Origin of the sequence: Acinetobacter sp. MYb10, assembly GCF_002980175.2 — a bacterium.
GTDB lineage: Bacteria > Pseudomonadota > Gammaproteobacteria > Pseudomonadales > Moraxellaceae > Acinetobacter > Acinetobacter guillouiae.
Window position 1 is genome coordinate 4,151,373 of record NZ_CP058272.1, and the last position, 230,686, is coordinate 4,382,058.

Here is a 230,686-nt window from a genome sequence, read left to right on the forward strand (position 1 = left end):
GGAAATAAAACTTTCCTAAAGTTTTTTCAGCAACATCACCAAAAATATACAGTGCCCACATGTTCATCATTAGATGCAGGATACCGAAGTGAAAAAACATACTGCTGAATAAGCGATATGGTTCCTCTAAGAAGGTTAAAGGTGCATAATCAGCACCCCAACGCAACGCGTCCAACGTTGTCGGGTCAGTAATATTGACACCTGATAAGACTTGGATGGCAAATAAACCGACATTGATGACAATCAGCAATAAGGTTATTTTACCAATAGAATTGGGTTGGCTATAAGTTGAAAGATCTTGATATTTAGACATGCTATTGCTTAGCTTTTTATAGATAGATTCAGCTTAACATGAAACGTCAGAATTTTCGGAGTAAGCGGCTGACATGAAAGCTTTTATTGTTCGTGCTTTGTTAATTGTGGTCAGTATTTTGATCATGATTCAGCTATGGATTTTCTCAAGTTTAATTTATTGGCGTACTCATGATGTAGAAACCACCATGTTTATGCGTTGGACATATCTGTCTGATTTTGAGCCGATTCAACATCAATGGCGCGACTATGACAAGATCAGTGATAACTTTAAACATGCAATTGTCGCAGCTGAAGATGCCAAATTTCTCGATCATCATGGTTTCGACTGGGATGGTATTGAAAATGCACTACAACGTAATCTAAAAAAAGACAAAGTAGTCGCTGGTGGTTCAACGATTTCTCAACAATTGGCTAAAAATTTATTCTTCTATAATCGTCGCTCATTTATCCGCAAAGGTCAGGAAGCGATTGCCACCACCATGATGGAGCGGATGTGGACTAAACAGCGCATTTTAGAAGTCTATATGAACTCTGTTGAATTTGGTGATCATATCTATGGTGTTGAAGCTGCATCACAACATTACTTTTCTAAGAGTGCGGCAAGTTTAAGTCGTGAGCAGGCCGCATTTTTAGCGGTGATTTTAACCAATCCGAAGTATTATCAAAAAAATCGTGATGATTCTAAGCTTCAATACCGTAAGCGTTTGGTTTTGAAGTATATGCGTTATACCCGTATTCCAGATTGACACTAAATAAATGAATTTAAAAAAGCACAAATTGATGTGCTTTTTTTATGAAGCGATGCTTTTTTTATGAAATTGTCACAAATTTGAAGCATACTAGAATTAAGACATTTTTTTTGATGCAGGTTTATTGCATGAATACCGCAGTGACGACAACAACGCCTACAGAATATTCTTATAATGAACGATATATAAATCGTGAGCTTTCAATTTTAGATTTCCATTTACGTGTTTTAGAGCAAGCCGTTGATCCTTTACACCCCTTGCTTGAACGTATGAATTTCTTGTTGATCTTTTCTCGTAATATGGATGAATTTTTTGAAATCCGTGTTGCAGGAATGATGGAGCAATTAACTTTAGGGAATGAAAGTCGTTCACCAGATGGTTTGACGCCAAAACAAGTTTTAGATCAAATCTCTAAAACGGCACATGAAGCGATTGAGCGTCAGTACCGTATTCTTAATGAAGAAATTTTTCCTAAGTTACGTGAAGAAGACATTTGTTTTTTACGTCGTGGCGAGTTAACGCCTGCACAATCTGTGTGGATTAAAAAATATTTCCAAGAACAAGTTGCACCAGTACTTACCCCAATTAGCCTTGATCCTGCACATCCATTCCCACGACTGGTCAATAAAAGCTTAAACTTTATTGTGACTCTAGAAGGGAAAGACGCATTTGGTCGACAAATTGATTTAGCAGTTGTACCAGCACCACGTTCGCTTCCTCGTGTAGTGCGTTTACCTGATGAGCTTACAGGCGGTAAAGAACATTTTGTGATGTTGTCTGCGATTATTCATGAGCATGTATCGGATTTGTTCCCTGGGATGACAGCTACAGGTTGTTATCAGTTCCGTGTCACACGTAATGCGGATTTGGCGCTGAATGAAGATGTAGAAGACTTAGCCAAAGCATTGAAAGGCGAATTGAGTTCACGTCGTTTTGGCCGTGCAGTACGTTTAGAAGTGACAGAAAACTGTCCAAAGCATATTTATGAATATTTGCTTGAAGAATTTGATCTAGAACAAGAACAACTTTATAAAGTGGATGGGCCAGTAAATCTGGCACGTCTTGTGTCAAATTTTAAACGTCCACATATGCGTTATGATTCGCATGTACCCGCGATTCCAAAAGTATTGAAAAAGTCTGAAAATATTTTTTCAGCAATGCAAAAACAAGACATTCTCTTACACCATCCATTTGAATCATTTGCACCAGTTATTAACTTGTTGCGTGAAGCTGCACGTGATCCCCAAGTGCTAGCGATCAAACAAACCTTATATCGTAGTGGTGCTGACTCTGAAATTGTTCAGGTACTTGCAGAAGCGGCACGTAATGGTAAAGAAGTCACTGCTGTGATTGAGTTACGGGCGCGTTTTGATGAAGAATCGAATATCGCCGTTGCCAATGTATTACAAGAAGCAGGCGCTGTTGTAGTTTATGGCATCGTGGGCTATAAAACGCATGCCAAAATGATCTTGGTGGTACGCCGTGAAAATAATAAGTTAGTACGTTATGTGCATTTGGGTACGGGTAACTACCATGCAACAAATGCTCGTATCTATACTGATTATGGTTTGCTCACTACAGATAAAGAGCTCTGCGAAGATGTACATCGTATTTTCCAAGAATTGACTGGTATGGGGAAAATGGCAAAGTTGAAAAAACTGTTACATGCGCCGTTTACTCTACATGCTCAGTTAATTGCTTTTATTGATGATGAAATTGCCAATGCCAAAGCGGGCAAGCCTGCACAAATTATTGTTAAAGTTAACGCGTTAACTGAAGTTCAATTGATCAATAAATTATATGAAGCTTCGCAAGCAGGGGTACAAATTGATCTGATTATTCGCTCAATTTGCTGTTTACGTCCTGGGTTACCAAATCTGTCTGAAAATATTCGAGTTCGTTCAATTGTCGGGCGTTTCTTAGAACATACCCGTGTTTATTATTTCGGAAATAATGGCAATCCACGTATTTACTGTTCAAGTGCAGACTGGATGGATCGTAATTTATTTAATCGTGTAGAAGTGTGTTTCCCGATCGAAGATCCAGCATTAAAAAAACGCATTTATCAGCAAGGTTTAGTCAATTACTTAAAAGACAATATCCGCGCTTGGCTGTTGCAAGGCGATGGGACTTGGACTCGTGTGAAACCTAAAGAAGGTGAGGCAATTTACAATGCTCAACAAAATTTGCTTGAGCATTTTGTAAATGGTTAAGCCAAGATAATTTGATTGTCTTAAGCCCGATTAAAATTAATCGGGCTTTTTTGTATCAGTCAATCGGATTTTAATGAAATTGAATGACTTGGTTGCTATAGATTTAAGTTTTTTAAATCAGAAACTAACGCTTCTAATAAAGCATTGAAGTTCTTAAATACTAGGATGATTTAAACTGTTGTGGTTTTAAACTCGATAAAACAGCAGGTAATGCAATTAAATAAATCATCGCGACAACCAACCATATAGCGCCAGTCCATCGTGTTTGGAAATGAAAGTAAAGTGTAGAAAACAACAATGGGGCAATAATCGAGGCCAGACTTATGGTTGATGTGATAACACCTTGAAATTGTCCTTGCTGCGCGGTTGGGATTTTTTGTGAAACAACAGCTTGTAGCGCAGGTGCGCCGATGCTTCCTAGGGCAAAGATCGGCATGATTGCAAAAATGATCCAAGCATTTTGGGTAAAAGCCATGATGATTAATGCCATACATATACATGCCATACCGATCAGCAAAGTATTTCTTTCACCAAAATATCGGACGGCATGTTGCGGTATAAATGACTGAACCAGTACTTGGCATAAACCAAAAGTGCCTAAAGAAAGACCAACCCAAAATGTATTCCATTTAAAGGTATCGTGTCCCCAAAGTGCCCAGCAGACACCATAAGCTTCACCGCAGGCGCTAAACAGAAAAAATATCAGCAAAATCGGCAATATACCTTTTTGAGCAAGGATAAAACCAAAACTTTTCAAGGGATTTATTTTTAAACTCGAACGTTGTGAAATAGAAGCTTGAGGGGGGACTAGGAGTGGATTGTAGCTTCGGGATTCAGGGAGTAGCCAGAATGCGATAAGCAAGTTAACGGTTGTTAAAATTGCCGCAACAAAAAAAGGTAGCCGTAACCAATATCCGCCCAATAATCCACCGAGTATAGGACCGAGAATAAATCCAATACCAAACATGGCGTTCATTAAACCGAAGTATTTTGCTCGATTTTCTTCTGACGTGGTATCAACGATATAGGCTGAAGCCACGGGCATATTGGCACTACTTATTCCAGCAATGATCCGTCCAATGAACAGCAAGATAAGAGAGGGTGAGCAAGCAAGAAACAAATAGTTGATTGCAGAACCCGCAAGTGAAATCAGCAGAACAGGTCTTCGACCGATACGGTCACTCAAAGCACCTAAGATCGGGGAGAAAATAAATTGCATAAGCGCATACAGGCTTAGGAAAACCCCCATTAACAAGGCAACATTATGCTGATGGCTCAGGTCTTTCAGTAGTGAGGGAAGCAGAGGGAATACGATGCCAATGCCAATTGCATCTAAGACAATCGTTGAAAAAATAATATATAAAGGTCGGTTCATACGCGTCCTATCGAAAATTCAGGCACAGAAAACTGTGGAAACCTGTTAACGATGCTTGAAAGATTCAAGCCCTATGGAACGCTGACCAATGCGAAGAATTGGATATGTGTCGACGAGATGGATGCATGCTTTTAAAAAACAAGCTGAGGATAGGTCGATTTTTCGCGATTTTTATCGTAACAATACATACAAAAATAAGCGAGTATTTTGTACTGCTCAAATATTATCATTCTTGATCTAGTAAAAACAAGATCGTTGTAATTTTGCTTATGCTGATGTGATCTATAGTCTTTTTAGACATTTCAATAAAAAAGGAGTCAATCATGACTCCTTTTTAGTATCGGAAAATTAACGTAAATTTGGCGTGATTTTTTGAAGAATTTGTACCAACACATCAAATTCACTTTGTAGCGGTGTACTTTTACGTGTAACTAAAGCCAAAGTGCGTGATGGTGCATTCTCAATAGGTTTAACCACAATCTGATCATTGTTTTTCAGCATATGTGCATGAATTGCAATCTCAGGAAGCAGTGTATAGCCTAAGTTTGAACTGACCATTTCCACTAAAGTTGGCAATGAGCTCGCTTTTAAACGGTGATCATTTTTACGCTCACCGATTGGGCAAACACTTAAGGTATGATCACGTAGGCAATGACCTTCTTCAAGGAGCATGAGATGAGAAAGATCTAAATCATCTAAGCTTCTTGCATTCATCGCATTTTGATCTGCTTTATTGCAGACTAAGAATAAATCTTCTTTCGCAATTTCAGCAACTTTCAAACCACGTGTGTCGAATGGTAAAGCCAGCATGATCACATCTAGATTGCCATGCTCAAGTTTTTCAACAATTTTTTCACTTTGTGCTTCATGCAGATGCAACTGAATTTTTGGAAGTTGTTTATGCACTTCTTCCAAAAGCTGCGACAAAATGAAAGGGGCGATGGTTGGAATAATCCCTAAATGCAAATCACCAGTTAACGGTTCACTCATTTCTCGACTTAACCGCATCAAGTCCTGAGCATCGGCGAGTAGAACACGGGCTCGGGCAACAACTTGCTCACCTAGAGGAGTTAAACGTACGTTTTGGCGATCACGTTCTACGAGTACGCCACCCAATAAACGTTCTAACTCCATGATTCCACCAGATAAAGTAGATTGAGTTACAAACGAACGGCGCGCTGCTTCAGTGAAGTGCAGCGTCTCAGACAGTGTCACTAAATATGACAACTGTCTTAGGGATGGTAATGCAGCCATAGTGTCCTAATGCTTATGATTTAAAATGATGTGCAAATAACCCGCTAAGTTGAGGAACAAAATGCGGTGGGATATCATGCCCCATTCCCTCAATTAATTCAAATTTAGCGCCTGAAATTGCTTTAGCAACTGCCTTACCATGACTTGGAGGTAGTAACCGATCTTTAGAGCCATGTAACACTAAAGTTGGCTTTTTGATCTGCTTATCCAATTTAAGTAAGGAACCTGTACATAATATTGCTAAAAACTGTTGAAGTACACCCGCTGGGTGATAACTACGACGATATAATTTACGTGCAGTTTGAATTGCTTCAACTTGGTTGATATAACCAGGTGAACCAATCATATGAAAAACCTTCAAGGAATGATTCACAATTCCTTCTTCATCACGTGATTCAGGTTTACCAATGAGACTAAAGAGTTGTTTTGGAAATGGTGGAGGTAGCAAAGGTTGATTATTACTGGTAAAGAGTAAGCCGACTTTATCAATTTTCTCAGGATATTTTGCAGCTAAAATTTGAGAAATCATACCACCCATTGAAGCACCCAAAATATGTGGTTTTTCAATGCCTAAACGATCAATCAATAATGCAACATCATCCGCCATATCAAATAAGTTATAAGGCGCGCCGTCATTTGGTAAGCCCAAAGCAAAGCGACCCATCAGCTTATAAGAGTTTAAACGTGGACCTTGGTGGCGAATTTTTGAAGATAAGCCAATATCACGATTATCAAAGCGAATCACATGAAAGCCTTGATCAATCAGTGATTTACAAAAAAAATCAGGCCAAAATAACATTTGCGCACCCAAACCCATAATCAACAGAATGGTCGGGTGTTGTGGATTCCCTCCAGTTTCAACATGAAGTTGAATACCATTACCTAAATCGACTTTGGTTTCATTCATGAACGAGGCATAAGGTGAAACTTGAAATTGAAGTGCGCTATTCATTGTTATTTTCCTAAGCAAGGATATTCTTTGATTAAAAAATATCCTTGCTATTAAAACCTTAAACGGATGCAGGAATCAAGTCTGGAACCAGTTTTGTTAATGTTAAACGCTGTTTTCCAGCAGTTGCACCTAACAATACAAAACCACGTAAGGTACCTTCAGCATCTGTTGCTTTAGATAACATTCCATCTTCAAACTCTTCATTCTCCCATATAACATCTACATCAATTGGAGCAGGAAGTACAGTCAAAGGTGCAGCTGGGGTTTTCACCGCGACTGGCATTGCAGGGTAGTGTACCGTGGTGGTTTGTCCACTCAAGGTTTTGGCTAATGCACGCGCTTGTTGCATGATTGGCATGACAAATGGCAAGAGTGTTCCATTCACTTCGGCACAGTCACCGATGGCAAAAATATCTGCTTGACTGGTTTCGAGCAAGGTATTGGTAATGACACCACGACTGGTGTTGATTTCCGTAGCTTTAGCCAAGGCAATATTAGGTTGTAAGCCAATTGCAGAAAGCACAACATCCGCGAGCAAGGACTGACCACTGGCCAATGAAACGATATAACCACGCTCAGATTTAGAAACTTTTTCTACAGTGGTACCCAAGGCAAATTTAATTCCTGATTGTTCAAGATTGTCTTTAAATGCTTGAGCAACATGATTAGGCAATAAACGCCCTAAAGGTTGTGGTGCTAAGTCGATCACCGTAACCTGATGCCCAGTATTTTGTAAGTCATTGGCAAATTCACAACCAATTAAGCCCGCGCCTAAAATCACCACACGTTTGTTGCCACATTCACCCGTGCTGCAATTGTCTAAAGTTTCACGGAATGCACGATAGTCAATTAGTGAGTTAACCACATGAATATCATCACTCCCATCACCAGCAATCGCTAATCGAATCGGATTTGCGCCCACGGCAAGAATAAGTTTTGAGTAGCCTTGAGTTGAAGATTGTCCATCTTTTTCAAGGGTTAATTCATGTTTCTCTACATCAATATTTTTAACCCATGTCTCTTTTTCAATCCGCATGTTCAGTTGGGTGCTCATCTTTTCAGCATCGCCTAAACCAATTTGTTCAGGTGCTTTTTTCCCAACCAATGCATTAGATAGGGTAGGTTTTGCATAATTCACCGCATCATCTGCGCAAATCATCACCAATTCCTGTTCGGTGTTTAACTTACGAAATTCTCTTGCAAGGGTATAACCCGCCATGCCAGAACCTATGATGATGATCGGTTGCATATCTTTCTCCATACCTGTTTCAAATTTAGAGGTGAATTGAATAATTTTGTATTGTTGAAAATAAATGTAAAAAAGACCATGTAAACATGGTCTTTACGCAATATCTTAGATTTCTACCATTTCAAAGTCTGCTTTAGAAACACCGCAGTCTGGGCATGTCCAGTCATCAGGAATGTCTTCCCACTTGGTACCTGCTGCGATGCCATCTTGTGGCCAACCTTCTGCTTCGTCATAAATCCAACCACAAACGATGCATTGATATTTCTTCATCTGATTCTCCGATATCTGACAGATGCATTGTTTTTTCTGTCAGTAAAATTCCTTCTGCTGCTTGACTCAAATAATATGCAAATAAAATGTGTACATATTCCTCTAAATTCTTACGCAGTTCTATATCTAAAGTAAAGTAAATATCGGAGTTTATCTAACTAATCTCAAAGCTGAATGGCAGCTCAGGACAAAAGCGATGTTTATTATGCCAACTTTGTCAGACAATTTTAATTACAATCCTGTCATAACAAGGGTTGAGCGCTGATATAAAAGTTTAAAAATATTTGAATTTAGACAAAGGTCTAGATGAATATTTTAGGCAAAAATATTAAGCTAAAATTAGCTCATTCTATAGCCATCATTTTGTGTGAAAATGGACTTAATAAATTCAACAGCTTAGCGGACCATAATATTGAATAGGTAGCGAGCTGCTGTCAATTTTGGCTAATAAACGTTAAAATTCACGTATTATTTATCTTTTTTTAAATCTCCCCCATGATGAACATGTCTACTGCTTTGTGGTCAAGTATTCGTACTGTCCAAAACTTCCCAAAACCAGGTATTTGTTTTTATGATTTAACCCCATTGTTTATGAACAATCTTGTGGAGTTAACCGATGCATTGATTGCGAGTATTCCTGTAGAGCAATTGGATGCAGTGGATAGTTTTGTTGCAGTTGAGGCACGAGGTTTTGTTTTAGCCAGCTTATTGGCACAACGTACCGGCAAAGGCTTATTGTTGGTTCGTAAAGCAGGTAAGTTGCCACCTCCAGTGGTTGGTGTGGGCTATAGCTTAGAATATGGTTTAGATCGCTTGGAAATGTCAGCGGATATCGCAGCACAAAAAGTGATTATTGTAGATGATGTCTTGGCTACAGGCGGTACTTTAAAAGCAGTCCATCAATTGATGTATAAATGCCAACATACGGTATTGGGTGCAAGTATTTTTCTTGACCTACCTGATTTACATCAAGATCTTGGTTTAAAGGTTTGGTCAGTGCTCGATGAGCATTCCAAGCCAGTTGGAAAAGCGGTTGCTTAAAGACAAAATAACAATTTAAGTTTTCGGGCTGCATTCTTGTGATTGAATACTTAAATCATTTGTTTGTCTGTCTCGACGTGAAAAAAGCCTTGTAAATACAAGGCTTTTTTAGTTGGAGAGCAACGAACTGTACTTTGATGATTTTATTTCAAGCAATAAAGGTTTGTTCCATATATTCAATTAAATGATTTAAATTTTCAGGTTGGACTAAACGATGGTGTCCACCTTCAACAGCTTCAATCTGCATATATGACTCTAGTTGTTCAAGCACTTTATACATATCTAAAACCTCATCACCCAGTTCCAGATAAGCAATTTGTGGAATGTCATGGTCTAAATCATGTTCATCAATCGCTGCATAGTCTTCACGGAAATCTGGATTTAAGCTTGGATTAGCAAGGATTGCAGGAATTCGATGTTGCTGTGACATTTTTAATGCCCAATACCCACCTAAACTATGACCTACCAGTAAATCAGGTTTAATCTTTTCGATAATATCGTGATAAAAACACTCAACCGTTTTGTAGTTAAGATTACGATAATCCACGTTAATACAATATTTTTTTTCAGCATTTATGGCATGGAATTTTGTCGATTCTTTAGATGAATCTAGTCCATGTAAAAATAAGATTTTAGAATGAATACTCTTCATTGTTATCGTTTTCATATGGTCTTTCTTTATTGAGCAAAGGTAGAAATTGAACAAAGCTAGAAAAAGTTATCAATGGATTTAAAATTTTCCATTTAACTATTTTTATATTCAAATATTCTACTTAGCTGCACTTTTTTAAAAACTTAGATTTTGGTCTAAGAGTGTTGTGTAACAGATCAACATGCTTGTTATTTATTGTTTAACATATTGAATGTTTAGGTTTAAATTTTTTAGGTGATGGATTTTTATTAACAAAAATTAATCATTCTGGGTTTTTATTGTACTAAGCTATAGATTGGATCAATAAAATAAGAGAAAGAAATGATGACTTTAAGCTATGACATTGTCATTCAAGCGAATGCACAAACAGTATGGAATATCCTGTGGGATACCCATACTTATTCCAAATGGACCCAACCGTTTTCGGAAACTTCGCAGATGCAGTCTGACTGGAAAATTGGCGGGGAAACCTTATTTCAGGATGCCAGTGGCAATGGTATGGTCGCCACCATTGTAGAGTTGGAGCAGTTTAAAAAAGTGGTATTTAAACATTTGGGTGTTTTGAAAAATGGTGTTTTAGATTCAACAAGTGCAGATGTTCAAAGTTGGAGTGGCTCTTTAGAAAAATATTTCTTAAATGAACAGGGTGAAACAACCGCATTATCTGCTGAAATAGAAACCTCTGAGGAATATAAGGACATGATGGATCGTGCTTTCCAGCAAGGGTTTGCTATAGTCAAATCATTGGCTGAACAAGACCATTGAGAAACTTAGCACTTTCATTATTGTTTAATGGCATTGAATAATCAGTGGTTGTTCAATAGAAAATGATTTTGCCACACCATTTTCATTACGCGGTTGGAAGCGAATTTTTTCTAGTAAAGGTTGCAGTATCGATTTCATTTGTTCGTGAATTAAAGGGGTGTAACGGATATTTAGGATTTGCCCTTGTGCATCTACCAAAAATTTTGCTGAGAGCGAGATATTACCTTGTTGATCAAATTTAATTTTATTCTGAGAGGGTATCTTACTTTGGTCACAAAAGGGTTCTAAAGCGCTTTGTACTTGTGAAAATTTGGGTTTTATGGCGTATTGGACGCGGGCTGGAAATTTAATAAACAGAATGTACTTTCCATAATAATATTTTATTTTTGCGATGTTTTGTTCATCAACATTGAGGGTTTTATTTTTAAAATCATTACTGACTTGCGGTAATTGATCTAGAGTGAGTTTTTTTGCCAGTTCTAAAGCCCTTAAATTGAGTGCTTTTTGAGTGGGGTGTGGATTCATTAATTTGACTAGGCTTTGTAAACTGGTTCGATTTGGAACGATTTCTAATTGCCAAATATAATCTTGATTATTGAGATTGGTGCTTTCAATTTTTATAGGAAGATCTTTTTGAGTATTGCTCATAACAACGATTTGCTCGGCATCAACCACAGTTGAAAACCACAAAACATTGAAAAGAATGATACTTTGGGCGAATCCTTGCCAGTATTTATTCATGATTTTTAATTTTTACATGGTTCGTAGAGTTATATTCATACGCATTATGTTGTAAATCTGCTATGCTATGCAACTTCCGTTTTTTAATATAATCGAGGCAGAGATGACGCAACATAACGCTCAATCGACTTCTGAACAACACATTTCCGAAAACGATTTAATTGCACAGCGTCATGCCAAGTTAAAGCAAATTCAAGATCACGCCAAGGAAACCGGTGTTAGCCCATGGCCAAACACATTTAAGCGTGAGCATTATGCGCAAGATCTACAAGAACAATTTGCAGATCAATCTAAAGAACAAATTGAAGCAGGCGAGCAAGTTCACGTATCTGTAGCGGGTCGTGTGATGTTGAACCGTGGTTCATTTATCGTGATTCAAGACATGACGGGCCGTATTCAATTGTATGTGCCACGTAAAGAGCTTGCACCTGAAGTTCTAGAAGCTGTGAAAAGTCTAGATCTTGGCGATATTATTGCTGTTCAAGGTTATATCGGTCGTTCTGGCAAAGGTGATTTATATGTTCATATTGAACATTTTGAATTATTGACGAAATCGCTTCGTCCACTTCCAGACAAGTTCCATGGTTTGAACGACACAGAAGTAAAATACCGTAAACGTTATTTAGACTTAATTGTGAATGAAGAAACACGTAAAACTTTTGAAATTCGTGCAAAAGTTGTGTCAGGTATTCGCAACTATCTCATCAATGAACGTTTTATGGAAGTTGAAACTCCGATGATGCATGTGATTCCAGGTGGTGCGTCAGCGCGTCCATTTGAAACACACCATAATGCATTAGATATGCCATTATTCTTGCGTATTGCACCTGAGCTTTACTTAAAACGTTTGGTTGTTGGTGGTTTTGAGCGTGTATTTGAAATTAACCGTAACTTCCGTAACGAAGGTGTTTCAACGCGTCATAACCCAGAATTCACCATGATTGAATTCTATCAAGCTTATGCTGATTACAAAGATCTCATGGCTTTGACAGAGGGGATGCTTGAAAAATTAGCAATCGACATCTTGGGTTCAACAGATGTTCCTTATGGTGAAGAAGTGTATAGCTTCAAAGGTCCATTTAAGAAAATCTCGATGTTTGATGCGATTCTTGAGCATAATCCAAATTTCACTGCTGAAAATGTTTCGGATCGTGAATTCTTGGCAACATTTATTCGTGAAGAGTTAAAAGAGCAAGTTAAACCAGGTTTTGGTTTAGGTCGACTACAAACCATCGTATTTGAAGAAACTGTTGAAACTCAATTACGTCAGCCGACATTTATCACAGAATATCCTGCGGAAACTTCGCCGTTAGCACGGCGAAATGATGATAATCCACATATCACAGACCGCTTCGAATTCTTTATCGGTGGTCGTGAGTTGGCAAATGGTTTCTCGGAATTAAATGATCCAATTGACCAAGCTGAACGCTTCCAAGCGCAAGTTGCTGAAAAAGATGCGGGCGATGATGAAGCAATGCATTTCGATGCTGACTTTATTGAAGCATTAGAATACGGTTTACCTCCTACAGCAGGTGAAGGTATTGGTATCGATCGTTTAGTGATGTTATTTGCCAATGCAGCAAGTATTCGCGATGTGATCTTATTCCCACATATGCGTCATAAAAATTAATTTATGATGTTATAAAAGATGTTGTAAAAAAAGCCACTGAATTCAGTGGCTTTTTTTACTTAGATAATCAGCGCATTTTAGAAATGAAATACGCCTAAACCATTTTTGATTTCGTCTAAAGTATCTTGAGTGATGATACGGCATTTTTCCGTACCAGTTTTTAAGATATCCATGATGTAATCTGGATCTTTTGCTAGTTCCATACGACGTTCACGGATTGGTGTAATCAACTCCTTTAACACACCTTCAAGACGTTTTTTCACAGTACCATCGCCTAAACCACCACGACGATAATGTGCTTTAAGTTCTTCAACTTCTTCTTTATTTGGATCAAAAGCATCTAAATAAGTAAAGACAATATTTCCTTCAACCTGACCTGGATCTTCAATACGCAGATGGTTTGGATCGGTATACATTGCATTGACTGCTTTTTTGATGTCTTTATCTGTTGCATCTAACACGATGGTATTGCCCAATGATTTCGACATTTTGGCTTTACCATCAAAGCCAGGTAAACGGCTCATATTGGATAAAAGCGCTTTACACTCAGGTAAAACTTCTTGTCCAATTTGACGGTTTAAACGACGAACAATTTCATTGGTCTGTTCGATCATTGGAATTTGGTCTTCACCAACTGGCACGACAGTGGCTTTAAATGCAGTAATATCGGCAGCTTGTGCAACAGGGTAGCAAAGAAAACCTGCTGGAATATCACGCTCAAAACCACGTAATTGAATTTCAGCTTTGATGGTTGGGTTACGTTCTAAACGAGAAACCGTCACAAAGTTTAAATACAACATGGTGAGTTCATTCAACGCGGGTAAGCAAGATTGAACACAGATTGTGGTTTTTGTTGGGTCAATGCCGACTGCTAAATAGTCTGTTGCTACTTCAAGAATATTACGACGAACTTTTTCAAAGTTATCCGCATTATCTGTTAAAGCCTGAGCATCTGCGAGAAGGAGGTGTTGATGATGAGAATCTTGTAAGCCTACTCGTGAGCGCAAAGAACCTACAAAATGTCCCAAATGTAGTTGTCCAGTAGGACGGTCGCCTGTCAAAATCACAGGACGATTATCTTGATTCGTCATTATCGCTTCCAAAGTCTTTGTATAGACAGTCGTGTTTTATGAATGGGCACTATTGTACGAGATAATTTATTTTAATGTCAGCGAAAAATGGTGTAGAACCAATTTTTATCAATAAATGTGAAAATCTACAAAATTTTATATAGAAAAATGAATTTTCACTTTAAAATGACAGGATAACTAAAATTTTGGATAAAAAATGGCAAGTAGTCTATTAATATTATTAGATGATATCGCAGCAGTGCTCGATGATGTTGCCGTCATGAGTAAAATGGCGGCTAAAAAAACTGCGGGTGTTTTAGGTGATGATTTAGCACTGAACGCACAACAAGTGAGTGGTGTAAGAGCAGAGCGTGAGCTTCCTGTGGTATGGGGTGTCGCGAAGGGCTCATTTATCAATAAATTAATTTTAGTGCCTTTGGCTTTGCTGATCAGTGTGGTTGCACCATGGTTGATTAACCCATTGTTGATGATTGGCGGTCTGTTTCTTTGCTATGAAGGTGTTGAAAAAGTTCTACATAGTTTGCAGCATAAAAAAGCCAAAACCGGTGAAGCTGCACAAGAGGAACTTGAACAAATCGAAACTGATTTAGCCACATTTGAAAAAGATAAAATTAAAGGCGCGATACGCACAGACTTTATTCTCTCTGCTGAAATTGTGGTGATTTCTTTAGGGACTGTTGCGGCTGCAACTTTTGGTACCAAAGTGATGGTGCTATCTGTCATCGCAATTTTAATGACCGTCGGTGTCTATGGCTTTGTCGCCATGATTGTAAAGATTGATGATTTAGGTTTGTACTTAACCCAACAAACATCAAATGTTAAACAAAGCATTGGCCGTGGTTTACTGGTATTTGCACCAAAGTTAATGAAAACATTAACGATTGTTGGAACCATTGCAATGTTCCTTGTCGGTGGGGGGATCATCACCCATGCTGTTTCAACTTTGCATCATTGGTCAGAAGAAGCCGTTGATCATATTCAACATATTCCAACCGTTGGTAGTGTTATTGGTGCATTAACACCAACGTTAATCAATTTACTGATTGGTATCGTCGCAGGCTTAGCCGTGGTATTGGTTGTTGGACTTATTCAAAAAGTTCGTAGTAAATCAACAACAGCCTAAATGCAAAGCACATCCTAAACGATAGCCAATTTAAAATAAAAAGGACCGATCTATGCGTTGGAAAGGACGTAGAGAAAGTGATAATGTCGAAGATCGCCGTGGCGGTGGGGGCGTAAAAGCAGGTGGGATTAGTATCCTGGGCTTAATCGTCGCTTTTGTTGCATGGAAGTTCTTTGGTGTTGACCCACAGCAAGCCTATCAAGCGACCAAACAGGTGACCTCGGCGGGGGCAAGTCAAAATTCTGCAGCCACAAATTTAACCCCTGAACAGCAAGAAACGGCATCTTTTGTTAAAACTGTTTTGGCAGATACCGAAGATACTTGGAAACCGATTTTCCAACAACAAGGTGTACAGTACGTTTCACCTAAGCTGGTGATGTTCAGTGGTGCGATACGATCAGGCTGTGGTACTGCTGAATCTGCAATGGGGCCATTTTATTGCCCAGCAGATCAAAAAGTGTATATCGATACCCAATTCTTTAAAGATATGCGCCAACAGATGGGCATCTCTGGGGAAAAAAATCAATCTGAGCTTTCAGCTAAAGATGAAGCGGGTGATTTTGCACAAGCTTATGTGATTGCGCATGAAGTTGGGCATCATGTACAGAATTTATTGGGAATATCGTCTCAGGTTCAACAAGCACGCCAGCGTGCCAGTGAAACTCAGGGCAATCAACTTTCAGTACGTTTAGAATTACAAGCGGACTGTTTAGCTGGGGTTTGGGCCAATCGTACACAACAACGCACGCAGTTTTTAGAACAGGGTGATATTGAAGAGGCGATGGATGCTGCTGAAAAAATTGGTGATGACTACTTGCAGAAAAAAGCACGTGGTTATGCGGTACCAGACAGCTTTACGCATGGCACCAGTCAGCAACGTATGCAATGGTTTAACATCGGTATGAACTCTGGTGATATCAATACATGTGATACCTTTAAATAGACAGCTATAGATTGTTGGGTTAAAGAAGAGAACATCATGTTCTCTTTTTTTCTCAATCAATTTTTTTTTAAGCGCTTTTTATGTTAAAAAATATAACCAGTAATCATCATATTTCAGTTTTTTTTGTACAATTATCTAGATTGTTAAATGGTCTCTTATTTTATATTTTATAAAAAAATGATTGAGTGTTTGATGTGCATTTAAATTAAAAATCTAAAACAGGTTTCGGATGGGTAACTATTTCTTTCTTCAGGTCTTTACAGTCATTTTTGCGCTTTCTATCGCGACTACAATTTTTAATAAGCGAATATTAGGTTTCCCTCAAGCCATTGGTGTTCCCATTGTTTCTGCAATTTTTGTCTTTATTTTGCAATGGGGTGCCAGCTTACTCAATGGCAATCAATTTATCTCGATTAATATTCATAATATTGAAGAAGCTGTACGGCATGTCGATTTTTATGATTTTTTAGTCAATGGTGTTATTTGCTTCATTTTGACCTCTTCAGCACTTAAATTTAAGGTTTCAGATTTAAAAGTTTATTGGAAGCCGATCAGTATCTTGGCAACAATTGCCTTACTGCTCTGTGCTGTATTTTTTGCAGGATTGGTGTTTGGTTTCCAATTCTTGATTGGCAATCCCGTTCCAATTTTAGTTTTGTTGTTACTGGGTTCTGCCTTAGGTGCGACAGATCCGATTGGGATCAAAGGTGTCCTCAGTTCAGTACGTGCGCCGCATCATCTGATTGTTAAGTTGGAAGGTGAGTCCTTATTTAACGATGCAATGTGTATCGCAGTTTTCATGACTTTATTAAATGTCCTTGAAGGAGAGCATTTTAGTTTAGCTGCAACACTACAAACTTTCTTATATGAAATTGTGGTTGCGGTGATTATTGGTTGGGCTTTTGGTCTGGGAATCTTGCGTTTATTACGTGGTAAACATGAGATGGAGTCTTTGATTCTTACCACTGCATTATTGGCATGTGGTTCTTATCTGGTTGCATTATTTGCCCATGCATCCGCTCCGATTGCCTGTGTGATCGGTGGTTTAATTGTCGGTAATAAATGGAAAGAAATTTTACAGGATCGTGAAATTCGTGAGGTCAATCATTTTTGGCATACGGTAGAAGGGATTATTAACTCTTTTCTCTTTACCTTGATTGGTCTAGAAATCTTTATTTTAGATTTAAGCACAAGTCTGATTCTTGGTGGTATTTTTGCTTTCTTTGCCTTGCATCTCTCTCGTTTTGCCGCAAATTATTTAGCTTTTGCATTTTTCCCATCATTCCGCAAAAAAAGCTATAACGGTAGTCTGGCTATTCTTTCTTGGGGAGGGGTTCGTGGGGGAATTTCACTTGCATTGATCCTTGCTGTGGCAAACGTCCCTGAGTTACGTGACTACAGTAGTATTCTAATTGGTTATACCTTTATCAGCGTATTACTTTCAGGTGTCGTCTGTGGTTTGGGTTTACCTGCAGTCATGAATGCCTTTTATTACAATCCAAATGAAGAAACCCAAGGTTTCAAAGGTTGGTATCAGCGCATGTGCAATAAAATGAACCGTAAAGGCATCAAATATATTGTGGGTGAAGATAACGAAGGGCATGAAACCATCACCATTTATAACCCAGAAGCGTTGGTTGACAAGAAAGCTGCAGATGGTGTGGCCTCCGTACATCATCCTGAAAAAGCGCAAGAAATGAAGCGATTGGAAAATCCTGGTAACTTCTAAATGCAGCGCATTAAGTCAGATGAATAGTTAAGGTGTAAAATTGAGAGGCTAAAACTTCAATATTCTTAGACGTCTATCGCAATAAAAAAGCCAGTAACAATACTGGCTTTTTTATTGGAGCTGTTATTTTGCGTTTTTGCCTAAGAAATCGAGGTAAGGTTTAATCAAAAGTTGCTCTTGTTCTAAAATCGGTAAATGTCCGACTCCTTTTAGAATGATTGGCTCTTGTGCATTTTTCAATAAGCCTTTGAGTTCAGCCGCAGCTTCAACATTGATAATTTGATCTTTATCTCCCCATGCAATCAATACCGGCTGGTCAATAGAACGTGCTGCAATGGCAAAAGAATCTGGGGTAAATAATTTAGACATGACAATCAGTTGCTCAACCAATTTGGTGGTGTTTGCCGATTGGCTAATCATCAATTTCTCTTGAGCATCTTTTAATTCTTTAGGAATAAAAGGCGGTAGACTGGTTGCAATTTTCATTAAACGATCAAAATCGCCAGGTTTGCTGACAATCATATTACGTAAAGTTGTTGGATCTTTTAAATAAGGAGTATTGGCAGATTTAAATACACCTGCACTATCAATTAAAAATAAAGATTTGGTATCAACAGGGTATTGTGCTGCGTAAAGTAAGGAAATCGAGCCACCCATCGAGTGACCAGCGACATTTAAGCCATTGTCTACTTTAATGGCTTCAGCAAAACGACGTAATTTTTCAGTGAGATTGGGCAATGAATAATCAAAATCGTTAGGAACTTTACTGTCACCTTGACCAGGAAGATCAGGAATAATCACATGGTAATAAGGCGTTAAGTAACGTGCCACACGATTCCAGTTGTCACGACTTCCAGCTAGGCCATGAACGAGCATAATGGTAGGTTTGCCAGCTGGTCCGCCTTCACTATAAGCCCAATCAATATCACCGACTTTTACACGTTTGGTTTCCATGCCCGCCCATGCCCGTTCTTGTTGAAGCACACTTTGAATGTCAATCGCTGGAGCAGCATAGCTTGTGGTCGATAAGCCTACTGTTACCACAGAACCTATTGCCAATGCCGTCGATAAAATCAGTTTGTTGAAGATTCCTTTCATCTTTGAATACTCTTGTTGTTGTATTTGAGGTACGATTTAAGATTAGATTATGTACAGTCAAATTACATTTGCCTAAAATGTTTAAAGCCTATTTTCAAAGTCAATTTAACCCCGTTTGCCAAGATGCTTATGAATATTATTTTTTATTATTTGATTGATCTAAAAAATGTCAAATCATGAACTCGCTCAGATGATTTTAAATGTCATCATACAAATTCCCCAAGGTAAAGTTGCCAGTTATGGTCAAGTTGCCAAATATGCAGGCTTACCCAAACATGCACGGTTGGTTGGGCGTGTATTAGGACAGTTACCTGAAGATCATGATATCCCTTGGTATCGAGTGGTTAATTCACAAGGGCGAATCAGCTTAAAAAAGCTGGATGAGAAGGGAATGTGTATTCAGACTGCAAAGTTATTGGCTGAGGATGTTGTGGTTATTGATGGCAAAATAAATCTAAAAAAATATCAATGGACACCCTAATTCCTCACTATAAAGATAGTGAGGAATGTTTAAAACAAAAGGTGAAAGTTATTTAATTACTAAAACAGGGATTTGTAATTCAGTTAATAAGCTTTGCGCTACGCTGCCCATAATAATTTTTTTCAGTCCGGTACGACCATGTGAACTGAGAATGACCAAATCAATTTTTAAATCCTGCACAGCTTGATTTAAAGTATGTGCAATATTTTCGCCTTCGAGTAAACGTGTTTCAACTTGCACGCCTTCTGCGGCAAATTGATCTTTTGCCACATTGATATTGGATTGAATAAATTCACGAGCACGCTCAATCAGCATATTGCTTTGACCATGCGCCAAATATTCTGATGCAATATAAGGGTCTAAAGTCATCACCTGTACAACCGTGATTTTACTGTTAAATGCTTTGGCAAATTCAACCGCATGTTTCACAACAGATAATGAGGTTTCTGAACCATCAACAGGAACGAGGATATTTTGATAAGCCATGTCTATTTTCCTTATTTTACCAAAAAGCTGAGTTGAATATTTATTACAATTCTAAGTTTATAGAATCATCATAACGTGAATATGAGATGAATAAAACCGAGTAAATGTGTAGGGATAATTCATATAAATATCATAAATTTAATTAAAAGCATTGGCATCAAGTTACATCGTTTTGCTGCTTGTAAATGCAGCTGAATAAAAAGATAAATCAATCAATAAAATAAAGATCGAGATGCAATCAAGCATGATCAAAATAAAGCTTTAAATTGTTTAAACAAAAGACATACACAATTGAGAAAATATAGAGACTGAATGAAACAATTGGCAAATCGTAAATCCAGTTCTTCATTTAAAATATTTTTAAATATAAATACTGAAAATAATAGGACATTGCAATTTAAACCATGGATTAAAAGGAAAAGAAAATGGAATATCAAACAATTATCGTCGAAGAAAAAAATGCAGTTGGATATTTGAGCTTAAATCGGCCTGAACAATTCAATAGCTTTACACCGCAAATGTGCCTTGAAATTGCAGAGGTCTTAACACAATGGAAAGATGATACCGAAATCCGCATTATTGTGATTGCTGCGATTGGAAAAGCATTTTGTGCAGGTCAGACGATAAACCCAGACTTATTTGATGGCGATGCTATAGACTTGGGTTTGGTCTTGGAAAAATACTTTAATCCCTTATTAGCGCTCATCAATACACTACCAAAAGTGATTATCTGTGCTGTAAATGGCGTTGCGGCTGGTGCGGGAGCGAGCTTAGTATTGTTATGTGATATCGTGATTGCGGCAAAGTCTGCAAGCTTTTCACAAATTTTTAGCAAAATTGGCTTAATTCCAGACTGTGGTGCAACTTGGTTATTGCCGCGTATGATCGGCTTTGCCAAAGCCAAAGCGTTGATGCTGACTGCCGAAAAAATCAGTGCAGATGAAGCGGAACGATTGGGAATGATTTATAAAGTGGTAGAAGATGATCAGTTACAGATAGAGGTTGTTACTTTAGCCGAGTATTTGGCAACCCAAGCCAGCCTGAGTTTTGCCTTGATTAAACAAGCGATGCGGGTCAGCATGCAAAATGATTTTACTAGCCAAGTTAAAGTTGAGCAGGATTTGCAAAGACAGGCAGGGCAGTCAGCAGATTTTTTAGAAGGTGTTCGCGCTTTTTTAATGAAAGATAAGCCAAATTTTAAAGGACGATAAATAACGATTTAAGTTGGGAAGCTTTTCAACCTGAAACATCAAAGCTAGTAGAAAAGTCTCATAATAATGTAATGCTATTTGCGCGAGAATAGTATGCTCGAGGTTATTAGAACAAGAAATAAAAATTACACATAACATAATTTGATTATGTATTGCATAAATTTAAGCTTTCTTGTAGGATAAATTTAGAGTTAAGCGTCAGTGTAAATGCAGCTTAAGGTTAGCGCTTTACATGGACTAAATTATGGAAAGGAAGAGTTCAAATCAGGATATTTTGTTGATTGACCTAAATACCTGTGATCTTTTCTCGGCATTAAAAAACGGATGAATTTATTCAAATAAGGGAAACTAGATGGATATTTTAGATAACCCATTAGAACTATGTGGCTTTGCATTTATTGAGTTTGTTTCGACGGAAAATGGATTAGATCAAATCTTTGAAGCAATTGGTTTTGCTAAAGTCGCAAAGCATAAATCAAAAAAAGTTTATTTATGGCGTCAGGGTAATATTAATATTATCTTGAATTATCAACCTGAATCTTATGCATCATTCTTCTTTAAAGAACATGGCCCATCAGCATGTGCAATGGGTTTTAGAACGCGTGATGCAGCTAAAGCTTTTAAAAATGCAATTGAACTTGGCGCAGAGCCAATGTATTCGCAAGCAGGACCAATGGAATTAAATATCCCAGCGATTAAAGGAATAGGCGGTATGCCAATTTTCTTGGTCGATCGTGATATTTATGAAAATGATTTTGTATTCTTTGATGACGAAAATCGAAATCCACGTGGAGCTGGTTTAAATGAAATTGATCATTTAACCCATAATGTCTATAAAGGACGCATGGATTATTGGGCAAATTTCTATGAAAAAATCTTTAACTTCCAAGAAATTCGCTATTTCGATATCAAAGGTGAATATACGGGTTTAACTTCTAAGGCGCTGACTGCACCTGATGGGATGATTCGTATTCCTTTGAATGAAGACTCAGACAAAGGCAATGGACAAATCGCCGAGTTTTTGGCTGACTTTAACGGAGAAGGCATTCAACATATTGCTTTTATTACCGATGACTTAATTTCAACATGGGATAAGTTAAAAGGTTTAGGGCTGAAGTTTATGACGGCACCTCCTGAAACTTATTATGAAATGTTAAAAGATCGTCTGCCTGATCATGGTGAGCCGACAGAAGAGTTGCAAAAGCGCGGTATTCTGTTAGATGGCAATACCAAAGACGGTCAGAAGAAACTGTTATTACAGATTTTCTCTGAAAATATGCTTGGACCTGTATTCTTTGAATTTATTCAACGTAAAGACGACGATGGTTTTGGTGAGGGTAACTTTAAGGCATTGTTTGAATCAATCGAACGTGACCAAATCCGCCGTGGTGTATTAGAAGCCAAATAACAAAATCGTACTCAATACAAAAAGCCAAGAATTTAATTCTTGGCTTTTTTGCGATCTTTCACTAAAGAATTAACGTGTTTGTATATATTGATTCATCGCAGAAACTTCACGTTTAAATAATTCAAGTTTTTCACTACCCGCGTTGACTGGTAAAAACATTTCACTGTCTAATGCAACAATACAAAATTCCATTGCAAGATGCGCATTGAAAATAGGTAAACCCACAGCATTGATACCAACAAGTAAGTCACCTTGGGCAATTGCCATACCTTGTTGTAAAGTATTTTCTTTTAAAACAAGAAATTCGTCCCAATTGGTGGGTTTGACTTGACTATGGTTCAGCGTTGCTTTTTCCCATTCAGAGTGCATCAATGGTTTGATTAGCGCTTCGGGTAAATAGGAGGCAAAAACCCGCCCAGCAGCTGAATTTACTAAAGGCATGATCGAACCGACTTTGGTCACAATTGAAATCGGATGATTTGATTCAATCGACTGTACAACTAATGGGCCTTTAGGTGACCATTTGCTGATTTGAATCCCGCAACCAATTTTACTTTGTAATTCATAAATAAGGTGCTGAACAAGCTGCAAAACATCGGTGTGTTGGATACAGTTTAAACCTAAACGCCAAGCTTGATCACCAAGCGCATACTGACCACCCTCAAGTTGTTTTGCATAATTCATCCGAATCAAACTGACAAGATAACGATGTACCTTGGCTGGATGCATATCAAGTTTACTCGACAACTCTTTTAAAATAATCGGCTTATTATGTTCCAAAAGGGCATTGAGAACGGCTAAGCCCACCTCAAGTGATTGAACCCCACCAGACAACTTTTCTTCAATCATTGAATAACCCTTAATCTGTATACGATCTAGCAGTGTTGATGTGCTGTCGATATTTGATTTACATATTTAACACATAGTGCCTGAGCATTGTACAAAATAGAACTTATCTTTTTAAATGAAATCTCAAAAGAGCCTCAGTGAATGTTATCAGCATACAATTGTTTTTGAAGTGCTGCATATGATTTATTAAACAACAGGACATCATCAAAAGATCTAGACCATTAAAGTTAAGCCGATAAAAATCGGTATTGGAGTCACAACGCTTCAATACCGATTAGATCCCCCATTGTCCCACAGCAATATTTTAAATGCTGATGGCTGTTGTTAGTTGAAGGTTACATAACTTCCAGCAAAACGAGCATTGTGTGCTGTTAATGCTGCTTAATATCGTGTTCAACTAGATCTAGGATGCCAAATCACGAATCATTCGATTAATAAACTTAGTAAGTACTCAGTTGGCTTTGGCACGCAGACATACTCAACTGAGCATGGTTATGCTCCCAACTCGTCTTCATGCAAAAAGTGAGTATGCTGAGGCGCACGTTTGGTACGGCTCCACTCATCCAGCATTTCTAATTTCATTTCTTCGGTAATTCGTGCGATTTTTGCATCTGCATGCACATCGTTATAGGTCAGTTCTAAACGATGACCATTGGGGTCAAAGAAATAAATCGAGTGGAAAATGCCATGGTTGGTGACACCAAGAACTTTAACACCATGTGTTTCAAGATGTTCTTTTGCAATCAATAACGTATCGAGGTCTTCGACTTCAAATGCGATATGTTGAACCCATTGAGGGGTATTTTCATCACGCCCCATATCGGGTTGAGTAGGCAGTTCAAAAAATGCCAATACATTGCCTTGTCCAGCATCTAAGAATAAATGCATATACGGATCAAAGGCTTTAGTCGAAGGCACATGGTCTTCAGCAAAGGCCAAAATAAAATCCATATTGAGCATTTTTTTATACCATTCCACGGTTTCTTTGGCATCTTTACAACGATAAGCCACATGGTGAATTTTTTTAATCGCAAAGCTCATGATAAAACTCCTTTATCTTTATTCCCAATCTGGTTGTTGTTCTGGGGCTGCATTGAAGAAGGCAGGAAGGGTTAAACAGTGTTGACTAATCGACTCAATCTTTGCAAAAGCGCTTAAATCAATTTTAAAGCGTTTGGCGTTATAGACTTGAGGAATCAAACAACAGTCTGCAAATGTCGGTTGTGTACCAAAACAGAATTGCCCATTTGAATCTTGTAGTTGGGCTTCTAAGCTGTTAAAGCCCGCTATGATCCAGTGTTGGTACCAGTGTTTTTTTTGCTCGTCACTGAGACTGAGATCATTTTGTAAATACTTTAAGACTCTTAAATTATTTAACGGATGAATATCGCAGGCGATCGCTTGTGCAAAAGCACGTACTTTACAGCGCGTGACGATATTGTCAGGCAACAATGAAATTGCTGGATAACGTTCTTCCAGATATTCCAAAATACTGAGTGACTGTAAAAAGCTTTGATCTTCATCCACTAAAGTTGGAACACACTGACTTGGATTAAGTGCTTGGTAACGCTCTAGCAGTTGCTCATTCTTGACCAAATGCACGGGCTGTATTTCATAACTCAGTTGTTTGAGGTTCAGTGCAATTCGAACCCGATAAGCTGCAGAGCTACGAAAATAACTATACAGTTTCATAGCTCAAGTCTTCTGTTTGATGAAAGTTAAACTGGCGAGCTGGCAAAATGCTATTGGCAACCTCACCAAAGCCCACTCGGATCCCTGCTTTTTCACAATAGCCTTTCATCACAACACGGTCACCATCTTGTAAAAAACCACGTTTTTCGCCATTCGAGAGGGTGAGCGGTTTGGTGGTATTCCATGTCAGTTCAAGCAAACTACCATAAGCATCTTCTGTAGGACCTGAAATTGTGCCTGAACCCATCAAGTCACCGACTTGGACATTGCAACCGGCAATCGTGTGGTGGGTGAGTTGCTGTGCCATTGACCAATACATATATTTAAAGTTGGTCTGGCAAATCACATCAGCTTGTGCTGATTGAGGGCTTTGAACTTCAATACTGAGGTGAATATCATAGCTGTTGGCAATATTTTCTTCTAAATAGCAAAGTGGTTTAGGCTGTTGTTCTGGACCTTTGACTTTAAATGGTTCCAGTGCTTGCATGGTTACTACCCAAGGTGAAATTGCACTTGCAAAAGTCTTGGCGTTAAACGGGCCTAATGGTACGTATTCCCATTGTTGAATATCACGTGCCGACCAGTCATTGAGCAAAACCATACCAAAAATATGCTCCCAAGCATCTGCAATCGCGATAGGCTCACCCAATTCAGTCGCTTTACCAACGATAAAGGCGGTTTCTAATTCAAAATCGAGTTTACGTGTTGCAGAGAAAACAGGGCGTTCTTGATCTGGTAATTTGATTTGGCCAGAAGGGCGAACAATATCTTTACCACTGACAATCACAGAGCTGGCACGACCATTATATCCCACAGGAAGTTCGCTCCAGTTTGGAAGCAATGCATTCTTTGGATCTCTAAACATGGTTCCGACATTGGTAGCATGTTCTTTGGACGAGTAGAAATCTGTATAGCCAGAGACTTGAATAGGTAAGTGTAAAGTGACTGTATTTTGCTTAAACAATGCGTTTTGGCGTAAAACCACATCATCACGAAGTATTGGATTTTCAGCAGAGAGTAGACTTTGTAATGTCGTACGAACCTTTTGCCAGTTGTGTTTACCCGTTTCTATAAATTTATTCAGAGTCGCATGATTAAAACAATCTTGATGTCCATTGATCACTAATAGTCCATGTACCTCTAAGTGGGCAAGGTCTATGACCCAATCTCCAATGGCAACACCCACTCGTTTTGTGCCTTGGGGTGTTTCACTAAAAATACCGTAGGGCAAATTATGTATTGTGAAATCTGATTGTGAGTCGATTTCAAGAAAACAAGTTAAATGTGAGCTCATGATTTGCTTTCCTTGTCTTTAATTTTGTTAGGGGTGATCAAAATCTTTAATATATTTTACTAAGTATTTGAAAAACAAATAAATATAAAGTTATTTAGATGCCTTGTTCAAATGACTCAAGCAAGCTGTCAGTGTCTTATCATTTCTATCATACTGAAAATATTTGATTACGCAATACATAATTTGATTATATAATTCATAATAATTGTTATTTGTTGAATTTTCTGCTTATATGCGCGGTTATGAGAAAAGTAAATCAATTATTTTTCGATTAGATATAGGCATTTTTGATTAACTTATGATATACGTAATTTTGAATACAAAAATTACGAGACAAGGATGAGAATAATCATATGTCAAAACATGAGCAAGGAAACCTGAAACATGGTTTAAGCAATCGGCACATCCAGCTTATCGCGCTAGGTGGTGCTATTGGTACAGGATTGTTTCTGGGTATTTCGCAATCGATTAAGCTTGCAGGTCCTTCAGTCATACTCGGTTATGCGATTGCTGGATTTATTGCGTTTTTAATGATGCGACAGTTAGGTGAAATGGTGGTGCAAGAACCCGTCAGTGGTTCATTTAGTCACTTTGCCTACAAATACTGGGGCTCATTTGCAGGTTTTATGTCTGGCTGGAATTATTGGGTACTCAATGTTTTGGTATGTATGGCAGAGCTGAGCGCAATTGGTCTTTATATTCAATATTGGTGGCCTGAAATTCCGACTTGGATTTCAGCATTGGTGTTTTTTGTTTTAATCAACGGTATCAACTTATTGCATGTTAAATTTTTTGGCGAAATGGAGTTTTGGTTCTCTATCGTCAAAATTTTGGCAATCTTAGCCATGATCGGCTTTGGTTCCTACTTACTTGCAACAGGTACAGCAGGGCCACAGGCAAGCATTAGTAACCTTTGGGCATTGGGCGGGTTTTTCCCATTTGGTGTGGAAGGTTTAGTCATGGCAATGGCTGTGATTATTTTTGCCTTTGGTGGGATTGAGCTATTTGGTATTACCGCAGCAGAAGCGCGTGATCCTGATAAAACTCTGCCTAAAGCAGTCAATCAAATTATTTACCGTATTTTGATTTTCTATATTGCAACACTGTTTATCTTATTTGCACTTTTTCCATGGAACCAAATGGCAGAAGGCGGTAGTCCATTTGTAATGGTATTTGCTTCACTGGATAGTCATGGTGTTGCGACTTTACTGAATTTTGTCATCCTTACTGCAGCTGTTTCGGTGTATAACGGGACCAGTTATTGTAGTAGTCGGATGTTACTTGGTTTGGCGCAACAGGGTAATGCACCGAAGTTCCTTAAGCATATTAATAAGCGTGGTATTCCAACCAATGCGGTTTATGTTTCAGCTTTTGTCACAGTTTTATGTGTACTACTCAATTATGCATTTCCAGAAAAAGCATTTGGTTTATTGATGATGTTGGTGGTTGCTGCAATTGTGATTAACTGGGTGGTTATTTCATGGACGCATTTAAAGTTCCGTAAAGCCATGCAAACACAAGGGCAGACCACCAAGTTTCCAAGTATTGCTTATCCATTCAGTAATTATCTTTGCATTATCTTTATGTTGGGTATTCTGGTGGTAATGTCATTCACCGAGAATATGCGTATTGCGGTAATGATGATTCCAGCATGGATTCTTTGTTTGATGCTTGCTTATTATCTGAAACAACGAAAGTTAAAAAATGCACAGCAAAATGTTGTGTTAAATTCTGATGTATAGCAAAAGATTTTAATCTTTGCAAAAGGGCTAAATTGATATTTAGCCCTTTTGCTTTCTGTGTGATTATTAACCTATACCGAGGAAATTATTCTGCTGCTTTTAAAAACTCAATCAATTGATTGATATCATCGCCTTGTAATTGTTCACGAATTTTTAAAATCTGCTTTTCATCTAAATCATACAATTTAACTGACTGTAATTTTTCAATCTGATCCTGAGAAAACCGATATTTAATGAGTTTTGCCGGTACACCACCGACAATTGCATACGCTGGCACGTCTTGAGTGACGACTGCACCTGTAGCAACGATGGCACCTTCACCTAGCGTTACCCCTTGCATAATCATGGCACGACTGCCAATCCAACAACCATCGCCAATCACCGTATCCCCAGCGGGTAAAAAGCTACGGGTATCAAAAGGAAATGTAGAAATCCAGTCAGGGCGATGTAATTGATTTCCACCCATCATGATCACACATTCCGCCCCAAAACAAACAAAGTTACCAATATATAACTGGTCAATTGGTTTCTCTACAGTTGATGGCTTATCATGCAAATAACGCACCACGCAACGTTCAAACCCCTGATCCCAATATGCCGAATAATAAGAATAATTTCCTTTAATATAAATATTGGGATTTTTCACAGTCTTAGAAATAAACTCAAATTCGCACCAGTGTTTTACGGGGGAGTGAATAGCGTCAGTCATGGGAGTACAAAAGCTTAAGTGCAAAGGCTAGAGCGCGCATTGTAACCTTAGATTGAACTTAGATCTTGATCAGCAATTAAAAAATATTCAGTGTATTGGGTTTAAACATCAATTCTTCAGCTATTCCTTGGCTGGTATTCAAGTATTAACCTATTTTTAAATGGATCAAATGCGTGGCATGGGTATGACGAATATGATCAGCACGATGGTTAAAGTAACGATGGGTAATGTCTTTACCTGATAAATCTTCAACCACCTGATAACCCATCATTTCAACTGCATGATGCAATGCTTGCGAAGCAAACGCACCAATCAAAGGCTCTTTTAAGAAACGAGTAAACTGTGACACTGCGAAGCTACCCAAACGCTCAATACCCTGTAAGGCTTTATAATCAATCGAATAATCCATCACGACTTGGCTATTTTTGCCAGTAAAGGATGCAATGTTGTGTAAGGTTGCTAGGGTTGCTTGTGGGGTTAAATAATGGGTTGTGCCCAGCCATGAAAAAAATGCGGCTTGGGTGCTTTGAAATCCACTACGCGCCAAAGCATCAGACAGTTTTTCTTTTTCAAAATCAATCCCTACAAATTCCACATTGCTTGGGAGCTCAGCTGTATTACTGAGCTTTTTTAATTTTTCTAATTTGGTTCTTTGTGTATCAGGATGATCAATTTCAAATATTTTGAGTTGAGGGTATTGCTGGGCCAAGCGTAATACAAAAGAGTCTAGACCAGCGCCAACCAATACATACTGTTGAATATGATCATGTTCAATCGCTTGCTTTAAAAGATCTTCTGTATAGCGAGAACGTCCAACCACTTGTCCAGTCAATTTACCAAAAGTTTGATTCATCAAATTGGAATTTAACGCTTTACGTAGAAGGGCGTTATTTAAAAGTAAGCGCCATTGTGAATTGGTCATTTCAAATGCATAAGGGTCAGAGAATACTGGATCGTTGGCATTTAAATGGTGATTGGCCCTAATTGCTGCTGCCGCTTCAGCAGTTTTACTTGCTCGTCCTGCTTTCATCCTCGTCCTCAATGAATTTTAATTTTTCCTCAATGTAATGCATAGAGAATATTTAACAATGGCAATTTACTTTGAACAGTTGGTGATAATTGCTAGTTTTCTTGGTGTCTATATGGCTGAGGCATCTTATTTAGCTGGGCGCAAGATCTGAGCGATGTATGGATGATGCTTGATGTTGATTAAATGGATATGCGATCAGTGTTATTTTCTAGGTGAGTGCAGGATTATTCTGATCTGACTGTTTTTAAATTTTTCTATCTTTGGCTGTTTTATCTTGAGTTTTGACAAAAAATATTTTGAGTCTGCTAGTCTTAGTCAATGATTGATGACTGAATATAAAAGTGATTCGTTTCATGTTATTCGTTTTATATATTTAGCCCAATAAAAAGGGCTGAATCATCAGCCCTAGTATGTGTTAAATATATTCAACATTGACCATGTCGTATTCCACTTCACCTTGGTTGAGTCTATTTCTAAAGCAATTAATATTTAAAGCTTAAACTGGCAGTCACACTACGTGGTGAACCATACATATTCTGACGAATCCAATAGTTAACCTTCTCATAATATTTTTTATCAAATAGGTTATCCACATTAATTGCAAACTTATAACGTGGGTTGATTTGATAGCCTAGACTTGCAGAAGCCAAAGTATAACCATTTTGTTGCACACGTTCTGCACCAGAGCCATCGTAGTAATTACTTACTGCTCGTACCCCAAGCCCAACATTTACACCCTCGACTAAAGATGCAGGCAGCTTATAGGTGGTCCATAAATTAAAAGTATGCTTCGGCGTGAATGTACTAACAGGTTGACCTTCTAGATCCGGTTCCTCTAAGTATTTGTTTTGATTAAAACTATAGCCCGTTGTAATTTGCCAATTATCGGTAATCTGCCCATTCGCTTCGATCTCAAAACCACGGCTACGCGCTTTACCTGCTGCTACGGAATATCCTTCAGGCGCGGAAAGATCGGTTATTGCACGGTTTTTATCTTCGATTTGATAGATAGCCGAAGAAAGGTTTAAACGCTCATCGAAGAAAGCCGCTTTCATCCCAGCTTCAATTTGAGTGCCTGTACGTGGATCAATTTGTTTACCTTTACCACCTGTCACAGGATCATAAGTAAAGTTATTTTGCGGTTTAAAGATTTCCGAATAGCTAGTGTAGAAAGATAGATTCGGATTTAGGTCGAAAAGCATTGCGGCATAAGGGGTAAACTCTGCTTTTGCATCATATTTAGCTGCAGGATTGGTGCTATCTACACCATTATCACGCAAGGTGGTTGATATCGATTTCCACCAGCTGACACGACCACCTCCGACCAGTGTCCAATGCTCAAAGGGTTTGATTCTGAGTTGACTATAAATACCATAGTTTTCTATTTCATCTTTGCTCACATTGGTATCGTAGTCAAAATCAGGTTCAGCGAACTGATGTTGGTTGTCATGATAAATATTGATGGTACCTGTGAGCGGTGTTCCCCAAGATGAATAATTGGTTTTGGAATGACCTTTCAGGTAATCTGCCCCGATCAGGAAATTATGGGTCTGTCCAGCAAACAGGAAAGGGGTATTGAAAAATATGTCTGCACTTAAGTCTTTATCTTGTCGCTTAAATGCCAGTGCGCTAAATTTGGACATGTCTCCATTGGCATCTGGCTGAGATGGGTCGCTATATTTAGCATGATTGTCACGTATGCTTTGACGAACAGTGGCTTTAATCAGTCCATCATTGTTGAGATGGTGTTCCAGTTCTGCAAATAATTCTGTATTGGTCAAGTCCTGCTTATTCCAGTCCTGTACAAAGCTGGTTTTGCGTGAAATATTCAGTAGCTTTCCATCAGGACCATACGGTAAACCACGTGACAATACGGTATTAATATCTTGATATGTTGCACCTAGGGAAAGCGTGGTATTGTCCTGAATGTCATATTCCAATGTGCTGTAGACGAGTTTTTTATTACCATCAATCCCATTCATAAAGGTATCGTAGTCTTGTACTGCAGTGACCAATCTGCCACATAATGCGCCGTCTTGAGTGAGCTTCCCTGTAATATCAGCCTCGCCACGATAATTTTCCCATGAACCTGCACTTACTTTACCTGTTAAAGCAAAATCAGCCAGCGCCCGTTTTCGCACTAAGTTAATAGAAACCCCTGGTTCACCTGCGCCACTGAACATACCAGAAGCGCCGCGTAATACTTCGATACGGTCAAATACAGACAGATCTAGATAAGTCCCATTAGAATCGGTTCTTAAGGTTGTGCCATCCATTTGGTAGGTATCACTGCCATAACCACGGGCATAAAAATCATTGTAATTTCCTGCTGCATCATAGCGTGCAACAGTGATGCCAGTGACATATTTCATAGCATTATCAATGGTGGAAATATTTTGGTCATCTAGACGTTGACGAGTAACTACTGAAACTGACTGCGGTGTTTCTTTTAGGGATTGTGGTGTTTTTCCGATTGCTATTTTTTTCGTTATATAGGAGGTCGATTTATCGTCATTGGCGATCACGGTAATGGTAGGTAAGGTGCTTTTTTCTACTTGTTCATTTATGACATCCTTATGACTTGATGCAATTGGTTCAGCCATGACCTGAGCAACTTGCCCCGAGAGTAATAATACGGGTAAGGCAATTTTAGTACCTCTTAGCATCAAGTGTAAGGCAAGGGAGAGTGGATGCTTTGTGAATCGTACAACTTGCTGCATAAGGGAATACCTATTAAATATGCATAATGTTTATTTTTGTTAATGATAATTATAATCAATAGCATTATCAAATTATTCTTAACTTAAATTTCGTTTTTATGATCAATGGTTGTTTAATACGTTTTCAAATAAGAGGGGGAGAGCTTTAATTACTGAATTTATTTTTATTCTATTTATAAATCATATGCTTGAAACAAAAGAACTCTTCAATTTATGAAGAGTTCCGTGGCAATTCACTCAGGTGAATTAGATGTATTCCACACTCACCACTTCATATTCCACTTCACCCTGTGGTGTGGTGATTTTGGCTTCGTCGCCTTCATTCTTACCAAGAAGACCACGCGCAATAGGTGAGTTCACTGAGATCTTATTGATCTTAAAGTCAGCTTCATCATCACCTACAATTTTATAGGTTTTCTTTTCTTCAGTATCCAAATTCTCAATGGTTACTGTCACACCAAAAACCACACGACCTGTTTGTTCAAGTCCTTTAACATCAATTACTTGGCAAGCACCAAGTTTACCTTCGATGTCTTGAATACGACCTTCACAAAAACCTTGTTGCTCGCGCGCTGCATGGTATTCTGCGTTTTCTTTTAAATCCCCATGTTCACGTGCTTCTGCAATTGCAGCAATAATACGTGGACGATCAACAGATTTTAGCTGTTGCAATTCTTTCTCTAAGGCGACCTTGCCTTCAGGAGTCATAGGATAACGTTGCATTGTTGTCCCTCAGTTCAGTATTTTAAAAATACAGGTTTATAAAATGAAAAAAGCCCGCCACCGATAAGATGGCGGGACTTATCGGAAACGAATTAACCTAGTGTTTGCAAATCTTGCAAGCGATATACATCCATTGGCAATTTAATTGCTAAAGCTTGGCATACAGCATCAGCACCATTCAAGGTTGTTGTGTAATACACTTTACCTTGAAGCGCAGAGCGACGGATTGAGAATGAATCCTGCTGAGCTTGTTTACCTTCTGTAGTATTGATAATGAGGTGAATCTCGCCATTTTTCAAGCGGTCGACAATATTTGGGCGACCTTCTGTTACTTTATTCACACGTTCACATTCAATACCAGCTTCTTTAATGACATCATAAGTACCGCCAGTTGCGATAATTTTGAAGCCTAAATCAACCAATTGTTTCGCAATACCCGCGGCACGAGGTTTATCTGAATGACGTACTGAAATAAATACGTGCTTCACTTCACCTTCAGTTGGTTTACCCGGTAAGCGATCATTAGAGCCTAACACAGCTTTATAGAAAGCTTCACCAAAAGTTGTACCAACACCCATCACTTCACCAGTAGATTTCATTTCTGGTCCAAGGATCGGGTCTACACCTGGGAATTTGTTGAACGGGAATACTGCTTCTTTCACAGCAAAATGCGTTGGGATAATTTCTTTTGTGAATCCTTGAGATTCTAAAGATTGACCCGCCATACAACGTGCTGCAACTTTTGCTAATGATTCGCCGATACATTTAGAAACGAACGGTACTGTACGAGACGCACGTGGATTCACTTCAAGAATATAAACGTCATTACCTTTAACAGCAAACTGTACGTTCATCAAGCCAATCACACCAAGCTCTTTCGCCATAGCAACGGTTTGACGACGCATTTCATCCTGAATCTCTTGAGAAAGAGAGTAAGGTGGAATCGAACATGCTGAGTCACCAGAGTGAATACCTGCTTGTTCAATATGCTGCATAATACCGCCGATCACCACATCTTTGCCGTCAGATACACAGTCAACATCGACTTCTGTTGCATCATCAAGGAAATGGTCAAGCAGTACAGGTGCTTCGTTAGACGCTTGTACAGCATCACGCAAGTAACGTTTAAGTTCGTCGTCGTTGTATACGATTTCCATCGCACGACCACCAAGGACATAAGATGGACGTACAACCAACGGATAACCCACTTTAGATGCTTCAGCCATACCTTCTTCAGCAGATTTAACAATGCTGTTGCTTGGTTGACGAAGATTCAAACGTTGAATCATCTGTTGGAAACGTTCACGATCTTCTGCACGGTCAATCGCATCTGGAGACGTACCGATAATTGGTGCACCTGCTTCTTCTAAAGCACGAGCCAATTTCAAAGGTGTTTGACCGCCGTACTGTACGATAATACCTTTTGGTTTTTCTGTACGTACGATTTCTAAAACATCTTCTAAAGTGATCGGCTCGAAGTACAAACGATCAGATGTGTCATAGTCAGTTGAAACCGTTTCAGGGTTACAGTTGACCATAATGGTTTCATAACCATCTTCACGCATTGCAAGGGCAGCGTGAACGCAGCAATAATCGAACTCAATCCCTTGACCAATACGGTTAGGACCACCACCGATTACCATGATCTTGTCACGGTTAGATGGATTCGCTTCACATTCGTCATCATAAGTTGAATACATGTAAGCAGTATCTGACTCGAACTCAGCTGCACAGGTATCTACACGTTTGTAAACAGGGTATACACCCAAGTTCCAACGGTGCTTACGGAATTGCTTTTGCGAAATGCCCATCAAGTCTGCAATACGTAAATCAGATAAACCTTTACGTTTAAATGCACGGATATTGTCAGCGTTCAAATCACCAAAACCTAAAGTTTTGATTTGTTCTTCAGACTGAATGATGTCTTGGATTTGAATCAAGAACCAACGATCGATATTGGTTGCAGCAAATACTTCATCTAATGTGAAGCCATGACGGAATGCGTCAGCAACATACCAAATACGCTCAGGGCCTGGCACTTTAAGCTCTACCAAGATTTTATCTTTCGCGCCTTCAGTACCCACCGCAATTTTCTCATCGAAACCACAAGCACCGACTTCAAGACCACGAAGTGCCTTTTGTACAGATTCTTGGAAGTTACGACCAATTGCCATGACTTCACCCACAGATTTCATCTGTGTTGTGAGTGTTGCATCAGCTTGTGGGAATTTCTCGAAGTTAAAGCGAGGAATCTTAGTTACGACATAGTCGATTGCAGGTTCAAACGATGCAGGCGTTGTACCGCCAGTGATGTCATTTTTCAATTCATCAAGGGTATAACCCACTGCAAGTTTTGCTGCAATTTTGGCAATAGGGAAACCTGTTGCTTTAGACGCAAGCGCAGAAGAACGAGATACACGAGGGTTCATCTCGATCACAACCATACGGCCATCTTTCGGGTTGATACCGAACTGAACGTTTGATCCGCCTGTCTCTACACCAATTTCACGTAGCACTGCTAAAGAAGCATTACGCAGTAATTGGAACTCTTTATCTGTCAGAGTTTGTGCAGGTGCAACAGTAATGGAGTCACCTGTATGCACACCCATTGGATCGAAGTTTTCAATGGTACATACAATGATACAGTTGTCGTTTTTATCACGAACAACTTCCATTTCATATTCTTTCCAGCCAATTAATGATTCATCAATCAATAATTGTTTGGTTGGAGAAAGATCAAAACCGCGTTCACAGATTTCAATGAATTCTTCTTTGTTATAGGCGATACCACCACCTGAACCACCCATCGTAAATGATGGGCGGATAATCACAGGGAAGCCGAAACGGGCTTGAATTTCAAGCGCATGTTCCATGCTTTCTGCAACATCAGCACGTGGGCATTCCAAACCAATTTTGCGCATTGCGATATCGAAAAGTTTGCGATCTTCCGCTTTTTCGATGGCTTCTTTGGTCGCACCAATCAATTCAACATTGTATTTTTCTAAAATACCGTTGGCATCTAGTGCCAATGCACAGTTTAATGCCGTTTGACCACCCATTGTTGGAAGAACCGCATCTGGGCGTTCTTTCTCAATGATTTGTGCAACAGTTTGCCACGTAATCGGTTCGATATACGTTGCATCTGCCATAGTCGGGTCAGTCATAATGGTGGCTGGGTTAGAGTTCACCAAAATAACACGGTAGCCTTCTTCACGAAGGGCTTTACATGCTTGCGCACCTGAGTAATCGAACTCACATGCTTGCCCGATGACAATCGGACCCGCACCAATAATTAAGATGCTTTTAATGTCTGTACGTTTAGCCATGATCGCTTCCTTAATTACTTCTTAGATGCTTCAATAAGTTCGATGAAATGATCGAACAATGGGGCACAGTCATGTGGACCAGGGCTTGCTTCAGGGTGACCTTGGAAGCTAAACGCAGGTTTATCTGTACGATGAATACCTTGTAAGGTTTGATCGAACAAAGATTTATGCGTAGCTTTGAGGTTTGCAGGCAAAGTTTCTGCATCTACTGCGAAGCCATGGTTTTGAGAAGTAATCATCACTGTACCATTTTCAAGGTTCTGTACAGGATGGTTTGCACCGTGGTGACCATGTGGCATTTTCACAGTTCTAGCGCCAGAAGCTAAAGCTAGAATTTGATGACCCAAACAAATACCGAAAACAGGTAGGTTTGTAGTTTCAACAATGGTTTTTACTGCTGCAATTGCATAATCACATGCTGCTGGATCGCCAGGTCCATTTGACAAAAATACGCCATCTGGATTCAACGCCAATACTTTTTCAGCAGATGTTTGTGCAGGAACAACAGTTAATTTACACCCACGGTCTGCAAGCATACGTAAGATGTTGGTTTTGACACCGTAATCGTATGCAACAACATGAAATTTTGCTTCTGGTTGAGAAAAGCCTTGGCCCAATGTCCATGAGCCTTCGGTCCATTCAAAACCTTCTGGGTCACAACATTCTTTCGCAAGGTCTAAACCATCTAGACCACCAAAGGCACGTGCTTTTGCAATAGCTTCTTCTTCAGTAATATTATCGCCGGCAAGAATGCATCCGTTTTGTGCGCCTTTGTCACGTAAAATACGTGTCAATTTACGAGTATCGATATCTGCAATGGCAACGACATTATGTTGTTGTAAATATTCGCCAAGAGACTGAGTAGCTCGGAAATTGCTGTGTAATAACGGTAGGTCACGAATGATTAAACCATTCGCCCAAACTTTATGAATTCGACCTGATTCAGCGTCTTCTTCATTACAACCAGTATTACCGATATGAGGATAAGTTAAAGTTACAAGTTGCTGTGCATAACTAGGGTCGGTCAAAATTTCTTGATAACCAGTCATGGCAGTGTTAAAAACGACTTCACCAGTCGTACTTCCCGTAGCGCCGATCGATGTACCTTTAAAAACAGTACCGTCAGCAAGGGCTAAAATGGCGGGGGTGCTCAAACCATAGCTCCTGAACTAAAACCACAAAAATAGGGCTGTAAAAAAGCGAGTAGACGAAAAAAAAGGAAGGCTTACTAAATCCTACCCTCCTCTTGTCTGCTCGCTTGTAACTTAACAGCGCATTATACGCATGAGCCTCTCGAAAGTCTATTTTATTTCGAGGGATAATCTAAGATAAATACCTTGCTATTTAGCATTAATTCTGCTTTTAAAGTGAATTGTTTGAAATTGTAAGTATTTAAATATTGTCAGACAAATCAAAATCTAAAATTTATCCTTTCAATGTATCTTATTGACTCACATTCCAGGGGGAATCAATATGACTATATCTAAAGAAACTGTTACAAATAAAGTAACAAAAGAGACTGCGGCTTTGAAAGAAGTTGTAACTGAAACTACAGAAAGTTTAGAGAAGTTAGGTAAAGAAGCGCAGCAGAAAGTTGCTGAAGCGGTTACCGAAACTAAAACTAAACTTGAAGCAGAATCAGAGCAATTAACTGAGCAAGTTCAAGATCAAGTACAAAACTTTAAACAAGATTTGGTGCAACGTCTTGATGTGATCAAATCACAATTTTCAACTTCACAAAAAGATTTGGTTGAATTGGCTGATTTCTTAAAATCTGAATTAAGCATTTTAGTGAAAGAGTTAACTGAAGTTGGTAAAGAAATTCGTGAAGATGTTTCACAAATTTCGAGCAAACATAAAGTACAGTTAACTGAAACTTTAAAGCGTTCAAAAGATCATACTTTAGAAGTTTGGAATAAAGTAACAACAAAACAATAAGATATGTAAAGCTTATGTTTTGAGGAAAGCCATTTCTAAGAAAAATGGCAATAAAAAAGTGAGGCTAGTTGCCTCACTTTTTTATTTTCAATCACAGTTTACATAAGCGTATTTTAAAATGTATGTAACCAATCACGTTTATTGTGAAAGTCGGCCTGTTGGCCACTGTGTTGCATGGCAAAGAAATGTTGACCTTGCGTGGTATTTAAAACAGCGCTTAAACCTAAAAATAAGTCTGACCATTTTAATTTATTGGCAAGCATGAACTCGCTAAGATCTATGCTGACATTTAATCCATAATGCGTACGCTTTAACTGATTTAATTCAATGTCATAAGCAGCGACTGGCGGCATATTTTCAGGATAACGATATTCTTCAAATTGGTAAGCTTGCCAAGCTTGAGAAGGGGATAGATTAATTTCACGATAATAATCTTCACCTTGCACACCAATAAAAATCTCAAAACAGGTATTTTCCCAAAGGAAATCCTGACGTGGATTTGCTGTAACCAGTTCAGGATAAATTATGAATTGATTGGGATCTCTTAACCAATAACCGACATTGAGTGTATATGGGCTAATTTGTTCAATCGCACCAACTAGGGAGATACTTTGAAAACGACGATCAAATGCATTCAGTTCGAAACTTGCCATGAAAATAAATCTTAATTTGAAAGATGAGCGTGGCGAACTAAATTAGACAATTTTGGATTTTGTTTCGCAGCTTTTTTATAAAGCAATGCAATTTTACCAATTGTTTGAACAACTTCCGCACCAGTGACATTGGCAATTTCAGTAATCGTTGCAGCACGTGCTTCGCGGTCTTCACCTGTAACCTTGACTTTAATTAACTCGTGATCATTTAAAGCACGGTTTAATTCTTCAACGACACTTTCAGTCAAGCCTTTATCGCCAAGCATTACAACAGGGTTTAACGCATGTCCGATTTGACGTAAACGTTTACGTTCTTGGATAGATAGAGCCGCCATAAAAGATAACCTAATTTTAGAAACGACTTAGTATAACAAAAGCCATATCACTACGCTGTAAATTCTGTAGAAATAATCGATGAAGCTTATTCAAAAAAACATATCAATATCTGTCGATTTAAATCAATATGAATACTGCAATGAGAATTTTTTTCACGTACAATCAGAAGTTAGTTATCGGTTTAGATCAAGAGAGTTATGGCTACACGCATTACCAACCAGAAGTTATCCAAAAGTAGTCGTGCGTGGATGAGAGAGCATTTAGATGACCCTTTTGTGAAAAAAGCACAAAAAGAAGGTTACCGCGCTCGTGCTGCATATAAACTTCTTGAAATTCAAGAAAAACACAAAATGATTAAACCAGGGATGACCGTGGTTGACTTGGGTGCTGCGCCAGGAAGTTGGTCGCAAATCGCAGGTAAACTGGTCGGTGATAAAGGTTTAGTGATTGCTTCAGATATTTTAGAAATGGATGCTTTACCTGATGTTACTTTCTTACAAGGTGACTTTAGAGAAGAAGAAGTTTTCGAAAAATTGTTAAATATTTTAAATGGACGCACTGTAGACGTTGTAATTTCAGATATGGCCCCCAATACATCAGGTAATAGGGCTGTAGATCAACCTCGCCAGATTTACTTGTGTGAACTTGCGTTAGATTTTGCCAACAAGGTTCTTGGACCAAAAGGGCAGTTTTTAGTTAAAGTTTTCCAAGGAACTGGTTTTGATGAGTTCCGAAAGCAAGTCGTGGATAGTTTTGATGTGTTAAAAACAGCAAAACCAGCTGCTTCACGTGCACGTTCAAAAGAAGTTTTTTTAATTGGACAGGGCCGTAAAAAAGTTTCGCAATAGCTGGTGTTTTTGAGGTATGTTCATTCTTAGTAATGAATTGCCAACAAATGCTTGCCAAGTTGTTAAAAATTGTGCATTTTGTACCTTTTTAACCTTTATTGCGAAATTCATTACTCGCTTTTTGTTACGATCAAGCAAGATTGAGCCTGATCAAAATAGTTATATATGGGAATAAAGCTTTGAGCGATTACTTCAAAAATGCCGTATTGTGGCTGGTCATACTGGGTGTGCTGATCTTAATCTTCAGCAATCTCAGTGACCGCAGTAAGCCTTCTGCGATGAATTATTCAGAATTCGTCACAGCGGTGAATGCTGGTCAAATTAGTAAAGTCACAATTGATGGTGAAAGAATAAGCGGCGAAAAAAAGAACGGTTCGAACTTTGAAAGTATTCGCCCAGCAGTTCAAGATCCTGAATTGATGCCTACACTCATCAAAAATAACGTTGTTGTTGAAGGTACTGCACCTCAACGTCAAGGTTTATTGATGCAACTTCTCATCGCAAGCTTTCCTGTGCTTTTAATTATTTTATTGTTCATGTTCTTTATGCGTAACATGGGTGGTGGTGCAGGCGGTAAAAATGGTCCAATGAGTTTTGGTAAATCTAAAGCAAAAATGCTTTCAGAAGACCAAATCAAAGTGACCTTTACCGATGTAGCTGGTTGTGATGAAGCAAAACAAGAAGTTGTGGAAATCGTTGATTTCTTGAAAGACCCTGCAAAATTCAAACGTTTAGGGGCAACAATTCCTAAAGGCGTATTGATGGTTGGTCCTCCAGGTACAGGTAAAACTTTACTTGCGAAAGCGATTGCTGGTGAAGCCAAAGTTCCATTCTTTAGTATTTCAGGTTCTGACTTCGTTGAAATGTTCGTTGGTGTTGGTGCATCTCGAGTGCGTGACATGTTCGAACAGGCGAAACGCCATGCACCATGTATCATCTTTATTGATGAGATTGATGCAGTCGGTCGTCATCGTGGTTCAGGTACAGGTGGTGGTCATGATGAACGTGAACAAACACTCAACCAAATGCTTGTTGAAATGGATGGTTTCGAAGGTAATGAAGGGATTATCGTCATTGCTGCAACAAACCGTGCGGATGTACTGGATAAAGCATTACTTCGTCCGGGGCGTTTCGACCGTCAAGTGATGGTGGGTCTGCCAGATATTAAAGGTCGTGAACAGATCTTAGCAGTGCATTTGAAGAAACTTCCTTCGGTAACAGGTGTTGATCTTAAAGTATTGGCACGTGGTACACCTGGTTTCTCTGGTGCGCAATTGGCGAATCTTGTGAATGAAGCTGCATTGTTTGCTGCTCGTCGTAACAAGAACACCGTCGATATGCATGACTTTGAAGATGCAAAAGATAAGATCTACATGGGCCCTGAACGTAAGTCGATGGTGATCCGTGAAGAAGAACGTCGCGCGACTGCATATCATGAAGCAGGTCATGCCATTGTTGCAGAAATTCTTCCAGGGACTGACCCTGTGCATAAAGTAACAATTATGCCACGTGGTTGGGCTTTGGGTGTAACTTGGCAGTTGCCAGAACATGATCAAACCAGCCATTACAAGTCTAAGATGTTGAATGAACTTTCAATCTTATTCGGTGGTCGTATTGCAGAAGAAGTTTTCATTGATCAAATGTCAACGGGTGCTTCTAACGACTTTGAACGTGCAACCAAAATGGCACGTGCGATGGTGACCAAGTATGGTATGTCAGACAAAATGGGCGTGATGGTCTATGAAGATGAAAACCAGAATGGTTTCTTCGGAAATGTCGGTAGCCGTACGATTTCTGAAGCAACACAACAACAGGTTGACCAAGAAGTACGTCGTATCTTGGATGAACAGTATCGTGTTGCGCGTGATATTCTTGAAAATAACAAAGATATTGCACATGCAATGGTAAAAGCCTTGATGGAATGGGAAACGATTGATCGTGATCAAATCCGTGACATCATGGAAGGTCGTGATCCTCAGCCACCTAAGGTTTATGTTGCTGAAAATCCAGTGCTTGATGTAACACCTACAGATGGTCCATCAACACCACCACCATTACCAGCGACCTGATCAGTCAGTGAATAAACAAGAGCCTCAATTGAGGCTCTTTTTTTATACGAAAAAATTCACAGACGAAAAAAAATCACTGTGCTATTGATTTGAATTGTTAAACTAGCCTGAATTGAATACGGAGAATTGACATGCAACTGATGCCACTACCCAAGCAAATTTTGCAATGTGGGCGTTTAAGTCTGGATTTATCACAAGCACATGTCATGGGTATCTTGAATGTCACTCCTGATTCATTTAGCGATGGTGGGAAGCATGATCAAAAAGATCAAGCTGTTACTTATGCCAAGCAAATGATTGCTGATGGTGCGACAGTGATTGATGTTGGCGGTGAATCTACACGCCCGGGTGCATCTGTAGTCGAGATTGCCGAAGAAATACGTCGTGTTGTTCCTGTGGTTGCTGAATTAGCCAAATTGGATGTCATTATTTCAATAGATACCTCACAGCCCGGAGTCATTCGTGAGGCGGTTAAGGCTGGTGCACATATTTGGAATGATGTCCGTGCCTTAACTCGTCCACATGCCTTAGAGACTGCTGCAGAGCTCAATATCCCTGTGATTATTATGCATATGCGAGGCGAGCCAACCACAATGAATCATCTTGACCAGTATGAAGATGTTACTCAAGAGGTAATTGCTGAATTACAGCAACGCGTAGATGATGCACTACAGGCAGGAATTCACCCTAAAAATATCATGATAGATCCTGGTTTTGGTTTTGCTAAAAATGCGCAACAAAATTTAAAGCTTCTCAATGAGTTTTATCAACTGAACAACATGGGTTATCCAATTTTATCAGCCTTATCACGTAAGCGCTTCATTGGTGAAGCTTTAGATGGTGCAGATGCCAATCATCGTGCTGTAGGTAGTGTTGCTGCACACTTGCTCAGTATTCAACAAGGCGCGTGTATGGTACGTGCACATGATGTAAAAGCAATGTCGGATGCAATTAAAGTATGGCAAGCCATGCGCTCTGCAATTTAATGATGAATGATCAATAGCCTCTAATATTGTTTGATCTTTTTTTTAAATTTAGATCATCTACATCTGAAAAATTAATCAGTTAAATTGCCTGATCAATTTGGTGAATTGTATGGTTTGTGTTATATAAGCGCGTGAATTGCTGTTTTATTTTAGGTTGCAATGTTTAACGATCTACTTCTCCCAATGTTCGATGATGAATATTATCCAGATATTCTAGTTGCTGAGGTTAAGCAACTTATTGAAAATTTTGCTAAAAAAGTGGCAAAAACCAGCTTCAGTGATGCAGAAATTTATTCTATGGCAAAACTGACTGTGACTGAAATTAATGAAATGAAGCCACAGTTTGAGGATCTTGATTCTTCTTTGGATGGTACTGCAGCAGATTATATTGCTGAAGCAATGATGATGGTGGTACAAGACCAAGGGTATCTTGATATTGAAATGGAAGAGCTTGTTGCAAATAGAGAGTGGTAAGCCACTCTCTTTTTTTGCTATCGATTTTTAGAGATAAATAGGGGAGAGAGCTTAATTCCTTACTTATTTACGATACTTATTAAGCTGATTTTTTCGATAAAAACATAAATATGTATTAATTTTAAACATTTAAATATCAATTGCTTAAAGTATGATCATTGGTGTGTTTCAATGCTTGACGTAGGGTAGATAACTTTAGATAATGCGCACACAGTTTATGGCTATGTAGCTCAGTTGGTTAGAGCACCGCACTCATAATGCGGGGGTCACAGGTTCAAGTCCCGTCATAGCCACCATTTTTATAGACCATGCTCACTGCATGGTCTCTTTTTTTGTGCATCATCAAAAGATCAGTAGATACAGATAAAAATTATCATCATGTATGAATATTTAGAACACTGAAAAAATCCAGTTGAATGTTTATTTGGGTCTGTTGACAATTCGTCTACGTTTGCGACTACGTGTGTTTTTTAGGCGATACTAGGCACGAAATACGAAATTTAGTCATTCTAAATGATGAGAAACATCGTTTCGCAAGGTAACACGTAGCGGCAAAAAACACGCTAGTCCTCCGCTGCGCCTTGCGCTGCAAACAAAGCAGTGCTTTGTTCTTGCTCAGGGTTGTGGTTAAAATTATCTCAGCCTTCGTTATGAAACTCGAAAATAGTCTCGCTATTCTCTTCGTTTCATGTCTTGCCTGCTCAATTTTAACCTACAACGCAAGCCATTTATGAAATGTCAACAGACCCTAAGCTTTTTCTGCTAAATAATTTTCTATAAATCTTTGTGTTTGCGTGTCAAGGTAGAATGGCGCAATCAAGGATTGAATGATCTCATCCAATAAGCCATGTTGATCCAAAGCATCTAGTGTATGTGGAATAAAGCGATCTGCTTCGATAAATAAATCGTTTTGATCTAAGCCAACAGAGTGTAGTAATTCTTGTAAGCTATATTCGCCAAAGTATTCATAAAATGCTTCGACAACATTTAAAATGACCTGTTGCATATATTCTGTTTGACGTAATTCTTTCCAGGTTTCATAAACAAGAATAAAGAATTCCTCAAAATCAATGGGTTGAACTTGAGAGAAAGCCTCTTTTAATGAGCGTTGCTTAACTTCATTCCAAACATGTGTAGCGATATCTGCCAGGTCTTCATTAGGCAGTAGAATGATATTGCTGAGTTGGCTACGGATAGCAGTTGCGAGTTGTTGTTCTAATTTAAGCTCAATATTGTGTTGTTGATCTTGAATAAAGCTGATGACTTTAGCGCCAATACGGTTATGTTTCACTGTGTATTGACGTAGCTGGTTGAGCCAAGGGGTGTTGCTTTCTAAAATCTGATTGGCAAGCTGTAGGCTAACCTGTTGAATCTGCGGGTTGTGCTGTAAGTTTTCTTGAATATAGTCTCTTAATTGTTCTAATTCTAAGATTTTAAACATCCACAGTTCAAAAGATTCATCTGAGAGTAGATCATTGAAAATGGTTTGACTATGAATGGCATATTGATGAATTTTTTGAGCGACGACACCGATAAATTCAAGAATATCTGCGCCTAAATTCAATTCAAAAGCATATTTTTGCACTACAGACTGGAGTTGCTCAAGTTGAATCACATTTTTTAAAAGGATTTTGTCTGCATTTTGATAGGTTTGGGAAATAAAATTTTGAATAAATTGCGGATTTTTTTGATCTAAGAGTTGTTTTTTAATAAAGCGAACTTGCTCAAGCAATAATGCTTGAGCAAGTTCCTGAGCAAAGCTCGAAGGTGGAGGTGAATTATTCACATTCACGAGGCTTATACACCTGCTTTCCAGCCATTTACAATCGGATAACGGCGTTCACGGCTAAATGCGCGTGAGCTAATACGTGGTCCAATTGAACCTTGACGACGTTTGTATTCATTGCGGTCGACAAGCTGAATGACTTTTTCCACGATTGCACGTTCAAAACCTTTGGCAATGATGTCTTCTTGGCTTTGTTCTTCCTCAATATATGCATATAGAATGGCATCAAGTACATCATAAGCAGGTAAAGAGTCTTGGTCTTTTTGATCAGGACGAAGTTCTGCTGATGGTGGACGAGAAATAACCCGTTCAGGAATCACAGGCGTTTCAGAAATACTGTTACGGTACTTAGCCAATTCAAAAACAATAGTTTTATAAACATCTTTGAGTACAGCAAAACCACCTACCATATCGCCATACAGTGTGCAGTAACCTACAGAAAGCTCAGACTTATTGCCTGTTGCAAGCACAAGGTTACCAAACTTATTAGATAAGCCCATAAGCAATGTACCACGTGCACGCGCTTGAAGGTTTTCTTCAGTTGTATCCGCAGGTGAGTTACCAAAGAATGGGAATAAGGTCTGCATAAAGCTATTTACGATAGGATGAATTTCGGCAATACCAAAAGTAACGCCCATGCGTTTTGCTTGTTCAGTTGCATCTTCCACACTAATTTGTGATGTGTAGGTATAAGGCATCATCACGGCTTGAACTTTATCTGCACCAATCGCATCAACTGCAATTGCCAAGGTTAAAGCTGAGTCGATACCGCCCGATAGTCCTAAAATCACACCAGGGAAACCAGAGCGTTGTACATAGTCGCGTGTTGCTAAAACCAAAGCTTGATAGATCTCAGCCATAGTGTTTAATGCTGGCGCAGCTTCAACCACTTGATAGGCTTTATTTTCTATTTGATAGTCAGCAAAGTAGAGATCTTCTTTAAAGCTTGGTGCTTGTAGTGCAACTTCACCTGAATGGTTAATAACAAAACTGGTCCCATCAAAAATGAGATCATCTTGACCACCCACTTGGTTGATATAAACCACATTGAGATGGAGCTGTTTTGCCAACTCTTTTAATGTTTCGATACGATGTTGCGGTTTGCCGACTTCATAAGGTGAAGCATTCAAGACCAAAACACTTTCCACATTGAGTTGAGCAAGCTGTTGAACTGTATTTAAAGACCATACATCTTCGCAAATCAGGACCCCGAACTTATGACCTAAGTACTCAAATACAAGATGTTGATGTCCTTCATTAAAATAACGCTTTTCATCAAAAACGCTGTAATTAGGAAGATTTTGTTTGTTGTAGACCCCTAAAACTTGTCCATCTTTCATCACTGCAGCAGCATTGTAGCGTTGACCATCGTCTGTAAGATTGGCAAAACCAAATACCATCACGATGTCTTTAACAGTAGACAGTTTCTCGAAAGCTTGTGCAGTACGCTTTGCTAGGCTTGGGCGTAAAAGCAAATCTTCGGCAGGGTAACCGATTATAGAAAGTTCAGGGAAAACAACAATTTCAGCATTCTGTTTTTTTGCATCATTGGCTTGTTCAATCATTTTTTGAACGTTCGACTCAATATCACCAATGAATGGAGAGAATTGCGCGAGAGCAATTTTAAAACTTTTCATTTAAACCAAATCCTATTCCAATAGGGTAATTTATACACAAGTTGTTGATTTTTAAAATGTAGTTATTCAACATATGTGTATAGATATCACAGAAATTGCCAAAGGGCGAAACTATAAAATCATTAAAAAATCATCAAAATCTTTATTTTCTTGCAAGGCAAAAATTTCAGACATTGAGTATTTTAACTAAAAAAACGTCAGAAGCTAGTAATTCATCAAGTTTATTCAATACACCATCAATGACCTCATGAATTTAGTGTATTTTTTTTATAGAAACTAGTGATTTTTCATTATTTTTTGAATTTTATATTGGAAAGGATTAGCTTTAATTTATTTTTGTGAAATACATCACTTAAATTATTTAAATTAGCATCAAAACAAGGGACTTAAATAGAATGATTGACTGCATTTTTATCCAGAATAATATTTTCAATTCGATTTAAATAAATATCTTTGGCAATATCGCCTTGTTGCTCAATATTGTAATCGAAATAAGCTTTTCCTTGAATGAGGGTGTAGCGATAAGGGTTATATTTACCCAAACTCAGGTAAAGTGCGGACTGTAAAATCGCCCCCTTAAGTAATACATTCTCATGACGCTGATATTGATAAACATGGGCCATTTCATGAATAAAAACAGCTTGATAACCCAAGCTCATACAGGAAAAGTCTTCACAATAGTCTGCATCTTTTAAGTGAATATAACCATTGGGCGCCATCAAAATCCCAACAGGCTGCCATGGTAAATAAGGATGATTCATCACCTTGACTTGGCTGTAGTCAATTAAATCTCCAAATACACTTTGGCTAATACGAATTTCGCCATCTGTCAATTTACGATATTTGAATTGATCCAATTGAAGAAGCTGTACAAAGCGCCAAATGAAATTGAACATTGTTTTATTTTGTGCTGTGTAAAAAGTACATCCATAAGTTTAGCACTGATTCAGTTTGACCCAAAGATTAACTGTGACCCAGATACACCACGATAAAAAACTATCTATTGTATATATGCTGACATGAAACTTTTCTTGTTGCCTGATTTCAGTTATGTAGCGTATCCGTAGTTAGGGTTCTCTACACCCAAAAATTAAATCATGATTTAAGTAAGCCAAAGCTAATGACTTGTCTGCAAAGGTCATTATTTATCAGTAGAGGCAAGCTCCGCACTTATTTGTCAGACACTTTATTGAATAGTCATAAATTGCCAATGGATTGACCTGAAATGTCAGTGGTATTTGAATCTAGATGACTTACTTTTCCAACATAAATAGGATTTTTTACTTGAAATGTGAATTTGAACTGGTTTTCAGTCAAATCCTTGATCCCTAAATAAACAATAGGTGCTTCATATGTTACTTGCTAAGCCTGTCAAAAAAGTGTTTGCAAAAGCTTTTCCAAGTCGATTGCCTAATTTAAAAGATCAGATTGCGAATATCCCGATTCGTCACTTCAATTTTAAATTTAGTCCAGATGAGTTGGATGTTAAATTTTTTATGCAAAAAGAGTGGGCGACTGCTTATTTTGCCGCACTGTCAATTTTTTTAACCTATGGTGAAGAGTTGGTGATCGAAACCGCACGACATCATCGTGATCAAATACAAGACCCAGTTTTAAAACAGCGTCTAACCAGTTTGATTGGACAAGAGGCAATTCACTCCAAAGTCCATGAAGAATACAATGAAACCATGATTCCAAATAATTTGCCTGTGCAGTTATATCGGTTTTTAGCAGAACAGGTTTTTAATCATACTTTTTTAAAATTCCCACAACCTTTAAAGCTTTCAATGATGGCTGGGATTGAGCATTTCACAGCTGTCTTTGCTCAATATGCCATGACGCATCAAGACATCTTTAATCATTCTCTTGATGAAAAAACACGTGCTTTATGGTTATGGCATATGCTGGAAGAGTCTGAGCATAAAGATATTGCTTATGATACTTATCAAGTGCTTTCTGCAAATTATCCATTACGAATTTCAGGATTCTTTATTGCGTTGATTACTTTGGGTCTAGGCGTAGGTGCTGGCGCATTGATGTTGCCATTTTTACGACGTCCAATGAATAGCTTTAGTCTAAGTTTTTGGAAAGAGGCAAAGGGCAGTTGGGATTTATTATTTAGTCGAGACAATGGTGTTTTTGGTAGCAGTTTAGGCCATATTTTTGATTATTTGCGTCCAGACTTTCATCCTAATGATCATGATACAACTGAGCTTTTAGAATATTTCAAAAAAGAATTACTTGATCCTGAAACAGGCACACTCACCCCTTATTTTGTTAAAGCGTTTACCCCTGCTTTACGGATGTAATTTTATTCAATCTTAGCATTCAAATTTTCTATTCAATATAAAAACGATGTTGTAGATCGATACTGAGCTTTTCCATCAATTTTTGAAGGAAAAGCTTTTTTTTAAAAGCTGTGATTTTAACCAAGCACTTTATAAAAATTGTTTTTAAGGGACATTCTTTATCAGTGGAGGCAACTCTTAAAAGTGATTGTCTGACAATTATCTAAGGTTGTCATAATTTGCAAACCGAATGAATGCATGTGCCAATGGTAATTGACAAAGCATGTCGTAATTTTTAGCCATCAAAGTAGAGTTTTTACTCAAAAGGCGATCTGTAGCTCATCAGCGTAAAGACGATGAAATGGATTGCCATATTAAATGAATAAAGAGTACCAGCTATGTTCGCTAAGCCAATTAAGAAAGCCGTTGCTAAAGTTTTTGCTGCGGCACCATTCAGTCTGGAAAATCAAACGCCGATTATTCCAATTCGTCATATGAAGTTTGATTTTGATCCAGCGCAAGTAGATCACCGATTTTATATGGATGCAGAATTGGCAAGTGCATATTTTGCGTCATTGTCGATTTTCTTAACTCGTGGTGAAGATCTTGTGATTGATACTGCTCGTTATCATCGTGATTTCATTACTGATCCATTATTGAAGCAACGTGTTACTTCATTGATTGGTCAAGAGGCGATTCATTCAAAAATGCATGAAGAGTTAAATGACGCTTATTTAATTCGTGATTTGCCAGTAAAGCTGTTTCGTACTTGGGCTGGCTGGGCGTTTGAATATGGGTTTGAGCGTCTTCCACAACCGATGAAATTGTCGTTGATGGCTGGTATCGAACATTTTACTGCGGTACTTGCAGAATACATGATGAATCATGAAGAAGTGTTCTTCCGTTCGCAAGATGAAAAACAACGGGCAATCTGGATGTGGCATATGCTTGAAGAATCAGAGCATAAGGATATTGCTTTCGATGTGTTTCAAGAATTATCCAATAACTATTTATTACGTATTGCTGGATTCTTTCCCGCATTGATCACGATTTTGGTGCTGATTTCAGCTGCATCATTTTTAGTTCCTTTTTATCGCAATCCTAAGAACCTGATTAGCTTACGTTATTGGAAAGAGATTCCATATAATTTTCGCCTGATCTTTGGCTTAAAAGATGGTGTTTACGGCAGTAGCTTTAAACATATTTTTGATTATCTTCGTCCCGATTTTCATCCAAATGATCATGATACATCTGAATTTTTGGACTATTACAAAGAGAAACTGCTGAATCCAAAGACAGGTCTTCTTACGCCATATTTGACGAAAGAATTTTATCCTGCATTGCGTTCATAAAAACCTAAAAGAGATGGATTTAAAGTTTATGGGTATTTTTTCTAAAAAAGTTAAGCCGAGCCAAAATGCTTATGCGGTCGTGACTGGCGCAGGCAGTGGCATTGGACGTAGTTTTGCAATGGAACTTGCAAAACGCGGAGGAACAATTGTTTGTGCTGACATAAATCTGGATGCAGCCAAAGAAACAGTCAGTTTGATTGAATCACAAACTTCAGCTAAAGCATTTGCTGTGCAATGTGATGTGGGGGTGAAAGAGCAAGTAAAAGCACTTTCAGAACAAGCCGAAAAATTAATGAATCATCCTGTAAGCCTGATCATTAATAATGCGGGTGTGGGGCTGGGTGGTAAGTTTGATGAAGTTTCACTGGACGATTGGCAATGGTGTATGCATGTCAACCTTTGGGGGGTTATTCATGGTTGTCATTATTTTGTTCCTCAGTTTAAGCAACAAGGTTATGGGGCAATTATCAATGTTGCTTCAGCTGCGGGGTATACAGCAGCTCCCGAAATGACTGCTTATAACGTAACAAAATCTAGTGTGCTGGCATTGTCAGAAACCCTTTCAGCAGAGCTTCGCGGTGACAACATTCGAGTGAATGTGCTGTGTCCAACATTAGTGCCTACAAATATTATGAAAAATGGTCGTTTACCTGGTCATTATGCGGGTTTAGCAGATGATTTACTGATGAATCATGCATTTACCACTAGTGATCAGGTGGTGATTAAAACCTTAAATAACTTGGATGCAGGCAAGCTGTACACCATTCCTCAGCCAGATGCAAAACTGTTTTGGATATTAAAACGTGCATCACCCACCTTATATGCCAAAGCGCTGGGTATCGGATATCCATTATTTAATAAATACATCAAATAAGCTGCGAGTAAATCAAGATGACAACAGAAACAACTTTAGCTACGCTGCCTAAAGAGAAAAGCGTAGAGCAAAACTCAACCCAAACTACAGTTGAAGACATTAAACAGGTGACTCAATCGAATACAGCACAAGACAAATCGCTTGAAGCAAAACAGCTTAAAGAAAAAGTGCCTGTAGAGAAGCAAGTTGAGGCAAAGACTGTTACAAAGCCAGCGAAAGCAAATCACCCTAAAGCTGAAGTCCAAACTCCAGCTAAAGCTAAAAATAAGCCTGAGGTAAAAGTTGAAACACAAATAAGCGCTCAATCTAAAAAGCTTGAACAATCGGCTGAAGAAAAAGCGCCAAAGACTCAACACAAAGAAGCTGTGCACATCTATGACACCATCGTGGTTGGTGCGGGTATTTCAGGGATTGCTGCTGCTTATAAAATGAATCAAGCAGGCTATAACGATTATGTGGTCCTTGAAAAAGCCAGTCGTGTGGGGGGAACATGGCGCGACAATAATTATCCGGGCTGCGGTTGTGATGTACCCTCAGCACTTTATTCATTTTCTTTCTCACCAAGCCATAAATGGAGTCATTTATTTGCCAAGCAACCAGAAATTCTAAGCTATTTAGAAGAGGTGGTAGAAAAATATGACCTTGGTGAGAAAATTGAATTTAATAATGAATTAATCAGTGCCAAATGGGATGAAGGACAACATATTTGGCACTTAGAAACATCAAAAGGTCAATATCAAGCCAAGACGGTGATCTTTACGACAGGACCGATTACTGAACCTGCTTTGCCGAAATTAAAAGGAATTGAAAGTTTTAAAGGTGAAATGTTCCATTCAGCACGTTGGAATCATGATTATGATTTAACCGGTAAGCGTGTTGCAGTGATTGGTACAGGGGCGTCTGCAATTCAGTTTATCCCACAAGTACAACCTTTAGCGAAACAGCTGATCGTATTCCAGCGTACAGCACCGTGGGTACTACCCAAGGCGGATATGGAGTTAAACGAAACGGCTAAAGGGATCATTTCTCGATTCCCAATCATTCAACAAACTTGGCGTAATAGCATTGCACAGATTTTAAATGGGATTAACTTTGGATTGCGTAATCCTAAAGTATTGGAACCTGTTAATTTCCTAAGTAAGCAATTACTCAAACTACAAATTAAAGATGAAACTTTGCGTAAAGCAGTGACACCGAACTTTACTATTGGATGTAAGCGCTTATTGTTTGCAAACAATTATTATCCAGCTCTACAACAAGATAATGTGAGTCTGATTGCACATGGTTTGGTTGAAATTGATGGAAATACAGTGGTTGCAGCAAATGGTGAACGTCATGAAGTGGATGTGATTATTTGGGGAACAGGCTTTGAAGTTTCACATCCTCCAATTGGTAAACGAGTTTATGACAGCAATGGTCAAGTCCTTGCTGAGCGTTGGAAAAATAGTTCACCTGAAGCATATTTGGGTGCCAGTATTGAACATGTACCGAATGCGTTCTTGGTCCTCGGTCCAAACATTCTGGTATATGATTCATTTATTGGTATCGCGGAAGCACAAGTCGGCTATATTGTTGATGGCTTGCTAAAAATGCGTGAGCAAAAATTCACTCGCTTTGAAATCAAAGCGGATGTGCTTGCTCAGCATAACAAACGTCTGCAGAAACATTTAAAAACCACTGTATTTAATGCGGGTGGGTGTAAGTCTTATTATCTGGATGAAAATGGTCGTAACTTTGCAGCATGGCCATGGTCATTGCAACAATTACGTAACCAATTAAAACAACTAGATTTAAACCATTATAGTGTGAGTAAAAAATAAGCTTAGTATTCAATTGCTGAACACTTTTTATGAGAGCCCTAAATTGATTTAGGGCTTTTATTTTTTTGTCTTGTGCGACGATGTAATCCAAAAATAATGATTTCAGCTAGGATTAAATTGACCACCCAACCTAACCAAGATTCTAACTGATAGATGTGAATTGGGGTTAACCAATCAAAATATGGTTGTAACTGATAAAGCACGATTTTCCATGTCCTTAAGCTCAGCGCTGAAAGGCTCAGTGCAAAACTACGGATCATCCAGTCACGATGTAAAATCCAGCGCTTTTTCAATAAAAAGTACAAAGCGGATAGGGTGGTGATCGCCCAGAGTGAACTTAATAAGACAAAGCTGATTTGAGTGGATAACCCTCCAGCCGCTGAAAAAGCTAAAATTAAGCCACTGGGTAAAGACAGCCCCAAAATGGTGATCAGATACAGCCAACCACTCCAGCGATGAATTCGGGGATAACGCGTGCGAAAGACACGGAAAAACTGTGTAAATCCAGCGATGAGTACAAAACTACTGCTGATCACATGGATTTTAAAAGCCGCCTGCCAAGGTTGAGTATTGACTACATCTTGCTTTAACAAAAGAAAATGCTGATCAGTTTGCCATGGGAAATATTGCAAACATATTGCGACCATGAGATAGCATAAATAAGCATAGATCACGAGTGAAATTAGACTCAAGCTTGAATATGCCAAGTTAGTTTTTGTTTTGTTCATCACTGCTTATAATGGAATGGTGATTGAGAAATTATAGTGGAAGATAGGTTGAAACAGCATATTTATGTTTGGGTATGGCATAGATTTTAAAATAAACCACAGAGAATCCTGATTTATTTATCTTAAAGTAGATCACAAAGTAAACAATTTAATCTAAAATCAATGTGAAAATGCATCCAATATCTTCATAACAAATAGGTATAACAATGAATAAAAGTTTAATCGCACTCGTCGGATTAGGAATGATTGGTTTCCAGAATAGTTATGCACTGGATATTCAACAGTTGCAAAAATCTTGGTCTGGAAAATATGATGAGCAGAAAATTGCTGTTTTCATCCAATCTATCGATCGTAATCAGATCAAAGGCTATAGTGTTCTTGGTAAAAATAAACAAAATTTCTCAGGAAAAGTACAGACAACTTCACAAGGCTATAAAATTACCGCAACAGAAAGCGGTGCTAAAGCAAGTAGTGGTGTGTTTACGTTTACTGTAAAACAGAATCAGCCGAATGTGTTGGAATCTAGTTGGGAATCTACAACGGCTAAGGTTAAACCAAAATATTTTGATTTAAAGCCACAACAGTGTCGCTATCAAAAAGATGTCGGTGATTATCCAGTCGCATCACAACGTTTATTAAAAGATGAGGATCTACAAATTCCTCCTGAAGAACTGGACTGGATGCGTAATGAAATTTATGCGCGTCATGGTTATTCATTTGCCAATAAAGAGATTACCTCTCAATTTGCTAACGATAATTGGTATATGCCATGCAGTACCAATGTTGAAAATCAATTAACTCAGATTGAAAAGACCAATATCCAACGTATTAAAAAAATTCGCCCGTATATGGCGAAAATGGAATGGGGTCGTTGATCAATATTTTGATCATATCTGGTTTAAATGATAGCTAAAGCAAAAGCATTTTAATTTGATGTGAATCTGATTTATATCATTATTTTTGCTTTAAAAAGCTCAAAGTCAGGTACTTTGAGCTTTTTAAATTTTACGGAAAATGTTAAATAGCTTGGGTGTTTTCATTTAGCCAGTTTAAAACATCACCTTCTAAGTGAGGTGCTAATCGCTCTCTGACTGTTTGATGGTACTGATTCAACCATGCTTTTTCATCATGACTGAGTAGGTCTAAAACGATACACATCAGGTTAATCGGACACAATGTTAGTGTTTCGAATTCCAAAAAATGACCATAGGTCGTATCTTCAAAATGCTTAATTTTGTTGACGACAAGATTCTCAATCCGAATGCCGTACTTGCCTTGATGATATAAACCAGGTTCATTGGAAGTAATCATCCCTTCGCGCATCTTGGTGGATGGTGTGACTGGGGCATAATATGAAATCACTTGTGGGCCTTCATGAACATTCAATGCATAGCCTACACCGTGACCTGTACCATGACGATAATCTAATCCGTATTTCCACAGGGTTTGACGTGTGATCGAATCTAAAAGAGGTGATGCAATGCCTTCTGGGAAAACAGTTTGAGCAAGCGCAATATGACATTTTAATACAAGTGTGTAATCGCGCTTTTGTTCAACGCTTGCGGTGCCTATGGGAACAACACGGGTAATGTCTGTGGTTCCTTCATCATATTGTGCGCCTGAATCAATCAGAAGCAAACCATCACCACTAATCTCGCTAAAGCTTTCTTCGGTGGCACGATAGTGGGGTAATGCGCCGTTGGCATTAAAGCCTGCAATTGTCGAGAAGCTTAATCCAATAAAACCTGCTTGTTGTGCGCGAAAGCCTGAAATTTTTTCGTCGATGGTGAGTTCATTGATCGATTCTTTATCAGCCAATGCGTTATCTAGCCAATGAAAGAAATGACATAGGGCAACACCATCTTTGGTCATTGCACTGCGCACATGTGCAATTTCTGAAGGATGTTTACGTGATTTAAATAAACTGCTTGGATTAATGTCTTGGACTAAATGACTTTGCTGCTCAATGGCCTGTGAATATGAAATTGAGACTTTAGCAGGATCAATTAAAATATTTTGTTGTTTAAGTTCGAGCAAAAACTCGATGCTTGCGTTATAAGGTAAGATTTCAATGTTATCCAAAGCAAATCTTTGCTGCATTTCAGTTGAAAGTTTTGCAACATCAATAAAAAGCACAGTTCGAGAATGGTCAATATATAAGTGTGCTAAGAACACGGGGTTATATTCAACATCACGCCCCCTACAATTCAAAATCCAAGCAATATCATCGAGTGCAGAAATAAAATGCCCCGTTGCTTTTTTCTGAATAAGTTTGTGACGGATCGCAGTTATTTTTTCTAGGCGTGTTTGCGCATTTAAATCATCTGCCATTTGCCAAATGGGTTGTAGGGGCAGTGCTGGCCGTTCAGTCCAAATTTGATCAATTAAATCTAAGTCTGTTTGAATGACGAAATTGTGTTCTATCGCAAGCGCTGATAATGCGCTGTATTGTTGAGTTGAAATGGTATTTCCATTGACAGAGATTTTTGCATCTTTGGCTAAATGTTGTGAAAGCCAAGCCAAATGTGTTGAAGCAGGATCAGGTGTCTGCTTTTGTAAAACGTAACCTGTATTTTCCAGTTGCTGTTCAGCTTGTACCCAATATCGACCATCTACCCATAAACCTGCGAAGTTTTGAGTAACTACAATTGTGCCGACTGAACCTGTAAAGCCTGTTAGCCATTGACGTATTTTCCAATAATCAGGTAGATACTCTGACATATGTGGATCTGCACTCATGGCGATAAAAGCATCCTGCTGATATTTCTTCATAATTGTACGAAGGTTTTCTAATTTGTTGACAGGTGACAAAGCGTTCATACTTTTTCCAATTGCATATCAAGAGATTTTTGAGAGGGGGTCGATGTTTGATTGAGTAATTTATGAATCGGTTTTCTCATTAACCATAGAACGAGTGCGCCAAGAAGTAAAGCGATGACACATCGCACAAATAGCAAGGGTAATTGGTCAACTTCATGGATAGAAACATGACCACCAATTAAACCTGCCATCAAGTTTCCTAAAGCAGATGCTGTAAACCAAAGCCCCATCACTTGTCCACGAATGATGGTCGGAGCAAGTTTAGTCATGGTTGAAAGGCCAACAGGGCTTAAGCATAATTCACCTAGTGTTAAAAGCAGGAGGCTTGATGCGATCCACAATGCAGAAACAGTTCCACCATTTTGGGTAATCAAGTAACTGGCAATGCTCATCACGAGGAAACCACCCGCAGCGAGAAGTAAAGCAATAATGAATTTGGTGATATAGCTAGGGTCACGATTTTGTTTGCCTAATTTAACCCAAAGCCATGCGATGATCGGTGCGAAAATAATAATGAAAAGCGGGTTAATCGATTGAAACCAAACTGCGGGTATTTCAAAGCCAAAGAATTGGCGATCTGTAAAGTCTTGGGCGAAAAGATTGAAAGATGTTGGTTTTTGTTCAAATGCTGACCAGAAAAGTGCAGCGGTGATGAGTAAAATAAAACAGATGATGATTTGTTTTTTCTCAGTATTATTCAAACCAGCAAAGAGCAATAGATAGCTGAAATATAAGGCAATACAAATACAGATTGTGATGGTGAAATATGTGGCGATCTGAATTGGATTGATGTTAATTATGCCAAGAGAAACTAGACCGATAATCAGGCCAACAATGGCAATAAAACCTATGATCATTTGGGGGGCTTTAGGATTGTAATGTACAGGACGAGCCCAGTTATTTTCATTGCCTTGCACATGATTAAATTGTTTTAATTGAGGCACAGTTATTAACTTAAAAATCAGTAAGGCGATTAACATTCCAACGCCACCGATTCCGAATCCCCAGTGCCAACCATGTTCTTTAACCAATAAACCAGTCAATAGTGGAGCAATCAACGAACCTAGATTAATTCCCATATAAAAAATGGAAAATCCTGCATCACGCCGTGAATCTTGAGCCTGATATAAAGTGCCAACAATGACGGAAATACAGGTTTTAAATAAACCAGAACCGATCACAATCAAAACTAAACCAAAATAAAAAAAGAAATGCCCAAATAAAGCTGCCAATGCAATGGATAGATGTCCAAATGCGATGATCAGTGAACCGTACCACACAGCGCGCTCCTGACCGAGATAATTGTCAGCAACCCATCCACCCAATACGGTCATTAAATACATACTGCCTGCAAATAAGCCGACAATTGCTGATGCTGTTGGGCGATCTAAACCGAGACCGCCATCAGCAACTAAAGCTGCCATATAGAGGATTAATAAAGGGCGAATACCATAATAGGAAAAACGTTCCCAAAGCTCGGTAAAAAATAAACCTTTTAATGGTTTAGGGTGACCAAAAAAAGCTTGATCTGGGTCGTGCACTTGTTTGGATAAATGTTGAGGCATCTTCAAGTCCTTTGAAAATGTATTAATAAAAAAATTTTAAACAATATATAAAATAAAGTTATTTGTTGGGTGTTTTTTAAAGTAGTGATTTGTAAGTTTTATAGTAAAAATATAAAATTCAGTTTTCTATGCTTATTATTGGTATTGTTATGTTTTGATTTTAAATGAATTTTAAAATAAATAGATTATGCCAGTTGGTATGAAAATTGGTATGAATATGTAATAAAAAACCACCCCAAAGGGTGGTCTCTTGTTCGATCTGAACGCGTAACGAATTAACGTTTGATATCGCGTTGAGTTTCGCCAGTATAAAGCTGACGAGGACGACCGATTTTGTATGGGCCGCTGTGCATTTCTAACCAGTGGCTGATCCAACCAACTGTACGTGCAAGCGCAAAGATTACCGTAAACATTTCTGTTGGGATACCAATCGCTTTAAGGATGATACCTGAATAGAAGTCTACGTTCGGGTAAAGTTTACGTTCGATGAAGTACGGATCGCTTAATGCAATACGTTCAAGTTCCATTGCAAGCGCAAGTTGTGGATCATTGATACCAAGTGCACTTAACACTTCGTCACAAGTCTCTTTCATTACTTTTGCACGTGGATCGAAGTTTTTATAAACTCGGTGACCGAAGCCCATAAGTTTAACTTCTTTAGTTTTTACTTTTTCCATGAACGGTGCAACATTTTCTACAGAGCCGATTTCATCGAGCATCTTAAGAACAGCTTCGTTTGCACCACCATGCGCAGGTCCCCAAAGTGCAGCAATACCCGCAGCGATACATGCATAAGGGTTAGCGCCTGTAGAACCGGCTAAACGTACTGTAGACGTTGATGCATTTTGTTCATGGTCAGCATGAAGCGTAAAGATACGATCCATTGCTTTAGCAAGAATAGGGTTAACTTTGTAATCACGATCTGCTGGAGTAGCAAACATCATGTACAAGAAGTTTTCAGCATAGCTTAAATCGTTACGTGGATATACGAACGGTTGACCGATTGTATATTTGTAAGTCCAAGCAGCTAAAGTAGGAATTTTAGCAACTAAACGAACTGCAGTGATTTCACGGTGGTCTACGTTTTCAACGTCAAAACCGTTGTGATAGAACGCAGATAACGCACCCACTACACCACACATAACCGCCATAGGGTGAGCATCACGACGGAAACCATTGAAGAAACGGCTAACTTGATCGTGAACCATTGTGTGGTTGCGGACTTTGTTTTCGAAGTCTGTTTTTTGTTCAGCAGTTGGAAGCTCACCGCTTAACAATAAATAGCAAGTTTCTAAGTAAGAAGCTTGAGTTGCAAGTTGAGCAATCGGATAACCACGGTGTAAAAGAACGCCTTTATCACCATCAATGAAAGTGATTTTAGACTCGCAAGAAGCTGTCGCCATAAAACCAGGATCAAAAGTAAAGTGACCTGAAGCCAACACATCCTTAACGTCGATTACATCTGGGCCCAATGTGCCGCTGTAAATTGGTAATTCAATTTTTTTGCCATCAAGCTCTAGAACGGCTTTCTTGCCAGTTGCTGCAGACATTCAATAGATCTCCTGTCCTGGTGGATATTTTATCTAACTTGCTGAGTCATCTTGTAATGTACAAGTCAGACGGATCAAAAATTGCTATTTAGCTTAGTGAGTACTGAAATTTTGTCAATTATACTTATGGATGAAAAAACAATGTTTTCATCAGTAGTTAGTCTAACTTTAACCAGTAAGATTGATCATTAAATTTCAGAGTCGGTCAGTATAATAAGGTAAATTCTAAAGAAGGTGCAGAAAAATAATTGTGATTGCTAGACAGGAAATGGCATTTTTGACCAATATTTTGTGGCTTTTGTAAGTTGCGAAATGCATTGTTGCTGTTTTAAAACCATCTGAATTTCACGACTTACATAGCTTTTGCCATTATTTTTGTGTAAAAAACACCCAAATGAGTTGATGAAATATTTATTTTCATTTTAATGCTTAATTGATTAAAAAATAGTTTTTATTGAAGCTTTTAAAGGATAAAAAATAATCGAATCAGTATAAAAATAGGCATTTAGTTGCCTTAGGAATAATCAAATACCATAAAATCTTGCAGCTAAATTATGAATTATTCACAAACTAAGTCTTTCTTTCTTATTATAAAGCTTTCAGTCAAATCACTGAATTAAATGGCACCCATTTAAAATAGGAATAGAGGACTATTTTAAAATAACATGTTGGGTATCTACTAAAGCTTAACCAGCTGATGAAAAATAAAACAGCAGGGAGAAATTAACCACAGGACGATTTTGTCCGTAATGTTGTGCTTTAGTCTAAATTTATAAAAATAATATAAGTCGTAATTATGTGTAAAAGTAATATGTTTAAATGTCATAAAAAATAACGAGATAGCCTTGAAAAACAGAGATGGGTGATCTGCTTTATTTTTCAAATGGGTGTAAATGATTCTTATTTGAGTGATTTTTAAAGAAAAAGCCAATTTCGATGGTTTGTATTTTGACAGTGCACGTTTTATAATTCAGTGTCGTTTAAAGTTCAGGCAATTAAATTTGTCTGACAATGCTAGCTTTCCTTCGAATTAATTCCAACAAACTCCGGATGGAGTTTTTACTTACAGGATGCCCGCTGTGAAAAGCAACAGACCTGTCAATTTGTCCATGGGTCAAGTTTTAGATGTAAACTTAAAATCCCCTGTGGCTATTGCATCAATTCTACACCGTCTATCAGGTGTCATCGTATTTTTACTCGTACCGGTACTTTTGTGGCTTTTAGACAAGTCTTTGTCTTCGCCTGAAGGCTTTGCTCAAGTTCAAGCAATCTTTGGTGGCTTCATTGTACGTTTTATCGTATGGGTATTTGTCGCTGGTTTATTATTCCATTTCATTATGGGTATTAAGCACTTACTTGCTGACCTAGGCTTTGCTGAAGAGTTGCAAAGTGGTCGCGTAGCAGCAACTATTGCATTAATCTTGGCTGCGATATCTGTTATCGCTTCATTTGTATGGATCGTTCTCTAATGAAAAGTGCTACAGGTTTAACGGGTTCAGGTTCTCGTGATTGGTATATCCAACGCGTAAGTGCTGTAGTTCTAGCTGTTTATACTGTTGTGGTATTAGGTTGGATTCTGTGCAATGGCGGATTTAACTATGAGCAATGGTTTGGCTTTATGATGACACTTCCGATGAAGATTTTATCTTTATTGGCAGTCTTATCTCTTGTTGCGCATGCTTGGATTGGTATGTGGCAAGTATTCACTGACTATGTGACTACTCGTCAGATGGGTCCTTCAGCTTCAGGTTTACGCATCGTGTTAACTTCAGCAGTGATTATTGCTGTTATTGCATATGCGATCTGGGCAATCCAGATTTTTTGGGCGAATTGATAGGAAAATGTCATGGGCGCTTTAACCCCTAAAGAAGATTATTCAAATATTCCAAGCCAGTTCTTCGATGCAGTCATCGTTGGTGGTGGTGGTTCAGGTATGCGTGCTTCATATCAACTTGCTCAAGCAGGTTTGAAAGTTGCAGTGCTAACTAAAGTATTCCCAACACGTTCTCACACTGTTGCGGCTCAAGGTGGTATTGGTGCATCGCTTGGTAACATGCAAGACGATAACTGGCACTATCATTTCTATGACACGGTAAAAGGTTCTGACTGGTTAGGTGACCAAGATGCAATCGAATTTATGTGTCGTGAGGCGCCTAAAGTTGTTTATGAGCTTGAACACTTAGGTATGCCATTTGACCGTAATGCTGACGGTACAATTTATCAACGTCCATTTGGTGGTCACTCTGCGAACTATGGTGAAAAACCAGTTCCGCGTGCTTGTGCTGCTGCCGACCGTACAGGTCATGCGCTTCTTCATACGCTTTATCAAAGTAACGTGAAAATGGGTACTCAATTCTTCGTTGAATGGATTGCATTAGACTTAATCCGTAACGAAGCAGGTGATGTACTCGGTGTAACAGCAATTGACCAAGAAACAGGCAAAATTGCTGTATTCCAAGCCAAAGCAACATTGTTTGCTACAGGTGGTGCTGGTCGTGTTTACCGTGCATCTACCAATGCTTATATCAATACTGGTGATGGTCTTGGTATGGCTGCTCGTGCGGGTATTCCATTACAAGATATGGAATTCTGGCAATTCCACCCAACGGGTGTTGCTGGCGCAGGCGTATTGTTAACGGAAGGTTGTCGTGGTGAAGGTGCAATCCTTCGTAACAAAGATGGCGAACCGTTCATGGAACGTTATGCTCCAACTTTGAAAGATTTGGCTCCGCGTGACTTCGTATCACGTTCTATGGACCAAGAGATCAAAGAAGGTCGTGGTTGTGGCCCTAAAGGCGATTATATCCTACTTGATATGACTCACTTGGGTGCAGATACCATCATGAAGCGTTTACCATCTGTATTTGAGATTGGTAAGAAATTCGCAAACGTGGATATCACCAAAGAACCAATTCCAGTTGTACCAACAATCCATTATCAAATGGGTGGTATTCCGACCAATATTCATGGTCAAGTGGTTATTCCTGAAACAGCGAAAAATGCAGCAGATTTCTATGCAGGTTTTGATAAAGCTGCAAACGAATACACAACCAACGGTACAATGAATTACACAGTGCCTGTAAAAGGGTTCTATGCAATTGGTGAGTGTTCTTGCGTGTCTGTACATGGTGCAAACCGTTTAGGTACAAACTCATTACTTGACTTGGTTGTATTTGGTAAAGCTGCTGGTGAACACATCATCGATTACGTGACTAAACATCACGGTGATGAATACCAACCACTTCCAAATGATGTACTTGTGAACACTTTGAAACGTATCAATCATTTAGATGATTCTACTTCTGGTGAAAATGCACAAGAAGTTGCGGATGCGATTCGTGATATCGTTCAAGACCACGCGGGTGTATTCCGTACTCAAGCCTTGCTTGATGAGGGTGTTAAGCAGATTCTTGCGATTGAACCACGTGTACGTAACATTCATTTAAAAGACAAATCTAAAGTATTTAATACTGCACGTATTGAAGCTTTGGAAGTTGAAAACTTATACGAAGTAGCGAAAGCAACATTGATTTCTGCTGCTGCACGTAAAGAATGTCGTGGTGCACATACTGTTGTAGATTATGAATTGCCTGCTGATGATGAGCACTATTCATATGGTCGTCGTGATGATGAGTGGATGAAACATACTTTATGGTATTCAGCGGATAACCATCTTGAATACAAGCCAGTACGTTACAGCCCATTGTCTGTAGACCCAATTGAACCTAAACCACGTACATTCTAATCGGGAGAAATAAGATGAGTAGAGGTACACGTACATTCGAAATCTACCGCTATGATCCTGATAAGGATAAAGCACCGTATATGCAGACTTTTAAACTAGAGTTGACGGATAAGCATCGTATGTTGCTTGACGCGCTTTTAGCATTAAAAGTTCAAGACGAATCATTAACATTCCGTCGTTCTTGCCGTGAAGGTATTTGCGGTTCAGATGGTGTGAATATCAATGGTAAAAATGGTCTTGCGTGTTTATGGAACCTGAACGATTTACCTGAAAAAATCGTCATTCGTCCATTACCTGGTCTGCCAGTAGTGAAAGATTTAGTTGTGGATATGAATCAGTTCTACGATCAGTATGACAAAATTCATCCATTCTTAATCAATAATCAACCTGCACCACCAAAAGAGCGTTTACAATCTCCAGAAGAGCGTGAGCACTTAAATGGTTTGTATGAATGTATTCTTTGTGCATGTTGTTCAACGTCATGCCCATCATTCTGGTGGAACCCGGATAAATTCTTGGGTCCTTCAGCATTGTTGAATGCATACCGTTTCATTATTGATTCTCGTGATACTGCGACACAAGATCGTTTATCACGTCTTGATGACCCATTCTCATTATTCCGTTGTAAAGGGATTATGAACTGTGTGTCTGTATGTCCGAAAGGTTTGAATCCAACAAAAGCGATCGGTCATATCCGTAGCATGTTGCTCGATCAAGCGGGTTAATACGATGTGAAAAAAGGGCGTACATCTTGGGATGTGCGCTCTTTTTTTATTGGATTTTTAATGAGATGGTTGTTTTTTGTTCGAGTGAATGGGATCTAAGCTTTAAGCATTGAAAAAGTATCAACAGACCCGATATAAATGGATGGATAATAATAGATTATTTCTTGTATGTATTTCGCTAATTTATAGGTGGTATGTGTCAAAAAAATCAATTGAAGTGACAGATCATGTTACGATTTAACAAACCACTATATGTGAAAAACACACCATGTTTTTGGTACATTTTTTCTACATAAGTGTGATCCAGATCAGTTTATAAATAATTTTATAAGCAAAGATTAGAACCGCTTTAGAAAAAGCAAAAAAGCCTTTGTTTTTTCTAAGTCGATTTGCAAAAAATTGCTCAGCTTCGGTTGAGTATATAAGTGAGTGATGATGCCATTGAGGGCGTTATGATTCATTGTATGCATTAGTAAAAGCTAATGTTTATAACGCCCCTTGGTCATGAGTATCTGATGGGTGAATGTCAATTTACCGATTTGGCATTATCAATCATGGGAGTGCTTAAAAAGCACCCTCTAATGTTTTTGCAATAGGAAATGGGTCCACAAATGCAAGAAGTTGCTGACGCATTGCGTCTTGATACTGAACTTTCCGCTGATAGTGCAGCGTATATTGAAGAGCTTTACGAACAGTACCTTTCTTCTCCAACCTCAGTAGGTGAGGATTGGCGTCAATATTTCGATAAATTCCCTAAAGGTGACCAACCACACGGAAATATTCGTGAGCAATTCTTATTATTAGGTCGTAATTCAAGTCGTGTTCAGCCTGTTGTGCAAAGTGAAGTAAGTACTGAGCATGAACGTCGTCAAATCGGTGTTTTGCAACTGATTGCAGCATACCGTAACCGTGGTCATCAAAAAGCGAAGCTTGATCCACTGGGTTTGGCTAAACGTGAAGATGTGCCAGATTTAGATCTTGCTGCACATGGTTTAACCAAGTCTGACCTAGATACAGTTTTCAATGCTGGAAATTTGGCGATTGGTAAAACTGAAGCAACTTTAGGTGAAATGGTTAGCGCAATGGAGGCAACATACTGTGCTTCTATTGGTGCTGAATATATGCACATTGTTGACACCAAAGAAAAACGCTGGATTCAACAACGTCTTGAAGGTGCACGCGGTCAGTTCGGTTTCTCGGCAGATCAAAAGAAACATGTACTTGAACGTTTAACTGCTGCTGAAGGCTTAGAAAAATTCCTCGGTAATAAGTATGTTGGTGCGAAGCGTTTTGGTGTAGAGGGTGGTGAATCTTTCATTCCAATGGTAAACGAACTTATTCAACGTGCAGGTTCTGTAGGTTGTAAAGAAGTCGTAATTGGGATGCCACACCGTGGTCGTTTAAACTTACTTGTGAACATCATGGGTAAAAACCCAGCTGATTTGTTTGGTGAGTTTGAAGGTAAAACTTTAGCTAAAAAAGGTTCAGGTGACGTTAAGTATCACCAAGGTTTCTCATCAAATGTGATGACACCTGGTGGTGAAGTTCACTTGGCTTTGGCATTTAACCCATCGCATTTAGAAATTGTTGGTCCTGTGGTTGAAGGTTCAGTTCGTGCACGCCAAGTACGTCGTAAAGACATTGGTGGTGATGACGTATTGCCTGTAATCGTACATGGTGATGCTGCATTTGCTGGTCAAGGTGTCAACCAAGAAACCTTCCAAATGTCACAAACGCGTGGTTATACCGTAGGTGGTACGGTTCATATCGTAGTCAACAACCAAGTTGGTTTTACTACATCTGATCCACGTGATGCACGTTCTACCGAATACTGTACTGACATTGCAAAAATGATTCAGGCGCCAATTTTCCATGTCAATGGTGATGACCCAGAATCTGTATTGTTTGTTGCGCAATTGGCACATGATTTCCGTCATACATTCCGTAAAGATGTTGTGATTGACATGTTCTGTTATCGTCGTCGTGGTCATAACGAAGCGGATGAGCCAGCAGCAACACAACCAATGATGTATCAAGTGATCAATAAAAAAGCGACTACACGTACGCTTTATGCGGATCAATTGGTACAAGAAAAAGTATTAGATCGTTCTGATGCAGATGCTTTAGTTGAAAAATATCGTGAAGATCTTGAAGCAGGTAACCATGTTGCCAATGCTTTAGTGCTTGAACCAAATGACAAAATGTTTGTGGACTGGAAACCGTATCTAGGTCATGAATATACAGATGTTTGGGATACGACTTTCCCAATCGAACGCTTAAAAGAAATTGGTACAAAAATGCGCGAATTACCGGAAGGTTTCGTGATGCAACGCCAAGTGTCTAAAGTGATCGATGAACGTTTGAAAATGCAAACTGGTGAAATGCCATTAAACTGGGGTGCAGCAGAAACTTTGGCTTATGCTTCTATCCTTGATGATGGTTTCTTGGTGCGTTTGACTGGTGAAGATGTTGGTCGTGGTACATTCTCACACCGTCATGCCAAGCTACATAACCAAGTTGATGGTTCGGTTTATATTCCGCTTTGTCATATCAAAGAAAACCAGCCACGTACTGCAATTTATGACTCATTATTGTCAGAAATGGCTGTGCTTGCATTTGAATATGGTTATGCAACAACATTGCCAAAAAGCTTGGTAATCTGGGAAGCTCAGTTCGGTGACTTTGCAAACTGTGCGCAAGTGGTTATTGATCAGTTCATCTCATCTGGTGAAACCAAATGGGAACGTGTGTGTGGTTTAACATTACTTCTTCCACATGGTTATGAAGGTCAAGGTCCTGAGCATTCATCTGCACGTCTTGAGCGTTTCTTACAGTTATGTGCTGAAGAAAACATGCAAGTGATTACACCAACAACACCTGCACAGATTTTCCATGCAATGCGTCGTCAGGCAATTCGCCCAATTCGTAAGCCAATGATCGTGACTTCACCGAAGTCATTGCTTCGTCATAAACTTGCAACTTCAACTTTGGAAGAGCTTGCAACTGGTACATTCCAGACTGTGATTGATGAAGTGGATCAAATCAACAAACAAGATGTAACACGTGTTGTACTTTGTGGTGGTAAAGTTTATTACGACTTACTTGAAAAACGTCGTGAAGAAAACTTGAACATTGCGGTGGTACGTGTTGAACAATTGTACCCATACCCAGAAAAACGTCTTGCTGAAGTGCTTGCGACATATCCAAACATAAAAGAACTTGTTTGGTGTCAAGAAGAACCGAAGAACCAAGGCGCATGGTTATTCATTGCTCCTCGTTTATACGAAGGTGTAATGAAGTCTGCTCTACAAGTTCAAATTAGCTATGCAGGACGTGAAGCTTCAGCTGCACCTGCATGTGGCTCACCATATTTGCATGCAAAACAACAAGCTCAGCTCGTGAATGACGCACTTGCGATCGTAGCTGAACAATCAGGAGAATCTAAATAATGGCAACCGAAATTAAAGCACCGGTGTTCCCAGAGTCAGTTGCTGACGGAACAATTGCAACTTGGCACAAACAACCAGGTGAAGCGGTATCACGTGATGAAGTCATCTGTGATATTGAAACGGATAAAGTTGTTTTAGAAGTTGTTGCTCCTGCTGATGGTACTATCTCTGCAATCATCAAAAATGAAGGTGACACAGTTCTTTCTTCTGAAGTTATTGCAACATTTGAAGAAGGTGCTGTTTCTGGCGCTACTCAAACTCAAGCAGTTCAATCTGAAGAGAAAGTAGAACAAGCTGCGGCACAAACTCAAGCGGGTAATGCACCTGTTGTTGAACGTGCTCAAGTACAAGATCAAGCACCTGCAGTGCGTAAAGCTTTAACTGAAACAGGTATTGCTGCTGCGGATGTAGATGGTACTGGTCGTGGTGGTCGTATCACCAAAGAAGATGTTGCGAATCATCAAACTAAACCAGCTGCAGCTGTAACACCATTAAGCGTCGCTGTTGGTGAGCGTATTGAGAAACGTGTTCCAATGACACGTTTACGTAAGCGTGTTGCTGAACGTCTTCTTGCTGCTACACAGCAAACTGCAATGTTGACTACGTTTAACGAAGTCAATATGAAACCTGTGATGGAAATGCGTAAGCAATATAAAGATGCTTTCGAAAAACGTCATGGTGCACGTTTAGGCTTTATGTCATTCTTCGTTAAAGCTGTAACTGAAGCACTTAAACGCTATCCTGCGGTAAATGCTTCAATCGACGGTGATGATATTGTTTATCATGGTTACTATGATATCGGTGTTGCGGTTTCTTCTGATCGTGGTTTAGTGGTTCCAGTATTACGTAATACTGACCGTATGAACTATGCTGAAGTTGAATCAGGTATTGGTGCATATGCTGCAAAAGCACGTGAAGGTAAATTAGCAATTGAAGATATGACTGGTGGTACTTTCACAATTACCAACGGTGGTACTTTCGGTTCATTACTTTCAACACCTATTTTGAACCAACCACAAACTGCTATTTTAGGTATGCACAAAATCCAAGAGCGTCCTATGGCTGTAAATGGTCAAGTTGAAATTCTTCCAATGATGTACTTAGCGCTTTCTTATGACCATCGTATGATTGATGGTAAAGAAGCAGTAGGTTTCTTGGTAACTGTTAAAGAGTTACTTGAAGAGCCAGCTAAACTAATCCTTGACCTTTAATTCTTTAGAATAACAACACGAGTTTAGAGTGATCCTTTAAACTCGTTTTTGGAGATAAGCATGTCTCAGTTTGATTTAGTGGTAATCGGCGGTGGGCCAGGTGGTTATGAAGCGGCAATTCGTGCTGCTCAACTTGGTTTCAAAGTTGCGTGTATCGAAAAACGTGTACACAAAGGTAAGCCATCTTTAGGTGGTACTTGCTTAAACGTAGGTTGTATTCCTTCTAAAGCACTTTTGGATTCTTCTCATCACTATGAAGACACTCTTCATGGCTTAGATGTTCACGGTATTACAGTTGAAAATGTCCAACTTGATCTTCAAAAGCTTCTTGCTCGTAAAGACAAAGTTGTAGATAACTTAACTGGTGGTGTTGCTCAATTGCTGAAAGGCAACGGTATCGAGTGGTTACAAGGTACGGGTAAATTACTTGCTGGTAAAAAAGTTGAATTCACACCATTAGAAGGTGGTGATGTTCAAGTTTTAGAACCTAAATTCGTAATTCTTGCAACAGGTTCTGTACCTGTAAATATTCCTGTAGCAAAAGTTGATGAAGACCTTATCGTTGATTCAACGGGTGCGTTAGAATTCCAAGAAGTGCCTAAACGTTTAGGTGTAATTGGTGCAGGCGTAATCGGACTTGAACTTGGTTCAGTATGGCGTCGTCTTGGCTCTGAAGTTGTTGTGTTTGAAGCATTAGATGCATTCTTACCAATGGCAGATAAAGCGTTGGCAAAAGATTATCAAAAACTTTTAACAAAACAAGGTTTAGATATTCGTATAGGCGCTAAAGTTTCAGGTACTGAAGTGAATGGTCGTGAAGTGACTGTTCAATATAACCAAGCAGGCGAAGATAAAACTCAAACTTTTGATAAATTAATCGTTTGTGTTGGCCGTAAAGCCTATGCAGAAGGTTTATTGGCTGAAGATTCAGGCATTAAATTAACTGAACGTGGTTTGGTTGAAGTGAACGATTGGTGTGCAACGTCTGTTGACGGTGTATATGCAATTGGTGACTTGGTACGTGGTCCAATGCTTGCGCATAAAGCAATGGAAGAAGGTGTAATGGCAGTTGAGCGTATGCATGGTCATGCTGCTCAAGTGAATTATGACACTATTATTTCAGTGATTTATACACACCCTGAAGCTGCGTGGGTAGGTTTGACTGAAGAGCAAGCTAAAGAGAAAGGTCACGACGTTAAAACCGGTCAATTCCCATTTGCGGTAAATGGTCGTGCTTTAGCTGCCAATGAATCTGCTGGATTTGTGAAGTTTGTTGCAGATGCAAAAACTGATCGTTTATTGGGTATGCATATCATTGGTCCAGGTGCTTCTGATATTGTTCACCAAGGTATGATTGCACTTGAATTTGTATCTTCAGTTGAAGATTTACAATTGATGACTTTCGGTCACCCAACTTATTCTGAAGTCGTTCATGAGGCAGCGCTTGCTGTTGATGGGCGTGCGATTCACGCGATTCAGCGTAAACGTAAATAACACAAAAAAGAGCGGTTTCGACCGCTCTTTTTACTTTTGATGGTTGTTTTTAATTGAATAATCATCTAAAAATAAAAGAACAAACTTTAATAAATGCCGATAGTTATTGCGATGGAAGTCTAATTATTGGTGTGTCATAACAATGTGAAAAGTAGTAAAAGGTAAAACATGAATCTACATGAGTATCAAGCGAAAACGCTGTTAAAAAAATATGGTATGCCAGTTCAAGAAGGCATTTTAATCACTACGCCCGAAGAAGCATCTGCTGCCTTTGAGCAAATTAGTGGCAAATTCGCTGTGATGAAGGCCCAAGTCCATGCAGGTGGTCGTGGTAAAGCGGGTGGCGTAAAAGTTGTTAAGTCAAAAGAAGAAGCAGCTGAATATGCAAAAAGCCTGTTAGGTACTCGTTTAGTCACGTATCAGACGGATGCCAATGGTCAGCCGGTAAATAGTATCCTTGTTTGTGAAGATGTTTATCCTGTAGAACGTGAATTGTATTTAGGTGCAGTGGTTGACCGTTCTAGTCGTCGTGTGACATTCATGGCGTCTACAGAGGGTGGTGTAGAAATTGAAAAAGTTGCTGAAGAAACACCTGAAAAAATTATTAAAGTCGAAGTAGATCCACTGGTTGGTTTATTGCCATTCCAAGCGCGTGATGTTGGCTTCCAATTAGGTTTAAAAGATAAGCAAATCAGCCAATTTGTAACCATCATGACAGGCGCGTACAAAGCATTTGTTGAAAATGACTTTGCACTATTTGAAATTAACCCACTTTCAGTTCGTGAAAATGGCGAAATCTTATGTGTAGATGCTAAAGTCGGTATTGACTCAAATGCACTTTATCGTTTGCCTGAAATTGCAGCGATGCGTGATAAATCTCAAGAAAATGAGCGTGAGTTAAAAGCATCTGAATTTGACCTTAACTATGTTGCTTTAGAAGGTAATATTGGTTGTATGGTGAATGGTGCTGGTCTTGCGATGGCAACAATGGACATCATCAAATTGTATGGTGGTCAGCCAGCAAACTTCCTTGATGTTGGTGGCGGTGCGACTAAAGATCGCGTCATTGAAGCATTTAAAATTATTCTTTCAGATTCATCTGTACAAGGTGTATTGATCAATATTTTTGGTGGTATCGTACGTTGTGACATGATTGCTGAAGCGATTATTGCAGCGGTTCAAGAAGTAAATGTAACCGTACCTGTGGTTGTTCGTTTAGAAGGGAACAATGCAGAATTAGGTGCTAAATTACTTGATGAATCAGGTCTAAAATTAATTTCTGCGAATGGCTTAGCTGATGCCGCAGAAAAAGTTGTTGCTGCTGTGAAAGCGTAAGGAGTATCAATCATGAGCGTATTAGTTAATAAAGACACAAAAGTATTGGTACAAGGCTTTACAGGTAAGAATGGTACATTCCATTCTGAGCAATCAATTGCATACGGTACAAAAGTAGTTGGTGGCGTAACACCGGGTAAAGGTGGTCAAACTCATATTGGTCTACCTGTTTTCAATACAATGCGTGAAGCAGTAAAAGAGACTGGTGCAAATGCAACATCAATTTATGTACCTGCACCATTTGTACTAGATTCTATTGTTGAAGCAGTCGATTCTGGTATTGAGTTAATCGTGGTGATCACCGAAGGTGTTCCAACTTTAGACATGTTAAAAGCGAAACGTTACCTTGAAACTTATGGTAATAATGCACGTTTAATCGGTCCAAACTGTCCAGGTATTATCACACCGGGCGAATGTAAAATTGGGATTATGCCAGGCCATATCCATCAACCAGGTAAAATCGGGATCATTTCTCGTTCTGGTACATTGACTTATGAAGCAGTTGCTCAAACGACTAAGCTTGGTTTAGGTCAGTCTACGTGTATTGGTATCGGTGGTGATCCGATTCCAGGTATGAACCAAATTGACTGCTTAAAACTTTTCCAAGAAGATCCACAAACAGAAGCAATCATCATGATTGGTGAAATTGGTGGTAGTGCGGAAGAAGAAGCTGCTGAGTATATTCAATCTAATGTGACTAAACCTGTTGTTGGTTATATTGCGGGTGTAACAGCGCCTAAAGGTAAGCGTATGGGTCACGCTGGAGCGATTATCTCTGGCGGTAAAGGTACTGCTGAAGAGAAGTTTGCTGCATTTGAAAAAGCAGGTATGGCATATACGCGTAGCCCAGCTGAACTTGGTTCAACTATGTTTGATGTCTTAAAAAAGAAAGGCTTGGTTTAATTTAAAGTTTAAATTTTTAAGCTAAAAAATGGGAGCCAATCGCTCCCATTTTTATTGGTTGTAGAGTATTGTGATGGTTAGCGTTTAATCTTGTGATCAAGATAAAGGAGATTTATATGAGATGGGGGATCTGTGATTAGCCTTTGACTAAACCACCATCCACAATCAAATTTTGTCCTGTTACAGCGCGTGACCACGGTGATAAAAACATCAGCACGGCATCTGCAAATTGCGCAGGCGTGGTGACTTCTTGTAAGGGCGTAGAAGCAGCGATCAAATCAAACACTTGATCAGGTGTTGCACTACTGGCATCAGTCTTACGTAATAGACCACCTGAAAGCATATTTACATTAATGCCATATTGACCTAAATCGTGTGACGTTGTGCGGGTAAAGGCCAAAAGTGCTGCTTTAGCCGCAGTATAATCATGATAGGGAACCACAGGATTCTGCACAAGATTGGTTCCAATATTGATGATTCGACCAAAATGATCTTTTTTCATATCTTCTAGTGCAGCTTGGGTGGTGTTTAAAGCGGCTTTTACTGCACTGTCCAATTGCTGTTGCATACTGTGCCAGCTCAAGGTTTCAACTTTTGGACGTAGATCACCATCAAATTTAAATGCCAATAGCGCATTATTAATCACTGAGGTGATTGCATGTCCATAATGCAGTTTTGCCTTTTTAAACATCGTGTTGACTTGATCTGCATCAGTTACATCTGCTTTGTAAATAAAAACCTGTTCGGCATGTTCCTTAGCAAGTTGTTGTGCGGATTCTTCACTATTGAAATAATTCACTACAACTCTTGCGCCTTCACGAATCAAAGCATGGGTAATTGCAAGTCCTAAACCACGTGCGCCACCAGTCACTAGAATAATTTGATCTCGTATTTCCATGTTCAAATCAACTCATTTGATATCAATTTAATTTTAGCACTTTTATCGATGAGACTCTTAGATTGAGAGATGAGTTACAAAGTTCATCAATTGCACATACTCAAGATGAAAAATATAAAAACATCTAGAGAAATTTAAGCATCTTAGTGCATTGATTACATATGAATATTCAAATAATTAAACTTTTTAAATCCTATTGATAAAATGATGGCTAAGAATGATAGTTAATTGGTTTAACATATTGATCATATTATTTATAATTAAAATGAAAGGCATTTGATATTGAATGTGCTTCACTCATTTTGATCTATATGTAGGCTACAATTAGACTGATCATTTAAGTGACGTATAAACAAACAGAGGAGACAACCATCTTGTTTTATGATTGGTATAACTCCGATAAAAATGATGAATTGATTAGGCAAAACATGCGACCTATTTACCCGCTCAATTTAATGGTCATTTTTATATTTTTTATAAATTCAAATGTTTATGCTTTTGATGATCTGGCACTTATGGTAGAAGAGGCACAAAATCAAGTTGTGGAATATCAAGATGAATTATTAGGACAACCAGATCAATTACAAGAGGAGCAATTATTTAAAATTGAAAATCAAGAAAATAGCCTAAGTAATACTGAAATGAGCACTGAGCGAAATGATATATTTTTTGAACAAGACCAATTGCAAAAAAAGCTAGCAGAACAGCATGAGCATGAATTGGCAGATTATTCAATTTTAACCAATAAATTTTATGAAAATGAGCGTATTCGGGTGTTTAATTATACTGCTTACAATGTACAACAATTAAAGACCTCATTACTCAACCCTTCAAATGATAATCCTGCATCAAGTGAGCTTTATCTTTCTTTTGGTTATGGTATTGAATTTAAGATCAATACTTTAAACAAAGTGGGTTATGAATACATCTCTAGTTTTCCTTATGATCGTGGGCAATTATTGCGTCTGTTTTGGATTAGAACGCTGACTTATTAACCATAAATATCTTATCGATCATTTTTATTACCATGAAGAAATCATGTTGGAAATACTACAACTTGAAACATAAGCTTGTTTAGCACTACACATTAAAAGACTAACTTAAACAAAATGAGATGAAGAGGTGAGTCATCATGTTAAACAAAGTTATTGTGTTGGGTGTAGTTGCTATTTCATTAACCGGCTGTATTGTTGCACCATTTGATGATGGTCATCGAGGTGGTCATGGTCGTTATGATCAGCGACATGATTCGGATCATCGCTGGGATCAGCGTCGTGATGGTGATCGACATCGTTATGACCGAGATCGCAATGATCGTGACTGGAATTGGAAAGGGCGTTAATTCTTTATCTTAAATATAAAAATGGGCAATGCATGCCCATTTTTTTCTATCTTGTTGTTTGAAAATATATGAATGAAGTAACTGATATCATTTCATAAAAACTAATTTATATCTTTGTAGGGTGGCACTGCCGCATTTTACATTGAAAGTTTAAATATATTTGTGTAGGCAATAGCGTATTTTTTGTAGGGCATGCCACACGAGAACAATACCCTATATTATTTTTTTAAATAAACCTGCTTGTACTACACCAGCTTTGGTTTGTTTCTGTAATTGCCATGTTGAGGGTAAATTCAGTTGATTTAAGCCACGATCTGCTTCTACATAAATCAATGCTTGATCAGATAAGTATTGATCAGCTTTTTGAGCCAATTCATCCCATAAATTTAAACTATAGGGTGGATCTAAAAACATTAAATCAAACTGTTCATTTAAATTAGATAAGGCTTGTTGTGCTGTTTGAATTTTCAGCTGACAGTTTTCAGCTTTAAGCAACTGAATATTGTCTTTTAAAAATTTAGCTTGCGTGGCATTGGGTTCAATCATGATCACGTGCCTTGCACCACGTGAAAGTGCTTCAAATCCTAAAGCACCTGAACCAGCACAAAGATCTAAGACTTTGGCATTTTGAATATCCCACATCAGCCAGTTAAACAATGTTTCACGCACTCGATCAGGGGTCGGACGTAAACCATCGATATCAGCAAAAGGAAGAACGCGGCGTTTCCATTCCCCACCAATAATACGTAATTGGTTTTTCACTTTATTATTCACTGATATCAGCCTCAGGTACAGGTGGGGGAGTGGGTTGCGTCGAAGTCGTACTATGACCTTGAGTTGGTATACGGTTTTGGGTAGCCGTATTGGTCTGCGTATTTGGCTTCGGTTTAGGCAAGGCATTTGGATCTGCTGCAAGAGAAACATCACCACTTGGCAGTTCACCCGGTTTGATGCCAGCTGTCATTAAGCCACCACTGACTTGATGGTTAAGCGGTACAATTGGATTCTTTTTGCGAGTCAGCAACCAGTAATCAAACACAGGACGAGCAATCTTGGCAGCAGAACCTCCATGTTTACCATTTTCCCAAATCACGGCAATGGCAATTTCAGGGTTTTCAGCAGGTGCAAAACCAACAAATAAACCGTGGTCTAATTGTCTTGATGTTAGTGCTGCTTCGTTATAACGTTTGCCTTGGGCAATACTCTTGACCTGTGCTGTACCTGTTTTACCTGCGATTTGGTACATTGGTGTACGGATACCACGACCTGTACCTGTTTGAATAACATCAACCATTGCATCACGCATTTTAATCCAGTCTTCATCTGTACCACTGAAGTTGATTTTTCCTGTCGGGGCATTGAGTACTTCATGCTTTTTCGCCCCTTTGGATTCACGTAATACGTGTGGTGTGACATGTGCACCATGGTTGGCGGTAATTGCTGTTGCCATCGCCAGTTGTAATGGAGTCGCGGTAAACGCACCTTGACCAATACTGACAGAAATGGTTTCACCCTTGAGCCATTTGCTTTTTCGGGTACGCATTTTCCATTCAGGACTTGGATATAAACCTGTACTTTCGCTTGGTAAATCTACCCCCGTCTTTTCACCGAAACCAAATTGGCGCATCCATTCATTCATGCGGTCTATACCCATCTGGTAAGACAAGATATAGAAGTAAGTATCACAAGAAACCACAATGGACTTATGTAAGTTGACTGAGCCATGTCCAGTCTTTTTCCAGTCACGGAATTTATGTGAATCGCCGGGTAAATGGAAATAGCCAGGATCGGAAATAGCAGTTCCCCAATCCACCGTTTTAAAGTGAATACCGCCTAAGCCTTCCATCGGCTTAATCGTAGAACCGGGAGGATAGGTTCCTTGGACTGCACGGTTATAGAGCGGTTGATCTAGGTTGTCACGCAAGGCTGTATAGTCTGCATGTCCAATACCTGTTACAAATAAGTTCGGGTTAAAACTTGGGCTTGACACCAGTGCTAATATTTCACCAGTTCGTGGATCAATTGCGACGATTGCACCACGACGATCTTTAAGCTGTTCTGCTGCAATGGTTTGCAGACCATAATCGAGTGAAAGATATAAGTCATTGCCTCGGGTAGACTCTTTACGGCCTAAATGACGTAAGACATTACCATGTGCATCGGCTTCAATCGATTCATAACCAGGAACACCATGTAGTAAATCTTCATAGGATTTTTCTACACCAATTTTCCCGATCAGGTTGGTTCCAGCATAACTATCTTTATCAATTGCTTTGAGTTCTTTATCGTTAATACGACCCACATAGCCAATAACATGGGCAAATAGCTCACCATGTGGATAATAGCGGGTCATTTGTGTTTCGATATCAACACCCGGAAATTGAAACTTGATTTCACTAAAGCGTGCAATATCTTGTTCTGTTAGGTTTAGCTTTAAGGTGACTCGTTCTGTTTTTTTAGAGGCTTTAATCCGGCTATTAAAACGGTCAATATCTTCTTGATTCAGATTTAAAATTGGAATTAAACGCTTAACCGTATCATCTATATCTTCGACATCGGCTTTGCTGAGGGTTGCAGTAAAAACAGGGTAGTTATCTGCCAGTAAAATCCCATTACGATCATAAATATAGCCACGTGCTGGTGCGATAGGCTGTAGTCGAATACGGTTTTTATCTGATGCTTCACTAAATTCTTGGTGATGGAAAATTTGCAGATAAGCATAGCGTGCAACCAGAAGGCACATAAAAAATGAAACAATACCAATCGCAAAAAAGACACGACTACGAAAGATGCGTTTTTCTTGTTGGACATTTTTTAGAGGAAACTGCTGCTTCATACGTCGTCGGCTTTAGTACTTAAAGATGGGTGAATTTAGGGGTCAAACATTTTACCCCAGATTGAGTCTTAAAAATTAAAAAACACAAATAACTCATCAAAATATATTTTAACTCAGTCTCTGCAACAAATTTGTTATGCCGAATGCAGGTCCGTTGACATTTCACCTGAAAAATACGCATCGTTGTAAACATTGATGAATTGTCAACAGAGCCTATATGGATTTGACCTTAGCGACATTAAATTTATAGCGTTTTGTATATGAGTGCCAAAATAATTCTGTTAAAGTCGAGCCTTAAGGATAAATAGATTCGACCTAAGTTAAGATTAGGGATAATGGAGAAAATAATGAAAAAAATCTTTCCCTTATTAATGTTAGTTGCTGTCGGAAATTTCGCGCATGCTGATGTTAAAGATTATTTGCCAGATATGAAGGGAATTTTACCAGAGGCAAAGTTTAAGCCTGAAGATGCTTCTAAATGGAATATTGGTGCGGGTGTAACGCAACAGATGGTCCATGCGAATGGTGAATGGGTAAATCCTTATGGAATTGCGTATACTAAATTAGGTGTTTTTTATAATGGCGACCATGAATTTGCTGGTCAAGTCGGCTATAGAATTCCTGTAGTATTAAATGGTAAAGATAAAAATGGATTCTATGTTGGGGTCTATGGCGGAACACTTAAAAGTAAAAAAGTGGACGGAAGTGATGAAGTCCAATATGGTGGTGGTGCCGATTTATCTTATGTTTTATTGAATAAAGAGCGTATAAGTACATTTAGTGTGGGGATGGGTGCAGGTAGTGAACTTCATAATAAAAATGGAGATATGGTCCTGGAAACTCGTCCACAAATACAATTTGCTTATACCTTAAGTGTCGGGTTCTAAAGTTTTTATGATTTTATCCATATCCTTCGACCGCAAATAGAAATAAATACGAGAGTCATGCATGTTGGAATACGTTAATGGTTTGTGGCACGCTTTTACAGCTCGACCTGATCATCTTGCCATTTTAAGTATCATCCCAGTGACGGCCTTTGTAACGTGGGCACACGTTTGGATGGCACTGAAAATGGTATTTTATCCAATCACGTTTTGGGGATTTCATATTGGTCCCTTACCCGTGGGTTGGCAAGGGATTGTGCCACGCAAAGCTGGGCGAATTTCAGGCATCATCACAGACAATACATTATCCAAACTGGGTTCTTTGCGTGAATTTTTAGATGCAATGGATCCTGAAGATATGGCCCGGATTATCGGTGAACAAGTCGGTTTTGAGCTTGAGCATTTGATAGATGAGGTGATGTTAGATCGTAATGCTGTTTTGTGGGAAAACTTACCTTATTCGATCAAACGTCGAATTTATGGTCAAGCGCATAAACAATTGCCGGGTGTCTTAAGAGAACTCGTGACCGAACTGACCATGAACGTCGAGTCACTGGTCAACATGCGGGATATGGTCGTGACTCAAATGGAAGGCGATCGCCGTTTGATGGTCCGTATGTTTTTAAAAGTTGGGCAAAAAGAAATTAACTTTATTTGGCATATTAGTGCTGTAATCGGGAGTTTCTTTGGTATTTTTCAAATGTTTGTTTATGTCTTTGTACCACAACATTGGACGGTACCTTTCTTTGCAGCAGTTTGGGGCTTTTTAACCAACTGGATTGCAATCTGGATGGTTTTCAATCCAGTAGAGCCACATTACGTACGCTATCCACAATTTTTTGAACGTACAAAAGATCGAAAATTTCCATGGATTAAACCTGTTATTCCAAGAATTGGCACTTATAATGTTCAGGGTGCGTTTATGAAACGCCAAGAAGAAGTGTCAGATGTTTTTGCAAGTGTCGTGACTGAAGATTTGATTACGTTAAAATCAATCATGACTGAAATGATGTATGGTCCTAAGAAAGAAAAAACCCGTCGTATTGTAAAGCGGCATATTAACGAAATTATGGAAACTCCATTGGTTCGGACCTCTTTACAATTGTCTTTAGGACTAAAAGAGTATGCAAAACTCAAGACAGACTTGATTGATCGGTCAATTGAAATTACGATGGTGCCTGTTTGCGACCCTGCGTTTAATGCGAGCCGTGCACAGAAAATTTTTCAGATGTTTAAAGAGCGGATTAGAGAGTTAACCCCAAAAGAGTTTCAAAACCTGTTACGTCCTGCATTTCAGGAAGACGAATGGATTTTGATTGTACTTGGTGGTGTGACTGGATTTTTTGCTGGTCTAATACATTTATTTGTGGCTTTCTTATAAATTTGATGCCATTACGATGATAAGTTTTAATTTGTCATGGCAAACGGTATCATACATATTGTTTTAAATGAGGATGTTTTTTTATGCGCATTATATTACTCGGACCACCTGGAGCAGGTAAAGGTACACAAGCTCAGTTGATCTGTAAGCGCTACAATGTCCCACAAATTTCAACCGGTGATATGCTCCGTGCTGCAATTCGTGAAGGTACTGAATTAGGTCTTAAAGCTAAAAGTGTAATGGAATCAGGTGGTTTAGTATCTGATGAGCTTATTATCGGTTTAGTGAAAGAACGTATTGCACAACCTGATTGTGTAAATGGTTGTATTTTCGATGGTTTCCCACGTACGATTCCTCAAGCTGAGGCTTTAGAGAACGAAGGGATTAGCATTGACCATGTAATCGAAATTGAAGTACCAGACGAAGAAATCGTAAAACGTCTTTCTGGTCGTCGTCAGCACCCAGCATCTGGTCGTGTTTATCACACGATTTATAACCCACCGAAAGTGGAAGGTAAAGATGATGAAACTGGCGAAGATCTTGTGCAACGTCCAGATGACGAAGAAGCAACGATTCGTAAGCGTTTAGGCTCTTATCATAATGAAACTGAACAGCTTGTTGGTTTCTATCAAGGACGTGCAGCTTCTGGGGAAAATGCACCGACTTATAATAAATTGAACGGTTTACGTCCAATAGAAGATGTTCAAAAAGATTTATTTGCGATTTTAGATAAATAAGACCGCATTCAAAGCATTTTTTTAAGCTTTGACAATAACAGAGACCTGATTCATATTAGGTCTCTTTTTTTTTGCAAGAGTGGCGTAGAGAGTGAAGTTTGTATTAATTGCCTTGGTCATTTTGAGTATATTGCTTCTTTTGGGCTTATTGTATATGAGCTTTAAATTGTTACGCAAAGCACAAAAAGAAGAGCTTCAGCAACGCCGTGAAATGAGAAAATCAGGCAATTACCAAGTGCATCCACAGGTGGCTGAAGAGTGGAAACGGCTTGAAAAGTTAAAGAAAGATTTAGAGAATAAAGAAAAATAACTCAATTCTAACTTTAGAATCATGAGTTTCTATGGAATTGAACTGATGATTTATGAAAAGGGCTTTATAACAAATACCAAAGATTTTTCATTCGTTTTAGTGCAGCTAAAACGAATGAATGTATATAGATAAAGTTAAATTATATTTTAAATTGCTCAGCCGCTTATTTTGTTTTGACCTTCACGTGCAGCGCCAAACTCATATTTATCAGGCCAATTACAAACATCTGACACAATACATTCATTGCATTTGGGTTTGCGTGCAATACAGCAGTAGCGGCCATGTAAAATTAACCAATGATGCGAGTCTATAATAAATTCTTTTGGAATCACTTTAATTAAACGATGTTCGACCTCAAGGACATTTTTACCTACTGCCAGTCCAGTACGATTGCCAAGACGGAAGATATGCGTATCTACAGCCATTGTAGGCTGACCAAAGGCGGTATTCAGCACAACATTGGCAGTTTTGCGACCTACACCGGGTAAAGCTTCTAAATCAGCACGATTGTCTGGAACTTGGCTATTGTGCTTCTCAATCAGAATTTTACAGGCTTTAATCACATTTTCAGCTTTGGCATTATATAAACCGATGGTTTTAATATATTGCTTTAAACCGTCTACACCCAATGCATAAATCTGTTCAGGAGTATTGGCGACAGGGAATAACTTATCAGTGGCTTTGTTGACACTTACATCTGTGGCTTGAGCCGATAAGGTAACAGCGACAAGCAACTCAAATGGGTTTGAGTAATTGAGTTCTGTTTTAGGATTTGGGCGTTGCTCACGTAATCGTTCAAAGAAAATCTGAATCTGCTTTTTGGTCATATTCTTTACAGTCATGATGCATCCTCTTGCAAAACAGATAACTGTTGAATCAATTCATTTAATTGATGTTGCTTATTTGCATCTGCTCGAACACTCAATTGTTTCTCTAGTTTTTTAATTTGAGTCCGCAGCTTAGCCAATTCAATGGTGGTTTTCGCATCTGTAACAATTGGATTTTTTATTATGGGCTGATTGATTTCAATTGTAGGTAAAGCCTGACTCTGTTGTGTTATCTGCGCAAAGAGTTCAATGTCGATTTCTGCACGAACCACAGGACCTTTACGATGCATGCGTTGTTTTTCTTCACGTTGAATATGTGCATAGTAACGACCACGTAAGTCATTTTGTTCTAAAAGACGTTGTTGTTCATTTGGAATAGGCTGAATGTCTTCAACTAAATCAATGCAATCTACTGGACAGGGAGCAATGCATAGTTCACACCCAGTGCATAGATCTGTAAGTACGGTATGCATCAGTTTACCAGAACCAATAATGGCATCTACAGGGCAAGCACTGATACATTTGGTACAACCAATACATTCATCTTCACGAATAATGGCTTTCATGCGTTGTGGACGGCCATCGCTTTGAATTGGCCAGACACTTGGTTCAGCAATGAGTTTATTACGATTGAGTATATCCGCAAGCGCATCTGCAACAGGTTGCCCACCTGGCACACATTTATTGGCTTCTTCGCCTTTTTCTACAATAGATTTTGCATAAGGTAGACACCCATCACGGTGACCACAGAGTCCACATTGTGTTTGTGGCAAAATGGCATCTATTTGCTGAATGAAGGAAAGCGATGAATTCATGTGAATAAAACTTTAAAGAAAAATGAACAAATGCTTGGTAAAAGCGAAGAATATTTTGCAATTTTAGCATGTTTTGTAGTGAAAATCTTTGCTCTAATTTGGCGCTAAAAATGCGCTAATTTAGATCAAAATATCGAATATTTTTTGGTTAAAAACGCCAACAAATTGACATTTTATTTGGGGTTGATTAGAAATTATCATATTGAATTTAAATGTTATTTGAAAAAACATTTGAAAAAAGGTTGTGGATTATATACAAAAGGGATTAAATACTTTGCGCCAAAATTTATCATTTTATTAAAAGGGTTGACCTTTTTTGTATCATTTTCTGCTGAGGAATGAGCGTTGAAATATAATAGCCTGAATGACTTTTTAAATTACGTTAAAGCACGTGATCCAAATCAACCAGAGTTTTTACAAGCTGTGGAAGAAGTTATGACCAGTTTGTGGCCATTTATTGAGAAAAACCCAGAGTATGCTGAGCACGGTTTGCTTGAACGTCTTGTTGAGCCAGAACGAGCGATTCAATTCCGTGTTTCATGGGTAGATGACAAGGGTCAAACTCAAGTTAACCGTGCTTTTCGTGTTCAATATAATTCTGCTATTGGTCCATTTAAAGGCGGCATGCGGTTTCACCCATCTGTAAATCTCTCTATTTTAAAATTTTTAGGTTTTGAGCAGACGTTTAAAAATGCCTTGACCACACTGCCTATGGGCGGTGGTAAAGGTGGTTCTGATTTCGATCCGAAAGGCAAATCAGACGGCGAGATCATGCGTTTTTGCCAAGCATTAATCATCGAACTTTACCGTCACCTTGGTTCTAATACTGATATTCCAGCAGGGGATATTGGTGTGGGTGGTCGTGAAGTCGGTTACATGGCGGGTATGATGAAAAAGCTCAGTAATGACACTTCATGTGTATTTACGGGTAAAGGGTCATCATTCGGTGGTTCTTTGGCTCGCCCAGAAGCAACAGGTTTTGGTACAGTTTATTTTGCTGAAGAAATGCTAAAAACTCGTGGTGAAAGCTTTAAAGATAAAATTGTGGTGATTTCAGGTTCGGGCAATGTAGCGCAGTTTGCTGCAGAAAAAGCCATGTACTTAGGTGCGAAAGTGGTTTCATTGTCAGACTCAAATGGTACGGTACATGTAAAAAATGGCTTTACCAATGAGCTTCTTGCTGAAGTAATGGAACTTAAAAACGTAAAACGTGGACGTATTTCTGAATTTGCTTCAAAACACGGTTTTGAATATTTAGAAGGTCAACGCCCTTGGTCAATTCAGTGTGATATTGCATTGCCATGCGCAACTCAAAATGAATTAAATGAAGAAGATGCAGATGTGCTGCTTGCCAATGGTGTAATCTGTGTTGCTGAAGGTGCCAATATGCCTTCAACATTAGAAGCTGTAGAAAAATTTGTAGAAGCAAAAATCCTTTATGCACCAGGTAAAGCGTCAAATGCAGGTGGTGTTGCCACTTCTGGTCTTGAAATGTCACAAAATTCGATTCGTTTGGGTTGGACATTTGAAGAAGTGGATGAGCGCCTACATGCAATTATGAAAGAAATTCATCGTAACTGTGTGAAATACGGTACTCAAGCTGATGGCACAGTGAACTATGTAAATGGTGCAAATATTGCTGGTTTTGTTAAAGTTGCCGATGCAATGTTAGCGCAAGGCGTGTTCTAATCTCAGTTTGATTTTGAACTTAAAACCGATGCTTTTGCATCGGTTTTTTATTTGAGTAATTTGAAAAACAGCAACAAGCTTATTTGCTCGGAATGGTTTCAACAATTGAGTCGAGTTCATATTGGTATTGAGACTGATCAGCTGCAGGATTAGCAATTTCTGTGCGTTTGACCTTAATAATTTGAGTAGACTTTGAATTATGGGTAAAGCCATCAATAGAGTCATAAAAATAACTCGCTTCTTTCTCGCTATAATTTTTTTGACCAGTTTCGCTCAAGGTTAATTCACGGACTAAAAGACAAGTTTGTGGTGCGACACCAGTACAAGGTCGAGTTTCAGGACTGACCTCTAAAAAAATAATTTGTGGTTGAGCTGCTGTATTTGAAACTTGGGTTTCTATAGGCGTTGGTGTTGTAGGAACTTTTTGAGTTGTAGATTCTTGGCTACATGCCATGACGAGCAACGGTAAGATTAATGCAACGCTTAATTTGTGATTCATGATTTTACCTTTATCGATCTTGCTGTATTAAAAATGAGCTTTGCTGCAATCACTATGGATTGCTTAAGTTTGTATTATTGAATGTTTATATTCACTGTTTTTTTTTTAATTATTATGCAGTGTTGAATGTTCTGCATCGATTAAAATTGAGGCGCAAACCTTAAAATAGAAATATTTTGATTATTTGGCTGGAAAAGCATAAAACTGATTTAAATCTAGGTGTTTATAAATAGTTAAACAAAGAAAAGCTGAAGTTCAACTTCAGCTTTTCTATACAATTATTTTACAGTTTCACGTTCGATAATCATGTCTTGTACATAAGCGTATTTAGACTGATCAGCAGCAGGGTTTTTAATCTCATAACGTTTTACACGAACCACTTGGCGCTCAGCAGGGCTATGAGTAAAGCCTTCGATTTGGTCATAGAAATATGTCCAATCTTTATCTACTTGGGTTTTTACACCATTGTCAGCATATTTGATTTCGCGTACTTGTAAGCACTGCATTTTTCTTACACCAGCAGAACATTCTTTAGTTTCTGGGCTGATTTCTAAGAAAATTGTTTCACCTTGGCTTTGGTATTTAGTTTCAGGTGTCATTTTACCTGTAAATACAACTTTACCACCTGTCGCGTTTACCAAAGTAAGCGTTGGGCTTTCAGTGTTTGCTGTATCGAGTACAAATGCTGTTTTATTTGATTGGAACAATGCAGCAGCAAAACTTTCTTGTTTCATTAATTCAGGAGAACACATCATATTGGTTGATGCGATATTGCCAGTAACCAATAAACCGTTTTCAACTTTTGCACTGGTCATTAGTCGGTTACAGCCAGTCGCAACACTTAAACGTTGGTCTGCAAAATTGAGTACGATGGGTTGTTTGGTATCTGCTGGTTGATAAGACCATTGATAAGCATTTAATGTTTGCTCTGCATTACCTTGTTGTTGTAATACTTTCACAGCGGTATCACCCAATTTTTGAATATCGCCAGATTGGCAAGCCGCTAGGGCTAAAGGAAGTACAGCTAATGCTAAATATTTGAATTTCATATTCTATTCACGTTTTAAAAAACTATGCATAGGATAAACCATGAAACACTAAAAGATATGGATACAATTTATTAATTCGGTTTCAATATGTATCCATATAACTAAAAGTTAAACAATAATTAACAAATTGTTATCATTTGTGCTGAATGATGATCAATTAAATCATTTAGTCAAAACGATAAATATCCATACCTAGCGCGCCCATTGAAAAACTACTGTGCACAATACTAAAGCGATGGCCTGTACCCATTGCAAAGAAAAGAGGCGCAAAGTGTTCAAGTGTTGGGTGGTTTTTCTGTAGATAAGGAATGCTATCCCATTCCAATACAGCATCATAATTACTATGGTTGAGTTTGCTCACCACATAATTTCTAAATGTAGATGCCCATTCAGGCACATTCTCATCTTTGCCGTTCCATGACAATTCTCTTAAATTGTGAGTGATGCTACCTGAACCAATCAATAAAATTTGTTTTTCACGGAGTGGGGCAAGTGCTTGACCAATTTGGTAGATTTGATCAGCATGCATATTCATCGGTAAAGAAATTTCAATGACTGGAATATCTGCCTCAGGGTACATATGTAATAAAGGCATCCATACGCCATGATCACGTGGTCGAGTACTATTTGCATGTGCAGGAAGATGTGCTTCGGCCAAGAGATGCAAAATTTCTTCCGCTAATTCAGGATTTCCTGGTGCGGGATAGCGAATCTCATACAGCGCTTGAGGAAAACCACGAAAGTCATGCCATGTTTCAGGGCGTACACCTGTATTGACTTCTAAAGCCTCACTTTCCCAATGGGCAGACATCACCACGATGGCTTGTGGTTTTGGTAAATTTAGACCAAGACGATGTAGAGCAGGACCGACTTGTTCAGGATCTAGCGCAAGCATGGGAGAGCCATGTGAAATGAATAAACCTGGGAGTGTTTGTAAGTTCATATCTTTGTGCCTAAATGATCATTAAATACAGCGTGAATTGCCCATTCTAGCTAAAATGCATGCTCTCAATAAGCCTTTTATTTCAACAGACTGTTTCATCAATGCAACTTTTGCCCAATTACATGACTAGCCTGCACGATGATACGGATGATTATGGTTAATACTCATCGCACGATAAAGTTGTTCAATCAGCATAACCCGAACCAATGGATGGGGCAGAGTTAGTTTTGACAGTGACCAGTGCCAAGCAGCAGCTTTTCGCACGGCTTCAGAATGTCCATCTGGTCCGCCAATGGCCAGTGCAACATCATAACCTTCAAGCATCCAACCTTTCATGGTTTCAGCCAGCTTTTCAGTACTAAATTCACGTCCACCTACTTCAAGTGCAATCAATACTTCATTGTGTTTCAGTTGGCTGAGAATACTATCACCCTCAATTTGGCGATATTTTAAAATATCTGCTTCTGAATCATTTTTGCCACGCTTTGCCATCGGGAGTTCAATAATTTGCGTCTGTACAAAAGGTTGGATTCTTTTGAAGTAATCTTCAAAACCAGTTAATACCCAAGCAGGCATTTTTTGACCAATGGTCAGAATACGGATTTTCATATTAACAATTTCTAACGTGGTAATTGCATCATTATAGCGTGATATTGGTTATTCTCAGGCGTACAACAAGAACTGAATGTCTAATTGCTGTTTTTTTAAATTATAGCTATACCAACACACTTTTAAATTGGATTTATACATGCAAATAGCTTATCCAAATTTTTTAAATTTAAACTATCTTTTTATTATATTGCTCAGCTGTGGGCTTTCAACATGGAGTGTCGCTGCAGAACAACGCTATGATCAGCAAGCTGAACCTGATCGTTTAAACAGTTATTTACAACAAGTGATTCACCCACAAGCGTTTCGAAATTATCAAAATATTCAAGAGCTCGATCGAGTTGCGGCATTCATTAAACAACAACTTGAACAGTTTGCGATTCCTTGTGAATACCAGCCTTATCAAGTCAAAGGCAAAACCTATCGAAATGTAATATGTCACTTACAAATGGGTCATGCCAAAAAAGTGATTGTTGGTGCACATTATGATGTTTATGGGAGTTTCAAAGGTGCTGATGATAATGCTTCTGGTGTGGTGGGGCTAATAGAGATTGCACGAATTTTGGCAGCCAATAAAGCCAGTCTTAAACAGAATGTTGATTTTGTCTTTTATACTTTGGAAGAACCTCCGTATTTCCGTACTGAACATATGGGGAGTTATATTCATGCAAAATCCATTTTAAAACAAAAAGATCAAATTCAAGCGGTGTATATTTTGGAAATGATTGGATATTTTGACCATAAAAATGTTCAGGATTATCCATCGGGATTAGCTTTGTTTTATCCCAAACATGGAAATTTTATTGGCGCAGTGAGTAATTTCACTTCACGTGGTTTGGGCGAAAAATATTGTGATGCCATGAAAGCGTTAAAACGCCTTGATTGTCAAAGATTGATAGCGCCGTCATTTGTACAAGGTGTGGATTTCTCAGATCATTTGAATTATTGGCGCTTGGATATCCCTGCTATTATGATCACAGATACGGCTTTTTTTAGAAATAAGCATTATCATACCCAAGAGGATACTGTTGAAAAACTCAATTTAAATAAGATGGCAGAAGTCATCAATGGTGTGGTGTATACAGTTTTACAAGACTGATATTTTTCAATCAGGTTATATCATTTGCTATTTTGATCAAAGGAGAGCTTATGCAATACGGTGCAATGCAATTGCTCTCGATGTGGATTAAAGATCGGAAAATACAGAATCAATCGGTACATACCTTAGATGCTTATTTCCGAGATGTATCCAACTTTATTGATTTTTGTTATGACAAGCAGATTGAGTTAAAACAAGTCGAAGCTGCTGATTTAAGAGAGTATGTAGCTTATCGTGTCGAAAAAGACCAGCTTTCGACCAGTAGTTTACAACGGCATTTGACTTCAATTCGTCAGTTTATGAAGTGGGCCAAACAAGGTGGTTATTTAGAAATCAATGCAGCAGATGATTTTCAGATAAAGCGGCAAGCTCGACCATTACCAGGGATGATTGATATTGAAACGGTCAATCAAATTATGGATCAGCCCGAACCTGAAAAGCCAATAGAAAAGCAGTTGTGGTTACGAGATAAGGCTATTCTGGAATTGCTCTATTCGAGTGGCTTGCGCTTGGCAGAAGTGCAAAGTTTAACCATACGAGATATTGATTTTACCCGTCATTTATTGCGTATCACGGGTAAGGGAAATAAAACTCGAATTGTACCTTTCGGCTCTAAAGCGAGAGAGAGTCTGATTGAATGGTTAAAAATCTATCGAATCTGGCAGGGGGAGTTTAGCCCTGAATCTTTGGTATTTATTACTCAACGTGGCACAAGTATTACCCCACGTCAGATTGAAAATCGAGTCAAATACCAAGCACTACGTGCAGGGGTAAATGTTGATTTACACCCACATTTATTGCGTCACTGTTTTGCCAGTCATATGTTATCCAATAGTGGAGATCTGCGTGCAGTGCAAGAAATGCTAGGACATAGCAATTTAACCACAACACAGATTTATACCCACGTCGATTTTGATCATCTGGCACAAGTCTATGATCAAGCGCATCCAAGAGCTGCTGCATCGAAAATAAAAAATTGACCTTGAATATAAGGCTTTATTAAGCGTTGATCTTTCTATTTTGTAGCGAATAGACCTGGTGAGAATCACTGTTGGTTTTTTAATAAAATGCACAGTGCTTAAACACATTTAGCACAGAAAAAAGTCGAATAGATAATTGTTTTTAAAAATGCTCTCATGTATATCTAGGTTTGGTATTTATTCAATACATTTCTATTGATTCAATTTTGCAGAAAAATTAGGTCTTTCAATGATCCCTGAACTTGAACAAAAATATAAGCAACTGACTGACGCTCAAAAAGAAATTTTTAAGGGCTATGGCTTACGTCAAATTAAACATTTTGTAGAATTCAGCCTCCCCAAAATTGAGGCAACCTTACCGCAAGAAGGAAAAGTATTGGGTATCAATGCTGAGGGTAAAGTTCAAGCTGTAAATACCGCAACCAATCAGACCTATTTATGGATATCAGACCAACAATGGCAAGCGGCACAAACAGTGTCTAATCATATTGATTTAAAAGAAGACTTTATTGAGATTTGGCAAGTGCTGGAGCTCAAAAATCAAGATTTGATTGATTTAAGCCATATTCATCGTGATTTTTTAGCAAGCATGGCTAAATAGTTCAATACTCAAATTGAAAATCTTGTTTTTGAATTCGATAGAGCTTCTCTTCATGTAGTGGATGGTACTCATCAAAATCAGGATGTAGAAAGTCATGAGAAAAGCTCATTCCAATTTTTTTCATGACATTTTGCGAAGCAAGATTATGTTTAGATGTAAATGCAACAATCTCTTGAAAATTCAGTTCTTCAAATGCAAATCTTAAACAAGCTTGAGCTGCCTCAGTTGCATATCCTTTATTCCAAAATTTTGGATCAAGCCGCCAGCCAATTTCTATACATGGAGAAAATTCAAATTTTGAGGGTTGTTGATGTAGTCCAACACACCCAATAAACTCTTGGGTTTCAATCAATTCAACTGCCCAAAGTCCCCAGCCTTTGATTTCGATTAAATATTTAATCTGATTTGCCAGTTCGTCACTTTGTTCACGATTTAAAATTTTGGGGAAAAATTGCATTACTTCAGGGTTTGCTGTGATTTTTGCAAAAGCATCGTAATCAGAAGCTTGCCATTGTCGAAGTAAAAGACGATCTGTACATAATTCATAAATCATTTTTATTGAACATCCTGATCAAAGTACTGCTTAGATAGAAAAGGGCGATAATTTTTAACGTATTTCCTCAGTCTTATTTAGCTCGATATGCAGATCTTTGTTTTACGATATAAAATTTTGCATCGCCCAAGATAACCCGCATATTGACCAGCGTTACAGCTTTGGATTTTGTATACAGTAAAGTACATGTTCAGCCAAAGCATGGTTTTTGTCTAAAGCGGGATGCATAAAGTTCTCGACATAATCCATACCAAGTCGTTGCATTACTTTTTCCGAAGCTTGATTCAGTACAGATGTGAAAGAAACAACCTGTTCTAAAGCTAATTTTTCAAATGCAAATGCCAAACATTGCTGAGCGGCTTCCGTCGCATAGCCCTGATGCCAATATTGTTGTGCAAATCGCCAACCAATTTCAACACAAGGAGAGAAAGTAAATTTTTCCGCTTGATTGGCTAGACCCACAAAACCGATAAATTGCTGATTTTCTTTTAACTCAACCGCCCAAAATCCCCAACCACATTCGGTAATTGAGTCTTGAAATCGATGTGCTAAAAGGTCACTTTCATTTTTTGACAAGGTCGCTGGAAAATACCGCATAACCTCTGGATCAGCATTTAAATCTGCAAAAGCTTCAAAATCACGAGTTTGCCATTGTCTAAGGATAAGTCTGGGTGTTTCTAATCGAACAGGGCGATTAAATGTTTTCATATTCACCTAATACGTATTTTTGAATTACAGATCTTCAAGAGGTAGCTGAAAGCTTTGTTTAATAATTTGACTTGGGACATCCGTTTTTACACTGGTAATACCATTCTTTTTGGTCAAATGTGTCGACTGAAATTTACGATAGCTTTCTAAATCAGGTACTACCACTTTTAACATCGCATCACATTCACCCAGAATAATATAACACTCCATGACCTGAGGCAGTTCTTTCATTGCTTCAATAAAGGTATCAATGGTTTCAGCATCTTGGCCTAACAACCAGATTCTTGAGAATAACATCAATTGAAAGCCAATTTTTTGTGGATCCACCACTGTTGTATAGTTTTGGATAACTTTGGCTTCTTCTAAGAGTCGAACTCGTCTTAGACATGATGAGGGCGAGAGCCCAATCTCACGAGCAAGATCATTATTTTGGATTCGACCATTGGCTTGTAAAGCACGAATGATATTTTTATCAATACGGTCTAGCTTAATTAGAATAGTCTTAGATGAAATTTTCATAAATTAGAATTTAATTTGAAAAATAATCATCATTATAGAATATTTGAAATCCTATTTTAAGCATTTTAAAAGATACTGTTTTCTTCTCGCAGTCAAACTTCAGAAAGGGAAAAGAGATGTCTGTATTTGTACTTTTTGCCTTAACGGTACTTCCGTTAATTTTCACACCAGGACCAGATATGTTATTTATCCTGTCACAAGTGATAGGTAAAGATGCGAAAGCAGGCATGATGGCGACAATCGGTATTTGTTCTGGCTATCTGGTTCATTCGATTCTGGTTGCGCTTGGAATTGCTGCAATTATTGTTTCATTCCCAGTATTGTTTGAGACGATTCGATATTTGGGGATCGCCTATTTATTGTATTTGGCATTTCATTTGATTAAATCAGTATTTAGCCAAAAGACATTACGTATTGAGCAGAAAGCAGTTTCAAATCCTATTCGCAAAGGCTTTGTTACGGCATTGTTGAATCCAAAAGGCATGTTGATCTATTTTGCGATTTTGCCACAATTTATCGATAAATCAGGCAACACTGTGTTTCAAGGCTTAGCCTTGTCAGCAATTTTTATTGCTTTGATATTCTTGGTGTATTGTGGTTTGAGCCTTTTGATTGCTCAATTGACCAAAGAGCAGCACATCAATGAACGTAAGCAAAAATGGATTGATGGTGGTTCAGGGACTTTGTTGACCATTGCAGCCGCATGGTTATTGGCAAATTAATCCAAGCAGAAACAAACGGGTGATTCTGAAAAGAAGCCCGTTTTTGTATATTTAGTATTTTGTTACAAGTTTAATGCCAAAAAGTTCACAAATTTAATCAATAAACATACTTAGAAAAATTGCTGAATCTGTCTAAAATGACAGAGTGTAGCAGTATCGATGAACGGGTGGTGTCATCCCTTTGATTGATTGATAATTTATCTTAATTCTTTTGATTATTTATACAGAATCTATACAAATAATGTTATTTATCAATATATAAATATTGTCGAAATAGTAGCCTTACGTGTCTAAGTTAAATTATTTAGAAAAAATGTGAACTGTACGTTCAAGCTTTTTTATGACTTTTTACAGTAGTTTTGCGAATTGTGACTTGACCGAAATGCCAATCACATTGCAAGATAGGACACCTAAATAATTTTAAATGAAGCGTTATTATAACTCTTCTTAACATTTACTTTTGCTAAAACAGCCGAGGATTACATGAAGGCTCTTGTTGCTGTAAAACGTGTGGTTGATGCCAACGTTAAAGTTCGCGTTAAACCGGACAATAGTGGGGTAGACCTTACTAACGTTAAAATGTCAATTAACCCATTCGATGAAATCGCAGTTGAAGAAGCGGTTCGCTTAAAAGAAAAAGGAACAGTTTCAGAAATCGTTGTTGTTTCTATTGGACCAAAAGAAGCGCAAGAACAAATTCGTTCTGCTATGGCGCTTGGTGCAGACCGCGGTATTTTAGTTGAGGCTGATGACAGTCAACTTGGCGCTTTAGAAGTTGCTAAAATCCTAAAAGCTGTTGTTGAACAAGAACAACCACAACTTGTGCTTTTAGGTAAGCAAGCAATTGATGATGACTCTAACCAAGTTGGTCAAATGTTGGGTGCTTTACTTGGCGCTGGTCAAGGTACATTTGCTTCTGTAGTAACTGTAAATGGCGATAAAGTTCAAGTAACTCGTGAAGTTGATGGTGGTTTACAAACTGTTGAGTTAAATACTCCAGCGATCATCACCACTGACTTACGTTTGAATGAGCCACGTTATGCTGCGCTTCCAAACATTATGAAAGCACGTAAAAAGCCACTTGATACGAAAACTCCTGCAGATTTCGGTGTTACAGCAACTTCTAAACTTAAAACAGTTAAAGTTGAACCACCTGCAGAGCGTAAAGCTGGTGTACAAGTGAAGTCTGTAGACGAGCTTGTTGAAAAACTTAAAAATGAAGCGAAAGTGATCTAATACAGAAGGATAAAATCATGAGTATTTTAGTTATCGCTGAGCACGACAATAAGACACTTAACGGTGCAACTTTAAACGTTGTTGCTGCGGCTCAAAAAATCGGTGGTGATATCACTGTATTGGTTGCAGGTTCTGGTGCTCAAGCAGTTGCAGATGCTGCTGCGAAAGTTGCTGGTGTAAGCAAAGTTTTGCTTGCTGATGATGCAGCTTATGCAAACCAATTGGCTGAAAACGTAGCGAAACTTGTTGCTGAATTAGGTAAAGGTTATTCACATATCCTTGCTGCTTCAACAACTACAGGTAAGAATATCTTGCCACGCGCTGCTGCACTTTTAGACTCAAGCATGATTACTGACATCATTGCTGTTGAAGGTCCTAAAACTTTCAAACGTCCAATTTATGCAGGTAATGCAATTGCTACAGTTCAATCTGACGAAGCAATTGTTCTTGCAACTGTACGTGGTACAGCTTTTGATCCTGTTGCTGCTGAAGGCGGTTCTGCTGCAGTTGAATCTGCAGCTTCTACAGGTGATGCAGGTATTTCTAAGTTCATTTCTGAAGAAATTGTGAAATCAGAACGTCCTGAATTAACTGCTGCGCGTATCGTTGTATCGGGTGGTCGTGGTGTTGGTTCTGGTGAGAACTATCATAAAGTACTTGATCCACTTGCTGACAAGCTTAGTGCTGCTCAAGGTGCTTCACGTGCTGCGGTTGATGCTGGCTTCGTTCCTAACGATATGCAAGTTGGTCAAACTGGTAAAATCGTTGCGCCTGATCTCTACATCGCTGTAGGTATTTCTGGTGCGATCCAGCATTTGGCAGGTATGAAAGATTCTAAAGTGATTGTTGCAATCAACAAAGATGAAGAAGCACCAATCAATGCTGTAGCTGACTACTGGTTAGTTGGTGATTTGAATACTGTTGTTCCTGAATTAGTTTCTAAACTTTAATTCTCGAATTAAGTTTCAAAAAACGCGCTTAGGATTTCCTAAGTGCGTTTTTTTATTTTAGAAATTTATTGAATACGTAGATGGATGGTGTGCACGGATAAATAAAGTCGTGATGGTGGGGTATTCTCTATTCTAATAAAGAAACTCTGAGTAGCTTCTCTCATCAGCCCTTTTTATAGTGTAAATCAATTTAAAAGCTCCTTTATCGTCATTTTCTCCCATAGGGATAAGGAACCTTGCAAAACTAATATGATTCACGCTATATGATCTTTTCTTGATTTATAAAAGTGGTTTTAAACATAAGCTGTCATAAAATAAAAACAGTGATCAAAAATGCTATTTTCATTTTTTCTGATCTTAATTTTTATGTTTAAGATGCTGTATCTTGAGTGATTATTTTATCAATAAGTAATTGATGTAGAGAGATCAATGCTTTGGCTAAAAAAACAAGAGAGAATCAGTGGATAAATACCTTGAAGTCCAATTTTAAACCCGATAAGATCAAAGCATAAACACAATTAAATTTTCAATCGTATACTGGCGACATACAGAAAATTCCAGTGTAAATCAGCTGTTACAGATACAACATCGCATTTAATCCTGTAGTGGCTTTTGACCATTTTTTTAATTCTATACTTATTGGCGCGTTAGACTGGCTGATTCTGTCGTTTTAGACGCTGCGCTTTTCCATTACTGCTCAATTCCATATCATCTCACCTAGAATAGCTATAAATATGAAGTGTCCCAAATGTTACGCTGAGAATATCAATGAAGCCATGAAATGTGGTGTTTGTGGTACTCGTTTAAAACATGTTAAACAGACCAATGATTTGACAGGCAATAGCAATGTTGAATTTTCTGTACGCCGTGAAAATAAGCAAGGACAGTCAAATCCCACGCATAATATAAAACCTCGTCAGACTCCGCCGAACAATGAAACAGAAAGCAATCAGCATACATCTGTAGGTGATAAGGCGAGTGCGTTACTTGAATCATGGCAGCAGAAAGTCGTAAATACACAAAGAGAGTCTCAAAATCAGCCTAAAAAGAAAAATTTTAAAATTGTCTGGATACTTTTAGCCGTATTTATGTTTGGTCCCGCAGTGCTTGGGGTTATTTCAAGTGTGGTTATCCCTATTGTGATGTCTGTAATTGGGTCATCCAATCAAGATGACGCTGCGACAACAGATGAAGCACTACCTGCAAGTGAAGAGGTGGTGTCTAACGAATACCAAGCACGTTATTTTGATATGCAAGCTTATCAAGCGCGTTTAGTACAGTATTATGACGCCAAGCATCGTTTTGCGACGAGCCTAAAAGATATTGAAAAGTTTGAACAGACCCAGTTTAGTGATTTTATTTTTGATCAAATTGAAATCACACAGCAAGGGATTTTAGTGGGTAAATTCACTGATGCGCCTGCAAGCCGAATATATATGGTTCCACAGCTTGAAAATAATCACATTCGTGATTGGCAGTGTTATCGCGTAGCAATCAGTGATGATTTGCTGCAACACTGTGAATTGCTTCAGGCAGATCCATATAAATTATAGAAATTTACAACACTCTATATTTGGATGTGTTTAGATTTTTCTGATCAGTGGGGTTGGACTCCGTATTGCTTTGCTCATATTTTTTGCCATATCGGATTTTATATGGCAATTTTCAAGTTTGAGTTGTTTTAATCGATCCGAAATAAAACTGTTTGATGTGATTTATTTTTTATTGATAAACATCGCAAAAAAAGTGAATGAAGCACGCCATTGAGTATGATTGCATAGATAAAAACAGGTCAGGTTTTGAGATAAAAATACCCATTCATTTATAAATTTAGCGATGCTTGATTGACCGCCTAATCAGGTGGTTTTTTATTGTCAATAAATCGTTAAAATTGTTTAAAAATACTACAAAAAATCATGATTATAGTGTGGTCGGATAGGCACAAAATCGCTTGGTTTTATGCTATACTGTGCGACTGAATTTTAGATTTTGGCTCAACGCTTTTTGAGCTAAATTTTGACTAGCTAGATTATATAAATGAGCAGTTGCTGCTTGCACTGTTTGTAATAAGGAGTATGCATGAGCGTATCGGAAATTAGACCGATTGCCATTGAGGATGAACTAAAAAGCTCATATCTCGATTATGCCATGAGTGTTATTGTATCTCGTGCATTACCAGACGTGAGAGATGGTTTAAAACCTGTTCATCGTCGTGTGCTGTTCGCTATGCACGAGTTAGGCAACGACTATAACAAAGCCTATAAAAAATCTGCGCGTGTTGTTGGTGACGTAATCGGTAAATATCACCCACATGGTGATTCAGCTGTTTATGAAACAATTGTTCGTATGGCTCAAGATTTTAGCCTACGTTATCAATTGGTTGATGGTCAGGGTAACTTTGGTTCTGTCGATGGTGACAGCGCAGCAGCAATGCGTTATACCGAAGTCCGTATGCGTAAGCTCACCCATGAAATGTTGGCTGACTTAGAAAAAGATACAGTCGAGTGGGAAGATAACTACGATGGCTCTGAGCGTATTCCTCAGGTTATGCCAACACGTATTCCTAACTTATTGATCAATGGTGTGACAGGTATTGCTGTCGGTATGGCGACCAACATGGCGCCACACAACATGACAGAAGTAGTTAATGCATGTTTGGCTTATGCAAATAATCCGAACATCTCAATTGAAGGATTGATGGAATATATTTCTGGTCCAGATTTCCCTACAGGCGGCATTATCTATGGTAAATCAGGAATTGTAGATGCTTACCGTACAGGTAAAGGTCGTTTACATATTCGTGGTAAATACCATTTTGAAGAAGACCAAAAAACTGGTCGTACGACGATTGTTTTCACTGAAATTCCTTATCAGGTCAATAAAGCAAGAACCATTGAACGTATTGCTGAATTGGTAAAAGAGAAAAAACTTGAAGGTATTTCAGAACTTCGAGACGAATCTGATAAAGACGGGATGCGTATTGCAATTGACTTAAAGCGTGGCGAAAACGCTGAAGTTATTGTCAATAACTTATTTTTAAATACTCAACTTGAAAATTCATTCAGTATCAACATGGTTTGCCTAGACAATGGCCAACCTAAACTGATGAATTTAAAAGACATCATTGCGGCATTTATTCGTCACCGTCAAGAAGTGGTGACACGCCGTACCATGTTTGAATTACGTAAAGCGCGTGAGCGTGGTCATATCTTAGAAGGTTTGACTGTTGCTTTAGCCAATATTGATGAAATCATCGAAACCATTAAGACTTCTGCGAATCCAGCTGAAGCACGCGAGCGTTTACTTGCTGGCGAATGGGCGGGTGGAAATGTTGTTGCATTGCTAGAAAAAGCAGGCGCGATTTCAGTTCGTCCGGATGAGATCGAAGGTGAAGATCCAAGTCGTCCATTTGGTTTGGATGGTCAGCTTTATCGTTTATCTCCAGCTCAGGTTGGTGCAATTTTAGAATTACGTTTACATCGTTTAACCGGTCTTGAACAAGATAAGTTACAAGCTGAATATTCTGAAATTTTAGCTCAAATTGCTGAACTTACAGCAATTTTAAATGACTTCAATCTTTTGATGAATGTGATTCGTGAAGAACTTGCATTGGTTCTTCAACAGTATGGCGATGCACGTAAAACGGATATTGTTGAATCACGTATTGATTTTTCTCGTGAAGATTTAATCCCAGAAGAGCAAGTTGTTTTAACTGTTTCAAAAACAGGTTATGCAAAAACTCAACCATTGTCTGATTATGCTGCACAGCGCCGTGGTGGACGTGGTAAATCTGCAACTTCGATGAAAGAAGATGATTATATTCAACATTTAATCGTGACATCGAACCATGCAACTGTATTGTGCTTTACCAATGTAGGTAAAGTTTATCGCTTAAGAGTATTTGAAGTACCTCAAGCGTCACGTGGTGCAAAAGGCCGCCCAATGGTGAACTTATTACCACTGGATGCAGAAGAGACCATTACAGCGATTCTTCCTGTAATTGATGCTCCGAAGAAATTTACCGAGCGTTTAACTGAGTTTAGAACTTTTGTCCGTGCCAACGTTGCTCAACTGCGTGAAAACACAATTATCGACTCACATTATGAAGCACTAAAAGCTGCGTTTGCAGAGCTTGGTGAAAATCCAGATGACTTATCAGATGCTTTACGTAAGCAACTCAAAGAAATTGGTATTGAGCTTTCTGCTTCTGATCTTGATGATGAATTAATTGCTGAATTTGCTGAACGTGTAGAAAGTGTGCGTAAAAACTTCTATGTATTTATGGCAACAGCATCAGGTACAGTAAAACGTGTTGAATTAGAGCAGTTTGGTAATGTTCGTTCAAATGGTTTACGTGCGATTGAGTTGAAAGAAGAAGATACTTTAATTGGTGTTGCAATTACTGATGGTGAACAGCAAATCATGTTGTTCTCAAATGAAGGTAAAGCAATCCGTTTCTCTGAAACTGATGCTCGTGTGATGGGTCGTACTGCGAAAGGTGTTCGTGGTATGCGTGTGGCATTGGCTGCGGCACAAACAGAAGAAGATGTTGAAGTTGATGTAGATTCAGATGATGAAGATACTGCAGATTCAAATACCAATGTGGTTAGCCGAATCGTTTCGTTAGTTGTTGTACCAGAAACTGGCGAAGTATTATGTGCTTCTGCAAATGGTTATGGTAAACGTACGCCAGTAGATGACTTCCCAACCAAAAAACGTGGTGGTAAAGGTGTTATTGCTATTAAAACATCTGAACGTAATGGTGAGTTAGTTGGTGCTGTTGCCATCGATGAATCTAAAGAATTGATGTTGATTTCTGATGGTGGAACGCTGGTTCGTACCCGTGCTTCTGAAGTAGCGAGAACAGGTCGTAATGCCCAAGGTGTCCGTTTGATCCGCCTAGGTAATGAAGAAGTCTTGGTCGGTGTGGTTGCAGTTGAAGCTGTCGAAGCTGATGATGAGATTATCGATCAGTTAGATGCGATCGAAGGCGAGACTGCTTTAGAGTCAGAGAGTTTAATTGATTCTGAAAAATTAGTTGATGATGAAACTGTTATGGATGAAGGTGAAACTGAGTCTGATAATACTGAATCTGACGAGTAATTTTTAGGGAAATAAGAAGAGCGCTTAGGCGCTCTTCTTTTTGTATTCTGATCAAGCTTATAAAATCTACAGTTCTGATTAAATCTTATGAATTGAGCTAACTATACACAGTTTTTTTCTAACGAAAACCAAATAAAAAATAAATAAAAGTAAATGCGAACAAAGCTATAATCGAGTTTTTGAACATAAAATAAATGCTTAAATTGATCTACTACGTTCCAGAATCACACCTTGAAGCAACCAAACTTGCAATTTTTAAAGCAGGAGCGGGTGGTATTGGCGATTATGAACATTGTGCTTGGCAAGTGTTAGGAACAGGACAATTTAAACCGTTAAGTGGTGCAAAGCCTTTTATAGGCGAGTTAGATCATTTGGAGCAACTGCCTGAATGGCGAGTGGAAACCATCGTTCCTGAAGATAAGGCAAAACAAGTGGCAATCGCTTTAAAAGCAAGTCATCCCTATGAAGAACCTGCTTTTGAGTTTATTCAAATGATTGATATTGAATAATAGTTTAAAAATCTCAACCCTCTTCTGAATAGAGAGGGGGGGTATTGATTAGCTAAAATTAAACTTTTTGAATAAACAAATCACGATCAAAACGGTATTGTGGGAAGAATACGCCATCTTCAGCACGTTCACCGGCACTAATCACCATGACTGGAAATTCTTTATCTCCTAGATTGAGGATCTTGCGAACCAAAGGTTCATCAAAACCTTCCATCATGCAACTGTCAAAACCGTAAGCACGTAAAGCCAATACCAAGTTTTCACAAGCCAAGGCTGTCGTTTTACTGGCCCAAAGCTTTGCATCAGCTGGGTTAAACGCAGTCACAGGGAGTTGTTTATCTAACGTGCGTGCAACTTTAAAAGCCACTTTTTTAAAGTTACCTAAAGCATTCAGATAACCTGTTTTATAGTTATATGCGATAAATTTATAATATTGTTTTACCGCTCTTGGCGCTTCAGGCATGGGGAAATGGGTTAAATTGTTTTTTGCCATTTCATCAATACGGTCAATACGTGCCACACATACAATCAGTTCTGCTGCTGTTTTTGCTGATAATTGGCTTAAACAAGCTTTGACTAATTTATTCTTTTTCGCTTGAGACTGAACCACATAGAACGTCCAAGGCTGTAGATTTGATGAGTTTGGTGCCAATAAAGCCAAATCTAAACAAGCATCTAAAACATCGGCAGGAATTTGCTTTTCAGTGTATTTACGTACTGAGCGACGACTTTCTATGACTTTACGGAAATTTTCAATATCGATATCTTGTGGAGCGGGTTCGTAATAGCGCTTCTTGGTCGTTGTATCTTGTGACATGATCTTTACCCATAATTAAATGAACTGTTTTATTGGATTCAAAATGACCAAAGCCACTGAATAATACTCATGCAGTGGCTTTGATCAGATTCACTCAATTAATTAAATTGAGAGAAATTTGGCTTACGCTTTTGCATAAATGCAGCAACGGCTTCAGCCATTTCAGGTGATTTAACGCGTTGCATAAAGATCACTGCTTCATCATCCACGCATTGAATAATCTCTTCAAGATTATGTTTCATTAACGCTTTGGTTTGCTTGATCGAAGCCAATGGAAGTGCTGCAAGAGTTTGTGCTTGATGTAAAGCGTGACCATATACATCATCTTCAATACTATTGATTAAGCCAGCATTGAGTGCTTTTTCACTGTTAAATTTTTGCGCAGTTAACAGCAATTCAGCCGCTTTATGATATCCCGCTTGTTGAATCAACAGTTTGCTTGAAGCACCCTCTGGAGAAAGTCCTAAGCTGACAAATGGAATTTGGAACAGGGCTGTATTGTCTGCATAAACGAGGTCAGCATGTAAAAGTACTGTTACTCCGATCCCAATCGCTACACCACGGACTGCACAGATCAATGGTTTAGATAAACGTGCAGCAGATTTTAATAATACAAATGGAGGGCCATCACCTTCTTTACCTTCAAGTGGTTGTTGAATGAAAGCCATAAAGTCTTTCATATCATTACCCGCACTAAAGTCAGCATCTGCACCACGTAAGATCACCACACGAACATCACGCTCTTGATCAGCTTCATCTAAGGCTTTTGCAATCCATAGATACAATTCACCATACAGTGCATTTTTTGCTTCTGGTCGATTAATTGCTAAAGTCAGTACACCATTCTCTAAATTTGCGTTTAAATGTTGATGTGGCTGTTGAATACAACTAAGTGTCATCGTACTATCCTTGCTTTAAAATTTAATTGGATTTTATGCCCTCATTATGTCGCATATTTGAAATTCTGTTGCAACTGATGAGTTCATAAAAAATTACTTTTATGACTTATAAATTTGATTATCTTGTTTATATTGGACGTTTTCAGCCCTTTCATCTCGCGCATATGCAAACCATTAAAATTGCATTACAACAAAGCCAATATGTAATTTTGGCCTTGGGTTCTGCGCAAAATGAACGGAATACTAAAAATCCTTTTCTGGCATCAGAACGGGAACAAATGGTTTTGTCTAATTTTTCTGAAGCGGATCAAAAACGAATCAAATTTGTACATGTTATTGATGTTTATAACGATACTAAATGGGTGGAACTGGTTAAGTCCTTGGTCAATGCTACTGTTCTAGAGACCGATAAGATTGGCTTAATTGGTCACTTTAAAGATGATTCATCTTATTACTTAAAACTATTTCCAGAATGGCAAATGGTTGAGTTGGATAGTTTAGTCGGCTCTATCTCTGCGACCCCGCTACGTGAAGCGTATTATCGTGGTGAAATTTATCAGGTCGAGTTTCCTTTGGGCACAGCTGAGTTTTTAGAGAAATTTCAAAAAACGGAAATTTACCAACAATTAAAGTACAAATACCAAACGCAAGACAAATCAAATCTTTAATGTTTTTTGTGTGCATTGCAATACACTGAATAGAAATATATAGAATATGAATGGAGTATTGCATGCAGTTTAAATCAGTCGCTATAAACGGGGCTTTATTGGGTAGCTTCGTTATTTCGATTTCAAGCTATGCAGCGTCTTGGACATTGACCCCTAATAGTGATGTTGGATTTCATATCGACTCATTGGGTATGAACATTGTCAAAGGGCAGTTTAAACGTGTTCAATCTTCTCTTAACTTTGATACGAGCACTCCGCAAAAGGCATCTACTGAATTTGTGATGGATGTAAATAGCCTAAGCATTAATAAATCTTCCTTGAAAAACATGATTATGGGTGAAGACTTATTTTACGCTGCTAAATATCCTTCCGCTTCTTTTAAAAGTACGGCATTTAAACCGCTTGCTAATAATAAATATCTAATTTCAGGTAATTTAACCTTGCGTAATGTCACTAAGCCTGTAACTTTTAATGCGACAATTAAACCCAATGTAAATAATTCAAAATTGCTGGATTTTAGTTCTACTACAGTCATAAAGCGTAGTGATTTCGGAATGAAAAAAGCTGTGGGTGGCGTTGGAGAAAAAGTGAATATCCAAGTGTCTGGGCAGTGGAAAGCACAATAGAAAATATCAGACCTAGAAAAGATCAAAGATAGAAAAGACCAGGGTGCGTTATTTTTTTAATCTCATCGTTATTTCGAGCCTGTTTTTTAAGTCTAATATTTTAGATGTTCAATTAAAAAATCAATGAATAAGCGGATGTGTCGTTGTTCATATTTATTTTTAGGATAAAGCAGGGAAAATTGTCGTTGAGTACCTGAATATTGTTGTAGGACTTCGACCAGCTTTCCTTGTTTTAAATCATTTTCAATAATAAAACGACAGGTTTGCAATAGGCCACCACCATGTTGAGCTAAGGTAATGGTCGCTAAAATATCTTCACTGCAATTCAAGTGTCCTTGAGTTTGAATCTCTACAACTTCATTTTCAATGAGCATAGACCAAGGCACTTCTTTTCCTGTGCTAGGTAAGATAAATTGAATACATTGATGATGCTGTAAATCGGCAATCTCAGTAGGTGTGCCATGTTTCTTTAAGTATTCAGGAGAGGCGACAATCAGCAAGTCGGCTTTTTCTAAACAACGAGCAATTAAATTGGATTCAGGCACATTACGCCCCCGAATTGCAAGATCAAAACCTTCCGTAATGAAATCTACATTTTTATTGGTGAGCTGTATATCCAAGTTAATTTCCGGGTAAAGCTGCTGAAATTTAGGTAAGAGAGGTAGAACTCTAAAGTGACCAAAAGGTGTTGGTAAACTCATCCGGATTGTTCCAGAAGGTTGAGCTGATTTATTTTTTAATCTTAATTCAACCTCAGCAATTTGTTTGATTGCCTGCTGACATTCTAAGAAATATTCCTCACCCGCTTGGGTTAAACGAACATTGCGTGTTGTTCGATTAAACAGTTGAATTCCTAAGCGACCTTCTAAACGAGCAATTGATCGACTTACCGCTGCGGGTGTTAAACCAGCTTGATAGGCAGCCTTGGAAAAACTTCGCTGTTCTGCAACGAGACAAAATATTTCAACACTACTCAACATTGTTCGTTTGAATGTTGTGTTCATTATATACACCATGTAATAACTGAATTGATATTGTGAGTATTTATTGTTCATGATGTTAAGAATAGCATGAAGTTAAAGCAACTTAAGGAATAAGCAGATGCAACTTTTTTACACAGCGGGTGCATGTTCACTTGCCCCTCATATCGTATTACAAGAAATTAACCAAGACTTTAATTTAGTGAATGTTTCTTTTAAAAATCACCAAACGGAACAAGGTCAGGATTTTTTGAAAATTAACCCGAAAGGTCAAGTGCCATTTTTAATCAGTGATGATGGCTTGCATTTGAGTGAGGGTGCGATCATTAGCCAGTATTTGGCTGAGACTGCTAAACGTAGTGATTTATTACCTACATTTGGCGATTTAAAGCGCTATAAAGTATTGGAGTGGATGAACTACATTAGTTCGGAATTACATAAATCGTATGCACCATTTTTTCAAAAAGGGTTTGATGATACGAGTAAAAATATTTTCAAAGAGAAATTATTAAAACAATACACATGGGTAGATGAGCAAATTCATGATTCAGAAAATCTGTTGGGGCAAGGATTTACCATTGCAGAGATTTACTTATTTGTTGTGACTCGTTGGGCAACATTTATCAATTTGGACTTAAGTCATTTGAAATCTTTACAAGCTTTTATGGAGCAAATGCAACAACATCCATCTGTACAAAAAGCAATGAAAGCTGAAGGTCTTCTTTAGGAGAAACATCCATGCCATATATTCTAATTCAAGTGACAGATGAAGGGGTGACTCAAGCGCAAAAGAAGCAATTGATTCAAGGTGCAACTGAGTTGTTGGTGAATGTGTTGAATAAGGATCCTGCAAAAACATTTGTAGTGATTGATGAAGTGCATACCGACAATTGGGGGGTGGCAGGGCAAACTGTAACAGATATACGCCAAAAATCATAAAGACAATGGAGAGTATATTATGGCTAAAACATTAGAGGATATACAGCAACTTATTCAATTGTATTTTGACGGTTTATACAACTGTGATATTGCTAAATTGCAGCAAATTTTTCACGCTAAAGCATGTTATGTTTCTGCAGTTGAATCGCCACTGGTTATTTTAACGATGTCTGAATATTTTGCTATTGTTGAAAAGCGCATTTCTCCTTCATCTTTAAAGCAAGTAAGAAAAGATAAAATTTGTTCCATTCAAATACTGAGTGAAACTACCGCAGTTGTAAGCTTGGAATGTGTAATTGAACCAAAGTATTTTTATGATGTTTTAACATTGGTTTTTAATGAAAATCGCTGGTGGATTATTTCTAAAGTTTTTCATTATAAATTATTAGGGTCTGATGACAATTCGTCTAAGTTTGCGACTGCGTGTGTTTTTTAGGCGATACTAGGCGCGAAATACGAAATTTAGTCATTCTAAATGAGTAGTTCGTAACGACGTAGCGGCAAAAAACACGCTAGTCCCGAAGGGTTGTGGCTAAAATTATCTCAGCCTACGTTATGAAACTCGAAAATAGTCTCGCTATTCTCTTTGTTTCATGCCTTGCCTGCTCAATTTTAGCCTACAACGCAAGCCATTTATGAAATGTCAACAGACCCTAAAATAAGATACTTTAATTTGGGTCGAGTCGTAGCTTCTAGAAAGCTTAATCCAAAATAGATTGAGTATTACTAATTAAATCCAATGTGAGTTTTTCCAGTTGTTTAGATTGTTGTTTCCAATGATGCCAATATAGATGTAAATCAGTTCTTGCTTTAGGCATGATTTCAAGTAATTGTCCTGTTGCTAATTCTTTTTGAATTTGCATTTTAGGCACCATGCCATAACCTAAATCGAGCAAAATTGCATCCACAAAAGATGTTGCAGAAGGAATAAAGTGGCATGGATAACTGTTTGGCATTAAGCCAAAAACGTGTTGTAAAACTTCGGCATGTACATGGTCTTTATCATTAAAAATAACAGCAGGGATATGCCGTAACGTTTCACGTTGAATGCCATGCTGAAAGTAAGTGTGGATAAAATTCGGTGTAGCAACCATCCTATAAGTCATTTTACCTAAATGAATCGCCTCACAGCCTTTCATTGGTTTCGATTCGGTCGAGATACAGGCATTGACCAATCCCGCTTCAAGAAGGTGATGGGTTTGGGTTTGATCATCAATTTTTAAGTCTATAACAATTTTTTCTGTGAGTAAGGTGTGTTGAATTGTGGGTAATAGCCACGTCACCAATGAATCGGCATTAGCCGCGATATTTAATTTAAAAAATTGTGATTGTGAGCTTTGCCCTTGAAGATTCTGAATTAAATTTTGTTCCATCAAGCGATGATGTTGCAGGAAAAGTAACACTTCCTGACCCGCTAGAGTGACTTTACATGGTCTTTCTCGAATGATCAGCACTTGCCCTAGTTGTTTTTCCAAAGTTTGTAAACGTAGCGTTACAGCTGATGCTGTGATATTTAAACGAATAGCAGCTTGCTCAAAGCTACCTGTTTCGGCAACCGCTAGAAAAGCTTCACTATGCTTACTTTGTAACATGCTGATCCTCTAAAAAAATGGGCGTTTTTTATATAAAGATATGAGTTATTTTAAAAATGTCACATCATGATTAACTAAGAAAAACTTAGCTAAGATGATATTTATTTATAAATACTCATTTAAAGAGATAAGTTTGGATAATAGCACAGTCCATTCAAAACTTTAAAAGTGTAGTTTTAAAATGTTGCAAAGTTATATGCAGGGGTTGGCTGTTGGGTTTAGCCTGATTATTGCAATTGGCGCTCAAAATGCGTTTGTACTCAAACAAGGTTTAAAGAAGCAACATGTATTTTGGGTTTGCGTGGTCTGTGCCGCATCTGACTCGATTTTAATTTTATTAGGTGTACTTGGATTTTCAAAAGTCATTCAAACGCATCCAGAGTTTGTCGATTGGGCAAAATATTTTGGAGCAACGTTTTTATTGGTCTATGGGGCGCAACATTTTCTACAAGCTTTTAGAACATCGACAGGTTTAAAACCGAGTGAAAAAAATGAATCCAAGCTGATGAAAATGCTTCTGATTTGTTTAGCTTTAACTTGGCTTAATCCACATGTTTATTTGGATACAGTGGTTTTAATTGGTTCTATATCGACAAAGTTTGAAACTACCGCACTTTATTTTGCGATTGGTGCAGTAACAGCATCGTGGTTATTCTTCTTTAGCTTAGGTTTTGGTGCACGCTTTTTACTCCCAGTTTTTCAAAATCAACGCGCATGGCAAATATTAGATTTTATTATTGGATTGGTTATGTGGGGAATTGCAATCTCTTTGCTGCTTTGATTGGCATTGTTGGATTAAGTCAGAGTAATGATCTTTTTATGAGGAAAGAGGAAACAATCTATATCGGGCTTGAGGATGTTCTCAATAAGAAGATTTAAAGTCCCTGACACGTTTTAAGTCACGTTAACTTTAAAGCTAGTAGGGACTTTTGCAGTTAAGCTTTTTGTAGTGCTTTTAAGTCTTCTAAAACTTGTTCAGCATGTCCAGCCGCTTTAACTTTACGATACTCTTTAACCAGTTTGCCTTGATGATAAATAAATGTTGAGCGCTCAATCCCCATCACTTGTTTACCATACATATTTTTTTCTTTAATCACATCAAAGTGTTTACATAATACTTCTTCTTTGTCACTGATCAGATTAATGGTCAATGCTTGCTTCTCCGTAAAGTTTTGATGTGCTTTTACAGAGTCACGAGATACACCAATGATGGTGGTATTTAAAGCATCAAATTGATCTTTTATACAAGAGAAACCAACCGCTTGAGTGGTACAGCCAGGTGTAGAATCTTTTGGATAAAAATATAAAACTAACCAATCTGTAGAGAGCTCAGTGAGGTAGATTTCACCCGTAGTCGTTGGGAATTTCTGATTTGGAAGTTGTATTTGTTCAGTCATTGTTTGTCCTTAAATGCTGTTGTGTTTAAGTTCAAGTGCTAAAAAGGCATAATTTTCATGATAGAGAATATCACCTTTATTCAGTAAAAGCGGCTTTTTAAAAATTGGACCATCTATCAGTGTGGTATGAAATTCACCAGCTTCACCACATGGATCAATCCCACGTTCGATTAATTCATCCACAAAATCAGCTGTTAAAACTCTACCCAAATCTTCAACCCGCATACCGAGGTTTAAATTAATCGTCACAATGATGCTGACAAAACCCAGTTGAATAAATTCACCTACAATGTCGAGCCGTGGTTTTTGCCATAATGGCATGCATAACTGTAATTGGCTTTGCTCACAGACAGATTGGTTCCATTGCGCATGTCCAATCAGATCAATATCACCGGTAACAAGTGCTTCTGCACCCAACTGTTTGGCTTGATTGAGAAGATTTACAAATTGATGTTCATAGTCATTCCACGTGGCTGATGCTTTAAGTATAGGTAAACCAATCAGCTCGGCTTGGGCATCAATGATATCAAGTGGCATGGCATGAGAACGAGATCTTTGTCCGTGTTCTTCTAACATGACAATGAGAGCTACGGCTTGCCCACTTTGCAAAGCGTGATATAAAGCCAGGCTACTATCTTTCCCGCCACTATATGAAGCAACAAATTTTTGTTGCTGTATCACAGTATTCCATTGGTCCTGCATATGGTTTTGTATCATCCAATTGTAAAAAGAGCCTGCATGGGCAGGCTCTTTGCAATGAGAAGAAATTATTTCTTCGCTTGTGCAGCTTTCATTGCTTCTTCAGTTAAGGTTTTTAATTTACCTGTTAACTGAGGACCAAAACATGTTTGAAGGTCTTGGTTATTTTTTTGAACGAAAGCAAGTGTTGCTGGGCTTTTCTTTTGGTTAATGGCACTTTGAATTTGCCATTTTTGATCGTTGGTTAACTTACCATCAGATTCAACAGCACAGCTACAGTATTTGCTTACTTCAGCAGACGTTAATTTACCACCTTTAGCTGTTTCTGTTTTACACACGCCAATAAGTGCAGATTTAACATTTGCGCTTTTATAGGCTTGTTGAACTGCATTTGATTCAGCAGCAAAAGCCGTAGATCCCATTAAAGCCGAAGCTGAAAATAAAGCAGAAAGAATAAGACTTGATTTTAAATTTTTCATAAACAGTACCTTGTTATTGCGGTATATAACGTGTTGGGTCTGCAATACCTGCATCCTTAAAACCTTCTTTACGAAGTCGGCAGCTATCACATTTGCCACAAGCACGTCCTTGGTCATCTGCTTGATAGCATGAAACCGTTTGACTATAGTCTACGCCATGTTCGATGCCTAAGCGTATTATATTCGCTTTGGATAAATGTAACAGAGGTGCTTCAAACTTAAGCGGTTTTCCTTCTACGCCTACTTTCGTTGCAAGACGAGCCATGTTAGCAAAGGCCTCGATAAACTCTGGGCGACAATCAGGATATCCTGAATAATCAACAGCATTGATACCAATCACGATTGCTTGAGCATCAAAAACTTCTGCTGCTGCAAGTGCATAAGACAAGAAAATGGTGTTACGTGCTGGAACATAAGTTACAGGAATACCATCTGTTTCATGATCAGGAACATCAATGTTAAGGTCTGTAAGCGCTGAACCACCTAAATTACCTAAATCGATATTAATCACACGATGTTCTACACCTGCACGTTGCGTTAAAGCGCGGGCTGCATCGAGTTCAGTGGTAGAGCGTTGACCATACATAAAACTTAGGGCAATACAGTCATAGTTTGCTTGAGCCCAAGCCAAACACGTCGTTGAGTCTAAGCCACCAGATAATAAGACTACGGCACGAGGGCGCATATCCAACTCTCCAAATATTAATAATTGACGATAAATTTAACGACCAGTTTCATCGTTCCAAAGCAATTTATGTAATTGCAACTGGAAGCGAACAGGGAGATGGTCTTCTAAAATCCATTGTGCTAAATCGCGTGCAAGCTGAGGCAAGCGTGCCGCACCTTTTTCCACTGCAAAAGCAGGAGAAAACCATACTGTGCTGACTTTTTGCGCTAAAGCGTATTGTTCAACTTGCTGTTTAGACCACTCATAGTCTTCACGATTACAAATCACAAATTTGATTTGATCATGTTGAGTTAAATGATCAAGATTGCTGAGTAAATTCCGTGCAACCTCACCCGAAGTTGGGGTTTTTAAATCTAAAACTTTTGAAACACGTGGGTCGACTTTAGAGACATCTAAAGCGCCGCTGGTTTCTAAAGAAACTTCACAACCTAAATCTGCCAAACGTTGCATTAAGGGTAAGGCATTGGGCTGAGCGAGCGGTTCGCCACCTGTGACACAGATATAAGGAGTTTTATAATCTAATGTTGTTTGAATTATTTGGTCAAGCGATTGGCGTTCGCCACCTTCAAAAGAATAGGTGGTATCGCAATAGGTACAGCGTAATGGGCAACCTGTTAAACGAATAAAAACAGTCGGTAAACCCGCAGTGTTGGCTTCACCTTGCAATGAATAAAAAATCTCCGTGATACGCAGCCCCGCAGACGGATCAGAAACAGGAATAGTCGAAGAACGAAGAGAATTCATGAAATTTACCACAGATTACAAAATGAAAAATCTCTACGATCACGATTGACCGTAGAGATGAGAAGCGATTGCTACGCTAGATAACTAAAATTCCACGAGGGAATATAAATTAGTCTTCGCGAAGCAATTCGTTCAAGCTTGTTTTAGCACGCGTTTTAGCATCAACTTTCTTGACAATAATTGCAGCATATAAGCTATATGTACCACATTTAGATGGTAGGCTGCCTGAAACAACGACAGATCCAGCTGGTACACGACCATAATGGATTTCACCTGTTTCACGGTCAAAAATCTTAGTCGATTGACCAATGAATACGCCCATTGAAATAACTGAGCCTTCTTCAACAATCACGCCTTCAACGATTTCAGAACGTGCACCAATAAAGCAGTTATCTTCAATGATTGTTGGGTTTGCTTGAAGTGGTTCAAGAACACCACCAATACCTACACCACCTGAAAGGTGAACATTTTTACCGATTTGAGCGCATGAACCTACAGTCGCCCATGTATCAACCATTGTGCCTTCATCTACATAAGCACCAATGTTTACATAAGAAGGCATCAATACGACATTTTTCGCTTGGAAAGAACCTTTACGCGCAACAGCAGGTGGTACAACACGTACACCAGCAGCTTTAAATTGTTCTTCAGTCCAACCAGTAAATTTAGTCTCTACTTTGTCATAGAAACGAAGATCACATGATTCAATTGGCTTGTTATCGTTTAATTTAAAAGACAATAAAACAGCTTTTTTCAACCATTGGTGAACAATCCATTCACCGTCAATTTTTTCAGCTACACGAAGTGTGCCGTTATCTAAGCCAGCAATGGCTTCTTCAACAGCTTGACGTACGTCAGCAGGACAATCTACTGCTGTAAAGTTGGCACGGTTTTCAAACGCTTGTTCAATGATCGTTGAAAGCTGAGACATGATCTTCCTTCCCAAAAAATTTTAAAAGATTCTACACCAAATTGGACTCAGATTAGATATAAAATCTAGTTTCAATCGAAAAAACTAATCTTATAATTTAAAATAAAACAACCAAATAAGTGAATTGTTAAGTTTTTATTTAATTTATTTCTTTTAAAAACAACAATTAATATCTAATTGTATCAAAAAATAACAAAAAGTAATCAATTTCTCTATTAATTGTGCGGAGAGAATCACATATTATCGTTTCGAGTCCAACACATTAATGATTAAAGAACAAACTCTATTTTTTGAGGAGACATAAATGAAAGTGTTAAAATTATTGGCTGTTACAGCTGCATTATCTGCTTCTGGTTTAGCAATGGCTGATGGGTCTGTTGTTGACCAAGGTTATGCATTTGAAGCAAATAAATTAATCCCTACTGGCGCTCGTCTTGAAGTAGGTACAACTGGTTACGGTGGTGCTTTACTTTGGACTGCAAACCCTTATGTTGGTTTAGCATTGGGTTATAACGGTGGTGATATTTCTTGGTCAGATGATTTGTCTATTGATGGCACTAAATATGACATGGATTTAGACAATAATTTGACTTATTTAAATGCTGAAATTCGCCCATGGGGTGCAAGTGAAAATGCTTTAGCCCAAGGTCTTTATGTTGCAGCAGGTGTTGGTTATGTTGACAGTAAATATGATTTAAAGAAATCTTTACATAACTCAAATGACACTCTGAAAATTGATGGTAAAAACTACTATGCACCAAATGGCAATGGTAGCATCAATGGTAAAGTAGATTACGATAACCAAATTGCTCCATATGTAGGTTTTGGTTGGGCTCCAAAAATCACTAAAAATATTGGTGTATTTGGTGAAGTAGGTGCTTATTACACTGGTAATCCTACAGCGAACTTAAAAGCTGTTGGTTTACAAGAAGTAGGTAGCATTGACCCAACTTCGGGTGCTGATGCAGCCGATCGTTTAGAAAATAAAATTCGTAACGATGACAAATATCAATGGTTACCAGTTGGTAAAGTGGGTGTAAGCTACCACTGGTAATTTATTGATTATCATGTAATAAAAAACGAGCTTCGGCTCGTTTTTTATTTTGAACTTGGTATTTTTGATAGCTGAATTTTTAGATGAATTAAAAGCGATAGCCAACTCGAATTCCATGTGCAAAAGCATCATTATGGCCCACTTCAGATAAACTTGAGTTTTGGACAATTGAAGTATTGGCATCTAAGTTGCTAACTTTTGCTTTATTGAATTTAAAATATTTAACACCATAAGAAATAAAGCTCTGAGGATTGATGTTATATAAAGCACCCAAGCCTAAAGCATAAAAACCATCTGAAGGATTCAGTGTTCCAGCGGGATTAGCATTGCCTGAGTCCCATGAAATATCTGTAGTGGCAACCCATTGTTGTGAAAATACATGTGCAAGCCCAAGCTTTGCAGACCATTGATCCTTGTTATAATCAATCAGATTAAAAGGTTTGATGAGTTCAGGGTATTGTTCTGCAGCAATCTTAACCACTGCACCAAATTGTCTAGGTTGAATTTCAAAATCTTTCCAATTGACCCACCTCAAATTGCCATAAAGAATATTCGATGGAGTTAAACCTGTTTGAAGATCCAGATTGACGGATTGAGGTGTGGTGATTTGTGTTTTAGCGAAAGGAATAATACTTAAAGTTTGCTCTGCAACATCTTCAGTGATTACCGACTGATGATTGATCTTGGAACGATAGGTAATCGCAGTTTTTACCGCATACTCCGGAATTTGATAACTTAAACCTGCAAGCCAACCATGACCTGAACTTTGTTTTAGCTGTGCATGATAGCCACTCATCGCTGAATAGTTCGCTCCAAAGACTTTGAGTTCGCCCTCGAACTGTTGATAAATGCCACCAGCGTATATATTCCAATTCGCACTAGGCTGATAACCCAATAACATCGAAAGATTTTGGCTTTTAAAATTAAATTGACCAGCTTCTAAAAGCTGCTTTCCAGCATAGCTTTGCGGGCGATATTCATAACTAAGATCCACACCATAAGGCTGATCATAAATCAGCCCAAATGAAAGTTGTGGGGCAATTTGTAGTTTTGCAGCAGCATTGACAAAATGGTAGTTATTTACAAGATTTCCCGTTGAAAAATCTTGAACGCCGAGTTGTTTGAATTGCTCATGTTGAGGTAGTTGCCCTGAAACATCTGCATAGAGCTCTGCATAAGACAATTCTACATAATGATTCGGTTCTAAAAAAGCAAGGATAGACTGGTCAGATTTCTCCATACCTGCGGCATGGCTAAAAAGAGGAACAAAGCTTCCAAGGGTTAAGCCCCAAGCAATAGAATTCATTCATTCCCCCCGAAATAAATTGATCAGTGATAAAGATAAGACTAAATTTTATACTAAAAAGGCATGCTTATATTAAAATATTAAATAAAATCAAATAGATTAATTATTCTTAAGAGTTTGTGTTTTATTTTTAAATGATAAAAAGAGAGCCGTAGCTCTCTATCTTTGATCGTCATGACTATTTGATGGTTTATTTATTGACGATTTATTCCTCGATGACTTAATTTCTTTCTTAATCATTTATCTCAAAGTTTAATCATCAGGATAGGCAATTTTTTTCAATGCTTTGATATCGGCTTCTGGAGAGCAGAGTGAAATAAACTCATAGCCATAGCCACGAAGTAAGTGCCCTTTACGAACCGCAATCCATGTCGTATTTAAACCAAAAATATCAGTATCGATTTGTTTTAGACGTTTATCGCGTTCTGTGTCATAAGCGACATCATTGACAATACCGACACCCATTCCCAGTTCAACATAGGTTTTGATCACATCGGCATCCAGTGCTGACATGACGATATCTACATCTAAATTGGCATCTTCAAATGCTTTATCAATTTTAGAACGTCCTGTAAAACCACCGTGGTAGGTGATAATTGGAAATTCAGCCAATTTTTCTAAGGTAATCTCTTTAGGATTAAGCTTAGTCAGTGGGTGATCTTGTGGCGTGATAATACTGTGTTTCCAGTTATAGAAAGATACACTGCCCAAATTATCTTCAGTGGTTAGTGATTCAGTTGCAATACCGATATCAGCCAAACCAAGCAATAACATTTCAGAGATTTCAACAGGACTGGCTTGTTGCAAAATCAAATGAACTTTGGGAAATGCTTTTTTAAATAAATTGACAATCGGTGGTAACACATAACGTGCTTGTGTATGTGTTGTTGCGATTGTAAGCGTACCTTCATCAACTTTATTAAAATCATCAGCAAGACGTTTAATATTGTCAGCATCAATAAGCATGCGTTCAACAATACTCAACAATGCTTGACCAGGTTCTGTCAAACCTAATAACCGTTTGCCTTTACGAACAAACAGCTGTACACCCAATTCATCTTCTAAATCTTTAATATGCTTACTGACACCAGATTGTGAAGTATAAAGTGCAGCAGAGGCTTCGGTTAAGTTGTAATTTTGACGAACTGTTTCTCGGATAATTCGTAATTGTTGAAAGTTCATGATGTTCGATACCTCAAATGTGGATGAATAGGGGTAATATTCATCCTGTCGTCGATTACGCGACTTGATTTTCAAATAGGTGAAGTGTAGATGCACTTACCCAAACTGTTTGATTTGGTCGATATTGATGTAATTTTGCTTCATCAGGATTTAAAGCAATTTCAATCAGTTGTCCTTGACGATCTTGTAACTCTGCCATGACTTTACCCGCAATCCACAACTCACGTAAGAAGGTTGCTTGAATTGTATTTTCAGTCGGTTGCGTGTGAATTTTTAATTCATTTGGGCGGGCAAAGGCAATCACTTTACCATTGGCAGTTTGTGTAGCCGAAGGCAGTTGGATGCGATCTTCACCAATTTGAATGATGCCTTGATGGTTTTCACCTTCAAAACGGTTTGCTTGACCTAAAAAGTCAAATACAAACGGAGTTGCTGGTTTTTCATAAACTTCACGCGGTGAACCAATTTGTTCAATATCACCTTTGTTCATCACCACGATTTGATCAGCAACTTCTAAGGCTTCTTCTTGGTCATGGGTTACAAAGATTGACGTGATATGTAATTCATCATGTAAAGTCCGTAACCAACGGCGTAATTCTTTACGTACTTTGGCATCCAATGCACCAAAAGGTTCATCTAAGAGCAATACACGTGGTTCAACAGCCAAGGCACGTGCCAATGCAATACGTTGACGTTGACCACCAGACAATTGCGCTGGATAACGATCTGCTAAGAAACCAAGTTGTACCAAATCCAATAAACGGGTAACACGTTTTTTGATTTCAGTTTCATTTGGTCGAGTCGCCTTTGGACGAACACGTAAACCAAATGCAACATTGTCATAAACAGTCATATGACGGAACAGTGCGTAATGCTGAAATACAAAACCAACTTGACGTTCACGTACGTGAATATTGGTTGCATCTGTACCTTCAAGGATAACTTGTCCTCTATCCGTTGATTCCAAACCAGCAATAATACGCAGTAATGTGGTTTTACCACAGCCAGAAGGACCAAGCAGGGCAACCAGTTGACCTTCTGGAAAATCTAGCGATATGTTTTTAAGTGCATGGAATGCACCGAAGTTTTTTTCAATATTTTTAACTTGAATACTCATGTGCAATTCCTTAAGAAACAGTTGATTCTTTACTTTCGCGATCTTGTTTTTCTTGGCGATATTCAACCCATGTTTTTAAAATCAAGGTAATGATGGCCAAAAATGCTAACAATGTTGAGACGGCAAAAGCAGCACTAATCGAATTTGGTTCGTTATATAAAATTTCAATATGCAACGGCAAGGTATTGGTTTCACCACGAATATGGCCTGAAACCACAGATACTGCACCGAATTCACCCATGGCACGTGCATTACACAAAATCACGCCATAAATGAGACCCCATTTAATATTTGGAATGGTAATTTTCCAAAAGGTTTGCCAACCCGAAGCACCGAGCACAATTGCAGCTTCTTCTTCTTCTGTTCCTTGTGCTTCCATCAATGGAATTAATTCACGTGCAACAAAAGGAACAGTAATAAATACAGTTGCGAGGATAATGGCCGGTGTCGCATAGAGGATTTTAATATCATGTTCAATTAACCATGATCCAATCCAACCTTGTGAGCCAAAGATCAAAACCAGCATTAAACCAGCAATGACGGGTGAGACTGAAAATGGTGTATCAATAATGGTGGTTAAAAATGATTTTCCACGGAAATTAAACTTGGCAACACACCATGCTGCTGTAACACCAAAAATCACATTCAAAGGTACTGCAATGGCTGCAGTCAATAATGTGAGTTTGACCGCAGACAGGGTATAAGGATCAACCAGTGATGCAAAGTAGACTTGAATCCCTTGTTTAAATGCTTCAACAAAAATAAGCACCAACGGTAGAATTAAGCAGCCTAAAAAGAAAATCAGACCAATAATTAGTAGGGTATTACGTACCCAGGCAGGTTCACGTGTCGCATCACGAGATTGCAGTTTTTCAGCCAAAGCATTGCTGTTGGTATTTAAGCTCATCGTGCGGTTCTCCCTGTACGGCGACTTGCCCAAGCTTGTACCAAGTTAATCAGGAACAAGATAAAGAAAGAAATCACCAGCATCACCACTGCAATTGTCGTCGCACCTGCATAATCATATTCTTCAAGACGGGTAATGATCATTAACGGAGCAATTTCAGTTTCGTAAGGAATATTGCCTGCAATAAAGATGACCGAACCATATTCACCTACACCGCGAGCAAATGCCAATGCAAAGCCAGTCAGTAATGCTGGAAATAAAATCGGTAAAATGATTCTTGTCACGATCTGAAAACGATTTGCACCCAATGCAGAAGCGGCTTCTTCTAGCTCAGTTTCAAGATCACTTAAAACTGGCTGTACTGTACGAACCACAAAAGGAATACCAATAAAAATTAAAGCAAGCGTAATACCTAGTGAGGTATAGGCAATTTTAATCCCTAAAGGCTCGAGCAAGTGACCAATCCAACCTGTTGATGCATATAAAGAGGTTAACGCAATACCTGCGACCGCTGTAGGTAATGCAAAGGGTAAGTCCACCAATGCATCTACTATACGTTTACCAGGAAATGAATAACGGACTAAGCACCAAGCCAATAAAAAGCCGAAAATGACATTGATCAAGGCTGCAATCAGGGCGGTGGTAAAACTGAGCTGTAATGATTTTAAAATACGTTCAGAGCTCAAGATTTCCCATAAACCATCCCAACCTACGCCTAATGATTTTATGAATACGGCAGACAGTGGTATCAGTACGATTAATGATAGATACGCTAGGGTGAAGCCTAGTGAAAGACCAAAACCTGGCAGCACTCGGGATCGCTGCGACATGATGACTCCTCAAAAGAGAGAAAGCTTATTGAAATCAATAAGCAAATTTAAAACGATTTTGCAAGCTTAAAAGGCAATGATTAAATTGCAAATTTAAATAACAACTTGTTGTCATCAGTATTACTGATAAAGAAGTTTTGCTTATCAAAAATTAAATGATCATAAATTTCAGGAAAGTGTCCAAAGCCTGATGCAACATTGATATGCCCAACCTGACCTAAATTTCGAGGCCTAATTTTCCACGCTTTCGCAAGCTTCTGTGCATCTTCAAAATTTAACCAAGGATCATTTTCAGAAATAATCATTTCAGCAGGGACCGTAATTTTCAACTCATGAAAATAAGCTTCATAGTCACCGATACTGTTTCGAGCAAAACCAGCCTCACCAAAACGTGCTGGATTAGCTGGTGCAACTAAAATAATTTTTCTTACTTTAGCTACAATTTCAGGATGCTGAGCCAAAGCAGCAACCGTGGTTAAACATCCGAAACTATGTGCAACAATTTGAACAGGTTGCGTAGCATTGACGACAGTCGCAACAAATTGGGCAATCCAGTCTTTAAGAATAGGTAAGTTCCAATCCTGTTGTTGTACGCGCGAGCAAGACATGAGTTCACGTTGTAATTTAGATTGCCAGTGATCGTAATCACTACCACCAACGCCTGGAACAATAATTGTATGAATCATGTCTATGCTCCTGTTTCCTTTCGCTTAAGTTTATTTTAAACAGTTATTTGCTGCTTGCATTGGTTTTTACGATTTGATCAAAAACACCATTATTTTCAAAATGTTGCTTTTGAACTTTAGTCCAACCACCAAACTCTTTATCAATTGTGACCAATTTTAACGGTTTGAATGTTGTCGAATACTTTTGCAAAATTGCTGCATTACGCGGACGGTAGAAGTTTTTCGCTGCAATGTCTTGACCAGCAGGTGAATACAGATAATTTAAATATGCTTTTGCTAAGTTTAAGTTACCGTCTTTTTCAGCATTCTTTTCAACAATTGCGACAGGTGGTTCTGCCAAGATCGATAGTGATGGGGTAATGATTTCAAATTTACCTGGTTGTTCACGTGTAGATAAATACGCTTCATTTTCCCAAGCCAATAACACATCACCAATGCCGCGTTCTGCAAATGTCGTCGTAGAACCACGTGCACCAGAATCGAGTACTTTAGTTTGTTTATAAATTTGACGTACAAACTCTTGTGCTTTTGCGTCTGAACCATATTTATGTTTTGCCCAAGCCCATGCTGCTAAATAGTTCCAGCGTGCTCCACCTGAAGTTTTAGGGTTTGGTGTTACAATTTCTACACCTGGTTTTACCAAATCGCCCCAGTCTTTGATGCCTTTCGGGTTACCTTTACGGACGAGGAAAACGATTGTTGATGTGTACGGTGTAGAGTTTTGTGGGAATTTCTTCTGCCAGTCTTTTGGCAATAAATTTGTATTTTGTGCAATCGCATCGATATCTGCGGCCAATGCTAAAGTCACAACATCTGCTTGCAAACCATCAATAACCGCACGCGCTTGTTTACCAGAGCCACCATGTGATTGTTTAAACTGGATGTCTTGACCAGTTTTAGATTTCCAAAACGTTGCAAATTGTTTGTTAAAATTATCGTACAATTCTCGTGTTGGATCATAAGATACATTTAAAAAATCTTTTGCAGCAACGCTGAAAGATGTGGTTGAGATCAGTACTGCTGCCACAGCGAATTTAAGTTTAGAGAACTGCATTTTTTTGCCCCATTTAATTCTGAAGTTCGGTAAGATGGAGTGAGCATAACGCTAGTCTTTATCCATAAAAAATAATAAAAAACGAATTTTATATGAATAAAAGAGAAAAAGAAAATGCTTATATTGCTTATAGTATTCGTGCAAAGCCATAGGAAATTGCTTAATGATCTGTTTTAAAAATGCTCAATTTGTTGATTCTATTTCACTTTTAGATCGAGCATTTCATTATGGAGATGGTTGTTTTACCACAGTACGATTACATCAAGATGTTATGGAGTTGGAACTTTTACATCGTGCTCGATTGAAGTTGGCGGCTGAACGTTTATTTTTAGATGTGAATTTTGAGTTATTGGATCAGACGCTACAATGTTTAAGACAAAAAAATGGAATATTAAATGGCACATTGAAGGTCATCATTAGTCGGGGTGATGGTGATCGTGGTTATGCGATGCCTGAGCATGAGGCCGATCTTTATGTGGTTTATTATCCAAAAACAACTGCATGCTTTCAGCCTGAATTAATTCACAGTGGTGTATTAGATCAAGCGATTGGCTTATTGATGCCGAATTTAGTGGGTTTAAAAACCTTAAACCGTTTAGAACAAGTGTTGCTGAAAAAAGAAGCTCAGGCAAAAGGTTGGTTAGAAGCATTAGTCACAGATGTACAAGGTTCAGTTGTTGAAGGTGTGAGCAGTAATTGTTTTATTCGGATAAACAATAGATGGATTACGCCTGAACTTCGTTATAATGGTGTACATGGTGTGATGCGTGCCGAAATTTTGTCACGGATGCAACATTATGGTGTCACCTGTGAACAGCGTTTTATCGATATGGATGAAATTCGACATTTTCAAAGCCTGTTCTTTTGCAATGCCCTCAGTCCAATGAAAGTGGTCGAAACGTTGAATCATCAACATCTAGACACTCAATCCTGTGTTGAGTTATTTAATATTTTAAATTTAAGTCAGTTTAATTCTCATGCCTAAAACCAAACCTAAGCCAAAATCTAAAAAGAAAACTCAAGCCCAAGTGAGCAATAACATCTATAAAGGCATTGCGATCGTTCTGGTTGTTTTTTTGATCATGACTGCAATCATTTTAAAAATGAGTATTTTTAAAGCGTATCCAGTGACGGGTCAAAAACAAAAGCTGTCTATTTCAAATGGTGAAACCTATACCGGTTTTATTGATCAATTGGCCAAAGAAGATAAGGTCAGTTTTCCAATCATTCTTAAGCTTTATCGGAAAATTTTCATTCATGACACCATGAAAGCTGGTGTGTATGAAGTCACTAAAGGTATGAATGTACGCCAAGTATTAGAAATGGTTTCTAATATTGAAAATGCCCAGATGAGTCGACTTTTGGTGATAGAAGGGACGACAACGAAGCAATTAATTCAGTCATTAAAAAAAGATCCATTGGTTGAAAAATCGGTGATTCAGCTTCCGAGTGGTGAAATGCTGAAAGCCTTAAATATTCCTTATGATCACCCAGAAGGTTTATTTGCACCTGATACTTATTTCTTTGATAAAGGTGCAACGGATAAGCAAATCTTGACTGACCTGTACCAACGTCAAATGAAAATTTTAGATGAAGCTTGGGAAAAACGCGCGCCAGATTTACCTTATAAAAATAAATATGAAGCCTTAATCATGGCATCGATTATTGAAAAAGAAACCAGTGTAGGCAGCGAGTTACGTCAAGTTTCAGGTGTGTTCTATCGTCGTTTAAAACTGGGCATGCGTTTACAAACCGATCCTACCGTGATTTATGGGATGGGTGATAAATATACGGGTAAGATTTCAAAGCAGGATTTACGTACTCCGACTGCTTATAATACATATACGATCAATGGTTTACCGCCAACACCGATTGCTTTACCCAGTAAAAAAGCCATTGAAGCAACAATGCATCCAGATAACTCTGAAAACATTTACTTTGTTGCCACAGGTAATGGTGGGCACAAATTTACAGCCAATCTGAATGATCATAATCGTGCAGTGCAAGAATATATTCAAGTTATGCGGTCTAAGAATTAAGGAATGAGCATGTTTATAAGTTTTGAAGGTACTGAAGGTGTAGGAAAAACCACGCTCATTCAAAAGTTATTTGATTACTTTCAACAACAAGGTCAACAGGTTGTTTTAACACGTGAGCCTGGTGGTACGCCTTTAGCTGAACAAATCCGTTCATTATTGCTGTCTGTTAATCATGAAGAACAGATGAGTAATGACACTGAGTTATTGCTGATGTATGCAGCACGAGCACAACATTTGGCAGCTGTGATTTTACCTGCCTTGGCAGAGGGCAAGATTGTACTGTGTGACCGTTTTGTCGATTCAAGTTTTGCTTATCAATGTGCAGGTCGCGGGTTAAGTCGAGAGAAGTTACAACTGCTCAATGAAAATTTTGTCTCTAAAATGCCAGATATTACTTTTTGGTTGGATGCGCCAATTGAATTGGGAATGAACCGTGCACGTGCACGTGGTGCCTTAGATCGCTTTGAACAAGAAAAAGTGGTGTTTTTTGAATCGGTACGCAGTGGTTTTTCTGAAATTCATTTGCGTGATTCTCAACGAATGAAACGTTTAGATGCGACTCAAGCACCAGAGCAAGTATTTGCTGAGGCGTTGAACTACTTAAAATAAATACCAATCAATCCTCTACATAAGTGAAATTGAGCAATTTATTCTGTTGATTTGAACGATAAAGGGGCTGTTGGCATTTCATAAATGGCTTGCGTTGTAGACTAAAATTGAGCATGAGACGTATACGTCGTAAAGCATGAATGAGAATAGCGAGACTATTTTCGAGTTTCATAACGTAGACTGAGATAATTTTAGTCACAACCCTGAGCAAGAACAAAGCACTGCTTTGTTTGCAGCGCAAGGCGCAGCGGGGGACTAGAGTGTTTTTTGCTGCTACATGTTACCTTGCGAAACGATGTTTCTCATTATTTAGAATGACTAAATTTCGTATTTCGTGCCTAGTATTGCCTAAAAAACACTTATAGTCGCAAACATAGACGAATTGTCAACAGCCCCTAGTGTTTTGGACCGAAAAAGTCTTTATATTGTTTTAGGTCAAGGATATAAAGACTTTAATTATGAAAAGCTCGAAAGCTGAAATCGTAGAATTCTTACAGCAATTTTTTTCACCTAGCTTACAACGTTGTGAAATTGAAGAAGTAACCGAAAAAGGGGCTTCTTTGGTTTGGCATGTCAGTGATCAAGATATACGACCAGGTGGAACTGTTTCAGGTCCAACCATGATGGCCTTGGCCGATTTTGCACTCTATGTTGCGATTATGGGTGAAATTGGTTTAGTTGGTTTGACGGTTACGACCAATATGAATATTAATTTTTTACGCAAGCCAACGGGTGGTGTTGATATTCGTGGCGTATGTAAATTGATGAAAGTGGGTAAAGCTTTAATTGTAGGTGAGGTCTGGATTTATTCTTTAGGTTCGGATGATCCTGTTGCACATGTGACAGGAACTTATTCTGTTCCACCACAAAAATAAAGCATTTAGGGATTTTAAAAATGCGTATTGGGTGAATTTTTTTAATCCCTGCTGTATTTCCTGATGGTGTTTTAATAATCACTATTTTTAGTGATGGTTAAATTGTTTTGATTATCAAGCTATATTCTTGGTTATAGCGTCATTAACAATAGACTTCTTACGTTAGTCCTTTTTAAAGCCATAGATCATCATAAAATCCCCCTCATCCTAGCCTTCTCCCAAAGGGAGAAGGGACTTTCAATACCAATCTGATTCACTCAACATGGTCATTTTTTGATTTATGAAAGATCTTTAATGGATACTTAGATCATGTATGGGCATGGAATCATGAATATCAAAAACAATAATAAATAATCAATTGTATTGATTGATATAGATGCAATTACAACTTGAGTGATATATTGAGTTCTGCAAGGGATAATGCTAATTTATTCATAATAAATAGTTTATTTTGAAAATTAATATAGATTAAATGGAATAAAGAATATGTCATCAGGTCATGAAGTCGTAGATTTGTTTAAGGAACAGGTTTTTCCTTTATCAGATAAATTGACGGAGATGTTGAATGAACACTATTCACATCAAACTGAACGCCGTGGTTGCGGTTATACGCAGGCTACACGCGTATTGGCTGAGTACATTAATTTTCCGCGTGATCAAGTTGAAGCAACTGATTTAAAAATATTTAAAGATTATGATTTTAAGAAATTAAAAAAAATTCTTGAGCAAAAAAATGCTTATGGTTTAGATATCGATGATTGGCATAACTTAGATCAAAATAAATCGATTCAAAATTTTCTTATTCAAGCCAAAGATGATGAGTTTAAAGCCTTAGTTGAACAAGAAGTTGCAATCCAAGCAAACTTAAGACGCTTATCGCAACAAGCACAATTAGAAGAAAGTCATGTGATTTGCGCTATGTTGGAAGATGTGATTTTACCCAAAACAGCAGATGAAACAGGTTATGTTGAAATTGCGACACTAGACGGTAAGCCTAAAGTGGGTTCATGTCCAATGGCAGAAGCATTTTTCTTAAAGATTGCCCATCGTTCGATGTTAAGACAAGGCTCAATCAATATTTTTGTAGATGATCAAAATCGTCCTCTGTTGATTGAAAAAATGAACATGGGGGATAATCATTCCTGTATAAATTTACAACCTTTATTGATGAATGGAATTCGTATTCCGATTGGTTCTTTATTTTCTGTCGATTATGATATTGAACAAATTACCAACAAAGTCCCCAATCAAGAGTTTAAAGGCTATATTATTCCCTATAAAGAGATTCAAGGTTTTTGGTTTTTGCGATTAACCACTTTAGCCATTTCACCTGAGAATCGACAAAGGGCATTTACGACACATTTTGAACAACAAGTGAATAATGGACTTTTTAGTCCTGACACAACACTTATAAAACAACTCAATGATGTTGCAAAATCACAATTGAGAGCACTCAGTCTCGGATAGCTTTATGTTAAATGTTTGTTTTTCTCCACGCTATTTTGCTCAAACACATACCAATAGCATGGAAAAACTTGTTGCAGTCGCAGAGCAACTACAGCAATTTAATGATTATAAATTTCATGAACCACAACAAATTGATCCAGAAATTTTAAAAGCCTTACATTCACCTAAATATGTCGAGGCTTTTTTAACAGGGCAACCCGCAAAACTGGCAACTTTTGCTGGTTTTAAGCCTTGGAATGAACAATTAAGAGATGCAGTGCTCTCCATCAATGCTGGGCAATTGTTGGCAACTGAACTGGCATTCCAACATGGGATTGCCGCCAATATTGCGCAAGGGTTTCACCACGCCAATTATGAATATGGTGGCTCTTATTGCACTTTTAATGGCTTGGCATTAATTGCACAACATTATGCAAATAAACGTATCTTTATTTTGGATTGCGATCAGCATGGTGGTGATGGGACAGCTGATTTTACCCGCAGATTAGATAATTTATATAATTTTAGTATTTACGGTTTGGCTTTTGGCTACCCCACGTATGAACGTGCGGAAAGCCGCCACATTCATACCAAGCATGGAAGTTTTGCTCAATATACTATGGCATTGCATGAAGCGTTTCAGCGAGCGAATGAGTGGAAAGCCGATATTATTATTTATCAAGCGGGGATGGATTGCCATCAAGCAGATCCTTATGGTTCGGCATGGTTTACGACAGAGTTGATTCAAAAAAGAGAGGAAATAGTGTTTAACCTTGCCAAACGTGACAATATTCCGATCATGTTTGTACTTGCAGGGGGCTATCAGAACTTAGATGATTTAGCAAAATTACATGCTGAAACTTTTCATATAGCGCATCGTATTTATTATGGAAAAAATAAAGACTAAACTCGCTGTTAAATTTGGCTGGAATACCGTATTTTTTGGCTGAATTTAGTAATGTACGATCTGTATAAATCAATACAATGATAATTATTCTCATTTATGGCGGTTATCATGTTTATTCAAAATTTAGAAAACTTTCCAATCGTTCGTATTAGTTATCAAGCTGAAGATGCAGTTTCAGTTGATGAAACAATTGCAATTTATGAATCATTATTGAGTCGCAAAGAAACTTTTGTTTTTATCAGTGAAGGGGCCTTTCCTGAACAAAAAAATGATCATGAAGAACGCAAGCAAGTTGCAGCATGGGTTAAAGCAAAACGTGAAATTTTAACGCAATATGTGAAAGCGTTGATTCATATTGAACCTGATGAAAATATTCGACTAGAGACGCAAAAATTTGCCAATAACTTTATTAAGTTTACTGGTTACCCGATGTTTATTGTAGACAATCAACAACAAGCGCAGAAAGTCATCGACGCTGTTTTAAAGTGATAAATGTATAGGTAAACCATGCTTGATAATGTGGATCCTTTTTTTGTAGATCAAATAGACCAAGCAATTATTGTATTAAAAATACATCAGCAAGTTCCTGATTGGGAGCTTGCGTCACATCAGCATGTAAAAAGCCAATTGATGATGACAGTGAATGGCTTAATTACGGTGGAAACACCGTCTGGTATTTGGGTTGTTCCAGCGCAACATGCTTTATGGATTCCGTCAAATGTGCCACATAAAGTCAGTAGTTATGGTGTCTCTTGTGGTTATGTTGCATTCATTGATTCCCAACTTGATCGTCTTTTAGAACCGAATTGCACCATGTTGCAAGTGACAAATTTGCTGAATGCCTTATTGGAAAGAGTTGAAACCTTGTCTGATACGGTGCTTTCAGAAAAAGACTTCCGTTTGCAGCAATGCCTGTTGGATGAAATTCAATCAGTTGTAAAGCCAACATTTTATTTACCCATTCCACAAGATCTTCGTTTAGTTAAATTGACCCGCCATTTATTAAAGCATCCTGAGCAGAATCAAAGTTTGGCTGAATGGGCAAAGTTATGTTGTATGAGTGAACGAAGCCTTACACGAACTTTTCATCAAACGACAGGGATGAGTATTAATCAATGGCGAAGAAAGTTACATGTTGTATTGGCATTACAGTGGTTAACAGAAGGAGATTCAGTGCATCAGGTTGCAATGAAATTAGGCTATGATAGTGATAGCTCATTTATTGTAATGTTTAAGAAAATAATGCAGCTTTCTCCTCGAAATTATATGCAGCAAAAATAACTTTTTATTTTCAAATAGAAGTAGTTTTAGCATTTTATCAAAATGAATTTATAACTTTATGAATCATTAAAAGATTTGCACTGTCACATTTTAGCTTGAAGAGTTTAAATTGATTTGCGTAGACGATACCTCACCTTGTGCTACCACATCCTTGCGCTACAAACAAAGCAGTGCTTTGTTCTTGCTCAAGTGTTTTGTTTTACTCAGAATGAAAAAATCCATTTTTAGTAATTGATGAAACATGATCAAATAATAAAAAAAGCGTTGATTTATATTCAGTGAATTATGCTGATGCATATAAAATTTTGAAACCTCTAAAGCTAAAAGTAAAAATTGATAATATCTCCATAAAAAATAGCCAGAATGATCTGACTATTTTTGTGATTTCAAAGGATTTTAAACTGCTTCATTTACCAATGGGGTTTCAACTGTAAAGTTTGGCGGTGTTAATACCGTTTTTCTTAACTCAGGTGAAAGCTCAGGATAATCAAGCGTGTAGTGTAGACCTCGTGATTCTTTACGCTGCATGGCACAACGAACAATCATCTCTGAAACCATGACCAAATTACGTAGTTCAATCAAGTTCTTACTGACATGATAATCCTGATAATATTCAGTAATTTCTTTCTTCAACATTTCAATACGATGCAATGCTCGTTGTAAACGTTTTGTGGTTCTTACAATCCCGACATAGTTCCACATGGTTTGGCGGAGCTCATCCCAGTTTTGCAGAATCACAACATCTTCATCAGGATTGGTCGATTGTGAAGCATCCCATTCAGGCACGGTCGGTATATCAAAGTGAGGATTAAACTTTGCTTCTATATCCTTGGCAGCACTCATACCATATACAAAGCATTCAAGTAGTGAATTGCTGGCCATACGGTTAGCCCCATGTAACCCTGTATACGACGTTTCACCAATTGCATATAAACCAGCTAAATCAGTTTGGCTATGCTCATCAACCACCACGCCGCCGCAAGTATAGTGTGCTGCTGGAACAACGGGGATCATATCCTTGGTGATATCAATACCGAGTTCTAATAAGCGCGCATATAAGGTCGGGAAATGTTCTTTAACAAATTCAGCCGGTTTATGACTGATGTCTAACCAGACATGACGGATGCCTAAGCGTTTAATTTCATAATCAATGGCGCGTGCAACAATATCTCGTGGAGCAAGTTCGGCACGTTCATCAAAGCGCAGCATAAAGCGTTCACCGTCAGGTAAACGTAAATACGCACCTTCACCACGCATTGCTTCCGTAATCAGAAATGAGCGTGCTTGAGGATGATATAAACAGGTTGGATGGAATTGATTAAATTCCATATTTGCGACACGACAGCCTGCGCGATATGCCATGGCAATACCATCGCCTGTGGCAATATCTGGATTTGATGTATATAAATAAGCTTTCATGGCACCACCACAAGCAAGGGCAGTGAATGGCGCTAAAAAGGTATGAACTTTTTCGTTGTTTTCATCAAGTGCGTAAAGACCCACCGCACGATTGGACTGTTGTTTATGTCCTAATTTATGTGTGGTGATTAAATCAATCGCAATGTAATTTTCAAAAATATGAATATTTTTCTTTTCTTGAGCACGTTGAACCAGTGTGGTCGAAATGGCTTTACCTGTGGCATCGGCTGAATGAATAATGCGACGTTGTGAATGTCCACCTTCACGGGTCAGATGTAATTGTTCATCTTCATCTAATGTAAACTGTACACCATGGTTGAGTAAGAAATCGACAGAAGGGCGACCACCTTCAACGGTATGTTTGACGGCATCAATCTCACATAACTGTGCGCCTGCAATCATGGTGTCATCAATATGCTGTTGAATGGAATCTGTTTCATCAAGTACAGCAGCAACACCACCTTGTGCAAAATATGTGCTTGCATCGGTTAAGGTTGATTTCGCTAAAACAGCAATATTAAAATGTTCAGGCAAAGATAAGGCTAAACTTAAGCCTGCACCGCCACTCCCCACAATAACCACGTCAAATTGATGAGTTGTACTTAAATTAGACATGTCCATCAGCTAATTTGAAAAATGTTTGCTAATAACACTCTTTTTTTTAACAAATTACAATAGTCACATGTGTCAGATTTTAGTATAAATAAGATATTCCAAGACTTTTAATATAAAATTAAGTAAAGTCTTGTTTTATAAAAAAATGTAAACATATTTTTACGTAACGATATTAAATAATATGTTACAAACATTTTTAAGCAAATAATCATCAGATGCAGGTTCGTGAGAAATGAGTAATGGTCTAATACAAAAAGGAATGTATGCAGCAGTATTTACTGTCGCTGCGGCAACATCACAAGTTCAAGCTTCAACACCTGTGGATTTTTCTAACTTGGTTGAACAAGTCAGCCCAGCTGTTGTGAGTGTTAATGTTGTTAAAAAGTTATCTCAGGAAGAGTTGTTACAGCAACAAGTACCTGAAATTCTAAAGCGTTTCTTTGGTAATCAAATCATTATTCCACAACAACGCGCGCCACAAGAAAAGACTGCGTATGGTAGTGCATTTTTTATTAGTAAAGATGGTTATTTACTGACAAATCACCATGTGGTTGAAGATGCATCTAAAGTGACGATTATGTTGAATGATCGCCGTGAAATTGATGCAAAAGTGGTGGGCAGTGATGAACGTACAGATGTGGCATTACTAAAAGTTGAAGGGAATAATTTCCCATCATTATCTGTGGGTAATGTAGATCAACTTAAAGTCGGGCAGCCTGTTCTTGCAATCGGTTCTCCATTTGGTTTTGATTATTCTGCATCAGCAGGGATTGTCAGTGCCAAGTCACGTAATATGATGGGTGAAACCTCTGTCCCATTTATCCAAACCGATGTGGCGTTAAATCCGGGTAACTCAGGTGGTCCGCTATTTAACCAACAAGGTCAGGTTGTCGGTGTAAACTCTCGTATCTTTAGTGGTACGGGGGGGTATATGGGCCTGTCATTCTCTATTCCAATTGATGTGGCAATGGACGTAGTTGATCAGTTGAAAAAGAATGGTAAGGTCACTCGTTCTTATCTTGGTGTAATGTTACAAGATATCGATCGAAACTTAGCGGAAGCTTATAAGTTAGATAAACCAGAAGGTTCGTTGATTACCCAAGTTGCGCCGAATTCACCTGCAGAAAAAGCGGGCTTTAAATCAGGCGATGTGATCCTAAAATATAATGGTTCACCAATATCACGTACTTCAGAATTATTGAATTATTTGAATCGTACTCAACCAAATCAATCTGTTAAGCTTGAAGTTTTACGTGATGATAAACCAAGAGTGATTACAGCAACTTTAACTGTTGCACCAGATGATACCCCTGCAAAAGTTGACAATACCAACACTTCGGCCAAGCCAAATAAAGGGCCTATCATTGGTGTTGCGATTCGTGCCTTAACTGAACAAGAAAAGAATCGTTTAAATGTTAAAGGTGGTGTGTTTATTCAAGATGTGACCAGAGGCGGCTTAGCTGCACAGTCACGGATTTTACCTGGTGATGTGATTACTCAAGTAAATAACAAGAAAGTAAATACACCAAATGATTTTGTTGATGCTATTTCAGAGCTACAGAAAAATACGGTAGCGCGTGTAGCGATTGTTCGTGAAGGGCAACATGCTATGATTGGATTACGTATTCAATAAATACAACTGATCAGAATCAGCCACTCAAAGGGTGGCTTTTTTATGTCAAACTTATACGGATGGTTGAAAAAGTGGAAAAGGAAAGAAGATATGAGTTCAGTATTTGATTTAAAAATCGAAGTAAAACCAGAGCATATAGATGTCTTAGGTCATGTAAACAATGTGGTCTATGTACAATGGATGCAGGATGTTGCATCTGCACATATCGAAACATTGGGTGTTGGACTCGATCAATATTTAGAAATGAAACATGCAATGGTTGCCGTAGAACATCATGTTCAGTATCGCAAAGCAGCAATGTTAGATGATGATATTATTTTGAGAACTTGGTTATACGAGATCAACGCACTTTATTCTTTCCGTCAGTATGCTTTTTTTAATGCCAAAGACCAAAGCTTGCTCTTTACTGGCAATACCAAATGGGCATGTATAGAAATTGCTTCAGGGCGTCCGAAACGGATGTCACCGACGTTTATCCAAGCCTATCAACCCATTGATCCTGAAATAGATCCTTTTGATTTAAGTTCAATTATTTAAATTACTTGGATTTTTAGATGAAGTGCAATAACGCATAAAGGAAATCTTATATTTAATGAAAGCGACCTCTCTGTTTTACAAGAGAGGTCGGTATGTTTTATATCAATTCGATTCGTGGAAAGTCTACTGGCGTATCTAGTGCAATATTGATGTAGTTAGTGAATATATTCAAAGCCACATGCGCCATGATCTCAACGATTTGTTGGTCATTAAAACCTACATTGCGAAGTGTTTCGATATCAGCATCAGTCATCTGAGCTCGTTGATTGACCACCTTTAAAGCAAAATTCAGTGCTGCTGCCGTTTTATCATCAGTTGCTTTTCCTATTTGCGCTTCAGCCATTTCAGCAGCGCTAGCGCCAGCATTTTGACCGAGTACAGTATGTGCTGCTAAGCAATATTCACAGCGGTTTAAATTGGCGATTGCAACAGCAATCTGTTCACCTAATTTTGCACCAAGTGTACCTTTACCTAAAGCAGCAAAAGCGGACCACATGCTTTGTAAAGCTGCTGGCGAATTTGCCACTGCCTTAAACATATTTGGAGTCGTACCAAAAGCTTGTTGAATTTGGGTTAATAAAGGTTGACTTGCTTGGGGTGCAAGTTGAGTGTCAAGGTTGATACGTGACATGTTGTTCTCCTTAAAGGATCGTAGTGATAGTAGAAGTGCATCAAACTTTGATTATTATGTGTAAATTCACTGTATGATTAGATACAATATGTTCATAAAATATATCAATTCGTTCAAATGAAAACTATTCACCCCATTGATCGCCTTTCAGGTCTACTTGACCGTTTCCGTATGCAGGCAGAGTTGTACCATACTGGTGTGTTATGTGGCGTCAGCCATTTTGATGCTTGTGAAGGGTTTGGCTATTTACATGTCTTACGTCAGGGACAACTGGAAGTCAGTCATCCAGCTATGGCGCATTTGCCAAGACGTATGCGTTTTGATGAACCAACGCTACTTTTTTATCCTGGCCCAATTACACATCATTTTCATAACCCGCCCAGAGAAGGGGCTGATTTTACCTGCGCGCGGTTGATACTGGATGGTGGGCAACAGAATCCACTGGTAAGGGCATTACCTGCCGTAATTGCACTTCCTCTAGCGCGTGTACAAGGATTGGATCAGGCGCTTGCGCTATTATTTGCTGAAACAGACCATGCCCGTTGTGGGCAACGATTATTAGCGAATCGGTTATTTGAAGTGGTGGTACTTCAACTATTACGTTGGTTATTAGATCATCCTCATGAAGCAGGGGTAAGCACTGGACTTATTATTGGTCTTTCAGATCCACGTTTGGCGCGCACGCTGGTGGGAATACATGAATATCCAGGTGAATCGTGGACACTAGAGCGCATGGCTGAACTGGCATGTATGTCTAGAACAGCTTTTGCCAATACCTTCCGTGATGTGATGGGACAGACACCAGCTGAATATTTAACAGACTGGCGTATTGCTTTGGCACAAAGTAGATTGCGTGAAGGGCATTCAATTAAAATATTGGCTGAAGAACTGGGTTATGCTAACCCATCAGCATTATCTCGCGCATTTTCAGTCAGGGTAGGCATGTCTCCCCGAGAATGGTTGACCAGCCATCCTGTCTAATGCTTAGTTAATGGTGATCTTTAACGAAAGTAAGATTGAGTAAGACAGTTCAATTTATATTGAACTGTCTGAGTTTAATGATCTATGAGTTGAGTTAACTTAAACACTTCATCGATTGGAAAATTGAGCAGGGGAATCGACCATTACGGCTTCAGCACCTAACTGTTTTGCTATTCGATAGTCTGCTTCAGAATTGATACCGAACAGGACAATACGATTTGCTGCTTGTGTCCTAAAGCAGTTCATAATTTCCTTATCCCAAACAAACTCTGCTTTTGAACGGCCTTCACCTAAGGTATAGGTTTCTACAACCTCAACCTGCCGTCTTAACTCCAAACCATGCCACCCAATTGGTTCTTGAGCAGCCTGACAATTATGGTTCAGCGCGACACGAGCTAAAATATCCCGAGTATCATCTCTTGCAACAAAATACGGAATTTGACCGACCTGTTTGACGGCATCTGTATAACGGCGTTCAGTAGAGTAGAGCCTTACTCGGTTAAGTGAGTTGGTGGAAACGAGTACACGTTTAATAGCCGTAGCAATTTGCACCGGATCTGCATCAGGCGATTTAATATCAATATAAAAAGTGGTTCGAGGAAATTGAGTAAGCACCTGTTGAAGTGTTGGGATACGGATTCCTTTACCTCTCCATGGGTAAATTGTTTGTTGTCCTGCATTGCGGGCGACATTCCATCCAGCATCCAAGCCCTGTAATTGTTTTACAGTATATGCAGAGACCAAACCTTGGCCATTACTTAAAGTATTCAGATTATTAGGGCGATAGAGTACAGGAACACCATCATTACTTAACTGTACGCTGATCCAGATCACATCTGCGTGATTCCTTAAAGCGAGATCAATTGCATAGGCTGTGTTCTCAGGTGCATCTGCCGTTCCACCGCGATGCGCAACAATTAGTGGTGATTGACCAGTTTGATTTGAGTAAGGTGCTGCATTTAATGCCATGCTATGTAATCCATGACCGAATATGCATATCAACATGATGTTTTTAAACAAGCTATTTTTCATAATAATATTGCAACCTATTGATTAAAATTTATAGCCATATTGGAGTCTTATGCCATTTTCACTATATTTTTTCGCGAACTGTCCTTCATAATTGACCGAAAACCCGTGGGTGTTGGCGATATCGACATTGAAACCAAAATTGATGATGCCTGTGTTCTGATTATTGGGAACATCTAAATAACCAGCATCTCCAGCAATCAGTGAGTTATTTGATATAAATGTTAATTTGCCCGCTTTATCATTATTTTTTAAACGGTTTTGCCATGCTAAGCTTGCATTTAAACTTAGAGATGTTGTATCCCATACGTTCCATTTTTGAGATATATCCAGACCGACAGTTGAAGATACACGGTCAATATTCGTTTTTTCACTATTTAGTGAATAGTATCCATTACTTTGTTGAATGGAATCATTTTCTAAGTAGTCGTATGCAACACCGATAAATGGTTCCATATATAGGTTATTGTGTTGCAATGCATAGCCCATCTCAGCGTTCAACTGATAAGTACGACCATTGTATTTTGCATTAAATTGACCATCATTCTGATCATTAAATCGTGATTTAACCTCATTACGTCCCAATGTACCACTGAAACGAAAATTGATTTGATCAATTTGAGTCCCTGTATAGATACCGAACTGATAATTATCGATTTTAGCTTTGGCATTATTTTTGTTATTTAAATCTTTGCTATTAATGGCTGCCGTTATTCCGATTGCCCAATCTCCAAGTGTAGTATCTGCGCCTAAAGCTAGACCCTGCCTCTGAACATTATAATCATGCATCTTGGCATTGCTGAGATTATTCCATTCCCCCAGACGAGACTTGCTTTTTGAGTCTGAAAAATCTATCCAAGCATTATTACTGTTCTCCTGATTACGTTGAATATAGCGTAGACGTTGATTGGTTAAACGACGATTGTGATCCATATCCTGAAATTCTTCTGCCAGAATATCGCCATGAATTGATGCAATTTGGGTCGCTTTTTCAGCTCTAGCTTGCTCCAATAACTTTGCTTCAGCGGCAGCTTTATCGGCAGCGGCTTTATCGGCAGCGACTTTTTCCGCGGCAGCTTTCTCTGCGGCAGCTTTATCGGCAGCGGTTTTCTCAGCAGCGGCTTTATCGGCAGCAGCTTTTTCAGCAGCGGCTTTCTCTGCGGCAGCTTTCTCAGCAGCGGCTTTTTCCGCGGCAGCTTTATCGGCAGCGGCTTTCTCAGCAGCAGCTTTCTCAGCGGCAGCTTTATCGGCAGCGGCTTTTTCCGCGGCAGCTTTATCGTTAGCAGCTTTCTCTGTGGCAGCTTGATCCACGGCAGCTTTTTCAGCAGCAGCTTTCTCTACGGCGGCTTTCTCTGCGGCAGCTTTTTCAGCAGCGGCTTTCTCTGCTGCGGCTTGATCCGCGGCAGCTTTATCGGCAGCAGCTTTCTCAGCGGCAGCTTTTTCAGCAGCAGCTTTTTCCGCGGCAGCTTTCTCAGCAGCGGCTTTATCGGCAGCAGCTTTCTCGGCAGCAGCTTTTTCCGCGGCAGCTTTATCGGCAGCGGCTTTCTCTGCGGCAGCTTTATCGGCAGCAGCTTTCTCTGCGGCAGCTTTTTCCGCGGCAGCTTTCTCGGCAGCGGCTTTTTCAGCAGCAGCTTGATCCGCGGCAGCTTTATCGGCAGCAGCTTGATCCGCGGCAGCTTTTTCAGCAGCAGCTTTCTCAGCGGCAGCTTGATCCGAGGCAGCTTTATCGGCAGCAGCTTTTTCAACAGCAGCTTTTTCAGCAGCGGCTTTCTCTGCTGCGGCTTTATCGTTAGCAGTTTTTTCAGCAGCAGCTTTATCGGCAGCGGCTTTCTCAGCGGCAGCTTTATCGGCAGCAGCTTTTTCCGCGGCAGCTTTATCGGCAGCGGCTTTATCGGCGGCAGCTTGATCCGCGGCGGCTTTCTCGGCAGCAGCTTTCTCAGCAGCGGCTTTATCGTTAGCAGCTTTCTCAGCGGCAGCTTTATCGGCAGCGGCTTTTTCAGCGGCAGCTTTTTCAGCAGCAGCTTTCTCAGCAGCAGCTTTTTCAGCAGCAGCTTTTTCAGCAGCGGCTTTCTCGGCAGCAGCTTTTTCAGCAGCAGCTTTATCGGCAGCGGCTTTCTCAGCAGCAGCTTTATCGGCAGCGGCTTTCTCAGCAGCAGCCTTGTCAGCGGCGGCTTTCTCGTTAGCAGCTTTCTCTACGGCGGCTTTCTCTGCGGCAGCTTTATCGGCAGCGGCTTTATCGGCAGCAGCTTTTTCAGCAGCAGCTTTCTCAGCGGCAGCTTTTTCAGCAGCAGCTTGATCCGCGGCAGCTTTATCGGCAGCGGCTTTTTCCGCGGCAGCTTTCTCAGCAGCAGCTTTCTCAGCAGCGGCTTTTTCCGCGGCAGCTTTTTCAGCAGCGGCTTTATCGGCAGCGGCTTTCTCGGCAGCAGCTTTTTCCGCGGCAGCTTTTTCCGCGGCAGCTTTTTCCGCGGCAGCTTTTTCCGCGGCAGCTTTTTCCGCGGCAGCTTTCTCAGCAGCAGCTTTTTCAGCAGCGGCTTTTTCCGCGGCAGCTTTCTCAGCAGCAGCTTTATCGGCAGCGGCTTTCTCTGCGGCAGCTTTATCGGCAGCAGCTTTCTCTGCGGCAGCTTTATCTGCAGCAGCTTTTTCCGCGGCAGCTTTATCTGTAGTTAAATCCCTGAATTGTAATTTAAGTTTCTTATCTTCTTCAGTTTTTGTTAATTCTGGTTGAATATTTTCAGTAGCAATCGATGTAAGATAGTTATTATTAAATATTCCATTAATTTTTGTAGCATCCATTAAGGTATATTCATTACCTTGATAGCGGAGGGTATCATTTTTCCCAAGTAATTTATCTGGGCTTTGTTCATAGGTCTGGAAGTTAGCTCCATTTAAATAAGCATTACCCCGAACAACCAATTTGTCCACTTGCTCATTTTTGTCTCTAATTTTGGCTGAATATGTGGCGTCAGGGCTAAATTTAATATCTCCATTAATAGTAAATGTACTAAATCCTGTTTGATTGTAAAGTGATGGTGCAAATCTGCCACTATTGATTTCGATTGTTGCAGACTGACCTTGACCAGAAAGTGTCCCTAATTTATTGACAATAATGCCTGAAGATAAAGATCCTGTGATATCAATACCACCTTCATTAATGAAAGTATTGCCTGCATAGGTATTGTTTCCCGATAACTGTAATGTTCCACTGCCTTTTTTAATCAGACCACCGCTACCAGCGATATTGTTTGACCAAATATCGAATGAACATTCAGCTGCATCGCAACTACGTTCTCTGGTTGTGCCAATATCATATTTTATCCCTTGGCCCATATTGACGGTGAAATCACCATTTCCAAAAGTATTGGCCAGATTATCCAGATCATCACCCAAATTTTGTTTTACATCCTCAGCAAGCATGTTTTTTACATCATCCGCTGAAGCAAACATTGCTGGTCCTTTAATGGCGTTTTCCAGATCAATTTTTCCCCAACCAAAGTATTTATCAATTACTTTGGCACGACCATCAGTCACTCTACCATTTTCATCCATATCAGCTGCTGTGGTTTTTAAAACAGAAACGGTCTGGCTGGAGCTCATATAGGGAAAGCGTTCCATAAGAACAGCGAGAGCACCTGTGGCATGTGGTGCGGCCATCGAGGTTCCAGTCATATACTCATAATTATCAGCAAGCTTTCCATCTTCAACTTTAAATGTTGAACTATAAATCCCTGTTCCGGGCGCTGCCACACACCACAATGCGGTATAACCACATTGTGAAGACCCTGTATACAGTGTTTCTTTGGTGCTATCGTCATTCACCAAAATTTGAGTTTGTCGAAGACCTTGACCGACTTGTTCCCACAAATAGTCTTCTTTGCCAATTGCAAGATTTGCTTGACGTAAATATTTTTTATTTTGAAAAGTAACTTCAAAAAATTGTAAATCATCACCCGCACTGAGCGTTTCACTATCTTCTGGAACAGTGATTTCTTTACTGCGAACCAATGTTAGATTACTGACAGTAAGATAATTGGGCAGTAAGTCATTATAAACGATAGGCATCCCTTGAAAGGCACCAGGTTCGTTATAATGATTGTAATTTCCAGCAGCAAAAACGTTGACTACGCCTTGTTTTCCAGCTTCTCGAAGGGCCCTGATTTGGTTGACAAGCCCATTGTTTGATTTGTCATTTGCCCCAAAATTGAATTTTTGACCATTACGCTCAATTATACCGTCTTCAGCTTCAACTACATCTTTCACTGTAATTGAAATTTTAGATTCCCCCCTTTTCGTGGGGGTGGTCGTATATATGACTTGATTTAAAAAATCATAGGGTCTGTTTTTATCAGACTTTTTTTCAAAGTCTTTTACTGTTGATGTGCTTATACCATCGATACCAATCAAGTCTTTCCATTGAGGATCTCCAGGATTGATGCCATAGTCTTTATCTCCCTCTGTACCCCAGCTATTATTAATTAGACGAACTGCCGTAGTGTCGAGAAAAGGGTAAATATTATTATTCATATGTTGTGCAAAAATATCTGCACCATAGGCTACGCCGTGCATGCCTTGATCATTCTTTTTAGCGCCAATGATCCCAGAAACATGGGCGCCATGAGTATAATCTTCTGCATTGAATCCATCAGCTACTTTACTGCCGATACTTAAGTCTGAATTATGTTCTTTACCATCTTTATTGGGGGTTACAAATGTAAGTTTTTCAGTAAGTTCACTTATTCCTGAGGGAAAGTCTGAATCTGCAACCCCAATGGCAATTCCCTTACCCGTATAGCCTTTTTCATAAGCATACTGTGCACCAATACGACTTAGTCCCCAATTGGCATTGTACTCATCAGTTTCAGCACGCAGTGGTACTGCAAAGGAGGACGATGTAATAATCGGATACCCCAGCAAAATACTACGTAACAGTATGCTTAACGTTTTTTCTTTAAATATACGTTTCATCTAAATTTTTTAACCCTGTAAGTTTTTGTTTCTGTCGTTTATGTATGTGGAAAGAAAATAACTCAGTGATTTTTAACTTAATTTAAACCATGCCATCATTTATATTTAATATTGTAAATATATGATTTTACCAAGGTTTATATATTTTTTGTCGAGCCTTTACGTTCGACAAGTAAATGAATCATTTGGATGTTATTTAATTTATTTTGTCCTGTGACAAAATAAATTAAATAATGGGACGATATCATAATGATTTAAATAATCAATTTTTTTTGCATAAATAATTGTAAAAATTATACGATTTTTATAATCAATTCTTATGCGTTGATTGACTGACTATCATCATGTGTCGCTGAGAAAATACACTTAAATAAAAACACTCAGATGAGCAATCACGAATTTCAAAAAAACATTAAATTAGACCAGAGCTAATGGCTTTTTACCGTGGATATTGTGCGCAATTTTTAGCGATTTTGTGATTAAACCCGTTTCCAAATGGATACCATAGATTTGTATAAGTCTTCTGTAATTCTATTCATATTGGATCATGCTTTGCGCATACTGAGATCGCTCAATGTAGACAGTAAGTACAGTGATAACTACATCAAAAGGCTCCTTAGCTTATGAATTTTATTATTAATTTGATGAAATTTTTCATGTAGTTAAATATGCACTGTTTCGTTAAACAGCATCTAGAATCTAGTAATTTTTTTAATTAATGAAGTGGTAATCTATGAAAAGTTTGACCAAGAATATTCTGATCATCGGTGGAAAAGGCAAAAATGGACGACGCGTCGTAGAGAAATTAAAGTCGCATAAATTTAATCCAATTGTCACTACTCGTACCATCAATGCGCATGTAGAAAATGAACGGTATTTTGATTGGAATGATAGCAGTACATTTGGCCCAGCACTGAAGAATATTGAAATCGTTTACATTGTTCATCCAGATACTTCAATGTCAGGAGCAGAACAACAGATTGAAGGATTGATCACAGAAATGATGAATCAGTCTGTTTCCAAAGCTGTATTATTATCAGGCAGAGGTCAAGCATCTGTTGAAAAGTGTGAAAAAATTTTAATGCAGGCTGAACTTGATTGGACGGTCATTCGTTCAGCATGGTTTAACCAAAATTTCAGTGAAGGTCATTTTCTACATGGCATAAGATCTGGCGAAGTGACGTTTATGGCAGATACTGTAAAAGAACCATTCGTTGACTTGGAGGATTTGTCAGATGTTGTGGTTGAATGTCTGACTGATGATTTACATAACGGCAAAATTTATGAAGTCACAGGATCAGAGTTATTGACTTTTGCAGAAGCGGTGAATGCTATCGGAGTAAAGCTTAAGCGAAATATACAGTATCAATATCTTAATCAAAAAGCATATAAACAATATCTGCAAAATGCAGGATTGGATAATTTTATTGCAGAACATATGGCGCAGGCATTTTTTGAAATATTAGATGGGCGAAATGAAAGTATCGGCAAAGGTGTTACTCAGGTTCTGGGGCGAGATCCGATTAAATTCACTGATTTTGTAAAATCAAATAAATTCTAGTTTTATGATTTATAAGGTAGCAAAGCGATGTCTTCAGAATTATCAATTTCACAGAAATATTTAACCAAACTGGGCGTGGAAGGTGAGTATTTACCTACGCTTGAGAGTCTAAAAAAGTTGTTATTTCTACATGTAACCAGCATCCCGTTTGGAAATATTTCTTCTTTTCTTGGTGATAACGTGTCTATGGAATTATCACAGATCGCAGATAAATTACTTGATCAAGGACGAGAAGGCTATTGTTTGGAACAGAGTACGCTGACTAGAACAGTATTAAGTGAACTGGGATATGAGGCTTTTAATCTTTTGGGGCGCGTATATTATCAATCTCAACCTATAGAAGCTCCGATTCGTACTCATCTGGTGACTGTGGTAAAACTGGTGGATAAATTATATTTATTTGATCCCAGTTTTGGTGGAACGACTCCGACTGCCGTTCTTTCACTGGATAAGCTCGGGGAAATTCAGAATACACCGCATGAAGCTTTCCGTTTTATTGATGTAAAAGACAGTGGTGTTGCTGAAAGTGCCCTGACAGGTGTGAAGATTATGCTTCAAGCTTATATACGTGATGAGTGGGTCAATATTTATGCACTTGATCCAGAACAGAAAGTCTCGGAGTCGGATGCTGTGATTGCCAATTGGTATATTGCAACATCACCAGATTCTATATTTACTCAACATTTGATGCTTGCTGCAGTTACTCCAGATGAACGAATAAACTTAAGTGGAACGACTGTAAAGATCCATGGTAAAAATCATTCAATAAAAAAAGAGCTCACAAGCGAAGATGAATTTCGCGAATATCTTGAGAAGTATTTTAAAATTAATACACCACAATTGAATGTAGCTTTAATATTTAAAAAAATAATCAATCCTGCCGAGTGAAAGATGCGCTTCTAAGAACAACAAGCAACGCTTGCAACCTGTTGAACAGACCTGAATGAATCATCGAAAACAGGTATAAGTCAGATTCACGATAATCATCAGGTTGCAGCTTGCGCATATTTTCAGCATAGTATGTCAGTGGAATATCATCCTTGGAATTAATATTCAATATATGAATAAATAAGAAATCTCAGAGAAAATCTCAATCATGAATGGAGGAAACCTTGGGTCTAAAGCTGCGGAAAAACCGTGCGCCTTCGCCAAATAATGTCTGTCCCTTGAGTAAGAGTATGGCACTGCTACGGGGCGCTTGGACTGCAGAAATCATCTGGTGTTTAAGTGCTGGACCACGTCGATTTGGCGAGTTAAGAGCTGACTTGCCATCAATTACTGCAAAAGTATTGACAGAACGTCTACGTCATTTGGAAAGTAAAGGAATTATACAACGTCTGCCAATCCCGACATCGCCGCCCTCTGTAGAATACAAATTAACAGTTATTGGTGCAAAATTCCTACCCGCTATTCACGCAATCGCCAAAGTTGGTGATGAACTCAAATTTGGCATGCCAGATTCCGAAGCAGACTTAAATGAATACTACAGCTAACTATTAAAATACTTTGATTTAACAATTTTTTGCACAATACATTTTTAATAAGCGCAGTTGTGTTTTATTCCTGTGCAGGATTATTTTTAAAGGATTCTCTAAACTCAGAAGGTGAGTAGTTAAATGTTTGGGAGAATACTCGGCTGAATGCAGCCTGAGAGGAATAGCCAACAAGCTCAGCAATATGAAAAATACTTTTTTGCGTGGTTAATAGCAATTCACTGGCTAATCGCATTCTCAGCGATTTTAAATATTGTATTGGGGTGGTCCCGACAGATTCAGTAAACTTCTTGTAAAAGCTTGATTTTGAATAATTAGTACACTTAGCAAGTTCTTCAACAGTCCAGTCAAAATGCGGATGATTATGCATTAAAGACATGGCTTTACTGATCATCGGTTCCTGTAATGCTGAAATCCAGCTTCTATGATTCGGTTCAACAGTGCTAAGCCAACAACGAATTGACCAAATAAATAAAAGATCAATAATTCTGGTCAGCATAATCTGACTGCCTATCGAAGGTGCTTTAAGTTCCTGTTGAATTGCATGAACAGTGATTGGAACCCATTCCGCAATAATATTTGTGGCTTTGCAGGTAAAAGGGACGTGAATGAAAGCAGGCAAACCCTCGGCAATGGCTGAGCCATAAATACCTGAAAAATCAATTGTACATGTGATGATTTTAGCATCCTGAAATGCATCTGTACTCAAGCTTATACTGTGAAAGTTACCAGGTAAAACCACAGCTATGTCGCAATGTTTCAATTCCAGATGATGTTCCAGATCGTTCATTGTTAAAAGGCATTTTTCTTTCTGAATAATATGTATATAGCCATGATTTGGGGAAAATTCTAGTATTTCTCCAGGTAAAAGAGTTGAAATACTATGGATTTTGCCTGCTATACCTGATAACCGATAGATATCAAAAAAAGTATCTGAAAACGAACTAAGCATATTTTTGGAATTCCGAGAAAAATACTGTTTCTGCAAAAACTTTGCATTCTTGGTGATTGTTAGCTTGTGATTTATGTCTAATAATCATTGCAAGAAGCTTTGACTGACCAAAAGTATCAATTATTAATTCGCTCTTAATAGTTATGCCATGAAACTTCTTGAAAAGCTAGATCACTTGAATATGAACATAATAATTTTATGGAGTAGCGAATGGGTTTAAAACTTATGATTATATCGGTACATGTTTTTTGTAGGGAGCAGCTACCTTTTTAGCTGGTTAATGATTTTGCGAAATATCGGAAAATCTGAGGTTGTGAAAAGCATAATAAAATATTGAAAAAGAGATATAACATGGACGTTATAAGCCACTATAAAAAACATCTGTTGTTGCTGTTGGTTGTCTTATTTCTTGTTGGAATAGTATGGTATTTAAAACCAGAAACCAATACTGTAATAGCCCCATCAAGTTCAGACTCCGCGTTACAAAATCAGCAATCGTTGAGTACTGTTGCGTCAGTTTCTGATACTAATCAACAAGTCTTAAAGTTTCATGGTGTTATGCCTGAGTTGGCACCATCACTAAGAGGAACAGAGGTGAATTGTCCTTTACAGGTTGATACTAAAGGGCAGTTGGTTTTATCTCGTGGAATTCGTGACTGCTTCGATTATTTTCTTTCAAGTATTGGTGAAAAAACGGAAAGCAGTATTGTTGCTGATATTCGTCAATACCTTGCTGGTCTTCTACCAACGACTGCTCAACCTTATTCTTACCAACTACTTGGTAAGTATATTGATTATCTACATCAGCGTGAAAAGTTACCTGCAGCACAGTCCAATAGTGCAAAGGACTTTAAAACAGTTGCGTCAGCCATGGTTAAACTTCGCAGACAGATTTTTACGCCACAAGAAGCAGATGTATTTTTTGCGCAAGAAGAAAGCTATGACCAATATACAATCGCACAATACGCGATCAATAATGATAAACGCTTAAGTACAGATCAGAAGGCAGAAAAAAGTGCAGCATTGCTGAATGAACAGCCAGAAGACCTGAAAGCAAGTATGCAGCCGATTTTACAATACAACCAATTACAGGAATTGACCACTGAAATTAATCAACGTGGAGGTTCAGCGAGTGAGCTGTACGAGATGCGTAAAAAATTAGTGGGTGCAGCGGCAGCAGATCGCCTGACTCAGGTTGATTTACAGGAAAGCCAGTGGCAAAAAAAAGTGGATAGTTATCTTGCAGCAAGGACACAAATTACGGCGAGTCAGCAAGATGCGGCTCAACAACAGGCTGCAATAAATGAATTACGCAATAGATCTTTTAGTAGCCCAGAAGAACGAATCCGTGCACAGACTTTTGAACAGATGCAGGCTAATTCGAATAAAAAAGTGGCTGAATAGGCAATGAGGAAAAGATCAATAACAGAAATATAGCATTGAGAATTAGACAAGGAGATTTTCAGGGAAATATTTTGAAGTATCAAGAAATCAATGTAATACAAAAATAATGTTCAAATATATGGAGTCTTGAACAATGAAGAAAGCAATCCCGGCCTTGGTATTTGGGGCCATCATATTCACATCGGTTAATAGCTCAGCAATTGTAACTACAAGTTATCAAAATTGCGGGATCAAAAACGATCAAGCTGGTTGTAGTCAAACATCTGCAACAGATTGGGGGCTGTTTTCTAAAAAAACAGATTATGCCAAAACTAAATATCCGTTGGTGTTTGCACATGGTTTATTCGGCTTTTCACAGATTGGACCTGTCAATTACTGGGATAGAATTCCTCAGGATTTAAGCCGTCAGGGTGCAAATGTATTTGTCACCAATACATCTTCTGCTAACTCTGACGCTGTGCGAGGTGAACAATTACTTAAACAAGTTCTCACGATTCAGGCTTTAACAGGTGCTGAAAAAGTAAACCTGATTGGTCATAGCCAAGGTGTGCAAACTGTACGCTATGTTGCGGGTGTTCGTCCTGATTTGATCGCGTCAGTAACAGGTATTGCGGGCTCAAATAAAGGTAGTCCGGTTGCAGATTTGGTGGAAACACTTGTACGTAAACCCGCCAGTGTAATAGGCTTTGATAAAACTATCGGAGCTATAATCAATACGTTTACAGGTATAGAAAGCTTTCTGGGTGGTACTTCTAGTAATGGTGGAACATATGATCAAGATGTTTTAAGTGCACTTGCAGGATTGACCAAGGCTGGAGCTGGTGAGTTTAATACCACTTTCCCTCAAGGTATTCCAGTGACTGAATGTGGGTCAGGAGCTGCCACAGTGAATGGTGTGAATTATTATTCATAGGTAACGGTGGACTTACAAATTTATTAGATGGCTCATCCTACGGGATGCTTGCTGGTCAAGCATTTATCAAATTGACCACTGGTAGTGATAGTGACGGTTTGGTACCAGTATGTTCATCTCATTTGGGCAATGTCATTCGTGATAATTATCCTCAGAACCATTTGGATGAGATCAATCAGATACTGGGACTTGCTGGCTCTGGTGCTGGTGCAGATCCCGTTCCGTTATATGGTCAGCATGCCAATCGTTTAAAATTGGCAGGTTTCTGATTTTTAAATTCAATGTTTTTTCATGAGGAAAAGTAGGAAATTAGTTTTCTACTTTTCCTTAGTTTAAGATCGTTAGCAAAAATAATGGATGAAAAGCATAAATTTTAGAGTGTCATTATTTTAGTTAAGATAAATGATAAATCATTGAGTAGGTCCATCGCTTTTTGTTCATCTAATTCAGAAGTGGTGATACGGATACCTTTAATATCCTGGCCTAATGAAAACTCTTTTCCAAGTCTGACTTTCCATCCCATTAGCGCGAGTTGATATGCTATTTCCTGAGCTTGTTCATGTTCGATCCATAGATTTAAACCATCACAATAACCTAGATCAAGAAGGTTTTGATCCAATAATTTTTTAACGATTTCTTGATTTTTTGTCTGATAATGTATTTTTGCTTTATTCATTAATTGATGAACTTTGTCCGATGTCATGAGCGAAAATATCATCTTTTGTAAGATATGACTCACCCAGGTACAGTTTGGATTTAGTTTCATCCTTAGTCTGGTCGCAGTCTGAGGATCACAATTGATAAATGCAAATCTAAAGTCTGGACCTAAAAATTTTGATACAGATCTTATCACCGCCCAATGTCTGGTAGATTCAGGCACAATATGATAATAAGGTGTTGTGGAAAGTAATGAAAAATGATCATCGATAATAATGAGTACATCAGGGTATTCAGAAAATAACTGATGTAATTCTTGTGCCGTTTTAGCATCAAGACTATAACTGGTCGGATTCTGTGCTCTTGGTGTAATGACAATTGCTTTGGCTTTTTGCTCTAGTGCTTTTCTTATACTGTGAATATCATAGCCATGTGCTGTGACTGGGAAAAACACCATATTAAAGCGATTCACCTGTAAAGTATGAATACTGGTAATGAAACCTGGTTGCTCAATCGCAATACTGTCAGATTGGATTAAATGTGCATTGAGAATTCTTTCAATTGCATCTACCGCACCATGGGTAAATTCAATTTCAGCAATTTTATGGCTGATGTCAGCAAAAACTTCATTTCGAGCAAAGGTCTCCAAATCTGGAAGCTTGGTACTGTCACCATATAAATACGGTGCACTAAAATTAAAGTTGATGTCATGTAGCTGAGGTAAAAAACCTTGGCATGGATTTCCATGCGCGAGGTCAAAAAATGTTTGATTTGTTTTTTGAAGGTTTTCAAAACTATTAATTTGTGGATTTTTACGGACTTGGGTACCTGCACGGCCTTTGGATATGACAATCCCCATTAAGGCTAAATCTTTATAGGCGGCAGCGACAGTATTACGATTTACTTCCAGCTCAGTGGCTAAAGCACGAATATTGGGTAATAATTCCCCCTCCTTCAAAATCCCATTCTGAATAAGTTCTCGAATACTATTTTGAATGTCCTGAGATGTTTTACCTTTAATTTCAGCCATATAGATCCAATCATTTACTTTAAAACCTGATCAAGTTATTTAACCAGTCTTCAAGTACAAGTTTTGCTTTGTCTGCCAGTATATTGCCATAATATTGATTCTCAAGTCTTAAATCCAGAATATCTATCTTATGTTGCTTTAATTCATCAGTATGACCGATGAGCCATCTTTCAAATTGTTTAGGATCGGCTTCAGCATGGAACTGTAATGCCATAATATTATTCCCTACACTAAATGCTTGATTTGGATAATAAATTGAGCTAGCTAAGTGCGTGCCAACAGTGGGCAAATCAAATGTATCACCATGCCAATGTAAAACGTGTATACCTTCAAGAAACCTTAAAGGTGATGCAAATGCCTGAGCACTCAGGGATAAGCGCCCCCATCTTATTTCTTTGATATGGCCAGGATATACTCTTGCACCTAAAGCAGTTGCAATCAGTTGAGCACCCAAACAAATACCAAAAGTTGCATAATTGGTTATTAATCGTTGCTTCAATCCCACGATGATTTCTTTTAGATAAGGGTAGGTGATTAAGTCATATGCACTGATTGGCCCGCCAAGAATGATAAGCGGGTCCTTTTCTTGTAAGATAGTACTTAGGTCATCTACACCTGCTTGAAAAACGCAAATGTCATAGCCCATCTGTTTAAGTACGGGGCTAAAGCTTCCGGTATCCTCAAAACTTAAAAATTGGATCACATTAATAACTTGGTGTTTTATCATGTTCATGTTTGTCTCTCGGTGAAATAAGTGTGGATCAGTGCTATGAATCAAACTGAATTAGATGACTCTTCATTCTGTTGAAAAACTAAATCAGCAGTTGTATTTTGATAAGAGTATTGAGAGGACAACGTTCTCATCTGACCATTTTGATAAATAAGAACACGCATATCTTCAGTCACTTGTACAAACTCAACGTCAATAGGATCAATTGCTGTCAATGTTGCGATGAGTTGTTGAATCGAATTTTGTGAAGCAAGATGATTGGGTGTAAAAGTACCGAGTAGCTTTTTTTCTCGATATATATTGATCTGATAATGAGTTTTCATCGTGATGCTCTATTCAGTAGGCCAGTAATAACTGTCTGGTTTGGAACGTGCGCCAAAAATTGCTTGTCCAATCCTGATATCTGTTGCACCTTCAGCGATCGCAAGTTCAAAATCTCCAGACATGCCCATTGAAAGCCGTTGTATCTCTGGGTGCTTTTTTGAAATTTGATCTCTTAGGGTTCTTAAAAGCTGAAAACACTGCCTGACCTCATTAGGGACATGGCTATGTATTGCCAGAGTCATCAATCCAACGATTTTTATGTAGGTAAATGGCAGACATTGTTCTATGAAATGTTCTAGCTCGTGAGGCTGAATGCCATATTTACTGCTTTCGCCTGATGTATTGACTTGGACAAAGACAGGCATAACCCGATTTTCTTTTTCTAAGGCGCTATTCAGTTTGTAAGCAAGTTCGACGCGATCTAAGGCATGGAATTCACTGATAAATTGGGCTACATATTTCACTTTATTGCGCTGTAGATGCCCAATCAGCACCCATTTTAAATTGCTAAGTTGTTTTAGTTCCTCATATTTACTCTTGGCTTCAAGAACTTTATTTTCCCCTACACAGTCATATCCTAGCGCGTGAATTGCTCGGACATGTTCTGCTGAAAAGGTCTTACTGACGGGCAATAATCTGATTTCAGAAGGATCTCGATTCACCTTGAGGCAGGCTTTCTCAATCGTTAATTTAATTTCACTCAGTCTGTCTGAAATAATTTCTTTGAGCACAACATTGACCTATGACAAAACTATTTATTGTATAGAACAATATCATGAGCATGTTCAATAAACAAATGCTTAAAGAACACCTCCACTCAGAGAATTTTTTTTACCTGAGCAAGAACAAAGCACTGCTTTGTTTACAGCGCAAGGCATAGCGGTGACTAGCATGTTTTTTTTTGCCGCTACGTGTTAGCTTGTGAAATGATGTTTCTGATCATTTGGAATGACTAAATTTCGTATTTTGTGCCTGCTATCGCCTAATAAACACACGTAGTCGCAAACGTAGATGAGTTGTCAACAGACTCTATTCCATTACTCATGTTCAGTGGATTGGCTGATGCAAATGACAATATGAGTAAAAAATGTCTAGGTTTTGCGATTGGGCAGCATCAAGAAAATACTAAAATTTTAAATATAAAATATTTGAAGCTGGGGCGTATTAAAATCAATCATTTTGATGACTATATTGGAAAGTAATATGTTTCTAGAGAAGTTATTGGAAAAATGCAGAAGGATAAAAAGCAATAATTAATTTTTTATCTATTATCAAATAATGAACATGTTATGTCCTTTATTTTTTTTGAATAAAGAATCATTTGATCAGGTTTTTATAAATTTAAAAATTATGCATTTATACAGCTTATAATCAAATATTTTAAATTTAAAAGATCGACAGTCGAACATTATGAAACCGCTTCTATAAATCAAAAAAAAATCATGTTAACTGAATTATATTGGTACTGAAAGTTCCTTCTTTATAAAAAGGATTGATCAAATATCTATTTGATAATAAAAAATTAATTAAGGGAAGGTCCTGTTCGCATTAAGAAAAATTCAGCTCCTGAATTCAATATATTAATCAGCATATTTCTACTAAATTCTTTTTTAACTGCAGTATCCTGCATACCCAGATCTATTTGTATATCACTTGGCAATAAAACTGTTTCACCTTGTTGGATGCTTAATTCAATATCCAGTTTTTTTAAACCATTCAGTAATTTATTTAATTTTGGGCTGAGAAACTGATCATAGATCAGTGTTTGCGGAATCGTTGCATTGATCAATGGGGTATATTGGGCGACATTGATCAATATTATCAATTTTTCATAATCGATTTGGTAGCTTTGTTTATGTTGTGGACCAATTAGCCATTCATTATAAATATATGTGTTTCCATTATAATATCGTAGCTTTCCTGGATCTAAAATATAAGTGCGGGTTTCAATTGTAATTTGCATAAATTTTCAAAAAATCGTTTAAATAAAGACCAGTAGAGAAATAAATTTTCAGAGTCGTAAATGTATAGGGGATTTGATCGTAACGACATGCATCTCAGGACTCATTTACACTATTGCTAAATAATGTATCGTTCAGCAACAAATTCATTTCGTTACGACCTGACTTTATTGAGTCAAACCAAATAATATTTTGTGTGCCAAGCTGTCCTGAGTTGGATCCATCACTTGTACCTTCTCAGCAACTTTATATGCACGCTGAATAGCAGGGCGTTCACGGATTGTTTCAAACCAAGTTTTAATATGAGGGAAATCAGCAAGCTTTATGCCATGTTCTTCATGGTGAACAATCCAAGGATATGCTGCCATATCGGCAATTGAGTAATCTTGACCTGTAATGAAAGTACGTCCGTCGAGATGAGTATTCAACACTTTATAGAGGCGTCGGGTTTCATTGACATAACGTTCGATTGCATAAGGAATTTTTTCAGGTGCATACTTTGCGAAATGTTGATTCTGACCTAACATTGGACCGAGCCCACCGACTTGCCAATACAGCCATTCCAATGCCATGATTCGTGCTCTGGGTTCACTGGAGAGAAACAATCCGCTCTTTTGAGCCAAATATTGAAGAATTGCGCCAGACTCAAACACACTCAAAGGCTCGCCACCATCGTCTGGACTATCATCGATGATTGCTGGAATACGGTTATTGGGTGAAATAGCAAGGAAGGCTGATTTTAACTGATCCCCCCGACCGATATTCACAGGTGTTACATCATATTTAAGACTTGCTTCCTCAAGAAAAATAGTGATCTTATGGCCATTTGGCGTTGGCCAGTAATGTAGGTGGATCATAGGATGATGCCTTAATAAGGTTTTGAGCGAAAATAAACTTATTTAAATTATGATCAGGGAGATAACAGCTTCACTTAGCGCAGGCTGTATAACCCTGATCTTTTGAGTGGTGGTTATAAATCGATAACCGTCACGCCATCATTACCATTGAGTCCCAGTACCATACTCTCAGCAAATTGAGGCTCTTTAAGTATTGAAATCACATGATCACCAAAAGCTCTCGGTGGCATAGGTGCCCCAAAGCGGGAGACAAATTCTTCAGGTGTAATTCCCATGGCTGCTGCATAAGCACCTGCTGCTGAGTCGCCAACTCCCGTACCAAGAACCATCAGCCGTGGAACGATGGCCTGAAACTGAATACCAAGATTTTTATCTTGCGCAAACAAATTGGCATATTTGGTCATGAACCAAAGCGCACGTTTAGAACTGGCGTAGCCACCTGTCATTTGAGAACCAGACTCAGCGGCACCACTAGATCCCACTAAAACTCGGCTGCCTGGATCAAGTGGTGTTTTTAATACCGCTTGAAACCAGAAAAAGGCTGCTTTGACATCGGTTTCCCAATTGATAGAGAATTCTTCCCAAGTTAATTCGTCCAAAAGCCCCATACGAGGGGCTGCTCCAGCATTTAACACAAGTACATCTGGACGAATGTCTGCAATGATACGGTGTGCCGCAGCTTCATCTGTGATATCTGCTGAAATGGTATAAACACCTAGCCGTTCAGCGACTGCATCAAGATCTTTTACATTACGTGCAACCACAGTTACTTTTGCACCCTGATCAACCAGTGCTTCAACTAGACCTAAACCGAGACCACGACTACCACCAGTGACCACGACTTTTTTGTCTTTCAGATTCATGACGATTTCTCCAATGTCTAATAAAGTGATGTACTACTAAAACGATTGAAGCCTTGGAAAAGAGTCAAAAAGCCTCTAAATTATTTTAATTTGATCTAGCGACGTACTTTCGACTCGACTTTTTATATCAGTAGATGGGTCGCTGATCATTCTGATCATGTGGATGTGTATTGATAATTTGCGATGATGAGACAGGTGTGGAATCGAAAGATAGTTGACGTGATTTTTTTGGCAGGACATGATTTTTATCATCTACGCTTAAATGTGTTGAATCACTTTAAATCATCATCTACAGCCGAAAAGGCAGGATAATGTATTGGCTACTTGGCCATACTAGGCAAAATTACAACATCGATTAGAAGGGAATATGGGGTAGGAAAAATTTGAGCAAGATAGACAAATAAAACAAAGCTCTCAATGGAGAGCTTATCTGTAAAAAAAACATGCAATTGTATGAGTGACATTACTCAATTTTGAGATGAGCTATTTTTAAACAATAAAAATGTATGATTTTAATTTCATACGCTCAGCCGCAGTGTTAAGTAAATATGGTGCAATGAAGCGATGCGGAACTGTCATCATTTTCAAGGTGGGTGTTGAGAACCATTTATGACCGCGGCTAAAGAAAGAAGAGAAGATCAGCTGAGATTCGATCAGGTTGATGACCATACATATTTGAATATCAACTGAATCAGAGTGAACAACCATCATGATTAAATCATCTTGCTTGATCATTGTTGCTGATTCTAGTGATTGCCAGTGTGATTCAGATTTAGATTTAAATCCCAAGGTATTCCATGATTGACTAACGATCTGATTGATTGCTGGAGGAGCATTGGCAAAAATCTCATATGCCCATTTTTCAGCGCTGTACTTTTTAGTCATCATGAGAGTCGGAATATCAATGCTAAAAGCATCTTCGTAGCCAATATTTTCTAAAGGACATACTTCACGTGCTAAATCTGGAATACGGATTGCTTGTGCTTTCATGGCATTCTCCTTAAGGCATTTGGCTCATCAACAATAGCTATGCTCAATGGCGAGTGGGTTTGAGTATGATGACGAGCCTAATTGTTTATTTATTTGGGGTTAATATCAGCTCTGCATCAGCGGCAACATATCGCACATAGCGGTAATCTCGAATAAAGCTAATCTTGCCTTCTTGCCATTCCAGCCACATGATATAACTTGGTTTGAGGTCTATACGGTTTTCAAAGATAGCAATGACCTCACGATCTCCAAGCCAGGCGGGAACAAGCCAGATATGGTCAATTTTTGCGTAGGCACCAAAGAACATGGAGACATCGGCAGCGCCAACACGGATAGGATGAGTAGACTGACTGAGTTTGACATCATCAGAAAGTAATGCTTTTAACCCATCCCAGTCGCGTAGGTTAAACAGCTTTACATAGTTTGCTACTGCATCAGATGTTGGTCGGACAATTTGTGCTTCTTCAGTGGTTATATTGAGTTCGCGCAGTCGAGCACGTCCACGGGAAAGATGGGCTTTTACTGAGTCTACTGAGAGATTCAGTAGGGTAGCAATGTCTACAAGAGGCTCATCAAGAACATCTTTAAGAATGATGACACTGCGCTGAAGTACTGGGAGTTGCATAAATCGTGAAACGGCCATTTTAATTGTTTCCTCGCGCATCAGCATCTCCATCGGATCAGAGGTATTTATATCTTCAATATCGTCAGTAGTAGTATCTACAGCTTCTGTTATTCGAATGGCTCGACTTCGGAGTAAGTCAAGTGCTCGGTTATGTGCTACACGGAATAACCAGGCACGTAACATCTGAAAATCTTGTATTTTGTCAATCACAAGCAATGCCCGTGCAAGCGTATCCTGAACAACATCTTCACCTTCAATGACAGAGCCCATTAGTCGCGAACAGTAGCGATGCAGTTCAGGGCGAAGCTGTTCTGCCAGAGTAATTAGTTGGGTCTGTTGTATGTTAGGCTTAGGATCATGGTCTTTATTCAAATTGTCTCACCATTCAATCATGGTCACAGCGGTATGGCCGTTGCAACCTAAAAGGATAATATTCATATCAATGACCTGACTGTTTTGTCATTTTGGGGTCACTGTAATCTGTTGTTGAACAAAGATTTCTATTGAGCTTGAATAAAGTGCTTTAGATTCGCCAATAAGGTTAATTTCTATCTGCACAGCACCACGTTAATGTTTTTGTTTAGATAAGCTATTACTAAAACGATTGAGGAATATAAAAAGAGTCAAAAAGTTGTAAATTATTTTAATTTTGTTTGAAGCTGCTGCAGTTATTTTATGTGTTTTATTGATATTTTGTTGAATCATTCTTTTTTATCATGATATTTAATCAGTTATTTTTTTATAGTCTGGCTCAAACTTTTTATGAGTCCGATCCTATTTTTATTAAAAAGACGATTACAGATTCTACGAACAGAAAGAACATCGCTCATTTCTGCATTTGCGAATGATTCATCTCCTATGATTAAGGTGACATCAATGAAAAATCATGAGGCTAATGATTGATGCAGCGTTAAAGATAACTATCCATCTATGCATCAAGTATGCTGGAACACTATTTAGCTAAGAATAGAAGTGTCAGGATGCATAAGTATCAAGAAAAAGCGCTTGGTTCTGCTCGTTCTTGTGAGTCACCAGATTAAAAGCATGGATTGACACAGTTGATAAAACAATACACAGCAGGTCTTATTTTTATATGTAATTACTATATTTTTGACCATGTTCTGCTTATACTGTGCAGCAATTAAGATATTTCATTTTTTGCACGTCATAAGTACTTTTGATATTGAGTACATGATTGTGTACATATTTTTAGAGTAGTGTATGGCAGTAGCTAAGAAATCCGTTAATATCAACAATATACGTAATTTTTCGATTATCGCTCATATCGACCACGGCAAGTCGACACTTGCAGACCGTTTCATTCAAATGTGTGGTGGATTGCAAGACCGTGAAATGCAGGCTCAAGTCCTAGACTCTATGGAGCTTGAGCGTGAACGTGGGATTACCATTAAAGCGGCTTCTGTAACCTTGTACTATACCCATCCAAATGGGCAAGAGTATCAATTAAACTTTATTGATACACCGGGACACGTGGATTTCTCTTATGAAGTATCGCGTTCTCTTGCAGCTTGTGAAGGTGCATTGTTGGTTGTCGATGCTGCACAAGGGGTTGAGGCGCAATCTGTTGCAAACTGCTATACCGCAATTGAGCAGGGTTTAGAAGTACTACCTGTCCTGAATAAAATCGATTTGCCACAAGCAGAACCTGAACGTGTTATTCATGAAATCGAAGAAATTATCGGTATTGAAGCAACACATGCACCAACATGTTCGGCAAAAACAGGTCTAGGTGTAGAGTCTGTTTTAGAGACATTGGTCGACATTATTCCAGCACCGCAAGGTGACCGTGACGCACCTTTACAAGCCTTAATTATTGACTCTTGGTTTGATAACTATTTAGGTGTTGTATCACTTGTTCGTATCAAACAAGGTCGTGTGCGTAAAGGCGATAAAATGTTGATGAAATCAACAGGTCAATCGCACATCATCACTTCGGTTGGTATTTTTAATCCAAAACATACTGATACAGGTATTTTAGAAGCGGGTGAAGTTGGTTTTATCATTGCTGGGATCAAAGACATTTTTGGTGCGCCAGTTGGTGATACGATTACCTTGGCAACCACACCTGATGTTGCAACTTTACCGGGTTTTAAAAAGGTAAAACCACAGGTATATGCGGGTTTATTCCCAATTGATGCCAGTGATTTTGAACCATTCCGTGAAGCGCTACATAAGTTACAAATTAACGATTCTGCGTTGTTCTTTGAACCTGAAAGCTCAGATGCTTTAGGTTTTGGTTTCCGTTGTGGCTTCTTGGGAATGCTACACATGGAAATTGTACAAGAACGTCTAGAGCGTGAGTATGATTTAGACTTAATCAGTTCTGCGCCAACCGTAATCTATGAAGCATTGATGAAAAATGGTGAAACGATTTATATCGATAGCCCATCTAAAATGCCTGACGGTTCAACAGTTGAAGATTTACGCGAGCCGATTGCTGAATGTCATATTTTAGTGCCTCAAGAATACTTGGGTAATGTCATGACTTTATGTATCGAGCGCCGTGGTGTGCAAAAAGATATGAAATTCTTGGGTAACCAAGTATCAATTACCTTTGAAATTCCAATGGCAGAAGTGGTTATGGATTTCTTTGATAAATTGAAATCTTGCTCACGTGGCTTTGCTTCACTGGATTACAATTTCGTGCGTTTTGAGAGTTCATCTCTAGTTAAGGTTGATGTGTTAATTAATGGTGATAAGGTTGATGCTTTGGCAATGATTTGTCATCGTAATGATGCACGTCACCGTGGTATTGCTTTAGTTGAAAAGATGAAAGACTTGATTCCGCGTCAAATGTTTGATGTGGCGATTCAAGCTGCAATTGGTGCACAAATCATTGCACGTTCAACAGTCAAAGCGATGCGTAAAAACGTATTGGCTAAATGTTATGGTGGTGACGTTTCTCGTAAGAAGAAACTGTTATCGAAACAAAAAGAAGGTAAGAAACGCATGAAGCAAGTGGGTAGTGTTGAAATCCCACAAGAAGCGTTCCTTGCTGTGTTAAAAGTAGAAAGATAAAAACTAGAGGTCTTATTGCTCATGGATTTTGATTTTAATTTAATTCTCGTTCCTGCAACGCTTATATTTTTTGGGCTATGGTTACTGGATAAGTTTGTACTGAAACAACGTGCAACAAAAGGTAAGGGGAATGAAAATGTCATCATTTCATGGGCATATGATTTCTGGCCTGTTCTAGCAGTAGTTTTGGTATTGCGTTCATTCTTATTTGAACCGTTTAATATTCCTTCTGATTCTATGGTACCGACTTTAGAAACAGGTGATTATATTTTGGTGAATAAGTTCCAGTATGGTGTGCGTTTACCGATTACCAATACCAAGATAATTGATATTGGTGAGCCACAACGTGGTGATGTTGCTGTTTTCCGTTATCCAGAAAATCCCAAAATTAGTTATATCAAACGTATTATTGGTTTACCGGGTGACCATCTTGAATTCAATAATGGTCAACTTACAATCAATGGTAAAAATGTTGAGCAAGTACCTGCTGAGTTTAGTCGTGAAAAAGATATTTTAGATACGCCTAAGTCAATCTACTATTATGAAACGATGGGTACGCATAAGCATTTAGTTCGTTTGTTGGAAGGTCAAAATACTTTGGTTTCAGCATTTAATTATGCACAGAAAAAACAAGACCTACCTTATGTAGCAACTGCAAATGACCGCTTTGTAAAATCAAATGGTCAAAGTTGGGAAGTGACTGTTCCAAAAGGCCAGTATTTTGCCATGGGTGATAACCGTGACCAAAGTGCAGACAGTCGTTTTTGGGGCTTTGTACCTGAAGAGAACTTAACTGGTCATGCAATATATGTGTGGATGCATAAGGAATCTGGTTTAAAAATGCCTTCATTTAGTCGCAATGGTGCAATTAACTAATCGGCTACAGTTTAGAAAATCAAATAAAGGTCAATTTTTATTGACCTTTATTTTTATCTGTTAAAGCTATAAAGTTGTCTTGATTTATAAGAAAAATGAAATAGAACAAATGATTTAAACTAGCAACTTGATGCAGTTTCAAGGATAATAGCGCGGTAAAGTTTTTTATCACACCAGGGTTTGCAGTGGATAAAAAATTTATAACAATTGAAAATGATCAGTGAGTCTGCAGCAGTGTATTTGACTCAATTATATGATTATTTTCAATTGCGATTAAAGATTATTCATTCTGAGCTGTTGGATAAAAAAAATGCGTAAAAATCAACAAGGCGCTTCATATATTGGAATTTTACTGGGGATAATTGCTTTAGCTTTTATGTTGAAAATCATAGTTGCTGTATGGCCTTTATACTGGGATGATCGTGTGATTAATAACCAAATTGTAGAGCAGATAAAGAATAGCTCTGCTGAAATCACACCAATGAAATTTGCAACAGAAGTTGATAAACGGTTAGAAATGAACAATATCCGAGATACTAAACTTGAGGATATTGCGACTGTATCAACTAAAGATGGTTTACAAGTGACTAAAAAATATGAAGTACGAAAAAATTTCATGCTGAATATAGATTTAGTCCTCACTTTCGAGAAGAGTTTTGATCAAAGGTCAGTTGAAAGTAAGTGATCCTCGCTTACAGAGCAGAATCGGTTACCAGTTTAAACAATACGAGTTATTACAACTCGCGCTGACTCATCGCTCGGTGAGTCACAAATACAACTATGAGCGCCTAGAGTTTTTAGGTGATGCATTGTTGGGTATGATCATCGCAAACTACTTATATCATGCGTATCCTCATGAAAATGAAGGTCGTTTGACGCGTATGCGCGCAACTTTGGTACGCCAAGAAGCATTGGGTAAAATTGCCAATGATTTAAAGTTAAGTCAAAGTTTAATTTTAAGTACAGGTGAATTGAAATCAGGCGGTCATCATCGTGAGTCAATATTAGCAGATACAGTTGAAGCAATTATTGGCGCGATTTATACCGAAACACGAGATTTGCCTTTGTTGGAATCGATTGTTTTAAAATGGTATGAACCGTATTTAGATCATATCGAACCGACAGATCAACTCAAAGACCCAAAATCACGTTTGCAAGAATATCTACAAGCTCGTAAAAAGCATCTCCCAGTTTATGAGGTCGTAGATATTCAGGGTGATGCACCTAACCAGCATTTTAAAGTAGAATGTACAGTAGATGGCTTGCCTAAAATGATGGGTGAGGGATCAAGTCGCCGTTTTGCAGAACAAGCAGTCGCGGCGGATTTTTTAAAGATATTGGAGCAGTAAACTGCATGAGTACACATTCCGATCACAATGATGCTGATCACGAGCCGTCTGAAAGCGGTAATGAGTTAATTAATCAATTTTTTAGCTCACAAGGTACAGAAATCCCTTCGGATTATCGAAGTGGATTTGTTGCAATTGTAGGACGTCCAAACGTGGGTAAATCGACATTGATGAACCATTTATTGGGTCAAAAGTTGTCAATTACTTCACGTAAGCCACAAACGACACGCCATAAAATCATTGGTATTGATAGTCGTGAAAAGTCTCAGGCTGTATTTGTTGATACGCCGGGGATGCACAAGAAAGAAGTGCGTGCGATCAATAAAATGATGAACAAAGCTGCACACTCTGCATTGCGTGATGTCAATTTGGTACTATTTGTTTTAGATGCCCAGAAATGGACACCAAATGATGACTTGGTTTTAGAAAAACTGCAAAATGCAGAAATGCCAGTCGTTTTGATTATCAATAAAATCGATACCTTAGAAAATAAGCGTATGATTTTGCCGTTGATCCAAGAACGTGCGAAGTTGATGAATTTTGCTGAAATTGTTCCTGTTTCAGCATTACGTGGTGCAAACTTGGACCATTTGCGTGAAGCGATTGAAAAGTATCTACCATTCCAGCCACCATTATATTCTTTAGAACAGTTAACTGACCGTTCAGAACGTTTTCTTGCCAGTGAAATCATTCGTGAGAAAATTATGCGTCAGTTAGGCGAAGAGCTGCCTTATGATTTAACGGTTCAAATTGAATCATTTAAAACAGAAGAAGCGACAGTGAATGAAAAAACTGGTCGTCCTAAAGCTGCATGTACTTATATTGATGCCACAATTTTTGTTGATCGCCCTGGGCAAAAAGCCATCGTGATCGGTGAAAAAGGTGCTAAGCTGAAGAAAATTGGTATGGATGCTCGTGTCGACATGGAAAAAATGTTTGAGCAAAAAATCATGCTAACACTTTGGGTGAAAGTTAAAGGCGGTTGGTCTGATGACGAACGTGCTTTAAAAAGTTTAGGCTACAGCGATATTTAATTGACTTTTTGGGAACTGAAATGATTCGAGTTATAGCAATTCTTGCTTGCATAATCATGTTACAAGGCTGTATCACTAAAATTGTGACAGTTCCCGTCAAAGTTGCTTATAAAACCACCAAAGGCGTGGTTAAAGGCACTGCTGCGGTTGTAGGCGCTGTTATTCCTGATGGGGATGATGACGATGATAAGAAAAAACAAAAGGATGATTAAGTTCAAGCTAGATGCGTAATGAAATCTTGCATGGTTATTTAATCCATCATCGAAAATACAGAGAACGTAGTCATATTGTGCACTTATTTACACAAGAGCATGGTCGTGTCGACGGTATTCTTAGACAAACCCCACCACCACAATACCAACCGATTACTTTACAAGCGTCGGGAAAATCCGAACTTAAAAACTTTTCAAAACTCGAAATACTCAATCAACCGATTTTCTTTTATGGGGATGCTTTCTTTTCAGGCTTTTATTTAAATGAACTGCTGCTTCGTTTATGTCCGCTTGAAGAAATGATGTCTGAAACATTTCAGCAATACCATTTAACTTTACAACATTTACAAAAATTGGCTGAACATCCACAAGCTGATTTATTTCTTCGACAAATTTTACGCCAGTTTGAACACGCACTGTTAGAAGAGTTGGGCTATCCACTGGATTATGGGCATGATTCAAATCAACAAGAGATTATGCTGACCCAACGTTATCAATTTCAATTGGCCGAAGGCTTTACACCAGTGTCATATACCTCGTCTGGGACGTTGCTGGGCCAACAAATTCTAAGCATGGCAAATTATGAAAAGGGTAGGGATTTTAGCCCAGAGCAGTTACAATTATTGGCTAAACTCTATCGACAAATGATTACTTCACTTTTAGGTGATCGACCATTAAAAAGTCGTCAGCTTTGGGTTCAAAATGCTCAATCTAAAACGTTGAGTCGTTAATTTTATTTTATTGGTTAATTAGGAGAATGTTATGGCTGCATTGCTAGGTGTAAACATTGACCATGTTGCAACACTCAGACAAGCACGTGGAACGACTTATCCTGATCCTGTGAAAGCTGCATTAATTTGCGAACAAGCAGGGGCGGAAGGCATCACTTTACACTTACGTGAAGATCGTCGTCATATTCAAGATGATGATGTGCGCCGTATGCGACCTGTATTGACGACAAGAATGAACTTGGAAATCGCTGTAACTGATGAAATGGTTGCATTTGCAAAAGAGATTCAACCACATCATGTGTGTTTTGTGCCAGAGAAACGTCAAGAAATCACCACAGAAGGTGGTTTAGACGTGCTTGGGCATTTTGAAGATGTTAAAGCTGCGACTCAGGCATTAACTGCAATTGGTTGTGATGTATCTTTGTTTATTGATGCTGATTTTGCACAAATCGATGCTGCAATTGCTTGTGGTGCACCCACTATTGAATTACATACGGGTGCTTATGCAGACGCTAAAACTGCTGAAGCTCAACAGATTGAACTCGAAAGAATTATTAAAGGTACTGAGTACGCCGCATCTAAAGGTTTGGTCGTTAATGCTGGTCATGGTTTGAATTTGGACAATGTGGCTGCAATTGCTGCAATTCCTCAGATTCATGAACTCAATATTGGACATTCGATTATTGCCGAAAGTGTATTTGTTGGATTGGAACAAGCTGTAAAGGACATGAAGGCCGCACTTCATGCAGCTGGTTAATTTAATTTTTGATTTACGTTGTTGAATATTGATCATGTCGAATATGAATTATGATGAGCTTATGCAACCTGTGATTGCTTTTTTAGGCTGTGAAACGCCAAAGGCATGGTTGGATGAGGCATTGAACAATCTCCCATTGCTCATGCAGGATCATGCGAATTGTGAAAAGAAAGCGGCTGGAACAGCAATGAACTTGATGTTTCGCTACAGTTTTTTTACCGATTTGCAGATCAAATTAGCACAACTTGTGCGTGAAGAAATGTTGCATTATGAACAAGTGTTAGAGTTTATGACCAAGCGTGGTCAAGAATGGAAAGGTCTGAGTGCAGGTCGTTACGCAGGTGGTTTGCGTAAAGAAATTCGTACTTATGAACCAGAAGCTTTGATTGATGTTTTGGTGATTGGTGCGTTTGTTGAAGCACGTTCTTGTGAGCGATTTTATGCTTTAGCACCTTTAGTAGATGATGAGCTGGGACGTTATTACCGTTACTTGTTGAAATCTGAATCTCGCCACTATGAGGACTATTTAACTTTGGCTTTAGATGTTGCTAAAACTGCTAAATTAAAAGATCCAGAAGAAGATATTCAGCAACGCATCGAATTGATTCGTGAAGTGGAGAAGGATTTGATTTTAACGCCTGATAAGACTTTTCGTTTCCATAGCGGTGTGCCAGTTTAACTGCTTGCCTGATTAAAAACTAAATTTAAAAAATAGACCAAAGCATTGCTTTGGTCTATTTCGTTGTGCTGTTTAATAAAAACCAGATGGAACTGTTGCTTTAAGCAGTTTCGATACCTGTCCAGCCTGCATCTGGATAACGCTCACCCTGTATCTGGTTAGGTGCAAAAAGCTGATCAAGTTGTAGAATTTGTTCATTCGTGAGGCTAACCTGATTGGCTTTAAGGTTATCCTGTAAATAATTTAAATGTCGTGTTCCAAAAATTGGGGTGACATGAGCATGTTTGCGCAGTAACCAAGCTAAGGCAATTTGTGCATTGCTGTGTCGCCATGACTGACATAAGTCGCTAAATTTTTTCAGTAATAGCTGGTTTGACTGAAAGGCTTCACCCTGTAATCTGGGTAAGTTTTTTCTGAAATCATTCTCAGCCATTGTTTCTGGATTTAAATCTGCTGTGAGAAATGCACGTCCTAAGGGACTATAAGCAACAAACTCAACATTCAGTTGCTGACAAGTATTTAATAAACTTTGTTCAGGTTCACGTGACCAGAGTGAATATTCACTTTGGACTGCAGTAACAGGCGCAATAGCACAGGCTTTTTCTAAGGATTGCGCTGAGATTTCAGAAAAGCCAAAACTTTTGATTTTGCCTTCTTGAACCAAATCTGCAAGCGTACCAGTAACATCTTCAATTGGGATTTCAGGTTGTCTCCGATGACAATAATATAAATCAATTTGTTCAATACCTAAGCGTTTTAATGAAGCCTCACAGGCACTACGGATATAATCTGGCGTATTATCAATACGGCGTTTATAGTGATTTTCAGCACGTACAATACCGAATTTGGTCGCAATCACCATTGCCTCTCGTTCAGTTCGATAGTGTGCAATAAATTGCCCCAATAACTGTTCATTGTGCCCATGACCATAAGTATCCGCAGTATCAAAAAAATTAATACCTGCATGAAATGCTTGTTCCAAAATTTGTAATGAGTTTTGATCATTAGTTTGACCATAAAACTCACTCATTCCCATACAACCTAAACCCATTGGTGAAATTTTAAGGTGTATTTGACTTAATTTTTTCATTTTGATTGACCGTTAATGATGAGGTGATCTTTAGCCCATGAATCATGTAACCATTTTTCAGTTTTGCGGTGGCCAGGAAAACTAACCCAGACAATATCCCTTTCAAAAATAATAGGTCGTTGGTTTTTACCAATAATGACCCAAAACCAGCGGCCATCGTTTAAGTTGCGCATTTTGACTTTTATGCCTGCAATCTTTTGTGTTTTTCCATTGATATGCACATTTTCATCATGCTGATCGATCCAATGAATTTCCCGATGTTGTAGTAAGTCTGGTGCATAGTGTTGTAGAAAATTATCACTGATTTTTTGCGCTTGGGCTTTTGTGGGTAAATGACCGTTGAGTAGGTTTCCATCTAAATATGAAAATCCTTTTAAAGCGCCTGTTTGATCCGATAAATAACTGAAATTTTCGCCATTCAGTTTGAGTAATGGTAATTTCTGATAGCGGACCAATTGCACATGCTGTTGGTCGCTCAGCACATCTTGTTGATACACTTTTTGATAATGAGAGGGTAAAAATTCAGACAAAAAGTGAGTCATATTATTCTCCTGCGTCGTTGTGATTATTGCTGCTGGATCATTTGCAGAACATGATGTGATCAGTAGTGTACTACTGAGAATGAATGCATATTTCATATGATTGACGCCCTAAAAAGTTGAAGTTTTATTTGGGGGGATCACGGCAATAGCTTCGACTTCTACCAAAACATCTGGATGAAATAACTGTGCAACACCAATCAGGCTACTTGCTGGTGGCAATTCAGCATGAATAAATTGATCGCGAACTTTACGAATTGTTGCAAGCTGATCAGGTTGTAAATTACGGACATAAATGGTCAGTTTGACCAGTTGTTGAGTATTCACATTTGCGTGATGCAATGTTTTTTCAATATTTTGAAAAACCAAGAGCAGTTGTTGTTCAAGACCGGCTTGTAAGATGTCACCATTTTCTGTGATAGGGACATGCCCAGATAAGTACATCGGTTGCCCTTGTTCTACAATGATTGCCTGTGAAACATTGGGAATTGTGGCGTATGTTGGGTTGATAGGGCGTAATAAGGTATTTGGTGCTGATGCGTGATGCTGCTGCTGCATGGTGACCTCAGATGAATTTTTATTTTGTGCATGTGTAAGAGGACTGTTAAACAACAGACCCAATAAAATAGCGAATATGTAAAATTGAGATGACATATTTTGAGCCTATGAAAAAACAATAGAGAGATTGTGCTTAAATTTCATTTTTTATAGAATAGTCATTATTGATGGTTTTAAATTCCAAAAATGAAATGTTAGATGATCTGAGTTTATTTATCGCAATTGTTGGGGCGGGAAGTTTTAATAGGGCTGCACAACAACAGAATATACCCGCAGCTACACTGACGCGTCGCTTGCAAAAATTAGAAGAGAGCTTGGGGTGTAAGCTATTACACAGGAACAGCCGAGGTTTGAAATTGACTCAGGAAGGGCAACGTTACTACGATCGCTGTCAGCCCTTAGTTAGAGCGTTACTGCAAAATACCCATGAAATAAAAGAGGAAACTACGCAGGTTAAAGGTCAAATCAAAATTCTAGCACCGATGAATCTGGCAATATTTCCGTTAAAACAGTTTTGGAATACCTTTCTACAAAGATACCCAGAGATTGAACTTGAATTACAACTGGACAATGCTTTAGATGATTTAATGGCTCAGGGGGCAGATCTCGCCTTACGCGTAGGTAAAATGGCCAATAGTGCCTATATTCAAAAGCGGCTGGGAAGTGTTCAAACCTGTATTGTGGCATCACCAGATTATTTAGATCGGCATCTCATTCAGTCACCACAAGATTTAGATCAACAAGACTGGTTATTGGCATCTCCCTTAGAACAACTTGAACTTAGGCAACATCAACACAGTTATACCTTTAAAATTCAGTCGTATCGTTTGAAAGTGAATGAAATCAGTTTATGTGTAAATCTAGCAGAACAAGGACTAGGATTAAGTTATGTTCCATTGACTCAATGTGAAGATGCCTTGAATTCAGGCAGATTAAAAAGGGTGCTTCCTGATTGGCAATTACCGATTCGAGATGGTTATGCTGTGTGGCAGGCGCAAAAGGTCATGCCTGCTCGTGTACGCGTTTTTATTGAAGAGTTAGCTGAGTTTTTCCAGCAACAAACATGGAATGATACTAACCTATAAAAGTGGATGGGTATTCTTGTCTATTTGTCACACCCAGTGTCTAGTCTTGAAATAAAAAAAGCCCACTTTGATAAGTGGGCTTTTAGAATTTGGCTCTCCAACCTGGGCTCGAACCAGGGACCTGCGGATTAACAGTCCGTCGCTCTACCGACTGAGCTATTGGAGAATCTGAATGCGATTATAAGGATATATCTTTATGGGTCAAGCCTTTCCTGTCATCTTTTCTTCATTTGTACACTGTATGGTTTTTATTTGAGCAATCTATAGATAAATTAAAAAAATTGATTCTGACAGTTGCAATAGTGAAACGGTCTTGTTAGATTAAAACCATAAAGAGTGTTTAAGTTTGACTTAAACAGTGTGGATTTAAAACCAACTTGCCAGCACTAAATGGCTAAACAGGAGACAGCGAATGAATACGCTTACTATTTCTCAAATTTTTGAAAACTTCTCATTCTATCAAGAAAATTATCTTTCAATCCTGCAAGATTCTGAACAATATTTTATCCAAGTTGAACAAGCCTATTTAGATGTTTGGCCATTTACTGAAAAAAAACTGTATTTGGGCGATCTGTTACAACTTTGGTTTAGTGAAAAATGGCTCATTAATACACCGTGTCGATTATTAAATTCATCCAGTCAGGTTTCATCAAGTTCAGACACGCAAGCTACTCAAAAACCAGTTCAACGTACACAAGATTTTTATCTATTTCAATTGAGTGGAAGTACCTTATCAGGTTCTAACCATGCGCAAATCTGGTCAGTTTCAGAACAAAAAGTGCTTTATGTTTCTTTGGATCGCATCTTTAAATATTACTGCTATTTTGAATCGATTGAACGCCCAAAAAACCATCCTCAAAATCCGTTTAAATTGTTTCAACACGCGATTTAATCAAACCATTGAGAACGCTTTTAAGTGAGACTTTAAATCTGCTTAAAAGCTTCAATTGCTCGAATACGACTTTGTTTTAAATCCACAATTGGCTTTGGATAGTTGAGCTCAATATTGGGATTTTTTGCATAAGGTTCATGAATGGTTTTTGCGTCTAAATGTGCAAGTTCTGGAACCCATTGTCGAATATAATCACCTTGTGCATCGAATTTCTGCGATTGGCTGATAGGGTTAAAAATCCGGAAATAAGGTACGGAATCAGTTCCTGTGGATGCACACCATTGCCATCCGCCGTTATTGGCAGCCAAATCCCCATCAATAAGATGTTGCATAAACCATTGCTCACCTAAACGCCAATCAATCAATAGGTTCTTGGTGAGAAACATGGCGACAACCATACGGATCCGATTATGCATCCAGCCTGTGTGAAGTAACTGGCGCATACCTGCATCGACGATAGGAATCCCTGTCTGACCAGTTTGCCAAGCGCTTAAATCATTTGGAGCATCGCGCCATTGTAGCTGCTGTGTGGGCATTTTAAAGGGCAAGTGCTTTGACACACGCGGGAAATCAAACAGGATATGCTGATAAAACTCACGCCAAAGTAGTTCATCGAGCCATGTTTGTTGACCAATATGATCAATAGAAAAATGTCCAAATTGTGCTCGAAAGAGGGCATTGAAACACTGTCGAATTGAAAGGATGCCTATATTTAAATAGGCTGAGAGCTGGCTGGTGGCTTCAATTTGGGGGAAATCACGCTCGAGTTGATAATGACGGACTTTGTTTTCAATAAAATCATCCAAGACATTCAAGGCATATTGTTCGCCAATTTGCCACTGCTTGTTGATCTGATTCGGATCGAATATAAAACCAAGCTCGGCCAAAGTCGGCAGGGAATTGTTATTCAATTCACCCACATCTATTGCATCATTTAAGGCTTGAGTCTCTGGAATAGGGAAGCATTGCGGGATCGAAATACTGAATTGTTCATAGCAATATTTTTTAAATGCACCGAAGACTTGATAGGGTTGATTGGATTTATTGCGAATTGAACCGACAGGGAACAAAGTGCGATCATGATATAAAACCAAATCACGGTTACTTTGATTCAGTTGTGTTTGAACTTGGAAATCTCGATTTAACTCATTAACACCGCACTCAATATTGGCGTGTACATTTTCAATTTCCAGTTTTTGACAGAGTTTATCGATCTTTGTTGCAATATTTTCCCATAAGGGAACAGTGCGGATAATCAGCGGAATCTGAATGGAAGCAAGTTCTTGTTGAATGGCTTTAATTTGACGTAAATAAAAATCAAGCTTAATTGGTGAATCGTCATGCATCCGCCATTGTTCAGGCGAAAGAATCACCAGTGCAATCACAGGACCGCTTTGCGCTGCATGCCATAGGGCAGTATGGTCTTGAATACGTAAGTCTTGACGGAACCAGAGAAGTTGTTTTTGCATAGGATTGATAGGAATGGATTCATTCACACTAGATTTTCATCAATTTAAACCAATACGCATAAAAAAGGCAAAGTAAAAACTTTGCCTTTTCGATCAGATCAATCAGATCTTAGTGGTGATGACCACCTGCACCGTGTACATGACCGTGCTCTAATTCTTCTGGAGAAGCATCACGGACTTCTGCGATTTCAACTTCAAAAGTAAGATCTTGGCCAGCTAATGGGAAGTTAGCATCAACGATGATGTTGTCGCCTTCGATTGCTTTAACAGTAACGATTTGAACACCATCATCAGTTTGAGCTTGGAACTGCATACCAGCTTCAATGTTCTCAACACCTTGGAACATTTGAGCAGGAACTTCTTGAACGAGGTCAGGGTTATATTCGCCATAACCTTCAGCAGCTGGGATAGTTACTGTAAATTTGTCACCTACAGTTTTACCTTCTAAAGCTTTTTCTAAACCAGGAATGATGTTACCTGCGCCATGTAAATATGCAAGTGGTTCACCTTGTGATTTATCGAGAGTTTCACCCTCAGCGTTAGTCAGCGTATAGTGGAAAGAAACCACGTTGTTATTTGCAATAGCAGTCATGTTATTGATCCATTCGGTAATCGATAATTTTAAGGCTACATCATAAAGTGAAAAGCAATTTTTGTAGACTAAAATTACTAAAAAATTGCATTTTCATCTGTATTTTGACCATTTTTTCATAAATATGGGCAAAAATTTAAATTTCAATGCAATTTTATTTTTGGCGCGATTTTTCGTGTAACAAAATCTTTAGCCGTTAACAAGCCTGCATGAGCATAGCCATATATCGTCGCTTGATGAATACGATATAAAGACACATACATCGATTTTGCCACGAAGCCTTGAACATTGACCTGACCAAGTAGCTCACCGACCGCTTTATTTTCACTAAGTGATACCAGTGAGCCTTTGTCTGCGAACTGGAACATTGGCTGTGGTCGCCCTTTGATACGTGCATTCATTGCATCTACAAGAAATGAAGCTTGTTGACTTGCGACTTGTGCACGTGGACCAAGTGGTGCTTCTCTTGCATCTAAAATACAGTGGGCGCAATCACCAAAGGCAAAAATGTTTGGATCAGCCTGAGTCTGTAAGGTTGCGTATACGTTTAAACGCCCCATGCGATCTTTTTCAAAGCCTGCTAAATTGGCAATTACTTTAGGGGTTTTTATCCCTGCTGCCCAAACTTTTAATTGCGCTTCTACGGAAGTGCCATCACTAAAATAGACTTTTTCAGCATCTACTTTTTCAACACGTTTGCCCGTTAATACATCTATTTTCATTCGTTGTAATTGCTGTGTGGCATGCTCTGCCATTTTTTCAGAAAGTGCTGGTAAGATACGATCAGCGCCTTCAACTAAAGTAATTTTGACATTGTTTGGGTTAATTTTATTTAAACCATATTTATAAAAGTTCTGTTTGGCTTGAACCAACTCAGCTGAAAGTTCAACACCTGTTGCGCCTGCACCAATCACGGCAATGTGTAATTCACGATCAATATTTTTATTTTGAGCATCTAAATACAAGTGTAGTAAGTCCTGTTGGAAGACTTCTGCTTGTTGACGACTGTCGAGATAATGACAAAACTCTTTAACCCCAGGCGTATTAAAGTCATTGGAGACTGAGCCGACGGCCAGAATTAAAGTGTCATAATGCAGTGTGATTTGCTCTTGATTGGATTCATATTTACTGGTTTGGGTTTTGCTAAGCTCGATGGTTTTGTTATCACGATCTAAATGTTCAAAACGGCCCAAGACAAATTCATAGTGATGCTTGGCTGCATGCGCATAGTAATTGGTTTCTTCATCACTTGGGTTCATGGTGCCAGCTGCAATTTCATGCAGCAATGGTTTCCAGATATGGGTGAGTTTTTGGTCAACAAGGGTGATTTTGGCTTTTTTACTCTTTCCAAGCGTATCACCGAGTTGTGTCACCAGTTCTAAACCACCAGCGCCACCACCAACAATCACGATATGATGTAGATTTGACATAGAAAACCTAAATTGTTGTTATGAAAATAGAATGGCATAAATATGCCATTCTATTTAATTGTTTAGGTTTTTTTTGTATTACAGGTTACATAATTATAATAAATCTAAGTAAATTGGTTGGTTTTAATTAAATTCCAAAAATTGACTTGATCCATTCTATTAAACGTTCAAACCAAGAGGCTTGTTCGATATGCACTTCATCTTCAATATCAAAACTTTGAATCAGTTGATTGTTTTGGTAAACATTCACTTTTGCCAAATGCATGATCTTTTCTAAAGGTGCGGTAAGTGATGTCTCATTCAGTTCAACATTCAAATGGGTTTGAGTTGTTGTAAGCGGTTCAACTGTTGCCAATAGACCATTTGCTTCAGTTTTCATAATACGGCTATTTACAACATCAAAAGTCGCTAAATCAATTGGTGTCGCATCGCTATATAAAGATGTGGTAATGAGTTGAGGTTTTTTTGCTTCAACCTTAAACATTTTCAAGGTGGATTTAACTACAGGAAGCTCAGCAATCAGCTGTTTGTCTTTAATTGCGACTTCATCACGGGTGTAGGCATAGCCCAAGTTTAACAATTTATGTGCAATTTCCGCGCGTTTAACTGCACTTTTTGCACCCATTACCACCACAATTAAACGACGATCAGGAGACTCTGTAATAGCAGAAGGACGATGCGCTGTCAGTGCTAAGTTATAACCGGCTGCTTTGGTAAAACCTGTTTTTAAGCCATCTACACTTGGATCAGACTTTAAAACGAGATTGGTAGCATGATGAAAATGTTGGTTATAACTAAAACTTGGCATCACTGAATAATGCATATATTCAGGGGTTTGTGATGTCACTGCTTGACCTAAGATCGCCATATCATGAGCTGACGAAAAATGATCAGGCATGGTAATACCGGGAGGGTTGGCAAAATGAGTATCCTTCATTCCCAAGGCTTGTGCTTCTTGATTCATACGAGCAACAAATGCAGGTACGCTACCTGAGATACGTTCTGCCAGTGTTACTGCTGCATCATTGGCAGACATCACAATCAATCCAGCAAGAAGTTGGTCAATTGAGATTTGCTCACCTTGCTTTAGGTACATTTGAGATTCATCCCATTGCACCATCTGAACCACAGGGGTTGTAGTAATAATCTCTTCTTTTTTGATATGACCCGCTTTGAGTTCTTTCAACGCAATATAAGCGACCATCATTTTGGTCATGGATGCTGGTGCGCGCTGTACATGACTATTATATTCAGCAATGGTTTGACCCGATTGCGTATCTAATATTGTCCAAGCTTCAGCTTCAACAGATTGCGGATTAATATTAAGTAAAGCGGCGTTAACAAACGTGGAGCAAACCAAGCCAGTTATCGCGATAAAAGAAGCAAGAATTTTCAACAGATTTACCTTTAAGCCAATCCTATGGCAAGAGTGCATAAACTTTGCGAATGCTATGCCTTTTTTGCACTCTTCGCTAGTCAGAATCGTAGACAATTTCGACTAAAATCGCCTGACTTTGTAAAAAAATGCTAATCTAATTGGTAATTTCTCACTGTCTATTTTCGAATATATATTTATGTTGCATTATCAGATTGAATTTGACGATTACCGTCAGCACCTCATTCATGTCACATTGCGCTTTCTGGCGAACCCTACCCAAGTTTTGTCACTTCCTACATGGATTCCTGGTAGCTATTTGATCCGTGAATTTTCTAAACATATCGAATCTGTGAAAGCCTATGATGAAGCGGGTCGTCAACTGCAAATTAATAAGTTTGAAAAAAATAAATGGCGTTTATATAACACCGACCATGAACTGATTACTGTTGAATATGATGTTTATGCCTATGACCTTTCGGTACGTGGTGCGTATGTCGATCAAACCCGTTTATATGTCAATCCTGCTTGTGTCTGCCTAGGGTTGCAAGACCAAGAAGAATCAGCAATCGAAGTTGAAGTATTTTTACCTGAAGAATTAAAGCATTTTCAAATTGCCGCAGGTTTAGAGTCAAGAAGCTTGGTGAAAGGGCGCTATACCTTAAAAGCCAACAATTATGCACAATTGATTGATGCACCATTTGAATTGGCGGATCAAACCCGTTTTAGTTTTGAAGCGAACGGGATTCCACATGAATTTGTGGTTTCTGGTCAGCATACAATGAATGCAGCGCGTATGAAGCAAGACCTTGAAAAAATCTGTAGTACAGAAATTTCAATGTTTGGTTCAGCGCCTTTTGAAAACTATACTTTTATGACTATGGCAACTGGCAATAGTTATGGTGGTTTAGAGCATCCTAATAGTACTAGCCTGATTTCGCCACGTGATGATTTTCCTAAAGCAAATGAACCTGTAGAGCCTTCTGCGGATTATCAACGCTTCCTTGGGTTGTGTAGCCATGAATATTTTCATTCGTGGTTGGTTAAATTTATCCGCCCTGAAAATTTTGCAAATTATGATTTGGATCAGGAAGGCTATACCTCACTGTTATGGATTTTTGAAGGTTTCACCTCTTATTACGATGATTTGATTCTGTATCGCAGTGGTGTGATTTCTCAAGCATCTTATTTAAAGTTGTTAAAAGGGCAAATTGATCGTTATCTACAAAATCCAGGACGTTTTATTCAATCTGTTTCAGAGTCTAGTTTTGATGCTTGGATTAAATTTTATCGTCAGGATGAAAATTCAAATAATGCTGGAACCAGTTATTACAATAAAGGCTGTTTAGTTGCACTCAGTTTAGATTTAGGTCTACGTTTACGTGGTTCTAGTTTGGATGCCTTAATGCGCCGTTTGTATGAAAATACCCAAAAGGGCATGCAAGTCAATGAGCGTACGATTGTCGAACTGTGCAATGAACTGACTGGTGATAATTGGATCGAACAGATTAATCATTTGATTAATACCACAGATGAATTACCACTGGATCAATTGTTCCCTGAATTTGGTTTGAGCTATAGCTTGCAAAATGACAAAGCACTTCCATTTGGTTTGAAAGTTGCTGAAAAAGCTGAGGGTGTCATCATTCAGCAAGCGCGTCGTGATGGTGTTGGTGCTAAAGCGGGGCTGTCTGCCAATGATGTGATCATTGCGATTGATGGTTTAAAAGCGTCTGAAAAACTTTTAAACCAATATGCAAAACAGCAAGGTCAATTTACGGTTTATGCATTCCGTCGTGATGAGTTTTTACAATTTGAGTTGCAAGGCGGCGAAGTTGCGTTGACTACGGTTGAGTTAACTGTATTAGATCAAGCCAAAGCTGAGAAATGGTTAAAGGCTTAATTAAGTTGTGTACCAAGAAAAACCGATGTTAAAAAACATCGGTTTTTTTTTGCCTAAAATTTAACGTGGTATGATCAATCAATTACCACGATATGTTGAATATCCATAAGGGCTAATCAATAGTGGAATATGATAATGTTCAAGACTTCCATCAATCACAAAAACCACAGGAACTTCTGGAAAAAAAGCACGTTGGTTATTTTGTTTAAACCATTCACCTGTTTGAAAAGTAACCTTATAGACACCTTTATCTAATACTTTGTTTTCAGGGTATAAGGATGAAATTCGCCCATTACTGTCTGTGCTTCCTTCATTAATTTTTACCCATTTATCTTTTTGTTGCGCTTCGAGAATGACTTTAACATTGCTTGAAGGTAAGCCATTTTCAAGATTTAATACATGTACGCTTAATGGATTTTGGGCAAAACAAAGCCCAGAAAATAGGGTTGCTGAAATAGCTAAAGTTAATTTTTTCATCATCAATTTTTACTAAGACTAAAATCACTATGTTAAGGTCAAGTTGAAGTGTTGCCGTTAAAAAAATGTAAAATTATATTAATCGTTAAAATTTAACGATGTATTAAAAATAAAATAATATTGATTTAACAATAAGATAGATAATTAAAGTAATAGATAAGACATTATTGTTAAGAGATTTCTAAATGAAATGCTTAGGCTTGCAAACGAGCCAGTCTAAAAAACGATGCGTATTTTATTTAGATGCTTACATAAGTGAGAAACCGATTTGACTGGATAAATACTCTATAAAAATTTTGTCAGATTTAAACTTAGCTACTGTTCTTGGCGATTTATACGACTATTTATAATGTGATTCGAGACAGTCAAAAAACTGAATCAAACCTTAGTCTTGTGGTTTTTTAAATGGTATAGTCAAAGCTTATTGTTAATTTTTTATAAATAAAATATTAATCAACTATTTATAGTTGGTGCTTAAATCTAGTCCAGTATGTACTTTGTCGTGGTCTAACACGATGTGCGAATCATACATTCGGCAGTGAGAAGGAAAATATAATATGAAAAAATCTCTTTTCAACATTCCACGGATAGTTTTGTGTTGCGTTTTGCTATTGGTGACATCTGTTGCACGTGCAGACGGTACAGGCAAGCTACAGTTTTTATATACGGCTTATTTAGATGTGCCTGCCTTAATTTCAAATATGCTTGCGTCCTGTGAGCAATTTGATCCTTCGACGAGAGTTGAGTTACAACGATTGTATGATCAATGGAATCAAAAGCATGGACGTTATCAGAAAGAGTTGCAACAGCTCTTATTTAAGTTACTTAGCGAACAAATGGGAGAAACAAAAGCACAGGAATTCGTTACCCACCTCAAAACAGAAGTTCAAAATGAGTTAGGGAGTCTGTATTTTCCGCAGAATCATACGTGGACTGACAACTGGTATTGCACAAAGGGGCTACCTGACGAATTGACAGGAAAGGGCTTAATGTTGGATTACGCAGACTACGTTGAGGAACTTAAGCAGAAAGTAAAATAAAGACATTTATTTTAATTTAAGCGACTTTCTGATTTTGAAATCAGTCAAAGTCGCTAAGTCGATAAATCTGCAATGATTTATTTCAACCCAAATCTGCAACAAAAGTAAAACGAGGTAAATAAGCTAAAGCGTCATCCATTTTTATATTCATGATTCCCAGTTAAGAGAAATCAACATATTTGTCATTAAACTTTCTAACTGTATATTTTAAAATCATCCAACAATAAATTTATTCTAAATTCATAATACAAAAGGGTAATGTCAATGAAAAAGCGTTTCTTAAAGCTCTTCACAATTGCATGTGGTTTAGGCATAGCTCCACTTGGATTTGCTGTAAATTGTTCAAGTACAATCAGCAATAATACTGTGGCAAACTTAACTGTACCAGCAGGTGCAACATGTACCTTAAATAGTACATCTGTTGAGGGAAATGTGAATGTACTCAATGGTGGGAGTTTGATTTTAAATAATTCTTCAGTAAGTGGAAATGTGCAAGCCAACACAGCCAAAGTATTAAAGTTGCTTAATTCTTCTGTTGAGGGGGATGTGCTTGCAGGTCAGGTATCGTCAACATTGAGCCTAAATAAATCCATGATTTCAGGAAATTTACAATGCTCTACACTGACGAAACTACAAAGCAGTATGAGTAGTGTTGAAGGTAAAACTACAGGGAAGTGTCGTTAAAGATCAAAAATATCTGTCAAAAAAGCACTCAATATTGAGTGCTTTTTTGACGCTTAAATTTTTTGAACAATGACTTAAGCTTCGATGGCTTGTACCGCAATTTTTTTCGCAGGATCAACTTTACGACGTACCACTGGAACAGGTTCACCATAATATTGACGATCTGCAAAATAGCTTGAACGAACCATTGGAGCAGCCCAGATATTTCTGAAACCAAGTTTGTGACCGTGTGCAGTATAACGCTCAAATTCTTCTGGTGTAACAAAACGGTCAATTGGTGCATGTTCTTTAGAAGGCTGTAAGTATTGACCAATTGTCACATAATCAACACCGTGTGCATGTAGATCATCTAACAGGGCAATCACTTCTTCTTCGGTTTCACCAATACCCACCATCAAACCACATTTTGTTGGCACATCCGGGCAGTATTCTTTAAACATTTTTAATAAGTTTAAAGAATGTTGATAGTCTGAACCCGGACGCATCGCTTTATAGAGGCGAGGTACTGTTTCGATGTTATGGTTAAATACATCTGGTGGACATTCGGTCATGATCCGTAGTGCAATATCCATACGACCACGGAAATCTGGAACCAATATTTCTAATAATGTTTTTGGACTGAGTTGACGTGCTTCTTGAATACAATCAACAAAATGTTGCGCACCACCATCTAAAAGATCATCACGGTCTACAGAGGTAATCACTGCATACTTTAAACCAAGATTGGCGATGGTTTCTGCCATATGACGAGGTTCATCAGGATCAAGTGCATTTGGACGACCATGTGCAACATCGCAGAACGGGCAGCGACGGGTACAAATATCACCCATGATCATAAAGGTTGCAGTACCACCACCGAAACATTCTGGAAGGTTAGGACAAGCTGCTTCTTCACACACAGTATGTAATTTTTGTGCACGTAAAGTGGTTTTGATTCGTTGAACTTCATCAGGCGCAGCCATTTTGACACGAATCCAGTCCGGCTTTCGTGGTGCTTCAACCGTGGGAATAACTTTTACAGGTATACGAGCAACTTTTTCCGCGCCACGTAATTTGACACCCTGTTCTGGTTTACGGTTCTCTGACATATTCAACTTTTCCACTGTTTTCTACGGGGGAGATTATGCTCATTATAGCGGAAATGCAAAAAGATAGGGCAAAAACACTATTCATATACTAAATGTCGTTATCACAGAATATATGCATGCGAAATACAGAAAATTGTTTTGGTTTAGGTCATAATATCGCATAAGACAAGAGATAGACTGAATTTACTATAAGGAGCTTTGAATGCCACGTAAGAAAGAAGTCGTTAGTGGGAAATTTGTGAAATACGATGCGGTCGTACTTGGCTCTGGTCCTGCTGGTGAAGGCGCGGCAATGAAGCTTGCTAAATCGGGTAAGCGTGTTGCAATTGTAGATATTCGTGAGCAACTTGGTGGTAACTGTACCCATGTCGGCACCATCCCAAGTAAGGCTTTACGTCAGACAGTTTCAAGTATTATCCGTTACCAACGTGATCCAATGTTTAAAAAAGTAGGGGATTGGAAACAATTCACTATGAAGCAAGTTTTACGTAATGCCCACAAAGTGATTCAACAGCAAGTTGATACACATTCACGTTTTTATGACCGTAACCATATCGATGTATTTCATGGTCGTGCATATATCCAAGATAAAAATACGGTGATTATTTTTAGCGAAGATGGTGTTAAAGAAACTTTAGTTTTCAAACAGCTTGTGGTCGCTACAGGCAGCCGTCCTTATCACCCACAAGGTTTAGACTTTAATCATCCGCGTGTATTTGATTCAGATAAAATTTTAGATCTGGATTATCCAATTCATAAAATTATCATTTATGGCGCAGGTGTAATTGGTTGTGAATATGCATCTATCTTTATTGGTTTAGACCATAAAGTTGACTTGATCAATACACAGCATCAGCTGCTCAGTTATCTTGATGATGAAATTGCTGACGCGTTGTCTTATCACTTACGTGAACAAGGCGTGTTGATGCGTCACAATGAGCAAATTGATCATTTAGAAACGTTTGATGATCATGTGGTCTTGTATTTGCAAAGCGGTAAAAAAATTAAAGCTGATGCCATTCTTTGGTGTAATGGCCGTTCAGGAAATACCGATGGTTTAGGTCTTGAAAATGTAGGCATTACACCAAATAGCCGTGGGCAACTTGCGGTAAATGACCAATATCAAACCGAAGTTGAAAATATCTATGCAGCAGGTGATGTTGTGGGTTGGCCATCCCTTGCTTCTGCAGCATATGACCAAGGTCGTTGCGCTGGTTCAAATATGAGCGGCGAAGAAAATGTTAAACCAGTGAAAGACATTCCAACGGGGATTTATACCATCCCTGAAATTTCATTCTTTGGTAAAACTGAAAGTCAGTTAACTGCTGAAAAAATTCCATATGAAGTTGGACAAGCATCATTCCGTCATTTGGCGCGTGCGCAAATTACAGGGGATACAGTTGGTGAACTTAAACTGTTATTCCATCGTGATACCTTAGAGTTATTAGGTGTGCATTGTTTCGGTAATAATGCGGCTGAAATTATCCATATTGGACAGGCGGTGATGCAAAGTGGAAACAATACCATTAAGTATTTTGTTGAAACGACATTTAACTATCCAACAATGGCAGAAGCCTATCGTGTTGCAACATTGAATGGTATGAATCGTTTGTTCTAAACAAATATTCAGAATTAAAAACCCGTAAGTCATCTTGCGGGTTTTTTTATGCCATATTTAAAAAATTTGATGTATGAACTGCATAGTCTTAAGTGGTTCAAAGGTTTATCATAGCGGCAGTTAAACTTGTGGATGACGCTATGAAAATTGTTGCAGATGAAAATCTAGCATTTACTGAATATTTCTTTTCAGAATTCGGAACCATTCATCAAGCAGCAGGACGCAATTTGACTCATCATGATGTTAATGATGCAGATGCGTTATTGGTACGCTCTATAACAAAAGTCAATGAACAGTTGGTCCAAGATACAGCACTAAAATTTGTTGGTAGTGCAACCATAGGTACAGATCATCTAGATATTCCAGCATTAGAAAAGCATCAAATTGCATGGTCAAATGCAGCAGGTTGCAATGCACAAGCCGTTGCAGAATATGTGATTACGGCTTTACTGCATCTCAATCAAGATTTTCTAGATTTAGGGAAAAAGTTTACTTTAGGCATTATTGGTCTAGGCAATGTGGGAACACGATTAGCATATATGGCTCAGTTGTTGGGCTGGAATGTAATTGGCTATGATCCCTTGGTACAACGAGAAAATGTTCAGCAAGTTGAATTTGACGCTTTATTAAAGAAAGCCGATGCGATCAGCATACATGTGCCTTTAACCCAAACAGGGCCGTTTGCAACACATCATTTAATCAATGCTGATGCATTGGCGCTAATGCAGCCAGAGACCATTTTAATTAATTCAGCGCGTGGTGCTGTTGTTGAAGAAGCAGCATTAATGGCAGATATCTTAAAAACACGTCGTAAAGTGGTGTTGGATGTTTTTGAACATGAGCCTGAGATTTCACAACGTCTACTGGATTTAATTACAATCGTGACGCCACATATTGCGGGTTACAGTCTCGAAGGTAAAGCACGCGGTACTCAGATGATTTATGATGCATTTTGTAAAACATTTGCCTATACCGCACATAAGAAATTTGAATCACAATTACCAGCATGTGAACAATATTTTTATGGCAATAACATTAAACAAACGCTGAAAAAATACTTAGCTGAAATTTACAATATTCAGCGAGATGATGAAAATTTAAGAGATTGCTTAAAGGATGGCAAGGTGGATCAAAAAGCTTTTGATTACCTTCGTAAAACTTATCCTTTGCGCCGTGAATGGGCTGCTCATGGAGGGCCAAAAGCATGAGCATAGATTTTAAACCAACATGTGATATTCAGGCGCTTAAAGCACGAGCAAAACTCTATAGACAAATTCGCCAATTTTTTATTGAGCGTGATGTTTTAGAGGTTGAAACTCCGATCTTGTCTCAAGCGGGTGTAACTGATGTCCATCTGGCTTCTGTACAGGCTCAGCGTCATGTACATGGCAAAAAACAAACGCATTATTTACAAACTTCACCAGAGTTTGCCATGAAGCGTTTATTGGCGAGTGGTAGTGGTGCGATTTATCAAATTTGTAAAGTTTTTCGAGATGATGAACATGGGCGTAAGCACAATAGTGAATTTACCATGTTGGAATGGTATCGTCCGCAATTCAGCTTGAAAGATTTGATGCTAGAAGTCACTGATTTATTAAATGTGGTTTTGGCTGAATGTTTTGGTGAAGTTCGACCAACCGTACTCAGTTATAAACATGCATTTATCGATCGTTTGGACTTGAATCCACTGCAAGCAACATTGCAACAATTAAAAGATGCAGCACACCGTGTAGGACTCAATCTTGATTTGGGTGATGATCGTTTAGCCTATATTGATTTGTTATTTTCTCATATGGTTGAGCCAAGTTTAGGTTTTGATACGCCGGTATTTTTAACTGATTTCCCCCCAGAATTGGCCTCGTTGGCAAAGACCAAACTGGATGAGGACGGTGAGTTAGTTGCTGCACGTTTTGAGCTCTATATTGAAGGGTTAGAACTTGCCAATGCCTATGATGAGTTAATTGATGCTGAGGTTTTGCGTAGTCGTTTTCAAGCAGATAATACTGAGCGTGAAAAACTGGGTTTACATGTGATGCCAATCGATGAATATTTGCTCGCTGCTTTACCAAATATGTCAGATTGTGCGGGTATTGCTTTGGGAATTGATCGTTTGTTAATGGTGGTGATGAACCAAATGAAGTTGGAAAGGGTGATTACATTTCCTGCGGATGCCTCTTAAACAAAATTTCACCTATTGTGCTTTTGAATGGATAATAGGTGAATATGATGAATTAAAATACTCGTTATACGAGGAACAATAAAAATATGAATGATATTGAGTTTTTATATCAATCCTTGAATGAAAGAAGACGTCCAGAAGATATCGCTGAAATCATCAGAAAAATTGTTGGATCTAATTTCAATTCGCATGAGCGTCAAATATTAGAAAAGGCAGCACAGTTTGCATTAGTGCGTAGAAGTATTGCTTATACTTCGATGTCTGAGGATTTTAGAAGTGTCGTTGGAGCACAAAAGCAAGTTAATACTGCAAATACACTTTTTCATTTTCAAGCAACTGCTGAATTGGACTACTGTAAAACAGAAAATATTCAATCGCTTCTACAGCATATAGAATCAGTTTTATTTAAAAAGATCCAGCATAATGATTTTGCCAAAGATAGACTAAATAAAAATGAGCGTGATAATTTACAACTACAATTATCAAAGCGGCAATATAACAAAAGATGGCGTTTAGCAAAACGGATAGAAAAAAAGCAACAAACAATTCAGAAAGAACAGCAAAAACTGGAATATGAAAAAATTGCAAAACATGGTTTCGCTCATCATATTGGCCATGAGAGTTTTACTCAAGATATCAATACAGCATGTTTTATTGCGTATTATACTGCTCGATGTAACTTACGTAGTGTTTTTACCAATGCATCACAAGAACAGCCATTTGATGAAATTTGTGAGATGCTTTTAAATCGATGCAAAAAAAGTCAAACAACGAATTGGTGGGCTATCGCACAGCTTTATATTACGCCAGAAGTCTTAAAAAAATTATCGGAAATTCAAAAAGGGAATTTATTAGGAAAATGGACAAGTGTTTTGGAAAATATTGCTGATTTTTTACAAGAACTTTGGCGAAGCAATAATATTGACAGACAAACCATGATCGTAAAAAAGGGAAATGATTCTTCGACTTGGAATCACGCAGCAGGTGCTTGGAATAAAGCACGTGATCAGTGGATGCAGTTGATTTATGCAATTGGTTTAGAAGCAATATTGGATGATATCTGTTTTGGTAAAGTGTTACGTTTAATGGCAGCTGATGTTGCTGCATGGCATTTTAAGTCAGGTGGACAACTTGATCCAAATACACTTGTTTGGTCTCAATTGCCTCTACCTTGGGAAGTTTTACAAGGGCAAGTGGTTTGTACAAAAAGCAAAGTAATTAATCAATGTTTAGCAGTGAACTTAGACCCTGAAAAATCTGGTTGGATTGCACCAAAATTACATGGTATTGTGCAATTTAAACCTACTCCAGAGTTAGTTCATGGAGTAGCGGTTAGTAATCCATTTTTAGCAAGTATTTTGAAAAGGAATAAATTTTTTTCTGGTAAATGATAGGTTAGTTCAGTGGTAGAACGTTCGGCTCTCGGACCGAATGGACGCAGGTTCGAGCCCTGCACCTATCGCCCTTTTTCGATAAATTTATAATCAAGTGGTAAATATTAATTCTTTCAAATTTTTATGGTTGCAAATTAGAATCAAAAAAGCCTCTCATTACTGAGAGGCATTTTTTTATACCGTATGATGATGATGACCTAACTCATGCTTTAAATCAGCAATCGCTTCAATACGTTTTTGAATCAACATTTCACCGATATCTGGACCTTGAATATCTGAGGGTAAATCCGATGCTTTAATCGTGCGTACAGTTTTCATTGCATCTAATAGATAATGCGCTTGTGGGTATTCGCGATTTTCTAAGCCTAAACGGCCTTTAGCATCACATTCACAGGCTTGCGCAAAAGCTTCGACCCGCTCAGGACGACGTAGCACATCTAAACGCTGTAACAAACGCCATAAGGTGCCTGCTTTTAAGGTAAAAGCCTGATGACATTTTAAATGTTCTTTACATACTGCTAGAGCAAGCTGTTTCGTTTGAGTAGGTACACGTAAACGATCACATACATCTGTGACAGGCTGAATCCCACGTTCTTCATGCATGATATGACGAGGTAATTCATCTTTTGGTGTTAAAGCTTTGCCCAAGTCATGTACCAATACAGCAAAACGAACATCTAAAGAATAATTGGCTTTACATGCTTGCTGTAAAGACATCAATGTGTGAATACCGCAATCAATTTCAGGATGATATTCAGGTCGTTGTGGAACGCCAAACAGGGCATCTATTTCAGGAAAGAGCACTTTTAATGCACCACACTCACGTAACACTTCAAAGTAAACATCGGCATGACGTTCCATTAAAGCACGAGAGGTTTCTTTCCAAACACGTTCAGGTGTCAGTGCTTCTAATTCGCCAGATTCAGCCAGTTGACGCATCAATGCAAGTGTTTCATCGGCAATACGAAAACCATATTGTGCATAACGAGCAGCAAAACGAGCCACACGCAGTACGCGTAACGGATCTTCTGCAAAAGCGTCTGAAACGTGACGTAGGATTTTATGCGCTAAATCATCTTGTCCATGATAAGGATCATACACTTGACCTGCTTCATCCATCGCAATGGCATTGATGGTTAAGTCACGACGAATTAAATCCTCTTCTAAGGTGACATCTGGATCGGTAAAAAACTCAAATCCATGATAACCGTGTCCCGATTTACGCTCAGTACGGGCTAGGGCATATTCTTCTTTTGTTTTGGGATGTAAAAACACAGGGAAATCTTTCCCAACGGGTTGATAACCTTGGGCAAGAAGTTGCTCTGGCGTAGCGCCAACAACAACATAATCCTTTTCGTGATAGGGATGACCGAGTAAATGATCTCTAACGGCACCGCCTACTAAATAAACTTGCATGAAAAAACCTCTATTCCTAATGCCATCATGCAACAGAATAGAGGTTTTCTCAAGTACAGAACTTGAGTGATTGACTAAAGTTCTGCGGTATTGATGTTAAATTGACTTCAAGCTTAGCCTTCAGCTTGTTGAATCTCTGCAACGGTTAAAGCTGTCATATTAACTAAACGACGTGTTGTCGCTGTAGGTGTTAAAATATGTACAGGTTTAGCAGCACCAAGCAAGATAGGACCAATAGTCACATTATTGCCTGACGTTGATTTTAACAAGTTGAATGAAATATTTGCCGCATCGAGATTTGGCATAATCAACAAGTTCGCTGAACCTTTGAAGCGTGAATTTGGGAATGCAAAATGACGAATATTTTCATCAAGTGCAGCATCTGCATGCATTTCGCCATCTACTTCTAATTCAGGTGCGATTTCAGTCAAGATTTCAAATACTTTACGCATTTTTTGTGCACTTGGATCATTTTGATCTGAACCAAAGCTAGAATGCGAAAGTAATGCAACTTTTGGCGTCATACCGAAACGACGAACTTCTTCAGCAGCTAAAATAGTCATTTCAGCAAGCTGTTCAGCAGTAGGGTTGGTATTTACATAAGTATCAGCCATAAAGATATTACGATCTTCAAGCATCAATGCATTAAGCGTAAAGAAGTTATTACGACCTTCTTTTAAACCAATCACATTTCTCACAAAGTCTAAATGGATATCATAACTTGCATAAGTACCGCATAGCAGACCATCTGCAAGACCATGACGAACCAACATTGCTGCGATCAAGGTAGAACGACGACGTGTTTCACGTTGTGCATACTCAGGCGTTACACCTTTACGTTGCATCAAGTTGTAATAGTCATCTGCAAACTTATCGTAATCAGGATTCTTTTCTTGATCTACGATGGTAATATTTACACCGTGTTCAAGACGCAAACCTAATTTTTTGATATTTGCTTCAATGACTGCAGTACGACCGACCAAAATAGGTTGTGCCAAACCTTCATCTACTGCGATTTGAATCGCACGCAATACACGTAGATCTTCACCTTCAGCATATGCAATACGTTTAGGTGCAGTTTTCGCTTGTGCAAAAATTGGTTTCATCATCAATGCTGAATTATAAACAAATTCAGATAGACGTTGACGATAAGCCGAGAAATCCGCAATTGGACGACTTGCAACACCTGAATCCATTGCAGCTTGTGCAACAGCAGGAGCAATTTCAAGAATTAGGCGTTGATCAAGTGGACGTGGAATTAAATAATCACGACCAAATGATGCAGATTTTTCACCATAAGATGCGGCATCCGCTTCAACATGTGCCATACGTGCAATTGCATGTACACAAGCAATTTTCATTTCTTCATTAATCGTCGTAGCGCCAACATCTAGCGCACCACGGAAGATATAAGGGAAGCAAAGCGCGTTGTTTACTTGGTTCGGATAATCTGAACGACCAGTAGCCATGATTACATCTGGACGTACTTCATGCGCATGTTCAGGTAAAATCTCTGGATCTGGGTTTGCCAATGCAAAGATGATTGGATCAGCCGCCATAACTTTAACCATTTCTTTGGTTAAAATGCCTGCCGCAGAAAGGCCAAGGAACATATCGGCATCTGCAATCACATCTGCAAGTTGAGTACCCTCAATATCTTGCACATAACGCTTTTTAGACTCATCCAAGCCTTCACGTTTAGTGGTCAATAAACCGCGTGAGTCAGCAACCACGATATTTTCTTTTTTAGCACCAATTGCACATAGCAAGTCTAAACAAGAAAGTGCCGCAGCACCTGCACCTGAAGCAACAATTTTGATTTCGTCAATTTTTTTGCCATTGAGTTGCAAAGCATTTAGAAGGGCTGAACCTACGATAATTGAAGTACCGTGTTGGTCATCATGAAACACAGGGATTTTCATGCGTTCACGAAGCTTTTGCTCAATATAAAAACACTCTGGTGCTTTAATATCTTCGAGGTTAATACCACCAAAAGTCGGTTCTAAAGCCGCAACGATATCCACAATTTTGTCAGGATCATTTTCAGCAATTTCAATATCAAAAACGTCTACACCAGCAAACTTTTTAAATAATACGCCTTTGCCTTCCATTACAGGCTTAGATGCTAATGGACCAATATTACCTAGACCTAAAACGGCTGTACCATTACTGACCACTGCAACCAAGTTGCCACGAGCAGTATAAAGCGCTGCTTTTGAAGGGTCTTTTTCAATTTCTAAACAAGGCGCTGCCACACCTGGTGAGTAAGCAAGCGCAAGGTCATGTTGATTGACAAGTTGCTTACTTGGCGTAACGCTAATTTTTCCTGGTGTTGGAAATTCGTGATAGTAAAGGGCTTGCTGTTTTAAAGATTGATCATCCATCTGAATCTCGATTATTACATGTTCCAGCGAGGCTGGTGGTTTGACTAAATTTCATCGAATATAACATTTGTTGAGCGATACCGACAGTCAAAAAATAGTTATTTCAAACAAAGTAATAGATATAAAGTCTAAAAAAATTAACAAATCTTTATAAGTTTATGCTGTTCCAAATATTTTGTGCTGTCGGCAGATGACAATGCTTTGGAAAAGTAAAAGCCTTGTAAAATATAACAACCGTGTTTTTGTAAAAATAACGCTTGTTCTTTAGTTTCAACGCCTTCAGCGACCAAGGTAATGCCGATCGCATTGCCCATAGCAATAATCGCATTGACGATCGCTTCGTCTTTTTCTTGTCCAATTTTTGAAATAAAAGCACGATCTATTTTTAAGATATCAAAAGGGTAACTGGTTAGATAAGCTAAAGATGAGTAGCCTGTTCCAAAATCATCCAAAGAAATAGAAATATGGCGATCTTTTAATTGTTGTAGGAGAAAATTAACTTCTTCTGACTTATCAAACAAAGAAGATTCAGTCAGTTCCAGTTCAAGCATATCACCTGAAATATTATATTTTTTAAGGGCATAATCGATATCTTTAACCAACTGTCCGCGGTAAATTTGTTGTGCCACAATATTGATCGATACCCTAAAATGATCAAAACCAAGGGATTGCCACTGCTGTATTTGCTTACAGGTTTCATGCAAGACAATTAAACCAATATCTGAAATGAGGCTGGTTTCTTCGGCAAGCGGGATAAAAATGTCTGGCAAGATATAACCCAAAGTTGGATGTTGCCAGCGGACTAATGCTTCAAAACCATAAATACGTTGAGTTTTAACACAGATTTTAGGTTGATAATGTACAGTCAGTTCTTTGTGTTTTATGGCTTTTCTTAATTCGTTTTCTAAGTTGATCCCTTGATTGAGCAACGGCGTTTTTTTGTTTGAATAAAAATATACGGTGTTTCCGCCTAAACGTTTGGCTTCGTGTAATGCTGATTCTGCATGACCATTGAGACTGTCGAGCTGTAAGCCATGCTCTGGATATAGCGCAACGCCAATAGAAATGGTGATGGTTTGTTCTTGTTCTTTAACATCAAAAGGTTGTTTAAACGCATCTAAAATATGTTGTGTATGTTGATGAATATTGATGTTATTGCTGCTTAAATTATAGATCACTGCAAAATCATCATTATTTAAATAAGCTATCAATGAGGCATTTGGACAACATAATCTTAATCTGTGAGCGACTTGTTTTAATAATTCATCACCTTCTTTATGGCTCATAAATTCATTGAATAATTTAAAACGGTCAATGTTGATACGTAAAACCGCAAAATTTTTAAATGAATCAGAATAGTGAATTAAATAATTATGCAGTTGTTGTTTGAAATAAAAGCGATTTGGCAAATCGGTCAGGATGTCATAATGTTCTAGATACGAGAGTCGTTGTTCTTGTTTTTTACGATCAGTTAAATCGGTAATAATGCCGACATAGTTGGAAAATTTATTTTTTTCATCATAAATTGCATTGATGTGTACCCAGAGTGCAAGTTTTTTCCCAGAGGTAAAATCAATCTGTAATTCAGACTCAAATTCTCCCTTTTGAATTAAACTTTGGGTAATCACGTTATACATCTGTTGGGTACGAGAATTATTATTGATCGTGATATCAAATAGATGATTTCCAACGATATTGTGTTGTTTATAATCTAAGAGCTTTTCAAAATAAGGGTTCACTTCTAAGTAGCATAAATTATTATCTAAAATGAAAACACCTTCAGCTACTTGTGCTAATACATTTGCTGCGAGTTTTAGCTTTTCTTGATCAGTCTTTTCTTTTTGAATGTCACGTTGGATACCCACCATTCTGAGCGGTTTGTTATTGGTATTCTTAGAAACCACTTTGCCAATGTCTTGAATCCAGCACCATTGACCATCTCGTTTAACACGGTAGATTGCCTCAAAGCGCTCAGTTTTGCCTTTGAGATGTTGTTTCAGTATGGTTTTATAATTGACAATATCATCAGGATGAACATATTCATCTACGCTATTGTGTTTTAGATTGAGTTGTTTGAATTCTGCACCGCTTTTTGAGTCGGAAATTTCAAAAGTTCTTTTTTCAATATTCCAGACCCAAGAATGAATACCCGCGGTTTCATGGGCAAAAGCTAAGTTGGCCTGATGATTTTCTAAACGGTCATTCATCTGTTTAAAATCGAAAATTCGTTCTTTTACTTTTTGTTCTAATAAATGATTATGTAACTGCAATTCACTTTTCATGACCTGTGTTTTTGAGATTTCATTTTTGAGTTGTATTTCTAAGCCTTTATAGTTTGCAAGTTGTTCTTGTGATTGCTTAAATAAAAACTTATTTTTCAGGTCTAATATTTCAGAATTAATATAAATTTTATGTGAAGCATAAGTGCTAAAGAATAATAAAGAGAACCAAACAATGAAAATAGTGCTATAGATTTCGTTGGTATTTTGAGGAAAAAGCAGGGGGAGCGTGAGCACCGGAATCGCAGAAGGCACAAATAAAGCAATAAAATAGCTAAATCTTTGATTGAGAAAATTCATTGCTAAAACATATGAAAAACTCAGTAAAAAGCTAGATAACAGAAATGAAAAAAATGGGTCAACCACATTTGGCATCATCATAAATTCTAAATTGATGATATAAACGCCAATCCCAAATAAGCTTCCTAAGATCAAACAAGAAAACTGAAAAAAAAGATCAAGATGTTTAAATTCTTGGACTTTATTTTGCTGTAAAAGATAGGTAGAAGAAAAAAATCCCGATAATATAAATAAAATAGTCAGAATAAACCAACCACTTAATAATTCAGAAGAAGTATTAAATAAGTAAATATAGATTAAAGCGTCACAGATACACGTAAAAAATACCCAGATAAAAAATATCCGGATATCTTTGGTTATCTTTCTGATGTTCGACGAATTCACATCATATGAAAGAAGCTCTTCCTGAACATCATTCATTAGCGCTTGCACCTCTGCTATTTTTAGAATGTGTAGGTTTAACGGAGCAACTATTTAAAATTTGCTAATTAATAGTTTCTTTGGAATTAAAATACTGTGAAATCATCCAATTTGCAATTATTTTACATGACATACATCACTTTTTAAAGCTTTGATAATTCAAAATTGATAAAGCAACTACAGGGGCTGTTTCAGTTCTTAAAATACGATCACCGATGCACCAATTTTTAAATCCATATTGGTTGGCCTGATCAATTTCAGCTTCATTTAAGCCACCTTCAGGGCCAATCAAAAGGGCAATATCAGGGCTTATATCTTTCAGTACATCTGTCTGCTCTTTTTCAGGCGCAAGGACAAATTTGCTCTGCGGTAATACAGTTTTGATCCATTCGTTTAGGCTTAGAGGCGCTAAAATTTGTGGAACAAGATTCATACCACATTGTTCACAAGCTGCGATCGCTATAGCTTGCCAATGATCTAATTTCTTTTGATCTCGATCATATTTTAAACGCATTTCACAGCGTTCTGATGTGAGCAATTGAATCTGAGATACGCCCAATTCCACAGCTTTTTGAATCGCATAATCCATACGATCGCCCTTACTCATGACTTGTCCAAGTAGGGCTGTAAAAGCAGGGGTGCGGTTATCTGGATTAAATGAATTGACTAAAACAGAAGCAGATTTTTTAGCGACCGCTGTTAAAGTCACTTCATATTCACCCCCTTGACCATTGAACAAGGTGGCTTTTTCACCCACTTGTGCACGCAATACTTTGACCCAATGATGAAATACTGTTTCAGTGAGTTCAACCGTAGTTTCGACAGCTAAATCAGTTTCAATATAAAAACGGGGCATGCAGTATTACTCACAAGTTGATGATGCAATTTTGATTTAAGCTAAACCGAGATCAAGTACCAATTGGCGGTTTGGCTCAGTATGATTCATGCTATAGAAATGCAAACTTGGTGCACCTCCTGCAATAAGGCGTTCACACAGTTTGATCACAACTTCATGTCCAAAGGCTTTGATACTTGCAGTGTCATCACCATAGGTTGCAAGTTGCTTACGAATCCAGCGCGGAATTTCTGCACCTGTCCCATCTGCAAAGCGGATTAAATTGCTTGCATTGGTAATTGGCATAATTCCTGGCGCAACAGGAATATCAATTCCTTGTTTTTGGATACGCTCTACAAAATAGAAATAGGCATCTGGATTAAAGAAAAATTGAGTGATGGCTGCATTTGCACCTGCTTTAACTTTTTCTGTAAAGTGCTTAATGTCTGCATCAAAGTTGTCAGCTTGTGGATGCATTTCAGGATATGCCGCAACTTCAATTTTAAAATGATCACCTGAGTGTTCACGAATAAAACGGACCAAATCAGTCGCATAAGGCAGTTCACCTAGGCCGACTTGACCTGAAGGTAAATCACCTCGAAGTGCAACAATACGATCAATCCCTTGGGCTTTATAGATATCGAGTAATTCAGCAATACGTACTTTGTCATCACCAATACATGAAAGGTGAGGGGCAACAGGTGTGCCTTTACCATTAAAGTCAGCAATTGCGGCCAGTGTACGTTCACGAGTAGAACCACCAGCCCCATAAGTAATCGAGAAAAACTCTGGATTTAAAAGCTGTAATTCTTGATGAACAAGCTTAAGTTTTTCCGCCCCTGCATCAGTTTTGGTCGGGAAAAACTCAAATGAAATTGGAACACGTTTGGTCATGGTTAAATCCTTTTTTATTCATACTTTTCTAATTTGTTTTAGCCTCTCCGAGGTCCTTTCCTAAAAGGAAAGGACCTCGCCTTTATATTCATTAATACGTTAATGAATATTGCTTTCTCCCTAAGAGAGAAAGCTAGGGAGAGGGGATTAAAACTTAGTACTTATAAGCCTCAGATTTAAATGGACCTTCAACTGCAACGCCCAAGTAATCTGCTTGAACTTGAGTCAATTGCGTCAATACACCACCAAAACCAGCAACCATTGCAGCAGCAACTTCTTCATCTAATTTCTTAGGAATCAGTTCAACACGGATCTGTGCTGCTTTTTGATCTTCTGGAAGATCAGCAAATTTCTCTGCGAATAAGTGCATTTGACCTAATACTTGGTTCGCAAAAGAACCATCCATCACGCGTGAAGGGTGACCTGTTGCATTACCAAGGTTAACCAAACGACCTTCTGAAAGAAGAATCAGGTAATCATTTTCATTTTCTGTACGATACACTTGGTGTACTTGAGGCTTAACTTCAACCCACTTGTAACCACGTAAATAGTTTGTATCGATTTCAGTATCAAAGTGTCCGATATTACACACCACTGAACCTGCTTTTAATGTATCTAACATTGCAGAATCACATACGTGGTAGTTACCAGTTGTTGTTACGATCAAATCAGTATTTTGAAGAAGGTCTAGGTTAATGTCTTCTTTTTTACCTGTTTGTACACCATTTTTATATGGAGAAACAACTTCATAACCGTCCATACATGCTTGCATTGCACAGATTGGGTCAATTTCAGTTACACGTACAATCATACCTTCTTGGCGAAGTGATTGAGCAGAACCTTTACCAACATCACCATAACCAATTACTAGCGCACGACGACCAGATAACAACATATCTGTACCGCGTTTGATTGCATCATTTAATGAATGACGGCAGCCATATTTATTGTCGTTTTTAGATTTTGTGATTGAATCATTCACGTTAATTGCAGGAACTTTTAAAGTACCATCACGGAACATTTCGTTTAGGCGTTGAACACCCGTAGTCGTTTCTTCTGTAATACCATGAATTTTAGCAATAAGTTCAGGATATTTTTCATGAACAACAGCAGTTAAATCACCACCATCATCAAGAATCATGTTGGCATCCCAAGGTGTGCCATTAACATTGATTTGTTGTTCAAGACACCACATGTATTCTTCTTCAGTTTCACCTTTCCAAGCGAATACTGGAACACCAGATGCTGCAATTGCTGCTGCTGCATGGTCTTGAGTTGAGAAGATGTTACATGAAGTCCAACGTACTTCTGCGCCTAATTCAACCAGTGTTTCAATTAAAACAGCAGTTTGAATGGTCATATGAATACAACCAAGAATTTTTGCGCCAGCAAGAGGTTTTGCTGCTGAATAACGTTTACGTAAGCCCATCAACGCTGGCATTTCTGCTTCAGCAAGTTTGATTTCTTTACGACCGTAGTCAGCGAGGGAAATATCTGCAACTTTATAATCTGTAAATGAAGCATTAACCGCGTTCATCACGATCTCCTTTATATTAAAAAAATATTGATCATTCAGTTCGCGGATGCCGTTGTTGATCAGCACGAAGGTCTGACCGAATCGTCGAGCCTAGCGATTTCACATTTATGTGCCTGTGAAAAAGTCGCAGCATCCCTCGACTGGCGACTATTGTACCTAGATTTTAATAGAGTTCAAATGTAGTTGGTTAATATTCAACTAAAAGATAGAATTGTTTTTGAATCGCTAAGCTATGCAAAAATATGATCAGTATTTACTGATATATAAACAGAAATAAAATCAAGATGATGCGTTTAAGTGTTTGCCAAGTGCTAGAGCTGTGCAACGATGATTGCAGTATTTGTGATTATGATGCGTGCTTTGCTTTTTCTATATCTGGTTTTTTGGGTTTAAAAAGTGAATATCAGGAACATTAAATTTATGGATATTGTAAAAATAATAGATCAGCATAGCTTTGCATTGCGACAAGCCATTGAGCAGGCTTCTCTTGAACAGCGGAAAAGTTTGGTGAAAGCTGTTTTTGCTTTTTTTGAAAAATTACCAACGTTTCAATCTGCTATTGAACAAAATTATCAAATTAAAATTGATAAAAAACAATTATTTCAGGATATTGATCAAGAAAATTTAATTGATTATCAAAAGCAAATTCGACAATTAAATGCTTTAGTAGATGAATATGCCGATGATTATGAGGAATTAGCGGCCATTGAAGTGATTTCTTTGGATGCCTTTTTCTTGATGGTATCAAATCAAAACAAAAGCCAGCATTTAGTGGCTTTGTTTAATGCGATGATTGAAGTATTGGATTATTATGAGAATTTTTCAGAAAACTCAATCTATTGGAATGAAGTTTTAGAAAAAGAAATTCTTTTACAAGAACAGATTATCAAACAGATTGCTACACATATTATTTTTGATGAATCCATTTATTGTGTGCATTATCAAACAATAGAATTTCCTGATTTGGATTAAAGAGAATGAAAAAAATCGTATTGATCACATCGATTCTGACAGCGACATCAGCTTTCGCCAATGATTCTACAGGTTATGTGGGAACAGGGGGAATTGAGTACCTTAAAAATAAAAATATTGCCATGCAACGTGAAGACTTATTTATTAGTAAAAAATTAATTAAGGTCGATTATCAATTTAAAAACCTCAGTAATCAGGATATTACTGAAACTGTTTTGTTCCCTTTACCACGAGTTGATAATACTTTTGAATCCGATTTTGCCCACACTGAGGATTTATTAAAAAGTTTTAAAATTCAGGTTGATGGAAAAGCGGTTCAACCGACAATGCATGTGCAGACATTTATACAAAGAGACGAAAAGTCTAAAGCGATTGATGTCACTGAGTTATTTAAACAATGTGGTTTTTCACAAACTGAAATGTTAAATCCTTGGAATCGCAAAAGTGATGAATATGGGGTATTTGAAAAGAAACTAAAAAGCTGCTCAAACCCTAAAGTAAAAAGCATTTTGCCTAAAAATCCAGACGAAGTCATCAACTGGTCATCACAAGTGGTTTATAGCTGGAAGCAAACTTTTAAAGCCAATTCAATTACACAGGTAAAACATCAATATAAACCTTTAGTGGGTGGTTCGGTTGCATTATATCCAGATGAATATAATCAACAATTTTGTATGGACAGTAGTTTTAAGAAAGGCTTGAAAAAAGCACAGTCGGAACATTCGCCTTTTAATGCACTGAGTTATATTTTGACTACTGGGGCAAATTGGGCGAAACCGATGGAAAACTTTAAATTGACCATTGAACGTGATCCGGGAGAGTTGGTATCGTTTTGTTGGAAAGGTAAAGTCAATAAAATTAGCCCGACACAATTCCAAATGGTTGAGAAAAACTTTGTACCTAAACAAGATTTAGATGTAATTTTTGTGCATTTACGTAATTAAATAAGTGAATCAAATTTAAGCCCATTTTATATGGGCTTAAATTTATAAATTATACTGAGGTGTCTTCAGCTGACTTGGCTTTTTCAGCCCAAAAATCAGCTTTTTCTTCATCAACCTCAACCCCCATTCCGTGTTCATAAATACAAACAAGATCACGCATGGCTTGAACTTCACCCAGTTTTGCTGCTTGCTCAACCAGCTCTACTGATTTCACCAGATCTTTTTCAACCACATCGCCACGACGATAGAAATTGGATAACTCTAAAATCGCAGCAGGATGTTGATGTTTGGCCGCTTGCTCTAACCAGCGGTGGGCATGTTCAAAATAAGCCTTGGCTTCTTTAGGATCTTCTTCAAGGATATCTTTTGCATAATAAGCATAGCCTTCACCTAACCAATACATGGCTTCAACATGGCCTAATTGTGCTGCTTTGAGTGCCCATTCTTCTGCAAGTTGATTGTTATCTTCATCTTCACTTTGCATATATATTTCAGCAAGTTCAAATTGTGCAGCTGGATTGCCCATTGCAGCACGATTGAGTAATTCTGAAGGGATTGAAAGTGGTTTAGACATAAAAATACCAATACAAGGCAATAAATTTGATAGAAAAAAAGCCAATCCGTAGATTGGCTTATGATTATAACTGATTTTTGTGAAACAGTTTAAATGAGTAGCATCACACTTGTGATTAAGCTGATGCCCACACAAAAGCTGGCAGCCAATTTCATTTTTAAACTGTAATAGCTTAATAACACCCCAACAAATAATGCTGAAAAGGTCAGTACTCCAACCCAAATGCTGAGCATGCTACTAAGCTGCCCTGACATGACACAAATGATCAGTGAAATCAGCAGTAAAGCCCAACCAGCAATAGAAGCAAGTTGGGTTTGTTTGGGGCTTAGTTCATGTCCATAGAACTGTTTTTGATGCTTTGACATTGCGCTGGCAAGCGCGATAAAAGCCAAGCTAGACAAAGACCAAATTAATAAGAAGAAAATCACGCTGAAATCTCCTTATTTGAAGGTACATTTCTGGCTTTTTTGACAGGAAGCCCTTTATGTTTTTTAACTTTATAAAATGAGTAGAAAAACAAAATCGCAAGCGCCCATGTCATTAAATCAAAAGACGCAATCATCCATTGGCCATTGGCAATACTGTTCCAAAGTGCTTGACCGCCCGTAATAAAATTGACAATAGGCAATAGGGCAAAAGCAACACCAGAGAACAATAGAAGTTCTAGCCAAGCTTGACGATGCGGGCGAAGCGCTGCATAAATTAACGTAGCTAACCATACAATAAAGAAGGCTCTAATTTCCCAATTTAAACGTGTTTCTATTTCAAATGGAATGAAACGATTGGCGTAGAAGTAGGCTGCACATGCAATAGGTAATCCAATCACAGCGGCAATATTCATCACTTCAACAAAACGATAACCAAATGATTTATAGCCTTGTTTTTGTTGTTGCGGTGCACGTTTGACGCACCATAAGATCAGCCCCGTTGCAACCATTAATGTGCCCATTACACCAGAGAAGAACAATAACCAGCGGAAGGTTAAATCAAGTCCACGTGCTTCATGCAATACAGTCACCACATTGTAAATCCCCATTGGGATAGAGGCATTGTTTGCTTGAGCCGCTTCGCTGATGTCTTTGCCAGTCACGCCATCGAATTTTAAAATGGGGTAAACACCACGTTGAACTACACTCTTCGCATATAAAGCGCGAAGTTCAATGGTGGCATTGGATGTATTTGGCGCAATGATTTGAATAGAAGCAATCGGATTTTCTTTCCACTGCGCTTGTGCGGTTGTAATAAGCGGGGTTAAGTCGCTGAGTGGCGCAGGATGACCAACATCTTGTTGATGTTGTTTGCCTCTTTCACCTCGCGAGCGTTGTTCATTTTGACCTTGAGTTTGACTTGTATTTGTAGAACCAGTACGGTTTTCAGCATTTCTATTGCGAGCATTATTTTGCTGAACTGCACCTCCGCGCATCTCTTGAAAAAACTCTTGTCGATCTTTATAGACTTGGTTGATTCCCCAAGGCATAAACATAAACATTAGTAATAACAAACCACTGAAGGTGATCATGATATGAAAGGGAAGGGCAAAAACAGCTGTGGCATTATGTGCATCTAACCAAGAGCGTTGTCCTTTACCTGAACGGAACGTAAAGAAATCTTTAAAAATTTTTTTATGGGTGATAATGCCACTGATAATTGCCACAAACATCAGCATGGTAGCTAAACCGACGATCCAACGTGCCCAAATACGATCAAATCCATACAGTTCAAAGTGAAAGCGATATAGAAAACCACCACCACGGGTGTCTCGTGCTTCTATAACTTGTCCAGTTGCACTGTCAATGGTGATCCTTTCCCCACCACGACGTGCTTGTAGATCTTCCCCTTGTTTACGGATATTTAATTCAGTTGTGGTCTGTCTAGAATTAGGTAATTGAATCGTCCAACTGCCTGCATCAGGATAATGCTTTTGTAGATAATCTAAGGCAACTTGGGTTTGCTGTACCTGAGAATCACTTGGAACGGATTGATGTATTTCTGGTTTCATCCAAGCCGTTATTTCCGACTGAAAGAAACTCAATGTTCCCGTCAAAAAAATTGCATAGAGTAACCAACCAAGAATTAAGCTTGCCCATGTATGTAACCATGACATGGATTGGCGTGGACCTTCAACTTTTGCATCTACGCGCATCTTAATTCCCCATCATTTTATAAATGACAAATAAAATGATACTTGGAATCAGTATGCCTAAGCTGGCTTTTGATGTCTTATTGACCATAAAAACCCAAATGAATGCAGCACAGTGAATACAGAAAGCAAGTAGCGTTGCACTCATCGCAGCCGTGGCACGATAATCAGCAAATGTTTTTGCAATCACTATAGCGGACAAAGACGCAAGCAGATAACCACCAAGAATTGCCAGAGCAAAACGATAGAAAATCATGACACGATATTGTATGCGGGACGGTGCGGATTTAGCTCGTGTAGATACAGTCGGAGTTGAAACTGACGCGCTAAGTGCATCGAGTTCAGTCTGGCTATTCATAGGCAATCAAATAATGAAAGGTTAAAAATTAAGTAAATAATAACAATTATCATTTACTTTTTAAATACAAAAGTTAAATTTCATTGAAATAAAGCACTGGATTTATTTTGATTTTTGTGAGTAGGTTTTTTGCTAGAAGTGAACCCAGAAAGCGTGTAAAAAATTTTTTATAGTTACAACGATTTTTATCGTGACTATATTTTTGAGTATATGCCTTCGAACATAAAGCATACAGCGTATTCCGATATTTATTTATATCTTGTAGTGACACCTTTGAAAACAATAATATGGAAATTAAATAATGTTTATTCACGCTGAAGATGCGAAACGATTGGCAGCCAATTCAAATTTAAATATAGAGTTGTATAAAGTTCGTTTAGCCCAAATGATTGAAGAGAATGCCAAGCAGGGCAATACTGCTGTTTTTACAGTTTTACCTAAACATCTAGCTTTAGAGGATATTCGTGGGCTTTCTTCTGAGTTAACCCAATTGGGATATCATATCCGCTTTGAAGTGGATGAGTTTTTTTATAGCTTTAATGTGTTTTGGAATTAACTCAGCAATATAGGCCATAGTTTTGAGCATGGCCTATATTGAAAAATAGAACGTATTGCTTGTTTATGATTCTTTTTGATATTCATTGATGACTTCGAGCGCAGCACGAAATGCTTCTTGTGTTGTGGGTGCGCCACAGTAAGGTAGGCTGTGTAGTAACACTTCCTGAATTTCTTCAACTGTTGCACCATTATTCAATGCACCACGAATATGACCTTTTAGTTCGGTTGGGCTTTTTTGTGCAACTAAAAATGCAATGGTAATTAAAGAGCGGTATTTACGTGGTAAAACACCCTCACGTTGCCAAGTTGAACCCCATGCATGCTCATTGATCCAGTCTTGCAAAGGTCTTGTAAAAGCAACAGTGTTGTCTTGAGCGCGTTTTACAAAACTTTCTCCCATCACTTCTGTACGGACTTTTAAGCCATTTTCATAATCTTGTTGAGACATCGTTTTTTCCTCAGCTGTTATATTTTTAACACTATACCGAAATAGGCAAATAACCCATTGGCAATATGTCTATGTTAAAAAACAGCGATGGTGAATCGCTGTTTATGGTTAAGGTTTTATATTGCCTTATCTGTTAAATGGCATTTGCCAAATCGATTTAAGTTGAGTGAAGATGAGGATTTTCTAATACCAACACCTGCTCTAATTTTTCATCAAAAATATCTGTGAGCATACTGTCATAACGAAGTGCATTATATTGGGTTAATTTTGTGGCTAAATCATCGCTGATTAAGCCACGAGTGACTGCATCCTGTATGCGCTCTTCAAATGTTAGCCCTTGATATTCACCTTTAGATTCCGCTTTTTTAAAGCTGTTCCAATCGTCTTCAACGGTTGTGAGTAGATTAAAGGTGGCTTCCATTCGTCCAAAAGCATCGTTCGGATCAACAGTATAGTAAACCTGCGTTTTTAAATAATCTCGGAACGGGTTATCTTGCATGATCAGTTCCGCTGCTTCACTCTTTTGACGATCACTCGGTTTTTTGATCGGTCGACCAAAGGGGAAACAAACAAATTTAACCAGACTTGATGCAATTTGAATCGGAAAATTATCAAATAAGCCAAAAAATGCTTCTTGGGCATCATAAAGCGTTTCGTCCAATGCAAGTTTGGCATGTACCTGTTCTTGCGAAGATCTTTGACCATTTTCATAAAATTTGAGAATGGCTGTTGCAATAAACATTTTGGAGTGAATATCAGCTAATCGCCCTGAGAGCATTTCTTTACGCTTAATATCACCGGCTAACAGTCCAAGACACATATCTGCGGTTAGGGCGAAGTCAGTACTGAATCGATTGATGATTTTATAATAAGGTTGAGTAAAGGCATCTGATGAGTCAGGTCGTTGGCTACTTGCCCCAAACCATCCATAAGTGAATGCACGAGCGCCACGGTTTAAGGTGTAGCCTAAATGTTGATATAACATGGTGTTAAATGTGTTTAAGGCAGTGGCTTTATCTTCGGCTTGTAACAGTTGTAATTCCTCAAATAAATAAGGATGGCAACGCATCGAACCTTGACCAAAGATCATCAACGAACGGCTTAAGATATTTGCCCCTTCAACCGTTATCGAGATCGGAATGGCTTGATACATATTGGCAAGAAAGTTACGCGGACCTTGTTGAATACCACGACCACCAGTGATGTCCATACCATGATTGACGATTTTTCGCATCGTTTCAGTGGCATAGTATTTTGCCATCGCGGTCATAACAGCGGGTTTGCCACCTTGATTTAAACCGCAAGTGACTAAATAGCGAAAAGCTTCCAACATATAGGTATGGCTGACGATGTCACTACTAACTTCTTGCACCCCTTCAAATTTACCTACTGATAACTTAAATTGTTGACGAATTTTAGCGAATGCACCTACAGATAAATACGTCATTTCACCTGCGGCTGTAGAAAGTGCAGGAAGTGAAATACCACGTCCAACAGCCAGACATTCCATCAGCATACGCCAGCCATTCCCCGCATTTTTTGCGCCACCAATAATCCAGTCAAGCGGAATAAAGACATCTTTACCTTCGACTGTACCATTCATAAATGGGGAACCACCCGGATGGTGCCTTGGTCCAACCTCTACGCCTGCATGAGAGGCGGGTATAAGAGCACAGGTAATACCATACTCAGTTTTAGTTTTATCTCCCAATAAGCCATCTGGGTCATACAGTTTGAAGGCGAGACCGACTACTGTTGCAACGGGTGCTAGGGTAATCCAGCGTTTTGAGAAATTCATTGTTAAGCCAAGCACTTGTTGACCTTCGAATTCCCCATAACAAACCACGCCAGTATCTGGAATCGCCCCAGCATCAGAACCCGCTTCAGGACTGGTGAGTCCAAAACAAGGAATTTCCTCACCCTTGGCTAAGCCGGGCAAATAACGATTTTTTTGTTCGTCTGTACCATAATTCAGTAAGAGCTCACCTGGTCCTAATGAGTTAGGCACCATACAGGTTACAGCGGTGGTTAAAGAACGTGAAGCAATTTTGCTCATAATACGACTTTGTGCAAAAGAGCTAAATTCACGACCACCATAAGTTTTAGGGATGATGAGTCCAAAAAAGCCATTGTCTTTAATAAATTGCCATGTCTCTGCATTCAGGTCTTTATTTTGATGAATTTCCCATTCATCTAGCAACTGACAGAGTTGTTCAACCTCATGATCTAAAAAAGATTGCTCTTCATTACTAAGCGTCGGGTAGGGATAATTGTTAAATTTTTCCCAATCTGGCGCCCCCATAAATAATTCTTTTTCCCACCAACTGGTACCCGCATCCAATGCTTCACGTTCAGTGGTACTCATGCTTGGCATTGCATTGGCTAATGTTTTATAGGCCGGTTTAGTCAAAACTTGCATTCGCAGTGGTTCAATCAGTAACACTAAACTGATGAGAATAAGCGGAAGACCAAGGGTGAGAGACCACGGGCTGATCACAGCGCTCAGAATTGCAATGACAATCGTAGTGATACTTCCGACTGTTCGATGAAGTGCAAAAAAGAAAACGGCCCAGAGTGAGATGATTTGAATAAGTATTGCGATGAGTAATAGCATTAACATATTACCTCTACAGTTTTAATATTAATTTTGGGATCGGAAATACATCATTGAAGGTTATTCTTCCATCAATGATGTGATGGAAAATTAAACATGTAATTTATTAATAACGATTTTTTCACTTACTATTCAAGGTAAAAGTATTGTTGTTTTGTGAGTCTAAGTTAACCAAAGCATATTTATTGTCATATCGTGACCAGAGTATTGGGGGGGAGTAAATAAATTTTCCATTCATTTGCGTATTCACTTTTTAGGCAGACTTGAATGATTTAAAATTTAAACAGTATCTAGCCGATTTTTGTTTGTGCTGTTTGGCTTGTTTTATGTCGCTGAAGCGCGTCGATGTGTTTTTCAATGGCTTTTAATTGGTTGCTCAGTTTGTAAGAATCAGCAAGATAAAATTTTTAATGTTTAAAACAATAAAGCACAAGACGGCATAGATTGTTGTTGCTCTTGGTCGGAATGGCTATTTTTACAAGAAAATGCTTAATTTTTGTGCAAATATTGATATTAATGCAATATTTGTGATGTACCATTTTTTTACGAAATGTCGTTATCACAGATCTTACGTTGACTGTAATACCAGGAAGGCTGATACTCTTGGGGTTAAATTTAAGCAAGTCGGTTCGTAAGGGCTGGGTCACAAGCTCGGTTCTCAAAACACAATTTAAAGCAAGGGGCTATATATGGCTGGTGGAAAGTCAACAATCATTTACACACTGACTGACGAGGCGCCATTGTTGGCGACTTATTCGCTACTGCCGATCATTGAGACCTTTACTAAGCCAGCTGGCGTAGAGATTGTCAAAACTGATATTTCTGTAGCTGCTCGTGTTCTTGCAGAGTTCGCGGAATACTTAAGCGATGAACAGAAAGTATCTGACAACCTTGCGCATTTAGGGCGTCTTACTCAAGATCCAGACACTAACATTATCAAACTCCCAAATATCAGTGCATCTGTTGCTCAGTTGAGCGCATGTATTAAGGAACTTCAGTCAAAGGGTTATGCAATCCCAGACTATCCTGAAAATCCAACAACTGAAGAAGAAAAAGCAATTAAGGTACGTTATAGCAAGTGCCTTGGTTCAGCGGTGAATCCAGTGTTACGTGAAGGTAACTCTGACCGTCGTGCACCTGCAGCAGTGAAAAACTATGCGAAGAAACATCCACATTCAATGAGCGAATGGAAACAGTGGTCACAAACACATGTTTCGCATATGGATGAGGGCGATTTCTATCACGGTGAAAAGTCAATGACACTTGACCGTGCGCGTAACGTAAAAATGGAACTTATCACCAAAAATGGTGAGAGCATTGTGCTTAAGCCAAAAGTTGCATTACTTGATGGCGAAATCATCGATTCAATGTTTATGAGCAAGAAAGCGCTTTGCGATTTCTATGAGAAAGAACTTGATGATTGCCGTGAAGCGGGCATTTTATTTTCGTTGCATGTAAAAGCAACCATGATGAAAGTTTCACACCCGATTGTATTCGGTCACTGTGTAAAAATTTACTATAAAGAAGCATTTGAAAAGCATGCTAAGTTATTTGATGAGTTAGGTATTAACGTCAATAACGGTATGGCTGGTCTTTACGAGAAGATTGCAACTTTACCAACATCATTACGCGAAGAGATCATTGAAGATCTTCACGCTTGCCAAGAACACCGTCCTGCACTTGCAATGGTGGATTCAGCGAAAGGTATTACTAACTTCCATTCACCAAATGATGTGATTGTAGATGCATCTATGCCTGCGATGATTCGTGGTGGCGGTAAAATGTGGGGTGCTGATGGTAAGCAGTATGATTGTAAAGCTGTTATGCCAGAGTCAACATTCGCACGTATCTACCAAGAAATGATTAATTTCTGTAAGTGGAATGGTAACTTTGACCCACGTACTATGGGTACTGTGCCAAACGTTGGTTTGATGGCGCAAAAAGCTGAAGAATACGGTTCACATGACAAAACTTTTGAGATCACTGAAGCGGGTGTTGCAAACATCACAGATCTTGAAACTGGTGAAGTGTTGATGTCACAAAACGTTGAGGAAGGCGATATCTGGCGTATGTGTCAGGTGAAAGACGCACCGATTCGTGACTGGGTAAAACTTGCGGTAACGCGTGCGCGTAACTCAGGTATGCCAGCAATCTTCTGGCTTGACCCATACCGTCCACATGAAAATGAATTGATCAAGAAAGTACAAAAATACTTGAAAGATCATGATACAGCAGGTCTTGATATCCAAATCATGTCACAAGTACGTGCAATGCGTTATACGCTTGAACGTGTTGCTCGTGGTTTAGATACAATTTCAGTGACTGGTAACATTTTACGTGATTACTTAACTGACTTGTTCCCAATCATGGAATTGGGTACTTCTGCGAAAATGTTGTCTATCGTTCCGTTAATGGCGGGTGGCGGTATGTACGAAACAGGTGCGGGTGGTTCAGCACCTAAACACGTACAACAGCTTGTAGAAGAAAACCACTTGCGTTGGGACTCTCTTGGTGAATTCTTGGCCTTGGCTGTTTCTTTAGAAGAGCTAGGTATTAAAGAAGACAATGCGCGTGCTAAGTTATTGGCGAAAACATTGGATCAAGCAACTGGTCAATTGTTGGATAACGACAAGTCTCCATCACGCCGTACAGGTGAGCTTGACAACCGTGGTAGCCATTTCTACCTTGCGAAGTTCTGGGCTGAAGCACTTGCTGCACAAAATGACGATGCTGAATTAAAAGCCAAGTTTGCACCACTTGCAAAAGCATTGGATGAGAACGAAGACAAAATCCTTGCTGAGCTTGCAGCTGTTCAAGGTAAGCCAGCGGATATTGGTGGTTACTATGCAGTTGATACCGCTAAGGTTGAAGCTGTAATGCGTCCAAGTGCGACGCTTAACGCTACACTTGCAACTGTTTAAGTTTTAAATGCTATAAACCGACGATCTTGTTGGTGAGAAAAGCCGATGCATACGCATCGGCTTTTTTATTGAGGGAGTAAATCTTTGTTTAAGTTATTTATTTGCAAGTTTACGCATGAATCAATTTAAATGATGAGGGGGCGATTGGTTTTAATTGGTCTTGAGTTTTTTAGTTATAAAATAAAAATGCCCAATGAAATTCATTGGGCATTTTTACAATAAGCGGCAATTGCTTTATAGCTTAGAAGGACTAAATCCTAGCGACCATTACGTCCACGACCACGTGGTGCTTTGGTATTTGGGCGGGTGGTACCATTGGTCTTACGACGTGGTTTTTCACCATCTTCCATTTGCCAGATACGTTTAGTTCCAGATTTCTTTGTTGAACCATCTTTATTCTTACGAATAATTGGTTTTCCACCTGTACCGCCAGGCTTCTTCACATAAGAACGTGAGCGATAAGGTTCATCTGCTGGAATATTTTGGAAGTCTGGATAAAGTAATGGTTCAATTTCTTTGGTTTCACCAGGTTGTAAACCCATTTGCACCAAATCAATTGCACCAATCTTGGTGCGGATCAAACGTAAAGTTGGAAAACCAACAGCCGAAGTCATACGACGGACTTGACGGTTACGGCCTTCACAAATAGAAATTTCAATCCAAGATGTTGGAATATTGGCACGGAAACGGACTGGTGGATCACGATCCCATAACCATTCAGGTTGTTCAACTTTATTCGCTTGCGCAGGTAAAGTCATACCATCTTTTAGCTCAACACCTTTACGCAACTGTTCTAGGGCTTCTTCAGTCACATCACCATCAACTTGCACCAAATAAGTTTTAAATTTCTTATTGGCAGGATTGGTAATGTATTGATTTAAACCACCATGATCAGTTAAAAAAACTAAACCTTCAGAGTCCATATCGAGACGACCTGCCAAACGCAAAGTCGAGTCATCTACGAAGTCAGACATCGTCATATGTGCTTCGTCTTTACGAAACTGGGAGAGGACGTCATAAGGTTTATTAAGAATGACAATTTTCACTTTAGACCACTAATAAATATCAATAAAATTTTTGAGTTTGATAAAGTTACCCGTTTGAAGAGAGTTGGGTAAAGATAAAGACTACGATATGTGCGCTACTATATCAGATTACGCTTTGTATTCTTCAACTTTATTTATTTACCAAGGCTGAGTTGTAAATACATTTTTCTTAGGCGGGGGGATTGGTGGTTTTATCTTGCTAGAATTTACCATAGCGTGAAATTGAGATAGGCAACTTGAAAACAGCATCTATTGAAGCTAAGCCTTATAATAAAAAAGCTGTACCACCTTTGGGTAGTACAGCTTTTTTGAATAGCGTAGATCTCAAATTCAGTGACCACAAGCTATTAATAAGGGCTTAACCATGTTATTTAGTGGTCATGTTTTAGATATTCCGGTTCTTTCGGTAATTTAAAACTACATAAGAAACAGATCACTAACATGACAATCACATAAAGGAAGAAGGTGCTTTCAATACCCGCTGCTTTGAACTGTAGTGCAACAGATGGTGCAGAACCACCAAAGATTGCATTACCCACAGCATAAGAGAAACCAACACCCAATGCGCGAACATGTGGTGGGAACATTTCTGCCTTAACCAATCCGCTGATAGAGGTATAGAAGCTAAGCAACATCATGAGGAAAATAAGTAACAGAGCAACCATCAATGGTGAATAACTGAAATGTGGCATCCAGATCACCATGACTGGATAGATGAAAATCGCCATAGTACCACTGAACGCAAGCATTGCAGCACGACGGCCAATGCGGTCAGAAATAGCACCAAATACAGGTTGTGCAAGCATAAAGATAAAGAGTGAAGCTGTCATAATGAATCCGACAGTTTTACTATCTACACCCATATTGGTGAGGTAGGTCTTTGAATATACTGTAATCACATAGAAGGTGAGGGAACCCGCAGAGGTATAACCTACAACCAATAAAAAGGTTTTCCAGTGATTTTTAAACAGTTCACTTAAGCTTCCAGATTCTTCTTTATCACTGTCTTCGCTAGATAATGTTTCTTCCAAACGGCTACGTGCAAGTAGGGAGATAATTGCAGCAATACCACCAATGACAAAAGGAATACGCCAGCCACCATCAAGCAATTGCTGCTCTGATAGGAATGCCAACATAATAACACCGAGCAAGCTTGCTAATAATTGACCACCTGACAAAGTGACATATTGGAAAGAAGCAAAAAAGCCTCGTTGACCCTTTAAGCCAAGCTCACTCATATAGGTTGCTACAGCACCATATTCACCACCTACAGATAAACCCTGTAGCAGGCGAACAAGTAAAAGTAGGAAAGGCGCTGCCATTCCAACTTGTTCATAGGTTGGGAGTGCGGCAAATAAGAAAGAGCTTACTGCCATTAGACAGATGGAAATGACCATTGATTTTTTACGGCCATGTTTATCGGCAATTCGTCCGAAAACCCAGCTACCAATTGGTCGCATAAAGAAGCTGGCTGCAAAGACACCCCATACATAAATTGCCTGAGTACCGGAGTCCATATCAGGTGCAGTTAATGCTTTAGTGAAATATGCCGCAAACACAGCATAAATATAAAAATCAAACCATTCTACTAAGTTTCCTGAAGCTGCGCCGACGATACCGCGTATACGGCCTCGCTTCTCTTCTTTAGTGTAAGTTTTATCCATTATTTACATCCATGAGATAGGTTGAATCACAATAAATTCAAAATTCATTACGATTTAAAAAACAGGAATAATGTTAAAGATTTTAAGACTAAATAATAATTGCAAAGATGGTTAATTTGATTGGAGGCCATAGGATAGGCAGAAGGAATTAAAAAATGAATTTTGATTTATTTTTTCATTAAAATTCATGTGAAAACATATAGTAAAAGTGAATTACTTTTGTAATTAATCTTAACTTGATTGTGGTTATGTGAAAATTATTTTTTTAAAATATAAAGCAATGGCAAAAAACGCCAGTAATAAAAATAAATTTATGGGTTTTTGTTTGTGTTCTATTGTGGTGCGTATTTTAATACAATGAAATATATGAATATATTGTGGTTTTAAGGTGGCTGGTTTGGTCATTAATCTATTGTCAAAATGTTATAGATTTTTAAATTAAATGGCGAATATAAAATCAAAAAATTAGAAATCATGTTTATAGTGAAAATGTATAGTAAGTCTCGCTTTTAAAGATCTGACTCTTGGAAAATTTATGTGTATGGAAAAGCAAAGCTAATATTTTTATTTTAAGCATTAGGAATGATTGAGCTTGTGGATTTATATAAAAAATGACGGGTTAAATGACATTAAATAATGGAACATTGTGCTTTATTCAGTAGAGAAATGTTGTTATTCCTCGTATAAATCTCAAAAAATGTACGAATTAGACTAGACTGATATGCACTAAGAATGGTTAGAAGTATTGTCTATTTGGTAATTATTTTGGATTTGCCAACTATAATAAAAGGGAGAACCTGAACAATGGGTTATCAGAAGATCGTAGTGCCTGCTGATGGTAGCAAAATTACTGTAAATGCAGACTTGTCACTGAATGTTCCAAATCATCCAATCATTCCTTTTATTGAAGGGGATGGTATTGGTGTTGATATTACTCCAGCCATGAAAGCTGTTGTAGATGCCGCAATTCAAAAAGCATATGGTGGCAAACGTTCGATCGAATGGATGGAAGTTTACTGTGGTGAAAAGGCAGATAAAATCTACGGGACCTATATGCCTGAAGAAACTTTTGAGGCACTGCGGGAATTTGTGGTTTCGATTAAGGGTCCATTAACTACGCCTGTGGGCGGTGGTATTCGTTCATTGAATGTTGCTTTACGCCAAGAGCTCGACCTTTATGTTTGTGTGCGCCCTGTACGCTGGTTTGAAGGTGTGCCGTCACCTGTTCAACATCCTGAACTGACTGACATGGTGATTTTCCGTGAAAATTCCGAAGATATTTATGCAGGTATCGAATGGAAAGCGGATTCTCCTGAAGCGAAAAAAGTCATTAAATTCTTAAAAGAAGAAATGGGTGTAACCAAGATTCGTTTTGAAGATAATTGTGGGATTGGTATTAAACCTGTATCGAAAGAAGGTACTCAGCGTTTAGTGCGTAAAGCAATTCAGTTTGCGATTGATAATGATAAGCCGAGTGTAACTTTAGTGCATAAAGGCAATATCATGAAATATACCGAAGGTGCATTCAAAGAATGGGGTTATGAACTGGCAATTGATCGTTTTGGTGGCGAGCTGATTGATGGCGGCCCGTGGGTAAAAATTAAAAATCCAAGAACGGGTAAAGAGATCATTATTAAAGATGTCATTGCCGATGCCTTTCTACAGCAAATCTTAATGCGTCCTTCTGAATATTCTGTGATTGCGACACTTAACTTAAATGGTGACTATATTTCTGATGCGTTGGCAGCTGAAGTAGGTGGTATTGGAATTGCGCCGGGTGCAAATATTGGTGGCGCAATTTCTGTATATGAAGCGACTCACGGTACAGCACCGAAATATGCAGGCCAGGATAAAGTAAATCCAGGTTCTATTATTCTTTCTGCGGAAATGATGCTTCGTGATATGGGGTGGATTGAAGCTGCTGATTTGATTATTCAGGGCGTATCGGGAGCGATTGCTGCGAAAACTGTCACCTATGACTTTGAGCGATTGATGCCAGGTGCAACTTTGCTCCGCTGTTCTGAATTCGGTCAAGCAATCATTGATAACATGGATAGCTAATTAAAAGATAGACGCACTAAAGTCAGTATAATCAAAGGTCTGCCAAGTGCAGACCTTTTTGTTATTTATGGTTTGGCTATTTTATTCTAGAATCTAAGTATATTTATTAAACTTTAGAATGTGAGTAATTGCACCAACAACTGATTACTGTAGACTGTTTTTAGCGGTTGTTTGAAAAAATATTAATTATATTTTAAGGGGTTAATCGAATGAACATAGAAAAAGATCCTAAAATACTGGTTGCTCCACTTGATCAATTAAATTTTTTACACGAAGCCAAGCAATATATTGATAAAAATCTTACCAGTACTCAAGCCTATTATCTAATGACCAGTAAGCCGCCAGTTTGGTTGAGGGCTGCGTTTAAGCTAAGAGATTATTTAAGCCGGCATTTAGGTGGTGTGCAACCTATTCAAGGCTTTGGTGAATCAACTAAACCGCTTCAAGTGGGTGGGAAAGCAGATTTTTTTGATGTGGTTAAAGTCTCAGATCGTGAGCTTTTTTTACAGTCAACCGATAAGCACTTGAGTGTATTGCTGGTTTTACAAATCGAAGAATATGATGGACTTAGAAATGAATTAACGATATGTACCAGTGTAGTAACATATAATCTTTTTGGGAAAATTTATATGCTGCCTGTTTCTATAGTTCATGGTTTTATTGTTCAGCAATCACTTAAAAACCTTCAAATTAAATCTTGAAACTCAAGGCTTTGAACTATGACAAAATGCTGTAAAACTTGGCAAAAAAAGTCATATTTATACCTTAATTGTAGATGAAAACTCCTGTGAATAAGAAAACTCCTGTGTAAATAGCAATTTAAATCATTTGTTGATATTTTGTTGAGACTTAAATGGAGTGTTGGTTGTGAAAAAAGTATTGTTGGTTATCTTAGCTTTAGGGATTTCTCATCATGTATTTGCTAAAGACGTACACAAATGTGTGGTAAAAGGTTCGGTAACTTACCAATCTAGACCTTGTGCTGGAACTGCTACTGTAAATCCACAGCAACAACTTCAACAAAAATTAACCCAACGAACTGCAAACCAAACTTCGATACAGCAACAAAAAACTCAGTCTGAAATGCATCAGTATTCTCAACAGCAACACCTGCAACGCCATTCAGGAAATGGAACTTCAAATGAGATTCCAGATACAGTTGAAGGCAAAAAGAAAAGCTTGGCTATAGCGCAAGAAGCTTATAAACAAACAAAGAATCGTTAATTGTTTTTTAAATCTGCTTGGACCGTTTTTGTTTTATGGGCAACTGGTTTTTATTAAAGCTGCTTCTATTAAAGCAGTTTGGGAAATGAATGCAATATAAGAATAATTTGATTGATGAAGAGTATTGGTGAAAGTGATTGATTAGGCTTCTGAATCACAAGGTGATATGCTTTTTAGTTAAATTTTTCGCTTTAAATAAATAGGGGATTGTAATCCTATGGCTGTAGGTGAGTAATGTATTGGATGGGTTTATTCTGTTATATTAAGCAACCTAGTTAAATTTATTGAAAGCCTTGAATTTATGTCACAGACAAGTTCGAAAAAATTTTATATCTTTGCGACATTAGCATTGTTATTTCCAGTATTTTTAGTTGGAATGGCTTTTCTTGCGGCTAAAAGTGATGCCGAAACCAAACGGGAATATGATCAAATTCGCCAAGAACATGCTGAAAAGATTGAGTTGCAAAAACAACAGCAAAAATTAGAGCAACAAAACTTATCGCAGCCTGAAACTAAGAATGCAGTGTCTTGATAAGCAATCTTTAATGAAAAGTCATTAAGGCTAAAGCTAAAAAAACCGCCAAATTTGGCGGTTTTGTTTTTCATCAAAAATTATTTATTTTTGTCTTTCAACTGAGGGATCGCAGATCCTGTACCGACAGCCAATAAACCAGTATTGGTATAAATACCAAGTTTTGCGCGGGTGTCCGTGATATCAAGATTACGCATAGTCAATTGGCCGATACGGTCAGCAGGACTAAACATTGAATCACCTTTTTCCATGGTTAAACGCTCAGCTTCATAAGTGAGGTTCTCTGATTCAGTGTTCATAATCGTGTAGTCATTACCACGACGAAGTTCTAAAGTCACAGTACCTGAGATTGCTTTAGCAACCCAGCGTTGTGCTGTTTCACGTAGCATCAATGCTTGTGAATCGAACCAACGACCTTGATACAATAAACGACCTAGACGTAAACCATTAATACGATATTGTTCAATAGTGTCTTCGTTATGAATACCCGTTACAAGACGTTCATAAGCAATATGAAGAAGCGCCATTCCCGGAGCTTCATAGATGCCACGAGATTTTGCTTCAATAATACGGTTTTCGATTTGGTCAGACATACCTAGACCATGACGACCACCAATGCGGTTGGCTTCAAGAATGAATTCAACAGGGTCTTCAATACGTTTGCCATTTAATGCAACAGGAAAGCCTTCTTCAAACGTTACAGAAACTTCTTCAGCTTCAACTTTTACGTCTTCTTTCCAGAACGCAACGCCCATGATTGGCTCAACGATTTTGATGCCCGCATTGAGGTATTCAAGATCTTTCGCTTCGTGAGTTGCACCCAACATGTTTGAATCTGTTGAATAGGCTTTCTCTTTCGACATTTTGTAATCAAAACCATTGTCGATCAAGAATTGTGACATTTCAGCGCGACCGCCTAATTCATCAATAAATTGCTGATCTAACCAAGGTTTGTAAATTTTAAGTGCAGGGTTGGTTAATAAACCATAACGATAGAAACGTTCAATATCGTTCCCTTTATAGGTTGAACCATCACCCCAAATATTAACATCATCTTCTTTCATTGCTGTAACAAGCATTGTACCTGTTACTGCACGACCTAATGGTGTTGTGTTGAAATAAGGAACACCACCAGTGCTGATATGGAATGCACCACATTGAATTGCAGCAATACCTTCCAATGCAAGTTGTAAGCGGCAGTCAACCAGTCGGGCTTTTACAGCACCGTAGTTTTCAGCTTTACGCGGAATTGCATCGTAGTCATCTTCATCAGGTTGACCTAAGTTTGCTGTATAAGCATAAGGTTCTGCGCCTTTTTGTTTCATCCACAATAAAGCTGCTGAAGTATCTAGACCACCAGAAAAGGCGATACCCACTTTTTTGCCTACTGGTACATTCTGCAAGATCGTTGCATTATCAGTCATTGCTCGTCCTAACTATTTCGAAAGAGGCACCACATACATGGGTGGCCAAAGAGAATTTTATAAACGCAGTATTGTAGCACTTTTTCAATCAATGTTTTATTGGATTTGAAGGTTAACATTGAAAAAAAGACAATTTATAGAGCGAAATGAATTTACTTAAATGACCCATGCACCCCATTTAAAAACTTATAAGAAAAGTCAAATTAACGAGGTGTGAAATTTAATAGGAAGTTGAAAAGGGTAGTGAAATGGGGAGATTGATGTCTACCATTATTGGATGTTTATTTTTGATTGGATTTCCAATGGGTACTTGTATAGGGCTGCTGATTTGCTGAATGTGCGTAAGACCAAATGGCAAGCTGCGGATTGACCTATGTTAAAAGTAAGATAAATTGGATGTATAGGGTTAACCCAATTTATCTGATTCGTTTGGGATCATAGCTGATCATTTAAACCAATAAACTGCTTTTCAATCGGGGTAAATACATGTTCACTTCGTGCTATCAGATAGAATCCAATATCTCGATATTGTTCGGGTGTTTCTCGATAATATTGAATATTAAATTTTTTGATCAGTGACTTTGCAATCATTGAAATTCCCATACCCAACTGAGTGAAATTGACTAAGGCTTCATGATCATAAATATGGGTTAATTCACCCTTGGTTAAATGATAGTCTGTATAAATATGATCTAAAGTGGTTGCATAACAGCATTCTTCTGAGGCAAGTAAAATATTTTGATGATTGAGACAGTCTTCAAGGCTGTCATGGTTGATGACATTTTTTCCAATAATCACCAATTGATCATCTGCCTTTTGAATATACTGGATATTTTTCTGTTTTGGGTGACCTAAAACATAAGCGATATCTAGGTTTCCGCGTAAAATTTCATCTTCAATATAGCCTGTAGCACCTGTTTTCATGGTGATTGAAAGCTCAGGGTAGGTTTCATAAAGTTGGCTAAAAGACGGGTAGAAACGCATTCCGCCTAAACTGGTGTTGGTACCAAAGCGTAAATATTTTTCCTGCTGATAGATTTTATTTTCTGTTTCTTCCCATGTGAAGATCATTTTTTTGTATTGCTGATATAAATTCATTCCTGATTCGGTCAGTTCAACACCTTTGGGTTTTCGGATGAATAATTGACGTTTATAGTGATTTTCAATCTTTTTTATTTTTGCTGTCATATTCGATTGTAAATAATTGAGTTTATTTGCTGCTGCTGTAATGCTTTTTAGTTCAGCAACAGTCACAAATGATTTGATATCACCCATATCGATATTCATTTCAATTCCTCAATAATGCATTGAATAAGTGCTGACATTAAAGTATCCACTTTAACATCAAAAAAAATGATGTGTACATTAAAACATAGCATTATTCATGATGTCATTTATTTTCTATACTCTATGTACTTTCCATCTGTTGAGTACAGCAAATGAATCTTCGAGTGATTGGTGCAATTGTATTATTGTGTCTCGTCTGGGGATCTTTGTGGGGATTGGTCAAACATAGTTTGCAAATATTTCCGCCATTCTTATTTATTTCTACGCGTTTAATCTTAGCTGCGCTTACCCTTATGTTGGTTCAAGTACTGTTAAGAAAATCCATTTTATCCGCAAAAGGTGAATGGCAAAAACTGATGATCTCAAGTTTGATGATTTGTATTGGTTTTTATGCAACACAAACCTTTGCCATGCAATTTGTTGATTCGGGATTGTCTGCGGTTTTAGTGTTTACTATGCCTATTTTTATTGGTGTATTGGCGCATTATATTTTAAATGAGCGTTTAAATAGCCAAAAAATGATTGGGTTGGTTCTTGGCACATTGGGCTTGATTGCGATTCTTTGGCCACAATTACATCATATTCATTTGAATTTATCGTTAATTGGTCAAGCTTTCTTAATCTTGTCAGGCTTCTTCTGGGCTTTAACCACAGTTTATATCAAACAGAATTTTGCAACTTATGACAAAATCAAATTGACCTTTTGGCAATTGCTGATGGGTGGGGTGGTGATTCTGATCGGCGCTTTAATTTTTGAACCTGTAGATGTTAAAGTTTGGATGAATCCGCTCAATGATTCAATCCTGTTCTATATTGCTGTGATTGGAACTGGTTTTGCCTTTGCCTTGTGGAATTGGATTGTGAGTCAGGTAGATACCTTTGTTGCGTCTATTTCAATCATGTGTATTCCTATTCTAAGTTTATTTTTTGGTTATGTGCTTTGGCATGAGCCGATTACAATCAACATTATTATCGGTGCGGCATTTATTTGTTCAGGAATTATTTCAAGTTCTTTAAATCTTAAAATCAAGAAAAAACCTGCAACCTTATTGAGTTGTGAGCATCGTTAAATCAATGAGTGGACATTGTTGAATTAATTTATAGTTAATTACATTTTTATGTAATTTTTCAATTAAAGTAAAAAGCAAAATCAGTGAAAGTTCATTGATTTTACTTTTTTTACTTTCTATTTTTACTTTATCTTTGTTTGTTTAGCTGATGTTTTAGTCATTATTTTAAATGTTTTTTAAATTGGTCTGACTAATTTTGGTTTTGAAGTATTTCCAAACCCGATAATAAACTTAAATCAGTGTTACTAAAAAGTGCATTAAAAAATAGCATACGACTAAAGTTGTATAAAATTGGTTTAATTTAAAAAAATACAATATAAAACAAATGAGTTATTCGATTTGAAACCCTGAAAGCTGAAGGATTGGTCTGTGAATAGGTCGAAATATTTGCAATATTGGTCATACCAAAATAATTAATTGAGTGCCAACTATTGATCTTTAAATCAGCAAAAATTAATATTAAGTGGCAGTTAGTGCAAAATTTTTTAATTTAAAACTAAATTGGTCATACCGATTATTGAGAAATAAATGGATGATTCAATGACATTCCACGTTCTAGCAAGCATTTCAAGGAGATGACAATGCTTCAACATTGGCAACAGATTTATGATCCGATGGGCAATATCTGGGTATCCAGTGCCATTGCGCTGATACCAATTATCTTTTTCTTTTTAGCCCTTGCTGTATTCCGCATGAAAGGAAGCGTTGCGGGGACAATTACAGTTGTATTGGCTTTACTGGTTTCATTATTTGCTTATCAAATGCCAACGATGATGGCATTGGCATCATTGGTCTATGGTTTCTTTTATGGTTTATGGCCAATTGCTTGGATCATTATTGGGGCAGTATTCTTATATAAAGTTTCAGTAAAAACAGGGCAGTTCGATATTATTCGTTCTTCGATTTTGTCGATTACGGAAGATCAACGTCTGCAAATGCTTTTTGTTGGCTTTGCTTTTGGTACCTTCTTGGAAGGTGCGGCTGGCTTTGGTGCACCTGTTGCGATTACTGCGGCATTATTGGTGGGGCTTGGTTTTAAACCGCTTTATGCGGCTGGTCTATGTTTGATTGTGAATACAGCACCTGTGGCATTTGGTGCAATGGGGATTCCAATTATTGTGGCTGGACAGGTTTCTGGTGTAGAAACAATGGAAATCAGTCAGATGGTTGGACGTCAGTTGCCATTTATGGTTCCAATTGTGCTGTTCTGGATCATGGCGATTATGGACGGTTGGCGTGGTGTAAAAGAAACCTGGCCTGCTGTGATTGTCGGTGGTGGTTCTTTTGCGCTTGCACAATATTTGACTTCAAACTTTGTGGGTCCAGAATTACCAGATATTACCGCTTCAATTGCGTCTTTGGTTTCATTAACGATTTTATTAAAATATTGGCAGCCAAAGCATATCTTCCGTTTTGCAAATGAAGATGACAGCATGAGCGAAAATCTTGCTGCACAAAAACAGCAGAAATATAGCCTTGCTCAAATTGCCAAAGCGTGGTCTCCATTTGCGATTTTAACTGTGATGGTCACAATCTGGAGTGTAAAACCATTTAAGGATTTATTTACCAAAGATGGTGCACTACATGATTTAGTGATTTCTATCAAAGTGCCGTATTTGCATCAAATGATTCAAAAGATGCCACCTGTTGTTGCTGAAGTAAAAGACTATGATGCAATTTATAAATTTGATTGGTTCTCAGCGACGGGTACCGCAATTATTATTGCTGCAATCATTACTATTATTTTCTTAAAAATGAAGCCAAAAGAAGCAGTGGTTACTTTTGCTGAAACCATTAATGAATTAAAAATTCCAATTTATTCGATTGGTATGGTGTTGGCATTTGCTTTTATTGCTAACTATTCAGGAATGTCTGCAACCTTGGCTTTGGCATTGGCACATACGGGGCAAGCATTTACATTCTTCTCTCCATTTTTAGGATGGTTAGGTGTATTCCTTACAGGTTCGGATACTTCTGCAAATGCTTTATTCGGGGCATTACAAGCCACGACTGCGCAACAAATTGGTGTCCCAGAAGTATTACTGGTTGCTGCAAATACCAGTGGTGGTGTCACTGGGAAAATGATTTCTCCTCAGTCGATTGCAATTGCATGTGCGGCGGTGGGGCTGGTAGGTAAAGAGTCTGATCTGTTCCGTTTTACGGTTAAACACAGTATAACGTTTACTGTAATGATCGGTATTATTATTACACTACAAGCTTATGTGTTCCCATGGATGATTCCATGAGCATAAAACGTCACTGAATGAGGAAAGCAGATGAAAGTCTCTGACAAAGTGGTACAAAGCCTTCGTATGTTAATTGAAGAAAAAAACATGCAAGTCGGAGAACGTTTACCTGCTGAACGAAAGTTGTGTGAACAACTGGGCGTATCCCGTTCCTCTTTAAGAGAAGCGATTTCTCAACTGACCAGTACTGGAATGCTGGTCAGCAAAGGGGGGGCGGGGACCTATTTACAACAATTTCCGGTGAACTGGTCGCAAAACCAGATTGTTGAATCTTTAAGTAATTTGATTGATGAAGACCCCGCATATCGTTTTGATGTGCAGGAGGCGCGAACAATCCTTGAAGGTGGTTCAGCTTGGTATGCGGCACAACGTGCAACACCTAAAGATCTGGCTCAGATTCGCGAATATTATGATCAGATTTCATATTTTCAGTCGATTGGTGATGATGAGCAAGCTTCACTTGCCGATGCTAAATTTCATTTGGCGATTGCTGAAGCATCGCACAATTTAGTGTTGATACAGATGATGCGGGGCGTTTTTGATCTGTTGCAGTTTAACGTGCTCTTGGGTAGACGCAAAGTGTACTCAGAAACACATCGATTTGATCAATTGCATGACCAGCATTTTAAAGTGATGGATGCAATTGAACGTCATGATCCAGATGCTGCAAGAGATGCGGTCTGTGGACATATAGAATTTGTAGTACAGCAAGTGCGTATGATTGATGAGGAAGAAGCCCGTCGTCAGCGTGCGAGCCGATTAAACAGGATATGAGCATGATTATTTCTTCTGCTAATGACTATCGTGAAGCCGCGCGACGTCGTTTACCACCATTTCTTTTTCATTATATTGATGGTGGTGCGTATGCGGAATATACACTAAAACGAAATGTAGAAGATTTATCAAAAATCGCTTTAAGGCAACGTGTTTTAAATGACATGTCGCAGCTAAGCCTAGAAACAAAATTGTTTGATGAAACTTTATCTATGCCAGTTGCATTGTCTCCTGTTGGATTAACAGGTATGTATGCACGTCGTGGTGAGGTTCAAGCTGCTGTGGCGGCAGATAAAAAGGGCATTCCTTTTACCTTGTCGACCGTGTCTGTTTGTCCGATTGAAGAAGTTGCACCAGCAATTAATCGCCCAATGTGGTTTCAGTTATATGTGCTGCGTGATCGTGGCTTTATGAAAAATGCTTTAGAGCGAGCCAAAGCTGCAGGCTGCTCAACTTTGGTGTTTACTGTTGATATGCCTGTACCTGGTGCGCGCTATCGTGATGCACATTCTGGTATGAGTGGTCCAAATGCAGCGATGCGTCGTTACATGCAGTCGTGTTTCCATCCGCATTGGGCTTGGAATGTCGGTTTGCTGGGTCGTCCACATGATTTAGGTAATATTTCCAAATACTTAGGAAAGCCGACTGGACTTGAAGATTATATCGGTTGGTTGGGCAATAACTTTGACCCGTCTATTTCATGGAAAGACCTTGAGTGGATTCGTGAATTTTGGGATGGCCCGATGGTGATTAAGGGGATCCTTGATCCTGAAGATGCCAAAGATGCAGTACGTTTCGGTGCCGATGGTATTGTTGTATCAAACCATGGTGGTCGTCAGTTAGATGGTGTCTTATCGTCTGCGCGTGCGCTTCCGCCAATTGCAGATGCAGTCAAAGGAGATATTAAAATCCTTGCTGACTCTGGTATTCGTAATGGTTTAGACGTGGTTCGTATGCTGGCATTGGGTGCAGATACCTGCATGCTCGGACGTGCTTTTGTCTATGCATTAGGGGCAGCGGGTGGTGCAGGCGTTTCAAATCTGCTTGAATTAATTGATAAAGAAATGCGTGTCGCAATGACTTTGACGGGCGCCAAAACAATTGCAGACATTAACGCCGATTGTTTAGTCAAGTTAGACAAAGCATTGGATGCGTGATGTATTTTTGATACGTCATCAAGCTGAATGACAGTGTTCAATTTGATAGACGCAAATGTCATCCATGCAAATTTCATCTGAAGTGTTTTGAGGCAGAACGACCTTATAACATGATGTATTTGCAAAGCATCAAATGAAAAGATGTGATTTAACAAGTTTTGCGGATAAGCATGGTTCAAGCTACTTTTCAGCAAAAAAAGTAGCTTGAACTGATCGTTGATCCCTCAATACAAATAATATTGAAAAACGCTGTCGGAATGAATGCCTTATTGAATGAGATTGAATAAGGGTTCATCAATAGGATAGGGAAAATGCAATCTAATATTGATTCACAACACACCATTCAGCAATTGATCAACATCGTCGGTCAGCAACACGTTTTAACCCATGATCATGCTACCCGCTTGTATCGTCAGGGGCGTCGTTATGGCTCAGGGCAAGTGCTGGCTGTTGTGGTTCCCGGAACTTTGTTTGAACAATGGCAAGTGCTACAAGCTGCTGTAAATGCGGACTGTATTGTGATTATGCAAGCTGCAAATACTGGCCTTACGGGTGGTTCAACACCTTTTGGTGATGATTACGACCGACCCGTTATTTTAATGAGTACACGTCGTTTGGCGGGTATACAAGTGATTAACCAAGGTCAGCAAGTGATTTGCTTACCTGGTGCAACCTTAGATCGTCTTGAAAAAGAGTTGGCACACTATAATCGTGAGCCGCACTCAGTGATTGGATCATCTTGTATTGGTGCATCGGTTTTAGGTGGAATATGTAATAACTCAGGTGGAGCATTGGTCCGCCGCGGTCCTGCATATACTGAACTTGCACTTTATGCACAGGTCAATGCGTCAGGTGAGTTAGAGTTGGTCAATCACTTGGGGGTGAATCTGGGTGACACACCTGAAGAAATTTTGACAAAACTCGAAAATAATAACTATCAACTCAATGATGTTATTAATAATGCGAGTTGTTGTGCTTCTGACCATCGTTATGCGCATGATGTTAAACAGGTCGATGAAAATACACCTGCACGATTCAATGCTGATCCATCACGTTTATTTGAAGCTTCAGGTTCTGCAGGTAAAGTCTGTGTCTTTGCAGTACGTTTAGACACCTTTGAAAAAATTCCAAGTCAGGTATTTTATGTGGGAACCAACTCACATGATGATTTGACAGAAATCCGTCGTTTCTTACTCAAAGATTTGCCAAGATTACCGATTGCGGGTGAATATATTCATCGTGTTGCCTATGATATTGGTGCTGAATATGGCAAAGATACCTTTATGTTTATCGAAAAATTTGGTACGGCAAAAGTGCCTGCTGCATTTGCACTAAAAGATAAAGTGGATGGATATCTCGAAAAAATTGGCTTACGTAGTTTGTCTGATAAAGTGTTGCAGATGGCGACTAAACTGTTGCCCAATCATTTGCCAAAACGGATGAATGAGTTTCGTGATTTATATGAACATCATTTGATGATTCGTATCGAAAATCAGGATCTTGAGCAAGTTGAACTTTTTTTAAAAGATTATTTTCAACATAAAACATCAGGTGATTTTTTCCGTTGTACGGATGAAGAAGGGCGTAAGGCTTTTTTACATCGTTTCGCAGTGGCAGGTGCAGCAATTCGTTATCGTGATACGCATCGTTCGGAAGTTGAAGATATTGTTGCGCTGGATATTGCTTTACGCCGTAACGACCGTGAATGGGTAGAAACTTTACCTCAAGAGATGGATGATTTAATTACCCATAAATTGTATTACGGACATTTTCTCTGTCATGTGTTTCATCAAGATTATATAGTCAAAAAAGGGGTAGATCCTTTGGCGATGGAACATCAAATGTGGCATTTGCTGGATAACCGTGGTGCAGAATATCCTGCGGAACACAATGTAGGGCATTTGTATATTGCAAAGCCTACTTTAAAAAATCATTATCAAAAGCTTGATCCGACCAATAGCTTTAATGTCGGCATTGGGCAGACCAGTAAATTAAAATACTGGAAGTAATAATATTGAGTCGTTTTAATTTGGTTTGTTTATGGTGATTCACATATAAACAGTCTTTTAAAAACTGCTAGATGACGAACTCATTTATTTGACTAAATAAAATAGCCATGCAAAAAAGCATGGCTATTTTTTATTTCTGTTCGCCTAATTTAGAAGAAATAAATCCAAGCACAAAAGCACTGATAAAGAAAGTAACAACAGCATAAAGTGCGGATTGTGTGGTAAACCAAATTGCAATGGTTAAGATTGCAACGATGGCTGTACAAATCCAAATCGCCAACCCCGAAGTTGCTAAAGGTTGTTGAGATGAAGCAGGGTCAATTTGATCTGGTGTGGACACTTCTTTGGTATTTAAATCGTGAATAGGGTCATGTAGATTCACACCATAAAAGAAATAGGGATGATCATCAAAACGAGCAAGCTCGATACGTTGCATTTCAATAAAAGAAAGTTGTTGTGAATGATCTTGTGCCGAATTTTCAATGTGTTGTAACAATTGGGTTAAGAAATGGGCATCATTTAAATCCAAGGGCAAACCACTGGTGCGCAATAAAACATATTCAGGATAATGTTGTTCGATTAAAGATTTAAAATCTTCAAAATGGTAACTGTTCTCTGCACCAAAAGTTTCTATAAATAAGGGTTTTCGATCTGCTAAATTGAGAAGTGCTTGTTGTTGATCAATGACTAAATAAGCATATTGACTCTCACCAAAATCCTCTTGGCGTTCTTCTAGATCAATTTGATTGCGTTCATCGTTGATATCAAGATCATCTATATATCTTGTCCAGAAAATATTTTCTTGCTTAAACAGCATAAACCATAAAATTGGAATGAATGCATTTGCTTCGAGTTCAAAAGTTGCGCTTTGAAAAAACTCAGCCCATTGATTTTGACTACCTTGTGGCATATGGCTAAAGGTAGAACTGGTTAAAAATACCGGGTGGCTCATAACGTGATGCCTTTTCTTATTTACTTTTATTCAGCAGTTATATTGCAAAATAACGAAAATTGACACAGCAGATTGTTATAAAACTGTATAACACTTTTCTTTTATTTGAGTCATATCAAGATGTGTTGCTTCTTGTTGTGGGTAAAGCAGATAGAATTGACACTATATACGATGAAAATATCAAAAATTGCCATCAAAAAAAAATTAAAACTCGATAAAGTAGTATGCAACAAGTTGCAAAGCCAAACTTAAAGGATTCATCATGACAAATAGCTATGCAAATATCTTAAAACCACTCCATCTGGGATTTACGACCATTAAAAATCGTGTCGTGATGGGTTCAATGCACACAGGTTTAGAAGATCGTTTTTATAACTACCCAAAACTTGCTGCATATTTTGGAGAACGTGCCAAAGGTGGTGTTGGGCTGATTATTACAGGGGGGATTTCCCCAAATCGCCAAGGTTGGTTGTTGCCAGCCGGTGGAACGATGAATACTTTAGGTGATATTGCACCACATCGTTTAGTCACACATGCTGTACATAAGCATGGTGCAAAAATTCTGATGCAAATTCTGCATGCAGGGCGTTATGGTTATCAACCGTTTGTTGTATCTTCAAGCCCAATCAAATCACCGATCTCGATGTTTAAACCACGTCAGATGAGTGACAAACTGATTCTTGAAACCATTCAGGATTATGCTGAAACAGCTAGTTTGGCAAAAAAAGCTGGTTATGATGGTGTAGAGATTATGGGTTCAGAAGGCTATTTACTGAATCAATTTTTAAGTCGCCATGTTAACCAACGTGAAGATCGTTGGGGCGGACCAATTGAAAATCGTATGCGTTTGGCAGTCGAAATTGTAAAAGCGATTCGTGCCAAAGTTGGTGAAAAATTTATTATTTGCTTCCGTTTGTCGATGCTCGATTTGGTCCATGACGGTAATACTATGGATGAAGTAATCACTGTTGCGCAGGCATTAGAAAAAGCAGGTATTACTTTACTGAATACTGGGATTGGTTGGCATGAAGCACGTGTTCCCACGATTGTAACCTCTGTTCCGCGTGCTGCATTTGTAGATTACACCGCAGAAGTGAAAAAGCATGTCGCTGTACCTGTCATTGCTTCCAACCGAATTAATATGCCTGATACTGCTGAGGAAATTTTGGCAGCAGGTAAAGCAGATATGGTGCAAATGGCGCGTCCATTATTGGCAGATGCTTTTTGGGTGAGTAAAACCGCAACCAATCGTGTTGATGAAATCAATACTTGTATTGCATGTAACCAAGCCTGTTTAGATCATAGTTTTCAAAATAAGCGTGCAAGTTGCTTGGTGAACCCACGAGCAGCGCATGAAACTGAACTGGTTTATCTTAAAACAAAAAAACCGAAGAAAATTGCGGTTGTTGGCGGTGGTGTTGCTGGAATGTCAGCAGCTACTATTGCGGCAAGTCGTGGACATCAGGTGACTCTGTTTGAAGCCTCTACTGAGGTCGGCGGACAGTTTAACCTCGCTAAAGTTGTGCCAGGTAAAGAAGAATTCCATGAAACCATACGATATTTTAAAGTTCAGATTGAAAAAACTGGTGTGGATTTACGTTTAAATACCAAAGTGAATCGTGAGCAATTAGAGCGTGAAGGTTTTGATGATGTGGTGATCGCAACAGGTGTGATTCCACGTGGTTTAAATATTGAAGGCAGTAATGCACCGCAAGTGTTGTCTTATGCTCAAGTATTACGTGGTGCACCTGTTGGCAACAGAGTCGCTGTGGTCGGTGCAGGCGGTATTGGTTTTGATGTATCGGAATATTTGTTAAAACCTGAACATCAGCCGCAACCACAACCTTTGGCGGATTGGCAACGAGAGTGGGGTGTAGACCCAAATCCAAACTATATGACTGAAGGTGGTTTTGTTCCTGCTGAAGTAGAGCAACCAATTCGTCAAATATATTTGATGCAACGTAAAACCACACCTCTTGGTATTGGTTTAGGTAAAACCTCGGGTTGGGTACACCGTGCACAATTGAAAAAACATGCGGTAAGAATGATGCGTGGCGTGCAATACAAGTCTGTAACCAATGAAGGATTATGGATTGAAAGCAATGGTCATGATCAATTGTTACGAGTAGACACGATTGTGGTGTGTGCAGGTCAGGAATCCGTTAAGGACTTAATGCCTCAAGAGGGTGAGTCAACTTTAGCAAATTACCATATTATCGGTGGTGCAAAATTGGCTGGTGAGCTTGATGCAAAGCGTGCGATTCGTGAAGGTGCTGAAATAGCAGCTAAACTTTAATCAAAATCATCTATTTTGATGAAACAATATGCATTTGAATAGTTTAAGTCTATTTTTTTCTTGTCAGAATTGGAAAAGCTTAGTATTCTTGCGCACATGGAAGCGTGGCAGAGCGGTTTAATGCACCGGTCTTGAAAACCGACGAGGGTGTGAGTCCTCCGTGAGTTCGAATCTCACCGCTTCCGCCACATTGAAGTTTCTGACACTGTTTAACACTATATAAGCAATTGACTTATAAGGTTAAAGTTGGAAACAGGCGGTATAGCAAGCTATGACACAGTACGTCAATAAGCGGTTATAAAGTTGTAAAAAATGCAGTAAGATAATTTCTTACTGCATTTTTTTTCTTATACGCTATGACTACAAGTGGAATCAATAAACTGACTGCTTTACAAATTAAAAAAGCAAGTCCTGACAAAATGTATAAGCTTCCTGATGGAGGTAATCTATATCTACGTATTGATTCCAGTGGCGCAAATATTGGATATTTAACTATACTCGTTCTTATATTAGTAAACGCAATGATTTGTCTTTAGATGATAGGCAGCCTGATTCTAGGTGCTCGTGGCAGGGCAGTAGATACTTTCGGTGTCAACCTCAAATAGGCCATTCAAATTGCCAAAGAGATTAATCAATAAAGTAAAAACTTTAGAGTTTAATTAGAGTAATGGGAATCACGATTTAAAAGAAATATTAACTTTAAAACTCTTCAAAAGCAGTTGTAAGATTTATGCTTTATTTTGGTTCGATTATAAACTTAAATTGCACTAAAAAAGTTCACTTATACCATAGTTAAAAATCCTAAATATAAATATAATTTCAATTAATTCAAAGTACTTGATTTATTTTTTGTTTAAAATATAAGCTATTAAATTATGAAGATATTGTGGATTATTTACAAATAAATGTATATTTGTGTAGTTTTTTTAACACTAAAATTATTAATGATTATTTTGACATGTAATAAAATAAAGAATTTATGTTTCATATCTTTAATATATTCTTATCCAATATTTTTGTATGCCGCTGACATAACATCAAAATCAGGTGTGGTTGATTTGACACCAGAAATTATTCGTCAAGATCAACGCATTAACGAACTTGAAAAAAAATTAGCTGATGAAAATATACTTTTAGCCCCACAACAAAAAATTGAAAAACTTGGTCGTGATCTTGTCATTGTTCCAGAAACTCCATGCTTTGAAATAAAGCAACTCAGTTTCGTTATAAATGATCCATTGCAGAGTAAAAATCAAAATATTTTCAATGGTTTGCGCTATAATTTGAGTCAGCCTGATTTTATTGTCGGACAATGTGTTGGAACTCAAAGCTTACAGAATCTAGTCAAATATGCTCAAAACGAGCTGATAAAACAAGGATTGATTACCACGCAAATTGTGGTTAATCCACAAGACTTGACTCAAGGTCATCTAGTTTTAAATATCCATGCAGGTCGAATTCATCAAATACTTTCAAAGGATAAATCTGTAAATAAGATAGAGATATTTGCTGCATTACCGATAAAAAATAATGAAATTTTAAATCTTAAAAAAATTGATCAAGGTTTAGAAAATCTCAAACGCACATCGAACCGAGATGTAGATATCAAAATAGAACCAGCTGTAGCTCAAGATGGTAAAGAACTGGTTGGTTTTAGTGATCTTATTGTGACGTCTAGGCCTTATAAAAAATTTGGATTGAGCTTAAATATTGATAATTCAGGATCAAAAAGTACGGGTGAATATATTGGAAGTTTAGGAATTAGCTTAAACAATCCATTGAATTTAAATGATTCACTTAATATCAATTTAAGTCATTCACTCGATGATTGGCAAAAAGATTTAAACCGAAGCATTTATCTCAGCTATTCAATTCCATTTCGAAATTATGAGTTATCTGCGACCCATAATGAATATAGATATGAACAAAATATAGCGGGCTTTAATGGGCCAATTTTATATAGTGGAGAAACCAAGCAAAGTAATCTTATGCTCTCACGTATGATCAGCCGTGGTGCGCATCATAAAACCAGTATTTATACCAAAGGCTATCATAAAAAAAATCAAACTTTTATTGAAAATACTGAAGTTAATGTGATGCATAGACAAACTGCAGGATGGAATGCAGGTATTCAACATCGACAATATATTGGCAATGCATTACTCGATTTAAATCTTGATTATCGACGTGGTACAGGGGCATTGAATGCTCAATCGGCCCCAGAAGAAAGAATTACCATTTATGATCCTGTGAAAGAACAACAAATCCTTCTTCCTGCTGAAGGATATGCTCGCGCTCCGATTTGGAGTGCTGAGCTTCGCTATTCCCAGCCTTTTACGATTCTAGATCATCCTGTGCAATACCGCTTAAATTGGCGCGGACAATTTGCACCCAAAATTTTAGTTCCTCAAGACCGTTTTTATATTGGTGGGCGTTACAGTGTTCGAGGCTTTGATGGCGAGCTCATGCTGTCAGGCGATAACGGTCACTATTTACAACAAGAATTGAATTGGAACTCTCCTATCCCTGCAACTCAGTTTTATGCAGCTATCGATCAAGGGTGGGTCAATGGTAGAAATAGCTATTCTGGACAACGTTATTTGATGGGAAGTGTATTTGGGACACGTAGTTATTTTAAAGGTGTGTATTTAGATACCTTTATTGGTCATGGTATCAAGGCACCTAAGCTCATTAAAAAAGATTGGGTTACAGGCTTTAGTTTAAATTTTTCATATTAATCAAAAAACATTTAGGAACTTAAGAAATGAATAAAAACCGTTATCGTATTATTTTTAGTAAAGCAAAAAATATGTTTATTGCTGTGGCTGAAAATATCAAAAGTCAGAGTAAAGCTACAGGTCAAAGTACGTATTCAACTCCAATTGCAGAGTCTGTGAATACACAGGATTCAAAATCATTTCATCAATTGTGGCAAGTGAAAAGTATTGTCGCATCGATGAGCTTATTTATGGCATTTTCACCTGTTTATGCACAGATGCAGGCAGATCCAAATGCTGCAGCTTCACAAAGAGCCAGTATAGGGGTAGGGAAAAACCAACAGGGTCAAAATGTACCTGTGGTGAATATTCAAACACCTAAAAATGGTGTGTCGCATAACGTCTATAACCAATTTGATGTATTGCAACCCGGTGTTGTATTAAACAACAGCCGTAATGGTGCAGGTTCAGTGATTGTGGGGCAAGTAGGGGCTAACCCTTATCTACAAACAGGTGAAGCAAGGGTTATTCTCAATGAGGTCAACTCTTCGGCAGCATCACAATTCCGAGGAAATCTAGAGATTGCAGGGCAGCGTGCAGATGTGATTATTGCCAACCCATCTGGAATTAATATTCAGGGTGGCGGTTTTATCAATGCCAATAAGGCAATTTTTACCACAGGTAAGCCACAGCTGAATGCTGATGGAAGTATTAAGCAGTTTGTGGTAAATCAAGGGAAAGTCAACGTTAATTCAACAGCAAATAACTTAGGATTGGGTGGGAATAACAACAATGCCGACTATGTTGATATCTATGCCAAAGCAGTAGAACTCAACGCTCAAGTACATGCCAATCAAGCCTTACAAGTGATTACGGGTTCAAACACAATAAGTGAAGACTTAACGTCAATCACACCGAATCAAGCGAATAGTACCACACCAACATTTGCACTCGATGTAAAAGCGCTCGGTGGAATGTATGCCAATAATATTTTTATCATCGGTACAGACAAAGGCTTAGGGGTGAGCAATGCTGGAACTATTCAATCTCCACAAAGCTTAGTGATTACCAGCGCAGGTAAAATCGAAAATACAGGTACGATGAAAAACACCAACCCACAGGGAAGTTTACTCAGTATCAGTACAGGTGATGGTGCTGATATTGTGAGTAGTGGAGCAATGCTTTCCAATGGTAATTTATTCTTGGAGTCTGGTCAGAACATCACTTTAGATCGTGCCCGATTAGAAAAACTTGGGACAGAAAATCCCAATATTATTTCTGTTAAAGCCAAGGGGGATGTCAATTTACTGAATAGTACTAATGTTCAGAACTTTAGTGAAAGTGAAAATTTATACATTGATGCTAGTAATATCAATCTTGGCAATGATATCAACCTTGGTGTGAATGGTTCAATCTTTCTTGAAGCAAAACAAAATCTAAAAGCCGATGCAGTGAGAAATATCTCAGCCACCCATGATGTCAATCTGACTGCTGGTGATTTATTAACACTCAAAAATACACCTGTCTGGGCAAATTCAGGAAATATAAATTTAGCGACAAGTAAAGCTGGTTCAAACCTTAGTTTGACTTCGACCCGTTTAAATGCTGAAAAAGATGTAAATATTTATGGAGCTAATTCGGTTTCTATTAACAATCTTGGTCTAGATAAAGTAGGACAAACAACAAAAACTAAAAATTTTAATGTGAATGCTCAAGGCAATTTAACTTGGCAAAATGCAGGGACTACTTTACCTACATTCACGGGCAAATTAGATTTACGCTCAAATGGTAAATTAGATATTTTAGGAAGTCAGTTCATTGCAAATGAAGGAATCAACTTATTAGGAAAAGAGTTGCTACTGAACAGTCAACTCAAAACAAATAAAGATATCAACCTGACAGCATCTGAAAACAATGTAAATTTAAACCTCGGAACAAATTTATCAGCAGGAACAGATATTAATGTCTCGGCTTTGAAAGGCAATATTAATACCAAGAATTTAAAAGCAGTTTCAGAGGCAGGGAAAGCTTCATTTATTGCATATGGGGATACCAATTTACAATCTGATTCAAATAGTGTCTCAACCCAGGTAAATGCAAAAAAAGGAATCACTATTGCATCAATAGGTACAGGGGATGTCAATATAAAGTTAGCCGAACTTAGTTCTACTGAAGGTGGCGTAAAAGTCCAAAGTGATAAAAAAATTGATATAAATAATACAAATATTAATGCAAAAGGAAATGTAGAAATATTTGCAAATCATAATTTGGTATTTAGTGGCGTAAATTCGAACTCTAATTCGCATACTGCAATCAATGGAAGTCGAATATTTTTTAATAGTTCCCCTGATGGTCTTGGTGTGTCCCCTTTATTTTTAGATAATAGTACAAGTCAATTTAAGTCAGATGGACTTTTATCCGTAACCAGTAAAGATGGGTCTATTTTTGCACAAAATTTGAAACTTACAGGTGGTGCAACACTTATTGAATCTGGCTACTTCGTTGATAAAAAATCAGTTGAACTGAATGCGATTGGAAGTCAATTGCTTAGATCAGATGCAAAATTAAATAGCCTAGATGGTGATTTATCCTTACAGATCGATAATGGACTGAGAATAGATCCCAAAAGTATTAAATTAAATGCAACCGGTGATATAGATCTCATCTCTAAAAATGGGGCCACAACATTAGTGGGATATGGTGGGGCAAATGGTCAGGGTTCTGAGGAGGTCGTGAATCTAACTACAGCGAATGGTGGAATTACTTTAGAAGGCGAGTTTGTAATTTTAGAAGGCGCAAAATTAAACGCAAAAAAAGATATAAAAATCGTTGCAAATAGAGACCAAATCACAATAAACGGGATAAAAAACAAAGTCAGTAATTATGTAAGTACTAAACACATCAATGATGCAAATGCTGAAAAAGCTTTATTACAAGAATCCTTAAGAGTTATTCAAGCTGATACTGATTATAAATCTTTAATCAGTAAGAGAGATAATGTAATACCTGGGTCAACAGTTAACAGTTCTCTCAGATCACTCAATGAAATTAAAGAAAGGTTAGAAAAAAAATATCCGATTAAAATTAATATTAATATGCAGGTGGCTTCATCAAGAACAAAAAAAATTAAAATTGAAATTAATAATGAAATAGAACAAAGAGTTTCGGATTTAGATAAATTAGTGACCTTTTTAAATGCAGGCGTCTATGGGGACGAACATGTCGCAGCAGTTCTGACTAGTGAAAGTGGAAATATCAACTTGACTTCAGCCCGAGGGGTGTCAATTAGTGGATCAGAGTTAGCATCAAAAACAGGATTGATCGATATAGAAGCTCAAGGTTTACTATATGATCCTTATAAAATAACGACTCAACAACCTAATGGTAAGCCTCAGCAAATTAACGCAAGTATTGTGATCGATGGTACTGTTGATCTATTTGAAAAAGGCAATCCAAATGATGGAAGATACACTTATGCATCTAAAGTCAATCCTACAATACTAAATGCTTCAAAAGGAGTGAATATAAGAACCACAGGTAAAGCTAATGGGAACAACTTGGTTTTACAAGGGACGGGTATCACATCACAAAATGGAGATGTTAAGATTGAGTCATTTAAGAATATATTATTCGATGCTGCACTTGAGCAAAGTTATGACAAATCAGGTTCACAGCAAATAAAAAGATCTTGGCTAGGACTTAAGAAAAAGTATATCAATACAAAAACTGTAAGTGAAAATATAGGTGCTGCATCCGTTGATATTCAGGCCAAAAATATTTCGATAGAAAGTAAAGAAATTAATAATCCTAATAATAGTATAGATATTTACTCTGGAAAACTTGATGCTACAGGAAATATTTCAATACGCTCAGGTGGAAATATAAATTTTTATACAGTGAATAGATCATCCTCCACTATTAGTGATATTACAAAAGAGTCTTCATTCGCGGGAATCAAATATAACGATTCTAAAACCAACTCTAGTCGTTCACAAATTTCGCAAATACCAGTGACATTAACCGCTGATTATATTGGGGTGAAGTCAGGCTTTGATACACGCTTAGTAGGTACAGAATTTAACTACCTCAGTGGAGCCCAAATAGAATCTGGTGGAAAGACTTTTATAGATCCAGCAATAACAAAGATTGAAGATATTGTTCAAAAACAAAAAAAATCTATAGTTTGGCAATCAATGCAAGATAAAGGATCAGTTACTGAAACTGGAACATTACCCAGCTTTAACGGACCTACTCCACCTGTTTTTAAAGCAGATGGAGGGATAACTGTACAAATACCTGTAGGTGAGCGTGATCAGAATAAGGTACAAATTAGAGATGAAATATTAAGATTAGCAAACCAACCTGGCAATCAATATCT

205 protein-coding genes, 4 tRNA genes and 1 pseudogene (2 of these 210 only partly in view) are annotated in these 230,686 nt (G+C 38.3%); 110 read left to right on the plus strand and 100 right to left on the minus strand.

The window, feature by feature from the left end:
* Positions 1–313 carry the 5' end (the start) of a rhomboid family intramembrane serine protease gene (locus CQZ96_RS19340; RefSeq protein WP_105713567.1) on the minus strand. 497 nt of this gene lie to the left of the window's left edge, so 313 of the gene's 810 nt are visible here — the first part of the coding sequence; its start codon is at positions 311–313; its stop codon lies beyond the left edge, outside the window.
* A 73-nt stretch (positions 314–386) separates the two neighbouring features.
* Here CQZ96_RS19340 and mtgA point away from each other — a divergent pair, with 73 nt between their 5' ends.
* Positions 387–1,061 carry a monofunctional biosynthetic peptidoglycan transglycosylase gene (gene mtgA / locus CQZ96_RS19345; protein ID WP_004717400.1) on the plus strand — a complete coding sequence of 225 codons (675 nt, stop codon included), beginning with the start codon at positions 387–389 and terminating at the stop codon, positions 1,059–1,061.
* A gap of 131 nt (positions 1,062–1,192) precedes the next feature.
* Positions 1,193–3,277, plus strand: coding sequence for a polyphosphate kinase 1 (ppk1, locus tag CQZ96_RS19350; protein WP_056518076.1), 2,085 nt, complete (start codon positions 1,193–1,195; stop codon positions 3,275–3,277).
* 160 nt (positions 3,278–3,437) lie between these two features.
* Here ppk1 and CQZ96_RS19355 read toward each other — a convergent pair whose 3' ends face one another.
* The 5 genes from CQZ96_RS19355 to rubA form a co-directional block, all read right to left on the minus strand.
* On the minus strand, positions 3,438–4,652 hold the full coding sequence (locus CQZ96_RS19355) for a TCR/Tet family MFS transporter (RefSeq protein WP_105713568.1): 1,215 nt from the start codon (positions 4,650–4,652) through the stop codon (positions 3,438–3,440).
* A gap of 348 nt (positions 4,653–5,000) precedes the next feature.
* Positions 5,001–5,906 carry a LysR family transcriptional regulator OxyR gene (gene oxyR, locus CQZ96_RS19360; RefSeq protein ID WP_004717396.1) on the minus strand — a complete coding sequence of 302 codons (906 nt, stop codon included), beginning with the start codon at positions 5,904–5,906 and terminating at the stop codon, positions 5,001–5,003.
* Positions 5,907–5,919: 13 nt separating this feature from the next.
* Positions 5,920–6,858, minus strand: a complete 939-nt coding sequence (gene estB, locus CQZ96_RS19365) for an esterase EstB (RefSeq protein WP_004823254.1) — start codon at positions 6,856–6,858, stop codon at positions 5,920–5,922.
* A 58-nt stretch (positions 6,859–6,916) separates the two neighbouring features.
* Complete coding sequence (locus CQZ96_RS19370) at positions 6,917–8,107, minus strand: NAD(P)/FAD-dependent oxidoreductase (RefSeq protein WP_105713569.1); 1,191 nt, start codon at positions 8,105–8,107, stop codon at positions 6,917–6,919.
* A 105-nt stretch (positions 8,108–8,212) separates the two neighbouring features.
* The gene (rubA, locus tag CQZ96_RS19375; RefSeq protein ID WP_004678010.1) at positions 8,213–8,377 is read right to left on the minus strand and encodes a rubredoxin RubA; all 165 of its coding nucleotides are present in this window, start codon (positions 8,375–8,377) and stop codon (positions 8,213–8,215) included.
* 495 nt (positions 8,378–8,872) lie between these two features.
* Between rubA and CQZ96_RS19380 the strand changes: the two genes are divergently transcribed.
* A complete protein-coding gene (locus CQZ96_RS19380; protein WP_105713570.1) occupies positions 8,873–9,418 on the plus strand; it encodes an adenine phosphoribosyltransferase in 546 nt (181 codons plus the stop codon).
* A 148-nt stretch (positions 9,419–9,566) separates the two neighbouring features.
* Here CQZ96_RS19380 and CQZ96_RS19385 read toward each other — a convergent pair whose 3' ends face one another.
* Positions 9,567–10,070, minus strand: coding sequence for a YqiA/YcfP family alpha/beta fold hydrolase (locus tag CQZ96_RS19385; protein ID WP_004717385.1), 504 nt, complete (start codon positions 10,068–10,070; stop codon positions 9,567–9,569).
* A 321-nt stretch (positions 10,071–10,391) separates the two neighbouring features.
* On the opposite strand from CQZ96_RS19385, the gene CQZ96_RS19390 reads away from it, so the two are divergent.
* On the plus strand, positions 10,392–10,835 hold the full coding sequence (locus CQZ96_RS19390; protein ID WP_105713571.1) for an SRPBCC family protein: 444 nt from the start codon (positions 10,392–10,394) through the stop codon (positions 10,833–10,835).
* 24 nt (positions 10,836–10,859) lie between these two features.
* Here CQZ96_RS19390 and CQZ96_RS19395 read toward each other — a convergent pair whose 3' ends face one another.
* A complete protein-coding gene (locus tag CQZ96_RS19395) occupies positions 10,860–11,576 on the minus strand; it encodes a hypothetical protein (protein WP_105713572.1) in 717 nt (238 codons plus the stop codon).
* Positions 11,577–11,679: 103 nt separating this feature from the next.
* Between CQZ96_RS19395 and lysS the strand changes: the two genes are divergently transcribed.
* A complete protein-coding gene (gene lysS / locus CQZ96_RS19400) occupies positions 11,680–13,206 on the plus strand; it encodes a lysine--tRNA ligase (protein ID WP_096734824.1) in 1,527 nt (508 codons plus the stop codon).
* A 77-nt stretch (positions 13,207–13,283) separates the two neighbouring features.
* Here the strand turns inward: lysS and trpS are convergent, their stop codons facing one another.
* Entirely contained in the window at positions 13,284–14,297 is a 1,014-nt protein-coding gene (gene trpS, locus CQZ96_RS19405; protein ID WP_004717376.1) for a tryptophan--tRNA ligase, read from the minus strand.
* A 196-nt stretch (positions 14,298–14,493) separates the two neighbouring features.
* Here trpS and CQZ96_RS19410 point away from each other — a divergent pair, with 196 nt between their 5' ends.
* The 3 genes from CQZ96_RS19410 to CQZ96_RS19420 all read left to right on the plus strand — a co-directional run bounded on the left by CQZ96_RS19410 (position 14,494) and on the right by CQZ96_RS19420 (position 18,092).
* Positions 14,494–15,420, plus strand: a complete 927-nt coding sequence (locus tag CQZ96_RS19410; protein WP_105713573.1) for a DUF808 domain-containing protein — start codon at positions 14,494–14,496, stop codon at positions 15,418–15,420.
* Between the two features lie 52 nt (positions 15,421–15,472).
* On the plus strand, positions 15,473–16,363 hold the full coding sequence (locus tag CQZ96_RS19415) for a neutral zinc metallopeptidase (protein WP_004717372.1): 891 nt from the start codon (positions 15,473–15,475) through the stop codon (positions 16,361–16,363).
* Positions 16,364–16,592: 229 nt separating this feature from the next.
* Positions 16,593–18,092 carry a cation:proton antiporter gene (locus CQZ96_RS19420; RefSeq protein ID WP_004717371.1) on the plus strand — a complete coding sequence of 500 codons (1,500 nt, stop codon included), beginning with the start codon at positions 16,593–16,595 and terminating at the stop codon, positions 18,090–18,092.
* Positions 18,093–18,215: 123 nt separating this feature from the next.
* Here CQZ96_RS19420 and CQZ96_RS19425 read toward each other — a convergent pair whose 3' ends face one another.
* A complete protein-coding gene (locus CQZ96_RS19425; RefSeq protein WP_004717368.1) occupies positions 18,216–19,190 on the minus strand; it encodes an alpha/beta fold hydrolase in 975 nt (324 codons plus the stop codon).
* 166 nt (positions 19,191–19,356) lie between these two features.
* On the opposite strand from CQZ96_RS19425, the gene CQZ96_RS19430 reads away from it, so the two are divergent.
* Positions 19,357–19,671, plus strand: a complete 315-nt coding sequence (locus tag CQZ96_RS19430) for an MGMT family protein (RefSeq protein WP_004717366.1) — start codon at positions 19,357–19,359, stop codon at positions 19,669–19,671.
* 48 nt (positions 19,672–19,719) lie between these two features.
* Here CQZ96_RS19430 and CQZ96_RS19435 read toward each other — a convergent pair whose 3' ends face one another.
* The gene (locus CQZ96_RS19435; RefSeq protein ID WP_004717364.1) at positions 19,720–20,157 is read right to left on the minus strand and encodes a universal stress protein; all 438 of its coding nucleotides are present in this window, start codon (positions 20,155–20,157) and stop codon (positions 19,720–19,722) included.
* A 425-nt stretch (positions 20,158–20,582) separates the two neighbouring features.
* On the opposite strand from CQZ96_RS19435, the gene CQZ96_RS19440 reads away from it, so the two are divergent.
* Positions 20,583–21,368 carry an enoyl-CoA hydratase-related protein gene (locus CQZ96_RS19440; protein WP_105713574.1) on the plus strand — a complete coding sequence of 262 codons (786 nt, stop codon included), beginning with the start codon at positions 20,583–20,585 and terminating at the stop codon, positions 21,366–21,368.
* Positions 21,369–21,720: 352 nt separating this feature from the next.
* Positions 21,721–22,776 carry a 4-hydroxyphenylpyruvate dioxygenase gene (gene hppD, locus CQZ96_RS19445; protein ID WP_004717360.1) on the plus strand — a complete coding sequence of 352 codons (1,056 nt, stop codon included), beginning with the start codon at positions 21,721–21,723 and terminating at the stop codon, positions 22,774–22,776.
* Positions 22,777–22,845: 69 nt separating this feature from the next.
* On the opposite strand, the gene CQZ96_RS19450 is transcribed toward hppD, so the two are convergent.
* From CQZ96_RS19450 to fahA, 4 genes are all read right to left on the minus strand, one after another.
* Positions 22,846–23,625 carry an IclR family transcriptional regulator gene (locus CQZ96_RS19450; protein ID WP_105713575.1) on the minus strand — a complete coding sequence of 260 codons (780 nt, stop codon included), beginning with the start codon at positions 23,623–23,625 and terminating at the stop codon, positions 22,846–22,848.
* 492 nt (positions 23,626–24,117) lie between these two features.
* The gene (locus CQZ96_RS19455) at positions 24,118–24,666 is read right to left on the minus strand and encodes a VOC family protein (RefSeq protein WP_004717353.1); all 549 of its coding nucleotides are present in this window, start codon (positions 24,664–24,666) and stop codon (positions 24,118–24,120) included.
* 18 nt (positions 24,667–24,684) lie between these two features.
* Positions 24,685–25,317, minus strand: a complete 633-nt coding sequence (gene maiA, locus CQZ96_RS19460) for a maleylacetoacetate isomerase (protein WP_105713576.1) — start codon at positions 25,315–25,317, stop codon at positions 24,685–24,687.
* Complete coding sequence (gene fahA / locus CQZ96_RS19465; RefSeq protein ID WP_105713577.1) at positions 25,304–26,611, minus strand: fumarylacetoacetase; 1,308 nt, start codon at positions 26,609–26,611, stop codon at positions 25,304–25,306. The genes maiA and fahA overlap by 14 nt, the downstream gene beginning before the upstream one ends.
* A gap of 353 nt (positions 26,612–26,964) precedes the next feature.
* On the opposite strand from fahA, the gene CQZ96_RS19470 reads away from it, so the two are divergent.
* Positions 26,965–28,353 (plus strand): amino acid permease, encoded by a 1,389-nt coding sequence (locus CQZ96_RS19470; RefSeq protein ID WP_004823234.1) that lies wholly within the window; start codon positions 26,965–26,967, stop codon positions 28,351–28,353.
* Between the two features lie 85 nt (positions 28,354–28,438).
* Here the strand turns inward: CQZ96_RS19470 and CQZ96_RS19475 are convergent, their stop codons facing one another.
* The 6 genes from CQZ96_RS19475 to carA form a co-directional block, all read right to left on the minus strand.
* On the minus strand, positions 28,439–29,062 hold the full coding sequence (locus tag CQZ96_RS19475; RefSeq protein WP_105713578.1) for a CatB-related O-acetyltransferase: 624 nt from the start codon (positions 29,060–29,062) through the stop codon (positions 28,439–28,441).
* Between the two features lie 145 nt (positions 29,063–29,207).
* A complete protein-coding gene (locus CQZ96_RS19480) occupies positions 29,208–30,092 on the minus strand; it encodes a class I SAM-dependent methyltransferase (RefSeq protein ID WP_105713579.1) in 885 nt (294 codons plus the stop codon).
* Positions 30,093–30,574: 482 nt separating this feature from the next.
* Positions 30,575–32,812, minus strand: coding sequence for a TonB-dependent siderophore receptor (locus CQZ96_RS19485; protein WP_105713580.1), 2,238 nt, complete (start codon positions 32,810–32,812; stop codon positions 30,575–30,577).
* A gap of 246 nt (positions 32,813–33,058) precedes the next feature.
* Positions 33,059–33,535, minus strand: a complete 477-nt coding sequence (greA, locus tag CQZ96_RS19490; RefSeq protein WP_004717337.1) for a transcription elongation factor GreA — start codon at positions 33,533–33,535, stop codon at positions 33,059–33,061.
* A gap of 92 nt (positions 33,536–33,627) precedes the next feature.
* A complete protein-coding gene (gene carB / locus CQZ96_RS19495) occupies positions 33,628–36,861 on the minus strand; it encodes a carbamoyl-phosphate synthase large subunit (protein ID WP_004717334.1) in 3,234 nt (1,077 codons plus the stop codon).
* A 14-nt stretch (positions 36,862–36,875) separates the two neighbouring features.
* Positions 36,876–38,015: a glutamine-hydrolyzing carbamoyl-phosphate synthase small subunit gene (gene carA / locus CQZ96_RS19500; protein ID WP_105713581.1), complete on the minus strand. Its 1,140-nt coding sequence runs from the start codon at positions 38,013–38,015 to the stop codon at positions 36,876–36,878.
* A 319-nt stretch (positions 38,016–38,334) separates the two neighbouring features.
* Here carA and CQZ96_RS19505 point away from each other — a divergent pair, with 319 nt between their 5' ends.
* On the plus strand, positions 38,335–38,799 hold the full coding sequence (locus tag CQZ96_RS19505; RefSeq protein WP_004717330.1) for a hypothetical protein: 465 nt from the start codon (positions 38,335–38,337) through the stop codon (positions 38,797–38,799).
* Between the two features lie 113 nt (positions 38,800–38,912).
* Here CQZ96_RS19505 and CQZ96_RS19510 read toward each other — a convergent pair whose 3' ends face one another.
* Together CQZ96_RS19510 and yhbY are read right to left on the minus strand one after the other, a co-directional pair.
* Positions 38,913–39,452, minus strand: coding sequence for a DOMON-like domain-containing protein (locus tag CQZ96_RS19510; RefSeq protein ID WP_004717328.1), 540 nt, complete (start codon positions 39,450–39,452; stop codon positions 38,913–38,915).
* 11 nt (positions 39,453–39,463) lie between these two features.
* Positions 39,464–39,787 (minus strand): ribosome assembly RNA-binding protein YhbY, encoded by a 324-nt coding sequence (gene yhbY / locus CQZ96_RS19515; protein ID WP_004717326.1) that lies wholly within the window; start codon positions 39,785–39,787, stop codon positions 39,464–39,466.
* Between the two features lie 198 nt (positions 39,788–39,985).
* Between yhbY and rlmE the strand changes: the two genes are divergently transcribed.
* The 5 genes from rlmE (at position 39,986) to CQZ96_RS19540 (ending at position 44,461) form a co-directional block, all read left to right on the plus strand.
* A complete protein-coding gene (gene rlmE, locus CQZ96_RS19520) occupies positions 39,986–40,636 on the plus strand; it encodes a 23S rRNA (uridine(2552)-2'-O)-methyltransferase RlmE (RefSeq protein WP_004717323.1) in 651 nt (216 codons plus the stop codon).
* Between the two features lie 179 nt (positions 40,637–40,815).
* The gene (ftsH, locus tag CQZ96_RS19525) at positions 40,816–42,705 is read left to right on the plus strand and encodes an ATP-dependent zinc metalloprotease FtsH (RefSeq protein ID WP_004823226.1); all 1,890 of its coding nucleotides are present in this window, start codon (positions 40,816–40,818) and stop codon (positions 42,703–42,705) included.
* Positions 42,706–42,836: 131 nt separating this feature from the next.
* Positions 42,837–43,691 (plus strand): dihydropteroate synthase, encoded by an 855-nt coding sequence (gene folP, locus CQZ96_RS19530; protein ID WP_105713582.1) that lies wholly within the window; start codon positions 42,837–42,839, stop codon positions 43,689–43,691.
* Between the two features lie 159 nt (positions 43,692–43,850).
* A complete protein-coding gene (locus CQZ96_RS19535; protein ID WP_004717317.1) occupies positions 43,851–44,165 on the plus strand; it encodes a DUF5713 family protein in 315 nt (104 codons plus the stop codon).
* 219 nt (positions 44,166–44,384) lie between these two features.
* Positions 44,385–44,461, plus strand: a tRNA-Met gene (locus CQZ96_RS19540).
* Positions 44,462–44,913: 452 nt separating this feature from the next.
* Here the strand turns inward: CQZ96_RS19540 and CQZ96_RS19545 are convergent.
* The 3 genes from CQZ96_RS19545 to CQZ96_RS19555 form a co-directional block, all read right to left on the minus strand.
* Complete coding sequence (locus CQZ96_RS19545; protein WP_105713583.1) at positions 44,914–45,957, minus strand: hypothetical protein; 1,044 nt, start codon at positions 45,955–45,957, stop codon at positions 44,914–44,916.
* Positions 45,958–45,962: 5 nt separating this feature from the next.
* Entirely contained in the window at positions 45,963–47,588 is a 1,626-nt protein-coding gene (locus CQZ96_RS19550) for an NAD+ synthase (RefSeq protein WP_004717311.1), read from the minus strand.
* Positions 47,589–47,974: 386 nt separating this feature from the next.
* On the minus strand, positions 47,975–48,484 hold the full coding sequence (locus CQZ96_RS19555) for a hypothetical protein (protein ID WP_105713584.1): 510 nt from the start codon (positions 48,482–48,484) through the stop codon (positions 47,975–47,977).
* 456 nt (positions 48,485–48,940) lie between these two features.
* On the opposite strand from CQZ96_RS19555, the gene CQZ96_RS19560 reads away from it, so the two are divergent.
* The 4 genes from CQZ96_RS19560 (at position 48,941) to CQZ96_RS19575 (ending at position 53,922) form a co-directional block, all read left to right on the plus strand.
* Entirely contained in the window at positions 48,941–49,897 is a 957-nt protein-coding gene (locus CQZ96_RS19560) for a metal-dependent hydrolase (RefSeq protein WP_034612484.1), read from the plus strand.
* A 377-nt stretch (positions 49,898–50,274) separates the two neighbouring features.
* A complete protein-coding gene (locus CQZ96_RS19565; RefSeq protein ID WP_004717305.1) occupies positions 50,275–51,228 on the plus strand; it encodes a metal-dependent hydrolase in 954 nt (317 codons plus the stop codon).
* 28 nt (positions 51,229–51,256) lie between these two features.
* On the plus strand, positions 51,257–52,102 hold the full coding sequence (locus tag CQZ96_RS19570; protein ID WP_034612488.1) for an SDR family NAD(P)-dependent oxidoreductase: 846 nt from the start codon (positions 51,257–51,259) through the stop codon (positions 52,100–52,102).
* Positions 52,103–52,395: 293 nt separating this feature from the next.
* Complete coding sequence (locus CQZ96_RS19575; RefSeq protein ID WP_171287917.1) at positions 52,396–53,922, plus strand: flavin-containing monooxygenase; 1,527 nt, start codon at positions 52,396–52,398, stop codon at positions 53,920–53,922.
* Between the two features lie 38 nt (positions 53,923–53,960).
* Here CQZ96_RS19575 and CQZ96_RS19580 read toward each other — a convergent pair whose 3' ends face one another.
* Positions 53,961–54,650, minus strand: a complete 690-nt coding sequence (locus tag CQZ96_RS19580; protein WP_105713586.1) for a DUF2306 domain-containing protein — start codon at positions 54,648–54,650, stop codon at positions 53,961–53,963.
* 206 nt (positions 54,651–54,856) lie between these two features.
* Between CQZ96_RS19580 and CQZ96_RS19585 the strand changes: the two genes are divergently transcribed.
* Entirely contained in the window at positions 54,857–55,525 is a 669-nt protein-coding gene (locus CQZ96_RS19585) for a YARHG domain-containing protein (protein WP_105713587.1), read from the plus strand.
* A gap of 142 nt (positions 55,526–55,667) precedes the next feature.
* Here CQZ96_RS19585 and CQZ96_RS19590 read toward each other — a convergent pair whose 3' ends face one another.
* The 3 genes from CQZ96_RS19590 to gltA all read right to left on the minus strand — a co-directional run bounded on the left by CQZ96_RS19590 (position 55,668) and on the right by gltA (position 60,585).
* A complete protein-coding gene (locus tag CQZ96_RS19590) occupies positions 55,668–57,470 on the minus strand; it encodes an aminopeptidase P family protein (protein WP_105713588.1) in 1,803 nt (600 codons plus the stop codon).
* A complete protein-coding gene (locus CQZ96_RS19595; RefSeq protein ID WP_105713589.1) occupies positions 57,467–59,035 on the minus strand; it encodes a peptide MFS transporter in 1,569 nt (522 codons plus the stop codon). Before CQZ96_RS19595 ends, CQZ96_RS19590 begins: the two co-directional genes overlap by 4 nt.
* Positions 59,036–59,310: 275 nt before the next feature.
* Positions 59,311–60,585, minus strand: a complete 1,275-nt coding sequence (gltA, locus tag CQZ96_RS19600) for a citrate synthase (protein WP_004717293.1) — start codon at positions 60,583–60,585, stop codon at positions 59,311–59,313.
* A 1,070-nt stretch (positions 60,586–61,655) separates the two neighbouring features.
* Between gltA and sdhC the strand changes: the two genes are divergently transcribed.
* The 9 genes from sdhC to sucD all read left to right on the plus strand — a co-directional run bounded on the left by sdhC (position 61,656) and on the right by sucD (position 73,447).
* On the plus strand, positions 61,656–62,054 hold the full coding sequence (sdhC, locus tag CQZ96_RS19605; protein WP_126606943.1) for a succinate dehydrogenase, cytochrome b556 subunit: 399 nt from the start codon (positions 61,656–61,658) through the stop codon (positions 62,052–62,054).
* The gene (gene sdhD, locus CQZ96_RS19610) at positions 62,054–62,419 is read left to right on the plus strand and encodes a succinate dehydrogenase, hydrophobic membrane anchor protein (RefSeq protein WP_004717289.1); all 366 of its coding nucleotides are present in this window, start codon (positions 62,054–62,056) and stop codon (positions 62,417–62,419) included. The genes sdhC and sdhD overlap by 1 nt, the downstream gene beginning before the upstream one ends.
* A 12-nt stretch (positions 62,420–62,431) precedes the next feature.
* Positions 62,432–64,330 carry an FAD-dependent oxidoreductase gene (locus CQZ96_RS19615; RefSeq protein WP_004717286.1) on the plus strand — a complete coding sequence of 633 codons (1,899 nt, stop codon included), beginning with the start codon at positions 62,432–62,434 and terminating at the stop codon, positions 64,328–64,330.
* A gap of 14 nt (positions 64,331–64,344) precedes the next feature.
* Positions 64,345–65,055 (plus strand): succinate dehydrogenase iron-sulfur subunit, encoded by a 711-nt coding sequence (locus CQZ96_RS19620; RefSeq protein ID WP_004717284.1) that lies wholly within the window; start codon positions 64,345–64,347, stop codon positions 65,053–65,055.
* 611 nt (positions 65,056–65,666) lie between these two features.
* Positions 65,667–68,504, plus strand: coding sequence for a 2-oxoglutarate dehydrogenase E1 component (locus CQZ96_RS19625; protein ID WP_004717282.1), 2,838 nt, complete (start codon positions 65,667–65,669; stop codon positions 68,502–68,504).
* Positions 68,504–69,715 carry a 2-oxoglutarate dehydrogenase complex dihydrolipoyllysine-residue succinyltransferase gene (gene odhB / locus CQZ96_RS19630; RefSeq protein ID WP_105713590.1) on the plus strand — a complete coding sequence of 404 codons (1,212 nt, stop codon included), beginning with the start codon at positions 68,504–68,506 and terminating at the stop codon, positions 69,713–69,715. Before CQZ96_RS19625 ends, odhB begins: the two co-directional genes overlap by 1 nt.
* Positions 69,716–69,775: 60 nt before the next feature.
* Positions 69,776–71,209, plus strand: a complete 1,434-nt coding sequence (lpdA, locus tag CQZ96_RS19635; RefSeq protein WP_004717278.1) for a dihydrolipoyl dehydrogenase — start codon at positions 69,776–69,778, stop codon at positions 71,207–71,209.
* A 168-nt stretch (positions 71,210–71,377) separates the two neighbouring features.
* The gene (gene sucC, locus CQZ96_RS19640) at positions 71,378–72,544 is read left to right on the plus strand and encodes an ADP-forming succinate--CoA ligase subunit beta (protein WP_004717276.1); all 1,167 of its coding nucleotides are present in this window, start codon (positions 71,378–71,380) and stop codon (positions 72,542–72,544) included.
* A 12-nt stretch (positions 72,545–72,556) separates the two neighbouring features.
* On the plus strand, positions 72,557–73,447 hold the full coding sequence (sucD, locus tag CQZ96_RS19645) for a succinate--CoA ligase subunit alpha (protein ID WP_004717274.1): 891 nt from the start codon (positions 72,557–72,559) through the stop codon (positions 73,445–73,447).
* Between the two features lie 136 nt (positions 73,448–73,583).
* Here sucD and CQZ96_RS19650 read toward each other — a convergent pair whose 3' ends face one another.
* Positions 73,584–74,345: a 3-oxoacyl-ACP reductase gene (locus CQZ96_RS19650; RefSeq protein ID WP_105713591.1), complete on the minus strand. Its 762-nt coding sequence runs from the start codon at positions 74,343–74,345 to the stop codon at positions 73,584–73,586.
* A 515-nt stretch (positions 74,346–74,860) separates the two neighbouring features.
* On the opposite strand from CQZ96_RS19650, the gene CQZ96_RS19655 reads away from it, so the two are divergent.
* A complete protein-coding gene (locus CQZ96_RS19655) occupies positions 74,861–75,340 on the plus strand; it encodes a hypothetical protein (RefSeq protein ID WP_228722741.1) in 480 nt (159 codons plus the stop codon).
* Between the two features lie 137 nt (positions 75,341–75,477).
* Positions 75,478–75,687 carry a hypothetical protein gene (locus CQZ96_RS19660; RefSeq protein WP_004717269.1) on the plus strand — a complete coding sequence of 70 codons (210 nt, stop codon included), beginning with the start codon at positions 75,478–75,480 and terminating at the stop codon, positions 75,685–75,687.
* 213 nt (positions 75,688–75,900) lie between these two features.
* Here CQZ96_RS19660 and rsmD read toward each other — a convergent pair whose 3' ends face one another.
* On the minus strand, positions 75,901–76,449 hold the full coding sequence (gene rsmD / locus CQZ96_RS19665; protein ID WP_035371214.1) for a 16S rRNA (guanine(966)-N(2))-methyltransferase RsmD: 549 nt from the start codon (positions 76,447–76,449) through the stop codon (positions 75,901–75,903).
* A 4-nt stretch (positions 76,450–76,453) separates the two neighbouring features.
* A complete protein-coding gene (mrdA, locus tag CQZ96_RS19670) occupies positions 76,454–78,523 on the minus strand; it encodes a penicillin-binding protein 2 (protein WP_105713593.1) in 2,070 nt (689 codons plus the stop codon).
* A 347-nt stretch (positions 78,524–78,870) separates the two neighbouring features.
* Between mrdA and CQZ96_RS19675 the strand changes: the two genes are divergently transcribed.
* The 4 genes from CQZ96_RS19675 (at position 78,871) to CQZ96_RS19690 (ending at position 81,835) form a co-directional block, all read left to right on the plus strand.
* On the plus strand, positions 78,871–79,410 hold the full coding sequence (locus CQZ96_RS19675; protein ID WP_004717263.1) for a hypothetical protein: 540 nt from the start codon (positions 78,871–78,873) through the stop codon (positions 79,408–79,410).
* 61 nt (positions 79,411–79,471) lie between these two features.
* The gene (locus tag CQZ96_RS19680) at positions 79,472–80,788 is read left to right on the plus strand and encodes a hypothetical protein (protein ID WP_004717262.1); all 1,317 of its coding nucleotides are present in this window, start codon (positions 79,472–79,474) and stop codon (positions 80,786–80,788) included.
* 83 nt (positions 80,789–80,871) lie between these two features.
* Entirely contained in the window at positions 80,872–81,525 is a 654-nt protein-coding gene (gene adk / locus CQZ96_RS19685; RefSeq protein WP_004717260.1) for an adenylate kinase, read from the plus strand.
* Between the two features lie 91 nt (positions 81,526–81,616).
* Complete coding sequence (locus CQZ96_RS19690; RefSeq protein WP_004717257.1) at positions 81,617–81,835, plus strand: hypothetical protein; 219 nt, start codon at positions 81,617–81,619, stop codon at positions 81,833–81,835.
* 155 nt (positions 81,836–81,990) lie between these two features.
* Here CQZ96_RS19690 and nth read toward each other — a convergent pair whose 3' ends face one another.
* The gene (gene nth / locus CQZ96_RS19695; protein WP_004717256.1) at positions 81,991–82,677 is read right to left on the minus strand and encodes an endonuclease III; all 687 of its coding nucleotides are present in this window, start codon (positions 82,675–82,677) and stop codon (positions 81,991–81,993) included.
* Entirely contained in the window at positions 82,674–83,477 is an 804-nt protein-coding gene (locus CQZ96_RS19700) for an RnfABCDGE type electron transport complex subunit B (protein ID WP_105713594.1), read from the minus strand. The genes nth and CQZ96_RS19700 overlap by 4 nt, the downstream gene beginning before the upstream one ends.
* Positions 83,478–83,822: 345 nt before the next feature.
* Here CQZ96_RS19700 and gdhA point away from each other — a divergent pair, with 345 nt between their 5' ends.
* Positions 83,823–85,166, plus strand: a complete 1,344-nt coding sequence (gene gdhA, locus CQZ96_RS19705) for an NADP-specific glutamate dehydrogenase (protein ID WP_004823182.1) — start codon at positions 83,823–83,825, stop codon at positions 85,164–85,166.
* 79 nt (positions 85,167–85,245) lie between these two features.
* Here gdhA and CQZ96_RS19710 read toward each other — a convergent pair whose 3' ends face one another.
* The 4 genes from CQZ96_RS19710 to rlmH all read right to left on the minus strand — a co-directional run bounded on the left by CQZ96_RS19710 (position 85,246) and on the right by rlmH (position 88,266).
* Complete coding sequence (locus CQZ96_RS19710) at positions 85,246–85,665, minus strand: DUF4377 domain-containing protein (protein WP_105713596.1); 420 nt, start codon at positions 85,663–85,665, stop codon at positions 85,246–85,248.
* Between the two features lie 278 nt (positions 85,666–85,943).
* Positions 85,944–86,714: an META and DUF4377 domain-containing protein gene (locus CQZ96_RS19715; protein WP_004717248.1), complete on the minus strand. Its 771-nt coding sequence runs from the start codon at positions 86,712–86,714 to the stop codon at positions 85,944–85,946.
* Positions 86,715–86,880: 166 nt separating this feature from the next.
* Positions 86,881–87,657, minus strand: coding sequence for a dioxygenase (locus tag CQZ96_RS19720; RefSeq protein ID WP_004717246.1), 777 nt, complete (start codon positions 87,655–87,657; stop codon positions 86,881–86,883).
* Positions 87,658–87,783: 126 nt separating this feature from the next.
* Positions 87,784–88,266 (minus strand): 23S rRNA (pseudouridine(1915)-N(3))-methyltransferase RlmH, encoded by a 483-nt coding sequence (gene rlmH / locus CQZ96_RS19725; protein ID WP_004717243.1) that lies wholly within the window; start codon positions 88,264–88,266, stop codon positions 87,784–87,786.
* A 139-nt stretch (positions 88,267–88,405) separates the two neighbouring features.
* Here rlmH and CQZ96_RS19730 point away from each other — a divergent pair, with 139 nt between their 5' ends.
* From CQZ96_RS19730 to CQZ96_RS19740, 3 genes are all read left to right on the plus strand, one after another.
* The gene (locus tag CQZ96_RS19730; protein WP_105713597.1) at positions 88,406–89,365 is read left to right on the plus strand and encodes a M28 family peptidase; all 960 of its coding nucleotides are present in this window, start codon (positions 88,406–88,408) and stop codon (positions 89,363–89,365) included.
* A gap of 80 nt (positions 89,366–89,445) precedes the next feature.
* On the plus strand, positions 89,446–90,345 hold the full coding sequence (locus CQZ96_RS19735; protein WP_171287918.1) for a tyrosine recombinase XerC: 900 nt from the start codon (positions 89,446–89,448) through the stop codon (positions 90,343–90,345).
* A 229-nt stretch (positions 90,346–90,574) separates the two neighbouring features.
* Positions 90,575–90,946, plus strand: a complete 372-nt coding sequence (locus CQZ96_RS19740; protein WP_004717237.1) for a hypothetical protein — start codon at positions 90,575–90,577, stop codon at positions 90,944–90,946.
* Between the two features lies 1 nt (position 90,947).
* Here the strand turns inward: CQZ96_RS19740 and CQZ96_RS19745 are convergent, their stop codons facing one another.
* The 3 genes from CQZ96_RS19745 to CQZ96_RS19755 all read right to left on the minus strand — a co-directional run bounded on the left by CQZ96_RS19745 (position 90,948) and on the right by CQZ96_RS19755 (position 92,726).
* Entirely contained in the window at positions 90,948–91,499 is a 552-nt protein-coding gene (locus tag CQZ96_RS19745) for a GNAT family N-acetyltransferase (protein ID WP_105713599.1), read from the minus strand.
* 153 nt (positions 91,500–91,652) lie between these two features.
* A complete protein-coding gene (locus tag CQZ96_RS19750) occupies positions 91,653–92,207 on the minus strand; it encodes a GNAT family N-acetyltransferase (RefSeq protein ID WP_004717234.1) in 555 nt (184 codons plus the stop codon).
* Between the two features lie 24 nt (positions 92,208–92,231).
* Entirely contained in the window at positions 92,232–92,726 is a 495-nt protein-coding gene (locus CQZ96_RS19755) for an Lrp/AsnC family transcriptional regulator (protein ID WP_004717233.1), read from the minus strand.
* A 116-nt stretch (positions 92,727–92,842) separates the two neighbouring features.
* Here CQZ96_RS19755 and CQZ96_RS19760 point away from each other — a divergent pair, with 116 nt between their 5' ends.
* From CQZ96_RS19760 to CQZ96_RS19785, 6 genes are all read left to right on the plus strand, one after another.
* Entirely contained in the window at positions 92,843–93,448 is a 606-nt protein-coding gene (locus CQZ96_RS19760; RefSeq protein WP_056518144.1) for a LysE family translocator, read from the plus strand.
* Positions 93,449–93,931: 483 nt separating this feature from the next.
* Entirely contained in the window at positions 93,932–94,684 is a 753-nt protein-coding gene (locus tag CQZ96_RS19765) for an electron transfer flavoprotein subunit beta/FixA family protein (protein ID WP_004823176.1), read from the plus strand.
* A 17-nt stretch (positions 94,685–94,701) separates the two neighbouring features.
* Positions 94,702–95,634, plus strand: coding sequence for an FAD-binding protein (locus tag CQZ96_RS19770; protein ID WP_004717227.1), 933 nt, complete (start codon positions 94,702–94,704; stop codon positions 95,632–95,634).
* Between the two features lie 734 nt (positions 95,635–96,368).
* Positions 96,369–97,187, plus strand: coding sequence for a zinc ribbon domain-containing protein (locus tag CQZ96_RS19775; protein ID WP_228722742.1), 819 nt, complete (start codon positions 96,369–96,371; stop codon positions 97,185–97,187).
* Positions 97,188–97,713: 526 nt separating this feature from the next.
* Positions 97,714–100,737, plus strand: coding sequence for a DNA gyrase subunit A (gyrA, locus tag CQZ96_RS19780; RefSeq protein ID WP_004717223.1), 3,024 nt, complete (start codon positions 97,714–97,716; stop codon positions 100,735–100,737).
* 194 nt (positions 100,738–100,931) lie between these two features.
* A complete protein-coding gene (locus CQZ96_RS19785; RefSeq protein WP_105713600.1) occupies positions 100,932–101,246 on the plus strand; it encodes an NGG1p interacting factor NIF3 in 315 nt (104 codons plus the stop codon).
* Between the two features lie 58 nt (positions 101,247–101,304).
* Here the strand turns inward: CQZ96_RS19785 and CQZ96_RS19790 are convergent, their stop codons facing one another.
* Both CQZ96_RS19790 and CQZ96_RS19795 read right to left on the minus strand, forming a co-directional pair.
* A complete protein-coding gene (locus CQZ96_RS19790; protein WP_105713601.1) occupies positions 101,305–102,063 on the minus strand; it encodes a nitroreductase family protein in 759 nt (252 codons plus the stop codon).
* A 98-nt stretch (positions 102,064–102,161) separates the two neighbouring features.
* Complete coding sequence (locus tag CQZ96_RS19795; RefSeq protein WP_105713602.1) at positions 102,162–102,962, minus strand: enoyl-CoA hydratase-related protein; 801 nt, start codon at positions 102,960–102,962, stop codon at positions 102,162–102,164.
* Positions 102,963–103,063: 101 nt separating this feature from the next.
* On the opposite strand from CQZ96_RS19795, the gene CQZ96_RS19800 reads away from it, so the two are divergent.
* The gene (locus CQZ96_RS19800) at positions 103,064–103,630 is read left to right on the plus strand and encodes a nicotinate-nicotinamide nucleotide adenylyltransferase (RefSeq protein ID WP_004717215.1); all 567 of its coding nucleotides are present in this window, start codon (positions 103,064–103,066) and stop codon (positions 103,628–103,630) included.
* 62 nt (positions 103,631–103,692) lie between these two features.
* Positions 103,693–104,256: a YceI family protein gene (locus tag CQZ96_RS19805; RefSeq protein WP_004717213.1), complete on the plus strand. Its 564-nt coding sequence runs from the start codon at positions 103,693–103,695 to the stop codon at positions 104,254–104,256.
* Positions 104,257–104,348: 92 nt separating this feature from the next.
* Here the strand turns inward: CQZ96_RS19805 and CQZ96_RS19810 are convergent, their stop codons facing one another.
* Positions 104,349–105,260 (minus strand): LysR family transcriptional regulator, encoded by a 912-nt coding sequence (locus CQZ96_RS19810; RefSeq protein WP_105713603.1) that lies wholly within the window; start codon positions 105,258–105,260, stop codon positions 104,349–104,351.
* A gap of 97 nt (positions 105,261–105,357) precedes the next feature.
* Here CQZ96_RS19810 and gstA point away from each other — a divergent pair, with 97 nt between their 5' ends.
* From gstA to CQZ96_RS19825, 3 genes are read left to right on the plus strand one after another with little or no spacing between them, the layout of a single operon-like run.
* A complete protein-coding gene (gene gstA / locus CQZ96_RS19815) occupies positions 105,358–105,963 on the plus strand; it encodes a glutathione transferase GstA (RefSeq protein WP_105713604.1) in 606 nt (201 codons plus the stop codon).
* 11 nt (positions 105,964–105,974) lie between these two features.
* Positions 105,975–106,175, plus strand: coding sequence for a 2-hydroxymuconate tautomerase family protein (locus CQZ96_RS19820; RefSeq protein ID WP_004717208.1), 201 nt, complete (start codon positions 105,975–105,977; stop codon positions 106,173–106,175).
* A gap of 19 nt (positions 106,176–106,194) precedes the next feature.
* Entirely contained in the window at positions 106,195–106,611 is a 417-nt protein-coding gene (locus CQZ96_RS19825) for a nuclear transport factor 2 family protein (protein ID WP_105713605.1), read from the plus strand.
* Positions 106,612–106,876: 265 nt separating this feature from the next.
* Here CQZ96_RS19825 and CQZ96_RS19830 read toward each other — a convergent pair whose 3' ends face one another.
* Entirely contained in the window at positions 106,877–107,767 is an 891-nt protein-coding gene (locus CQZ96_RS19830) for a LysR family transcriptional regulator ArgP (protein WP_105713606.1), read from the minus strand.
* 181 nt (positions 107,768–107,948) lie between these two features.
* Between CQZ96_RS19830 and CQZ96_RS19835 the strand changes: the two genes are divergently transcribed.
* Positions 107,949–108,548, plus strand: coding sequence for a LysE/ArgO family amino acid transporter (locus tag CQZ96_RS19835; protein WP_105713607.1), 600 nt, complete (start codon positions 107,949–107,951; stop codon positions 108,546–108,548).
* A 154-nt stretch (positions 108,549–108,702) separates the two neighbouring features.
* Here the strand turns inward: CQZ96_RS19835 and CQZ96_RS19840 are convergent, their stop codons facing one another.
* The 6 genes from CQZ96_RS19840 to dapD all read right to left on the minus strand — a co-directional run bounded on the left by CQZ96_RS19840 (position 108,703) and on the right by dapD (position 112,705).
* Positions 108,703–109,164 carry a peroxiredoxin gene (locus tag CQZ96_RS19840; RefSeq protein WP_105713608.1) on the minus strand — a complete coding sequence of 154 codons (462 nt, stop codon included), beginning with the start codon at positions 109,162–109,164 and terminating at the stop codon, positions 108,703–108,705.
* A 9-nt stretch (positions 109,165–109,173) separates the two neighbouring features.
* Entirely contained in the window at positions 109,174–109,866 is a 693-nt protein-coding gene (locus tag CQZ96_RS19845; protein WP_004717197.1) for a diphthine--ammonia ligase, read from the minus strand.
* A gap of 65 nt (positions 109,867–109,931) precedes the next feature.
* Positions 109,932–110,342, minus strand: coding sequence for a hypothetical protein (locus tag CQZ96_RS19850; protein WP_004717195.1), 411 nt, complete (start codon positions 110,340–110,342; stop codon positions 109,932–109,934).
* 13 nt (positions 110,343–110,355) lie between these two features.
* The gene (queC, locus tag CQZ96_RS19855; protein ID WP_105713609.1) at positions 110,356–111,027 is read right to left on the minus strand and encodes a 7-cyano-7-deazaguanine synthase QueC; all 672 of its coding nucleotides are present in this window, start codon (positions 111,025–111,027) and stop codon (positions 110,356–110,358) included.
* Positions 111,028–111,063: 36 nt separating this feature from the next.
* Positions 111,064–111,774, minus strand: a complete 711-nt coding sequence (gene queE, locus CQZ96_RS19860; RefSeq protein WP_004717192.1) for a 7-carboxy-7-deazaguanine synthase QueE — start codon at positions 111,772–111,774, stop codon at positions 111,064–111,066.
* A 109-nt stretch (positions 111,775–111,883) separates the two neighbouring features.
* On the minus strand, positions 111,884–112,705 hold the full coding sequence (gene dapD / locus CQZ96_RS19865; protein WP_004717190.1) for a 2,3,4,5-tetrahydropyridine-2,6-dicarboxylate N-succinyltransferase: 822 nt from the start codon (positions 112,703–112,705) through the stop codon (positions 111,884–111,886).
* 304 nt (positions 112,706–113,009) lie between these two features.
* On the opposite strand from dapD, the gene carO reads away from it, so the two are divergent.
* Positions 113,010–113,759, plus strand: a complete 750-nt coding sequence (carO, locus tag CQZ96_RS19870) for an ornithine uptake porin CarO (RefSeq protein WP_105713610.1) — start codon at positions 113,010–113,012, stop codon at positions 113,757–113,759.
* 88 nt (positions 113,760–113,847) lie between these two features.
* On the opposite strand, the gene CQZ96_RS19875 is transcribed toward carO, so the two are convergent.
* The 7 genes from CQZ96_RS19875 to CQZ96_RS19905 form a co-directional block, all read right to left on the minus strand.
* Complete coding sequence (locus tag CQZ96_RS19875) at positions 113,848–115,065, minus strand: OmpP1/FadL family transporter (RefSeq protein ID WP_105713611.1); 1,218 nt, start codon at positions 115,063–115,065, stop codon at positions 113,848–113,850.
* Between the two features lie 252 nt (positions 115,066–115,317).
* Complete coding sequence (locus CQZ96_RS19880; RefSeq protein ID WP_004717184.1) at positions 115,318–116,247, minus strand: CysB family HTH-type transcriptional regulator; 930 nt, start codon at positions 116,245–116,247, stop codon at positions 115,318–115,320.
* A 55-nt stretch (positions 116,248–116,302) separates the two neighbouring features.
* Complete coding sequence (locus CQZ96_RS19885; RefSeq protein ID WP_004717183.1) at positions 116,303–117,364, minus strand: sulfate/molybdate ABC transporter ATP-binding protein; 1,062 nt, start codon at positions 117,362–117,364, stop codon at positions 116,303–116,305.
* A gap of 10 nt (positions 117,365–117,374) precedes the next feature.
* Positions 117,375–118,271: a sulfate ABC transporter permease subunit CysW gene (cysW, locus tag CQZ96_RS19890; protein ID WP_004717181.1), complete on the minus strand. Its 897-nt coding sequence runs from the start codon at positions 118,269–118,271 to the stop codon at positions 117,375–117,377.
* The gene (gene cysT / locus CQZ96_RS19895; RefSeq protein ID WP_004717179.1) at positions 118,268–119,101 is read right to left on the minus strand and encodes a sulfate ABC transporter permease subunit CysT; all 834 of its coding nucleotides are present in this window, start codon (positions 119,099–119,101) and stop codon (positions 118,268–118,270) included. Before cysT ends, cysW begins: the two co-directional genes overlap by 4 nt.
* 80 nt (positions 119,102–119,181) lie before the next feature.
* On the minus strand, positions 119,182–119,787 hold the full coding sequence (locus CQZ96_RS19900) for an RBBP9/YdeN family alpha/beta hydrolase (RefSeq protein ID WP_105713612.1): 606 nt from the start codon (positions 119,785–119,787) through the stop codon (positions 119,182–119,184).
* A gap of 43 nt (positions 119,788–119,830) precedes the next feature.
* Positions 119,831–120,841 carry a sulfate ABC transporter substrate-binding protein gene (locus CQZ96_RS19905; protein WP_105713613.1) on the minus strand — a complete coding sequence of 337 codons (1,011 nt, stop codon included), beginning with the start codon at positions 120,839–120,841 and terminating at the stop codon, positions 119,831–119,833.
* Positions 120,842–121,004: 163 nt separating this feature from the next.
* Between CQZ96_RS19905 and pabC the strand changes: the two genes are divergently transcribed.
* The 8 genes from pabC (at position 121,005) to CQZ96_RS19945 (ending at position 127,998) form a co-directional block, all read left to right on the plus strand.
* On the plus strand, positions 121,005–121,826 hold the full coding sequence (pabC, locus tag CQZ96_RS19910; RefSeq protein WP_105713614.1) for an aminodeoxychorismate lyase: 822 nt from the start codon (positions 121,005–121,007) through the stop codon (positions 121,824–121,826).
* A complete protein-coding gene (gene mltG / locus CQZ96_RS19915) occupies positions 121,819–122,880 on the plus strand; it encodes an endolytic transglycosylase MltG (protein ID WP_105713615.1) in 1,062 nt (353 codons plus the stop codon). Before pabC ends, mltG begins: the two co-directional genes overlap by 8 nt.
* Before the next feature lie 9 nt (positions 122,881–122,889).
* Positions 122,890–123,489: a dTMP kinase gene (tmk, locus tag CQZ96_RS19920; RefSeq protein WP_004717166.1), complete on the plus strand. Its 600-nt coding sequence runs from the start codon at positions 122,890–122,892 to the stop codon at positions 123,487–123,489.
* Positions 123,490–123,947: 458 nt separating this feature from the next.
* Complete coding sequence (locus tag CQZ96_RS19925; protein WP_004717165.1) at positions 123,948–124,364, plus strand: PaaI family thioesterase; 417 nt, start codon at positions 123,948–123,950, stop codon at positions 124,362–124,364.
* Between the two features lie 486 nt (positions 124,365–124,850).
* A complete protein-coding gene (locus CQZ96_RS19930; protein WP_105713616.1) occupies positions 124,851–125,831 on the plus strand; it encodes a hypothetical protein in 981 nt (326 codons plus the stop codon).
* 4 nt (positions 125,832–125,835) lie between these two features.
* A complete protein-coding gene (locus CQZ96_RS19935) occupies positions 125,836–126,717 on the plus strand; it encodes a histone deacetylase (protein ID WP_105713617.1) in 882 nt (293 codons plus the stop codon).
* 108 nt (positions 126,718–126,825) lie between these two features.
* Entirely contained in the window at positions 126,826–127,206 is a 381-nt protein-coding gene (locus CQZ96_RS19940; protein WP_034616260.1) for a hypothetical protein, read from the plus strand.
* 18 nt (positions 127,207–127,224) lie between these two features.
* Complete coding sequence (locus tag CQZ96_RS19945) at positions 127,225–127,998, plus strand: AraC family transcriptional regulator (RefSeq protein WP_105713618.1); 774 nt, start codon at positions 127,225–127,227, stop codon at positions 127,996–127,998.
* Between the two features lie 396 nt (positions 127,999–128,394).
* On the opposite strand, the gene nadB is transcribed toward CQZ96_RS19945, so the two are convergent.
* A complete protein-coding gene (gene nadB / locus CQZ96_RS19950) occupies positions 128,395–130,038 on the minus strand; it encodes an L-aspartate oxidase (protein WP_004823134.1) in 1,644 nt (547 codons plus the stop codon).
* A gap of 226 nt (positions 130,039–130,264) precedes the next feature.
* On the opposite strand from nadB, the gene CQZ96_RS19955 reads away from it, so the two are divergent.
* Together CQZ96_RS19955 and CQZ96_RS19960 are read left to right on the plus strand one after the other, a co-directional pair.
* Entirely contained in the window at positions 130,265–131,665 is a 1,401-nt protein-coding gene (locus CQZ96_RS19955; protein WP_004717154.1) for a Do family serine endopeptidase, read from the plus strand.
* A 90-nt stretch (positions 131,666–131,755) separates the two neighbouring features.
* Positions 131,756–132,202: an acyl-CoA thioesterase gene (locus tag CQZ96_RS19960; RefSeq protein ID WP_004717131.1), complete on the plus strand. Its 447-nt coding sequence runs from the start codon at positions 131,756–131,758 to the stop codon at positions 132,200–132,202.
* 97 nt (positions 132,203–132,299) lie between these two features.
* Here CQZ96_RS19960 and CQZ96_RS19965 read toward each other — a convergent pair whose 3' ends face one another.
* Positions 132,300–132,833, minus strand: a complete 534-nt coding sequence (locus CQZ96_RS19965) for a carboxymuconolactone decarboxylase family protein (RefSeq protein WP_105713619.1) — start codon at positions 132,831–132,833, stop codon at positions 132,300–132,302.
* A 117-nt stretch (positions 132,834–132,950) separates the two neighbouring features.
* Here CQZ96_RS19965 and CQZ96_RS19970 point away from each other — a divergent pair, with 117 nt between their 5' ends.
* On the plus strand, positions 132,951–133,814 hold the full coding sequence (locus CQZ96_RS19970; RefSeq protein WP_105713620.1) for an AraC family transcriptional regulator: 864 nt from the start codon (positions 132,951–132,953) through the stop codon (positions 133,812–133,814).
* Positions 133,815–133,922: 108 nt separating this feature from the next.
* On the opposite strand, the gene CQZ96_RS19975 is transcribed toward CQZ96_RS19970, so the two are convergent.
* On the minus strand, positions 133,923–134,783 hold the full coding sequence (locus CQZ96_RS19975) for a glycerophosphodiester phosphodiesterase family protein (protein WP_105713621.1): 861 nt from the start codon (positions 134,781–134,783) through the stop codon (positions 133,923–133,925).
* Positions 134,784–134,867: 84 nt separating this feature from the next.
* Entirely contained in the window at positions 134,868–139,805 is a 4,938-nt protein-coding gene (locus CQZ96_RS19980; protein WP_105713622.1) for a histone H1-like repetitive region-containing protein, read from the minus strand.
* 733 nt (positions 139,806–140,538) lie between these two features.
* Between CQZ96_RS19980 and CQZ96_RS19985 the strand changes: the two genes are divergently transcribed.
* The 3 genes from CQZ96_RS19985 to CQZ96_RS19995 all read left to right on the plus strand — a co-directional run bounded on the left by CQZ96_RS19985 (position 140,539) and on the right by CQZ96_RS19995 (position 142,859).
* Complete coding sequence (locus CQZ96_RS19985; RefSeq protein ID WP_105713623.1) at positions 140,539–141,366, plus strand: NAD(P)H-binding protein; 828 nt, start codon at positions 140,539–140,541, stop codon at positions 141,364–141,366.
* Between the two features lie 27 nt (positions 141,367–141,393).
* Positions 141,394–142,254 (plus strand): arylamine N-acetyltransferase family protein, encoded by an 861-nt coding sequence (locus CQZ96_RS19990; RefSeq protein WP_004717119.1) that lies wholly within the window; start codon positions 141,394–141,396, stop codon positions 142,252–142,254.
* Between the two features lie 290 nt (positions 142,255–142,544).
* The gene (locus CQZ96_RS19995) at positions 142,545–142,859 is read left to right on the plus strand and encodes a winged helix-turn-helix transcriptional regulator (protein ID WP_228722743.1); all 315 of its coding nucleotides are present in this window, start codon (positions 142,545–142,547) and stop codon (positions 142,857–142,859) included.
* A 64-nt stretch (positions 142,860–142,923) separates the two neighbouring features.
* Here the strand turns inward: CQZ96_RS19995 and CQZ96_RS20000 are convergent, their stop codons facing one another.
* Positions 142,924–143,811, minus strand: a complete 888-nt coding sequence (locus CQZ96_RS20000) for a helix-turn-helix transcriptional regulator (RefSeq protein ID WP_056518198.1) — start codon at positions 143,809–143,811, stop codon at positions 142,924–142,926.
* A 351-nt stretch (positions 143,812–144,162) separates the two neighbouring features.
* Between CQZ96_RS20000 and CQZ96_RS20005 the strand changes: the two genes are divergently transcribed.
* From CQZ96_RS20005 to CQZ96_RS21765, 3 genes are all read left to right on the plus strand, one after another.
* Positions 144,163–145,215 (plus strand): lipase secretion chaperone, encoded by a 1,053-nt coding sequence (locus CQZ96_RS20005; RefSeq protein ID WP_105713624.1) that lies wholly within the window; start codon positions 144,163–144,165, stop codon positions 145,213–145,215.
* Between the two features lie 133 nt (positions 145,216–145,348).
* A complete protein-coding gene (locus CQZ96_RS20010; RefSeq protein ID WP_228722744.1) occupies positions 145,349–146,128 on the plus strand; it encodes an esterase/lipase family protein in 780 nt (259 codons plus the stop codon).
* A 44-nt stretch (positions 146,129–146,172) separates the two neighbouring features.
* Positions 146,173–146,397 (plus strand): hypothetical protein, encoded by a 225-nt coding sequence (locus tag CQZ96_RS21765; RefSeq protein WP_228722745.1) that lies wholly within the window; start codon positions 146,173–146,175, stop codon positions 146,395–146,397.
* Between the two features lie 104 nt (positions 146,398–146,501).
* On the opposite strand, the gene CQZ96_RS20015 is transcribed toward CQZ96_RS21765, so the two are convergent.
* Genes CQZ96_RS20015 through CQZ96_RS20030 form a run of 4 tightly spaced genes read right to left on the minus strand, consistent with a single transcriptional unit; the run spans position 146,502 to position 149,600 of the window.
* Positions 146,502–147,815: a GntR family transcriptional regulator gene (locus CQZ96_RS20015; protein WP_105713625.1), complete on the minus strand. Its 1,314-nt coding sequence runs from the start codon at positions 147,813–147,815 to the stop codon at positions 146,502–146,504.
* Between the two features lie 19 nt (positions 147,816–147,834).
* On the minus strand, positions 147,835–148,548 hold the full coding sequence (locus tag CQZ96_RS20020) for a glutamine amidotransferase (RefSeq protein ID WP_105713626.1): 714 nt from the start codon (positions 148,546–148,548) through the stop codon (positions 147,835–147,837).
* A 41-nt stretch (positions 148,549–148,589) separates the two neighbouring features.
* A complete protein-coding gene (locus CQZ96_RS20025; protein WP_004717105.1) occupies positions 148,590–148,868 on the minus strand; it encodes a hypothetical protein in 279 nt (92 codons plus the stop codon).
* A 9-nt stretch (positions 148,869–148,877) separates the two neighbouring features.
* Entirely contained in the window at positions 148,878–149,600 is a 723-nt protein-coding gene (locus CQZ96_RS20030) for a YggS family pyridoxal phosphate-dependent enzyme (protein WP_004717103.1), read from the minus strand.
* 285 nt (positions 149,601–149,885) lie between these two features.
* Between CQZ96_RS20030 and CQZ96_RS20035 the strand changes: the two genes are divergently transcribed.
* Entirely contained in the window at positions 149,886–150,071 is a 186-nt protein-coding gene (locus tag CQZ96_RS20035) for a hypothetical protein (RefSeq protein WP_146113215.1), read from the plus strand.
* A 320-nt stretch (positions 150,072–150,391) separates the two neighbouring features.
* Here CQZ96_RS20035 and CQZ96_RS20040 read toward each other — a convergent pair whose 3' ends face one another.
* The 5 genes from CQZ96_RS20040 to CQZ96_RS20060 all read right to left on the minus strand — a co-directional run bounded on the left by CQZ96_RS20040 (position 150,392) and on the right by CQZ96_RS20060 (position 154,537).
* A complete protein-coding gene (locus CQZ96_RS20040; RefSeq protein WP_004717102.1) occupies positions 150,392–150,832 on the minus strand; it encodes a hypothetical protein in 441 nt (146 codons plus the stop codon).
* A 165-nt stretch (positions 150,833–150,997) separates the two neighbouring features.
* Positions 150,998–151,687: a glutathione binding-like protein gene (locus tag CQZ96_RS20045; RefSeq protein WP_105713627.1), complete on the minus strand. Its 690-nt coding sequence runs from the start codon at positions 151,685–151,687 to the stop codon at positions 150,998–151,000.
* 113 nt (positions 151,688–151,800) lie between these two features.
* Complete coding sequence (locus CQZ96_RS20050; RefSeq protein ID WP_105713628.1) at positions 151,801–152,550, minus strand: SDR family NAD(P)-dependent oxidoreductase; 750 nt, start codon at positions 152,548–152,550, stop codon at positions 151,801–151,803.
* A gap of 489 nt (positions 152,551–153,039) precedes the next feature.
* Positions 153,040–153,540 (minus strand): hypothetical protein, encoded by a 501-nt coding sequence (locus CQZ96_RS20055; RefSeq protein WP_105713629.1) that lies wholly within the window; start codon positions 153,538–153,540, stop codon positions 153,040–153,042.
* 85 nt (positions 153,541–153,625) lie between these two features.
* Positions 153,626–154,537, minus strand: a complete 912-nt coding sequence (locus CQZ96_RS20060; protein WP_105713630.1) for a sigma-70 family RNA polymerase sigma factor — start codon at positions 154,535–154,537, stop codon at positions 153,626–153,628.
* 849 nt (positions 154,538–155,386) lie between these two features.
* Here CQZ96_RS20060 and lepA point away from each other — a divergent pair.
* The 9 genes from lepA to CQZ96_RS20105 all read left to right on the plus strand — a co-directional run bounded on the left by lepA (position 155,387) and on the right by CQZ96_RS20105 (position 162,842).
* Positions 155,387–157,204, plus strand: coding sequence for a translation elongation factor 4 (gene lepA / locus CQZ96_RS20065; RefSeq protein WP_004717093.1), 1,818 nt, complete (start codon positions 155,387–155,389; stop codon positions 157,202–157,204).
* Between the two features lie 21 nt (positions 157,205–157,225).
* Positions 157,226–158,080 (plus strand): signal peptidase I, encoded by an 855-nt coding sequence (gene lepB / locus CQZ96_RS20070; protein WP_105713631.1) that lies wholly within the window; start codon positions 157,226–157,228, stop codon positions 158,078–158,080.
* Positions 158,081–158,390: 310 nt separating this feature from the next.
* Positions 158,391–158,765 carry a DUF4845 domain-containing protein gene (locus CQZ96_RS20075; RefSeq protein ID WP_004717090.1) on the plus strand — a complete coding sequence of 125 codons (375 nt, stop codon included), beginning with the start codon at positions 158,391–158,393 and terminating at the stop codon, positions 158,763–158,765.
* A complete protein-coding gene (gene rnc, locus CQZ96_RS20080) occupies positions 158,737–159,429 on the plus strand; it encodes a ribonuclease III (RefSeq protein ID WP_004717088.1) in 693 nt (230 codons plus the stop codon). The genes CQZ96_RS20075 and rnc overlap by 29 nt, the downstream gene beginning before the upstream one ends.
* Before the next feature lie 5 nt (positions 159,430–159,434).
* The gene (gene era / locus CQZ96_RS20085) at positions 159,435–160,463 is read left to right on the plus strand and encodes a GTPase Era (protein WP_004717086.1); all 1,029 of its coding nucleotides are present in this window, start codon (positions 159,435–159,437) and stop codon (positions 160,461–160,463) included.
* Positions 160,464–160,483: 20 nt separating this feature from the next.
* Positions 160,484–160,675, plus strand: a complete 192-nt coding sequence (locus CQZ96_RS20090; RefSeq protein WP_004717085.1) for an NF038104 family lipoprotein — start codon at positions 160,484–160,486, stop codon at positions 160,673–160,675.
* 11 nt (positions 160,676–160,686) lie between these two features.
* Positions 160,687–161,406, plus strand: a complete 720-nt coding sequence (gene recO, locus CQZ96_RS20095) for a DNA repair protein RecO (RefSeq protein WP_004717082.1) — start codon at positions 160,687–160,689, stop codon at positions 161,404–161,406.
* Between the two features lie 31 nt (positions 161,407–161,437).
* On the plus strand, positions 161,438–162,163 hold the full coding sequence (pdxJ, locus tag CQZ96_RS20100; protein ID WP_004717080.1) for a pyridoxine 5'-phosphate synthase: 726 nt from the start codon (positions 161,438–161,440) through the stop codon (positions 162,161–162,163).
* 34 nt (positions 162,164–162,197) lie between these two features.
* Positions 162,198–162,842, plus strand: a complete 645-nt coding sequence (locus CQZ96_RS20105) for a tRNA-(ms[2]io[6]A)-hydroxylase (protein WP_035372316.1) — start codon at positions 162,198–162,200, stop codon at positions 162,840–162,842.
* A 100-nt stretch (positions 162,843–162,942) separates the two neighbouring features.
* Here CQZ96_RS20105 and CQZ96_RS20110 read toward each other — a convergent pair whose 3' ends face one another.
* The 3 genes from CQZ96_RS20110 to CQZ96_RS20120 form a co-directional block, all read right to left on the minus strand.
* Entirely contained in the window at positions 162,943–163,932 is a 990-nt protein-coding gene (locus CQZ96_RS20110; protein ID WP_004717077.1) for an aldo/keto reductase, read from the minus strand.
* Entirely contained in the window at positions 163,929–164,474 is a 546-nt protein-coding gene (locus CQZ96_RS20115; protein ID WP_004717075.1) for a hypothetical protein, read from the minus strand. Before CQZ96_RS20115 ends, CQZ96_RS20110 begins: the two co-directional genes overlap by 4 nt.
* Positions 164,475–164,582: 108 nt before the next feature.
* Positions 164,583–165,125 carry a RidA family protein gene (locus tag CQZ96_RS20120; RefSeq protein ID WP_171287911.1) on the minus strand — a complete coding sequence of 181 codons (543 nt, stop codon included), beginning with the start codon at positions 165,123–165,125 and terminating at the stop codon, positions 164,583–164,585.
* A gap of 95 nt (positions 165,126–165,220) precedes the next feature.
* On the opposite strand from CQZ96_RS20120, the gene CQZ96_RS20125 reads away from it, so the two are divergent.
* Positions 165,221–166,114, plus strand: a complete 894-nt coding sequence (locus tag CQZ96_RS20125; protein ID WP_228722746.1) for a LysR family transcriptional regulator — start codon at positions 165,221–165,223, stop codon at positions 166,112–166,114.
* Positions 166,115–166,204: 90 nt separating this feature from the next.
* On the opposite strand, the gene CQZ96_RS20130 is transcribed toward CQZ96_RS20125, so the two are convergent.
* Positions 166,205–166,280, minus strand: a tRNA-Asn gene (locus CQZ96_RS20130).
* Positions 166,281–166,526: 246 nt separating this feature from the next.
* On the opposite strand from CQZ96_RS20130, the gene CQZ96_RS20135 reads away from it, so the two are divergent.
* A complete protein-coding gene (locus CQZ96_RS20135; RefSeq protein ID WP_105713633.1) occupies positions 166,527–167,006 on the plus strand; it encodes a hypothetical protein in 480 nt (159 codons plus the stop codon).
* Between the two features lie 32 nt (positions 167,007–167,038).
* Here the strand turns inward: CQZ96_RS20135 and CQZ96_RS20140 are convergent, their stop codons facing one another.
* From CQZ96_RS20140 to CQZ96_RS20155, 4 genes are all read right to left on the minus strand, one after another.
* Positions 167,039–168,475 (minus strand): cryptochrome/photolyase family protein, encoded by a 1,437-nt coding sequence (locus tag CQZ96_RS20140; RefSeq protein ID WP_105713634.1) that lies wholly within the window; start codon positions 168,473–168,475, stop codon positions 167,039–167,041.
* Between the two features lie 109 nt (positions 168,476–168,584).
* Positions 168,585–169,067, minus strand: coding sequence for an FKBP-type peptidyl-prolyl cis-trans isomerase (locus CQZ96_RS20145; protein WP_004717066.1), 483 nt, complete (start codon positions 169,065–169,067; stop codon positions 168,585–168,587).
* 143 nt (positions 169,068–169,210) lie between these two features.
* Complete coding sequence (locus CQZ96_RS20150) at positions 169,211–170,497, minus strand: NAD(P)/FAD-dependent oxidoreductase (protein ID WP_004717064.1); 1,287 nt, start codon at positions 170,495–170,497, stop codon at positions 169,211–169,213.
* A 127-nt stretch (positions 170,498–170,624) separates the two neighbouring features.
* Positions 170,625–171,893, minus strand: coding sequence for a D-alanyl-D-alanine carboxypeptidase PBP6B (locus CQZ96_RS20155; protein WP_105713635.1), 1,269 nt, complete (start codon positions 171,891–171,893; stop codon positions 170,625–170,627).
* A 178-nt stretch (positions 171,894–172,071) separates the two neighbouring features.
* Here CQZ96_RS20155 and CQZ96_RS20160 point away from each other — a divergent pair, with 178 nt between their 5' ends.
* Complete coding sequence (locus CQZ96_RS20160; RefSeq protein ID WP_105713636.1) at positions 172,072–173,775, plus strand: M61 family metallopeptidase; 1,704 nt, start codon at positions 172,072–172,074, stop codon at positions 173,773–173,775.
* Between the two features lie 78 nt (positions 173,776–173,853).
* Here the strand turns inward: CQZ96_RS20160 and uraH are convergent, their stop codons facing one another.
* Positions 173,854–174,255, minus strand: a complete 402-nt coding sequence (uraH, locus tag CQZ96_RS20165) for a hydroxyisourate hydrolase (protein ID WP_004717057.1) — start codon at positions 174,253–174,255, stop codon at positions 173,854–173,856.
* Positions 174,256–174,866: 611 nt separating this feature from the next.
* Here uraH and CQZ96_RS20170 point away from each other — a divergent pair.
* Both CQZ96_RS20170 and CQZ96_RS20175 read left to right on the plus strand, forming a co-directional pair.
* Positions 174,867–175,292, plus strand: coding sequence for a hypothetical protein (locus tag CQZ96_RS20170; RefSeq protein ID WP_228722815.1), 426 nt, complete (start codon positions 174,867–174,869; stop codon positions 175,290–175,292).
* 264 nt (positions 175,293–175,556) lie between these two features.
* Positions 175,557–175,976, plus strand: coding sequence for a hypothetical protein (locus tag CQZ96_RS20175; protein ID WP_105713638.1), 420 nt, complete (start codon positions 175,557–175,559; stop codon positions 175,974–175,976).
* A gap of 74 nt (positions 175,977–176,050) precedes the next feature.
* Here the strand turns inward: CQZ96_RS20175 and lipA are convergent, their stop codons facing one another.
* Positions 176,051–177,064 (minus strand): lipoyl synthase, encoded by a 1,014-nt coding sequence (lipA, locus tag CQZ96_RS20180; protein ID WP_004717052.1) that lies wholly within the window; start codon positions 177,062–177,064, stop codon positions 176,051–176,053.
* A 202-nt stretch (positions 177,065–177,266) separates the two neighbouring features.
* On the opposite strand from lipA, the gene sthA reads away from it, so the two are divergent.
* From sthA to CQZ96_RS20205, 5 genes are all read left to right on the plus strand, one after another.
* Entirely contained in the window at positions 177,267–178,682 is a 1,416-nt protein-coding gene (gene sthA / locus CQZ96_RS20185) for a Si-specific NAD(P)(+) transhydrogenase (protein WP_004717049.1), read from the plus strand.
* A 140-nt stretch (positions 178,683–178,822) separates the two neighbouring features.
* Positions 178,823–179,890: a 4-phosphoerythronate dehydrogenase gene (locus CQZ96_RS20190; protein WP_105713639.1), complete on the plus strand. Its 1,068-nt coding sequence runs from the start codon at positions 178,823–178,825 to the stop codon at positions 179,888–179,890.
* Positions 179,887–180,861, plus strand: coding sequence for an EF-P lysine aminoacylase EpmA (epmA, locus tag CQZ96_RS20195; protein WP_105713640.1), 975 nt, complete (start codon positions 179,887–179,889; stop codon positions 180,859–180,861). Before CQZ96_RS20190 ends, epmA begins: the two co-directional genes overlap by 4 nt.
* 86 nt (positions 180,862–180,947) lie before the next feature.
* A complete protein-coding gene (locus CQZ96_RS20200; RefSeq protein WP_105713641.1) occupies positions 180,948–182,252 on the plus strand; it encodes a hypothetical protein in 1,305 nt (434 codons plus the stop codon).
* Positions 182,251–182,323, plus strand: a tRNA-Glu gene (locus CQZ96_RS20205). Before CQZ96_RS20200 ends, CQZ96_RS20205 begins: the two co-directional genes overlap by 2 nt.
* A 106-nt stretch (positions 182,324–182,429) precedes the next feature.
* Here the strand turns inward: CQZ96_RS20205 and CQZ96_RS20210 are convergent.
* The 6 genes from CQZ96_RS20210 to ahcY all read right to left on the minus strand — a co-directional run bounded on the left by CQZ96_RS20210 (position 182,430) and on the right by ahcY (position 192,320).
* A complete protein-coding gene (locus tag CQZ96_RS20210) occupies positions 182,430–183,671 on the minus strand; it encodes a multifunctional CCA addition/repair protein (protein WP_105713642.1) in 1,242 nt (413 codons plus the stop codon).
* A gap of 113 nt (positions 183,672–183,784) precedes the next feature.
* A complete protein-coding gene (locus tag CQZ96_RS20215) occupies positions 183,785–186,055 on the minus strand; it encodes an NADP-dependent malic enzyme (RefSeq protein WP_105713643.1) in 2,271 nt (756 codons plus the stop codon).
* Between the two features lie 137 nt (positions 186,056–186,192).
* A complete protein-coding gene (locus CQZ96_RS20220) occupies positions 186,193–189,054 on the minus strand; it encodes an EAL and GGDEF domain-containing protein (protein WP_105713644.1) in 2,862 nt (953 codons plus the stop codon).
* Positions 189,055–189,190: 136 nt separating this feature from the next.
* A complete protein-coding gene (locus tag CQZ96_RS20225; protein WP_105713645.1) occupies positions 189,191–189,910 on the minus strand; it encodes a 16S rRNA (uracil(1498)-N(3))-methyltransferase in 720 nt (239 codons plus the stop codon).
* A 36-nt stretch (positions 189,911–189,946) separates the two neighbouring features.
* Positions 189,947–190,783, minus strand: coding sequence for a methylenetetrahydrofolate reductase [NAD(P)H] (metF, locus tag CQZ96_RS20230; protein WP_105713646.1), 837 nt, complete (start codon positions 190,781–190,783; stop codon positions 189,947–189,949).
* 154 nt (positions 190,784–190,937) lie between these two features.
* Entirely contained in the window at positions 190,938–192,320 is a 1,383-nt protein-coding gene (gene ahcY, locus CQZ96_RS20235) for an adenosylhomocysteinase (RefSeq protein WP_004717024.1), read from the minus strand.
* 420 nt (positions 192,321–192,740) lie between these two features.
* On the opposite strand from ahcY, the gene CQZ96_RS20240 reads away from it, so the two are divergent.
* Together CQZ96_RS20240 and CQZ96_RS20245 are read left to right on the plus strand one after the other, a co-directional pair.
* On the plus strand, positions 192,741–193,292 hold the full coding sequence (locus CQZ96_RS20240) for a hypothetical protein (protein WP_105713647.1): 552 nt from the start codon (positions 192,741–192,743) through the stop codon (positions 193,290–193,292).
* 5 nt (positions 193,293–193,297) lie between these two features.
* Positions 193,298–194,236: a DUF4424 family protein gene (locus CQZ96_RS20245; RefSeq protein WP_105713648.1), complete on the plus strand. Its 939-nt coding sequence runs from the start codon at positions 193,298–193,300 to the stop codon at positions 194,234–194,236.
* A 49-nt stretch (positions 194,237–194,285) separates the two neighbouring features.
* On the opposite strand, the gene CQZ96_RS20250 is transcribed toward CQZ96_RS20245, so the two are convergent.
* The 4 genes from CQZ96_RS20250 to CQZ96_RS20265 form a co-directional block, all read right to left on the minus strand.
* The gene (locus CQZ96_RS20250) at positions 194,286–194,810 is read right to left on the minus strand and encodes a tetratricopeptide repeat protein (protein WP_056513590.1); all 525 of its coding nucleotides are present in this window, start codon (positions 194,808–194,810) and stop codon (positions 194,286–194,288) included.
* A gap of 89 nt (positions 194,811–194,899) precedes the next feature.
* On the minus strand, positions 194,900–195,238 hold the full coding sequence (locus CQZ96_RS20255) for a DUF3325 domain-containing protein (protein WP_105713649.1): 339 nt from the start codon (positions 195,236–195,238) through the stop codon (positions 194,900–194,902).
* Complete coding sequence (locus CQZ96_RS20260) at positions 195,235–196,953, minus strand: PepSY-associated TM helix domain-containing protein (protein WP_105713650.1); 1,719 nt, start codon at positions 196,951–196,953, stop codon at positions 195,235–195,237. Before CQZ96_RS20260 ends, CQZ96_RS20255 begins: the two co-directional genes overlap by 4 nt.
* A gap of 1 nt (position 196,954) precedes the next feature.
* Positions 196,955–197,308: a hypothetical protein gene (locus tag CQZ96_RS20265; protein WP_105713651.1), complete on the minus strand. Its 354-nt coding sequence runs from the start codon at positions 197,306–197,308 to the stop codon at positions 196,955–196,957.
* 301 nt (positions 197,309–197,609) lie between these two features.
* Here CQZ96_RS20265 and CQZ96_RS20270 point away from each other — a divergent pair, with 301 nt between their 5' ends.
* Positions 197,610–197,864 (plus strand): hypothetical protein, encoded by a 255-nt coding sequence (locus CQZ96_RS20270; RefSeq protein ID WP_004717008.1) that lies wholly within the window; start codon positions 197,610–197,612, stop codon positions 197,862–197,864.
* Between the two features lie 63 nt (positions 197,865–197,927).
* On the opposite strand, the gene CQZ96_RS20275 is transcribed toward CQZ96_RS20270, so the two are convergent.
* Both CQZ96_RS20275 and CQZ96_RS20280 read right to left on the minus strand, forming a co-directional pair.
* Positions 197,928–198,314 carry a carboxymuconolactone decarboxylase family protein gene (locus tag CQZ96_RS20275; protein ID WP_004823072.1) on the minus strand — a complete coding sequence of 129 codons (387 nt, stop codon included), beginning with the start codon at positions 198,312–198,314 and terminating at the stop codon, positions 197,928–197,930.
* 157 nt (positions 198,315–198,471) lie between these two features.
* On the minus strand, positions 198,472–200,928 hold the full coding sequence (locus CQZ96_RS20280) for an acyl-CoA dehydrogenase (protein ID WP_105713681.1): 2,457 nt from the start codon (positions 200,926–200,928) through the stop codon (positions 198,472–198,474).
* Positions 200,929–201,617: 689 nt separating this feature from the next.
* Here CQZ96_RS20280 and CQZ96_RS20285 point away from each other — a divergent pair.
* Positions 201,618–203,849, plus strand: a complete 2,232-nt coding sequence (locus tag CQZ96_RS20285; protein ID WP_004823068.1) for an NADP-dependent isocitrate dehydrogenase — start codon at positions 201,618–201,620, stop codon at positions 203,847–203,849.
* 257 nt (positions 203,850–204,106) lie between these two features.
* Here CQZ96_RS20285 and CQZ96_RS20290 read toward each other — a convergent pair whose 3' ends face one another.
* Positions 204,107–204,895 (minus strand): pseudouridine synthase, encoded by a 789-nt coding sequence (locus CQZ96_RS20290; RefSeq protein ID WP_105713652.1) that lies wholly within the window; start codon positions 204,893–204,895, stop codon positions 204,107–204,109.
* 371 nt (positions 204,896–205,266) lie between these two features.
* Positions 205,267–206,559, minus strand: coding sequence for an MFS transporter (locus tag CQZ96_RS20295; protein WP_004823065.1), 1,293 nt, complete (start codon positions 206,557–206,559; stop codon positions 205,267–205,269).
* A gap of 804 nt (positions 206,560–207,363) precedes the next feature.
* Here CQZ96_RS20295 and icd point away from each other — a divergent pair.
* The 4 genes from icd to CQZ96_RS20315 all read left to right on the plus strand — a co-directional run bounded on the left by icd (position 207,364) and on the right by CQZ96_RS20315 (position 210,376).
* On the plus strand, positions 207,364–208,620 hold the full coding sequence (gene icd / locus CQZ96_RS20300; RefSeq protein WP_105713653.1) for an NADP-dependent isocitrate dehydrogenase: 1,257 nt from the start codon (positions 207,364–207,366) through the stop codon (positions 208,618–208,620).
* Between the two features lie 209 nt (positions 208,621–208,829).
* Positions 208,830–209,321, plus strand: coding sequence for a DUF2867 domain-containing protein (locus CQZ96_RS20305; RefSeq protein ID WP_105713654.1), 492 nt, complete (start codon positions 208,830–208,832; stop codon positions 209,319–209,321).
* A gap of 166 nt (positions 209,322–209,487) precedes the next feature.
* Positions 209,488–209,844 (plus strand): hypothetical protein, encoded by a 357-nt coding sequence (locus CQZ96_RS20310; RefSeq protein WP_034616240.1) that lies wholly within the window; start codon positions 209,488–209,490, stop codon positions 209,842–209,844.
* A 301-nt stretch (positions 209,845–210,145) separates the two neighbouring features.
* On the plus strand, positions 210,146–210,376 hold the full coding sequence (locus tag CQZ96_RS20315; RefSeq protein ID WP_004724907.1) for a hypothetical protein: 231 nt from the start codon (positions 210,146–210,148) through the stop codon (positions 210,374–210,376).
* Between the two features lie 80 nt (positions 210,377–210,456).
* Here the strand turns inward: CQZ96_RS20315 and argG are convergent, their stop codons facing one another.
* Together argG and CQZ96_RS20325 are read right to left on the minus strand one after the other, a co-directional pair.
* On the minus strand, positions 210,457–211,800 hold the full coding sequence (argG, locus tag CQZ96_RS20320) for an argininosuccinate synthase (protein WP_004724905.1): 1,344 nt from the start codon (positions 211,798–211,800) through the stop codon (positions 210,457–210,459).
* Positions 211,801–212,235: 435 nt separating this feature from the next.
* Complete coding sequence (locus tag CQZ96_RS20325; RefSeq protein ID WP_004724903.1) at positions 212,236–213,087, minus strand: LysR family transcriptional regulator; 852 nt, start codon at positions 213,085–213,087, stop codon at positions 212,236–212,238.
* A 152-nt stretch (positions 213,088–213,239) separates the two neighbouring features.
* Between CQZ96_RS20325 and CQZ96_RS20330 the strand changes: the two genes are divergently transcribed.
* The 5 genes from CQZ96_RS20330 (at position 213,240) to dld (ending at position 220,343) form a co-directional block, all read left to right on the plus strand.
* Positions 213,240–214,157 carry a DMT family transporter gene (locus tag CQZ96_RS20330; RefSeq protein ID WP_105713655.1) on the plus strand — a complete coding sequence of 306 codons (918 nt, stop codon included), beginning with the start codon at positions 213,240–213,242 and terminating at the stop codon, positions 214,155–214,157.
* Positions 214,158–214,732: 575 nt separating this feature from the next.
* A complete protein-coding gene (lldP, locus tag CQZ96_RS20335; protein WP_171066957.1) occupies positions 214,733–216,403 on the plus strand; it encodes an L-lactate permease in 1,671 nt (556 codons plus the stop codon).
* A 30-nt stretch (positions 216,404–216,433) separates the two neighbouring features.
* Entirely contained in the window at positions 216,434–217,177 is a 744-nt protein-coding gene (gene lldR, locus CQZ96_RS20340; protein WP_034618110.1) for a transcriptional regulator LldR, read from the plus strand.
* 2 nt (positions 217,178–217,179) lie between these two features.
* Positions 217,180–218,334: an FMN-dependent L-lactate dehydrogenase LldD gene (gene lldD, locus CQZ96_RS20345; protein ID WP_004823052.1), complete on the plus strand. Its 1,155-nt coding sequence runs from the start codon at positions 217,180–217,182 to the stop codon at positions 218,332–218,334.
* A 311-nt stretch (positions 218,335–218,645) separates the two neighbouring features.
* Entirely contained in the window at positions 218,646–220,343 is a 1,698-nt protein-coding gene (gene dld, locus CQZ96_RS20350; protein WP_105713656.1) for a D-lactate dehydrogenase, read from the plus strand.
* Between the two features lie 130 nt (positions 220,344–220,473).
* Here dld and CQZ96_RS20355 read toward each other — a convergent pair whose 3' ends face one another.
* Positions 220,474–221,295 (minus strand): hypothetical protein, encoded by an 822-nt coding sequence (locus CQZ96_RS20355; RefSeq protein WP_105713657.1) that lies wholly within the window; start codon positions 221,293–221,295, stop codon positions 220,474–220,476.
* A 262-nt stretch (positions 221,296–221,557) separates the two neighbouring features.
* Between CQZ96_RS20355 and CQZ96_RS20360 the strand changes: the two genes are divergently transcribed.
* The 5 genes and pseudogenes from CQZ96_RS20360 to CQZ96_RS20380 form a co-directional block, all read left to right on the plus strand.
* A complete protein-coding gene (locus tag CQZ96_RS20360; RefSeq protein ID WP_004724886.1) occupies positions 221,558–223,591 on the plus strand; it encodes an NADPH-dependent 2,4-dienoyl-CoA reductase in 2,034 nt (677 codons plus the stop codon).
* A 98-nt stretch (positions 223,592–223,689) separates the two neighbouring features.
* Positions 223,690–223,779 (plus strand) — tRNA-Ser (locus CQZ96_RS20365).
* A 168-nt stretch (positions 223,780–223,947) separates the two neighbouring features.
* Positions 223,948–224,126, plus strand: a pseudogene (locus tag CQZ96_RS20370) (Arm DNA-binding domain-containing protein); the annotation flags it as partial.
* Positions 224,127–224,535: 409 nt separating this feature from the next.
* Positions 224,536–226,329 carry a ShlB/FhaC/HecB family hemolysin secretion/activation protein gene (locus CQZ96_RS20375; RefSeq protein WP_051068456.1) on the plus strand — a complete coding sequence of 598 codons (1,794 nt, stop codon included), beginning with the start codon at positions 224,536–224,538 and terminating at the stop codon, positions 226,327–226,329.
* A gap of 26 nt (positions 226,330–226,355) precedes the next feature.
* Positions 226,356–230,686: the 5' portion of a DUF637 domain-containing protein gene (locus CQZ96_RS20380; RefSeq protein WP_105713658.1), read on the plus strand. 2,011 nt of this gene lie beyond the right edge of the window; 4,331 of the gene's 6,342 nt are visible here — the first part of the coding sequence; the start codon lies at positions 226,356–226,358; the stop codon falls past the right edge of the window.

Coding starts and splice junctions, on each gene's coding strand:
- mtgA (WP_004717400.1), top strand. CDS start 387: ATGAAAGCTTTTATTGTTCGTGCTTTGTTAATTGTGGTCAGTATTTTG.
- ppk1 (WP_056518076.1), top strand. CDS start 1,193: ATGAATACCGCAGTGACGACAACAACGCCTACAGAATATTCTTATAAT.
- CQZ96_RS19355 (WP_105713568.1), bottom strand. CDS start 4,652: ATGAACCGACCTTTATATATTATTTTTTCAACGATTGTCTTAGATGCA.
- oxyR (WP_004717396.1), bottom strand. CDS start 5,906: ATGGCTGCATTACCATCCCTAAGACAGTTGTCATATTTAGTGACACTG.
- estB (WP_004823254.1), bottom strand. CDS start 6,858: ATGAATAGCGCACTTCAATTTCAAGTTTCACCTTATGCCTCGTTCATG.
- CQZ96_RS19370 (WP_105713569.1), bottom strand. CDS start 8,107: ATGCAACCGATCATCATCATAGGTTCTGGCATGGCGGGTTATACCCTT.
- rubA (WP_004678010.1), bottom strand. CDS start 8,377: ATGAAGAAATATCAATGCATCGTTTGTGGTTGGATTTATGACGAAGCA.
- CQZ96_RS19380 (WP_105713570.1), top strand. CDS start 8,873: ATGATGAACATGTCTACTGCTTTGTGGTCAAGTATTCGTACTGTCCAA.
- CQZ96_RS19385 (WP_004717385.1), bottom strand. CDS start 10,070: ATGAAGAGTATTCATTCTAAAATCTTATTTTTACATGGACTAGATTCA.
- CQZ96_RS19390 (WP_105713571.1), top strand. CDS start 10,392: ATGATGACTTTAAGCTATGACATTGTCATTCAAGCGAATGCACAAACA.
- CQZ96_RS19395 (WP_105713572.1), bottom strand. CDS start 11,576: ATGAATAAATACTGGCAAGGATTCGCCCAAAGTATCATTCTTTTCAAT.
- lysS (WP_096734824.1), top strand. CDS start 11,680: ATGACGCAACATAACGCTCAATCGACTTCTGAACAACACATTTCCGAA.
- trpS (WP_004717376.1), bottom strand. CDS start 14,297: ATGACGAATCAAGATAATCGTCCTGTGATTTTGACAGGCGACCGTCCT.
- CQZ96_RS19410 (WP_105713573.1), top strand. CDS start 14,494: ATGGCAAGTAGTCTATTAATATTATTAGATGATATCGCAGCAGTGCTC.
- CQZ96_RS19415 (WP_004717372.1), top strand. CDS start 15,473: ATGCGTTGGAAAGGACGTAGAGAAAGTGATAATGTCGAAGATCGCCGT.
- CQZ96_RS19420 (WP_004717371.1), top strand. CDS start 16,593: ATGGGTAACTATTTCTTTCTTCAGGTCTTTACAGTCATTTTTGCGCTT.
- CQZ96_RS19425 (WP_004717368.1), bottom strand. CDS start 19,190: ATGAAAGGAATCTTCAACAAACTGATTTTATCGACGGCATTGGCAATA.
- CQZ96_RS19430 (WP_004717366.1), top strand. CDS start 19,357: ATGTCAAATCATGAACTCGCTCAGATGATTTTAAATGTCATCATACAA.
- CQZ96_RS19435 (WP_004717364.1), bottom strand. CDS start 20,157: ATGGCTTATCAAAATATCCTCGTTCCTGTTGATGGTTCAGAAACCTCA.
- CQZ96_RS19440 (WP_105713574.1), top strand. CDS start 20,583: ATGGAATATCAAACAATTATCGTCGAAGAAAAAAATGCAGTTGGATAT.
- hppD (WP_004717360.1), top strand. CDS start 21,721: ATGGATATTTTAGATAACCCATTAGAACTATGTGGCTTTGCATTTATT.
- CQZ96_RS19450 (WP_105713575.1), bottom strand. CDS start 23,625: ATGATTGAAGAAAAGTTGTCTGGTGGGGTTCAATCACTTGAGGTGGGC.
- CQZ96_RS19455 (WP_004717353.1), bottom strand. CDS start 24,666: ATGAGCTTTGCGATTAAAAAAATTCACCATGTGGCTTATCGTTGTAAA.
- maiA (WP_105713576.1), bottom strand. CDS start 25,317: ATGAAACTGTATAGTTATTTTCGTAGCTCTGCAGCTTATCGGGTTCGA.
- fahA (WP_105713577.1), bottom strand. CDS start 26,611: ATGAGCTCACATTTAACTTGTTTTCTTGAAATCGACTCACAATCAGAT.
- CQZ96_RS19470 (WP_004823234.1), top strand. CDS start 26,965: ATGTCAAAACATGAGCAAGGAAACCTGAAACATGGTTTAAGCAATCGG.
- CQZ96_RS19475 (WP_105713578.1), bottom strand. CDS start 29,062: ATGACTGACGCTATTCACTCCCCCGTAAAACACTGGTGCGAATTTGAG.
- CQZ96_RS19480 (WP_105713579.1), bottom strand. CDS start 30,092: ATGAAAGCAGGACGAGCAAGTAAAACTGCTGAAGCGGCAGCAGCAATT.
- CQZ96_RS19485 (WP_105713580.1), bottom strand. CDS start 32,812: ATGCAGCAAGTTGTACGATTCACAAAGCATCCACTCTCCCTTGCCTTA.
- greA (WP_004717337.1), bottom strand. CDS start 33,535: ATGCAACGTTATCCTATGACTCCTGAAGGCAAGGTCGCCTTAGAGAAA.
- carB (WP_004717334.1), bottom strand. CDS start 36,861: ATGGCTAAACGTACAGACATTAAAAGCATCTTAATTATTGGTGCGGGT.
- CQZ96_RS19505 (WP_004717330.1), top strand. CDS start 38,335: ATGACTATATCTAAAGAAACTGTTACAAATAAAGTAACAAAAGAGACT.
- CQZ96_RS19510 (WP_004717328.1), bottom strand. CDS start 39,452: ATGGCAAGTTTCGAACTGAATGCATTTGATCGTCGTTTTCAAAGTATC.
- yhbY (WP_004717326.1), bottom strand. CDS start 39,787: ATGGCGGCTCTATCTATCCAAGAACGTAAACGTTTACGTCAAATCGGA.
- rlmE (WP_004717323.1), top strand. CDS start 39,986: ATGGCTACACGCATTACCAACCAGAAGTTATCCAAAAGTAGTCGTGCG.
- folP (WP_105713582.1), top strand. CDS start 42,837: ATGCAACTGATGCCACTACCCAAGCAAATTTTGCAATGTGGGCGTTTA.
- CQZ96_RS19535 (WP_004717317.1), top strand. CDS start 43,851: ATGTTTAACGATCTACTTCTCCCAATGTTCGATGATGAATATTATCCA.
- CQZ96_RS19550 (WP_004717311.1), bottom strand. CDS start 47,588: ATGAAAAGTTTTAAAATTGCTCTCGCGCAATTCTCTCCATTCATTGGT.
- CQZ96_RS19555 (WP_105713584.1), bottom strand. CDS start 48,484: ATGTTCAATTTCATTTGGCGCTTTGTACAGCTTCTTCAATTGGATCAA.
- CQZ96_RS19560 (WP_034612484.1), top strand. CDS start 48,941: ATGTTACTTGCTAAGCCTGTCAAAAAAGTGTTTGCAAAAGCTTTTCCA.
- CQZ96_RS19565 (WP_004717305.1), top strand. CDS start 50,275: ATGTTCGCTAAGCCAATTAAGAAAGCCGTTGCTAAAGTTTTTGCTGCG.
- CQZ96_RS19570 (WP_034612488.1), top strand. CDS start 51,257: ATGGGTATTTTTTCTAAAAAAGTTAAGCCGAGCCAAAATGCTTATGCG.
- CQZ96_RS19580 (WP_105713586.1), bottom strand. CDS start 54,650: ATGAACAAAACAAAAACTAACTTGGCATATTCAAGCTTGAGTCTAATT.
- CQZ96_RS19585 (WP_105713587.1), top strand. CDS start 54,857: ATGAATAAAAGTTTAATCGCACTCGTCGGATTAGGAATGATTGGTTTC.
- CQZ96_RS19590 (WP_105713588.1), bottom strand. CDS start 57,470: ATGAACGCTTTGTCACCTGTCAACAAATTAGAAAACCTTCGTACAATT.
- CQZ96_RS19595 (WP_105713589.1), bottom strand. CDS start 59,035: ATGCCTCAACATTTATCCAAACAAGTGCACGACCCAGATCAAGCTTTT.
- gltA (WP_004717293.1), bottom strand. CDS start 60,585: ATGTCTGCAGCAACTGGCAAGAAAGCCGTTCTAGAGCTTGATGGCAAA.
- sdhC (WP_126606943.1), top strand. CDS start 61,656: ATGCCCGCTGTGAAAAGCAACAGACCTGTCAATTTGTCCATGGGTCAA.
- sdhD (WP_004717289.1), top strand. CDS start 62,054: ATGAAAAGTGCTACAGGTTTAACGGGTTCAGGTTCTCGTGATTGGTAT.
- CQZ96_RS19615 (WP_004717286.1), top strand. CDS start 62,432: ATGGGCGCTTTAACCCCTAAAGAAGATTATTCAAATATTCCAAGCCAG.
- CQZ96_RS19620 (WP_004717284.1), top strand. CDS start 64,345: ATGAGTAGAGGTACACGTACATTCGAAATCTACCGCTATGATCCTGAT.
- CQZ96_RS19625 (WP_004717282.1), top strand. CDS start 65,667: ATGCAAGAAGTTGCTGACGCATTGCGTCTTGATACTGAACTTTCCGCT.
- odhB (WP_105713590.1), top strand. CDS start 68,504: ATGGCAACCGAAATTAAAGCACCGGTGTTCCCAGAGTCAGTTGCTGAC.
- lpdA (WP_004717278.1), top strand. CDS start 69,776: ATGTCTCAGTTTGATTTAGTGGTAATCGGCGGTGGGCCAGGTGGTTAT.
- sucC (WP_004717276.1), top strand. CDS start 71,378: ATGAATCTACATGAGTATCAAGCGAAAACGCTGTTAAAAAAATATGGT.
- sucD (WP_004717274.1), top strand. CDS start 72,557: ATGAGCGTATTAGTTAATAAAGACACAAAAGTATTGGTACAAGGCTTT.
- CQZ96_RS19650 (WP_105713591.1), bottom strand. CDS start 74,345: ATGGAAATACGAGATCAAATTATTCTAGTGACTGGTGGCGCACGTGGT.
- CQZ96_RS19655 (WP_228722741.1), top strand. CDS start 74,861: ATGGTAGAAGAGGCACAAAATCAAGTTGTGGAATATCAAGATGAATTA.
- CQZ96_RS19660 (WP_004717269.1), top strand. CDS start 75,478: ATGTTAAACAAAGTTATTGTGTTGGGTGTAGTTGCTATTTCATTAACC.
- mrdA (WP_105713593.1), bottom strand. CDS start 78,523: ATGAAGCAGCAGTTTCCTCTAAAAAATGTCCAACAAGAAAAACGCATC.
- CQZ96_RS19675 (WP_004717263.1), top strand. CDS start 78,871: ATGAAAAAAATCTTTCCCTTATTAATGTTAGTTGCTGTCGGAAATTTC.
- CQZ96_RS19680 (WP_004717262.1), top strand. CDS start 79,472: ATGTTGGAATACGTTAATGGTTTGTGGCACGCTTTTACAGCTCGACCT.
- adk (WP_004717260.1), top strand. CDS start 80,872: ATGCGCATTATATTACTCGGACCACCTGGAGCAGGTAAAGGTACACAA.
- nth (WP_004717256.1), bottom strand. CDS start 82,677: ATGACTGTAAAGAATATGACCAAAAAGCAGATTCAGATTTTCTTTGAA.
- CQZ96_RS19700 (WP_105713594.1), bottom strand. CDS start 83,477: ATGAATTCATCGCTTTCCTTCATTCAGCAAATAGATGCCATTTTGCCA.
- CQZ96_RS19710 (WP_105713596.1), bottom strand. CDS start 85,665: ATGAATCACAAATTAAGCGTTGCATTAATCTTACCGTTGCTCGTCATG.
- CQZ96_RS19715 (WP_004717248.1), bottom strand. CDS start 86,714: ATGAAATTCAAATATTTAGCATTAGCTGTACTTCCTTTAGCCCTAGCG.
- CQZ96_RS19720 (WP_004717246.1), bottom strand. CDS start 87,657: ATGAACTTACAAACACTCCCAGGTTTATTCATTTCACATGGCTCTCCC.
- rlmH (WP_004717243.1), bottom strand. CDS start 88,266: ATGAAAATCCGTATTCTGACCATTGGTCAAAAAATGCCTGCTTGGGTA.
- CQZ96_RS19730 (WP_105713597.1), top strand. CDS start 88,406: ATGCAAATAGCTTATCCAAATTTTTTAAATTTAAACTATCTTTTTATT.
- CQZ96_RS19735 (WP_171287918.1), top strand. CDS start 89,446: ATGTGGATTAAAGATCGGAAAATACAGAATCAATCGGTACATACCTTA.
- CQZ96_RS19740 (WP_004717237.1), top strand. CDS start 90,575: ATGATCCCTGAACTTGAACAAAAATATAAGCAACTGACTGACGCTCAA.
- CQZ96_RS19745 (WP_105713599.1), bottom strand. CDS start 91,499: ATGATTTATGAATTATGTACAGATCGTCTTTTACTTCGACAATGGCAA.
- CQZ96_RS19750 (WP_004717234.1), bottom strand. CDS start 92,207: ATGAAAACATTTAATCGCCCTGTTCGATTAGAAACACCCAGACTTATC.
- CQZ96_RS19755 (WP_004717233.1), bottom strand. CDS start 92,726: ATGAAAATTTCATCTAAGACTATTCTAATTAAGCTAGACCGTATTGAT.
- CQZ96_RS19760 (WP_056518144.1), top strand. CDS start 92,843: ATGTCTGTATTTGTACTTTTTGCCTTAACGGTACTTCCGTTAATTTTC.
- CQZ96_RS19765 (WP_004823176.1), top strand. CDS start 93,932: ATGAAGGCTCTTGTTGCTGTAAAACGTGTGGTTGATGCCAACGTTAAA.
- CQZ96_RS19770 (WP_004717227.1), top strand. CDS start 94,702: ATGAGTATTTTAGTTATCGCTGAGCACGACAATAAGACACTTAACGGT.
- CQZ96_RS19775 (WP_228722742.1), top strand. CDS start 96,369: ATGAAGTGTCCCAAATGTTACGCTGAGAATATCAATGAAGCCATGAAA.
- gyrA (WP_004717223.1), top strand. CDS start 97,714: ATGAGCGTATCGGAAATTAGACCGATTGCCATTGAGGATGAACTAAAA.
- CQZ96_RS19785 (WP_105713600.1), top strand. CDS start 100,932: ATGCTTAAATTGATCTACTACGTTCCAGAATCACACCTTGAAGCAACC.
- CQZ96_RS19790 (WP_105713601.1), bottom strand. CDS start 102,063: ATGTCACAAGATACAACGACCAAGAAGCGCTATTACGAACCCGCTCCA.
- CQZ96_RS19795 (WP_105713602.1), bottom strand. CDS start 102,962: ATGACACTTAGTTGTATTCAACAGCCACATCAACATTTAAACGCAAAT.
- CQZ96_RS19800 (WP_004717215.1), top strand. CDS start 103,064: ATGACTTATAAATTTGATTATCTTGTTTATATTGGACGTTTTCAGCCC.
- CQZ96_RS19805 (WP_004717213.1), top strand. CDS start 103,693: ATGCAGTTTAAATCAGTCGCTATAAACGGGGCTTTATTGGGTAGCTTC.
- CQZ96_RS19810 (WP_105713603.1), bottom strand. CDS start 105,260: ATGAACACAACATTCAAACGAACAATGTTGAGTAGTGTTGAAATATTT.
- gstA (WP_105713604.1), top strand. CDS start 105,358: ATGCAACTTTTTTACACAGCGGGTGCATGTTCACTTGCCCCTCATATC.
- CQZ96_RS19820 (WP_004717208.1), top strand. CDS start 105,975: ATGCCATATATTCTAATTCAAGTGACAGATGAAGGGGTGACTCAAGCG.
- CQZ96_RS19825 (WP_105713605.1), top strand. CDS start 106,195: ATGGCTAAAACATTAGAGGATATACAGCAACTTATTCAATTGTATTTT.
- CQZ96_RS19830 (WP_105713606.1), bottom strand. CDS start 107,767: ATGTTACAAAGTAAGCATAGTGAAGCTTTTCTAGCGGTTGCCGAAACA.
- CQZ96_RS19835 (WP_105713607.1), top strand. CDS start 107,949: ATGTTGCAAAGTTATATGCAGGGGTTGGCTGTTGGGTTTAGCCTGATT.
- CQZ96_RS19840 (WP_105713608.1), bottom strand. CDS start 109,164: ATGACTGAACAAATACAACTTCCAAATCAGAAATTCCCAACGACTACG.
- CQZ96_RS19845 (WP_004717197.1), bottom strand. CDS start 109,866: ATGCAGGACCAATGGAATACTGTGATACAGCAACAAAAATTTGTTGCT.
- CQZ96_RS19850 (WP_004717195.1), bottom strand. CDS start 110,342: ATGAAAAATTTAAAATCAAGTCTTATTCTTTCTGCTTTATTTTCAGCT.
- queC (WP_105713609.1), bottom strand. CDS start 111,027: ATGCGCCCTCGTGCCGTAGTCTTATTATCTGGTGGCTTAGACTCAACG.
- queE (WP_004717192.1), bottom strand. CDS start 111,774: ATGAATTCTCTTCGTTCTTCGACTATTCCTGTTTCTGATCCGTCTGCG.
- dapD (WP_004717190.1), bottom strand. CDS start 112,705: ATGTCTCAGCTTTCAACGATCATTGAACAAGCGTTTGAAAACCGTGCC.
- carO (WP_105713610.1), top strand. CDS start 113,010: ATGAAAGTGTTAAAATTATTGGCTGTTACAGCTGCATTATCTGCTTCT.
- CQZ96_RS19875 (WP_105713611.1), bottom strand. CDS start 115,065: ATGAATTCTATTGCTTGGGGCTTAACCCTTGGAAGCTTTGTTCCTCTT.
- CQZ96_RS19880 (WP_004717184.1), bottom strand. CDS start 116,247: ATGAACTTTCAACAATTACGAATTATCCGAGAAACAGTTCGTCAAAAT.
- CQZ96_RS19885 (WP_004717183.1), bottom strand. CDS start 117,364: ATGAGTATTCAAGTTAAAAATATTGAAAAAAACTTCGGTGCATTCCAT.
- cysW (WP_004717181.1), bottom strand. CDS start 118,271: ATGAGCTTAAATACCAACAGCAATGCTTTGGCTGAAAAACTGCAATCT.
- cysT (WP_004717179.1), bottom strand. CDS start 119,101: ATGTCGCAGCGATCCCGAGTGCTGCCAGGTTTTGGTCTTTCACTAGGC.
- CQZ96_RS19900 (WP_105713612.1), bottom strand. CDS start 119,787: ATGATTCATACAATTATTGTTCCAGGCGTTGGTGGTAGTGATTACGAT.
- CQZ96_RS19905 (WP_105713613.1), bottom strand. CDS start 120,841: ATGCAGTTCTCTAAACTTAAATTCGCTGTGGCAGCAGTACTGATCTCA.
- pabC (WP_105713614.1), top strand. CDS start 121,005: ATGATCTGTTTTAAAAATGCTCAATTTGTTGATTCTATTTCACTTTTA.
- mltG (WP_105713615.1), top strand. CDS start 121,819: ATGCCTAAAACCAAACCTAAGCCAAAATCTAAAAAGAAAACTCAAGCC.
- tmk (WP_004717166.1), top strand. CDS start 122,890: ATGTTTATAAGTTTTGAAGGTACTGAAGGTGTAGGAAAAACCACGCTC.
- CQZ96_RS19925 (WP_004717165.1), top strand. CDS start 123,948: ATGAAAAGCTCGAAAGCTGAAATCGTAGAATTCTTACAGCAATTTTTT.
- CQZ96_RS19930 (WP_105713616.1), top strand. CDS start 124,851: ATGTCATCAGGTCATGAAGTCGTAGATTTGTTTAAGGAACAGGTTTTT.
- CQZ96_RS19935 (WP_105713617.1), top strand. CDS start 125,836: ATGTTAAATGTTTGTTTTTCTCCACGCTATTTTGCTCAAACACATACC.
- CQZ96_RS19940 (WP_034616260.1), top strand. CDS start 126,826: ATGTTTATTCAAAATTTAGAAAACTTTCCAATCGTTCGTATTAGTTAT.
- CQZ96_RS19945 (WP_105713618.1), top strand. CDS start 127,225: ATGCTTGATAATGTGGATCCTTTTTTTGTAGATCAAATAGACCAAGCA.
- nadB (WP_004823134.1), bottom strand. CDS start 130,038: ATGGACATGTCTAATTTAAGTACAACTCATCAATTTGACGTGGTTATT.
- CQZ96_RS19955 (WP_004717154.1), top strand. CDS start 130,265: ATGAGTAATGGTCTAATACAAAAAGGAATGTATGCAGCAGTATTTACT.
- CQZ96_RS19960 (WP_004717131.1), top strand. CDS start 131,756: ATGAGTTCAGTATTTGATTTAAAAATCGAAGTAAAACCAGAGCATATA.
- CQZ96_RS19965 (WP_105713619.1), bottom strand. CDS start 132,833: ATGTCACGTATCAACCTTGACACTCAACTTGCACCCCAAGCAAGTCAA.
- CQZ96_RS19970 (WP_105713620.1), top strand. CDS start 132,951: ATGAAAACTATTCACCCCATTGATCGCCTTTCAGGTCTACTTGACCGT.
- CQZ96_RS19975 (WP_105713621.1), bottom strand. CDS start 134,783: ATGGCATTAAATGCAGCACCTTACTCAAATCAAACTGGTCAATCACCA.
- CQZ96_RS19980 (WP_105713622.1), bottom strand. CDS start 139,805: ATGAAACGTATATTTAAAGAAAAAACGTTAAGCATACTGTTACGTAGT.
- CQZ96_RS19985 (WP_105713623.1), top strand. CDS start 140,539: ATGAAAAGTTTGACCAAGAATATTCTGATCATCGGTGGAAAAGGCAAA.
- CQZ96_RS19990 (WP_004717119.1), top strand. CDS start 141,394: ATGTCTTCAGAATTATCAATTTCACAGAAATATTTAACCAAACTGGGC.
- CQZ96_RS19995 (WP_228722743.1), top strand. CDS start 142,545: ATGGCACTGCTACGGGGCGCTTGGACTGCAGAAATCATCTGGTGTTTA.
- CQZ96_RS20000 (WP_056518198.1), bottom strand. CDS start 143,811: ATGCTTAGTTCGTTTTCAGATACTTTTTTTGATATCTATCGGTTATCA.
- CQZ96_RS20005 (WP_105713624.1), top strand. CDS start 144,163: ATGGACGTTATAAGCCACTATAAAAAACATCTGTTGTTGCTGTTGGTT.
- CQZ96_RS20010 (WP_228722744.1), top strand. CDS start 145,349: ATGAAGAAAGCAATCCCGGCCTTGGTATTTGGGGCCATCATATTCACA.
- CQZ96_RS21765 (WP_228722745.1), top strand. CDS start 146,173: ATGCTTGCTGGTCAAGCATTTATCAAATTGACCACTGGTAGTGATAGT.
- CQZ96_RS20015 (WP_105713625.1), bottom strand. CDS start 147,815: ATGGCTGAAATTAAAGGTAAAACATCTCAGGACATTCAAAATAGTATT.
- CQZ96_RS20020 (WP_105713626.1), bottom strand. CDS start 148,548: ATGAACATGATAAAACACCAAGTTATTAATGTGATCCAATTTTTAAGT.
- CQZ96_RS20025 (WP_004717105.1), bottom strand. CDS start 148,868: ATGAAAACTCATTATCAGATCAATATATATCGAGAAAAAAAGCTACTC.
- CQZ96_RS20040 (WP_004717102.1), bottom strand. CDS start 150,832: ATGCAAATTACAATTGAAACCCGCACTTATATTTTAGATCCAGGAAAG.
- CQZ96_RS20045 (WP_105713627.1), bottom strand. CDS start 151,687: ATGATCCACCTACATTACTGGCCAACGCCAAATGGCCATAAGATCACT.
- CQZ96_RS20050 (WP_105713628.1), bottom strand. CDS start 152,550: ATGAATCTGAAAGACAAAAAAGTCGTGGTCACTGGTGGTAGTCGTGGT.
- CQZ96_RS20055 (WP_105713629.1), bottom strand. CDS start 153,540: ATGAAAGCACAAGCAATCCGTATTCCAGATTTAGCACGTGAAGTATGT.
- lepA (WP_004717093.1), top strand. CDS start 155,387: ATGGCAGTAGCTAAGAAATCCGTTAATATCAACAATATACGTAATTTT.
- lepB (WP_105713631.1), top strand. CDS start 157,226: ATGGATTTTGATTTTAATTTAATTCTCGTTCCTGCAACGCTTATATTT.
- CQZ96_RS20075 (WP_004717090.1), top strand. CDS start 158,391: ATGCGTAAAAATCAACAAGGCGCTTCATATATTGGAATTTTACTGGGG.
- era (WP_004717086.1), top strand. CDS start 159,435: ATGAGTACACATTCCGATCACAATGATGCTGATCACGAGCCGTCTGAA.
- CQZ96_RS20090 (WP_004717085.1), top strand. CDS start 160,484: ATGATTCGAGTTATAGCAATTCTTGCTTGCATAATCATGTTACAAGGC.
- recO (WP_004717082.1), top strand. CDS start 160,687: ATGCGTAATGAAATCTTGCATGGTTATTTAATCCATCATCGAAAATAC.
- pdxJ (WP_004717080.1), top strand. CDS start 161,438: ATGGCTGCATTGCTAGGTGTAAACATTGACCATGTTGCAACACTCAGA.
- CQZ96_RS20105 (WP_035372316.1), top strand. CDS start 162,198: ATGTCGAATATGAATTATGATGAGCTTATGCAACCTGTGATTGCTTTT.
- CQZ96_RS20110 (WP_004717077.1), bottom strand. CDS start 163,932: ATGAAAAAATTAAGTCAAATACACCTTAAAATTTCACCAATGGGTTTA.
- CQZ96_RS20115 (WP_004717075.1), bottom strand. CDS start 164,474: ATGACTCACTTTTTGTCTGAATTTTTACCCTCTCATTATCAAAAAGTG.
- CQZ96_RS20120 (WP_171287911.1), bottom strand. CDS start 165,125: ATGTCATCTCAATTTTACATATTCGCTATTTTATTGGGTCTGTTGTTT.
- CQZ96_RS20125 (WP_228722746.1), top strand. CDS start 165,221: ATGTTAGATGATCTGAGTTTATTTATCGCAATTGTTGGGGCGGGAAGT.
- CQZ96_RS20135 (WP_105713633.1), top strand. CDS start 166,527: ATGAATACGCTTACTATTTCTCAAATTTTTGAAAACTTCTCATTCTAT.
- CQZ96_RS20140 (WP_105713634.1), bottom strand. CDS start 168,475: ATGCAAAAACAACTTCTCTGGTTCCGTCAAGACTTACGTATTCAAGAC.
- CQZ96_RS20145 (WP_004717066.1), bottom strand. CDS start 169,067: ATGACTGCTATTGCAAATAACAACGTGGTTTCTTTCCACTATACGCTG.
- CQZ96_RS20150 (WP_004717064.1), bottom strand. CDS start 170,497: ATGTCAAATCTACATCATATCGTGATTGTTGGTGGTGGCGCTGGTGGT.
- CQZ96_RS20160 (WP_105713636.1), top strand. CDS start 172,072: ATGTTGCATTATCAGATTGAATTTGACGATTACCGTCAGCACCTCATT.
- uraH (WP_004717057.1), bottom strand. CDS start 174,255: ATGATGAAAAAATTAACTTTAGCTATTTCAGCAACCCTATTTTCTGGG.
- CQZ96_RS20175 (WP_105713638.1), top strand. CDS start 175,557: ATGAAAAAGCGTTTCTTAAAGCTCTTCACAATTGCATGTGGTTTAGGC.
- lipA (WP_004717052.1), bottom strand. CDS start 177,064: ATGTCAGAGAACCGTAAACCAGAACAGGGTGTCAAATTACGTGGCGCG.
- sthA (WP_004717049.1), top strand. CDS start 177,267: ATGCCACGTAAGAAAGAAGTCGTTAGTGGGAAATTTGTGAAATACGAT.
- CQZ96_RS20190 (WP_105713639.1), top strand. CDS start 178,823: ATGAAAATTGTTGCAGATGAAAATCTAGCATTTACTGAATATTTCTTT.
- epmA (WP_105713640.1), top strand. CDS start 179,887: ATGAGCATAGATTTTAAACCAACATGTGATATTCAGGCGCTTAAAGCA.
- CQZ96_RS20200 (WP_105713641.1), top strand. CDS start 180,948: ATGAATGATATTGAGTTTTTATATCAATCCTTGAATGAAAGAAGACGT.
- CQZ96_RS20210 (WP_105713642.1), bottom strand. CDS start 183,671: ATGCAAGTTTATTTAGTAGGCGGTGCCGTTAGAGATCATTTACTCGGT.
- CQZ96_RS20215 (WP_105713643.1), bottom strand. CDS start 186,055: ATGGATGATCAATCTTTAAAACAGCAAGCCCTTTACTATCACGAATTT.
- CQZ96_RS20220 (WP_105713644.1), bottom strand. CDS start 189,054: ATGAATGATGTTCAGGAAGAGCTTCTTTCATATGATGTGAATTCGTCG.
- CQZ96_RS20225 (WP_105713645.1), bottom strand. CDS start 189,910: ATGCCCCGTTTTTATATTGAAACTGATTTAGCTGTCGAAACTACGGTT.
- metF (WP_105713646.1), bottom strand. CDS start 190,783: ATGACCAAACGTGTTCCAATTTCATTTGAGTTTTTCCCGACCAAAACT.
- ahcY (WP_004717024.1), bottom strand. CDS start 192,320: ATGAACGCGGTTAATGCTTCATTTACAGATTATAAAGTTGCAGATATT.
- CQZ96_RS20240 (WP_105713647.1), top strand. CDS start 192,741: ATGGATATTGTAAAAATAATAGATCAGCATAGCTTTGCATTGCGACAA.
- CQZ96_RS20245 (WP_105713648.1), top strand. CDS start 193,298: ATGAAAAAAATCGTATTGATCACATCGATTCTGACAGCGACATCAGCT.
- CQZ96_RS20250 (WP_056513590.1), bottom strand. CDS start 194,810: ATGTCTAAACCACTTTCAATCCCTTCAGAATTACTCAATCGTGCTGCA.
- CQZ96_RS20260 (WP_105713650.1), bottom strand. CDS start 196,953: ATGCGCGTAGATGCAAAAGTTGAAGGTCCACGCCAATCCATGTCATGG.
- CQZ96_RS20265 (WP_105713651.1), bottom strand. CDS start 197,308: ATGAATAGCCAGACTGAACTCGATGCACTTAGCGCGTCAGTTTCAACT.
- CQZ96_RS20270 (WP_004717008.1), top strand. CDS start 197,610: ATGTTTATTCACGCTGAAGATGCGAAACGATTGGCAGCCAATTCAAAT.
- CQZ96_RS20275 (WP_004823072.1), bottom strand. CDS start 198,314: ATGTCTCAACAAGATTATGAAAATGGCTTAAAAGTCCGTACAGAAGTG.
- CQZ96_RS20280 (WP_105713681.1), bottom strand. CDS start 200,928: ATGCTATTACTCATCGCAATACTTATTCAAATCATCTCACTCTGGGCC.
- CQZ96_RS20285 (WP_004823068.1), top strand. CDS start 201,618: ATGGCTGGTGGAAAGTCAACAATCATTTACACACTGACTGACGAGGCG.
- CQZ96_RS20295 (WP_004823065.1), bottom strand. CDS start 206,559: ATGGATAAAACTTACACTAAAGAAGAGAAGCGAGGCCGTATACGCGGT.
- icd (WP_105713653.1), top strand. CDS start 207,364: ATGGGTTATCAGAAGATCGTAGTGCCTGCTGATGGTAGCAAAATTACT.
- CQZ96_RS20305 (WP_105713654.1), top strand. CDS start 208,830: ATGAACATAGAAAAAGATCCTAAAATACTGGTTGCTCCACTTGATCAA.
- CQZ96_RS20315 (WP_004724907.1), top strand. CDS start 210,146: ATGTCACAGACAAGTTCGAAAAAATTTTATATCTTTGCGACATTAGCA.
- argG (WP_004724905.1), bottom strand. CDS start 211,800: ATGACTGATAATGCAACGATCTTGCAGAATGTACCAGTAGGCAAAAAA.
- CQZ96_RS20325 (WP_004724903.1), bottom strand. CDS start 213,087: ATGAATATCGATATGGGTGATATCAAATCATTTGTGACTGTTGCTGAA.
- CQZ96_RS20330 (WP_105713655.1), top strand. CDS start 213,240: ATGAATCTTCGAGTGATTGGTGCAATTGTATTATTGTGTCTCGTCTGG.
- lldP (WP_171066957.1), top strand. CDS start 214,733: ATGACAATGCTTCAACATTGGCAACAGATTTATGATCCGATGGGCAAT.
- lldR (WP_034618110.1), top strand. CDS start 216,434: ATGAAAGTCTCTGACAAAGTGGTACAAAGCCTTCGTATGTTAATTGAA.
- lldD (WP_004823052.1), top strand. CDS start 217,180: ATGATTATTTCTTCTGCTAATGACTATCGTGAAGCCGCGCGACGTCGT.
- dld (WP_105713656.1), top strand. CDS start 218,646: ATGCAATCTAATATTGATTCACAACACACCATTCAGCAATTGATCAAC.
- CQZ96_RS20355 (WP_105713657.1), bottom strand. CDS start 221,295: ATGAGCCACCCGGTATTTTTAACCAGTTCTACCTTTAGCCATATGCCA.
- CQZ96_RS20360 (WP_004724886.1), top strand. CDS start 221,558: ATGACAAATAGCTATGCAAATATCTTAAAACCACTCCATCTGGGATTT.
- CQZ96_RS20375 (WP_051068456.1), top strand. CDS start 224,536: ATGATTATTTTGACATGTAATAAAATAAAGAATTTATGTTTCATATCT.